We start from the raw sequence: 223583 nt of genomic DNA, 5'->3' as shown, positions 1-223583 counted from the left end.
GAACGCGGGGATGCGGGCGCAAATGCTGTGCGGCGGGCGCCGGTGCGGCCGCTCGTTCGAATCTTAGCATGCCGCCGCGACGGGCGTTTCGGGCCGGTATTTGCGCACGCAGTGCGCGCGCGTTTTCCTTTGTGTGCAAGATGTGGCAATATTTTTGTTGAAGCCATTGCAAACAAAGGGGAGTTGGTCTTGAATCCAGTTTTGTCAGCAGTTGAATCAAAGTTGTCTTCTTTACCGTTGCCTGTGCAGTTGATTTTGCCCGACGGACAGAAACTCGGCTCCTCCAGCCCTGATGTCACCCTCACCATCAAAGACAAGGCCACGCTGGCGCATCTGGCGGCCGGCCAGGTCGGTGTACTGGGCGAGGACTATGTGGAGGGCAAGTTCGATGTTGACGGCTCAATGCGCGATCTCATGCGGATTGCGGCTGCCATCCTGCCGGGTTCGCCCATCGAAGCGGCCAGGGTCGGGCGCCTTACCGAGCTCATTCGCCGTCTGGTGTCCGTCTGGCGCCATTCCATCGAGCGCGATGCACGCCAGATCCAGTTTCACTATGACCTGTCCGACGATTTCTATGCGTTGTGGCTGGATCCGCGGCGGGTCTATTCATGCGCCTACTTTCGAGAGCCGGATATGAACATCGCCCAGGCGCAGGAGGCCAAGCTCGACCATATCTGTCGCAAGCTGCGTCTGCGCGAAGGCGAGAAATTCCTGGATGTGGGCGCCGGCTGGGGCGGGCTCCTGCTCTGGGCGGCCGAAAACTATGGGGTGGATGCAACCGGCATTACGCTTTCGCGCAACCAGCATGCCTACGTCAACAAGCTCATTGAGGAAAAAGGCCTCTCCGGGCGCGTGCGCATGAGTCTGCTCGATTATCGCAAGCTGGACGAAAGCCAACCCTACGACAAGATTGCGTCGGTGGGCATGTTCGAGCACGTGGGTCGCGCCCAGCTCGACGGCTACTTTTCCAAGCTCAGGCGCCTGGTGCGTCCAGGCGGCCTGGTCATGAACCACGGTATCACAGCCGGGGGCGTGGACAACGCCGAACTGGGCGCCGGCATGGGCGAGTTCATAGAGAAATACATTTTTCCGGGCGGGGAGTTGACCCACATCAGCCATGTGCTGGAACATCTCGCGCAGGGTGGCCTGGAAGGCCTGGACATAGAGAATATCCGCCCGCACTACGCCCGCACGCTATGGGCATGGAGCGACGCCCTCGAAGCGAAGCTGGGGCAGGCGCGCCAGATACTGACTGGGGCGCAGGGCGAGCGTTCGCTGCGGGCATATCGCATGTATCTTGCCGGTTGCGCCATGGGCTTCCAGCACGGTTGGATCGCGCTGCATCAGGTGCTGGCGCAGCCCGCTCAGAGCGGTCGGCCCGACGAGCTCGACAACCCAGAAGACCTCGCATATCCCTGGCGAAGAAACTATATCTACGCCTGATTCGTGCCGTCGCCGGTAGCCCCGGGCGGAACGCTCGGGGTAATCCCGGTTTACATTTGTGGTTAATTTTTAATAAAATGCTGCAAACTTCGTAGTTTTTATTCAATTCTGGCGTATGGTAGGCCGCTTCGGCCCCGTTACCTGTCAATAAGTACTCCGTACTTTCCACGCTAGTGCTGGTATGTATCGGCGGGACTTCACCCCGTCTTCCGCACACCTCCCATTTAGTCCTGGCGCACCCTGTTTTTTTCGCGCGTCCACCTAACTCAAGGAGGCAAATAGCCATGTCTTTCAATATGTGTTCTGCACAGCGTCCAGCCGCATCCGTCAGCGGCCTCGGGGCGCGTGCCAGACGTTTTTCCCTTGCCCTGGGTCTTGCAGCCACGGTGTCGGGCTTGTTCCTGGCGCCTGGCGTGGCCAGCGCCGCCGATAAGCCTCAGTGCGAACTGGATCGGCCCATGCGCTTCGGCGGCATGAACTGGGAGTCCAACCTCGTCCTGGTCGAGGTGGAGCGGTTCATTGTGGACAAGGGTTACGGTTGCGATTCCGAGGTGCTTCCCACCGAGACGCTGCCGGCGCTGGCCGCACTCGAACGTGGCGACTTGGACATCAACACCGAGATCTGGCTGAACAGTGTGGCCGAGCCCTGGGAGAAAGCCCAGGCAACCGGTAAAGTCAAGCGCATTGGCGACATATACATGGGCGGTGAGGCCTGGTTCATTCCCCGCTATACCGCCGAGCGCCTGCCCGAACTCAAAAAGGCATCCGATCTGCCCAAGTTCAAGGACGAATTCAAGGATCCGGAAGAGCCTTCCAAGGGGCGCTTCTATGGTTGCCCGGCCGGCTGGGGCTGCGAGGTCGTGAGCACCAACCTGTACAAGGCGTTGGGTCTGCAGGATACTTTCACGCTGTTCTCGCCCGGTACAGGGGCGACACAGAAGGCGGCGTTGACGGCGGCGTACAAGCGCAAGGAAAACATCGTGTTCTATTACTGGTATCCGACCCCGCTTGTTGGCTCCATGGATCTGGTCAAGCTGGAGCTGCCTCCTTACGACAAGGAAAAGCATCAATGCCTGACGGACCCGAACTGCGCGAATCCGCAGCCCAGCGATTACCCCGAAAATCCGGTGTTTACTGCTGTAACCACTGAGTTCACAAAGGAAGCGCCCAAGCTCACCGATTTCCTTTCCAAGGTTTCGGTGCCTTTGCCGGTCATGAACGAAACCATGGCCTACATGGAAGAAAACGAAGCAGAGCCGGTGGACGTGGCCAAATGGTTCCTGAAGAACAAAACCGACGTATGGGAAGGCTGGCTGCCCAAGGATGTGTCTGAACGCGTGAAAGCTGCACTTTAGTCGCTTCATGATGCCCCGCACGCCGGCGGCAAAGCCGGCGGGCGGATGTGAATCGGGCGGTGTGCCTTCGGGTGCGCCGCCCTTGTGGATTCCAGGAGCGAACTTTTATGTTTCCCGAATTTATTCCCCCGCGATCCCTTCGCGCGCCCATTGACGATTTCGTGGGCAATCTCGTTGCCAATTATTCCGATTTCCTGCGCGCGCTTACGCAGCCGCTGCTTGATGTGCTGATCTGGATGGATCACCTGATGCGCGATTCGCCGTGGTGGCTGGTCATGTTGGTCATCATGGCGCTGGCCTGGTTTGCCAGCCGCAGGGCGCTGTTCACGGTTTCAATGGGCGTCATGCTGTGCATCATCGGCCTGCTTGGCCTGTGGGATGCGGCCATGCAGACGCTGTCGCTCATGATTGTGGCGGTCATCATTTCCGTGGCCATCGGCATACCTGTCGGAATTCTGATGGCGAGCTTCAAATGGATGCGCTCCTTCATGCTGCCCATTCTCGACGTGATGCAGACGATGCCCAGCTTCGTGTATCTGATTCCCGTCGTGATGCTGTTCAACCTGGGCAAGATCGCCGCCATCATCGCCACCATCATTTATGCCGTGCCGCCGGTCATCCGCCTGACGGATCTGGGCATACGGCTGGTCGACAGCGAGGTGCTGGAAGCATCCAGGGCATTCGGTGCCAATCGGGCCAAGCAGTTATTCGGCGTGCAGCTCCCGCTGGCCATGCCCAACATCATGGCGGGCATCAACCAGACCACGATGATGGCACTGGCCATGGTGGTTATCGCCTCCATGATAGGCGTGAAGGGGCTGGGGTACGAGGTGCTGCAGGGCATCAACCGCCTGCAGGTCGGCCGCGGCCTGCTTGCCGGCGTGGGCATCGTGATTATCGCCATTATTTTCGACCGCATTACCCAGGAATTCGGCCGTCGACAACGGAAAGGAGCCTGACGTGAGCAAAATCGAAGTACGCAATGTCTACAAGATCTTCGGGTCTCATCCGTCGCGCTGGCTGGATGCCGCGCGCAGCGGAATGAGCAAGGAGGAGCTGCTGTCAAAAAGCGGTCATACGCTTGGCCTGCGGGATATCAGCCTGTCCATCGAGGAAGGCAGCATCTTTGTCATCATGGGGCTGTCAGGTTCGGGAAAGTCGACGCTCATCCGCCACTTCAATCGCTTGATCGAACCCAGTGCGGGGCAGATACTGGTGGACGGCGAGGATGTGTTGTCCCTCGGCAAAACAGCACTGGAACGCTTTCGCCAGCAGAAGATGAGCATGGTGTTTCAGCGTTTCGGCCTGTTCCCCCACCGCAGCGTGATTGAAAATGCCGCCTATGGCCTGCGTGTTCAGGGAACGGGGAAGCGAGAGCGCCGCGAGCGTGCACAACACTGGCTCGAACAGGTTGGGCTGGCCGGATTCGAAAACCAGTACCCGCATCAGCTGTCGGGTGGAATGCAGCAGCGCGTGGGACTGGCTCGCGCGCTGGCCACCGATGCGGAGATACTGCTCATGGACGAGGCCTTCTCGGCGCTCGATCCATTGATTCGACGGGAAATGCAGGATCAGTTGCTGCAGCTTCAGGCGCAGCTTGACAAGACCATCGTCTTTATCACGCACGACCTGGATGAGGCGCTGCGACTTGGCAACCGGATTGCCATTCTCAAGGACGGCGAACTGATCCAGGAAGGCACACCCGAGGACATTCTGCTTTCGCCCGCCAACGATTACGTACAGGCATTTTTGCAGGATGTGAATCGCGGCAAGGTGCTCAATGCGACACATGCGTGCGCCGAGCCCTCGCTCACGCTTACCATGCGCACGCGACCCGCGCACGCCGTCGAGCGCATGGCCGCGCTGAATTTCAAGTACGCGGCGGTGCTGGATGGCAAGCGTCTATCGGGCATTCTTACGCGCGAGGCAGGCGAGCGCGCCATGCGCGACGGCGCGCGTGATGTGGCGCGTTATGTGGAGGACATGGCCTCGGTGCCTGCCACGGCGGGGCTGGATGAAGTGCTGGGCAGAATGCTGCGCAGCACGGAGCCCTTGGCCGTTACAGGCGAGAATGAAGAGTTCCTGGGTTTGTTATCGCGCAGCAAGGTTGTTGAGCTCGTGACGCCCGCACTGGAGCAGTCCGATGAAGAGCACGACGCGGCGGGCGCTGTGGAGAATCACGCTGCTTAGGTGGAGGGGCCCGGGCTCATTCCGTCCCGGGGCAGGCGTCTTGCGGATGGCACGGCCCCTGGTATCGCCGCGCGCCGCAGTTGGTGCTTTCTTTCCTCTTTCTATGCACCCGCCTGCGCCAGGCGCTCCTGGCGCCTCACGATGTGGCGATACCAGATGAAAAGCAGGGCTGCGGAGAATCCGAGGCCCAGCATGGCCATGAGCCACATGGTGCCGGCGCCTTCCGGTGCGCCGGGAGCCATGCGTGTCAGCGCGGGCGCCAAGGCACCGGCCTTGGGCCCGAAACCCAGCCACCATCCGCCTACCAACCCCAGCCCGGTCAGGGCAGCCACCTGCAGTATGAGCGGCACGACCGCCACCTTGTAGGCGCGCAGCAGATATGAGCTGATGCACTGCATGGCATCGCACAAATGAAACCATGGCAACAGCTGCATGAGCGCCGCGGCAATCAGCGCAACCTGTGCGTCGTCGGTGTAGACGCGCAGAATGGCTGACTTGCCTGCCACCAGTGCGATGGCTGTCAGCAGTGCGCCAGCCAGCACTACCAGTATGCCCGCGCGGCCCGTGTTCCGTGCGCGCACCGTGTCGCGGGCACCGATGGCCTGGGCCGTGAGCGATGCCGAGGCAACGCCCACAGCCATCGGCATCATATAGCAGAGGGCGGCCAGATTGGCCATGATCTGATGGCCGCCCGATACATACATACCGCCACGCGCCACCAGCAAGGCCATGAACGTGAAGGCGCACACTTCGATCAGGTAGGAGCCTCCCATGGGCAGCCCCAGGCGCAGCAGCTCTTTCTGCGCTGCCCAGTCGGGACGTTCCACACGAGGCCGAAAGCGCAGGAAATAGGGGTCGTGATGAATGGCCCATAGGCCGGCCGCCAGCATAAGCCAACCCACCATCGCCGTGGAGACGCCTGCACCAACTGCGCCCAGCGCGGGCATGCCCAGCTTGCCGAAGATGAAAACCCAGTTGAGTAGAAATTTCACGCCCACGCTGGCCAGATTGATTTTCATGACGGTTTTGGGCCGCGACACAGCCGAGCCCAGGGCGTAGATGGTACGGAACAGCAGCATGGCGGGCAGCCCAACCACCAGTGCGCGCAGATACCAAGTGATACTGTGCCGGACAGCGGGCTCGACATCGCCCGAGAAGGCAAGCCATGGGTCGGGAAAAAGCATGGCCGCTCCGCCAACCAGGGAGAGGCTGGCCGCCACCCATACGCCCTGGCCCCAGGCGCGTCCCACATCCAGGTGGCGTCCGGCGCCGAAATGCTGGCCGATGATGGGTATCAGCGCATGTACAACGCCCATGAGCCCCACATAAACCGTAATGTAGATTGACCCCGAGAGCGCCATGGCCTGAAGATCAGCGGCGCCCGCATGCCCCGCCATGGCCGTGTCCATGACGCCGAATACGATCCCGGCCCAGGATGTGACCAGTACAGGCCATGCCTGCCTGAGGGTTTCTTTGATGTAATGGCGCAGCTGTGCTGTATCGGGCTTGCTCACGGTTTGCGCAAGCGTAGCAAACGGAAGATCTCATGGCGGTCCGGCCCTCGCTTGCCCACCCAGAGCACCTTGCCTGTATCGGAGTAGGCTGCCGACCCTTCGCGCAGCTTGTCGGGAGAGGTCTGCTGCAGGACCAGGTTGCAGTCGCGGTCGTAGCTGAAATTGATGCCGTTGAAAACCAGGAACGAGGCGCGCTGGCCTATGCCCACGCCGTGCGTGCGGACGCACTCGCCGGGGCCGACGTGATCTGCCAGCGCCTGAGACAGTTGCGCCGATACAGTGCGATAGCTGCGCACGTAGTCCAGTGCGGGCATCCAGAGCGTGACCAGCAGTAGCCATGTGACAATAAGACCGCCGGCCGACAGCACGGTGCCGCGCCACAACTCGGCCGGCTTGGCATGCAGCCGCCAGCGCACCAGCGCCACCCAGGCCAGCGTGCCCGCGAGGGCAATCAAGACAGCCGGCCAGGAAATGAACACCACATAGCCGCGTGTCTGCAGGGCAATATTCTTTGATATCTGCTCGGGCCATCCGGTTTGAAGCGCGATCCAGCCCAGCCATACGGTGGCGCTGGTAAGCGAAAAGCACATGATGGCGAACCAGTCGAGCGAGTTGACCACGCCTCGGCGCAGGGTAGGCAGCGAGAAGGCCGCCAGCACCGCGGTGGGCACCGCCATGAGCGCATACTCGGGTTCGAAGGCGTCAACCAGGCACAGCATGACCACGAGCGGCCATATCGTGAACATGAGCGGAATCAGGATGTGCGGCGCATGGAGCCAGTCGCGCCAGCGCCAGATGGAAAGCAGGGCCAGCGGCCACGTTGGCCAGAGGAACCAGGGCAGATCGCGAAATACATTCAGCATTTCGCCCAAGTGCGGCCATGTGAACGAAGATGTATTCCACAGCACCCATTGCTGCGTCCAATATTCGCCCAGGCGCTGCGCGGGTATCCACCACAGCAGTATCAGGGTGGTGCAAAGCGCCACGGTGACAATTAGCCATTTCTTCTCGCGCCACAGCACGCTGCGCGGCGTGAAAACAAACAGGACGCCCAGCATGATGGGCAGGGCACCGATCCAGCCGCGCGTAAGGAAAGCGGCGGCCAGTGCCAGGCCCAGGCTGATGGAGCCCGATGCGGGGTGATCGAGCATGCGCGCAACGGAGTAGAAGGCCAAAGCCTGAAAAGCGATGAGTGCCGGTACTTCGGAAGTTTCGTGCATGCGCCAGACGATACCCACCGTTGCAACAATGAGTAGCAGCGCGGCGTCCGCGATCATGCGCCCATAGTCGCGCACGGTGGGTTCGCCGCCGAAGGGGAGCGCCAACGGTTGCGGCTCGGGTCGTCGGCCCAGGAGGTAGCTGCCGTACCACACCGAGGCGGTCAGCAGACCGAACCAGAGGAAATTGGGCAGGCGTGAGGCAATGATGGCGGCGTCAAGGCTATCGTGCGTGAACAGCTCGAAGACGGGTGCAAAGGCCCATATGCAGAATGCGCCTACCCATGTAATAAGCGGGCCGTCCTGCGCGTAGGCCAACGAGCCGATCTGTGGCAGAAGCCAGGCTTTGCCGCCCTCGTGCAGGGCCGTGAGCATGGTGGCCAGGCCTGCCACATCATCCGTCTTCCAGGGATCGCGGAAGAACAGGCCTGCCAGAATATAGATAAGCCCCACCAGCAGCAGGGCCAGGCGCGGCAGCTTTACTGTGGCGGTGGCTGTAAGACGGGCTGGTGTCGAAACGGTATCGTGAAAAGGCACGAGGGATACGCTGTTGATGAGGAATGGGGGTATCTTAAATTAAAAAGGCAGCCCGGAGGCTGCCTTTTGTTTCGGGCAATGTGCCAGCTGTTTTAGTTTTTGCGCACAGTGCCTGCGGTGCGGGCGAAACGGGCGCGGAATTTCTCGACGCGGCCGGTTTCGACGATGCGTGTTTGTGCGCCCGTGTAGAACGGATGCGACTCGGAGGTGACGTCGCACTTGAAAAGCGGATAGGTCTTGCCGTCCACTTCCATGGTTTCGCGGCTATTGAGCGTGGAGCGCGAGATAAACGTATTGCCGGTTTGTTGATCCAGGAACACGACTTCGCGGTATTCGGGATGCACGCCTTCTTTCATGATTTGATCCTTTAAATGGGCGGGTCGCCAGCCGGCCCAAGCCGGCAACGTATCCAAGGTAACTTGGAATTCTAGCTTATTGCCAGATGGTACGCAAGCTGCCAAGAGCTCAGTCTGCTTTCTACAGGTCTGTGCGCAGCTTCCAGAGTTCCGGAAACAGCACGATATCAAGCATCTTGCGTAAATAGCCCACGCCTGACGTGCCCCCGGTTCCGCGCTTGAATCCGATGATTCTCTCAACTGTGGTGACATGGCGAAAGCGCCACAGGCGGAAGGCGTCCTCCAGATCGGTCAGCTTTTCTCCGAGCTGGTACAGATCCCAATAGTCTTCGGGCTGGCGATAGACCTGCAGCCAAGCCTGCTCGACAGCGTCGTTCGCGGTGTAGGGTTGCGTCCAATCCCTGTCAAGGCATTGGGCAGGGATGGCCAAGCCCTTCCGGTGCAAGGCACGTAGCGCTTCATCGTACAGGGACGGGGTTTCGTAGGCCTGCTGCACCAGGGCGAGACGATCGGCACGGTGGGCGTGGGGCTTGAGCATGGCGGCATTCTTGTTGCCCAGCGAAAACTCGATCTGGCGATATTGGTAGCTCTGGAAGCCGCTGGACTGGGCCAGATAGGGGCGCAGTGCGGAATATTCGGGCGGCGTCATGGTTGCCAGCACATCCCATGCGTGTACCAGTTGTTCCATGATCTTGCTGACCCGGGCAAGTTTCTTGAAGCAGGGCTGCAACAGGTCGCATTTCAGGTCCTGCCTGGCCGCCTCCAGCTCGTGCAGCATAAGCTTCATCCACAGCTCGCTGGTCTGGTGCTGAACAATGAACAGCATCTCGTTGTGCTCGGGCGACAAGGGATGCTGAGCGTCCAGGAGCGCGTCCAGGTGCAGATAGTCTCCGTAGCTCATGTCTCGCGAGAAGTCGAGCTGCGCTTGCTCGTCTCGGACGATCCGCTCCGTCTGGACGGATGGCGCCGGACAGGCGGCGGAATCGGAAGAGGAGGAATGCATCGGGCATTGCCCGGCGCCAGATATGGAGGAGGTCATGATGAAGCCTGCATGGATTGAATGAGGGGAAGACTGCGCAGTACCGCGCGCACGGGGCTTGCGTCTGCCTGCGACAGGGCCAGCGGCAGTGCGATGAGCTCATAGTCGCCTGGCGGGACATCGTCCAGCACCAGGTTTTCCAGGACTCGTATATCGTGGCGCCGGATGACCTGGTGGCTGTCGAGCGTCTTGCTGTTCGCCGGATCGATGCTGGGCGTGTCCAGGCCCACCAGCAGGATGCCAAGGCCGGCCAGATGTTCCAGCACCTGCGGAGAGAACGCCGTGAAATCATCGGACCATTTGTGCGTATTGGCCTTTCTTGTGGTACGCACCAGCAGCCGCGGCGGCAAGTCTGCAAGGCTGTCGCGCAGGTGCTGCAAGGTTAGCAACGGCCCGCTGTCCAGCACATGGACCACCCTGCAAGGGCCCAGAAAAGGCGTCAGGTCAAGCGCGCCGACGGCTTGCCCGTCCGGGCTGTAGTGCAGCGGCGCATCCGCGTGTGCGCCCACATGCGGAGACAGCGTAATTGCGCTGACATTGACCGGGCAGCCCGGACCGATGGATGCGTTCCAGCGCTGGGAGTAGGGCGTGTCGCCTGGAAACACGGGCGAGGCAGCCGAAACTTGCGGCGAGATATCCCACAGTGTCTGCATGGTTCTTGTCCTTGTGCCGTGATACTGCAATGTTAAAGCCCTATTTATTTTAAACCTATACTAGTTTGCCTGGATGGGACGCATGCTCCGCCTCTGCGACCTGCCGAGCAGGCACGCAGAGGCTACAGTTTTCCTTGTTCCACCAGCGAAACCACGGCGGGGCCGGCAACAATGAGATGGTCGAGCAAGCGGATATCAACCAGTGCCAGCGCCCGTTTCAGATGCTGCGTGAGGTTGATGTCCGCCTCGCTGGCGCGGGCGGTGCCCGATGGATGATTGTGCGCAAGGATGACAGCGCTGGCATGATGCTGCAGGCCTGCCTTGACAATTTCGCGGGGATAGACAGCGGCCTGGGTGAGCGTGCCTCGCGAGACCTCTTCCGCACTGATCAGGCGCAATTGATTGTCGAGATACAGGGCCAGGCAGTGCTCGACAGTCAGGTGGCTTAGCCGGCAGGCGCAATAGCGCTTTGCCTGGTGCAGGTCGGCCAGAGGCTGGCCCGCGGCAAGTGCTTCTTCGAGGGCGCGGCGATTCAGTTCGCCTATGGCCAGCATGACGCAGGCCTTGGCGGCGCCCAGTCCGTTGCTGGACATCAGCGCGTCGGCGGGTGCGGCAAGCAACCCGCGCAGTCCTGAAAAACGATCCAGCAGCATGTGGCCAAGCGCGAGTGCGCCGCAGCCGCGCGTGCCGGTGCGAAGCACGACTGCCACGAGTTCGGCGGTGGTCAGTGCCTGCGGGCCGAATGCCAGCAGGCGTTCACGAGGGCGCTCGTGCCCGATGTGCCGGCTGGCCTGGCGTGCGTGTTTCTTTAATGGCGGGCGTGGCCGGCAGCCCCGTGGCGGGGCGTCTTGCGTCTCTGGGGCGGCGTTGGACAGGCGGGACGGCGAGCATGAAATGGAGGCTGGCATGGCGGAACGGGAAGCAGGATGAATATGGCTCTAAAATAGAGCCATGCAAACGATCCGCTACGGTGACATATTTTGACTTCTCCGACTGATTCCGCGCCGATAATTGTCCAGCCGGACTCATACCTAACCCTGCACTACCGTATCCGCCTTGACTCTGGTCCAGCGGCGGGGTCGGTCTTTGCCGATTCTTTCGACGGCAATCCGGCCACGTTGCAGCTGGGCATGGGGCAATGGGCGCCCGGCATGGAGGCCGCCCTGGTGGGCCGAGCCGAAGGCGCCCGGTTTTCCCTGGATATTCCCGCCGCGCAGGCCTATGGTGATCGCAATCCCGATCTGCTCCAGTGGGTGTCACGTACCGTGGTCGAGGAAAATGCCGGCGCCGAGGCGGGTTTCCAACCCGGCGACATGGTCGAGTTCACCGCACCCAATGGCGCGCGCTACGCCGGCGTCCTCAAAGAGACGGGCCAGGATGCCATGCTGTTCGACTTCAATCATCCTTTGGCGGGCGTGGACCTGCACATCGATGTATCTTTGTTGGGAGTGCTGTAATGGCAGGCCAGGTAAGAAGCCGTGGCGGACCCGAGGTCGTGCTGGCCCAGCCCCGAGGGTTCTGTGCCGGCGTCGATCGAGCCATCGATATCGTCGAGCGCGCCTTGGAGCTGCATGGCGCGCCTATCTACGTTCGCCACGAAATCGTTCACAATCGTTATGTCGTGCAGGATTTGCGCCAGAAGGGCGCCATCTTCATCGACGAACTGGACGAGGCGCCGGCTGGCGCCATTGTGGTGTTCTCCGCGCATGGGGTGTCGCAGGCCGTGCGCAAAGAGGCCGAGCGCCGGGGGCTCAAGATCTTCGATGCCACCTGCCCCCTGGTCACCAAGGTACACATCGAGGTTTCCCGCATGCGCGCTGCAGGCCGGGAAATCATCATGATCGGCCATCGGGGCCATCCCGAGGTCGAGGGTACGCTGGGGCAGTCCGAAGAGGGCATGCACCTGGTGGAAACGCCCGAGGATGTCGCCGCCCTCCAGGTAGCCAACCCGGACAATCTGGCCTTTGTGACACAGACCACGCTATCCATGGACGACGCGGCTGAAGTTGCGCATGCGCTGCGAGCGCGTTTTCCTACCATCGCTGAACCCAAGAAAAGCGACATTTGCTACGCCACCCAGAATCGCCAGGATGCCGTCAAGCTGATGGCGCCCGATTGCGACTTGGTGCTGGTCGTGGGAAGCCCGAACAGCTCCAACTCCAATCGCCTGCGCGAAGTAGCCGAGCGTAAGGGCGCCAAGGCATACCTTGTGGACGGCGCCGATATGATAGACCCGGCCTGGCTTGAGGGCGTAGAGCGCGTTGGCGTCACGGCTGGCGCATCGGCGCCCGAAGTACTGGTTGAACAAGTCCTTGCGCGCCTGAAGGAATTGGGCGCTATCTCAATACGGACACTCGCAGGTACCCCGGAGAATGTGGCCTTCCCTTTGCCGCGAGAGCTGTCGCGTAAACTGGTGGAAAAGCCCGCGGAGTCCTCATGAAACTCTACAGTTATTTTCGCAGCTCAGCGGCTTATCGGGTCCGCATTGCACTCAATCTGAAAGATATCCCGTACGATATCGTGCCGGTCCATCTGCTCAGGGATGGCGGCCAGCAGTTGTCGGACAACTACACGGCGCTGAACCCGTCGCAGCTTGTGCCCACGCTGGTCGACGGAGATCGTGCCGTGGCCGAGTCCGTGGCCATCATGGAGTATCTTGAAGAGACGCATCCCAAGCCCGCGTTGTTGCCCAAGGGCGCCGCGGCGCGTGCGCATGTGCGGGCCATGGTTCAGCTCATCGCATGCGATATCCATCCGCTGAACAACTTGCGGGTCTTGAAATACTTGAAACATGACCTGCAGCTGGATGACGCGGCTCGCGATGGCTGGTACAGGCACTGGATTGCGCTTGGCCTGGCCAGCCTTGAAGCCATGCTGGTCCGATCGGCACTAACAGGCCGCTTTTGTTGTGGCGACGAGCCAGGCATGGCCGATGCGTGCCTGGTGCCGCAGTTGTTCAACGCTCGTCGCATGGAGTGCGATGTCAGCGCTTTCCCGACCGTGCTGCGCATCGATGCCGCATGCGCCGAGCTGGATGCATTCCGCAAGGCAGCGCCATCGAGCCAGCCCGATGCAGAGGGCTGACCCGAAGTCGTGATCAGGCCGCCTGCCGAGCCTGCAGCCACCTGCGAATATGCGGGAAGCGATCAAAGCCCCAAAAAGGCTCGCCGTCGATGATAATGAAAGGTGAGCCAAATACGCCTCGCTCCATGGCCTGAGCCACCTCTTCCTTCAATCTGTTCTTGACGTCTTCGTCAGCGATGCCGGCAGCGGCCTTCTGGCGATCCAGCCCTTGCCCGGCTGCAATATCCAGTACGGTGTCGGCGTCGCCGATGTTGCGCCCATCGGCAAAATAGCCTTTGTATAACGCCTTGATCAGCGTCGGCAAGCGGTCTGGGTGGTGCTGCCGCGCCCAGATGGCCGCCCGGGCCGCTGCGACTGTGCCGATGGGAAACTGATCGGGCTGGGAAAAGGGGATATCGAACAGGTGTGCAGTGCGTGCAAAATCGCGCAGTGCATAGGCGCCCTTGACTGGAATTTCCGTCAGCGGGGCGCTGCCCGAGACTTTGAAGATAGGGCCGAGCAGTATAGGATGCCAGTTGATCGCAAGGCCGGCTTCATGCGCGAGGTCTTCGACTTGCGTCGCCGCAAAATAGCCGTAGGGTGAGGAAAATTCGAAATAAAAGTCCAATGCGTTGGCCATGTCCGTCTCTGTATTCCTGTCATTGCCGATGGGTGCTGTCCGCCGCCCTATGTTAGGGGCGTTTTCAGCGGGGCGCAATGTCGGCGATAATGCGTGTGTTTTCCGCGTGATATGCGCGAACAGGGGAAATAGTGAAAAAGTCCACAGGCGCCGCGGGCGTTGTTTTAATTCTTTGTGCCGCCTGGCTGGGGGCGACGTGGTATGTCGGGAAGCGGGCGGAAGACGTCGTGCGGGATGCGGTCGTCAAGGCCAACGAGCGCATGGAAGCCGTATTGGGCGCGCAAGGAGCGGAAAAATCCTTCGAGATGACCATCGAGCGCTATGATCGCGGTCTTTTTTCTTCCGATGTGGTGTATGGCATCAAGACCAAGGGGCTACAGGGCAAACCCATGGAAATCCACTTGCGTGACCACATGCAGCATGGCCCCTTTCCTTTGGCCATGCTCAAGAAAGGGAATATTCAACCTCTGCTGGTTTACAGCGTATCCAGGCTTGAGCCAACGCTCAGCACTCAGGCGTGGATAGACAGCCAGGAAGACAAGACACCGGTCCATGGTGAAAATATTCTGCGTTTTTCAGGCGATGGGCAGTCGCACTGGACGTTTTCCCCGCTGCGCTTCTCTAATGAAGGCACGCGTTTCGAGATGAGTGCGGGCACACTGTCGGTTGATTTCCATAACGATTTCCAGGACAGTGACAGTGCGGCCTCCTTCAGTTCCATGCTGATGTCCGACGAGAACTCAGGCGAAGTCATCAGCCTGTCCAACATCCAGGCGAAGAGCCAGACTGCGCAGGACGAGGCGGGCGCCCTCAAATCGCGCAGCGATGTCACAGTGGATGCGCTGCAGGTGGGCGGCAGCGCATCCGACATCATTTCGCTGCGCGGGGTGACCATGCATATGGATACCTTGCAACAAGACGACATGCTCCAGTCTTCCATGCGCTACGATTTCGGCAAGGTGCTTGTGGGCGAAGTGGAGCTGGGCAGCTTTTCGCTGGGCGGCAAGATTGACAACGTTGACATGAAGGCTCTCATGGCCCTCGCCAGCGAATACGATGCAATCAAGGTGCGGCAGGGCGTGCAGCGCGACGCAGATGTCGAACTGACAGAGTCCGACCAGCAGGCGCTCCTGAGCCGGCTTGAGGCTGTCCTGGCCAGTAGTCCCACACTGGCACTGGACCCCATCTTATGGAAGAACGCGCAGGGCGAGAGCAGTGGCAGCCTCAAGCTAGACCTGGGCGTGGCGAACGCCGATGCACTGATGCAGCCTTCGCTTGTTCCGCCCATGATCAGGCGCGCTGAGCTCGATCTCAGTGTTTCCCGCCCGATGGTCATAGAAGTGTTTGGCAAGCTCGATGCAAAGGGCGGACAGCGCGATCAGCTCCAGGCCATGGGCGCTTTGATGTTCGACCGCTATGTCGGCAAGCTGACCATGGCCGGCTTGGCCAAAGCCGCAGACGACAAGGCAAGCACCCATTTGGTATATACGGCTGACGCCGTCGATGTGAACGGCACGAAAATGACTGTGCAAGAGTTTCTACAACGGGCGATGCTGGCCGCTATGTAGTAGGGCGGGGCCGCTGGCTTGCGCGCCCCATTCCGTCGGCTGGAGCCGATTGCAGGCAGAGGCGCTATACCCCCGCAGCGCTGTTGCTAGGGCTGTTGCACCATTTCCTGAACGCGCTCAAGCAATTTTGGATCCTGCTGCAGCGCCTGATTGATGCCATTGAATTGGTCCACGGTCATGCCTTCGTCGTGCACCGCCTTCACCATTTTGTCGTCGGCTTCCTGAAACACCTGCTTCTTCTGGGTGTCGCTGGCGGCTGCTTCGAGCTTGGGCGTGTATTCTTGGGAGATCATGGCCACTTTCTGCGATGCGCTGACGAATCGCTTGAGCTGCTGATCGGAATAGTCGGGTGCGGGAACAGTGGACTTCGGGAGTGATGTTTGCGGCTGGGCCTGCTGTGCCGCGGCGCTACCACCGGCGCTCAGGCCGATGATCAGGGCGGCGCTGGAAAGTGCTGTACGGATATGTTTGTGCATGCATGCTCCTTTTCTGCAACTGAGAGAATCTGCAACTGCCAAGGGTTCATGATGACAAGCTGAGCGACGATTACAAGCGTATGGCGTTGACAGACTTGACTATGCGCAACCTGCCGTTACCCGATAGGCCAATTTGGCGCTGTGTGTCAGGATTAGGCAAGATTCTTACTTTCCGTTTCCGTTGTGAGCCAGTTTCTCGTCTTGCCGGCGAGCTTCCACGTCAGGCGGAAACAGGCTCAACACGGTCCATCCCTCCTGCGGAGACAGTGTTGCGTCCAGCGTGAAAGGCTCAGCAATGCCCTTGGGATTGAGCGCGAACAGGGGAATCTGGCGGTTTTCGTAGCCGTTCACATAATCGTCAAAGCCGTAGCTATCGGTGAGTGTCGTGGCGCGGATCTTGCCGCCGCGCGCCAGCAGGGTGGAGAGCGTCCAGTAATTGGCTTGGGGGGAGAACAGATTGCGCCCGCGATGGCGTGCTGCTGCGCGGTGCTTGTCGGGATTGCCATTGTCACTGGCCTCCGGCAATGCATAGACATTGTTCTTGCCGAATTCATCGTGAAAGCGTGCCGTGACTAGCTCGTTGAAGTTATCCCAGGCGCCAAGCGCGAGCATCCGGCCCAAGCCCGCCAGATCCAGGTTGCGGTGCGCGTGCTCGGAAATCGGGTTTCCGTAGTAGGTGGGCAAGCCTTCCATGCGTGCCTTGGAGATGCTGTCCCAGTCGCTGTCGCACAGGCGTACAGGAACATCCTGCGCTTTCAGCGCCGTGGCCACGGCCCGCGCCAATGGGTTCGCGCCCACGATGAGGAACCCTGTTGGCTCGGGTTCGCCCAGCCCCAGGGCCACAGCGATGGGACGCGCCGTGGCGCTCTGGAGTATGACAGTCCCGATGATAACCAGGAACGTCAGCGGCAGAAGCTGCTCGGCATGAGGCAGCCCCAGCGATTCAAGCTTGAGTGCGAACAGGGCCGACACGGCGGCGGCCACAATGCCGCGCGGCGCGATCCACGCCAGCAGCGCCCGTTCGCGCCAAGGCATGGGCGAATTCCAAGCGGCAAACAGCACCTTCAACGGGCGGGCGACGAAAAGCATAATGGCCAGCACCGCAATGGCGCGCCAACCCAGGGCCTGCAGACTGGCCAAGTCCATGCGTGCGGCCAAGATGATGAACAAGCCTGACAGCAGCATGAGCGTAAGCGTTTCCTTGAACTCAAGGATCTCCTCGACAGGTACGCCTTGGCGGTTGGCCATCCAAATTCCCATGATGGTGACGGCAAGCAGGCCGGATTCATGCTGAATTTCATTCGAGATGGCAAAAACCGCGAACACCAGTGCCAGTACGGTGATGTTGAGAAGATAGTCCGCCAGCCAATGGCGCCGCAGCATTTCGCTTACGGCCCATCCCGCGGTCACGCCGGCCAGCGCGCCCACCAGCACGGTTTCGCCGAAAACCAGCAAGGCGTGGTCCCATGCATGCGTGTTATGCAGGGCGATGATGAACTCATAGGCAAGAACGGCAAGCAGCGCGCCGATGGGATCGATGATGATGCCTTCCCAGCGCAGGGTGCTGGCCACGCGAGCAACGGGCCGCACTGTACGCAGCAGGGGGGCGATCACCGTGGGTCCGGTGACCACCGTGATGGCGCCGAACAGAAAAGCCAGCTCCCATGGAAAATCCATGATCCAGTGGACTGCGCAGGTAGTAATGCCGCCAGTGATCACTACACCGGTTGTAACCAGACGCCGGACTACGCGCTCAACGCCACGTATTTCCTGGAATGTCAGAGTCAGGCTGCCTTCGAACAGGATGACGGCCACCGATAGCGAGATGAATGGGAACAACAGTTCGCCGAATAGCGCGTCCGGATCCAGAATGCCGGCCAGCGGGCCCAAGGCCAGGCCGGCCAGCAAGAGAAAAAGAATGGCCGGCAATTTCATGCGCCAGGCCAGCCATTGGCAAAACATGCCGACCACGCCTATGCCCGCCAGCATCAATACGTTGTGTTCACCCATGGATGGCGCAATCCTTGTCGTTGTCTTGCCCGCACCTCATTCGCGGGCTGGCTTGGCGTCATTCTGCTGGACGCAGAGGGGCGCCGTCAAACGGCGAATGCCGGCCAATCGCCAGACGCGACGGTGGGCGCAATGCGTGGTGTCGTGGCGCGCCGCGGGTGTCCTGTACGGATAGTCTCACTCGCCTTGCGGGCGCGGGCAAGGTATCCTGTATAACCTGATGGCTCGAGAAGGGCGGTGCATGGGGCGCCGCCGACGCACAGGGGCAGACTTTGGCTGAACGACACGGACACTCCTCGCAGAAACAAGACGCGCCATCGGAGGCCGGCGCAGCGGCAGCCGCGCCGGCCTCCGGTGGGCCTGATGCGCCTCAGAATGCCTTTCAGGGGGATCTTCCCGCCCATGTCGACTCACTCCCGGCGTCCTGGCGCGATGCCTTTCTGGATGAAGATGTGCAGGCTGTACTAGGCGACTTGGGTTGCTTTCTCGATGACAGGTTGGCTGCGGGGGTAACGATTTTTCCATTGCGGCCTTTTCGCGCGCTGCTCGAAATAGAACCCCAGGATGTTCAGGTTGTTGTGCTGGGGCAGGACCCTTACCATGGCCCCAACCAAGCCCAGGGCCTGGCTTTCTCCGTTCCCGACAATTGCCGCACGCCGCCCAGCCTGCGCAATATGTTTGCGGAACTGCAGCGCGAGTACCCCGATGAGTTTCAGGCACAGCGCAACAGCCTGGTGCGCTGGGCGAGAAGGGGTGTTTTGCTGCTCAACACCAGCCTGACAGTGGAGGCCCACGAGGCAGGCTCGCACGCGCGGCGCGGATGGGAAGGCGTCACCGATGCCATACTGCTGCATGTATTGCGCCAGCCGCGCCCCAAGGTATTTCTGTTGTGGGGCGCCCATGCGCAGTCCAAGCAGTCGTTGTTGCGTACCCACACTCCGGCTGGGCCGGTGGATGTCCTGTGTGCCAATCACCCCTCACCCTTGTCGGCCTTGCGGCCGCCGCGCCCCTTCATTGGTTGCGGCCATTTCCGGGCTGCCAACGATTGGCTCCGCGAACAGGGCGAGCCCGGCGTCAATTGGCTGGACAACACGCTGCCGGCGCGCGCAGGCAAGTAGCGGCTTTCAGCGCTTGCCTGGATGCCCGCGGTGCAGGCGCTCTTTCACCAGATCCTCCTCGAGCATGCGCGTGGCGCGCAGCACGACGCGATTCAGCATATTGTTGAATGCACAAATTTCCGTTTCATCCAGATCCTGGAATACAAGCTCATTCAAGGAGGCAATAACCGGCATGATCTCGTTATAGCGCTCCCGGCCCTTTTTCGAAAGCGCAATGCGCACCATCCTGGCGTCGGCGGCCTCGCGGGAGCGGGTCAGCAGGCCTTTCTCGCATAGCGTTCCGATGGTCCGGGAAGTGCGTGCTGCATCCAGGGCGGCCGCATGCGCGGCCTGTGTGGACGTCAGGGTTTCATGCTGGGAAACGATGGCCAGGATGCGCCATTCCCGCCGGGTGATACCGAACCGCCCCTCGCAAAGGCGTGTGAAGATGGGATTGGCGGCAGACCAGGCGCGATACAGGCGGAACATCGTCATGTCATGGAGTGTTGGCAATGGGTGCGCGTCATGCGGGCCGGGTTTTCCGTCTTGCAAGGATGTGGACATGGCAGCTATCCCCTCGGGGGTTTTCCCTTAAATATCGAATGCTTGATTAGATCAATTATTCCCCGGCTTGATAAGCTGGCGGAAACAAACAGATCTACGCCAAGGAGACACTCATGCTCAAAATAACCTTGAAGGCCGCGCTGCCGTGTGTGCTGTCCGCCCTGATGCTGGCGGGTTCGGCCCAGGCGGATACACCCGCACTGAAGGAACCCCTTACGCTCGTCGTGGGGTATGCGCCCGGCGGCGCCTCGGATCGCGCCGCGCGCATTGTGGGCGAAGCTCTGCAGAAAAAGCTGGGCGTATCGGTCGTTGTGGAAAACAAGACCGGTGCAGGAGGCCGTATTGCGGCTCAGTATGTGAAATCCGCGCCAGCGGACAAGAATGTGTTGATTCTCGGCAACCCGGCAGTAATGGTCGTGGCGCCGCTGGTGTTTGAGAAGCTCGAGTACGATGCCGTCAAGGACTTCCAGCCCGTATCCATGGTGACGCAGTACGGCTTTGGGGTGGCTGTGTCCGCGGACAACGATATCAAGGACATGCAAGGTCTGGTGAAGTGGGCCAAAGAAAATCCGGGCAAGTTCAACATCGGCGTGCCGGCCACAGGCAGCCTGCCGCATTTTTTTGGCCTCATGCTGGCCGATCGCATGGGCGTCAAGGGCGAAATTGTCGGATATCGCGGTTCGGCGCCCGCCATTACCGATCTGATCGGCGGCGTGATACCGGTGGCCATCGATACCCTGGACGTGCTGACGCGCCAGCACGAGGGCAAGCGCATCCGCATTCTCGCCACGTCCGGCAAGGAGCGTGAGAAGGCGCTGCCCGATGTGCCTACCTTCACCGACGAGGGCATCGATCTTGTGGCATCCGGCTGGAATGCCTTTTTCGCGTCTGCTTCCATGCCGGCCGACAAAGTGAAGATGCTGGGGCAGGCCATCAAGGCGGTGACCGCCGAGCCTTCAGTGCGCCAGACTCTGGTCCAGAATGACCTGATTCCGGTTTCGGCGGATGCGGTTGAATCAGGCAAGCTGATCGATGCCTTCCGCAGCCAATGGGAGCCTGTAGTTAAGGCCTCCGGCTTTGTCGTCACGAAATAGCCGCATATGAACCGGCCACGCAACGTACTGTTCATCATGGCGGATCAATTGCGTGCCGATCATTTGGCGTGCTATGGCCATCCGCATATACGTACGCCCAATATCGATGCGCTGGCGCGCCGTGGCGTGCGGTTTGACCGGGCCTTTGTCAATTCGGGCGTTTGCGGCCCTTCGCGCATGAGCTATTACACGGGGCGCTATCCATCCACACATGGTGCGACCTGGAACCGCGTTCCGCTGTCAGTGGACGAAGTGACGCTGGGCGAGTATCTGCGCAACAGCGGACGCACGCTTGTGCTTGCGGGCAAGACACATGTCATGGTTGACCATGCCGGACTTGAACGCCTTGCCCTGGATGGCGGCAGCGAACTGGGGCAACTGCTGAGTGCGGGCGGATTCGAGGAAATCGATCGTTACGATGGCCATCATGAGCCGGGGCAGGAAAGCGGCTACCCAGCCTATCTGCGCCGGCACGGCTATGTGTCCGACGATCCATGGACTGATTTCGTCATCGCCGCGCGCGGCCCGGATGGCAAGCCCGTAAGCGGTTGGCACATGCGCAATGCGCGCTACCCTTCCATGGTCGAGGAGCGGCATTCCGAAACAGCCTACATGACGGACCAGGCGCTGAATTTCATGGAACGCATGGGCGAAGCGCCGTGGGTCATGCATCTGAGCTATGTGAAGCCGCACTGGCCGTATATAGCGCCCGCACCCTACCATGCCATGTATGGCTACGAGGAGTGCCTGCCGCCTGTACGCAACGAGGCGGAAAAACATGATGCCCATCCCGTGCTGGCGGCCTACCGCCAACAGGAGGAAAGCATCAGTTTTTCTTCCGACGAGTGCCAGCGCACTGTTCGTCCGGCCTATCAGGGGCTTATCACCCAGTTGGACGATAATCTAGGCAGGCTGTTCGACTATATGGAAAACAGCGGCCTGATGGATGACACGTTGATCATCTTCACAGCGGATCATGGCGACTTTCTCGGGGATCACTGGTTTGGCGAGAAGGAACTATTTTACGAGCAGGTGCAACGCGTGCCGCTTATCGTTGTGGACCCATCGCCCGCCGCAGATGCAACGCGGGGAGGCGTCGAGCCGCGCATGGCCGAGTCTGTGGACATATTGCCGACGATCCTTTCCTGGCTGGGCTTGCCGCTGGCCACGCATCGCCTGGAAGGCCGCAACCTGTTGCCGCTGCTATACGGACAGCACACTGATTGGCGCGATTGCGTTTTTTCCGAACTTGACTACAGCTATCGCCTTGCACGTCAGATCGTGGGCAAGACCACGCAGAATGCGCGGGCCTGGTCAGTGCGCACAGACCGCTGGCGCTATGTATACTGGATGGACGAACCCGAGCAGCTTTACGACCTTGAATCCGACCCGGACCAATTCATCGACCTCGGACGCAGCCCGAACCATGAGGCGGTGCGGGCCGAGTGCCGCAGCAGGCTGATGGATTGGTTCACGCGCTTGAAGCGTCGTACCACGGTCACGGACGAGATGGTGGAGAAGGGCACCAACGCCTACAAGAAGGCGGGCGTATTTTTTGGGCAGTGGTGATCTGCTGCGGGTCCCGTCTACTGGAGCATGCACACAATGGCTGAAGATAACGAGCGCGGTTATATCTATGTTGAAATCGAGGTAACCGATCCCGACAACTACAGAGCACACTACATGTCGAGGTCGACGCCGGCCGTGCAAAAATATGGCGGCAGGTTTCTGGTTCGAGGAGGTGAATACACGGCTGCGAGCGGCGATCCAGGTTCAAACCGCATTGTCATTCTGGAGTTCGACAGCTATGACCAGGCGCTCGCTTTCTATCAATCTCCCGAGTACCAGGAAGCCATGACTCACCGAAACAAATACTCGGTCTGTCATCGCTACACCATCCATCGAGGCAGCGCCTGAGACGGCGGCACTATGCGCTACACCCACCAATAGCGCAGCACATGGAAAAAGACCGGCGCGGCAAAGCAGATGGAATCCAACCTGTCCAACATACCGCCGTGGCCTTCGATCATGTGACCCCAGTCTTTTACACCTCGGTCGCGCTTGATGGCGGACATCACCAAACCGCCCGCAAAACCCAGCAGGCACACCAGCAAGGCAATGAGCGCGGCCTGCCAAGGCTTGAATGGCGTAATCCAGTATAGGCAGGCTCCCACGAGCGTGGCCAGCGCGATGCCGCCGGCAAACCCTTCCACGGTTTTCGATGGTGACAGCGACGGCGCTATTTTCCGCTTGCCGAAAATCTTGCCGCATACATATTGCAGGACATCCGATATCTGCACGACGAGAATGAGCCAGGCAACAAGCAGCAGGTTTTTGCCCTCGAAACCGGGTATAGGCAGAATTACCAACGCGGGAACGGCGGAAATGCAGTATACGGCGATCATCAGGCCCCACTGTACATTTGCCGCGCGCTCCAGGTAGCGCACTGTGTCGCCGCCGAACGAAGAAAGAATAGGTAGTAGCAGGAACAGGTAGACTGGAATGAAAATGGCGAACAGACCGTACCAGTCTACCCATATCAGCAGGTACTGTACGGGCAGTGCAAAGTAGAACGCCGCCACGAGTGCGGGGTAGTCGCTGCGTCGCGTCGGAGTCAGTGTAATGAACTCGCGCAGGGCATAGAAAGAAATGAGGTAAAAGAGAATGATGATGCCGGCCCGCCCCATCAGGAATGCGATGCCTATCACCACCACCATTACCCACCAGGCATAGATCCGCGCATTTAGATTGTCGATGACGGGGCTTGGCGATGGAGCCCGCCATTTCAGCAGCTGGCCGATGGCCGTCGCGACCAGCAGCAGGCAGCCTATGCCGGTAAACAGAAAGAGTGTGCTGTGGTCCATCTCAGTTCTCCTGGGCGGCCAAGGCCAGCAATGTACTCTGGGCCCTATCCAGAAAGTCCTGCTTGGTCTCGTCTTTCTGCAGAACAAGGGGCGCACCGAAATGCAGTGTGCACAGCAAGGGAAGCGGGACAACCTTGCCTTTAGGCATCACGCGATTCAGGTTCGCAATCCATACCGGTATGATTTCCACGTCTGGCCTGAGGCGAGCCAGATGGTACAGGCCACTCTTGAAAGGCAGCAGCCCCTCTTCTCCCTGGTTGCGTGTTCCTTCGGGAAAGATGATCATGGAATCCCCATGTTCAAGGGCATCGAGCAGCGTCTGCAATGGATGATTATCCGGGGAGCTGTGCTTGCGGTCGACCAGAACGCCGTTGAATACGCGTTGTATCAGGAACTTGCGCCACTTTCCAGTAAGCCAGTAGTCGGCGCCTGCCACTGGGCGGGTGCGCTGGCGCAACGCCAGGGGCAGCGAGGCCCAGATCAGCACGAAATCGACATGGCTGTTGTGATTACCGTAATAAATGCGCTGTCTGGGCGTGGGCTCACAGCCCAGCCACAACGCTCGCGCGCCCGTCAGCAGCCTGGCGGCGGAAGTAATGACGAATGCAAACAGAGAGTCGATCATCCTGAGCCTCATAGGGGTAAGTCGAGCTAGCGCAGCGCCGCGTTCACCCGGAGACAACCCATGGCCCCGCGCGCGTGTTCAGACATTTGTTCGGCAGGCCAGTGCGGTAGGTCAGATCCACGCCGTCGTGCGTGGAAAACGAGAGCATGTCGGCATTGCGCATGAAGTGTCGCCATGTAGGGTTGCGGGGTACCGGCTACGGGCGGATGATCACGATTGCGCCAGCCCTCGCCGTATGCGGTTATATATGGTACGGGCGAGCAGCGCAAGCACCGCGGCAAGCACAACATTGAACCATACCCCCGTGGGCGCGCCGCAGCCAACGATTACGCCCAGCAGGCCGAACACGGCAGCCCGATCACTCTTGCCCATGGGGCCGTCGTAACGGCGGGAGGCTCCCACCATCAGGCCAAGCACACCTGCATATTCGGAGAAAACAGCCATGAGCACGACGCAGACAACCAGCAGCGGGGAAACGCCCGGCAGCAAGGCGAATGGCAGATAGAGGGCGCTGTCGGCCACCACATCGCACATCTCATTGAGATAAGCGCCAAGCCTGGATTGCTGGCCGAACTCGCGCGCTAGCATGCCGTCAATGGCATTCAAGGCCATGCGCAGGAACACCCACACGGGAATGAGCAAAAAGGGCCAGGCAAGCGGTGCGTTCCAAGCGACGAGAAGCGCGACCAGCAAGGAGACCGCGGCTGCCGCAAGCGTGACCTGGTTGGCGGTTGCGCCGCGGGCATGCAGCCATACAACCAGCGGCCGAAGAAGGTTCTGGAATCGCGGCTTCAGCGAGTAGATGGAAATCACGGCTCGCGACTATTCGAGCTTGAGCCCCGCGCTCTCGATAAGATTGCGATTGTCGTCATATTCGTGGGCAATCTCGTTCGCGAACGATTCGGGTGTGCCGGTAAGCGGAATATTGCTGCTTTGTGTCAGCAGCTTCTGGATATCGGGGCTGGCAACCGCTTCGTTGATGGCCTTGTTTAGCGCATCGATGATTTCTTTTGGCGTGCCGGCAGGTGCAAAGAACCCGAACTTCGACATCATATTGGCTTTCTCGTAGCCCAGTTCGGTGAGCGTGGGAACATCCGGCAGGGCGTCGACCCGCGAGGGGGCGGCCATGGCCAGCGCGTGCAACTCGCCGCTTTTGACATGCGAGAGCACGGCCGCACTGAGATTCATGGAGGTGAGCTCGAATTGGGCGCCCAGGGCGTCGTTCTTTTGTTGTGCGCTGCCCTTGTAGGGAATGTGCGTAAGCTTAATGCCTGCCGTATGCTGAAACTGTTCCAGCATCAGATGCCCCAGCGACCCATGCCCGGAAGTAGCCCACCGCAGGGATCCTGGATTTGCCTTGGACTGGGCAATCACGTCGTTAAGCGTCTTCCCGGAAAAGGCCTGGGTGCCCAGGAGCACCACAGGAGAGACCATGACGCTGGCCACTGGCGTGATGTCTTTGCGAGGATCGTAGGATACCTGCGAAAAGAGCGGAGACAGCGCCAGCGGGCTTACCGAGGAAAACCCAATGGTGTAACCGTCGGGCTTGGCCTTGGCAACCGTGCCCATTCCTATGGTTCCGCCAGCACCCGCCTTGTTTTCGACCACGAATGCTACGCCCAGGTTCTGGGACAACTTTTCGGATATGGCCCGCGTGACAGTATCGCTGACACCGCCAGGCGAATACACCACGACAACATGTACGGGATGCTCGGGCCAATTGCCCGCCCAGACTGTCGTGGCCTGGCATGCGGTGAAGAGGCCTGCGGTCAGCAGGCGCAGCAGATTCTTGAACGACATGATGATGTCCCTGGTCGAGAAAATGCCGATTGTACGCTGAGCGCCCTGATTTAAGATACTCCACGGCATCGTGCCGAAGCCGAGCCGGATTGCCACACAATGGTGCTCTTTTTGTGTGGCATCGCCGCGCAGCAGCGGTACGCGGGATGAGGGCTTGCTACGGCGGGCCGAGCGGAGCAGCGCCCTCTATTGACTGTGCTGCGCCAGCCATGCGCGCATTTGAGCGATCTCCGCCTCCTGGGCGGTAATGATTTCCTCGGCTAATGCGCGTACTGCCGGATCTTTACCATACTTAAGTACGATCTTGGCCATGTCGATAGCGCCCTGGTGATGAGGAATCATTCCTTTCATGAAGTCTATATCTGCATTGCCGGTGTAGTCGCTTTGCATCGCCGCGTGCATTTGCGCGGATGCTTCACGATAAGCGAGGGTCGAAGGACTTTCGTTCGCGGCGGAGGGCTGCTGCATGCTCATGCCCGTATGGCCTGCATGATCGCCGTGTGCAACCTGCGCCATGGATACTGGCGTGCCAAGCGCAAAAAGCGCCGCGACTATACCGGTGAAACTCATCAATGCTTTCAAGCTGTATTCTCCTGTTAAAGATAGCGGCTGGTGCTCAAGGGCTCATACTTTAAGGCTTCCTACAGTGGGAAGGTCAAGCTTTTTAAGCGGCGAAATATTTCGATCCGGGATTTGATTTTCGGGGGCGTGGACAAATGCTTGGGCGAATTATGCTGCAATTCGCAGTTGCTGGCGGCCTTCCAAAGACTCCTGCCGCCGAGGGAGAGCTTGATACGATGCGGGTTGTACCAGCGAATATACGAGTCCACTTCTCGGATGAACTGTTCAAGCGTCATATCGAGCCAGTTACGATGGTATGGTAATCCCCTCCAGAAAAGCGTTGAAGTCAGAGGTAGAATTTTCTCATTGAGGAGTTCTACAAGATGAAGAAGTCGCGGTTCACAGGCAGTCAGATCATGGACACGCTGCAAGGACAGCTGTCGCCAATGCCGCCGTGTCAAAACGCGTTTACTGTTGAAAGCGCTCTTCCGCGATGCCGATCGACTGTGTCCCTTCGATCTCAAACATCTGCCCTGCCAACGGCTGCTTTGCCAGCGTGGCGGACGTCAGCCCATGGCGCATCGATGTGACGTACAAACGGTCATGCAGAGGACCTCCAAATGTGCAACTCGTTGGTTTACTAACACCAACCTTCACTCGAGTATGAGGTATCCCTTCAGGATCGTACCGTACGATCTCTCCACCGCCGACTACTGCGACCCAGAGATATCCTTCGCTGTCCATTGCACAACCATCTGGACCGCCATCGCCATCGAAACGGATATGCTCCCGCTGGTTCGCTATTGCGCCGGATTCCAAGCAAAAATCGTAGGCATGGATGCAGCGAGACCATGTATCCGCGAAATACATTGTCAATCGATCGGGGCTAAATGCGATTCCATTGGAAAGCATGAAACCTTCATCTACGCAACGAAGGACTTTATTTGTCAAACAGTACAACTTGCCTAGCGGCCGCTTCATCAAGCGATCGAAAGTGCCAACCCACAATCGGCCTTGCGCATCAATCCGTGCGTCGTTATAACGCTCGTCGGAGTCGACGGGACTTACCGGTAGGTCCACCAAGTCGCCACTTGTGCAATCGAAAAAAGCAATGCTTGAACGGAAAATAAGCAGTAGTTTTGGGCTGGCCGTGAGCGCTAAAGCGGCGATGGGTTTACCGAACACCCAACGTCGACATAGCCCATCATTTGGCGTGTATCGACATAATGCATAAGCCGTGACGTCGACAAAATACAATGCTTGATCAAGGTCATTCCAAATCGGCGACTCGCCCAGGTTACTGCCGCAATTTGGTACGGGCGCGATTCGCATCATGTGTCACCGCCAGCTAGCCGGAACCTCAATAACGTTTCTGCATTTGGCTGATCTTCAAATATGGCTCGCACCGGTAAACCTATCTGTAAGGAATTAACGTCCACGTCCGTCATATTGCTAAAGACCCTCGGCCCTTCCTCCAGTTGAATTAATACGACGACATAGGGAATCTTGCGTGACTCGTTAGGAAAATAGTCTTTATGAAACACGCAATAAGACCAAATAATTCCTCGACCAGAAAGCGCGTGCCAGTCGTATTGATCGGAACTGCATGAAGCACATATGTTCGCGGGCGGGAACCGAAACGTCTTACATTGCTTGCATTGTTGCATTGCAATAAGACCTTTTGCTAAAAAATGACTGTAAGTTGCCAGATGGTCGCTAAAGGATGCGGAAGTGGTCGGGACGTTAAGATCCATGATCAATCCAATCCGTAAATAATTGAAGAAACGATGGGTGACGCGCACGCGTAATGGATGTGTCTGGCACCCGTAATCTGCCGAGCCCCAGCTTGCCCCCGCAACTGGCGGACTGCTTCGATATTCAATGCCCAGCCTTGCATATAGCTTTCTGACAAATGCCCACCGCTCGTATTGAGTGGGTACTCCCCCCCCAGTTCAATGCGGCCATCCTGGACCCAAGCACCACTCTCCCCTGCGGGGCAATAGCCCAACCCTTCTAGGCTGAAGAGAACGGTCGGAGAGAAGTTGTCGTAGATCATGAGACCATCCACGTCTTCGCGCCCAATTCCCGCTTGGTGCAACGATTTAGTGCCGGCTTGCGAAAGCGGAGCGTGCCAAAAGTCTTCTGGGGGAAAAGTCGAGTGGGTCATGGCCGTGGCTTGAGCTATACCCTTGATGCGGATGACGGGCTGGGGCAAGTCACGAGCACGGTCAATGGACGTCAGAATCATCGCTACACCGCCATCGTTGATCATGCAATAATCCAAGAGGTGTAACGGCTCTACGATCCAGGGTGCCGTGCGATGGTCCTCTGCGGTTATGGGCTTTTTCATGACGGCGTTAGGATTGAGAAGCGCATGGTTGCGACAAGCTACTGCAACCGCAGCCAATTGCTCCGATGTGGTGCCGTAGAGGTGCATGTGCCGCTGGAACATCATCGCGTGCACCGCTCCAGGTGAGGTCATGCCGTAGGGAAACCAAAGCTTCGCCCCGTCGCTGCCGTAGCGGTCAGCCACGCCACCGTATTTGTCACCTGCACTGCGACCGTTGTTGCCATAAACTAGCGCGACATTACGAGCGGCACCCTGTTTTATCGCCATGGCGGCAAGATGAATTGAAGTGCCCGACATTCGTCCCTGTCCGGCCAAACCCGTCACAAACGTCGGGTTTAGTCCGACCAATTCGCAGAAGCGCTGGTAGTTCGGAATGCGATGTACGACTAATCCGTCGATGTCAGATAGCTTTAGGCCGCTGTCATCCAAGGCTGCGCGTAAGGCCGATGCGCCCAAATCGTACGGCGAGAGTTCAGGAAAATTGCCATAGGCGGTGTTACCTATTCCAACGACCGCGGTAGTACGATCAGCCGAATATGCGGAACCTGAGAAATCAATCAATGTCGTCTCCATTAAGTGTCTGCATCGACTGCAGGAGCGTATGCAAGTTCTTAAGGGAGATAAGATTCATGACTTGATTCTCGACGCCCGCCGCTACGTCCGTTTTTAACACCCGTTTAGCTGACTCGTGAAAACGCTTGCGCACTCTATCATCCGTCGCTGTATGGAAATCATCGGCCGTCTGAACAATAACCGAGCCGTCACACAAAACGACTTCGATGGAGCAAGCCCGAACACCCGCGCGATCGTCATCTTCGAAAGCTAAAAGCTCGCATTTTTCAATCCATTCGCCAATCTCGGAATCGAACGGTGCAGCCCAGATTCGCGCAGATAAAGCTCGGCGATATAGTACCGCCGCGACAGCGTACTGGATGCTCATCCGAGCGGCTTGATTGTCCCTCGGCAGGCGTCCGTGATCGCAACCTGGATATGCCCTTGCGGTCGCATGCACATGAATGCGAATCGCTCCGATATCTTGTATCCGCAGCTTGTGCCTTTCAACAATGGCCATAGCGACTTGTGATGGGCTTTGCACGAACACGCAAGCCGGCACTGGCTTGTGAATTACGCCAAGGATGTCATACTTCGAATCACAGGGCACTGGTTTTCTACCGGTGTCAAATGTCGCCATCAAGCCATGCGCTCCGTCGAGCGCCGTGTCCGCTGCGATCGCACCCACTCGGGCTAACTGCCAACTCGACAACGCATTGCGTGCTGCGGTGCCTGCGTGAAAAGTCAAGTCCATTGTTCCTTGATTTGCCCATTCCATTAGACCTGCTGCGGTATTTGCGGCTAGCGCCATAGCATGAATGGTCCGTCTTGTATCCAACTTCACCAAACGAGATAGCGCTGCCGCGGCAGCGATTGGACCGACGATCGCGGTCGGCCGTGCTCGAAATGTGGTGGCACCTTGATACATGGAAGCACCCAAGCGCGACATTACGTGATAGCCGGCGACAATGGCGCAAAGCACATCATCTCCGCGACTGTTCTCTAATTCCGCTGCAGCAAGTACTGCAGGTAACACACTCACTCCAGGATGAGTCGCACTTTCGGCAAAAGTGTCCATCTGCGACGTGGCCCCCGCGAGTGTGGCATTAACGAACGCTGCTTCCATAATCCCTATGCACGCTGTATGTGCTATCACACGACTCGCTCCGCCTGCGCCAAGTACGATACCAGATGCCATCGCCTGCCGAGCCCAGGGCAGATCGACTCCATCCATACATGCGCCTAAAAAATCCAAAAGACAAACACCCGCTTTGGTCCGTACCGATGACGGCATGTCTTTGGCCCTGATTGCCAAAGCGTCCTCCGCGAGATTTCTGATAAAGCAGTGCATATTTATTTCTTTCCCCGAAAGACGCCCCAACCGTCAGCACGGATTTCGTCTGTGTGCTGACCGGGACGGGGGCCCGGCCGAGGCAGCACTGAGGAGCCATCGAACTCCCATGGGGAGCCGCCGATCACCAATTCTCCGCGTGTCGGACAGGGAATCATGGCCACAATACCGTTCGACACGTAGTGCTCATGATGTCGGAAGTGCGCAAATGAGAGGAAGCGTCCACAAGGCACCAGCTCCTTCTGTAGACGGTCTACCCACCACCACGCTGGGCGAGTCGCGATCGTGTGACCGAGGATTTCCGTAAGTGCTTCGCGGTTAGCTACCCGGTCGGCGTTATCGTGGAAGCGAGGATCTGCGCAAAGTCCGTCGAGTGATAGCACACGGCACAATGATCGCCATTGTCTATCATTGCTCGCAGTGATCGCTACGGGCTCATCCAATGCCTGGAAGGCCTGGTCGGGCGCGAGATACGATGAGGCGCTGCCTGCTGGCTGCTGCGGCGAACCTGCGGCTGATAACGCAATACGCAATCGTTGCAGATTTAACGCACTGCCAAGCATCGTTACGTTCACCCGCGCCCCCCGCCCGCTCTTCTGTCTTGCGTATAAAGCGGCGAGCACACCTTGGACGATGTTGCCCGCAGTGCAGACGTCGACATGACCGTACCAACGCCACAGCTGTGGAGCGCCTCCTTGCTCCCCATTCAAAGACGCTAACCCAGAAAATGCCTGCACGTGCGGATCCGTAGCTCCCAGCTTCGCCATGGGTCCGACATCACCGAACCCCGATGCCGATGCATATATGAGCGCGGGGTTTACTCTCGTCAAGTCCTCAAAGCCTACCCCCAGCCTTTCTGCCGTCCCAGGACGAAAATTTTCGATCCAGACATCTGCGTCACGCAACAAATCACGAACGAGATTCAAGTCTTCGTTGCGCTTGAGATCCACAATCATGCCCTGCTTGTTCAAATTCAATGACATATAGGTGGTACTCAAACCACCTTGGGTCGGAAAAATGTTACGAATGAAATCGCCTGCAGGCGACTCGATTTTGATGACATCAGCACCCAGCATTCCCAGAAGCGAGCCGGCCCATGGACCGACTCCACCAATACTCGCGTCCACTACTTTTACGCCAGCAAGTGGCGAATCATCGCTAGGCATGGGGTCGAGCGCGCGGGAGTGTCCGTTCAATGTGAGCGCATTGGTGACGGGTGTAAGGGAAAATGGTAGGCCCAAGTGCTGTTGTGGTTCCATGCAGGCCACGAACGGTCGAAGTTTCCGCACCTGTTCATGTTCCATAATGGCGTCCAGTGACAGAACGGGTACCGAAATTCCGCCCAAGCGATTGATCGTTGCGCTGACCTCAAGGCTAGTATGCGATTGGAACCAGTCGTGATATGCCTGCCCCAGATCGTGACGCCGATCCCCCGTAAATATTGTGGCTCGCCAATTTGAATAGGCGGGATTGTCGACCAAGTGGCCGACGCCAATTTCCTCACAGAAAGCGACCCAAGCATTACGTTGATCGTGACGAAAGTCAAAAGTGACGTACCCGTCCGCTGTTTTCCATCCATGATCAGGCGCCACGAATGGGCCATTAACGTGAAACCCGGACCACTCATCGGCGTCGGCTTGCGCCGCAAGCAGAACCGACTTCAGCGACATGAGCGCCCGCAGAGCATTGACATGCACATAGCGGCCCCTACCAGTACGTGTTCGGGCCAACAACGATGCGGCCGTCGCCTGGAATGCTGCCATGCCTGTCGCGTGCCATGCTATTTCCGCACCCACGCGCACAGGTGCCTCGCCACGTTTGCCAAGATAGCGCGTAAGCCCCGACATGGCCTGCAACACCAATTCGGAAGTGGCGTGGCTGGCGAGCGAACCGTGATGGCCAAGGTCGGTGATTTCGCATACCACGATATGGGGATGCTGCGCAGCAAAAGCTTTCCAGCTCGACGAGAATGCTCCGTTCGTTGCGATCGAGGGGCTCCAGTCACCATGAACGATAAGCACATCCGCGTTTAAGATGAGTGCTGACAAGGGCTGGTATGCCCTTTCGCCATGCGTCATCGATAACAGACGCTTACCCCGATTCAAATGCTCGAACAATACTCCTACAGTGTGCTGATCGCCCCAGTTGCGACAGAAATCGCCGCCGGGGAGTTCGATGTGTGTGACATCGGCACCAAGATCAACAAAAAAGCGGCCGCAGAAAGGGCCAGGAACCCCTTCACATAACTCAACTACACGCAGGTCGGTATAGATGGCAGGCATGGGATTAATGCTGTGGGATGTGTGCTTCACGCACAAGGTTAACGAATTTCTCGATTTCGCTTTTTGCGTACGCCTCGAGCTCCTCCGGCGTACTTTGTAGCGGCACAGCGCCGAGGCCTTCTAATTTCGTCTTTATTTCGGGAAGCGCCAAAACTTCATGCAAATTGTCGTTAAGCTTATCGATAATGGGACGCGGGGTACCCGCCGGTGCGAATAGTCCGTGCCATGCACCTACCTCATAGCCCGGCACGCCAGACTCGGCCATGGTAGGAACTTCCGGCATGACAGGAGACCGTTGTGGTGTCGTTACCGCAATGGCACGCAGTTTTCCTGCTGTGACCATGCTATGCACCGTTGGTATGCCGATGAACATCATCGAGATCTTGTCGCCTAACACGTCGACGATGGCTTGGCCCCCACCCTTGTAAGGCACATGCAGGATGTCGATGTGCGCCATGCTTTTGAACAGTTCGCCGGCCAAATGTTGTGAGCTGCCTACCCCTGCAGAGGCAAAGGTCAATTGGCCGGGATGGGCGCGAGCTAAGGCTATCAACTCTTTGAGATTATGCGCCGGGACAGAAGGATTTACTACTAGTAGGTTGGTAACATTGGCCACCAGACTGATGGGCGCGAAATCGTTAATAGGATCGTAAGGAAGCTTCTTATAGATGCCGGAATTAATGCCGTGGGTGCCAATCGTACCTAACAGCAGCGTATAGCCATCAGGCGCCGCCCGAGCTACGTACTCCGTACCTACAATAGCGCCCGCACCAGCACGATTCTGCACGACCACAGACTGACCTAGGCGATTGCCCAACAATGGAGAAATCATGCGAGCGATGATATCGGTAGGCCCGCCCGGGACGAACGGAACTATCATCGAAAGAGGCCGGCTAGGATATTCCGATTGCGCTCGCACTCCCGTTAGCCACATCCCAATACCCAACGCTGCTCCTTTGATCAGCGTACGACGTGTGCGAATGGCGCGATCCGTGTCGAGTTTTGTTCGATTCATATTCATTTATGTCTCCTGTTGTCCATGTCATACTTATAGGTTCTGATCAGATGCCGCGCTCCGACTTGGGTCCATATTGTTCGCTCACTTGGCGCCGAAGAATCTTCCCGTATGCATTCTTGGGTAGATCGCTGACGAATTCGACGATGCGCGGTCGCTTGTAATTTGGCAGGCGTTCCTTGCACCACTGTATAAGAGCTTCTCCGCTCAATGTGGCGCCACTACGTAGGACAGCAATGGCCCCGATAGTCTGTCCCCATTTGTCATCCGCGATGCCGATGGCAACGGCTTCTCGAATAGCGGGATGAGCATAGAGAACCTCCTCCACCTCACGTGGATATACATTGCTTCCACCGGTTATGATGAGGTCGTTCTTACGATCCGTCAGATGAACGAACCCTTGATGATCGATACGACCAATGTCGCCTGTGCGCTGCCAGGGTCCAAATCGCAGATCGGCTGTGAGCTTAGGCTGACCGATATATCCGACCATCAAATGATCGCCAGCGACAGCTACCTCGCCTTCGGTATTGGGTGGCAACGCTTTGCCCGCATCATCAAAAATACCTACCCTGCCGAAGGTCACAGACTGGCCAACCGAAGCCAACAGATCGGTGCGATTTTGTGCGATCGCTTCAACGATGTGAGAGCTTGAAAGGTACGTACACTGTTGCGGCGCTTCCCACTGACCCCACCCAGAGCAAAGTACCGGCCCAAAACGGCGCACGGCTTCGCGAACCCGCTCGGCCGCCATCGGTGCTCCGCCGTAGCGGACGTTGCGCAATGCGGATAGATCGCGTCGGTCGAAAGAAGGGTCTTCCATTAACATGATGAGCATGGTCGGCGCCAGCCAAACATTGCTGATTTTGTCGTGCTCAAAGGCGTCCAGTACAGCTTCTGGTTCGAAACGCCGAAGAACACGTTGCGCTGCTCCACGCATGAGATGTGTGAATACTAGCGCTCCCGACGCATGAGACATCGGTGCCGCGTGCAGTACCACGCTCCGCCTGTCGGTGCTGGAGTAGGTGTCGACCAAATGGTTGCGGATTACCGCTATCCAATTGCCGTGATTTAACAAAATCCCTTTGGGGCGACCAGTCGTTCCTGACGTGAAGTACACACTATGCGGTGTGGCTAGGTGCAAGTTCGCCGCGGATGGAGCATCGCTAGCAGACCTTAAGGCAGTTTCATATGCGCTATCCGACGCATGATCTGATTCCACCCGTAGCGTGAACGCAAGTGATGGAACTTCTTCTCGCAGGCGATCCGCGACCTGTTCAAATTCGCTACCGTAGACCAAGCCCCGTGCCTGAATCAGGTTCAATGCTTCTACATGGTCTGCCGTTCTAGCTTTAGCGTTAAGCAGTGTTCTCACCAACCCGTAACGCGTGGTAGCAAGCTCTACTTCGATACTTTCTAAGCTATTGTGCTGCAACGACGCCACGGCGTCCCCGGCGACTACCCCTTGCGCCAAGAACCAATTTGCTAGGCGCCGGGATCGCACATCGAGTTCATCGTAGCTCAATTGTCGTATGTCGTCGTAAATCGCGAGGTGCTTGCCGTGACGCAGGATTGCGTTATCGATCAGATAGCCCAAATGCATGGCTTTTCGCCTCCTTCTAATCGTCTCGCTACCGTTGAGACCATAAAAGGATTGAATCAGACATGATATTGATCCACAATCCCTAAATATGTTAATAATCATTCATCAAAATGGATCAATACGGAAATCTGATTGGTATCGCACCCGGAGATCTTCAAGCATTCGTTGCCGTCGCCCAACTGGCAAGTTTCCGAGGGGCTGCGGCGACATTGGGGATCTCGCAGCCCGCACTTACGGCACGTGTTCAGCGCCTGGAGCAGACGCTGGGGCAAGCTCTGTTCAGCCGTACGACGCGACGTGTAGCACTCACGCGCGCCGGTGAACGTTTATTAGGGCGTGCCGAACGCACGGTAAACGAACTTCGAGCGATCGTGCAGGACTTGCGGCTGGAGTCCGAGTTGGCGCATGGTCATTTGGCATTTGGAGTCTCCCCCACAATCGCAGCATCGTTGTTGCCACCTGTCCTGCTGCGTTTCATGAAGGCACATCCCAGCGTGCGCATTACCATGCTCGACGATTTGGCCGGTCCACTACTGGATAAATTGTTGGTCGGGGAACTCGACTTCGTATTGGCTCCATGCGGTGGGATAACGGGAGACTTTCATGTTCAGCCGCTGTTTGCCGATCAGATGCGTATCATCGCATCGCGCTCTTTACCCATACCCATCAATAAGCCAATCAGCTTCGCCGACGTCAGTGTCTATCCGTATGTATCGATGCCTAGGCCATCCGCAGTGTGGCGGACATTGTCCGATGCACTGAGAAGAGAAGGCAAAGTGTATGCACCTGTTTTCGAAGCCACCAGTGTCATCACATTGCTTGGACTGGTGGAAGCGGGTGTAGGCCTAACTGCAGTCCCGAGTACGCTTCTTTCACAGCGCGAACTGCCAAAGGTATGGTCTCCCGACGTGGTGGACGTCGACTCGACGCGCGAAATTAGCTTAATCACAATGAAAGGGCGTTCACTCCCTCCGGGGGCAGCGAGATTCGCAGGAATGCTCAAACGAGCCTTGCGAAATATCTCTGTTTAGAAAAACTTTATCACCTGTAGTCCTAACCGGCGATATTTCCCAGGCAAGGCAACGCAGGTCATGGGGCCTTCGGGATTGGAGCAACGTCTTTTACTGCAACACTGCTGCGTCAAATGCCAAGTGACCGCAAAGGCGTTTCGCACGCTGCACTCTTCGCACTTGCCATAGACCAATGCCTGATCCAGCCTCAAGCAACCCGCTTTATTGCTAATTGTGAGTGACTAACTCGAGGCAAGCTCAACGTGATAAAGCCCAACAAGCTGCGCGCAGCGCGTATGCTGATACTTCTGCTGCCCGCAGCAATGATCTCGGTCTGCACAAAGGAGTCGATCAGATACTTGCCGACGCAAGAAGCCGCGATCCCACCCTTGCCAATGGAGGCCCGTTAGCCGGTTCCACCCTCGATCTGCTTGCCTACATGCTCGGCCAATCTATCGAACGCAATGTCGAGTTGACAGCGTATGCAGGCAAGGCCCGGATATCGGGGCTGACGTGCGAGCGTACTTGCATGGAGATAATCAGCAGCGATGGCTATTAAGGTGGTCATAGTCGTCGGAGGTACAAATGTTTCGTCATGAGTAAGCTCCAATTAACCAGTCCTGGAATGCCATTAAGGCATCGCTTGGAGCTGCTTGTGTGGGACGGATAAACAATAGTTCCCTGTCACTGTGCATGGGGGTGTCAATGGGTACCATAAGCCGTTTCTCAGCTAACTCGCGCTCGACTAATACTAGGGGGGCAAGGCAAACTCCTAGACCGGCTATAGCCGTACTAGTTAACAAGGCGAATTGATCAAAGCGTAAGCCGCGAAACACCCGTATGTCGCCATGGATATTGTTGGCGGCCGCCCATCGCTCCCAGTCATCGAGGCGAGATGTTAAATGGAGTAACGGTTGATCAAGGATGTCCGTTGCCGTGCTAATGCTTTCGCCAATAGCCTCATTGCATACGGGAACAACAGTTCCTTCTCTTAGTAAAGTAAAGCCCGTGGTCCCTTCCCATGCGCGGGTACCAAAAATGATGGCGCCATCAAATGGTGTAGAAGAAAAGAGGAAGGGGCGATTTCTAACACTCAGATGCACTTGAATGTCGGGGTGTTTCTTACAGAATTCAGGCAACTTGGGAACTAGTAGTTCTACACCGAAGCTCAACGGCACTGCTATCTCGATACTACTGGTCAAGTGCCCCCGGGCAACCAATTCCTCGGTATCTCGACCCAAGCGCTGTAAAGCAGCGCGCACTCTCAGGGCATATTCACTTCCCTGTGGGGTTAGGAAGATTCGTTTTTTGACTCTTTTAAAAAGTCGCACATCAAGTTTCTCTTCCAAGGCAGTGATTTGCTTGTACACCGCGCTGTGTGTCACACAAAGCTCATCGGCAGCGCGGGCAAAGCTTTGATAGCGCGCCGTGGCTTCAAACATCCGCAACGCGTTTAGATTGGGAATGACCCTCATAGTTCTTTCCTTGAGGTAAAGAATTCTTGAAATTAAAGCGATTGCGAGTATGCGCTGTCGTTCATATAGTTTATTCAAGCTATAGCAGTTCAGATCAACCAATGAAAGCAACTAGGGAAGGGAGACGGCATGAGATATAAATTTATTCAAACTGCGCTGCTTTGTGCGGTTACTGTGTTAGGTACAGTCTGTACGGCGTCAGCCAACTCTTGGCCGGAAAGGCCTATAAGGTTAGTTGTTCCGTTTGCTCCTGGTGGCTCTGCGGATGTTGCAGCGAGAATTATCGCTGAAGGGTTAGGCACACGGCTAAATCAACCTATTGTTATAGACAATAAATCGGGTGCATCTGGAAATATCGGGGCTGATTTTGTGGCTAAATCTGCCCCAGATGGATACACGCTATTATTGGCTGCTAATAGCGTCCACGTACTCAATCCGAGTCTATTTAAGTCCATGCCATTTGATGGCACAGATGATTTTGATCCAGTCGGCAACTTAACAAATATTCTGCACGTACTTATTGTGAAGCCAACTCTGCCGGTAAGCAATATTCAAGAACTGATCTCTCTTGCCAAGAACGAAAGTGATGGTCTTACGTATGGCTCAGCAGGGACCGGGTCGATACCTCACCTCGCAGCTGAGCTATTTCAAAAGCAAACTAACGTGAATATTCTACATGTGCCGTTTCGTGGTGGGGCCCCAGCTAATGTGGCCTTATTAAGTGGCACGATAGATATGATGTTTACCGCCTATGCGAATGTGCGTGATCACATTGCGGCTGGAAAAGTGCGTTTACTTGGTACAACTGAACCCCAGCGCGTACAAGCACTCCCGGATGTACCAGCTATAAACGAGGTAGTCCCAGGCTACTCTGCCACTGGGTACTACGGAATATTGGCACCGAAGGGCACGCCAGAAGCCATTCGCATGCGCGTGTTCAACGAGGTTGAACAGGTGCTAGCAACGCCCGCAGTCATAGAGCGCCTTGAGGCACTGGGGTTGCTTCCCGATCCTATTCCTCCTCAAGAATTCAAAAATAAGCTTATAGATGACCGCGCCGAATGGTCGCAACTGATAAGAACTATAGGCATCGAGCCAAATTAATTTCTCAAACCATTAGTAATATTGCAGAGGAGATTATGATGACAAAAGAACACGATACTTACCAGCCTACTGCCGGTGCATCTCGCTATATAGATACTACTAAGGTGGATTGGCAACCTTATCCAAAGATTCCAGGAGTTTTCTACAAAGTTCTTTATGAAAATAAAGAACTAGGGGCTTTGACGTGTCTTCAGAAATTTCCGGCTGGGTTACGGATACCACCCCATGAACATCCTGAGTTACAGCAAACTTTCGTTTTGGAAGGTTGTATGCAGGATCATGATGGTGTTGCTAATGCAGGTGGTTATATTGTGCGAGAGCCGGGCTCAAAACATGAAAACTATTGTCCTGTAGAAACGATCGCTCTCGTCCTATACGGGGCTGAAAATAAAGTCTATTAGCGCTTATGGGTAGATAAGGGGTGGCTCATAGAAGATCCACCTCTCTCATTGAAACAGGCTGTTAGCCTTGGAGCAAGAAGGATCTGGCCAATAGCGGTGCGCAGGCCGAGTAACCGGCCTGCGGAATTACACCACGGCGACCCAGCAATAAATTGACTTCCGATCATGAACAGTAAAGTGATTGAGGGCGAAATGGTGTCAAACCGATAACTGGCATTGTGCTGAACGTACCGCGATCGGCTCCCTGCGCCGGAGAGACAAAGGCACTTTAGATTAAAGCAAGGCTACGGCTGTCCGTCGATCTCATCGACGCCATCCAATGATGGCATCCAATTGACACGGCGCTGCGTCCAGATCTGCGCGCGCGGGCCGCCCAACTGGCTACGCTGCGCCAGTGCGCCGGCTCGTAGAGAGTAATTTTTTGGCGTGCCAGGATTGGTTGCATAAAGCTGTGTGCCGCACTGCTCACAAAAGCCGTGTACACGTTGCGCACCGCTGTCGGCTGTCTTAACATAGTGCCGCGGCTTACCTTGCAGCAGATGAAATGTCTCTGCCGATGCAGCGATATTCGTGCGAAACGCCGAACCCGACATAATCTGACAGTCCAGGCAATTGCAAATCCGCAGGGAGCCGGGTTGAACTTCAGCCTCGTACTGGATTGCGCCGCAGTGGCATTGTCCTTGCACTTTCATTGATGCCTTCCGAGTCGAGATTTGTGGTTAAGGGAATTCAACATTGCCGGTAAGCGCGTGGGCAGAAATATCTCCCAATCACTGAAGAGGGGCCTTAGCAAAAAGATACTAGCCTTCGCAATGTTGCCTGTCGAGCAGCGAAATAATCTTTCTCAGATCATGTGATCGTAGCATCGTCTGATCGTTATATACATGGCAGCAGCTGCAATACGATCGCCAAGCTTGAGGTGCTGTTTTAATTGTGTTTAGCGTCAGCTCGACCTATGATGTCGGCAAAAATCAAACGACATGATTGGGAGACGGAGTGGACCAGTGGAAAAACTGGCTGGAGCAAGCTTTACAACAATTCGAAGAACTTAAAGCTGCAGAAAAAGTTTTATATACCCGTCTCCAAGAAGCCGAACGCATTAACGATTTTGCTCTGAGCGCAAGCCTTCGGGAGCAGTGGTTCCGAATGAAGGTACGGACGCTGGCCTTAAATAACGAGATTGTCGAGCATCTAGACAAGCAGCCACCGCATTAAAAAATAGTGCTAAGTTTGATAGTATATTGAAAATACTAGACTTTTTTCCTTATGCGCTAAACAATGCGAGCTTCGGTCTGCTGAAAGTTGAACGACATGCGCAGGGAAGGAGCAGTAATTACCCATATAGATTTGTACGTTACTGCTAGCGGGCATGTTGCATTCTTGGAGCGCCGTCAAACCGATTCAGATGGAAGCGTCTTCTTTCAGGGTTATGTCATGCAGACCGTCAGAGGTGTTACCGTCAGACGCCAGATGACTTGGTGTTCATCCGGCCAATGCACAGAGGGCGGCGATGAATCAGATCGAATTGTTTCCGCCGCCTAGATATGCGCCCGAGCTCAGTGCGTTATCGTAGTTCAAGCCGACTTATCTTTGTTGTTCTTTGAGACGAGGATGCGTCTCTCCGTTCCGCAGGGTGACGACAATCAAAGCTTTCTTGGTTGGGTGAGGTTCGGCGTCTGCATGCAACTGCTGCGCCTGCGCGGCGACTTCGAGCAGCCAATCGTCGCCGGCGATCCGCTCTAGTTTTTCTATGGGAATCTCAGCGCTCGGTTTGTCATTCAATGCATCGCATAACCGACTGTTTCAGGTAGGCTCTACGGCGTAATCCAAACGCCATCTTGAGTACGCAGACTCTCCGGGATACCCTGACGCAAAATAAGGTTAGGGGACAATAATGAGAAGAATCGCTCTGCTGTGCATAAGTTTGCTCGCCTTTGCGCCGGGCCCCGCTATGTCTGTCAAAGGATATGTTGGCGGCTATGCCGGTTTGGCAGGCTGCCTGGAAGGGTGCGCTGAATCGGCCAGGGAGAAAAATTTCAATGAGCAGGCCTGCCGGACTTACTGCCCCTGTGTGCTGACGATAGAAAGCTCGCGGTGGAAGGAGGAAATGTCCCCAGAGGCAGTGGCTGCACGCCAAGAACGATGCGGAACGGAAGCATTTGAAAAGCTCGAGAAGGAGCAATCAACCGACAGATCACGCCAATAGAAAAACCAATAGATACTTTGATGGCTAGTTACCCTAGTGGTTCGCGGGCGTCCTCGCCCGGATTCGCCTGCCGCTTATCCACCGGCTCGGCCCGAAACACCCGCCAAAACCGATAGAAAGATTTGCCATGGCTGTAGCGATCCTTTCGCGCAAAAAGCCGGACCGTGCCGGCATGGCCAGCCTCCAAGACCACATCGTAGTCTCGATCTTCCGCCGTTGCGGGTGGCTGGAGCATCTAGCTGATCATTGCGACGTAATGGCCGGGCACTTTGGCCAGGATGCCGTTGTCTACGTTTATCGGGGTGATTCTCTTCATGGTTAATAACTGTAATTATATACAGTATAGTTAGCACAAAAAAGCCCGCTCAATAGCGGGATGGAAACAACTGTATATTGTATAACTGTATATTGTATAACTGTATATTGTATATGTGAGTGCTCACATAAAACCTCACATATCGACAAAAAGCAAGGGCCTACGATTTCTCGTAAGCCCTTGATATTCTTGGCTCCCCGAACTGGGTTCGAACCAGTGACCTGCGGATTAACAGTCCGTCGCTCTACCGACTGAGCTATCGGGGACCAGAGAAGCGAAACTATAGCATAGATTTTTCGGGCCATGCAAACTCGCCGGCCCACGAAGTACTACGATAGAAAGCCGCGGCATCACCCGTTCAAATACAGGTGCTCATACAGAATGGCGGCGCCGATCAGGATAAGAATGAGGCCGCCCACAAGCGCTGCGCGCCGGCCAGCCATAGAGCCCAGGACGCGTCCCAGCATGACGCCAAGCGTGACCATGACCATGGTGGTCAAGCCTATGACAATGGCGGTGGGCACGATGCTGGCATCCAGGAAAGCCAGACTGATGCCTACGGCCATGGCGTCTATGCTGGTTGCAAACCCCGTGACGGCCAGCATCCAGAACGAGTGCCGGGTTCGTGGCTCGGGCGGGTCGGCATGCGGCTTCCTACAGGCGCCCACTATCATCGTAATGCCCAAGCCGCATAGCAGCGTGAATGCGATCCAGTGATCCCAATTCTTGACCAGGGGGGCTGCGGCTGTGCCAAGCGCCCAGCCGATAATAGGCGTAATGCCTTCTATCACGCCGAAAATCAGCCCGGTTTTGAGTGCCTCGGCGATACGAGGCTTGTATAGCGCGGCACCCTTGCTGACGGCGGCGGCAAACGCGTCGGCCGACATGGCCAGGGCAAGCAGCAGAGTGGAGGGAAATACCATGTGGCAGGTTCCTGGCCAGGATACAAAACCATGACACGCCCAACGCACCTGACCTTCTGCGCGGGCTGTGTTCATGGTCTCGTCAAGCCAGTAACGGCTGCGCGCGCCACGGCGAGGATGCCGAGAGTGTTGACGCGGGCGCTTCACGAAAAGAAGCAGACTACTCCCCAAGACCGGGCAGTGTAGCATTAATCGCAAAGTTGCGGCCGGTTACCGGAGGTGCAGCGCAACAGGGACGTTTTCGCATAGAATTGGCCCATCACCGCCACGAGCCACGTGTGGCATCCGCCAGCAGCAGCGCGCCTTGAGCCCCGCGACCGCAGAGGCCAGCCTACTTATCAGACGCAGATGGATCATTCCAATCTTTATTTCCGCTCCTTCCTGCTGCTGCTCGCGGCGGTCAGCATTGCCTTTGTCTGCGTACTGCTGCCCTACTATGGCGCTATTTTCTGGGGGGCCATCCTCGCCATCATCTTCCAGCCGTTGCATCGGCGCCTGCTGGAGAAAACGCACGGACGACGTAATCTGGCAGCCCTCATCACGCTTGTTGTCGTGATCCTCATCGTGATCATTCCCCTGATATTGATAACGGCCTCGCTCATTCAGGAGGGCGCTGCAATTTACCAGCGCATGGATCGCGGCGAACTGAATATGGGGAATTACACCGAGCAGGTGCTGAGTATTTTTCCGCCGTGGGTGCATGAGCAGCTCAGCCGCTTCGGTGTGGACAATGTATTCAATTTGCGTGAAAAGCTCACTCAGGGCGCATTGCAGGCGAGCAAGTTTATTGCCTCCCAGGCCGTCAGCATTGGCCAGAATGCATTCCAGTTCCTCATCAGCATGGGGGTCATGCTGTATCTGCTGTTTTTCCTGCTGCGAGACGGGTCGAATCTGGCGCGCCATAGCAAGCAACTCATTCCTCTCAGCGATGAACACCAGCAGCACCTGTTCCGCAAATTCACCACTGTGGTTCGCGCCACGGTCAAGGGCAACATCGTCGTGGCATTGACCCAGGGTACGCTGGGCGGCATCATGTTTTGGGTGTTGGGTATAGAAGGCGCACTGCTTTGGGGTGTGGTCATGACCTTCCTGTCCTTGCTCCCGGCGGTTGGCGCGGCGCTGATCTGGCTGCCGGTGGCCATCTACTTCCTTGTCACGGGCGCGATCTGGCAAGGGATTGTGCTCATTACGTTTGGCGTGCTGGTCATCGGTTTGGTTGACAACGTGCTTCGTCCGCTGCTGGTGGGCAAGGACACGAAGATTCCGGATTATGTCATCCTGATATCGACACTGGGTGGATTGGCTGTATTCGGCCTGAACGGCTTTGTCATCGGCCCCTTGTTTGCGGCGTTGTTCATTGCCTGCTGGGACCTGTTCCCTTCGGCCATACGCATGAACACAGAGACCTGACGCTAAGCGGGAACGCCCACGAAAAGCAGCGCGATGTTCGTGACCAGGGCCAGGCCCCATACGGTGGATCGGAGCGCGCCATAGCCCGCAATATAGACGCCAAGATAAATGGCGCGTAAAACCACCCAGGTCAGCATCAGGCTGATAGTCCAGCCTTGATCCGCCTGTCCATAGAGGGCAAATAACGCGGCGGCATAAAAGAAGGGCAAGCCCTCAAACAGGTTGGCTTGCGCCGCGTTGGCCCGTGCGCGCCAGCCTTCCTGCCGGGCCAGCCAGGGACGTGGCGCCTCGTTGTCGAAGTTGCTTCCGCCCGCCTTGGCGCACACTGCCGGGAACAGCGGCAACAGGGCGGCAATGAGCATAAGTGTGGCAATCGTTCCCATTGGGCTTTTCCTCTCGTTGTGGCAGAAACATGTGTATAATAGTGGGCTTAGCCTGCGGCGGCACCTGGTGCCGCGTTGCACGGCATGCCGGCATAGCTCAGTTGGTAGAGCAGCTCATTCGTAATGAGAAGGTCGGGGGTTCGACTCCTCTTGCCGGCACCACACTCGATGGGTACATACCGCACATATCGTTAACGGTTTGTACCGGTCACATGGCTGGCACCTTGAGGCTTCACTCGACAGATACATGGCCCGCCTCTACAACCTTTTTCCAGCGTTCCATATCGTTGTCCAGGAACGTCTGAAACTCGTCGGCGGTTTCTGCTTTAAGGACTATTCCATTTTTGCCCGTGAGGCTCTCAACGACCTCGGGGTCCGCTAGCACGGCACTAACCTCGTTATTTAACTTATTTACAATATCGGAAGGCATGCCGGCAGGCCCCATGATGCCGTAATAGACGCCCACGTCATATTTGGGATATCCCAACTCGCCAAAGGTTGGAACACTGGGAGCTAGAGGCGAGCGCTTATCCCCGGTGATTGCCAATGATTTGACCTTGTCCGACTCCACATTTCCAAGCAATGGATTGATGAGCACGTCAACTTGGCCACCCAGAAGCGCAGCCAAGGCATCTCCACCACCTTTGTAGGGAATATGTGTCATTTTTGTCCCTGTAATCTGTTCGAACAGAACAGTAGCCATGTGCGGTGTACCACCAACGCCAGAAGAGCCATAGTTTAATTTTGCCGGATGCGCTTTAGCGTACGTAATGAGCTCTCCAAGATTGTTGAATCCAGTCTTGCTGTTCACTTTCAGAATGACTGGGCCAATGCCTATGTAGCTTATAGCCGTCAGGTCTTTTGTCGGATCGAAACCAAGATTCTTGTAAAGTGCTGGACTGATTGCGATGCTGTTAGCCACGACAAGCAGGGTATAGCCGTCTGCCGCTGAATGGGCGACGTGCTCTGCGGCAATGTTTCCCCCGGCCCCCGGCTTGTTTTCGACGACTATTGCTTGTCCAAGCTTGTCAGACAGCTTATTGGCAACGACACGAGCAACTAGATCGATGCTGCTGCCGGCTGAAAATCCAACTATTAGGTTAATCCGCTTTGCCGGATAAGGCGTTTGGGCGAATGCGGTGGACAACAGCACGGTTCCTGCTAGCGCTATAACCAGCTTGTGAAGATGCGTGATTTTCTTGTTCATCTTGGAATTCCTCTTGCCAATAATAGGCGACTCATAAGTGGCGACCGTAAGGCTCTGTCTTTATCGGTCTGTATCGACGGTCTCAAGTATCAGTTTGAATAAATCATTGGCATACGCCTTCTCCAGCCATCGAATAACGACCACGAGTTTTCGTTCTGGCTCAATCCAGACGAATGAACTACCCGCGCCAATACCAAGGTAGCTAGATGCCGGGATCGCGGAAAAAATTAGCTGGTCATGGTTTAACCAAGTCAGATAGCCGTAATATGGTGCTATATCGCAAGGTTGGCGCATTTCGCGTATCCATTCCGCCGACAGCACGCGCTTATCGCCCGCCATGCCGTCTTCAAGCAGCAGTTGCCCGATTTTTGCTTGATCACGTGCGCTGATGGACATGCCGCCACCCCAGTGCGACCCACCTGTCACAGACTGTATTTTTCGGCCATCAATCTCCACCCACGAATTGTCATAGCCTACCCATTGCCAATTTCTTGTGGCGCCAATCGGATCCATGATCGCTTCGCCAAACACTTCGGGTAATGGCTTGCGGAAAAGGTATAGCAGTGTCAAGGCGAATTGATTGACGCGGACGTCGTTATATTCCCAATAGGTGCCTGGTGCTTGCAACGGGCGAGCGGAGCCCTTGGGCATATCAGGAGGAGGACCAAATGCCGCCGCATGGTAGTGATCGGCTTGATCGGGAATGTCCCATAATGTGCCTTCCCACTCGCTGGTTTGTTGGAGCATATGCCGCCAGGTTATCAGCGCATTGCGTCCGTGGTCGTACCCGATTCCTCTGAGCCTTGCACCGATCGGCTCGTCCACATCCGGTAAAAGGCCTCTATCATGGGCAACACCGGCGAGTAGGGCCAGATAAGTCTTTACCACGCTATATGTCAAGTCTGCGCGATCGGGCTCTCCCCAGGCGGCTAACTCGTGACCATGCTGCAGGATCAACCCTGAATTTGGGCCCCTTGCGTGGAGAGGGCCATATAACCTGTTCCAAGGTGGCGCCTCATTGATATGGGCGCCAAAGCGTCCAGTGACATCTCTGTCCCAGGTTGATTCATGCGACTCAGCAAAAGCGATCACGTCCTTCAATGTCGTCATTTTTTTAGTTCCTTATATGACTAGAGCTGTTTTTGAGCATATTTAATGCTTTGGCATGCCAGATCTTTCAGCTCTTAATAGGATAGCCCTAGTGAATGGTTAGTCAACAATATGCTTAGATATGGATTGACATGCGAAGCCGGCGCATCTGGACGATTATTGCTCTCATTGGCGATGCAGCAGCGGCCGGCGTGTCATATCGGGAAGCGTTGCGAGGCTTTTCACACATAATGCCATTGCGTGCAGCCCATGCGCCGGCCAGCCCTACGTAGGCAGCGCCGGCGACCTGCGCCAGATGGGTGAATTTATTTTGCGCAAGCACATGCGGGGATGCTTACAGGAGCCTAGCACAGGGCATCTGCGATGTTGTCCCAGGCGCCGGGGCAGGCGTCGCAACCGGTGTTATGACTGCGGTACTGACGCTTAATGGCACTTTTTCAGGGGGCGCCTTGCGGATTCCGCCTTCATGGTGCATTGCCAAGTGATCTGGTTTTCGTGAAAGAAGGGCGGGGCTGTCACAGCGCCGAGCGTACGCATTGCCTGTATTCCAGAGGCGGCGCTGCGACAAGGCTCCAGCTAGAGCCCCAGCAAATCCTTCATGTCGTCGGCATGCTCTTCCTCGACAGCCATGATGTCGATCAGCATATGGCGCGTGGTCGGATCTGTGTCGCCGATGCGCTCTATCATCTGGCGGTACGACTCGATGGCCACGCGTTCGGCAATCAAGTTGGCGCGTATCATGCCTTTGATATCCGTGCATTCGTCATATTCGGCGTGGCTGCGTTCCGTCAGGGTCGATGGGTTCAGGTCTGGCTCGCCATTCAACTGCACAATGCGCTCGGCGATCTGGTCGGCGTGATCCTGCTCCTGCTGCGCATGCTCCAGGAATTCCGCCTTGATAGGCTCGTTGTTGAGACCTGTGGCTGTAAAATAATGGCGCTTGTAGCGCATCACACAGACCAGTTCCGTTGCCAACGCATCATTGAGCATGGCAAGAATCTCTTCCCGGTTGCCCTTGTATCCCGAAGATACGGCGCCGCTCTCCAGATCCTGCGCGCCCTTGCGGATGGCGTCCACGTCGATGCCGCCTGCATGAGAATGTTTCTGCGTTGAATTTGCGCTCATGATTTTCCTTGCTTCGTTTGATGGATGACGTCGACGCCGGAGGGTCAGCGCAATGCGGCCTTCCGGCGTACAAGGAAATCGCCAGCAAATAGTGTGCCAGCCAGCAGGCGCGCTCTTGCTGAGGCGATGCCGGCGTATTGCCAGCGGCGCTCTCGTCAGTGCGCGCCCGCCGCGGAGGAGTCGCCCGGGCCATGGGCTGGGGTGGGCTTTGCCACCCATACCAGTATGATCAGAAGCAGAAACAGCACACCCGACGCATAGAAGATATCGAGCGCGGAAAGAGTAAAGGCTTGCTGGTTGATCAGGCCATTGACGATTGCCGCGCCTTGGCCAGTACCCAGGCCCCGGTGCTGCATGGCCGCCATGGCAGCATCGAAGGCGGGCTCCCCGGGCCTGGCCATTTCAGCCATGTGGGCATGATGCAGGCTCGCCCGGTTTTCCCAAAGGGTGGTGGTAATTGAAGTGCCGAATGCGCCGAATAGCAGGCGCACGAAGTTGGACAGGCCGGCGGCGGCAGGGATGCGATGCGGATCCAGCCCCGACAGGGTGAGCGTGGTGAGCGGTATAAAGAACGTAGCCATGGCTGCTCCCTGTATGAAGGTGGGCAGCATGATGGTGTAGATGTCGACGTCGGTGTTGAAGTCGGCGCGCATGAAGCTGATCAGCGAAAAGACCAGGAAAGCGAAGGTTGCGATGATGCGAGGATCGTGTTTTGCCAGGAGCTTTCCGACGATGGGCGATATGATGATGGCAAGGATGCCGACGGGCGCGGAGGCGATACCGGCGTCTGTGGCGGTGTAGCCCAGCGTGTTCTGCATCCATAGCGGCAAGAGCACGACTGTGCCGAAGAAGACCCCGTAGCCGACGGCTATGGTAATGACGCCCGACGTGAAGTTGCGAAACTTGAACAATGTCAGGTCCACGACGGGGTGCTCGGCGGTGAGTTCCCAGATAAGAAAGAAAACAAAGGAGACGACCGCCACCACGGCAAGCACGGTGATCTCTGTGCTCGCAAACCAGTCCAGCTCCTTGCCCTTGTCGAGCATGAGCTGCAGCGCGGCCACCCAGACGACCAGCAGGGCCAGGCCCATGCGGTCTATGGGCAGAGAACTGCGCGCGGAGTCGCGTTCCTTGTAAATTTGCCATGCAGCCCAGCCCGCAAGCAAGCCCACTGGCACATTGATATAGAAAATCCAGGGCCATGTGTAATTATCGGATATCCAGCCGCCCAGCAATGGCCCGACCACAGGGCCGACCAGAATGGTCATGGACCACAGCGCGAGCGCCATGCCGGCCTTGTTGCGTGGATAGGAGCCCAGCATCAGCGACTGCGAAAGCGGTATCATCGGGCCCGCCACCGCGCCTTGCAGGACACGGAATGCGACGAGTGATTCGAGCGACCACGAAAATCCGCACAGCCATGATGACAGCACGAACAGGAATACAGAGAGCACGAACAGCCTGACCTGCCCGAAGCGTTGCGTGAGCCATCCTGTGAGCGGCACAGTGATGGCATTGGCAACGGCAAAGGAGGTAATGACCCATGTTCCCTGGGTTGCGCTGACGCCAAGATCGCCGGCGATGGTAGGAAGGGAGACGTTGGCGATGGAGGAGTCAAGCACATTCATGAACACCGCTGCGGACAATGCAATGGTGCCGAATGTGCGGGCGCGCCCCTCCAGTGGCGGGTAGCTGTGTTGTGCGGGACGGGCTGGCTGCGCGGGTGTGGCCGGCGCAGGGGTGGAGTCGGGCGTTTGTGCGCTTTCCGGCATGGTCAGGATCCGGTGTTTTCCTTGACAATCTTCTCGATCATTGCGTCGGCCGTGCCTGCGTCATCGGAGAAAACAGTGGTGCTCAGATTGGTGTCGCGCGCTGGCGCTGACGCTTTGGCGCGGTCTTCGTCGCTGGGCGCCGTCAGATCCACCTCGACCTGCATGGACAGGCCCACGCGCAACGGATGTTCTTTCAGCTCCGCAGGGTCAAGACTGACGCGAACGGGCACGCGCTGGACCACCTTGATCCAGTTGCCGCTGGCATTCTGCGCCGGCAATAGTGAGAAGGCGGAGCCGGTGCCAGCCGCTAGCCCCATGACGTGCCCGTGATAGCTGACGTCGCTGCCATAGATATCCGCGGTCAGTGTGGCTTCCTGTCCTGGCTGCATGTGTGCGAGCTGGCTTTCCTTGAAGTTGGCCTCGACCCACAACTTGTCCAGAGGCACGATGGTCATAAGCGGTGTGCCGGGCGCAACGTGCTGGCCCACCTGAACAGACCGTTGCGCCACCATGCCGCTCACAGGTGCGCGGATATGCGTGCGCGCATCGTCCAGCATGGCCTGCCGCAACTTGTCGGCGGCAAGCAGAACGTCCGGATGATGCGCCACGGTCGTATTGGCGGTAAGCGCTCTGTTGGTTTCCAGCCTGGCTTCGGCAACGGCCAGCGCAGCCTTGGCCTGTGCCAGCCCCGATTCAGCGGACTTCTCCGCCGTGCGCGCGTGCAGAATCTCTTCGCCACTGACGCCGCCGGACTTGGCCAGCGCCAGACGGCGCTTCAAATCGCTGCGCGCTTTGTCCAGATCTGCCTTGGCCCGTTCTATGTTGGCCTGCTGCATCTTGATATCGGCTTCCAGCGCCTGGTTCTGCACGAATATGGTGCGAGTCTGGCGCAGAGCCTGTGCCAGACTCGCCTGTGCCTGCTGCACGGCGATATGCGTGTCGCTGGGGTCCAGGGTGATCAGCGGTGCGCCTTGCCCGACAGTCTCTGTTTCATCCGCGTCGATGGCAATGACCGTACCTGGAATCTGAGAGGTGACCTGAACCAGATTGCCGTGGACGTAGGCATTGTCGGTTTCCTCGAAGTTGGAGGCATAAAGCCACCACCACACGGCGTAGACGATACCGATGGCGATGAAAATCAGGGCGGCAATGATAAGCAGGGATTTGCGTCGGGATGCCGAGTTCGTTCCGTTACTCATGTTTGTTTCTCGTTTCAGTGTTTCTTCGTGGCGGCACCGTAGCCACCACCCAATGCGGTGGCCAGCTGCGCGTCAAGCTTGTAGGCGCGTACATGCAGGTCTGTAGTCTGGATTGCCTGGGTCTGCACTTCATTCTGGGCCTGCAGCACTTGTATGAAGTTGCCCAGTCCGGACTTGTAGCGGTCCACCGCGATCTGGTAGGCAGACTCGATGGCCTGCAGGCTGTCTTCCTGGTCGCGGGTCTGCTGCTGCAGCGCGTTGATGGATGCCGTGGCGTTGGCGACTTCCCTGATGGCGTCCAGCAAGGTTTGGTTGTAGTCGGCCACCGCCAGATCGCGTTCCGCGCGCCGCGTATCCAGTTGGGCATTCAGCTCGCCTCCGTGGAACACGGGCAGCGAGATCGCGGGACCCACGCCGTAAACCTTGCTGGCGCCCTCAAGCAGATTGCTCAGCCCCAGCGACATGAAACCGGCGAAGGCATTGAGATTGACATTGGGGTAGAACTCGGCCTTGGCAGCCGAAATCTGGCTGGAGGCTGCCTCGACGCGCAGCTTGGCTGCCACGATATCCGGCCTGCGTGCCAGCAGTTCGAGCGGAATGCTGTCAGGGACACCCGTTGGCGGATGCTTCGGCGTGGTCTTGTGTATCTGCTGGCCGCGCTCCGGGCCTTGGCCCGCCAGAGCAGCCAGTTGGTTGCGCAGCAGCGCAGCATTGGTGCTTGCCTGGCTCAGTTGCACGCGCGCGGCTGACACGGCGGAGGATGCCTGCTTGACTTCCACTTGAGTATCCAGGCCAGCGTTGGCACGCTGCCGCGTAATGTCCAGAACGTTGCGCTGTTGCTCGACGATTCTGGCGAGGACTTCATGCTGCGCCAGCGCATTCTGCAGGTTGAAATAGCTCTGCACGACCGCATCCACAAGCGTGTTCCGGGCCATCTGGACATCGGCCTCGGCAGCCTTTTCTTGGGAAACCGCGGCGGCGTAGCGCGCGCGATTGCGTCCCCACAAATCCAGATCGAAGCCCACATTGAGGCGCAGATTGGCATCGGTCATCATCGATCCGCCATAAGGAGGTGGATAGATGTAGTTGTTGGAGAAACGCTGGCGCGACGATACGAAGCTGGCATCCGCTTGTGGCAGTCGAATCGCGTGCGCGCCACGCACGGCTGCGTTGGCGGCAGCCAGCCGAGCCTGGGCCGCGTCCATGGATGGGTTGCCGTTCAATGCCTGCTCGATCAGCGCATTCAGTTGCGGATCGCCGTAGCGCTGCCACCAGGTGTCGCTGGGCCAGTCGACGTTCACCGATTTCAGGCCCAGTTGGCCTGCATCAAGACTTTCGACATTTGCGTCGCCGGGACCGATGGCCGCGCAACCCGCGAGTGAGGCGGCAAGCAGTAGAGGGAAAATGATCTTCATGCTGTAAAAGAGGAAGGAGAGGGCGTTCGCTTGCTGACAACTAGCTGAATATAATTGCCTAGTACGTAATTGCCTAGGCAATTATATATGGAGCCAATTATTCGACGCAAATTCTGTGCGTCCGGTTTTGAGTGGAATCATGTGTTCTGCTTGCCCTTATAGTCGCCAAAAGGACAGCCGTCTTCGATGAACCCGCCGCCGTTGATGAGCATGCGATTGAGGAAATCGATGAGCGTATCGACTTCCGTCTTGGAGAAGCCTTGCAAGTGCGCATTGAGCGTGGCGGCCACAGCGGGCAGGATCTGCTCGGCGACTTCCATGCCCGCCTGCGTGAGCTCGACCTGTACCACGCGCCGGTCTTCGGGGCTGCGATGGCGGCCCAGGAAGCCCTTGGCCTCGAGGCGATCCAGCGTGCGGGTCATGGCGCCGGTGTCGATATAGGAATGGCGCGACAGTTCGGCGGGCGTATTGACGCCGCGATAGCGAATGAGTGCGAGAGGGCGCCACTGCATGGCCGTCAGGCCCAGGGGCGCCATGAGTTGATCCATGCTGCGATTCATGGAGGACTGCAGTTGCTTGAGCAGGTGTGCGATATTGGACTCGGGCGCCAGCGACGTGGCGTTGCCAGCGTAATAGGGCTTGGAACGGCCGCGGCGCGGAGGTTTGCCGGTTTCTGGAGTCGAGGTGTCGTGCTTGCTCATAGCGGTGATTTTAACGCCAAAATATCTGCCTGGGCAATTATTGTTTTTGCAGCTATTTGGCGGATAGCTGTGTCTGAGGCACAATATCGCCCTTGTCCGCGTGAAAATCCATGTCTACGCAAACCGTTCAAAATTCCCCGGCGGCCGGAAATGAGTTCTGGACCGGCTTCGTTCTGGCCGCTCTGGGTGCCGTGCTTTTCTCCGCCAAGGCCATCGTGGTGAAGTTCACCTATCGCTATGGCGTGGACGCTGTGACGATCATCGGATTTCGCATGCTGCTCTCGCTGCCGTTCTTTGCTGCCATTGCGTGGTTCCAGGCGCGCAGGGCCCGACGCGGCAGGCTGCCGCGGCTCACGCTCAAGGAAAGCCTGCTGCTGTGGCTGCTGGGCTTTATTGGCTATTACCTTGCCAGCCTGCTCGACTTCATGGGTCTGCAATATATATCTGCGGGATTGGAGCGGCTGATTCTTTTTCTGTCGCCCACGTTCGTGCTCCTGCTTTCAGCGGTGTTCTTGAAAAAAAGAATCTCGGGCGGGCAGTGGTTGGCCCTGGGTCTTTCCTATCTGGGCGTAGTTTTCGTATTTCTGCAGGACCTATCCTTTAGCGGGGCGAACGTTGCGCTGGGTGCCGCCTTTGTGGTGGCCTCGGCCATTTCCTATTCCTTTTACCTTATCGGCTCGGGAGAAATCATCAGGCATATTGGCGCCACGCGGCTTGTTGCCTATGCTATGTCGATCTCGGCCATATTCAGCCTGATACATTTCCTGGCCCTGCACGGTTTGCAGGGGCTGGTGCAACCGGTGGGCGTTTACGGCCTGTCCTTGATTCACGCCGTGGTCAATACAGTAATACCCACCTTCATGATTATGTGGGCGGTGGCGCGCGTGGGTGCGCCGCTTACCTCGCAACTGGGGCTATTGGGGCCCGTATCGGTGCTGTTTCTTGCTGCCTGGCTGCTTGGCGAACCCATCACCGGCTTGCAGTTATTGGGAACCGCCTTCACGCTTGCCGGGGCTGTGGTGTTGGGGCGACGTAAGCCGAGCGCCTGATGCCTGGAATATGCAAGCCGATACAGGCGGCGCGGGTATTCAGCCGGGAGCGGCTGCGACGTTCTCGGGTGCCGGTGGCAATACGCTGCGGATGAAGGCATCGATCAACACGCCCCGATAGCGCGATTTGTGCAGCACCAGGGACAGCCGGCGGCGCAGATCCAGAAAAGGGGTATCGAGTATGGCCAGGCGGCCGGCCGCCACGGAGTCCTGTGCCGCGGCACGGGGCAGACAGGCAATGCCCAGCCCGGCAATGACGGCTTGCTTGATGGCTTCCACCTGGCCCAGTTCGAGCACAATGTGGCCTGCGGGCAACACCGCCAAGGCCTGTTCGGCCTGGACCCGCATCGCAGAACCCGGCTCTCGCAGTATCCACTGGGCGTCCTTGAAATGGCGCGGCTTCAGTGCCTGCGGCCTCGCCAATGGATGCGAGACGGCGGCACACACAACCAGCGCATCGTCCCGCCACGGAATGGTTTCCAGCTGTGGATGATTGGCAGGGCCTTCGATGCAGCCGACGTCCAAGCTGTGGTTTACCAGTCCGTCGATGATGCGCGCCGTGTTCTCCACGCTGACATTCAGGGAAACCTGCGGGTGGCGTGAAACAAAGGGGCCCAGGAGGTCTCCCACCAGATAATTGCCCACGGTATTGCTGGCGCCCAGACGCAGTTCGCCTGTCAGCGTGTGCTGGGCATCCTGTGTCTGGCGCATCAGCTCTTCCAGGCGTTCGATGATCTCCTGCGCCATGGGCAGCACTTCCTTGCCCCGGCGGCTCAGGTGCAGGCGGCCTCGCTCACGGTCGAAGAGTTGTCCGCCAAGCAGGCGTTCAAGCTCAGCCAGAGCCATGCTGACCGCCGGCTGCGTCACGGACAGCCGCTCGGCGGCAGCGCGGACGCTGCCGGCGCTGGCAATGGCCACAAGCACCTCAATTTGGCGGACGCTGATGCTGATCATCAGTAAAGTTTATACCCAGAATAAAAATTTATGAATTTATTTATAGGTTGACGATTCGTAAAATTACTTTGCGTTATTAACTCATATCCCTGCGAAGCCTAACATGCCAGAGACCACACTGAGTGCCCGTCCCGTTGCTGCCAAGTCACACATTTCTAATGCCTCCCGGCACGATGCGGCCCAGCGCCCGCCATCTGCCTTGTACGGCATCGCCCTGTCTGTTGCGGTGGGAATTGTGGCTATGGTGCTGGGCCGCTGGATGCCCATTATCGGGGGGCCGGTCTTCGGTATTCTGCTGGGCATTGCCTTGCGCAATACCGTGGGTGTGGGGCCGGTGTTTGTGCCTGGGCTGAAATTCGCCTCCAAGAAGGTGCTGGCATGGTCCATTATTGCGCTGGGGTTCGGGTTGAGCTTCCAGGAAGTCATACAGACGGGCTTGAGCTCGCTCTGGGTCACCTTTATCACGCTGGCGGTGGCCTTTACCTCCGCCGCGCTGCTTGGCAAGTGGTTGGGCATCGCGCCACGCCTCAAGACGCTCATTGGCGTCGGAACGGCCATCTGCGGCGGCTCGGCCATCGCGGCTGTCACGCCCATCATCAAGCCCGACGAGCATGAAACCGCCTTTGCGATATCGACCATCTTTATTTTCAATATTGTCGCTGTGCTGGCTTTCCCTCCGCTCGGTCATTTGCTGCATATGTCGGACCTGGGATTCGGCATGTGGGCCGGCACAGCCATCAACGACACTTCCTCCGTCGTGGCGGCGGGCTACAGCTACAGCGCTGCAGCCGGCGACTATGCGACCGTGGTCAAGCTGACGCGCGCAACCCTGATTGTGCCGATATGCCTGGTCATGGCGTTCGCCGTCGCCTGGCGCGAGAAAAAGCAAGGCAACGCGGGCTTCAGCCTGGCGCGCATTTTCCCCTGGTTCATACTCTGGTTTCTGCTTGCTTCGGCATCGCGTTCGCTCGGGCTTATCCCGGAAAGTCTCTATCCGAGCCTGCATCTGCTGGCCCAGTTCCTGATCGTGGTTGCGCTGACCGCCATCGGACTGTCCTCGGATCTGCGCCGGATGGCCACAGCGGGAATACGGCCCATTCTTCTGGGATTGGGTGTCTGGGTGGCCGTTGCAGGCAGCAGCCTGATGGTGCAAGCGCTGATGGGCAACTGGTAGGGCTGGGCGCAAGGGGCGCGCGGCACGCTGCCTATGGGCTTCAGGCGAACCAGGACAGCGGATTGTGCCGTATCGCTATGCCCACGATATAAACAAAGACCAGAACGGCGGCGATGGCCGCCATGGCTCGGGATTGAGGCGTCTTGCCTCGCTTGATGGCCACGGTGCCGACGATGATGTACACCAGCACCCCCACGACCTTGGCCAGAATCCAGGGCTGATCCGGCCCGATCATGATGGCCAGCGTGATGCCCGCCGCCAGCAGCACAGTATCGATGATGTGGGGTGCAATCTTGGCAAACCGGCTGGTCAAGCGTCCTGAACAGGTGACCGACCAATAGGCCCGCACGACGAAGAAGAGAATGCTCAGGGCCGCGGCAGTAATATGTATGTGCTTGATAACGAGATAATTCATGGATGGCCCGTCTTTGTCGGCGTGATATGGGATGGCGTCGTCCGCCCCGTCGTTCCGGATGTTAGCAAGGGCTGCCCTTGTGCGCAAAGCGCCGTGGCGGCGATAATCGGCCAATGCCGTTCCATTTCAACCTCAAGAGGGATTCATGCCGTACGTAACCATTACCGCCAGTCAGGATATTCCTGCCGATCAAAAAAAGCAGCTTCTGCAGCGCGCCAGCGATGCTGTCGTGGACAGCATAGGCGCGCCGCTGGCCAGCGTGCGCGTTATGCTGCACGAACTGCCTGACGGGCACTATCTGAATGCCGGTCAATTCGGCACCAAGGCTCTCATGTTCGTGGTCGATTTCATAGAAGGGCGTACCGAGGCCCAGAAGGCGGCCCTGATTGCGGCGCTGAGCAAGGCGGGGTCGGATATAACCGGCATTTCCGAGCAGGAGGTCCGTGTGCGTCTTATTGATTTTCCCAAGACCAATATGGGCATGGCCGGCGGCGTCAGCGCGCTTGCAGCCGGGCGTTGAGGGCGCAAGCGAAACATGCTTGCGCGAGCCGCCATACCCAAGCTATACTTGCCCGATCAAGGGGAGTAGCTTTCCTCCGCTGCATCGTCATTACGGTTTGCCGGCTCGTTCGGTACCCGGTGCACGGGCGGTACTTCGGTATCGTAAGCAAGACCTTGCCATGAAGGGCAAGGTCTATCTTCTGCAAGCATGCAATGGCCTGTCCTTCCGGAGCAGGCCTTTTTCTTGCTGGAGTGGCATGGCGCGTGGGGCGCCTTGCGTACTGCCAGAGGCCTGGTTCGATAACAACAAACGATTTGAATCTTGCCTTGAGGACACAACATGCTTGAGTTTTTCCAGACGCTCAGTTGGACAGCGGTTTTCCAGATCATCATGATCGACATCCTGTTGGGGGGCGACAATGCGGTCGTAATTGCCCTGGCCTGTCGCAATCTTGAACCCAAACAAAGGATGCAAGGCATACTGTGGGGAACGGCAGGCGCTATTTTCCTGCGCGTCGTGCTGATTGCATTCGCCCTGACACTGCTGGCGATTCCTTATCTGAAGATAGTGGGCGGACTGCTGCTGCTCTGGATAGGCGTCAAGTTGCTTCTTCCTGAGGGCGACGCGCACGACAAAATCAAGGGCAGCTCATCCATTCTCGCGGCAGTCAAGACCATCATCGTGGCCGACTTCGTCATGAGCCTGGACAACGTAATTGCCATTGCGGGCGCGGCGCAGGGAGCCCATGCCGATCATCAGATCGGGCTCGTCATATTCGGTCTGCTCGTCAGCGTACCCATCATCGTGTGGGGCAGCACGCTCGTGCTCAAGCTGATCGACCGCTTTCCCATCGCCGTCATGTTCGGCGCGGGCTTGCTGGGCTGGATCGCAGGCGGCATGGTTGTCACCGATGTCGTGTATGTCGAGCACTTTGGGCCGGCACCCACCAGCGTGAAACTGGCCGCCGAGATAGGCGGCGCACTGCTGGTCGTGGCATTGGGCAAGCTGTTTGGCGCCCGCAAGATGCGCGAACTCGAGAAGGCCGAGTCCTCCGAAGCTTCGCGGGAATCCGTCTGAATCCCGCCGCACAGCCAGCCTGCCTTCAGGCGGGCTGGCCTGTGGCACAGTAAAGTTCTGCCGCGATTTGAACTGCACCCCAAAAGGTTGGACATCAATCTCCAACCTTTTGGGGTGTTTTCTATGGACAAGCACGTTGTCACACGTGCTTTTATATCAAGCCTGCCCGGGTACAGCCTTGGTACCTGGAAAAGCCGTGGCGCCAAGGGTCAGCGGCGATGGGCGCCGCCTATGATGCAGGCCACGAGTGCCGCCACGCCCAGCGCCATGCTTGCAGCGCGCCATGGATGGTCGCGCACATATTCCCCGGTGTCGTCGTAAGCGCGGCGGGCGGTCTCGGACGCATAGTCGCGCCAATCGTCCACATTATCCCGTGCGGCATCAAGCTGCTGTTTCAGGCGCAGTCGAGCTTCCTGAACTTCCGCGCCCGTGTAGGAGGCTGTCGACCGCAGCAGATCCTCGGTGCTGTCGATCAGCTTGCGAACGTCTCTATTCATGCGCCGGCGCGAGGCCTTGGCAGCATGGCGATGACTAAGCGGTAGATGCATTGCGCCTCCTTCTGTGATTCGGATACTTCGTCGCAGCAATTGTCATGCCTGGCGTCGTAGTGCACAAAATAGGGCGAGATTATGTGTGTGTATATTTCATCGCATGTTAATTATATTATAATTAAAAATACATAAAATAAGACTATCCCTCCGGTAAGACAACCCTTCCTGGTGATCCCTTGCATGATTGCTTTGCTTGAAGCCCGGGGCGCGGGCCTGCTTGCGCCCGCCCATTGGCCTGCCAATATCATGGCGGGCATTATTGTGGGCGTGGTGGCTTTGCCGTTGGCGATGGCATTTGCGATAGCCAGTGGCGTGCGACCGGAGCAGGGGCTGTACACCGCCATTGTTGCCGGCGCCATCGTGGCGCTTTTTGGAGGCAGCCGTGTGCAGATTGCCGGGCCCACGGGGGCGTTCATTGTCATTCTTTCCAATATCGTGGCGCACCATGGTGTGACCGGGTTGCAGATTGCCACGCTCATGGCCGGTCTCATGCTAGTGCTTTTGGGATTGCTGCGGCTGGGCGGCGCCATTCGGCTTATTCCGGGGCCTGTCATTCTCGGTTTTACAGCGGGCATCGGTGTCATTATCTGGGTGGGTCAATGGCAAGCGTTCTTTGGCCTGCCGGAGGTGAGCGGTGATCGTTTCCATCAGAAGCTACTTGCCTTGCTTGCGCACCTGCCCCAGTTGAATCCGGCCACCACGGCGATAGGCATGGCATCGCTGATTCTCGTCTTGCTTCCTGAACATGTGCGGCGGCTGCGGCGGGTGCCGGGACCCTTGCTGGCACTTGTTGCCATGACGCTGCTGCAAGCATGGGCAGACCTTGCGGGCGTGGCCACCCTGGGCAGTGTATTCGGCGAGATACCGCGAGGTCTGCCTTCCCCGCAATGGCTGCCGTTGACATCGGAACGCCTGCTTGGGCTGCTTGGACCGGCCTTTTCCATCGCTATGCTGGGTGCCATTGAATCGTTGCTGTCCGCACGGGTGGCGGATGAAATGGCTGGCACACGGCATCATTCCAATCAGGAGCTCATTGGCCAGGGCTTGGCAAATATTGTTTCCCCCTTGTTCGGCGGGATTGCCGCAACCGGCGCCATTGCGCGTACCGCCACCAATATCCGAAGCGGCGGAAACAGCCCCATTGCGGGCCTGATTCATGCGGCCACGCTGGTGCTGGTGCTGCTTGCGCTGGCGCCGCTGGCCAGCCATATTCCATTGGCAGTGCTTGCTGCCATCTTGTTCATGGTTGCCTGGAACATGAGTCAGGTCAGACTGGTGGTCCGCATGTTGACGCGAGGTGCCCGGGCCGATGCCGCCATTATGCTGCTGACGCTGCTGCTCACGGTATTTGTCGACCTGGTTGTTGCGGTAGGCGCAGGCGTTGCGGTATCAATGCTTCCCAGGTGGCTGCCGCGGTTGTTGCGCCAGACACGCTGAGGCTATACGTCCGGAGAGGGGGCGCCGATGCCGGCGTCTTCCTGGCCAGACGGCGTGTAGCTGACACCATGCTCGGCCAGGTAATTGCGTATCAACTGCCGCACAACCTGCGACGGCGTGATGTCCTGGCTCGCGCATAGTTGTTCGAAAGCCTTTTTCTTGTTGGGATCGATAAGCACGGTCAGGCGCGCGGTTTTGCTTTCCATGGCCGAAATCATAAACAATGATAATCAAATTAGCATTGTATCGGCCTTGGCGAGGCTGTGCGCCAGCGCGAGGGTGAGTTTCTGGAGAAAATGTTTCGCATCAGGTGGGGCGGGCGGCTTGCACAGCGTCCACAGAGAGGCGGCGCGGCTGGGATCGTAGCGTCTGTCGCTACCGATACCAGCTTCGAAACGATTGGCTTGCGCAGTGACCGACGGCACATCGGCCGTGGCCAGCACCAGCGCATGCACCAGCACGATCTGCTGCCAGCCGCCCTCGGCGGCGCCACCAGACCCCTGGGCAATGGGGTGCCGGCGCCATAGTTGCGCGGTGCCTGCCACCTTGCGCAGTGCCTTGCCGCATCCCACCGCCAGATTGAAGCGGCCATCGCAGAAGGATCCTTCCACTGCCGCGGCGTGGCTGGTGATGCCGAACCCGGACAGCGCATCGGCCAGGGCAATACAGAGCATGCGATAGATGGCATCGGAATGATCCAGGGGTTTGCCCTCCTTGCGGAAAGCAAGGCTTGCATTGAGTATGCCAGGCCCTTGCGGAACGATGCCGCCGCCCGACAGCCGCACGGCAATCGGCCAGCCCTGGTCGGCAAACTGCTGGCAGGTCGGGCCGAAGCCGGGAAATCGGCGGTATGTGCGGGGAACAACCAGCCCCTGGGGAGACGTCCACACCGACGCCACCGGACCGTGCGCGGCAGCCTGCGCGATGAGGGTGAGGTCGTAGTCGGGTGCCTGCGGTCCTTCGGGAACGATCAGTGTGAACGGCACGGCTTCGGGACAATAACGTTGAATGATCGAGGCATCTGTATCTGTGCTGGAAGGCGGCGCGACAGTGGTGGTGTCATTCTCGTGCCTGCAGGCCGGACGGCGAAAACGCCTCGTCGCTCATGAAGATATAGCGTATCGCGTCGATAAGGCCCAGGATGACGGCCAGCGGCGCAAAGAAATACAGAATAATCAGATAGGCAACGCCTATGCCCGTCTGGCCCAGGTAAAAGCGGTGCGCGCCCAGCCACCCCAAAAATAGGGCAAGCACGATGGCCATCTTCCGCTGGCTGGCCGGCCTTCGCATTTCTCTGCCCTTGCTTTTGATGATCCACATCGTGACGGGTATGGTAAGCAGCAAAGCGATGATGACCTTGACCGTGTGCGCCGAAATATAGTCGGCCGCCATCAGGTAGAGATCGGAAAAATTGTTGATGACCCTTCCCGTAAGCCAGGACAGCCAATGAAAAAACTGCACGGCAATGGTCTCGCCGAATGTCAGGGCAACCAGGATGATAATGAATACGACAACGGCGAGTACGATTTTTTGAAGCATGGGCCATATCTCCTATTCAGCGCAGGCCTGCCGCACGGCATGTTCCCAACGCGCCATCAATGCGTCCGCTTGCGCGCGCGGCATCTGCGGCTCGAAACGCCGTTCGACTTGCCACAGGCTGGATAACTCTTCCTTGTCCTTGTACACACCACTTGTCAGCCCCGCCAGATAAGCGGCGCCGAGCGCTGTGGTCTCCACCATCGTCGGGCGCAGGACGGGAATGCCAAGCAGGTCTGCCTGGAATTGCATGAGCAGGTCGTTGACGCACGCGCCGCCGTCGACGCGCAGTTCCGTCAATGGCTTGCCGCCAGCTTCCACGGCATCCCGGCTCATGGCCTGCAACAGCGCGGCGCTTTGGTAGGCAATGCTGTCCAGCGCGGCGCGGGCGACATGGGCCATGGTCGTGCCGCGTGTGAGGCCGGTGATGATCCCTCTGACCTCGGCTTTCCAGTACGGCGCGCCCAGGCCGGTAAAGGCGGGTACCAGCATGACGTCTCCAGCATCCGGTACGCTGCGGGCAAGGGCTTCGATCTGGCTGCTTTTTTCAAAGGCCTCCATGCCGTCGCGCAGCCATTGCACCACTGCGCCAGCCACGAACACGCTGCCTTCCATGGCGTATTCCTTTCGTGCATCGACCTGGGCGGCGCTGGTGGTGACCAGCCCGTTGCGGGATGTCTGGAAGGACTCGCCAGTATGCATGAGCATGAAGCAGCCCGTGCCGTAGGTATTCTTGGCCATGCCGCCATGAAAGCATGCCTGGCCGAAAAGGGCGCTCTGCTGGTCGCCAGCCACACCGCAGATGGGTATGGGGTGGCCCAGCAGGTCGGTTTCAATGGCGCCGAATTCGGCACCCGAGGGCAGTACCTGGGGCATGAGCGACGGGTCGATGTCGAGCAGGGCCATCAGGTCGGGGTCCCAGCTGTTCTCGCGCACATTGAACAGCATGGTGCGCGATGCATTGCTGACATCGGTCACATGGCGCTGGCCGCGCGTGAGCTGCCAGATCAACCAGCTGTCTATCGTACCGAAGGCCAGTTCGCCCTTGCGGGCCAGTTCGCGTGCGCCATCGACATGATCCAGTATCCACTTGAGCTTGGTCGCGGAGAAATAGGCGTCGATGCGCAGGCCGGTTTTTTCGAGGATCAGGCTCTCATGGCCCGCTTCGCGCAGTTGGGCGCAGGTGTCTTCGGCGCGCCGGTCCTGCCAGACGATGGCATTGTGTATGGGTTCGCCGGTGTCTCGACGCCAGACCAGCGTGGTCTCTCGCTGATTGGTAATGCCCGCCGCGTGGATGTCGGATGCGGACAGCCCCGCCTTGCCGATGGCGTCGCGCGCGGTCGCCAACTGCGCACGCCAGATTTCCCTCGCGTCGTGTTCAACCCATCCGGCCTGCGGATATATCTGGGGAAGCTCTTGCTGCGATACCGAAACAATGTTCCCCGGTTTGTCGAACACGATGCTGCGGGTGCTGGATGTCCCCTGGTCAAGTGCAAGTATGTAGGTCATGATTCGTAAGAGTGAGGTTATCGGCTGGCGTCACGACACATCGCAGCGCACATGTGCGCGCGCAAGGACGTCAGGGAAGGGAGCGGGCGGTGCCTCATCGGTGAACAGACGATGGATCTGCCCCAGATATCCCACACGCACCATGGCCCTGCGATTGAACTTGCTTGCATCGGCGGCCAGCCACACTTCGCGCGCATGTTCGATGATAGCCTGTGACACCTTGACCTCCCGGTAGTCGTAATCGCGCAGGGATCCGTCTTCCTGGATGCCTGAAATGCCGATGAGCGCGATGTCGACTTCGAACTGGCGGATGAAATCAACGGTCGCCTCCCCGACGATACCATTATCGCGCGGGCGCACCACGCCGCCTGCCACAATGACTTCACATCGTTCGTTGCGGCTGAGAATGGCCGCCACATTGATATTGTTGGTGATCACCCGCAGGCCTGTGTGCTGAAGCAATGCCCGGGCGATGGCTTCGGTTGTGGTGCCTATATTGATGAGCAGCGAGCAATCGTTGGGCACGGCCTGGGCGACCGACCGCGCAATGCGGCGCTTGCCTTCCGCATTCAGGCTCTCGCGCTGGCGATAGGCGATGTTCTCGGTGGTGGAGTTCGGAACGCGCGCGCCGCCGTGGAAACGAGCCAGTAGTCCCGCTTCGGCCAGACGCTGTACATCGCGCCGCACGGTCTGCACGGTGACGTTCAGACGAACGGCCAGTTCCTCCAGGGTACAGGAGCTGTATGCACGTAGATGCTGAAGCAGCAAAAGCTGCCTGGGGTTGGGATTCATGGTGGTGCCGGCCAATAAGGACAGTTCAGAATGTACAACGAAAGAAAACGAAGCCGTCTTAGGGTTTACGATGACTGCAATTTGCCGCAAAACGAACAATAATGCGCCAAATAGAAAAGAAACGAGGATGCAGCCATGCAACTGGCGCTGGAGGAAATTACCCGCAGGGAGGGAGCCGAGACCTGGCTTTATGACACCAGCCTGTCCTTGCAGCCGGCTGCCCTGACTGTGCTGCTTGGCGCTACCCGAGCGGGAAAAACCAGTCTCATGCGCATCATGGCCGGCCTTGATGCGCCAACGACGGGCAGGGTGATGGCCGATGGCCGCGACGTCACCGGTGTGCCTGTGCGCAAGCGCAATGTGGCCATGGTGTACCAGCAATTCATCAATTATCCATCGATGACGGTGGCGCAGAATATCGCGTCTCCATTGCGCTTGCGTGGCGAGCGGAATGTGAGCGAGCGCGTTCGGCAGCTGGCGCAGCGCTTGCACATCGACATGTTTCTTGATCGCCTTCCCGAGGAATTGTCCGGCGGCCAGCAGCAGCGTGTGGCGCTTGCGCGTGCGCTGGCCAAGAATGCGCCGCTCATGCTGCTGGACGAGCCGCTGGTCAATCTCGACTACAAGCTGCGCGAGGAGTTGCGCGAAGAATTGGGACAGGTATTTGGCAGCGGCGAGAGCACTATTGTCTATGCCACGACGGAGCCGGCCGAGGCTTTGATGCTCGGAGGCCATACGGCGGTCGTGGACCGGGGCAGGGTGCTGCAGTACGGACCAGCCGCCGAGGTGTTCCAGGCGCCTCGCAATCTGGACGTGGCCAAGGCGTACAGCGATCCGCCGATGAATTTTTTCCAGGCATTCCGCGTTCCGGGCGGCCTTCAGCTGCCTCATTCGGTGCTGCTGCCCCTGGAACTGGATCAGGGAGCGCCGGGGGCAGATGCGCATGCCACGACGGGCAGCGTCACGGTGGGCCTGCGCGCCGCCTCGCTGCGGCTGGCAGGGCGAGACGGCGACTTGACGGTCAGCGGGCGGGTGTCTCTGGCGGAAATGTCGGGATCCGATACCTTTCTTCATCTTGCCACCGAACTCGGCGATCTTGTTGCCCAATTGCAGGGTGTGCATGAAGTGGCGCTTGGGACGCAGTTGCCCGTTCATTTTTCACCCGCAAGTTGCTATGTCTTTGACGCCGGTGGCGATCTGGCACTGGCGCCCCGTGGCGGGAGGCCGGCATGAACCGCTTTTCCAGGATGCACTGATCATGGCACGCATTGATCTCGATCTGGCGCATGCATACGGCCCCAATCCCCGCTCGGATGACGACTATGCCTTGCTGCCGCTACGCATGACGTTCGAGGACAGCGGCGCTTATGCGCTGCTGGGGCCTTCGGGCTGCGGCAAGACGACGATGCTCAATATCATTTCGGGCTTGATCGCGCCCTCCGAGGGCACAGTCAAGTTTGATGGCGTGGATCGCACCGCGGATACGCCTCAGGAACGTAATATTGCCCAGGTGTTCCAGTTTCCGGTCATCTACGACACCATGACTGTTGGCGAGAATCTGGCTTTTCCGCTGAAAAACCGCAAGGCGCGGCCGGAACAGATTCGTGCCCGGGTGGGCCAGATTGCGGAAATGCTTGAGCTCAGCGGGCAGTTGGACCGCCGCGCCGCGGGCCTGTCCGCCGATGCCAAGCAGAAGATTTCGCTCGGACGGGGCCTGGTGCGCCCCGACGTGTCGGCCATTCTGTTCGACGAGCCGCTAACTGTGATCGACCCGCAGCTCAAATGGCAGTTGCGGCGCAAGCTCAAGGAAATCCACAAGGAACTAAAGCTGACGCTTATCTACGTCACGCATGATCAGGTTGAGGCGCTGACCTTTGCGGAGCGCATCATGGTGATGTCGCGTGGCAGGGTGGTGCAGGTGGGCTCACCGCAGGATCTGTTCGAGCGTCCCGCGCACACATTCGTCGGCCATTTCATAGGATCGCCAGGTATGAACTTTCTGCCGGTGTCGATAGACGGCGATGCCGTCACAGCCGCCGGCCATCGACTTGCAGGCCTTGCCGACGGCGTACTGCCGCAAGGCGAACTGAAGCTGGGCATCCGTCCAGAATACACCCGGGTGACCGGAAAGGGAGATGCGGGCTCCGTGCCGGTCGTGGTGGAGAAAGTGCAGAACATAGGCGTTTGCCATCTTCTCACCATGCGGCTGGGTGAGCACGTGCTTCGCGCCCGCATAGGTCTGGAGCAGACGCCGCCCCAGCCCGGCGAGACCACGCATCTGGCCCTGCTCTCACCGCAGACCTGCTTTTATCGTGACGAGGAGCTGGTGCAATGAGTCAATCTGTGAAGCCCGTCAACCAGCGAGCCTGGTGGCTCGTGTTGCCCGTGTGCATCTGTGTTGCGTTCTCGGCCATCATTCCCTTGATGACAGTAGTGAACTACTCGGTGCAGGACATCATCATGCCGTCCAACCCCGTCTTTGTGGGCACGGAATGGTTTGCCACGGTCATGCGTGACGAGGAACTGCATTCGGCGCTGGTGCGCCAGATCGTGTTCTCGCTGTCGGTGCTGCTGGTGGAAATTCCCCTGGGCGTGCTGCTCGCCCTGTGCATGCCGGCCAAGGGCAGGCGTGCCTCCATCGTGCTTGTACTGATTGCCCTGTCGCTGCTCATTCCCTGGAACGTGGTGGGCACCATCTGGCAGATCTTCGGCCGTACGGACATTGGCCTGATGGGGCGTGCACTGCATGCGCTTGGCATCGAATACAGCTATGCCGCCAATCCGACCCAGGCGTGGCTGACAGTGCTGCTGATGGACGTATGGCATTGGACGCCGCTTGTCGCGTTGTTGGCCTATGCCGGATTGCGTTCCATTCCTGATGCCTACTATCAGGCCGCCAGCATCGATGGCGCAAGCCGCTTTGCCGTATTCCGCTACATACAGCTTCCGAAAATGCGCGGCGTGCTCATGATCGCCGTGCTGCTGCGATTCATGGATAGTTTCATGATCTATACCGAGCCGTTTGTGCTGACAGGCGGCGGTCCGGGAGATGCCACGACTTTTCTCAGCCAGTACCTCACGCAGAAGGCGGTGGGGCAGTTCGACCTTGGGCCGGCCGCGGCGTTCTCCCTGATTTATTTCCTGGTGATTCTGCTGTTGTGCTTCGTTCTCTACAACTGGATGCAGCGCGTCGGTACCATGGACCGGAGGACTTCGGATGAGTAGACGCAGCCCTGTGCGCGTGCGCACTATATTCCTGATTCTGTATCTGCTTTTTGCCTTGCTGCCCATCTACTGGATGGTCAACATGAGCTTCAAAACCAATGCAGGCATTCTTTCCAGTTTCTCTCTGCTGCCGCGCGAGTTTACCTGGGACAACTACATTACGATCTTTACAGATCGTTCCTGGTACAGCGGCTACATCAACAGCTTGGCTTATGTCAGCATCAACGTGATCATTTCGCTGACGGTGGCGCTTCCGGCCGCCTACGCCTTTTCGCGCTATCAGTTCCTGGGCGACAAGCATGTGTTCTTCTGGCTGCTTACCAATCGCATGACGCCACCCGCCGTATTCCTGCTGCCGTTCTTCCAGCTCTACACCACACTGGGTCTGATGGACACTTATTGGGCCGTTGCGCTTGCGCACCTGGTTTTCAACGTGCCCCTGGCGGTCTGGATACTGGAGGGTTTCATGAGCGGCATTCCGCGTGAAATCGATGAAACAGCCTATATCGACGGCTACAGTTTTCCACGTTTCTTTCTCACGATTTTCATGCCGCTGATCAAGTCGGGCATTGGCGTGGCGGCATTCTTCTGTTTCATGTTCAGTTGGGTGGAGCTGCTTCTGGCGCGCACGCTCACCAGCGTGAACGCAAAGCCCATCGTCGCGACCATGACGCGCACGGTGTCGGCATCGGGCATGGATTGGGCGACGCTGGCGGCGGCGGGAACCCTCACCATCATTCCCGGCGCCATCGTCATCTGGTTTGTTCGCCACTACATTGCAAAGGGCTTTGCAATGGGGCGTGTGTAAGGAGGCGGTCATGTTCGACTGGATGGTTTGGACCCTGCCCACCGCCGTGTTCTTCATCTGCGTCGTGCTGATGCTGGTGGGCATGACGCTGTGGGAGATAAAGTCGCCGACGGCGATGCGCAAGGGCTTTCTGCCCATTGCCACGACGCGCGGGGACCGTCTTTTCATCGGGCTGCTCATCGTGGCCTATATCAACCTGGCTTATCTCGGCCTGGGCGAGAAGTTTCAGACATGGTTCGCATTGCAGGAGGAGCCCAGTATATGGATCAGCTTCGTGCTGTCCATGTGCGTTCTCGTTCTTGTGATGCGCAAAGGTTAGCCGTTTCAAGGCTGTGCGCGCCGTCCCCAGGGCGCGCGGCTGGACAAGAACCTGGGGGCCAATCTAGAGGAGAGTGCAATGCTGTTTCGTCGAACTGCGCTGGCGTTTGCCATGGCATGCGTACTTACCGGCCACGCATGGGCCGGAGAAGCCGAGGCAAAGAAATGGATCACGGACGAGTTCCAGCCGTCCACGCTGAGCAAGGACCAACAACTGGCGGAGATGCAGTGGTTCATTGATGCGGCGAAGAAGCTCAAGGATCAGGGCGTCAACGAGATTTCCGTCGTCTCGGAAACCATCACCACCCACGAGTATGAATCGAAGACGCTGGCCAAGGCATTTGCCGAGATCACCGGCATTACGGTGCACCACGATCTTATCCAGGAAGGGGATGTGGTCGAGAAACTGCAGACTTCCATGCAGTCGGGACACTCCATATACGATGGCTGGATTTCAGACTCGGACCTGATCGGCACGCATTATCGCTATGGCGAGATGCTGTCCCTTACGGATTACATGAACGGTGAAGGCAAGCAATGGACCAATCCGGGGCTGGATCTGAAGGATTTCATCGGAATATCGTTCACAACCGCGCCAGACGGAAAAGTGTACCAGCTGCCTGACCAGCAGTTCGCCAACCTGTACTGGTTCCGTTACGACTTGTTCAACGATCCCGATCTGAAGAAGAAATTCAAGGACAAGTATGGCTATGAGCTCGGCGTTCCGGTGAACTGGACTGCCTACGAGGATATCGCCAACTTCTTTACCAATGATGTCAAGACCATCGATGGGAAGCCCATTTACGGGCATATGGATTACGGCAAGAAGGATCCTTCGCTGGGATGGCGCTTCACGGACGCGTGGCTGTCCATGGCGGGCTCGGCCGACAAGGGTACGCCCAACGGCATGCCGGTGGACGAGTGGGGCATACGCGTGGCCGAAGACAAGTGCACACCGGTCGGTGCCTCGGTGTCGCGCGGTGGCGCCACCAATTCGCCGGCGGCTGTCTATGCGCTGACCAAGTACATCGACTGGCTGAAGAAGTACGCGCCCAAGCAGGCTCAGGGCATGACGTTCAGCGAAGCTGGCCCCGTTCCTGCCCAGGGCCATATTGCGCAGCAAATCTTCTGGTACACCGCCTTCACGGCCGATATGACCAAGAAGGGCCTGCCTGTGGTCAACGAGGATGGCACGCCCAAATGGCGCATGGCACCCGCTCCGCACGGCCCGTACTGGAAGGAGGGCATGCAGAATGGCTATCAGGATGTGGGCTCGTGGAGCTTCTTCAAGAACGAGGATCCCAAGAAACTGGCCGCCGCTTGGCTGTACGCCCAGTTTGTGACATCCAAGACCGTGTCGCTGAAGAAGTCGATCGAAGGCCTGACATTCATTCGGGACAGCGATATTCACAGCGACTACTTCACCAAGAATGCCAGCAAGTACGGCGGCCTGATCGAGTTCTACCGCAGCCCGGCCAGGGTGGCGTGGACGCCCACTGGCACTAATGTGCCCGATTACCCGAAGCTGGCGCAACTATGGTGGAAGAACGTGGCCACGGCCATTACGGGTGAAAAGACGCCCCAGCAAGCCATGGATAATCTCGCAGAAGAGATGGACAAGGTGATGGCTCGCCTGCAGCGGGCAGGCATGAAGCATTGCGCGCCCAAGCTCAACAAGAAGAGCGATCCATCCAAGTGGTTGAGCGACACGGGAGCGCCGTGGAAGAAGCTGGACAATGAAAACCCCAAGGGCGAAACCGTCAACTACGACGAACTGCTGACGGCCTGGAAGGAAGGCCGTGTCCGCTAGCTGAAGTCCGGGGCCTTGGGCCCCGGTGGCCCGCCTGATTTAAACTAACGGGTTGCAATTTTTTTTGCTGATAGACGCATATGACAACTCCCAATTCCCCGCAGGCGACGGACAGGGCCCAGCTGCTTTCGGCCTTGGCGGGGCTTGGCCAGGTCGATCTGGCCATTATCGGCGGAGGCGCCACAGGCCTGGGCGTAGCGCTGGATGCGACGCTGCGGGGACTCTCCGTGGTATTGCTCGAAGCCTGCGATTTCGCGAAAGGCACCTCTTCGCGCGCCACCAAACTGGTACACGGCGGCGTGCGCTACCTGGCGCAGGGCGATATCGGCCTGGTGAGGGAGGCGCTGCACGAGCGCTATACGCTGCTGCACAATGCGCCGCATCTGGCGCGACCGCTGCCATTTGTCATGCCCGGCTACAAATGCTGGGAAACGCCTTTCTATGGTGTAGGCCTGAAAATATACGATGCCCTGGCAGGCAGCGCCGGGCTGGGTGCAACCGAGTTTCTGAGCGCCGCCAGTACCCAGCGCTGCATTCCGGGCGTGCGGGAGCAGGGACTCAAGGGCGGCGTCAAGTACTGGGATGGCCAGTTTGACGACGCTCGTCTGGCCGTGACCCTGGCCCGGACGGCCGCCAGCAGTGGCGCGTTGCTGGTGAACTACTGTCCTGTCACCGAATTGCAGCACGAAGGCGGCAAGGTGGTTGGCATCCGCTGCCACGACGCCGAGACGGGGCAGTCGTTTCAGATAAGGGCGGGCTGCGTGGTCAACGCCACCGGAGTCTGGGTAGACGAAATACGCGCCAAAGACGGGCAGGCCATCGGGCGGAAGGTCCAGCCTATGGTTGCTCCCAGCCAGGGCGTGCATCTGGTTGTTGACCGCGATTTTCTGCCTGGCGATCATGCCATGCTCGTGCCTCGTACGCAGGATGGTCGCGTCTTGTTCGCGGTGCCGTGGCTGGGGAAGGTGGTCTTGGGCACGACGGATACACCGAGGCACGATCTGTCCCGCGAGCCCAATCCCTACCCGCAGGAGGTCGCATTCATACTTGGGGAGGCGGCGAAGTATCTGCGGCGCGCGCCCACCCGCGAGGATGTGCGCAGTATCTGGGTGGGGTTGCGCCCCCTGGTTCGTCCGCCTGAGGACGAAGAGGGTGCCACGAAGAAGATCAGCCGCGAGCACACGGTGCTGGTGGGTGCAAGTGGGCTTGTGACGGTAACAGGCGGGAAATGGACTACCTATCGCGCCATGGCGGAAGACGTCCTGGCCAAGTGTATGCAGGATGAGCTGCTGCCTGCGATTCGGGCTTCGCGCACCTCGGACTACCCGCTGGTCGGCGCGCCTCGCGATGGCTCGGGCCGCAAGTCTCTGACGGGCAATCCCGGGTTGGAAGCCTATGGCACGGAAGGCAGCTTTCTCCAGATGCTGCCTGGCGCCGATATCGAGCTGGCGCCGGGACTCACCGAGGCCATGGTGCGGTTCGCCGTCCGCCACGAGTACGCCCGTACCGTGGAAGATGTCTTGGCCCGCCGTTCCCGCATGCTGTTTCTGGATGCCCGGCAGGCGGCAGCGCTTGCACCGCGCGTTGCCGACATTATTCGGAGCGAGCTGGGAAGGGATCCCGGCCTGGAGGCCTTTCTCGATTTGGCGGCGCAGTACCACACGCTGCCCGCCTGATGTCAGAGCCTTCAGGCATGGGGGCCGCGACCGGCAGGGGCGAGCTTGTGCGCTCAGTTGGCGAACAGTGTGGCAGCCGCCTCAAAATGGCGCGCGTAGTAGGGGTTGGATAAGGAATCCACACGTACGCGCCCTCCGGAAGAGGGGGCATTTACGAACTGACCGTCGCCGATGTAAATACCCATGTGCGAGTAGGGTCTGTTCAGGGTGTTGAAGAAAACAAGATCGCCGGCCGCCAGCTGCGTGCGCGGTATGGACCGGCTGATGCGCGCGATGCTTGCCGCCCGGTGAGGGAGGGCGTGTTGTGTGGCATCGCCGAACACGTACGATACGAGCCCGCTGCAGTCGAATCCTTCGTCCGGCGAATTCCCGCCGTAGTGATAAGGCGTGTCCACCATGCTGAGCGCGGTGAGGACGACATTGTTGCGCTGAGCCGGATCCAGAGAAACATGCGACTGGGGGGCGTGGGCGCCCGGCGCGCGTGCATGCCTGGCTGGCGGGCTCGCACACCCTGCGAGTATCAGCATGACAATGATGGCCGGCCCTGCGGTGCGTCGCATGGGGAATGTCCGCAGGCCGGCATGGCGGCGTCGTTCCATGAACAGCTTCCTTCTCGATTTTCAGTATATTGACTGAAAATTCCTTACATAACAAGGTATTGCTTGGGGTTTTTAAAGCATGTTCGCCAATATGGCGGGGGCATGGCCGGCTGCGGGGCTTGAAAACAACGCTTGTTACTCAAAAGCCTCAAATTGAAACGGAAATGTAAAAAGAATGACTTTTGTCAGATAAATTTATATCAAAGTTTGATACTATCGTTATGTTTTTGACGTGCATACAGCGCACGGAGGAACTGATTATTTCCATTATTCAGGAGGGTTACAGGAGTTTTTCCTGTATTCAGCTGACTGTAACTTAACGTTATAGATGTAATAATAAATACATTACATAATGTAAATATCATGTTGTTTCGCGCGTCTGTCCGTCCGTTTCCCGTCCAAATGGAGAGCATGATGCCCGTAACGCAAAATACGCTGCAGAGCGACATACAAGAAGTCAATCTGTCCTATCTCATGCTTGCGCAGCGTCTTTTACGCGAAAATTTTTCGACCGGCATGTACCGGCTGGGTTTCGATGCCGACGTCGCTGAACTGGTCATGAATCTTTCGCCGGCCCAGTTGGTGAAACTGGCAGCCTCCAATTCGCTGATCTGCGGCTTCCGGCTCAACGATTACGAGCTGCTGTCTTCCCTGACACAGGATGTGTTGGGCGGCATACTTCAGCAGGCCCATTCCACCATATTGCTTGCGCAGCGTGGCACAGTGCGCGCGGCCGCGGCCTCCTGAGGCCGCCATGGCGTCGAAAAGCGTTGCGCGCGAAGCCGAGGAGATCGTGCTGGCCACCCGCATGATCCACCTCGGCGCGCGGCTGCAGGTTCTGCAGGCGGAAACCAGCCTCAGCTACGACAGGCTTGCCCGGCTATATCGGGAAATCAAGGGCTGCTCCCCACCCAAGGGTATGTTGCCTTTCTCGGTCGACTGGTTCATGACATGGTTGCCCAATGTCCACTCGACCATGTTCTACAGCATGTTCTGCTATATCGACAGACACACGCCGTCCAAGAAGGCCCACGCGCTTGTGGACGCTTATGCGCTGTATCTCGAGCAGGCGTCCGCGGGCAGGCCCGAAACCGCTCCGGCCGAACCGGTGCTCAGTTTCACCCGCGCGTGGATGCTCGTGCGGTTTTTCGACAGCGACATGCTGCAGCTGTCGCAATGCGTGCGCTGCAAAGGGGGCTTCGTAGCGCACGCCCACGACCCGGATCACGATTTCGTCTGTGCCATTTGCCGGCCTCCTCCACGCGCAGGCAAGACGCGCAGTCGTGCCCGGCCTGCGCAAGTGCTGCATGATGCGCTCGACCGTGCTGCAGCGCTTGCGGCGGACGGCACCGCCGGCCAGCCCGCACTGGGCGCGGGGCTGCCCTCGGCGGGTCAACCGCGCGGTGGCCACCTCAACCGGCGGATCTAGCCTCGAAAACACCCGTTGACAGGGCCTTTCATTGTCGCGAAATAGGGCGAAGATAGAACAATGTATTTGTTCAAGGCGCGTTCGTGTTCATCGTCCTAGGCTTTCTGATTGTCATTGTTTCGGTATTCGGCAGTTTCGTGGGCCTGGGCGGCCACATGGGCGCGCTGTATCAACCTCTTGAACTGCTGCTTATCGCGGGTGCGGCACTGGGCGCGTATATCGCGGCCAGCAGTGCGAAATCCGTCGGACTGCTCCTGCAGTCCCTGCCCATGGCAGTGCGCAAAAGTCCGTACAGCAAGGAGCTGTACATGGAACTCATGGCGCTGCTGTATGTGCTGCTCAACAAGGCGCGACGCGACGGTCTGATGTCGATTGAGCAGGACATCGAAGACCCCGCTTCAAGTCCGATATTCGCCGAGTATCCACGCATAACGCGCGATCGGAATCTCATGGATTTCATCACTGATTATTTACGCCTTATGGTCAGCGGCAATATGAGTGCCTACGAAATCGAGACCCTGATGGATCAGGACATCGAGTCGCAGCAGCAGGAAAAACATGTACCGGTCGGCGCATTGCGCGCCGTTGCCGATGCGCTGCCTGCCTTCGGTATCGTGGCGGCGGTACTGGGCGTCATCAAGGCGCTTGCCTCGGCCGACCAGCCGCCCATTGTGCTAGCTGATCTTATTTCGAAGGCGATGGTGGGTACCTTTCTTGGGATATTGCTGGCCTACGGTTTCGTGGCGCCGCTGGCCTCGTCCATAGAGCGCAGGAGCGCTGCCTACGCCAAGGTGCTTGAGTGCATCAAGGTCACGCTGCTGGCCAGCATGAACGGTTATCCGCCGCAGTTGGCGGTAGAGTTCGGCCGCAAAGTGCTGTTCACCTATGCACGACCCTCGTTTGTGGAACTGGAGGCCCATGTGCGCCAGGCGCGCAGCACGGGCAGGAAGGACTAGTTGCCCGCCATGAGCAAGTCAGAACCCCGCATCGTGGTGCGGCGCCGGCGTCCGCACGTCAGCGCGGAGCACGGCGGAAGCTGGAAGATCGCCTATGCCGACTTCATGACCGCGATGATGGCTTTCTTTCTGGTGATGTGGCTGCTGGCCATCGTCCCCCAGAAAGACCTGCATACCATCGCAGAATACTTTCGCATGCCGCTGATCACGGCAATTACCACAGGGCCTTCGGTCAGCTCCCGCCCCAGCGTCATTCCCGGGGGCGAGCCCAGCGCCATCCCCAATGTTGCACCTCGTCCCGCGCCCCGGCCCAATGTGCACGAAGACGGAGACAGGCGCGACGTCGAGCGGCTGGAGAATCTGAAGGCCGAACTGGATGCGCTCATCAGGACCGATCCGGTCCTGAAGGCTTTCCGCCCGCAATTGCTCCTGGACATGACGCCCGATGGTTTGCGCATACAGATCATCGATCGGCAAAACAGGCCCATGTTCAGCACCGGAAGTGCACAGGTGCAGCCCTATATGCGGGATATTCTTCGTCAGCTCGGCCCGACTTTCAACAAACTGCCCAACCGCATCAGTATTTCCGGTCATACCGACTCGATTCAGTATGCCAATGGAGAGCGTGGCTACAGCAACTGGGAGTTGTCGGCGGATCGCGCCAATGCGGCGCGCCAGGAACTGGTTCAGGGAGGCATGGATGAGGCCAAGGTAAAACGCGTCATCGGACTCTCTTCGTCGGTGAGCCTGATTAAAGACGATCCCGCTGCCGCCGTTAACCGCCGTATCAGTATTGTGGTGCTGAACCGGCGTGCCGAAAGACGCATCGATCAGCAATATGCCATCCGTACCGATACAGCTAGATTGAGGGAACTGCTCGAGCCCGCAGGCGACAGCCCGGCCGCCGATACGGCCTCGGCCGATAAACCGTTGAGCGCCAGCCCGCCCGGGCGGGAGCTGCCTGCCGAAGGCCTGTCTGGCCACACTTCGGGCGATGGCGCGCAGCCTGCCGGCGGTGTCGCCGGACAACCCTGATTACAAGGATGCAACTATGAGTGCGGGTGTCGACCTCAGCCAGTTTTTCGATACCTTTTTTGACGAAGCCGAAGAGCTGCTCGCCGACATGGAGCGCCAGCTCATCGAGCTGAATCCCCAGGATCCGGCCATGGATCAGCTGAATGCAATTTTTCGCGCCGCACATTCCATCAAGGGAGGCGCGAGCACATTCGGATGCTTTCAGGCCCTTGCCCAAACCACACACTTGCTTGAGAACGTGCTTGACCTCATCCGCAAGGAAGAAATGCGTCTGAATGAAAACATGGTGGATCTTTTTCTGGAAACCAAGGATGTGCTAACCGATCAAGTCATCGCATACCGCAATACCCAGGAGCCTGATGCCGAAGTGTACGAACGCATCTGTGCCCAGCTGCAGGCCTTGGCCTTGGCCGACGGCGAGAGCGGCCCTCAGCCTGGCGTAGCGCCGGAAGCCAACGGGCGGACGGGCAGGGAGCCCGAGGCGGGAGCGCCGCGCCAGCAACCACTGCAGCCGGTTGGCGCAAAGGCTGACGGCGTCCCAACTGCGGGCCGGGCCTTGCCGTTGTGCGTGCGCATCAGCAGTATCAACACTGCCGATGCCGACGCACTGGTTGCGGAGATGGCATTGCTGGGGACTATTCTTCATCGTGAAAGCAGCGCCGGCGCATTGACACTCTGGCTGGAAACCTCGGCATCGCCCGACGATGTTTCGGCTGTGTGTTGCTTCGTCATCAATGCGGATCAGATACAGACCGGCTACGAGGCAGTGCCCGAGGACAGCGCGCCGCAACAGGTCGGTGGCCAAACCCTGGACGCTGATGTGCGGGAAGACTCGCCGGACGGCACCGGGTCCGCGGCGCGCAACAATGCTTCCGGCGGCACGGTGCGCAAGGCCGCGGAGCAGCCCTATGCGGGTACAGCCTCGGGCGGCACATTGCGCGTGGGTGTGGAGAAGGTCGATCAGATCATCAATCTGGTGGGTGAGTTGGTCATTACGCAGTCCATGCTCGTGCAGACGTCCAGTGCCCTCGATCCCGTCGAACATGACCGCCTGCTCAATGGCATCGAACAGTTGGAGCGCAATGCCCGGGATCTGCAGGAGGCAGTCATGTCCATACGCATGGTGCCAATGGACTACGTGTTCAGCCGCTTTCCCCGCGTGGTGCGGGAAGCCGCCTCCCGGCTGGGAAAACGCATCAGGCTTACAACAAAAGGACAGGCCACGGAGCTCGACAAAAGCCTGATAGAGCGCATCATCGATCCGCTCACGCATCTGGTGCGCAACAGCATAGACCATGGCATCGAACCACCCGAGCGGCGATCCGCGCTTGGCAAGGACCCGGAAGGCAACCTGCTGCTGGCGGCACAGCACCATGGCGGTCAGATCATCATTGAAGTGTCGGATGACGGCGGTGGCCTGGATCGCGAACGCATTCTGCGCAAGGCGCAGTCCCAGGGCATGGCGGTGTCCGAGACCATGTCCGACGAGGACGTCTGGCAACTGATCTTTGCGCCGGGGTTCTCCACTGCCGAGCAGGTCACTGACATTTCCGGCCGCGGTGTGGGCATGGATGTGGTACGGCGCAATATTCAGGCCATGGGCGGCCATATTCAGCTGGCCTCCCGTCCAGGACTGGGTACCACTACGCGCATTATCCTGCCCTTGACGCTGGCCATACTGGATGGCATGTCGGTCGGCGTGGGCGCTGAAACCTTCATTCTGCCCCTGAGCCATGTCACAGAATCCATGCAGCCCTCGGCGGATCAGGTGCACCGCCTGTCCGACGCGGAGCAGATGCTGTTCGTGCGCGGCGAGTACCTGCCGCTTGTGCCGTTGCACGATGTGTTCTCTGTCGAGAATGCGGAGCGTGACATCACGCGCTCCATTGCCGTCATTGTTCAGGCTGAGGATACGCGTTTCGCATTGCAGGTTGATCACCTCATCGGACAGCATCAAGTCGTGGTCAAGAACCTTGAGGCCAATTACCGCAAGATACCCGGGGTGTCGGCCGCAACCATTCTGGGCGACGGCAGTGTTGCGCTTATCGTCGACGTATTTGCGCTCATGCGTTTTACCCGCGACAAGTCCGCGCACTAGCCCGCCCTTACTCATTGGAGTCATTCATGCTCAATACATTGGAAACCAGGCCGGGGCAGGCGGATGCCGGCGGACAGGAGTTCCTGGTGTTCACGCTGGCCGCCCAGGAATACGGCATCGACATTCTCAAGGTGCAGGAAATTCGAGGCTATGACAGCCAGGGCGTTACGCGGATCGCCAATGCGCCTGCCTTCGTGAAGGGCGTCACCAATCTGCGTGGCGTCATTGTTCCTATCGTCGACATGCGCATCAAGTTCAACCTGGAGACGGTGGCGTACGATCACCAGACTGTTGTTGTCATCCTCAACCTTGCCTCCAGAGTGGTCGGCGTTGTGGTCGACGGGGTGTCCGACGTATTGCTGTTGCAGTCCGCGCAAATCAGTGCTGCGCCTCAATTTGGCACTGCGTTCTCCACCGAGTATCTCACCGGCATCGGCACGATAGACGAACGCATGCTGATATTGGTCGACATCGAAAAACTCATGACCAGCGAAGAAATGGCACTGGTCGACAGCGCCGTGCAGTAATGTATTCTCTCCGTGAATCCTCCCTCTTTCATCAGCCTGTCGCCGCGGCTTCGGCGGGGGACTTCGACCGCGCGGCGCGGCTGCTGTACGGCCGTGCTGGCATCCTGCTGGGCGAGCACAAGCGCGAGATGGTCGAGCGCAGGCTGGGCTTGCGCGCCCGTGAGCTTGGCCTTGGACAGGTCTGCGCCTATCTGGATCTGCTTGAACGCGATGCGGGTAGCCCGCACTGGGAAGGATTCATCAACGGATTCACTATCAATCACACGGCCTTTTTTCGCGAATACCATCATTTTCCGGCATTGGCCCGTCATGCCAGGCTGTGCCGTCGCCCCCTTTCGGTCTGGTGCGCCGCTTGCTCGACCGGGGAAGAGGCCTACTCCATTGCGATGACGCTGAATGCGGAGTGCGGCATGACCGAAACTGCAGTGCGCATTACAGCCACCGACATCGATACCCATGCGATAGATCACGCCCGGCAGGGCGTATATGCCATCGAACGCCTGTCAACCTTGCCCGACGGCTATCTGCCGCGCTACTTCCAGCGCGGCGCGGGAAGGCAGGCCGGCATGGCGCGGATCAAGCCGGCCTTGCGCAATATGATCGACTTCCGTGTGGTCAATCTGCTGTCGTCCCAGTGGCCCGAGGGGCCTTTCGATGCCATTTTTTGCCGGAATACCATGATTTACTTCGACAGGCCCACGCAAACCCGCCTTTTGGACCGGTTTGCGCGCGTGCTGAAGCGGGACGGCCTGCTGTTTGCGGGGCATTCCGAAAACTTCACCTACTTGACCGAGGCGTTCAGGCTCAGGGGGCAAACCGTGTACGCGGTGGCCTGATGCCTGCCTGCGATACCGCCCATCGTATTGGCGTTTCAACAGCGGCTCCGCGGAAGATCCGGGTGCTGTGTGTGGATGATTCCGCGCTCGTCCGCGGCATCATGTCGCAAATCATCAACCAGCAGCCGGATATGGAGGTCGTAGCTGTGGCGCCCGACCCGCTGGTGGCACGCGAGCTGATCAAGCGTCACAATCCCGATGTGCTGACACTTGATGTCGAGATGCCCCACATGGATGGCCTGGATTTCCTGGAGCGGCTCATGCGGCTGAGGCCCATGCCTGTCCTGATGGTGTCCTCGCTGACTGACAAAGGCTCGGAAGTCACACTCAGGGCGCTGGAACTCGGAGCCGTCGATTTCATCACCAAGCCCAAGCTTGGCCTGCGCGACGGCCTGCTTGAGTACAGCGAACTCATTGCGGAAAAGCTGCGCGCCGCCGCGCTTGCGCGACCGCGCGCGGGATCGCGTCAGGCCGGTGCGGTGCCGCCCAGACTGCGGATTCCTTTCACCACCACCGAAAAACTGATCCTCATCGGTGCATCGACAGGTGGCACGGAAGCCATACGGCAAGTCCTGCAGCCGTTGCCAGCCAACAGTCCGGCCATTCTCATTACCCAGCATATGCCGGCCGGATTCACGAAGTCCTTCGTGCGTCGACTGGACAGCCTGTGCGCCATGCAAGTGCATGAGGCAGAAGACGGGCAGCGCGTCCTGCCCGGCCATGTCTATCTCGCACCGGGTGGCGTGGCGCATATGAAGCTCGGACGCTCGGGCGCCAACTACGTTGTGTGTCTCGAATACAGCGATCCGGTCAACCGGCACAGACCCTCCGTTGATGTTCTGTTTCATTCGGCGGCCGCATTGGCGGGCAGCAATGCTGTGGGTGTGCTTCTTACGGGGATGGGCAAGGATGGCGCACAGGGACTGCTTGCCATGAAGCAGGCAGGCGCCGTCACCATGGCGCAGGACGAGGCCACCAGCGTGGTTTTTGGCATGCCGCGCGAGGCATTGCACATCGGCGCGACGGACGAAGCTGTGCCGCTGCCTGCCATCGGCGAGCGGGTTTTACAGGCCTGCGGTGCGCGCGGACTGCGCGTGTAAGCGGCGGGCTTTACAGACACTATTGGAGAGCAACAAGTGGTACAGAAAACTATGAAGATCCTGGTGGTGGACGACTTTCCCACCATGCGACGCATCATCAAGAATCTGCTGAAGGATCTCGGCTTCGAGAATGTGGACGAAGCCGAAGACGGCGCAATGGGTCTGGAAAAACTGCGCAATGGCAGTTTCGATTTTGTGGTGTCCGACTGGAACATGCCCAATATGGATGGGCTGCAGATGCTGACGCATATACGCGCCGATGACGCGCTGAAGCATCTTCCCGTGCTTATGGTGACAGCCGAGGCCAAGAAGGAGAACATCATTGCCGCTGCGCAGGCAGGCGCGAACGGCTATGTCGTCAAGCCTTTCACCGCAGCCACGCTTGAGGAAAAACTGAACAAGATTTTTGAGAAACTGGGTTGAGGGGGGCATATGGGCACTATGGATATGGCGGCCAGCCAGGATGGGAACATCAATGTGGCGCCCGAGCTCATCCACCGTATTGCGTCCCTGACGCGCATGCTGCGCCAAAGCATGCGGGAACTGGGACTGGATGAGGCGATCAAGGAGGCGGCGCATGCCATCCCCGATGCGCGCGACCGGTTGCGCTATGTGGCGAGCAAAACAGAAGAGGCGGCCAATCGGGTATTGAATGCGGCCGAGCGCATACAGCCGCTGCAGGATCAATTGGGCGGCCGGGCGGGGGCATTGGATGCGCGATGGCAGGCCTGGTTCGATGCGCCCATCGAATTGCAGGAGGCGCGCGGCCTGGTCGACGACACGCGCGCTTATCTGGGTGATGTGGGGCGGCACACTCGCGAAACGCAGGGACAGGTGATGGAGATCATCATGGCGCAGGACTTTCAGGATCTAACGGGGCAGGTTATTACCCGCATGCTGAATGTGGTGTCCGCCATCGAGACCGAACTCGTGCAGGTGCTGCTCGACAATGTTCCTCAGGAGCGCCGCGAGGAAGCCTCCTCGCTGCTGAATGGCCCCGAGGTCAATCCGGAAGGCAAGGCCGATGTCATCACCAGCCAGGGGCAGGTGGACGATCTGCTGGCCAGTCTCGGATTCTAGGACCGGCGGGACGGCATGGCCGAAGATAGCGACCTGGAGAAAACCGAACCCGCCTCGCCGAGGCGCCTGGAGAAGGCGCGCGAAGAGGGGCAGGTTGCGCGTTCGCGCGAGCTGACCACATTCTTGCTGCTGGCAGCGGGCGTGACGGGCCTCTGGCTGGGTGGGGCAGCCTTGTACCGCACGTTGACGGACATTATCCGCGCGGGAATGTGGTTCGATCCCGGCGTGACGCGCGACACGGCTGTCATGCTCACGGTGGCCGCCCAGGCGGCGGAGCACGCGCTGCGCGCCATGTTGCCGCTTTTTGTGCTGTTTATATTGGTTGCCATGCTCTCTTCGGTACTGCTGGGTGGCCTGGTGTTCTCCGGCAAGGCGCTGGAGCCCAAGTTCGAGCGCCTGGATCCGCTGAAAGGCATCGCGCGCATGTTTTCCGGCCAGACCATGGTGGAGTTGATCAAGACGTTGGCAAAGGCCGCGGTAATCGGCACCGTGGCGGTGCTGGTGATCATGCACTACCAGGCCAGGATGCTGGTCCTGATGCATGCGCCGCCGCATGAGGCGCTGGCTTCCGGACTTACGCTTGTTGCCTTGTGCTGTGCCTTGATCGTTGCCGGACTGTTGCTGATCGTGCTCATTGATGCGCCTTGGCAGTTGTACAGCCATATGAAGAAGCTGCGCATGTCACGTGAGGATGTCAGGCAAGAGCACAAGGAAAGTGAAGGCGACCCCCAGATCAAGGGGCGCCTGCGCCAGCAGCAGCGAGCCATGGCGCGCCGGCGCATGATGGCCCAGGTTCCGCAGGCGGATGTGGTGGTGACCAATCCCACGCACTATGCGGTTGCCCTGAGCTATCAGGAAAACGGCGCCGGTACGGCGCCTGTCGTCATCGCGAAGGGGGCGGGGCCGATAGCGGCGCGCATCCGGGAGCTGGCGGGGCAGCACCATGTGCCGATGCTCAGCGCGCCGCCGCTGGCCCGCGCGCTGTATCACCATGTGGAGCTTGGCCAGGAGATTCCGGCGGCGCTGTATTCCGCCGTTGCCGAGGTGCTGGCATGGGTTTTTCAATTGCGCAGCTGGCGCGACGGATATGCCTCCGAGCCGCGCCAGCCCCACGATGTACAAATTCCGGCAGGCCTCGATCCCACGCCAGACGCACACACTGAAACGCCATGAACGGATTACTCGCATTGCTCAAGGACAACGGCGCGGGCCAAGCGCGATTGCTCGCTGGCCCCATTTTGATTCTCATGGTCCTGGCCATGATGATTCTGCCGCTGCCGCCATTTATCCTGGACCTGCTCTTTACGTTCAATATTTCCCTGTCCGTGATGATCCTGCTGGTGGCCATGTTTACCAGAAAGCCGCTGGACTTTGCCGCGTTCCCCGCTGTGCTCCTTTTCGCCACGCTGCTGAGGCTGGCGCTGAACGTTGCATCCACGCGCGTGGTGCTGCTGCACGGCCACAAGGGGCCAGACGCCGCCGGCCATGTGATTGAGGCCTTCGGGCACTTTCTTGTGGGCGGGAATTTCGCGGTCGGCATCGTCGTGTTTGTGATTCTGGTCATCATTAATTTTGTGGTGATTACCAAGGGTGCGGGGCGCATCGCGGAGGTCGGCGCGCGCTTTACATTGGACGCCATGCCGGGCAAGCAGATGGCAATAGACGCGGATCTGAATGCGGGCCTTATCGGTGAGGACGAGGCGCGCAGGCGGCGTGCCGAGGTGGGGCAGGAGGCCGAGTTCTATGGCTCGATGGATGGGGCCAGCAAATTCGTGCGCGGCGACGCCGTGGCGGGGCTGCTGATCATGGTCATCAACATCATCGGCGGACTGGTGATAGGCGTGGCGCAGCACGGTTTGGGTTTCGGCGATGCGGGGCGTGTCTACACGCTGCTGACCATAGGCGATGGACTGGTGGCGCAGATTCCTGCGCTGGTCATATCGACGGCCGCCGGCGTGGTGGTGTCGCGGGTGGCAACCGACCAGGACGTGGGCCAGCAAATGGTCAGTCAGTTGTTTGCCAACGCCAATGTGCTGTTTATCACGGCCGGCATCATGGCCGCCATGGGACTTATTCCCAACATGCCCCATGTGGCCTTTCTGCTGCTGGCCGCAGCGCTGGCGGGAGGCGGCTGGCTGCTGCGTCAGCGCCAACGTGCCCAGGAGGAAGCCGCCGCCAGGGAACCCGCCCAGACGCAGGCGGCCGCAGAGGCCGCCGCGGCCGAAGCGAGCTGGGAGGATGTATCCATGGTGGACCCGCTTGGGCTGGAAGTGGGGTATCGCCTGATTTCACTTGTTGACCATGCGCAGAATGGCGACCTGCTTCACCGCATACGCAGCCTGCGCAAGAAGTTTGCGCAGGATGTCGGCTTTCTGCCTCCGGTCGTTCATATACGCGACAATCTGGAGCTCAAGCCCAACGACTACCGCATTCTGTTGTCCGGTGTGGAGATCGGCAAGGGTTCGGTCACGCCCGGCCAATGGCTCGCGATAGATCCCGGCGGAGCCGGCGCACAGCTGCCGGGAACCGCCACGACGGATCCGGCATTCGGCCTGCCCGCGGTCTGGATAGATGTGGCGATGCGCGAAGAGGCGCAGATTGCCGGATATACGGTGGTGGATGCGAGCACAGTCATTGCCACGCATCTCAATCATCTCATGCATCGTTTTGGAGCGCGGTTGCTGGGACGTCAGGAAGTGCAGCAGCTGATCGACCATATTGGCCGCGATGCGCCGCGCCTGGTTGAAGACCTTGTTCCCAAGACGATTTCCCTCACGCAGTTGCACACGCTGCTGCGCGGCCTGCTCGAGGAGGACGTACCGATACGGGACATGCGCAGCATCATCGAGGTCGTGGCAGAGCATGCGCCGCGCCTGATAGCCCAGGAAACGCCGGGGACGGGGCTGGATACGGCTGAGTTGCTTGCGCGCGTGCGGGTTGCGCTGGGGCGCGCGATTACCCAGCATTGGTTTCCAGGACACGGCGAGCTGCATGTGATCGGTCTGGACGGACAGCTTGAGCGCGTGCTGATACAGGCATGGACCACCAGCGGTGCATTGGAGCCAGGCCTGGCGGAGGCGGTGGTGCAGGGTGCTCAGCGCGCCATTGCGGCGCAGGATGTGGCGGGCGAGCCCACAGTGCTGGTGGTGCCGCCGGTGCTGCGGGCCGCGATGGCGCGATTCCTGCGCCATCATTTTCCTCAGTTGGGTGTGCTATCCAGCGCCGAAATCCCGGAGGACCGCGTGTTGCGCATGACCGCAACCATAGGCCGTGGCCAGGGATGACCGGTCAGCCGGCCCGAAACCGCGATGACGCGGCAGCCGCGGGATTGCTGTGGCCCTTGGCATCGTACAGTGTATCGTTGCCTAGCAAACGATGCAGTTCCTGGAGAGCCAGGGTATTGCGGCGGTGGAGCAGGGCGATGAGCCGCCCGTTGTCGGCGTTGATGCTCGCGGCCTGGCTGGCAAGATCGTACAAGCCCAGGCTGGCTTCGCGCAGGTGGGGATAGTCGACCATGGCCTGATCAAGGCCGGCACGCCCGCTCGCGTAACCCGCCTCGGCAAGCGACCGTTCCCGCGTGCTGTCGAGATCCGATAATTGCTGGGCCAGCGACAGTTTGCGATCGGCCAATACATCCAGCCCTTCCAGGGTGCGCCCCGCAGCCAGAAGGCTGGCTTCGTCCCGAAGCACCGAAACGAAATCGGGTAAAAGCGCTGTCTGCGCCCGCAAGATGTGTTTCAGGCGTTCGATGGCATTGGGCATGGGCGGAGAATATTATCGGAGCAATTCGCGTACGCTGGCCAGCAGGCCATCGGCGATGCGGCTGGGGTCCATGGTGAGTTTTCCATTTGCAATGGCCTCACGCAACGCCTGCACGCGCGCCATATCAATGTCGCCGCTGCCGTCCTGAAGAACGGCCAGATTGCGCCCCGCGCTACTGAAGGCCACCGCGCTGCCGGGGGAGCCGCCGACACCTGTCGCGCCGGAGGCCGCGCCATGGCCGCGGCGTGGCTGGATGGAGTCGGAGCCGGGCGGGGCGGGCTGGAATGGTGCAATCTTCAAGGACGCTCTCCGCGGGCAAATGAATGGAAGGGCTTGCTCATGATGTATCTGTAACGGCAGCTCGGCGGCGAACTTTAGCCGAGCTACATCGCGACGCGCACAGTATGGGCGTCGATGACGGTACCGCTGATGATCTCGCCTGAACTTGCCTTGACCTGTATGATCGCGCCCGGAGGCCCGCTTTCCAGGGCCTGTCCTTCACCCGTGGCGACGAAACCGCGCCCGCGCGCCTCCGTGCGGACCCGCTGGCCGCGCTGAATGGCGTCCGGATCGCGCAGCATTCGTGTCTTCACTGGCGAGCCGGCGCCAATGCGCTGTGCGGCCACGTAGCCCACCGCCTGGGCGGGATCAAGCACGACGCCGCGGGGCAGGCGCAGGATATTGCCCTGGCGCTCCTCAAGATCGGAGCGCCCCAGCGTTTCGCCTGCCTGGATGCTGCGGCCGGCGACATAGTAGCTGCCCTGGACGCTGACGCTGGCCTGCACATAAGTGGTCCAGGAGGGCTGCATGCAGCGCACGCCCACCGTCATGCGCGGCCGCAGATGCTGCGCGCCGGATGTGAACAATTGCAGCCGGCCGCAGGCGCCATACCGTCCGACGCGAGGCGCTTGGACGGCGATGTGCACCTTGTCGGGCGAGCCGCCGGCCTGCTCCAGCAGAAACCTGTGCACCCTGGCCGCCACGATGGCGGGGTCCTGAGAGGCGTGGCCGCTGGGAACGCCGGCTGCCAGCGCTGCGCAGAGCGGCGCCGCGGCAAGAGGCAGAATGAGAAGAGAACGCCTGAACATGACAGCATTCTATAAAGAGGGGTGGCTGGTGCATCACGGGAACTGACCATGTAATGACAGCTTGTTTTGACGTTTGCACTGTTGGGCACGCAATTACCATGATGCCATGTGTAGGAGGGTACCGTTCGCGGCCCCGCCATCGCGGCGGCAGCCGCTGAACAGAAACAGGTAGGCCGCATGATCAATCGCGCAGGCAACGACTTCGACTTTTACAAACAGGCCATAGGGCTGCGCCAGCACCGCCAGGAGGTGCTGGCTGCCAATATCGCCAATGCGGATACCCCCAATTACAAGGCACGCGATTTCGATTTCTCAGCTGCCTTGCGCGCGGCGACGGGCGCCGACGGCCTGCGGTTGCCGGATACGGCATTGTCCCTGACCTCGCCACGCCACATCCCCGGCAAGGCCGCCACGCCGGACGCCGAACGCCTGTTATACAGGCAGCCGCTGCAGCCCAGCCTGGACGGCAATACCGTCGACATGGACGTCGAGCGCGTCCAGTTTGCGGACAACACGCTCCGCTACCAGACGGATCTCACCATCATCTCCCAGCGCATCAAGGCCATGATGGCTGCGATGCAGCCCTGACCGAAAGACGGGGAGCGCATACATGTCCACACTCAGTATTTTTCAGATTGCCGGATCCGCGCTGACGGCGCAGTCGCAGCGCATGAACGTAACCGCCAGCAACCTGGCCAACGCCGATAGCGCCGTGGGGCCCGATGGGCAGCCCTACCGGGCGCGCGAGGTTGTTTTCCAGATGACGCCGCCACCCGGGCAGACGCATCTGACCGCTGTCGGCGGCGTGCGCGTGGCCGCCGTGCGTGAAAGCGAGGCGCCGGCACGCCTCCAATATGACCCGGGTAATCCGTTGGCCAATGCCGATGGCTATGTCGCCATGCCCAATGTCGATGTCGTTGCCGAGACCGTCAACATGATTTCCGCGTCGCGATCCTATCAGGCCAATGTGGAAGTGATCAATACGGCCAAGAGCCTGATGATGCGCACGCTGTCCATCGGGCAGTAATTCTGGGGAAGCCTTCGAATGACAACCGTCAACCAGACAGACAGTTCAACCTCTTATGCACTGGCCCAGGCCCGGGCGAACACAGCCAGCGCCGTGGATGACGTCCAGGATCGTTTCCTGACCTTGCTGGTTACGCAGTTGCAGAACCAGGATCCACTGAATCCCATGGACAACGCTGAAGTGACCTCGCAAATGGCGCAGCTGTCCACCGTGAGCGGCATCAATCAGCTCAACAATACGTTGCTGGCGCTTTCAGGGCAGATGGATGTATCGCAGTCCATGCAGGCCGCCAACCTCATCGGCAAGGGCGTGCTCGTGCCGGGCAGCAAGATCGCGCTGGGCGGCGAAGGAGATCAGCGCGAAGCCACGCCATTTGGCGTCGATTTGATTGCACCGGCCGACAGTGTGGTCGTGACGGTCATGGACGCGGCCGGCAAGGCGGTGCGACAGATTGATCTGGGGCCGCAGGCTGCCGGTGTGCTGTCGGTGACATGGGATGGCACAGGCGATGGCGGCCTTGCGTTGCCCGATGGCGCATATACGGCCAAAGTCACCGCCACGAACGAGGACGGCTCGGCGGTGTCGGCCAGTGCGCTGACTTATGGCGTGGTGTCGAGCGTGGCTTATTCCTCCAACGGCCTGCAGCTTGATCTTGGCCTTGCGGGCAATTACTCCCTGCTGGATATCCGGAAGATCATGTAGCGTCCGCGCACGGCTTCCAGCTTCAAAATTTACAGACGAGGTTTATCATGGGTTTCGGACAAGGGTTGAGCGGCTTGAACGCCGCTGCGCAGTCACTGGATGTCATTGGCAACAATATCGCGAACTCCGGTACGGTGGGCTTCAAGGCTGCATCGGCCACGTTTGCCGATGTCTATGCCAATTCGCGTGTCGGGCTCGGAACCCAGGTTGCCAGCATCAACCAGCGGTTCACCATAGGCACGGTTTCGGGCACGGGCAATCCCTTCGATCTGGCCATCGATGGCGCAAAGGGCCTGTTTCGCATTGTTGATCCGAGCGGCAGTGTGCTCTACACGCGAAACGGACAGTTTCACGCCGACAAGAACAGCTATATCGTCAATGCGCAGGGCCAGCGCCTTACGGGCTACTTGAATGGCTCGACCACGCCCGAACCCATTATGGTGCCCTCGGGCAACATCGCACCGTCAGCCACATCGGTCATCACGACGAAGATCAATGCGGATGCCGATGCCGACGTCATACCGGCCGCGACGGTATTTGACCCGGCCAATGCGGACTCCTATTCGCATACTTTTCCCATCAATGTCTACGACAGCCTGGGCAACTCGTATCAGGTCAACCAGTATTTTGTGAAACGGGCCGGCACTGGCACGCAGAGCAACTGGAGCGTCTATTACCGCATGGAAGGGCAGCCGCTGCCGGCGCCGCATGGCGATGCCAACCCCACGCAGTTGTCCTTCGACCAGGGCGGGCGGCTTATAGCGCCCACGGCGCCAGTGCCCTTCAATGTGCCCAATATGGGCGGCACCAACTCGCCCGCCAGGAATCTGCAGTTCACGATCAATTATGCGGGCAGTACGCAGTTCGGAGGTGGCTTTACCTACGATTTTCACCAGAACGGCTACGGCACCGGCGAGTATGCCAGCATGTCGATTGCCGCCGATGGTTCCATTGTGGCCAGCTACACCAATGGCGAGACCCAGTCGCTGGGGACGCTGGTGCTGGCCGACTTTGCCAACCTGCAAGGACTCAAGCCGGTGGGCGGTAATGCCTGGGCGGAAACATCGGAATCCGGCCAGCCGATACTTGGCCAGCCCGGCGCCAATGGCATGGCGGCCATCAAGGGCCAGGCCGTCGAAGAATCCAATGTGGACATGAGCCAGGAGCTGGTGAACATGATTATTGCCCAGCGCACGTATCAGGCCAATGCACAGACGATCAAGACACAGGATCAGGTGCTTCAGACCCTGATCAACATGCGCTAGGCCCGTCGACATGGACCGCATGATCTACACGGCTGCCTCAGGCGCTGCCCGGGTGCTGGAGCAGCAGGCCGTCATCAGCAACAATCTCGCCAATATCGGCACCACCGGATTTCGCGAACAGATGTCCATCTACAGATCGGTACCTCTGTTGAGCGAAGCTGGCATGCCCACCCGGGTGTCCACCGTGGCTTCCACGCCGGGCAGCGATATGGGCCAGGGCGTTATGGTCGAGACCGGCAAGGCGCTGGATGCGGCCATCAGCGGGCAAGGGTGGTTCAGCGTATGGACTCCCCAGGGCGAAGCCTATACGCGCGCTGGCGACTTCGGCGTGAACGAGCAAGGACAACTGGTAACGCGGCAGGGCCTGCCGGTGCTGTCCGAGGATGGCGTGCCGATGGAAATACCGGAGCGCGGCGCTGTCACTTTCTCCGGCGACGGGCGGGTTACGGTGCTTGGCGCGGGCGACAGGCCCAACGACCTGCAGGTGATTGGGCGCCTGAAACTGGTGAATCCGACCGAGGACGAGCTGGTTCGCGGCGACGACGGCCTCTTTCGCATGCGCACCCCGCAGCCTGTGCAGGCTGACCCGCAGGTGCGCATCATCCCGGGCTTCATCGAGAAGAGCAATGTGAATGCCGCCGAAGCCATGGTGGGCATGATAGCCAATGCGCGCAAATTCGAAATGCAGATGAAAGTCATACAGGATGCGGGCACCAACGCCGAACGCGCCAACAGCATTCTTTCCGCGGGCTGAGCGCTGATGCACGTCAGCGTGGCCCCTATCTGAACCAAGGATATTCAATGATACGTTCTCTCTGGATTGCCAAGACCGGCCTGGAGTCGCAGCAAACCAACATGGATGTGATCTCCAATAATCTGGCCAATGTCAACACGGCTGGCTTCAAGCGAAGCCGGGCCGTTTTCGAGGATTTGATGTACCAGACACTGCGCCAGCCCGGCGCCCAGGTTGGCGCGGCGAATCAGCTGCCGTCCGGCCTGCAGATCGGCACGGGTGTGCGCACGGTCGCCACGGAGCGCATTCACGCTCAGGGCAATCTCAAGGATACGGGCAACAGCATGGACATCGCGATACAGGGAAGGGGCTTCCTGCAGGTGGAAATGCCGGATGGCAGCTTTGCCTATACGCGCGACGGCAGTCTTCAGGTCGATCAGAACGGGCAGCTCGTGACGGCCGGCGGATATGTAATCCAGCCGCCCATCAATATCCCCGACAACGCCCTGAGCCTGACGATTGCGCGCGATGGCACGGTATCGGTGACCCAGCCTGGCGCGGCGGGCATCAATGTCGAGATCGGCCAGTTGCAGCTCAGCACATTCATCAATCCCGCCGGCCTGCAGAGCGCGGGGGAGAACCTGTATGTGGAGACCGACGCCTCGGGTCCGGCCAACTTTGCCCAGCCCGGGCTGGATGGCGCGGGGCTTGTGCTGCAGCAGTACACGGAGACATCCAATGTGAACGTGGCCGAAGAGCTCGTTAACATGATCACCACGCAGCGCGCCTACGAAATGAACAGCAAGGCCGTGCAGACATCGGATCAGATGCTGGCCCGCCTGACGCAGCTTTGATGACATCATCCAACCGCCAGCATCGCCTGCGCTCGGCGCTGGCACGCGTTGTCCGCATCGGAGGCGTCACCCTGGCGGCCATGCTGCACGGCTGCGCGCTGATACCACCCGATCCGGTCGTCACGGGGCCTCTCACCGCGCCGCCGCCGATGCGCGGGCTGCCGCCTGCGGAACCCAACGGCGCCATTTATCAGCCCACTGCCTATGGGAACTACCCTTTGTTCGAAGACCGACGGCCGCGCAACATCGGCGATATTGTCACGGTCGTCATCGAGGAAAAGACCAATGCGGCCAAGAATGTGCAAACAACTACCGATCGCAGCGGCGACGCCGATTTCGGCGTCGGCCTGAACCCGTCGGTGCTGCCGAAGGAGCTGGGCGCCAAACAGCAGTTCGATCTGTCCGGCGGAAACTCAGCGAGTGGCAAGGGGTCGTCCCGGGCCGACAATATGTTCAAAGGTACGCTGACCACCACAGTGATCGATGTGCTGCCCAATGGCAACCTGCGCATTGCCGGCGATAAGCAGATTGCCATCAATCGGGGCAGCGAGTACATACGTTTTTCGGGTGTGGTGGATCCACGCTCGATAACCGGCGCCAATACCGTGTCGTCCACGCAGGTGGCCGATGCCCGCATTGAATTCCGCAGCAAGGGCACCATGGATGAAGTGCAGAACATGGGCTGGCTGCAGCGCATCTTCCTGAATCTTTCTCCGTTCTGACATGAGCAAGCCATTGTTTTCAAGTGATCGCGGTCTGGCCATCCGTCGGGTTTTGCTGTTCATGGCGATTTTCGTGCTGGCCTGGAGTCCCGCGCTGGCTGAGCGCGTCAAGGACATCGCCTCCATCCAGGGGGTGCGCGAGAATCAATTGATCGGCTACGGGCTGGTGGTGGGCCTGGACGGCAGCGGCGATCAGGTGAGGCAGTCGCCGTTTACGCAGCAGAGCCTGACCAATATGCTCTCCCAGTTGGGCGTGACCATACCGCAAGGCAGCAACATGCAGGTCAAGAATGTGGCGGCGGTGATCGTGACGGCGACGCTGCCGGCCTTTGCCAGGCCAGGGCAGAGCGTAGATGTGGTGGTGTCCTCCATGGGCAACGCCAAGAGCCTGCGCGGCGGTACGCTATTGATGACGCCACTCAAGGGCGCCAACGGCCAGGTCTATGCCATAGCCCAAGGCAATCTGCTGGTGGGCGGCGCCGGGGCGCAGGCGGGCGGCTCCAGTGTTCAGGTAAACCAGCTGAATGGCGGCATCATTCCGGATGGCGCCATCGTCGAACGCGGCGTTCCCACTGTTTATGCGCGCGACGGCATCATCAGGCTGGAGTTGAATACCACGGATTTCGGGGCCGCGCAAAGCGTTGTCAATGCCGTGAATCGCCGCTTTGGCCGGGACACAGCGCAGGCGCTCGACGGCCGCGTCATTCGGATTCAAGGTCCGTTGGACGAATCCGCCCAGACCGCCTTTCTGTCCAGCGTGCAGAATCTGCAGATCAAGCTGCCGCCAGCCAGGGCGCGGGTCGTCATCAACGCGCGCACCGGCTCGGTTGTGATGAACCGCAGCGTCACGATAGATGAAGCGGCCATTGCCTACGGCAATTTGTCCGTGGTTATCAGCCGCGACGCGCAGGTCAGCCAGCCCGACACCCCTTTCGGCGGCGGACAGACTGTCGTGACGCAGAGCACAGAGATCGAGATGCGTTCCGACAGCGGCAGCCTGCGGCGCCTGAGCACCAGCGCCAATCTGTCGGATGTGGTGCGCGCGCTGAATTCCCTGGGCGCCACGCCGCAGGATCTTCTTTCCATTCTGCAGAACTTGAAGGCCGCAGGCGCGCTCAAGGCGGACCTGGAGGTGATCTGACGCCATGGCATTCGTACGCTATATTCCTCGCCCCGCCGAGCAGGCGTCAACATTGGATTTCAGCAACCTGGACAGGCTCAAGCGAGGCCTGTACAAATCGGATGGCCGTGCCGAAGCGGCCCAGGCAGAGGTGGCACATCAGTTCGAGGCACTCTTTCTGCAGCAGCTGCTCAAGCAGGCACGCCAGGCGTCGGGCCCGGATACGCTGTTCGACAGCGCGCAGACACGCATGGCGCAAAGCCTGCGCGATGAGCAGATGGCGTCGGCGCTGGCAACGCCAGGCATAGGCCTGGCGCAGGCATTGCTCGATCAGATGCAGGGCCACAATCAGGCAGTTGCGAACGAGGATGCCGGCTCCCCACCCGAGCTGGCGGCATCGCGCCTGCCTGCACTGCGCTCGCGCATTGGCGACGAGGCGCGCCAGTATGTGGCATCTTCCATCACCGCCCTGCTTGGAAAGCTGACAAGCCATTCCGTTGCCGATGACATCATTGGCGCGATCGAAGGCGCGCCTCGCCACATCCGTGATTTCGTTTCAAGCATGGCGGATGCGGCTCGCAGCGCGGCGCGGGAAAGCGGGCTGCCAGAGAAACTTGTGTTGAGCCAGGCGGCGCTGGAATCGGGTTGGGGAAAGCGGGAAATACGCCGCGAGGACGGCAGCACGACCTATAACCTGTTTGGCATCAAGGCGGGCGGAAACTGGCATGGCAAGGTGGTGGAGATCATGACAACCGAGTATCGCGACGGCGTGCCGGTGAAGATCAGGCAGCCTTTCCGCGCCTACGACTCCTACGCAGAATCCTTCGCCGACTATGCCCGGCTCATCAGCGGAAACAGCCGCTACAGTGCCGTGGCCGCGTCAGGATCGGCCGAGGAGGCGGCGCGCCGCATTCAGGAGGCCGGCTATGCCACTGATCCTGCCTATGCCAGCAAGTTGATCTCCATCATGGGCTATTTCGAGACCGCCAGCGGCGCAGGTGGGCGTGAATCAGCCTAAACATCCGGCCTGTATTGCCGTAAAGACCATACAGGTCACGTTCAACCAGCGGATAACTCCATGAATCTAGCCAATCTGGGTCTTGCAGGCATCACTGTGGCGCAGAATCGCCTGCAGACGGCCGGACACAACATCAATAACGCCGCGACAGACGGCTACAATCGCCAATCCGTACTGGTTGCCACGGCGGGCGCCAGCCCGACCGCCGGCGGATACATAGGGCGGGGCGTGCAGGCCGTCACGGTACAGCGTGCCTACGACAGTTTTCTTTCCCGCCAATTGGTCGCCGCCCAGTCAGCTGGTGCCGCCAGCCTCAGCTATGGCACAGAGATCAAGCAGATCAACAACCTGCTTGCCGACCGCAGCGTGGGTATTGCTCCCGCCCTGCAGAAATTCTTCGATGGCATGCAGGCGGTTGCTTCGGCGCCGGCGGACAGCGCAGCGCGGCAGGAGCTCCTGGGCCGTGCCGCGGGGCTTGTTTCGCAGCTCAACGACACAAGCCGCTTCCTGGACGAGCAGCGCGGCAATATCAATACGCAACTCAGCACCGTTGTCACCCAGATCAACAGCTATGCCGAGCGTATTCGCGACCTGAACCAGCAGATCACATCGGCTCGCGCGGGCACCACCGGCCACGAGCCGAACGATCTGCTCGATCAGCGCGACCAGCTGGTCAGCGAACTGAATCAGCTTGTGGATGTGCGAACGGTAGAGCAGGACGGTGTATTCAACCTCACCGTGGGCAGCGGACAGGTGCTGCTGGGCGGAGATACGGTCTATCCTCTCTCCGCTCAACCATCCGCCGCAGATCCGGCGCGGACAGTCATTGCTTATTCGGTCCAGGGGCCTGGGGGCAGCCTGATTCATGCGGAGATGGACGAGGACCGCATTCGCGGCGGCAAGCTGGGCGGCCTGCTGGACTACCGGCGCGAAGCATTGGACACGGTGCAAAACCAGCTGGGCCGTCTTGCGGTTGGCCTGGCCACCGCCATCAACACGGCCCATGCCACCGGGGTGGATCTGGCGGGCGAGCCCGGCGAGGACTTTTTCTCCCTGGCGCCGGCCAAGGTCATTCCGCAGCAAGGCAATGCCGGTACCGCAACGCTGACTGCAACCATAGACGATGCCAACGCACTGACGGCACAGGATTATGTCGTGGCGCGCACTGCCACCGGCTACACAGTCACCCGCATTCCGGGAGGCACCCCTACCGAGTTGACAGGTAACAGCGGCGTGATAGATGGGGTGGCTTTCGATTTCTCCGGTGGTCCGGCCGCGGTCGGTGACAGTTGGGTGGTGCAGCCTGTGCGCGAGGCGGCAGCCGGCATCGGCCTGGCCATCAGCGATCCGGCGGCCATTGCGGCGGCAGCACCCGGTACGGGCACGGCCAACGGCGATGTGGCCCTGGAGATGGCGCAGTTGCAGACCACCAAGGTTCTTGGCAATGGCAGCATGAGCCTGAACGAGTCCTTCTCGCAGATCGTGAATAAGGTTGGCGTGCTGACGCAGCAGAACGCAACCGAAGCCAACGCCCAGTCCGCGCTCATCAAGCAAAACTACGAAGCGCAACAGGCCGTATCCGGCGTGAACCTCAATGAAGAGTACATCAATTTGCAGCGTTTCCAGGAGCAATTCCAGGCCTCGGCGCGCCTCATTGACGTCAGCGGCGCGCTGTTTGACACGCTATTGGGCCTGCGCGGCTGAGCCGTCCGCCGGACGCGCCCGCAATCACCAGGATAATCATCATGCGCATCAGTACAACACAGTTCTATCAGACCGGTCTGTATGCGATCGGGGCTCAGCAGACCGATCTCATGCACATCTATCAGCAGCTGGGCAGCGGCAAGCGTATCCTCGCGCCTTCGGATGACCCGCTGGCGGCCGCACAGGCGATCAACATCAGCCAGTCGCAGGCACTCAACCAGCGCTATGCGGAGAATCGCGCCGTGGCCATGCGCAGCCTGGGGCAAGAAGAAAACACCCTGTACTCCGTCACCAATCTGCTGCAGGACGTCAAGACCCGTCTTATCGAGGCGGGCAACGGCACGTTGTCAGATCAGGACAGGGCCACGTTGGCCGACGTGCTGGCCAACGCGCGCGAGAGTCTTCTGAATCTCGCAAATGCGACCGACGGCAACGGCCAGTACTTGTTTTCAGGCTCTCGGGGCAATGTGGCGCCTTTCCAGGACAGTGGCAGCGGCATCACCTATCAGGGAGACCTGGCGCAGCGCAATATTCAGGCGGACCAGACCAGCCTGATTGCGGGCGGCGATACCGGCGCCGATGTCTTCAAGCGCGCGGCGCCGGGTACGCGCAGCTACCTGACCAGCGCCGACCCCGGGAATGCCGGCACCGGCCTGTTGGGCAAGCCCGATATCACCGATCCCGATCTTGCGAGCGCTGGTACCGCATACACGCTGACCATCACCGGATCTGGCACCTATCAGGTGCAGTATCTTGATGACGAAGGCACGCTGGTCGCCGAGACAGGCAGCTACACGGCAGGGCGCGACAACATACTGGCGCTGCCTGGCGGTGTGCAGGTGCAGCTCTCCGGCGAACCTGAGAACGGCGACAGCTTTCAGATAACCCCCACTTACGGTGATCAGGCGGGCAGCTTCAATATCTTCAATACACTGGATCAACTCGTCCAGTCGTTGGCCAGCCCCATCGGTGCGGATGATGCGGCCCAGGCGGGTTTCCGCAACATGCTGGCCGGCGCCATACAGCGCATCGACATTCATTACGACAATGTCCTGACAGTACGCGCGTCGGTGGGCGCGCGCATGACGACGCTGGAGGCGATGGATGCCAACGGCGATCAGCGCGGACTCGACTACAGCACTCATCTGTCGGAGCTCGAGGATCTCGACTACTACACCGCCTCGACGCAGCTGCAGCTCCGTTTGTCCGCGCTCCAGGCCGCGTCCCTGGCGTTCCAGAAAATCCAGTCCACCAACCTTTTCAGTCTGGGTTCTGAATGAGCACATTCTCTTCCCTCTTTCATCCAGGAACCTATCATGAGTAAAAATTCGAATAAATCCGGCAAGGCAGGCAAGCAGGGCGTGCGACGTTCGCGCCGCCCGCCGTTTCGTTTGGCGGACCTCAAGGTCAATACCGTGCTCATGATGGTGCTGGGCAGCTTCCTGGTGCTGCTCGTGGCCGTTGGCGGGCTAGGCGTCTGGTATCTATCTTCCACGCTGAAGCAGGTTTCCGCCATGGAGCAACAGAATCAGCGGGCGCGCCAGGTACAGGACATGAGCGCCAAGATGATGGATGTGCGGGTATCCCTGCTTGTGGCCGCCCGCTATCAGCAGGAGGCGGCGCAGCGTGACGATGCTGGGCTGCGCAAGGAGGCGGCCGCGATGGTGTCAGCGGCGGAGAGCAAACTGGACGAAGTGCGCAAGACCTATGAGGCATTTCGCAGGAACATCCCCGATAACCCCGAGGGGCGGCGCCTGGCGATGAAGATCGTCAGTGTCTTCAGGCCGTATGTCGACGACGGTATCGATCCCATGCTGCAGGCGCTGCATGGCAACGACTATGTCACGTTTTACTTCGTCAACAACCAGTTCGGCATTCCCCGCAGCGAAACATTCGAGGAGGCGCTGCACGCGCTTCAGAAGCATATCGACCAGGCGCATCAGGCGTATTTCAATCAGTCCGAGGCCGATTTCCGCCAGGCGCTTGTTGCCATTGGCGTGGCGGTGCTGGCGGGCATCCTGCTCATGCTGGTGATGCGCGTCATATTTGGCCGCGCGGTGCTGCGCCCATTGCGCGATGCCGGCAGGCATTTCGACCGGATAGCATCCGGGGATCTGACCCAGCGCATCGAAGTGCGGTCACGCAATGAAATCGGTGCATTGTTTGACGCGCTGAAGCGCATGCAGGAAAGCCTGACGAATACGGTGGGTACGGTGCGCCAAGGCGTCGAAGAAATCACACTGGGTTCGCGCGAGATATATATGGGCAACACGGACCTGAGCAGCCGCACCGAACAACAGGCGGCATCGCTTCAGCAGACGGCGGCAAGCATGGAGGAACTGGCCAGCACCGTACGCCAGAACACCGACAATGCCGCGCAGGCGGACCTGCTTGCCAAGGGCGCGTCCGAGGTGGCTCAGCGGGGAGGCAGCGCCGTGGCCGATGTCGTGCACACCATGAAGGATATTTCGACCAGTTCCGGAAAGATGGCGGAGATCGTGGGCGTGATCGATGGCATCGCTTTCCAGACCAACATTCTGGCGTTGAATGCCGCGGTCGAGGCTGCCCGGGCCGGTGAGCAGGGCAAGGGTTTTGCCGTGGTGGCGGGCGAAGTCCGGTCGCTGGCGCAGCGCAGCGCGCAGGCGGCCAAGGAAATCAAGGTGCTTATCGAGGCTTCGCAGTCCAAGGTGCAGGCCGGCGCGCAGCAGGCTGGGCAGGCGGGGGAAATCATGCGCGAAGTCGTCGAATCGGTCCAGGGCGTCACCACCATCATGGGCGAGATTTCTTCCGCATCGCGTGAGCAGTCCGACGGCATTGGCCAAGTGAATCAGGCTGTCACGGAGATGGATAGCGTTGTGCAGCAGAACGCGGCGCTTGTCGAGGAGGCCGCCGCGGCGGCTGGATCTCTTCAGGCCCAGGCGGCGCGCCTGTCCGAGGCGGTGGCGGTATTCAGGATAGGGCCCGGAGACGTCATTGACGTCCCGCTTTCGGAGGATGGCGCGCCGCAGGCTGTGATGCCTGCGGAGCAGCAGATGGCGCTGGTTTCATAAACCGGCCAGGGCACCGGCCAGCCTGGCCATGGCCTCGTAGCCGGCGTCGAACAAGCGGGACAGAAACGGAGAGGTCTGGGGCATCACCACCGCCAGCAGAACCAGGCCAGCCAGCAGCGTGATCGGAAAACCGACCGCAAACACCGAGAGCTGCTGGGCTGTGCGGTTCAGAATGCCCAGCGCCAGGTTGATGGTCAAGAGCACGATGATAAGCGGCAGCGCAAGCAGCATGCCTGATACCAGGACCTGGCCGCTCCATTCCATGAGCACGCCCCATCCATTGATGTCCAGGGCGCCAGGGGTGGGAGGCAGGACGTCGAAGCTGCGTATCAAGGCGCCCAGCATGACAAGATGGCCATTCAGGGCAATGAACAGCAGCATGGCCATGGTGTTCATCAGGCGGGACAGCACCGCGGTGTTGGCGCCTGTGGCCGGATCAAAAAACGAGGCAAACGACAGGCCCATTTGCAGGCCTATGAACTCTCCTGCGGTCTGGACAGCGGCAAATACAATGCGCATTACCAGGCCCAATGCGATGCCTATAAGCACCTGCTGCATTGCCAGCCACAGAAAGGTATAGGAGCCGGTGACGATGTCCGGCATGGTTTGCAGCGTTGGTGCGATGGCGATGGCGGTCAATGCGGACAAACCCACCTTTACCTTGGCTGGTATGGACGACTCGCCCAGCAGGGGAGCGGATCCGACCAGTGCCAGTACGCGTATGAACGGCAGCAGGAAGGCGTTCATCCAGTCATGAAGCTGGCCTATATTCACGTCTATCATGGCTGCTGCCCTGTTGTCAGGATACCAGGCCCGGTATGCCGGAAAGCAGACGCTGTATATAGTCGACCATGGTCGTGACCAGCCATGGGCCAAGCAGGACCAGTGCCGCTGCAACCGCAAGCAGTTTTGGAATGAAGGACAGCGTCATTTCGTTGATCTGGGTCGCTGCCTGGAAAATGCTGATGACCAGGCCCACGACCAGCGTGACAAGCAGCAGGGGGCCTGCCATCACCAGTGCGATTTTCAGTGCCTGGTAGGTCATGGACATGACGGTTTCGGCATTCATGTGGCCTGCATCCTATTGGAAGAAACTGCGCGCCAGGGACCCCAGCAGCAGATGCCAGCCATCCGCCAGAACGAACAACATGAGCTTGAACGGCAGGGAGATCGTGACGGGAGGAACCATCATCATTCCCAGCGCCATCAGCACGCTGGCCACAACCAGGTCAATGATCAGGAAGGGAATGAAGATCGTGAAGCCTATCTGGAACGCGGTTTTGAGTTCGCTGGTGACAAAGGCCGGCACAAGGATGCGCATGGGCGTCTGCTCGGGCGAGGCGATGTCCTCCATGCCGGCCATATTGGCAAACATGGCAAGATCGGTCTCGCGAGTCTGTTTCAGCATGAAGGCATGAAGAGGGCGGGCGCCGCGGTCCAGTGCCTCCTCGAGTGCGATCGTGCCTTGGCTAAGCGGCTTGTAGGCCTGGTCATAGATCTGGTCGAATACGGGCGACATGGCGAAGAAAGTGAGGAACAGCGCAATGCCGATAAGAACGGAGTTCGGCGGAGACGCCCCTGTGCCCATGGCGTTGCGCAGCAGGCCCAGCACGATGATGATGCGGGTGAAACCTGTCATCATCATGAGCATGGCCGGCAGAAAGGACAGCATGGTCAGCAGTATGAGCGTCTGTATGCTCAGGGACCAGGTCTGGCTGCCATCTGCGCCTGGCGTCGAGGTGAGGGCGGGAAGCGCGATCTGCGCTGCCGCAGTCGATGTCAGGCATAAGCCGAACAATGCGACGGCGAGCATAGGCACCGGCCGGACCAGAATCCGAGGGCGGTCGATGGCGGCGGGAAAGCATGGCGCCGCGGTGACATTGCACATCACCGGCTCTCCAGCGCCTTGCTCAGGGTGGCTGAGAACCGCTGCATATCGGCATCGGAAGGGGGATGGTCGAGGGGGCATCTGTCTTCCGACATGACGCGCAGCAGGGAAATCTGTTGCGGACCGATGCCCAGCAGCATGCGCACGCCTTCTACTTCAACCATGGCGATGCGTTGGCGCGCGCCTATGGCCCTGGAGCCAAGCACTCTCATCATATGCATATTGCTGCCACGCAGGACGCCGGCCCTGCGGGCTGCCCACGCCACACCCAGTATCAGCAGCACGATCAGCACGAGGCTGCCGAGGATGCGGATAATGGCCATCTCGTTCATGAGACTATCTACGTCCGTTCAGGCGACTGAGGCGGTCCGAAGGCGTGACGATATCCGTGACCCGGATACCGTATTTTTCGTCCACCACCACCACCTCGCCCTGGGCGATCAGATAGCCGTTCACAAAAATATCCATGGGCTCGCCCGCAAGGCCGTCCAGCTCGACCACGGAGCCCTGGCCCAGCTGCAGGATGTTCTTGATGGTGAGCCGCGTGCGGCCGAGTTCCACCGACAACTGGACGGGAATGTCCATGATCATATCGATTTCACTATTTCCGCTTGCGTTGCTGTCGGTAAGCGGCTTGAAAATCCTGTCTGCGTTATCGGGAAAGGGGGTGCCTGCGTCCTCGTGCGCAGCCGGCGTGCCTGCCGGTGTGGCGGCTGCCTGTTCCGCGAGCGCGCTGGCCCAGTCGTCCAGCGCTGGCGCAGCATCCGCCGCGGCCAGGTTTTCCTGTTCCGTTGCATCGGCTTCGGCCGACATCTCGGTAGCGGGAGAGCGCGGCGCCGCGTTCTGTGTGTCGTCGCGCACTTCGTTGTCTTGTTTTGATTTAGCCATTGTGATGAGTTCAGGAGAGTTCGCCGTCGCTGCTGGCCAAGATCTGCTTGACGCGCAGTGCATAGCGGCCGTTCAGCGTTCCATAGCCGCATTCGGCAACAGGTACGCCGCCCACGCGCGCAGTGATGGAAGGCTTGAGTTCGAAAGGAATGACATCGCCCTGCCGCAGGGAAAGCAACTTTGCAATGTCGGTTTGTATGCGCGCAAACTCTGCCACCAGCTCCACATCGGCGTTGCGCACCTGCCGGCCGAGCTGATGCGTCCAGCGCTGATCGATTTCTCCCGCTCCGGTTTCCTGCAGCGGCTGTGTGAGCAGGTCGCGCACCGGCTCTATCATGGAATAGGGCAGGCAGATATTCAGATTGCCGCCCGACGCGCCCAGTTCGATATTGAAGGAGGTCACCACGACTATTTCGTTGCTGCTCGTGATGCTGGCGAACTTGGTGTGCATTTCCGAGCGGATGTATTCGAATTCGACCGGATATACATGCGCCCAGGCCGACGCATAGCTTTCGAGCGTCAGATTGAGCAGTCTTCGGATAATGCGCTGTTCGGTATTGGTGAAATCGCGTCCCTCGACCCGGGTGTTGTAGCGGCCGTGGCCGCCGAACATGCTGTCTATGACCAGGAAAACCAGATTGGGGTCGTAGGTGAACAGCGCCGCGCCTCGCAAAGGCTTCATCGTGACCATATTCAGATTGCTGGGCACGGGCAGGTTTCGTTCGAATTCGGAGTACTTCTGGATGCGGATGCTGCCGACGGTGATGTCGGCGTTGCGCCGCATGAAGGAAAGCAGCATGGTGCGCAATCCACGCGCAAAGCGCTCGTTGATAAGCTCGAGCGTCTGCATTCGATGTCTGACGACGCGATCCGGAGACCCCAGATCGTAGGAACGCACACCGCTCTGGCTGGCGCTTTCCTGTTTCTGTGTCTGGCTCTCTCCGGTGACGCCGGCAAGCAGCGCATCGACTTCGTCCTGCGACAGCAAGCTCTGGTAGGACATTATTGGACTACGAAGGCGGTGAACAGGACATCGGTTATCTTGGGCGGCTTCGGGGCCGGCTCATACGGCTGCGACAGGGTGGTTTGCAAGCCTGAAACGAGCTTGGCCCGCCCATCAGGGGTTTGCACCGTTTCAGGAAGCTGCTCCGACAGCAGGCGCAGGGCGCGATCGCGCACTTCGGGCATATAGGTGTTGATCACCGCCGCCGAGTCACTGTCGGCCAGGCGCAATGTGACGGCGACATACAGTATGCGTGTCATATCCTCGCTGTTCAGGGTAACGGTAAACGGTTCGAGCGGGGAGAAAATGGGATCCGGCGCGGGTGTGGGCGCCGGGGCCGGGTCTGCGTGGGCGCCACCCAATTGGGCATAGTCCTGGTAAAACAGCGCCGCGCCAGCGCTGGCCGCGGCAATGAGGACTACGCCGACTACGGATTTGATCGCCGAGGAAAAGGCGTTCGCTTGTTTCTGGGACATGGACGCATGCCGTGAATGGTAATGATCGAAAACCATTGTGCCGCACTGGCCATGTTTCAATCCCGCTAAATAAGGGGTTTAAAGCGCGCTAGCTTCGGCGATTGACCGGGTGTTCGCTTCAGGCAAAAGTGTCCACCATCAGGTTGCCGGATATCGCCCGGCGCACGATCGTTGTGCTCTCGACAGTGCTTGTGGAGGCCGCCACCGAATCGGAGCGTCTCGTCCGCGCGGTCCTGGGCTTGTCGAAATCCTGTGCCGCGGTATTGCCCTGATCGCTGACATTGGTCTGGCCCAACGAGAGGCCGGCCTGGGAGAGCAATTGGCCCAGTTGAGGCAGCGCATTTTCGATGGCCTGGCGCACGGCCGCGTGGGGTGATACGAAACTGGCCTGGGCCACGTGGTCGGCCATATGGATGGAGATACGCAGCGGCCCCAGGTCGGGCGGATCAAGCCGCAATTCGGCGGCATGCGATTGGCCGCCTGCATGCTGGACGATGGACATGAAATGTTTGCCAAGCTCTGGCGCCCATTGCGGGCTGCCCAGCGGCGCGGAAAGATAGGCGGACGTCATGCCGGTTGTGCCCGGGACACTCTGCCCCTGCAGCACACCGCCGGTTGTCGGGGCCGTGGCGGCCAGGGACGATAGGTCCGCCAGGCTGGTGGCGGCAGGGCCATGCGTCAACGGCGCGGGCCCATCCACGAATCTCTGCGGTCCGGTCTGCTGGACAGCGGCGTCCAGCAGCGCATGGGTGTTGCCCTGCGCCGAGGGGTGTTTCATGGCGCGGTGGAATTCGTGCAGGACAGTAGTCAGGGATTCGGATTCGGATGACTGCATGCGTGCGGTGCGTGCCTGGATGGCTCGTGCTGCGCCTGGCGGGCTGGCCTGCGCTTCGGCTGCCGCGCGTGCACCGCGCAGGCTGGCGGCCAAGACACCCGTCGTTGGAAGTTGGTTGGTGCCAGCTTCAGCGGCCGGCTTGCCGGCGCCTGAGTGTGAGAGGATGCCGGCCAGGTCCATGTTCGGCGAGCGCGTACGCCGTGCCAACGGTTTGGTGTCTGGCGTCGCGGCGCCAGACACGGCGGCGCCAGCGGCTGGCCGGGAGGCTTGCGCAGTCACGCCGACCGCCTGGCTGGCCATAATCAGGGCGAGCTGAGGCGGGCACGCGCTGGCGCTGTCTTCACCTGCGTCGGAGGCCTGAGCATCATTGCGCCCGTCTGCAGGAGACGATGCGGCTTGCCGGAGACCATCCTGCGCGGCGGCAGGCGTTTCAGCGTTGGCAATGCCATCTGGCTGATGCTGCCGCGAGGCGTCATCCTGCCGGTGCGCTGGCGGTTTCTGTGCTGCCCTGGCCTGGCGCGCCATTGCATCCGCAAACGGCGCATTGGTTTCAGGGGCATCCCGTCCGGCATGTGCGGTTTGGGCCTGCGCACCTTGTGACGTGGACAGGATGGAAATCTGCATGACGTGGCCTCTTCAGGATAATGGATGCAGATGGCGGCGGTATGCGTTGGCCGCGGCCTCGTCATAGAGCCGCTGCTCCGCCCGCGCCTGCCTGTCTCGCACCAGGCATTGCCGCCGGGTGGCCAATGCCTCATAGGCGTTAAGTTGCCGCTGCCGCTCATTCCAGTGACGCTGGCTCTCGCGGATACGGCCCTCCATATGCGCCAGTGCTTTATTTTGCTGCAGAATCGCGGCGTCCAAAGTATCGATAAAGCGCCGGAAGTTCTGGTAGTTCGATGCTGAAACCCCGTTTTCAATGGTGTTCTGCAGGCGCAGCATGTAGTCCTGGCGGTAGCTGTGAAGCATGGCCAATTGCTGCTCGGCGCCCAGACGCTCGTCCGCCAGCCGGCGCAGGTGCAGGCCTGCCTTCTCGGCAGCCTGGCGGGCCAGGTCAACCAGCGTGTCCAATGTTCCTGCATTGATCATGTTGCGGCATCCTGGGGAGTCAGCATCTGTTCCATGCCTAGCGCCGAGCTGGCATAGTCGGCTCTTGTTGATACATCCTGCTGCAGATAGGCTTCCAGCAGGGGCCACTTGGCCATGGCTTCGTCTATCTGGGCGTCGTTGCCCGGCGTGTAGGCGCCGACGGCAACCAAGTCTCGATTGCGTTGATATCGGGACAGCATCTTCTTGAAGCGGTGCGCGGCGGCAAGCTGGCCGGCGGGCACGACGGCGGGCATGACGCGGGAAATGGATGCCTCGATGTCAATGGCCGGATAGTGGCCCGATTCGGCGAGGCTGCGCGACAGCACGACATGCCCATCGAGAATGGCGCGCGCGGCGTCGGCAATGGGGTCCTGTTGGTCGTCGCCTTCCGTCAGCACGGTGTAGAACGCGGTGATGGAGCCGGCGGCGGCGCGCCCCGGTGCCGGGGTTCCATTTCCGGCCCGTTCGACGAGCGCCGGCAATTTTGCGAAGACGGAAGGCGGGTAGCCCTTGGTTGCGGGCGGTTCGCCGATGGCCAAGGCAATTTCCCGCTGCGCCATGGCATAGCGGGTGAGCGAGTCCATGATGAGCAGCACATGCTGGCCCTGATCCCGGAAATACTCGGCCAGCCGCGTGGCATAGACGGCGCCTTGCATGCGTAGCAAGGGAGACACATCCGCTGGCGCGGCCACCACGACCGCGCGGGCAAGGCCTTCGGCGCCCAGGTTCTGCTCGATGAATTCCTTGACTTCCCGTCCGCGTTCGCCGATCAGCCCGACAATAATGATGTCGGCCTGGGTATAGCGCGCCATCATGCCGAGCAGGACGCTTTTGCCGACACCCGATCCCGCAAACAAGCCCATGCGCTGGCCGCGCCCGACCGTAAGCAGGCCATTGATGGCGCGTACGCCGACATCGAGCACAGTATCGACGGGGGCGCGGGCGAGCGGATTGAGGGTGCGGGCTGTCAAGGAAGCCGCCTGGACGTCCGCCAGCGCGCCGCGCTGGTCCAGGGGGTGGCCCGCGCCATCGAGCACCCGGCCGAGCAGGCCGGGGCCCACGGGCAGTCGGCGGGACTGAAGGTCCAGGAATGCGGGGTTGGCGGCATTTGCCGGATCCGGTCCGCCAGTCCCCTGCGCTGCCGGCTCGATGGGCAACACACGCGCGCCGGGAGGCAGGCCGGAAATATCGCCTTGTGGCATCAGATACAGTGTTTGCCCGTTGAAACCGACGACCTCCGCATCGGCCCAGTGGTTGGTGCCGGCCGTGATTTCAATGCGGCAGGCCGCGCCCACCGCCAGACGCAGGCCGGTGGCCTCGAGGATAAGCCCGGTCGCGCGCGTGATGCGTCCGCTTTGCAGCCATGATTCGGTCGCGGCGATGCGATGTTGATCCGCCTCCAGATGCCGGCGCAGGCGAGGTCCGGTCGTATCGCCGGCGGGGGCTGTCGGCGCCGATGCCGGGCGATGCGCCATGGCGGGCGCCGCGCGACTGGCCGGGTAGGTATCCATGTCAGCCTTCCTCGCCGGGAAGCGTGCGGCCCAGTGCGGACAGCACGCGCTGCCAGCGGGTTTCCAGTGTGGCGTCGATGGAACCCAAGGCGGTTTCCGCAATACAGCCGCCTCGCTCCATGGTGTCGTCGGGCACAAGCTGCCAGCTGGCGATGCGGGTGTCCTGCGACAGATATGGCTGCAGCAATTCGGCATCGTCACTGTGCACGCGCAGGCGCAAAAGGCCCTGCCGGGCCGGATCGAGGTCCAGAATATCGCGCACCAGCCCGGTAATGAGTTCGGCTTGCGATGCGAGGGTGCTGCGGACCACTTGCTCGGCAATGCGCAGTGCCAGGCTGGTCAACGCATGGCCGGTTTCAGCGTCAAGGTTCTGCAGGGCGGTGCCGCATGCATCGGCCAGGCCTTGCAGGCGGCGGGCCTGTTCGGCTGCCGTGTCTGCTCCGGCCTCAAGACCGGCTTGCCGCCCCGCCTGATAGCCTTCCTTGTAGCCTTCTGCTTGGCCGGTGCGCAGGCCTTCCTCTCTGCCTTTTTCCAGACCCTGTGCATAGCCTTCTGCCCGCCCGTCGGCATAGCCGCGTTCACGCGCCGCCGACTCGATTTCTTCGAGAGAGGGGCCGGGTGCGGGGTGTGCTTGATGCTGTCCGTTGGCGTCTTCTTCGGGCTCGATCACCGGTGCCGTCGATGCGTTGTCGAATCGCGCTGGCCGCCAAAGAGACCAGCGTGCGATGTCTGCGGTAGCCGTGCCGTGACATTCAGACATACTCGTCGCCTCCGAGTCCGCTCAGGCTGAATGCGCCGCCTTCCGCCAGCCGGCGTGCCACCTGGACGATGCGTTTTTGTTCTTCCTCGACCTTGGACATGCGGACCGGTCCCTGGGCTTCCAGGTCATCTCGCAGCATGTCGGCGGCACGTCGCGACATGTTCTTGAAGAACTTCTCGCGCAGTGCGGCTTCGGTTCCCTTGAGGGCTATGGTAAGGCTGATCGTATCGACTTCCTTGAGAATGAGCTGGATCGCCGCATCCTCGAGATTGAGCATGTTTTCGAAGACGAACATGTCATCGACAATACGCTGGGCCAGATCAGGATCCAGTTCGCGCAGATTCTGCACCACGGCTTCTTCCTCCGCGGAGGTCATGAAATTGAGAATTTCCGCCGCGGTGCGCACGCCACCCATCTTGCTGCGCTTGGCACCCTGGCCAGACAGCATGCCATTGAGCACTTCGGTCAGCTCATGCAAGGCGGCTGGCTGTACGCCGCCAAAGGTGGCTATGCGCAGGAGCACGTCATTGCGCAGGCGCTCGTTGAGCAGCGCGAGCACGCCGGATGCCCTGTCGCGTTCGAGATGGACCAGGATGGTGGCAATAATCTGCGGGTGCTCGTCGCTAATGAGTTCGGCGACCTGCTGAGGATCGAGCCAGTTCAGGGCGTCGATGCCGCTGTTGCTGTCGCCTGCCTCGAAGATGTCTTCCAGCAGGCCTGCCGCGCGATCGGTGCCCAGCGCCTTGGTCAGCACGGCGCGCACATATTCGTCGGAACCCAGCGTGACCGCCAGGAACTGGTCGGCTTCCTGCCGGAACTCCTCAAGCACGTTGTCCACGTCGGCGCGGGTGATGTTCTTCAGATTGGCCATGGCACTGCCTATCTGCTGCACCTCGCGCGCGCTGAGGTAGCGGAAGACCTCGGCGGCCGCATCCTCGCCCAGCGACATCATGAGAATGGCGCAACGCTCAAGACCGGGTTCAGAGACTGCCATCTTTCTTCTCCATCCACGTGCGCAGCACCATGGCGACGGCGCGTGGATCCTTGTTTGCCATATCCCGCGCCGTGTTCAGGTTTTCCTCATGGCGGCTGAGCGCTGCAGCCAGGCGCTCTTGCGCTTCGGCATGTTCTCTTGCCCTGGCCTGTTGCTCGACGTCCGCTTCGACCTGCTCGCGCTCGCGCGCCTGGCGCGCCAACATCGGCTTGACGATACGGCGCCAGATCAGATAGACGACAAGCGCCACAAGGAGATAGCGCAGCAGGCGCAGGGCCATATCGATGTAAACGGGATCGCGCCAGAGTGGCACACGGGCGATATCGGTTTCCGTAAAGGCGCTGTTGACAACGCTGAGCGTGTCGCCTCGGGATGCCGAATAACCCATGGCCTGCTTCACCAGCGCGTCTATCTTGGCCATCTCCTCGTCGGACAGCGGTTCGGGGCCGGTATCGGTGTCGCGATAATTCACCACCACGGCGACGGAAAGCCGGTTCAGCGTGCCGAGCGGCTGCCGGGTATGGCTGATGGTGCGATCCACTTCGTAGTTGATGGTGGCATCGCGCCGGCTCGAGCCGCTGCCGTGGCCGGCCGCATTTTCTTCGCTGGACAGTACATCGGCCTGGCCGCCGGCCTGCGTGCCGCCGGCGTCCTGCGTAGTGGCTGGTGGCGTCTGTATCGGCGCGGTTGCGTTGGCGGGCGGTTGATTCGTGAGCGCGCCCGGCACGCCCTCGGGCGGCGGCACATTGCGTTGGGACGATGCGCTGGTCTGCTTGCTGCGGACAGCAGCCTGCCCTGGCTCCTGGTTGGGCCGGTAGACTTCGGATGTCTGCTCGCGCTGCGAGAAATCGACGTCGGCGCTGGCCTGCGCGCGCACGTTACCGGCGCCGACCAGCGGATTGAGTAGTGTCAGGATACGCTGTATGGTGCGCTGTTCGATATCGTCGATCAGGGTGCGCCGGGCGCCGTCCGCGCCCGCGTCGCCGGCGGGTTGGGTAAGCAGGCGGCCGTTCTGATCAACGACCGATACATTCTCCGCCGTGAGATGAGGCACGCTGGATGACACCAGCCAGGTAATGGCATTGACCTGTGCGTCGCTCAGGCTTCGGCCCGGATAGAGCGTAAGCAGGACGGACGCGGTGGGCGCCTGGCGCTCGCGGACAAACAAGGACTGCCGCGGCAGAGCCAGGTGCACGCGGGCCGCCTGAACTGCATGCAGGTCGCGTATGGTGTTGGCCAGTTCGCCCTCCAGCGCCCGCTGATAAGTAACCTGCTCGGTGAACTGGCTGGCGCCAAAGCGCGTGTTGTCCATGAGCTCGAACCCGGCAGCCCCGCTGCGCGGCAGCCCCTGCTGGGCTAGCTGCAGCCGCAGGCCATGAACGCGATCCGCCGGAACCAGGATGGCGGTGCCCGTCTCCGACAGTTTGTACGGTACATTCATCTGCGCCAGCGTGGATACAATGGCGCCGCCGTCGCGGTCTTCCAGATTGGAAAACAAAACCTTGTACTCGGGGGCGCGCGCCCACAGGAGCAGGGCCACCACAAGAGCGATCAGCGCGGATGCGCCGACCGCCTGAGCCGGTCGCGGCCATGCAAGGGGGCGGGCGAGAACGCGCAGGCGTTCCGCCCATGCGGCCGATGATGTCATGCGCATCCTCGACGGCCACAGGCCAAATGGCGGGAAGATAAAGGCACTGTGCAGTGTTTCAACAAGATGAGCATGCCGCTGGATAAGACTGAACGAGCCTGCATTATGAAAGTAGGCAGGTGCGCTGCAAGCGCTGAACAGCATGGGATTTGGGGGTCATTTAGGCCATATGGCCCGAATGGGCGAACAGCCCCCTCTTTTGGCCTCAGATAGGTGTCTTGGGAGCGGCCAGGCGGCGCTAAAGTGATGCCATGCTCAGGCCCGCGCAAGAGGCCTTTACTTTTAATTCCGTTATATGGCCCATGCAGCAGATTGCCTCCATTGAACACATGCTTGCACAAATGCGCGCCGTGGCGCATTCGGCATCTGGCGCCACGCGGGCCGATACCGTGCACGCGCCACCGGACGAAGGCTTTGCCGAGGCGTTGTCCCGTTCGCTGCAGCGTGTCTCGACGCAGCAGAACCAGGCTGCCGCTCAGGCGCGCGCATTTGAGCTGGGTGTGCCCGATGTGTCTCTGAACGACGTCATGATAGACATGCAGACGGCGGGCCTGGCCTTCCAGGCTACCGTACAAGTGCGCAATCGGCTGGTTGCCGCCTACCAGGAGATCGCCAGCATGCCGGTCTGACGGCTGGTCCAGCCAATAGGCTCAACACAGGTTTTCCCTTGCGCCGCTGATTTCCCATCGGGAGTCAGCGGCATTTTTTTCAGGTAGGTGATTGATCGTATCTTTCTGCCTCGGTGTACGTGGCTTCCTCCAGCCTGTACAGCCATGTCAGTATGCCAGCCACCGCTTCGTAGAGCGCTGGGGGAATATGCTGGTCGAGATCAAGATGCATCAGTACGCTGACCATCTCGGGTGCGTCATGAACATACAGGTTGTGTTCGCGTGCGCAGCGGATGATATTCTCGGCGACCGTGCCATAACCTTTGGCAACGACCCGAGGCGCGGTGTCGCGCGCATCATAGGAAAGTGCCACGGCCTGGCGTAGCGGTTTACCAGGCGGCGCGTCTTTTTGCACGTTGTCGTCTTGCGCTTCAGTCATGCCGATTCGTGCGCCGCGCCGCGTTTGATGGACAGGCGGCCAACGGTCAGCCCAAGCTCGGCGCAGTGCGCTCGCAGTGTCGATGCATGCCGGCCCAGCAGCGTTGCCGACTGATCCGCCTGCAGCGACACATCCAGGCTGTCGCCGCGCAGTATCAACCGGATCTGTATCGCTCCCAGTTCAGGTAGTGCCAGGTCCAGTGCCGTATGCCAGTGGTCGGAGCGAGCCGCTTCATGGGCCGGCGTATCCGTATGGCGCTGTAAGGTCCATGACAGGGGCACGCCCGGCCAGGCCAGACCTTGCCAGGCAAAGGTCTGGTTGGCCAGCGCCTCAAGCTGTTGACGGACCAGGTGCTGGACGGGAAGCGGCATGTCCTGAACCCCGCCTGTGCCCGGATTGCGCACGGCCTGCTGCCCCTGCGGTTCCTGGCGCAGTTGCGCGATATCGGCCTTGCCTTGGGCAAGCAGTGCCAGGTGAGATTCATAGAACAGGCCGCTGTGTTTCAATGCCCTGGATAGCGCCGCGGCAAATGCCTCCCGGAGCGGGGCATCGGCACCTGATGGCGCCATGGCCTGCATGCGGGACGGTGACGTCGAAACTGGTTCGGCCCGGCCTTGCGGCCCCGGTGTGCTGATGCGCTCAGGCTGCGAAAAGCCCTGGTCGGCGGGCCTCAGCAGAGGTTGCGAGCGCTGAACGGCTGCGGCTGATTCCGGGAAACGTGTCAGTAGGGCAAGAATAATGCGGGCGGCGGCGCCCAGCGTGGTCGGTGCGGAAGGCGTGGCAGCACTGCTGGTGGCCGACGGCATCCGCAACGGTGCCTGATCGCCAGGGCCGGTGCGTTGCAGGTCGAGGGAGCGGGCATCGCGAGACGGCTGTTGCCGCCCTTGAATCTGGTCGACCGCTTCTTGTGGGTGCCGCCGGATCTCGTTCCGGCCGGGTGGCGTGCTTTCCGATTGAGCAGGCTGCCTCACGGCGTCCGGACGGGCGCCGTTGGCCAGGTTCATCTGCTGCGACAGCGTGGTGCCCAGCATGGCATCAAGCCGCTGAACCAGCAGGGTGCCCAATCCGGATGGACCCGCCGTCATGTCATGGATGTCCGGATTGTTTACAGTAGGATTGCAGCACGTTGCGCTGGTGCCGCAGATCACCGATCAGCGTTCCGAGCCGCTCCAGTTCCGGAAAGATGAGTGCGCGTATGCGCGCATCGTCGTCCAGAATGCCACTGATAAGCGCCCGGCGTGCCTCGCGGTCGTTATCGCTGAGAACGCCTTGGTTGCGCAGCACCTCTACCGCTTGTCTGTACTGTTCGCCCAGTGATAGCACCTGATCCCAGCGCTTGGCCTGGGCTTCATCCAGCATGCGGTGGGATATGCGGGCAATGGTTTCATAGTGACCGAGTACTGATGTGTTCATGATTCGCTCGCCGGGACAGGACAGCCCCGGACGGGCGAAAGAGATGGGGCCGCATTGGCGCCCTCGGCGGGGTCGACTGCCTGACGCCATGCGTCCCCGAGATCGGTCAGTATGCGTTCGGCCACGGCCAGCTTTTCCGGATCGTTGTAAAGATTGGCCTGCATGAGGTTGCGAATGACAAGCTGGTAGGTGGCAATCAGGTTGGTGGCGAGCTCACCGCCCGCTTCCGCATCGACGCTGGATTTCAGCCCGGAATCTACAATATCGATGGCCTTGGATATCGCCATGCCTCGGCCCTCGATGTTATTTTGCCGCATGTGAAGGCGCGCGCGCGCGACCGCCGCGCGCGCGCCATCGAACAGCAGCGTGATGAGCCGCTCGGGGCTGGCGCTGAGTACTTGGGTTTCCAGTCCGATGCTGGTGTAGGCGCTGCTGGCAAGGCGTCCGGCCGAGGACCTGGGATTGTGTGGTGTCATGATTCTTTGCTTAGGCTGCCCAGCATGGACAGCTGTTGTGTCAGATAGCTGCTGACGGAGTTCATCTGGGCGACCATTGCATCCAGCTGTACGAACTGCTTGCGGTAGTTTTCCATTTTTGCGTCTATGCGCGCGGAGGCGGCGTCGTACTGTTTTTCGAGATCCTTGAGTGTGTCGGTGACATGATCGGAAACGGTTGCCAGTACGCCGCCTGATTTGACGAAATCGTCGGCTGCCGCGGCCATGCGGGCGCCAATGCCTTGCTCTCCTGCGAACAGATTACGGACATCCGCTGGGTTGCCGGCAAGCGCGCCAGACAGCTTTTCGTTGTCTATGGTCAGGGTGCCATCCTTGGGATTGGTCGTAATGCCGATTTGGGAAAGGGTGCGCAGCGTGCCGCTTGCGCTGACGGTATTCAAGGCGTCGCGCAGGCGCGACTGCACCTGCCGGGCAACACTGTCGCCGCTGAGTGCCGCGCCCGTCTGAGCGGTGACGTCATAGCTGGTGAGCGTCTTGATGACACCCTGCAGGCTGTTGTAGGCCGACACGAAGCTGTTGATCGCCTTGGCGGTGGCTTCGTTGTTGGCGGACACGGAAAGGGTTTCCGTGGCGCCGGAGGCCGTCAGCTTGTCCAGGGTGAGCGTGACGCCCGCGATGGCGTGCTTGACGGTGTTGCTGTCACTGACGACGGCAATGCCATTGATGGTAAGTTGCGCCTGACGCGCCGCGGTTTCTGTGAGATTGGACGACGGGTTGGCTCGGTCGAAAGACAGCATGTCGGCGATATTGGGTGCGCCGGGATCTCCGCTCGGGGCGAGGCCCGCCACGGCAATGGTCTGCACAGCGGCATCTGGACCCGTGTCGGTCGCGGTGAGCTGAAGATGATAGGGCGTGTCGCCACCATCGTTGATGATGGTGGCGCGCAGCCCCAGGGCGGGGTGCTCGTTGATGGCCTTGACCACGCCTTCGAGACTGCTGTTGGCCTGCGTGACATGCACGGTTTCAGTGTCGCCGTTGGCCAGCGTCACGGTAATGTCGAGATCGCTGCCAGCCGGCGTGTCCACGCGTGCATACCCGGCAGCGGGGCTGGAGAGCGTCTGTGGCGTGGCCAGCTGCTGCACGGAGATGGTGTATTGGCCCGCCGTGGCCGGCGGCTGTGCGCTGGCGCTGAAGCTGTCGCCCTTCACGCTGGTGGCCATGGCGCCGAAGGTGTCGCTTTTGCCCAGCGCCTGGGCGGCGGTTTGAAGCGCCTCCACGGCGCTCTTTATGGTGCCATAGCCCGAGAGGCGCGCCTGCTGGGACTTTGCCCGTTCCTGGATAAGGCTCAGGCTCTGGTTCTCGGCGGTACGCAACTGCTTCAGCAGATCGTCCAGCGGCAGACCGGATCCGACGCCTATCGATGAAATGGCCATGATGTACTCCTGTTTCGGATATTGTCCCGCGCATGCTCCGGGATCAATGCGTGTGTTTGAGGCGCGAAGCCTTGGCAGTTTGCCGCATTGCTGTGCACGCCCATCACGCGTGTGTATCGACAGCCCCGCCTTGCAACTGGGTGATCATGCGGGCAACCCGCAGCACGGCTTCCGTGGGCACGGTGCGCAGCACTTCGCCCGATGCATTGTCCACAATGGTGATGACGATGCGCTGGCTGTCTTCGTCCAGGTCGAAACGCATGCCGGTGGACCACGCCTGCATGGACGCATTGATGGCCTCCAGCGCTTTGGATACCGGCTCGACCTGCATCGATGTACCCGCTTGCGGCATTTCGCGGGAAGCAGCGGATTCGCCGGCTCCAACCGATATCGGCGCGATGGGATCTGGCCTGGACGACGCCTGTGGGGGTTGTGGCGCCGTGCCCGACGTCTGGGGGGCACCGGATGGAATGGGTTGAAGCATGCTGCGACTCCCGCACTGAATATGTGAATGAAATGGCAGGCTGTGCCTGATGAAGAAGGCTACGGCAGCGAGGCCGTAAACTTTAATCCCGCGGACGGCCAGGGCCAATCGCCTGAACAGCCATCCAAATAGTGGATTGCTTCCTGCTATGCGTGCGGATGCGACGGCTGACAATGAGTTTCCGTTTTCACGCCCTTTGTCTGCAGACATGCCCAGTTCCGAAGACCGTCTGGTCGGCCAATACGCACCCCTGGTCAGGCGCCTGGCGTTGCAGCTCATTGCCAGGCTGCCTTCCAGCGTGGAGCTGGACGATCTCGTGCAGGCAGGCATGATGGGCCTGCTCGACGCGGTGCGCCGCTATCAGCCTAGCGCCAAGGCGCAGTTCGAGACGTATGCGGTCACCCGTATACGTGGCGCCATGCTTGACGAGCTGCGCAGCCAGGATTGGCTTCCGCGCTCGGTAAGAAGCAAGGCGCGCCAGATCGAGACTGCCGTCTGCCATCTCAACCAGCGACTGCTGCGCGCACCCACCGAAGCGGAAGTCGCGCAGGAGCTCGGACTGTCTCTGGAAAGCTACCAGGCCATGCTGGAAGATGCCTGCGGCGTTCAGATATTGCATTTCGAAGACCTGCAGCGCGCCGACGGCGAGACGGGGCAGGGCGCGGACCCGTCGGTCGCAGGCGGTGCGCCGCCCCTGCCGCTGTGGTCATCGAACCCGCTGAACCAGTTGATGTCGCAGGGCTTGCGCGCCGCACTCGTACAGGCCATCGAGCAATTGCCTGAGCGCGAGCGTCTGCTGCTTTCGCTGCAGTTCGAGCAAAGCCTCAATCAGAAGGAAATCGGCGCCGTCATGGGCGTCAGCGAAGGCCGGGTGTCGCAATTGCGTTCGCAGGCGGTGGCGCGCATACGCGCGGCATTGTCCGCCGGCTCATGGCACGAATCGCCCGATGAGATGGCGCTGCAGGCGATACTCTGATGCACCGAAGCCGGATCCGGGCGTACCCCGATCCGGCTTCACCCCAAATAGGCTTAACGCAGCAGCGACAGCACGGTCTGCGGCACCTGGTTGGCCTGTGCCAGCACCGACGTGCCCGCCTGTTGCAGAATCTGCGCGCGCGTCATGTTGGAGACCTCGACAGCGTAGTCGGCGTCTTCGATGCGCGAACGCGCCGAAGTCAGGTTGGTGATGGTGTTGCTCAGGTTGGTGATGGCCGACTCGAAGCGGTTCTGGATTGCGCCCAGATCGCTACGAAAATTGTCAACCTGGGCCAGGGCGTTGTCTATGGCTTCCAGAGGGTTGGCTGTGGCGCCCGTCGACAGCGATTTCAATGACATGTTGTCCGTGTCGATGGTGAATGCCGCCTCCGTGGGTGTCGAGACATCCGCCTCGGAGGGTTCAAGGGCGATGTAGTAGTCCTTGGCTACGGTCGCCTCGCCTGTGAAGCCGCGCGATGCCAAGTTGCCGACTTCCGTGGCATCCGCCGGTGTGATCGTGACCTTGGCAAAGAACTTGCCATTGTCATCCACGTAGGCGGCCGCCGCATCCAGTACCACGCTGCCTGCGTCCACGCCCAGCCGCTCGGCCAGCTTGTCCGCGCTGGCTTCCGCAACCGTGGCGCCAGCCACTTGAGACGTGGAGCCATAGGCATTCTGAAAGTCGGCTGCCACGGCGGCGGTTGGTGTGCCAGTGGGGCCGGTGACATTGAAGTTCGACAGGTTCAGCGTGTCAGCCGTGATTTTCTGCAGCTTGATGTCGATGGTTTCGCTGTCGTTGGCGCCCACCTGTATGCTCAGCGTGGAGTCGTCCGCCAGTACGCGGATATTGTTGAACTGGGTCTGCTCGGAAACGCGGTTGATCTCGTCCAGGCGCTGCGTGATTTCCGCTTGAATGGATTCCAGATCGGAGTCGGAATTGGTGCCATTGGCAGCCTGTACCGACAGTTCGCGGATGCGCTGCAGATTGTTGTTGATCTCGTTCAGGGAGCCTTCCGTGGTTTGCGCGATCGAGATGCCATCGTTGGCATTGCGCGTTGCCTGGGTCAGGCCCTTGATGTTGGCGGTGAACCGGTTGGCGATGGCCTGGCCGGCTGCGTCGTCCTTGGCGCTGTTGATGCGCAAGCCCGAAGACAGGCGCTCAATGGCATTGCCCAGTGCGGACTGGGATTTTTGCAGATTGCCCTGTGCGATCAGGGACAGCGAGTTGGTGTTGATAACAGACATGAGAGCTCCTCAGAGGGAAAATCGGCGGTTGATCCGCCTGGTTCGCAGGCTTCCATGCGTCTTATGTACGGCGCATTGGCCGGGGAACCAACGCCATAAGACGATTTCTTCCTGTTCATTGCCCTTAACGACGAGGAGTTACAGAACTTTAGATAAACCTTGCCATAAATTGCATGATCTTGCTTAAACTGATTAAAGCGCCTGCGTGGACACGGCCCGCCTGGGTCCTTGAAGAATAAAAACCGGCCTGCATGCCGGTCATGAAAACGCCCCCTGCCCGGGCCGCCTGTGAGGAAGCGGCCCGGGCAGGGGGCGAGGCTGTCGGGAAGTCGGCGCCGCTACGGAGAAAGCGGCGCCGCGCCCGCCAGCTTAGCGCAGCAGCGACAGCGCCGTTTGTGGCACCTGGTTGGCCTGAGCCAGCACCGAGGTGCCCGCCTGCTGCAGGATCTGCGCACGCGTCATGTTGGAGACTTCGACCGCGTAGTCGGCGTCTTCGATGCGCGAACGGGCGGAGGTCAGGTTGGTGATGGTGTTGTTCAGATTGGCGATCGTGGATTCAAAGCGGTTTTGAACCGCACCAAGCTGGCTGCGCATTGCGTCGACGCGGCTCAGTGCGATGTCCAGGGTGCCCAGCGCATTGGGCGTGGCGCCGTTGACCGGAGCTGTTGCAGTTAGGTCGAGGGTGAAGGCAGCGGTGTCGGCGGTGGTCGTTGTGTTCACGCCTGTTTCGGCAGTGGGGTTGACCGCGTAGTAGATCGTGGCGGTGCTGGCGCCTGCCGCCACCTGAATGCCTCGGGCCGCGAGGGCATTGATGTCTGCCGCGTTCAGGCCGCTCGCTTCATAACGGGCATACCAGTTGCCTTTCTGGTCGACGACAACCGTACCGTCGGCGACGGTGCCGGTCGTTACACCCAATGCCCCTCTGACTGCGGCGCCATTTGTCGTCAGGGCAGCCTTGCTTATGGCCGAGGTGGCGCCAAAGACTTCCTTGGCAGCCGCCGCGTTCACCGCGGTGGTGGCGCCGGAAGGACCGGAGACATTGAAACTGCCCAAGCCCAGCATGTTGCTGTCGATTTTCTGCAGCGAAATCGAAATGGTCTCGTTGTCATTGGCCCCAACCTGGATGTTCAGGCGTGTATCGTTGGCCAGCACCTTGACGCCGTTGAACTGCGTTTGCTCGGAAACACGATTGATTTCGCTCAGGCGCTGGCTGATTTCATCCTGGATGGAGCGCAGGTCCGAGTTGGAATTGGTGCCGTTGGCCGCTTGCACCGACAGTTCACGTATGCGCTGCAGGTTGTTGTTGATTTCATTCAGCGCGCCTTCGGTTGTTTGCGCAATGGAAATGCCATCGTTGGCATTTCGGGAGGCTTGCATCAGTCCGCGGATATTGGCGGAGAACCGGTTGACGATGGCCTGGCCGGCGGCATCGTCCTTGGCGCTGTTGATGCGCAAGCCAGAGGACAAGCGCTCGATGGCGCTGCCGAGCGACGACTGCGCCTTGAACAGATTGCCCTGCGCAATCAGGGACAGGGCATTGGTGTTGATGACAGACATAGAAACTCCTCTGAGAAACACGGTACCGCAACGGATCTGTTGCGGTACAAGCATCCTGAAGACCGCCCCCGACGACTGTGCAGCGCCGCGAAGGCTGCGCAGTCAGCGGCATTCCGCCAGCTCACCAGTCGTTACGGCAGTGCCTGCGGCGTCTTGAATTAGCGTTTGGTCAGAGAACGGCAAGATTCTGATTAGTTCTGAAATAACACTGAAATTACGGAAGAGATTGCTAGATCAGGGGTAATGTTTTGCAAGGCATGGCCGTAAAGATAGGCGAACGATGTGTCATCAAACATGCCGAAGCACCGCTGTCGGCGCATCTGTGGAGTCAGCCGTGCGCAAGAACTATCCCGTCTATGACGTTGAAACCAAGGTACAGGAAGATCAGTATCTAATCTCCAAGACGGATCTGAAGGGCAGGATCACCTATGCGAACCCGGCTTTCGTGCAGATCAGCGGCTTCACCCGCGAAGAGCTGATAGGCAAGGCGCACAACGTCATTCGGCATCCAGATATGCCGCCGGCAGCATTCCAGGACTTATGGGATACGCTCAAGGCAGGGAAGCCGTGGCTGGGGCTGGTCAAAAACCGTCGCAAGGATGGGGGCTTCTATTGGATGCTGGCCAACGTGGTGCCGATACGCGAGCGGGGCGAAGTCACGGGCTATGCCTCGGTGCGGCTGAAGCCCTCCGACGAGCAGATTGCCGAGGCGCAACGCTTCCATGACGCGATCAACGCCGGACAACGAGGCTATGCCCTGCGGGAAGGCCGTATAGTGCCGACCGGCTGGCGCCGTGCCGCCAGTTTGCTTGCCCGGCCATTCAGCCGCGGCTTGAAAGCAGGGTTGCTGCGCGCGGCGATACTCTTGTGCCTGCCGATGGCTGCGATCGCATGGTATGCGGCGCACGGCGGGGTGCCGGCCGAACAAGGCCCTTGGCTGCTGGGCGCCGCGGCTGTGCTGGCCGCGGCCGGACTGCTGCATGGCTGGCAGACGGCGCGGCGGTTCATACGCCCGCTGGAAGGTGCCGCGGACATTGCCCGCCAGGTGGCTGCGGGCAATCTGGATATCGTCATTGATGCCGATCCAGACGAGAATGGCGAGGTGGGCAAGCTGTATTTCTATCTGGATATGATGCGCAAGAGCCTTGTCGGCATTGCCGCTGATGTCAATGCCGGCACGGACTCCACCGCCCGCAGCGCCGCGGCGCTGGACACCAGCAATGCGCAGCTTGCGGCGCGCACGGAGCATCAGGCCTCGTCGCTGCGCGACACGGCGGACAGCATGGAGGACTTGACGGCGGCCGTGCGCCGCAATGCTGACGACGCGCAGCAGGCGCGCAAGCAGGCCGAGGGCAGCATGCAGACCGCACGTCATGGCGGAGAGGTGGTCAACGAGGTCGTGTCCACGGTAAAGGCCATTCACGAAAGCTCGCGCAGAATTGGCGATATCGTCACACTGATTGACGACATCGCCTTCCAGACCAACATTCTGGCACTGAATGCCGCAGTGGAATCCGCCCGCGCGGGTGAGGCTGGTCGGGGCTTTGCGGTGGTGGCCGGCGAAGTGCGTGCCCTGGCACAGAAGAGCTCGGCGGCGGCCAGAGATATCAAGGTTCTGATAGACGATTCCGTGCAGCGCATCTCCACCGGTTCCGAGCAGGCGGCCCGGGCGGGCGCCACCATGGGTGAAATCGTGGAATCGGTGCAGGGCGTCACCGATATTATTGCGCGCATCAGTCAAGCCAATATCGCGCAGTCGGACAGTCTGGATCACATCAGCCAGTCAGTATCCACGCTGGAAGAGTTCACACGCCAGAACCTGGCTCTGGCCAACGAGCTTGGTGATACCGTGGCCCAACTGGGCGGGAATGCATATGCGCTGCGGGAATCGATTGCGGTGTTCAACGCAGGCGGCTCTCCCGGACCACGCGGCAATACCGTCACGCCCCTCAAGGTAGCCGGCGCGTCGCATGGCACTGCGGGTGCATCGCGTGAAGCGGCCGCAGCTTGCAACCAGGCGCCTACGCAGCTGCCGCGCCGGCCAGCCGGGGAGGGCGGCAAGAGCCGGGTGATCCCGTTGCCTGCCCGGGTGGCCTAGGTGACGCTTGCGGCTAATGCAGTGTGGTCAGGGCCTTGAAGATATACACCACGCCGATCAACGATACGATCCAGCGGCTGTACCGGCGAAATGAATGGTCAGTCAGTTTCTCCAGCACCAACCGGCTGGATGTCGTACCTGCCATGGCCAGCGCGATGCAGCCAAGAATGACCCAGCCGGGCACCTGGGCGGCGTCGGTGCTGTGCACGACATAGCCGAAGTACAGCAGCTTGGTCAGGTGCGATAGCGACTGGCTGGCTGCCTTGGTGGCAACGACGGCACGCCGGTCCATATGGCTGCGTACAAAGAAAATATCCAGCGCCGGGCCAGATACGCCCGCCATCAATTGCAGCGACGTACATAGCAGACCGGTCAGCTCGGCGCCTCCGCGCTTGTCCGCCTGGGGAACGATGCGCGTCGGAATGGCCAAGGCAATGAACGGGATCAGTCCCAGAAATAAAAACACCATGGCTTGCGCCGGCGCAAAACGCAATAGCGAGAACAGGCCAGCCGCTGCGACCATGCCCAGCACGTAGCGCAGCACGATCGACCAGACGATATGGCGGTGCCACAATATGGCTCGCCATCCATTGGAGGCCATCTGAGTGAAGCCATGCAACACCATGGCGCTTGCCACCGGCATGAGGAACAGCAGGCCACCCATGAGTATCATGCCGCCGGCCATCCCGAATACGCCCGAAATAAACGAGGTGACGAGGACCATGAAGGCGACGATGGCTATGCTGATCAGGGACACGGTGATTCCGGATGATGAAGGATGGGATGAGGACGGGAATGGAGCGTCACGCGGGCTGCCCGAACAAATTGCGATTGACGCGATGCAAATGGGCATCGAATGCGCGACGGGCTCCGTCCGCATCGCGCGATTGCAGGGCAGCGTAAATGGCCTTGTGCTCGGCTTCGCGTTGAGCGCGCCGCACGGGAGTGGCGTTGCGGCGCTTGAGCGCACCCCATTCTGCGTGATTGCGTGCATCGGTCACGATGCGATAGATCTCGATAACCAGGCGATTGTGGGTGGCGTCGGCGATGGCCTGGTGAAAGCGCCCGTCCCAGACCTCGAAATCCTCCAGTGTTTCCGCTCTCTCGGCTGAACGCATGGCCGCGCCGATGCGGTCCAGATCGGCGCCGTTGGCGTTGGCAACGACCAGAACCGGCAACTGGGGTTCGATGAGCATGCGGGCCTGCATGATTTCCTGCGGACTGGCATCACCGGGAGCACGGCCTGGCGGCCTGCTGCTCTTTCCGGCGGCATTTGCCGCCCCGGATTCCTGAGACGGCTGCGCGACATAGGTACCGCTGCCCATGATGCGGAGGATGCGGCCGCGTCCTTCCAGCCTCGCCAGGGCTGCGCGCAGGGCGCTGCGGCTGACTTGAAATCGCTCGGCCAGCGTGCGCTCGTTGGGCAGCCGGGCGCCGGGGCCATAGGCCGGCTCTTGCATGAGCGCGGCCAGCCCCGCATCAAGCGCGGCATCGCGAGCGCTGCGGACACTGTGAGAGCCGGGAAGCATGGATCGGGAACCAGACATGCGGGGGATGATAAGTGGTAAACCATTTTCCCGTCAAATCGCCTATTTGGTTGACCAAATTGGTCTAGCGATGGCAAGATGACGCCGAATCGCCCGGGAACCCACTCGCGGGTGCCAGCGCTTACTTCTGTTGCTTCTCGGGAATTATTCTGCTCATGACCACAACCCTATTCATTGAACTGTTCGCACTGGGACTGGCCAGCGGCTTCCTGGCAGGCTTGCTGGGCATAGGCGGCGGCATGTTCATGGTGCCCATCATTACTTTCCTGCTTTCGGGCGCGGGCGTTGGCGACAACGTTGCCGTGAAGATAGCCATCGCCACCTCCATGGCCGTCATCGTCTTCACGTCCATATCCAGCGTGCGCGCCCATCACAAGCGGGGAGCCGTCCGCTGGGACATCGTGGCCAAACTGGCCCCCGGCATCATCATCGGTAGCCTTATCGGCAGCGTCGGCGTGTTCTCCGTGCTCAAGGGCGTATACCTGGCCATTTTCTTCGGCATATTCGTGGCCTTTTCGGCCACGCAGATGTTCCTGAACAAGAAGCCCTCGCCCAGCCGCGAGATGCCGGGCACGGCGGGCCAGTTGGCCGCCGGGGGCATCATCGGCTTTCTGTCTGGCCTGGTTGGCGCGGGCGGCGGCTTCATCAGCGTGCCGTTCATGACCTGGTGCAATATCGCCATTCATACCGCTGTAGCCACAAGTGCGGGCCTGGGCTTTCCCATTGCCGTGTCCAATGTGCTTGGCTACGTCATCTCGGGCTCTTCCGCCACGGGCCTGCCGCCGGGCTCTTTCGGTTATATCTGGCTGCCGGCGCTGGGGTGCATTGCGGTGGGCAGCGTACTGACCGCACCGCTCGGCGCAAAGGCCGCCCACCGGTTGCCGGTGGGCACGCTCAAGCGCGTGTTTGCCTGCCTGCTGTATGTGCTGGCTGTGTATATGCTGTGGAAGGGGTTTTCACACTGAGCGCAGGTCACGGCAGCCCTTTTGGGGCAGCCGCGCCTGAACGCCGGCTGGGCGCCATGGCGTTACGCTACAGCGTTTCCTCCGTGCCGAGTATGGCCGTAGACTGGCTGGACAGCGTGCCGCCGTTGCCGTTGACCACCGCCAGCTTCGCATCCTTGACCTGCCGCTCGCCGCAACTGCCGCGCAACTGCCGCACCGCTTCGATGAGGATGAAGATACCGTACATGCCCGGGTGAACGCACGACAGCCCGCCGCCATTGGTATTGACGGGTAGCCGACCGCCCGGCGCGATGGCGCCGCCGCTCACAAACTCGCCACCTTCTCCCTTCTTGCAAAAGCCCAGATCTTCCAGGAACAGGATGGTATTGATGCTGAATGCGTCGTATACCTCGGCAACGTCGATATCGGATGGCTTGACACCGGCCATCTCGAATGCGATCCGGCCCGACTGCTGCGCGGCGGTGACCGTGAGATCGTCCATGGAAGAAATCTGGCGATTCCAGACCGCAGTGGCGTTGCCCAGGACGTAGACGGGCTTCTGTTTCAGCGAGCGGGCACGGTCCGCACGCACCAGCACATAAGCGCCGGCGCCGTCATTAACCAGGCAGCAGTCGCGCACGGTCAGTGGATCGGAAACCATGCGGGCGGAGAGCGCGTCCTCGATGGTCAGGGGATCGCGCATCAAGGCCTCGGGATTCAATTGCGCCCACTTGCGCGCCGCCACGGCCACCTCGGCCAGATGTTCGCGCTTCGTGCCGTACTGGTGCATGTGGCGCGCGGTAGCCAGCGCATAGGAGCTCAGTGGATTGAGCGGGTTGTAGGGCGCTTCGTAGGGTTGCGGATCCAGCTGCTTGCGGACGCGGCCGATCTCGGCGCGGCTGAGTGTTGATGTGCGCTGCGTGCTGCCGTAGCACACCAGCACCGCATTGCATTGGCCCGATTCCAGGGCCTGGATCGCGGGCATGAGATGCGCGACGAAGCTCGAGCCGCCCAGCATGGTGCTGTCGATGAAGGTGGGCCTGATGCCCAGGTGTTCGATGACAGGCATGACCCACATGGTCGCGGCCACACTGGCCGTGCAGATGCCGTCGATGTCCTGCATGGTCAGACCTGCGTCGGTGACGGCGCGATGTGCCGCCTGAACCAGAATTTCCATCTCGCTGTAGCCGGTGGCAAATCCGAGGCCTGCATGGCCCACGCCCGCAACCGCGGCGGCCCCTCTCAGTCTCTTGTCTATCATTGCTGGCCCTCCGCCGGACTGAATATAACGAGCTTGCCGCCTTCGGCGTCCACGACCTTTGCCTTGACGGCCAGGCCGATCTTCACGGCACCAGGCTCCACATTCTCCACGCGGCTCATCATGCGTACGCCTTCCTGCAGGTCGATCAGCGCCACGTTGTAGTCGCCGCCATGCTCCGCCTTGCGCCGAACCACGGTGGTCGAATACACCTGGCCCTTGCCGGAGGGGGCATACCATTCGAGATGGTCATCGCCGCAGTGCGGGCAGATCATGCGCGGATAAAACACGCTGCGCGCGCACGCGGTACAGCGCTGAATCAGGAAATTACCCTGATCGAGCTGCGTACGGAAATAAAGATCGGCGCCCACTTCCGATGGCGCCGGGGAGACTGGAACATCTGTCTTGCTGGACATAGGCCTGCTCGCTGGAGTTTATGATTTCTTGCGCGGCTGCGTGCTGGCCGCGCCGCTCATTCATTCGAGTGTCCCGTGGTTTGCCGTCTTTGGCAATTTCATTTTGCTTAGGCGGGGCTTTTGATGTCATTAACGAAGGCAGCGTCGAAATAGGTCACAATTCGGTTGAGCACAAATATCCAGGATATTCCAACTTGCGGACGATCACCGGGGAGAAACATGGGTCATACATATCAACATATCAAGTTCACTTTCGAGGACGGCGTCGGATGCATCGTCCTGAACCGGCCCGACACGCTGAACAGCTTCACGCAGGTCATGCATGAAGACATTCGGGCGGCGCTGGACTTCATGGAGGCGCAGGAAGGACTTCGCGGCCTCATCATTACTGGCACGGGCCGCGGATTCTGCGCCGGCCAGGATCTCTCCGAGCGCAAGCCCTTGGCCGCTGGCGAAAGACGGGATCTGTCGCAGGGCCTGGAAAGCAACTACAAGCCGCTGGTCCTTAGGTTGCGCGCGCTCCCAGTGCCGGTGGTGTGCATCGTCAACGGCGTGGCCGCGGGCGCGGGTGCGAGCGTGGCGCTGGCCTGCGATGTCGTGTACGCGGTCAGGTCCGCGCGTTTCATCCAGGCCTTCGCCCGCATCGGACTGCTTCCCGACGCAGGGGCCACTTATGTCTGGCCTCGCCGGGTTGGCACGCAGCGTGCCATGGGCGCCGCGCTCTTTGCCGAACCGGTGTCCGCCGAGCAGGCCGAGCAATGGGGGCTGATCTGGCGCTGCGTTCCCGATGAGGAACTGGACTCGACCATCGCCGCCGTACAGGCTCGGCTGGCCGGGGGGGCCACGCGTGCCTGGGCCGCGACCAAGCAGGCGCTGTACGCCTCGGGCGGCAACAGCCTGGAAGCACAGTTGAATCTGGAGCGCGACCTGCAAAAAGAACTGGGCTACACGGAAGATTATCTTGAAGGCATGAAGGCCTTCGCGGAGAAGCGTCCGGCTCGCTTTACCGGCCGCTGACGTGGCGGCGGCCGCAGTGGAGGGGGGCGTTACTTGACGGGCAGGTCATGCACACGTTTTGCTTTGCGAAACATGATGCGGTGCCGGCGTCCGCTTAATTGTTCATTAATGCCCGCTTTTGAAATTCAGAGTTGAGGCCGGACGGGTTTTCCTCTATTGTGAATCGCCACGCTGGCGTGGCGCCCAGTGCGTCCGCATCAGCATGTTTCGCATTTCGCAATCCAAGGGAGATTATTCATGAGTGGTTTGGTAGAAGGCAAGGCGGCCGTGGTGACCGGTGCCGGTGGCGGCATCGGGCGCGGTATTGCGGTGGGCCTGGCCGCCGCGGGCGCACGGGTCGTGGTCAACGATATCAGCGCGGACAATGCGCAGCGTGTCGTCGATGAAATCAAGGCTGCAGGCGGCGAGGCCATCGCCAACACGGACAGCGTCGCCGGACGGGAAAGCGCGCACCATATCGTTCAGGCCGCCGTGGACACCTTCGGCAAGATCGATATCGTCGTCAATAATGCGGGCAATCTGCGTGATCGCCTGTTCCACAAGATGTCCGAAGAAGAGTGGTCGCAGGTGCTCGACGTGCATCTGAATGGCTCCTTCTTTGTCAGTCGCGCCGCCGCGCCCTTCTTTCGCGAGCAGGAGTCGGGCGCCTATGTGCACATGACCTCCACCTCGGGGTTGATCGGCAACTTTGGCCAGTCCAACTATTCCGCTGCCAAAATGGGCATTGTTGGCCTATCCAAGTCCATCGCCCTTGATATGTCGCGCTTTCATGTGCGCTCCAATTGCATTGCGCCGTTTGCGTGGACAAGCATGACAAGCTCCATTCCCGCTGAAACGCCCGAAGAAAAGGCGCGCGTGCAGAAACTGCAGAAGATGGAAGCCGGCAAGATCGCGCCGCTCGTCGTTTACCTGGGTAGCGATGCGGCCAAGGATGTCACAGCCCAGATTTTCAGCGTACGGGCCAACGAGATCATGCTCTTCAGCCAGCCCCGCCCGGTTCGTTCGGTGCACATGGCCGAAGGCTGGACGCCTGAGGCCGTGGCGGAGATTGCCATCCCGGCCATGCAGAACAGCTTTTACAAGCTTGAACGCTCGCCGGAGGTGATCGGCTGGGATCCCATCTAGGAGAAACACATGCCGCTTGACTACAAGCTGATCAAGAACTGGAAGTTCGACGAGGTCCGTCACGCCTACACGGGGAAAGACGTCATTCTGTACGCCCTGGGCATCGGTCTGGGCCAGGACCCCTTGGACAAGGGGCAACTGCAGTATGTCTATGAAGACGGCTTGAAGGTCTTTCCGTCCATGGCGGCGGTGCTGGGTTATCCGGGCTTCTGGATGAAGAATCCCGAAACCGGCATAACTTGGGTGAAGCTCGTGCATGGGGAGCAGCGCATGCATTTTCACGCGCCGTTTCCCGCACAGGGCGAAGTCATAGGCCGCAGCCGCATTACCCACGTCATCGACAAAGGCAGCGACAAGGGCGCGCTGGTTGTCACCGAACGCAAGATTCACGATGCAGCCACCGATGCCTTGCTGGCCACTGTCGAACAGGTGACCTTCTGCCGTGCCGACGGCGGTTTCGGCAACGGCGATGAATCGCCGCAGGCCTTGCCCAAGGTGCCCGCCACCCCGCCTGATGCCGTATGCGAGTTGGCCACGCTGCCGCAGGCGGCGCTCATATACCGCCTAAGCGGGGACGACAATCCATTACACGCCGATCCCGCCGTGGCGAGCAAGGCCGGCTATCCACGTCCTATACTTCACGGGTTGTGCACGTACGGCGTTGCCGCGCATGCCATCGTCCGTACGCTGTGCGGCAACGACGGCGGCCGCCTGGCCTACATGCACACCCGCTTTTCCGCTCCGGTGTTTCCTGGCGAGACACTGTCGGTGGAAATGTGGAAGGGCGACGGCGGTACGGTGCAGTTCCAGGCGAAGGTGGTGGAGCGCGGCGTCGTCGTATTAAGCAACGGAATAGCAGGAGTCAATCAATGAATGGTCGTAGCGCGCCACTGGCTGGCATACGGGTTCTGGATCTTTCCAGGGTCCTGGCCGGGCCATGGTGCACGCAGAACCTGGCCGATCTTGGTGCGGATGTCATCAAGGTGGAGCGTCCCGGTAAAGGCGATGACACACGCGGCTGGGGCCCTCCCTACCTGAAGGATCAGGACGGCAACGATACCAGTGAAGCTGCGTATTATCTGAGCACCAACCGCAACAAGCGCTCGATTGCCGTGGACATCGCTACGCCGGAAGGCGCCGCGCTGATACGCGAGATGGCGGCTAAGTGCGATGTGCTGGTCGAGAACTTCAAGGTAGGCGGCCTGAAGAAATACGGGCTGGATTACGACGCCATCAAGGAGATCAATCCAGCGCTGATCTACTGTTCTGTCACCGGGTTCGGACAGACCGGCCCCATGGCGCCACTGCCTGGCTACGATTTCATGATCCAGGGCATGGGCGGGCTCATGAGCATCACGGGCGAGCGCGACGATCTGCCTGGCGGGGGCCCGCAGAAGGCGGGCGTGGCCGTGACCGATCTCTTTACCGGCATGTATGCGACAGTGGCCGTGTTGGGCGCCCTGTATGAACGCAACCGCAGTGGCCTGGGTCAGCACATCGATATGTCGCTGCTGGATTGCCATGTCACCATGCTGGCCAACCAGAACCTGAACTACATGACATCGGGCGTGGCACCCAAGCGGGCGGGCAATGCGCACCAGAATGTCGTGCCCTACCAGGTGTTCGCGGCAAGCGATGGTCACCTTATCGTGGCCGTGGGCAACGACGGCCAGTACGCCGCGTATTGCAACGCCATAGGCCGGCCCGACCTTGCAACGCATCCCGACTATGTCAACAACAGTCAGAGGCTGAAGAACCGCGTGGCGCTCATTGCCGAACTCGAAGCCATCATGAAGACGCGCGCCCGCGACGACTGGATCGGCGCGCTTCAGAAAGTCGGCGTCCCCTGCGGGCCCATCAACAATATCGCACAGGTTTTCGAGAACGAGCAGGTCAAGCACCGCGAAATCTGGAAAACCATGCCGCATCCCGTCGCAGGCACCGCACCCACAACGGCCAGCCCCATACGTTATTCGGGCACACCCATCGAATACCGCATGGCGCCGCCGCTGCTGGGTCAGCATACCGAGGAGATTCTTGGCGAACTGGGGCTGGAAGAGAGCGGCCGAAAGGCCGGCATCCTGCCCGCCGCCCGGTAATCCATTCCAAGAGCAGTACGTTTCAAAATCAGGAGTTTTTCAAATGAATCGCATCAACCGACGCCAGGTCCTGGCGGGCCTCGGCATGGGCGTGCTGGGTGCGGCGCTGCCCATGCGCCGCGTGTTTGCGCAGGACAAATGGCCTGCCAAGCCGGTCAATTTCATTGTCCCGTTTCCAGCTGGCGGGCCGGTGGATACGTCCGCGCGCTTCGTCACCAAGCCGCTGGGCGAAATGTGGGGCCAGGCGGCCGTGGTCGACAACAAGGCTGGGGCGGGCGGTATTGTGGCGGCCCGTATTGCCGCGCGAGAGAAGCCTGATGGGTATACATTCTTCTTCCCGTCCATTCACCACGCCGTGCATCCCAGCCTGCGCACGGACCTGGGCTACGATATCCAGAAGGACTTCGATCCAGTTGGCACCGTGGCGCGCTTTCCCATCATTCTTTGCGCCCATCCTTCGCTGGGAGTGAAGTCGCTCCAGGCGCTTATCGACAAGGCCAAGGCCAGCCCGGGCCAGATTGCCTTCAGTTCCTCGGGCACAGGTGGCGGCACACATCTGGCCGGCGAACTGTTCAACAGCCTGGCCGGTGTCAAGCTGATGCACGTTCCCTACCGTGGCAGTGCCCCGGCCATGCAGGATCTTGTTGGCGGGCAGGTTGATCTGATGTTCGCAGACGCGCCATCGGCCTTGCCGTTTATCAAATCGGGCCGCATCATTCCCTTGGGGGTGGGTAACCCCGAGCCGTCGGTGCTGGCGCCGGACGTGCCGCCCATAGGACAGACGGTTCAAGGCTACGAGGCATATTCCTGGACTGGCTTGAACGCGCCGAAAGGCACGCCCGCAGCCGTTATCACGCAGCTGAACCAGCAGCTGGACGGCATCCTCAAAGACCCTCAGGTGGGGCCGGCCATGGCTGCCGCTGGCGCGGAGCCCATGCCGGGCACGCCGGAGGACTTTGCGCGCTTCCTCGACAATGAAATGAAGAAGTGGAACAAGGTCATCACCGAAGCCAATATCAAGATTCAATCCTGATGGCGCCTGCCGCCTGGGCGATGTCCGGGCGGCGACGCGGCATGGCGGGAAAATTTTGCGTTTCCCGCTTGCAGCAGACAAAAAACAGCCGCCCTCTGAACTGCACCCCAATAGCTGGACCTCTTTTCAGTTAGCTTAACTTCGTGTCCAGTTTTTTGTCACCTCTCCAGGGTGTTTTTCATGACCCGCCCCGGAAATTGAACGGTTTAAAACTGGAGAGGGGTTGCCTCTTTGGATTTTACTGACCACTTTTGGACGAACTCGCTTGAGGTCAGTTCGCCGCAGGCAGCCGTTGTCCGGAATGAAGGAAATCAGGAATCCTTGGTGATGCCAGCCTTCTGTATCACATCCTTCCACATCGCGTATTCGTTCTTGGCACGCTTGTGCAGGGCTGCGCCATCGTACACGTCTATGGTGTAGCCGCCCATCTTCATGTTCTTGACGAAGTCGGGGTTCTGGGCGATCGTCTTCATGGCCGATTCCAGTCGTGCACGGATAGCCTCCGGCAGCCCCTTGGGTCCGATCATGCCATACCATCCGGTGACCGCGTAGTCCTTCACACCCGCTTCCATCATGGTTGGTACATCGGGCAGGCTCTCGTTCCGTTCCTTCGATGTCACAGCCAGCGCGCGCACCTTGCCGCTGTCGACATACGTTTTCGCCGTACTGGAGATGTCGAACATAAACGTGATCTTTCCGCCGATGACGTCCATCATGGCGGGCGAGTTGCCGCGGTAGGGAACATGCAGCATGGGTGCATCGGTCTTTTGCTTCAGCAGTTCGGCCGAAAGGTGGTTCGAGGCACCGATGCCTGCTGAGCCGAACGATACGGCATCGGGGTGCGCCTTCGCGTACGCGACCAGTTCATTCACGTTTTTGATCGGCAGGTCTTTGTTGATGACCAGCACATTGGTGTAGTCCACCATGGTGCCGATGTAGGAAAACTCGTTGTCCAGATCCAGCTTGGCGTTCTTCTGGATCAGGGGTGTGATGGTCAGCGTCGGGCTGGCCACGAAATTGATGGTGTAGCCGTCGGCGGTAGCGCGCGATGTCGCTTGCGCGGCTATCATGCCGCTTGCGCCCGTACGGTTTTCCACCACAACAGGCTGGCCGAGCTCATCAGACAGGTATTTGGCGAAGGTGCGGGCGCTGGTGTCGACCGGACCGCCCGGCGAATACCCGACCAGAAGCTTGATGGGTTGGCTGGGCCATTCGCCTGCCTGGGCGGCGCCGATGGCAAGCATGCCTGCCGCCACGCATAGTGCTGTCGTGAGTTTCATACGGTCTCCTTGGATTGTCGTGGGAAAGCGATTTGTTCGGGCGTCAGCAACTAGCCGACTCTCGCCTGAGCTGTTCGCGCAGCGGCTCTTTCTGTATCTTTCCACTCATGGTGGTAGGGATACAGTCGATCCTGATGAACCGCGCGGGCCTTTTGTAAGGCGCTACGGCGCTGGACACATGCTGCATCAGCGCGGCCTCGTCGACCTGCACGCCTGTTTCCGGCTCATAGAATGCAATGACCTCCTCGTTGCCATCTTCGGCAGCCTGGCCCACGACTGCCGAGATTCGAATGCCCTCGTACGCATTGATTACCGCCTCGACTTCCTGGGGGTAGACATTGAAGCCAGAGCGGATGATGATGTCTTTGGAGCGGCCGGTCAGAAACAGCACGCCGTCGCGGTCCAGGTATCCGATATCGCCGGTGTCGAGCCAGCCGCCTGGCAGCAGGGCCTTAGCTGTTTGTTCGGGGTTGCGGTAATAACCCAGCATGATTCCGGGGCCTTTGATATGAATGCCGCCTTTCTCGCCTTGTTCAACCGTCCCGCCATCATGCCGGATGTCGATTTCAACGCCGGCTACGGCCTTGCCCACGCCCGCGTCGTTGCGAGGATGATCAATGTCTGTAATAAACATGGAACCCGCGTATTCGGTGATGCCGTAGCCGTGATGCAGCGGCAGGCCGAAACGCTTTTCCACACGCCCCTTGAGCGCCAGATCCATGGCGGCGCCCCCCGTATAGACATAGCGAAGTGAGGGCGCGGTAATTTTTTTCTGATCGGCGGTAGCCGAAAGAAGGCGGACAAACATGGTCGGCACGCCTTGCAGGATGGACAGGCCGGGTCTGGTCAATGACCGCAGCACGTCGTCCACCTCGAAGCGCGCACGCAGCACCAGGCTTGCGCCGGCATGGAATGTGGCCATCAGCACGGTTGCCAGGCCGAAGATATGCGAGAGCGGCAGGGCGGCGTAGGCAATGTCCTGTCCGGTCATGCGCCGCGACGCCGATGAAACACCAGCGAAATGCAGCAGGCCACGGTGGCTGACCATCACGCCCTTGGGCGCGCCAGTCGTGCCCGATGTGTAGACCAGGGTGGCGACGCGCCGCGCAATGTCCCCTGATTCTGGCTTGCCTGGCCGCTCCGGCACGAAATAATGATTGGCGCCGGTAAAGAACGCGGGGCAATCTTTCGCCGCCAGTGCTTGAGCGTGCCTGGCCGCGCTGGCCGATATGCCTGACGTGAAGAACATCAATGCAGGCTCGCAGTGGTGTGCAATCGTTTCAATCTCGCGCAGGCTCAGGCGGGCGTTGACGCTTACCGGCCAGGCGCCAAGCAGGCTGCACGCAAACAGCAGTACGATCATTTCGGGGCAGTTTTCGCCCACGATCATGACACGCTGTCCCCGCTGCACGCCAGCGCCCGCAAGCCAGTCGCGAGCCTGTCCGGTCGCCTGCCACAGATCGCCATAGCACATGGGTGCCGTGTTTTCAGGATACAGGCAGATGGCCTCGGGCCGCTCGGCGGCCTGGCGGGCGGGTACTTCATGTATGAACTGGGGCAGCGATTCGTTTTGCATCGATTCTTGTTTATGGCACTGGAACGGTAGCGACGCTAGTCTGGCGGCTAACGCCGCATCTTGGCAATTTGGTTTTGATTAAGCGGGGCTTTCGCATTCACTACATCCATGTTTGCCCTAGTTCCGTGGCGATGCATGACGCGGCGCAGCCTTCTTTGCCATATCGGAAGGTTTGCTTTCGGAATCCGATATTGTCCGCGATGAAGCGAATTGCTACATTGCGCTCAAAGGAGAACTAAACATGGACCTCACCTGGAGTGACGACGAACTGGCCTTTCGCGACGAAGTCAGCGATTTCGTGGCGGCGCAGTTGCCGGAAGACATCCGCGATAAAGTGATGCGGCATCAGCGGCTGATCAATACGGACTACATACGGTGGCATCGGATTCTCGCCGCAAAGGGCTGGGGCGCGCCGTCCTGGCCGGTGGAGTATGGCGGCACCGGATGGGGTCCCTTGAAGCGCCTCATCTTTGAAATCGAGTGCTTCAAAGGTGGCGCGCCGCGCCTGCTGCCCTTCGGCTTGGGAATGATAGGCCCGGTGCTCATGAAGTACGGCAGCGAGTCGCTCAAGCAGCGTTTCCTGCCGCGCATGCTAACGGTGGAAGACTGGTGGTGCCAGGGTTACTCCGAGCCCGGCTCGGGTTCTGACCTGGCATCTCTCAAAACCCGCGCTACACGCACCGAGGACGGCTATGTCGTAAACGGCCAGAAGACCTGGACCACGCTGGCGCAGTATGCCGACTGGATGTTCTGTCTGGCGCGCACCGATTCCGAGTCCAAGCCGCAGCGCGGCATTTCCATGCTGCTTATCGACCTGCGCCAGCCTGGCGTTACCGTGCGCCCCATACGGACGCTGGATGGCGGCGTCGATGTCAACGAAGTCTGGCTGGATGATGTCAAGGTGCCTTTCGAGAACCTGGTGGGCGAAGAAAACAATGGCTGGACATACGCAAAGTATCTGCTCGGGCACGAACGTACCGGCATCGCCGGAATCGGCCTGTGCTATCGCGAACTGGCCATCCTGAAGGATCTGGCCGCCCGCACCAGCGCCGACGGCCGGCCCGCAATCGCCAATCCGCGCCTGAAGGAGAAAATCGCGCGCATCGAAGTCGATCTGCTGGCGCTGGAGATGCTACTGCTTCGGGTAGCCACCAGCAGCGCCCAGGGGCCGGGACCGCAGGCGTCGATATTGAAGATACGGGGATCTGAAATCCAACAGGACTTGGCCATGCTGCAGCTGGAGGTCATGGGCGTGGACGGCTGGCCCTACGATCCGCAATGGATGGAATCGGACGCCGATTTCTTCGGCCCGGGCCCTGATTTCGCGGCCGCCGCCAGCGCAGGGTATTTCGACATGCGCAAGACGTCGATCTACGGCGGCACGACCGAAGTACAAAAAGGCATCATCGCCAAGATGATCATCGGCGTATAGCGGCTGCAGGGCAAGCCGCATTCCACGGAAAACGAATCATGGATTTCACATATAACGAAGAACAGCGCATGTTGGCCGACAGCCTGCGCAAGCTGGTGTCGGATGCCTGGACGCTGGAGGCGCGACGCGCCCGGTCGGAGCGCGCTGAGCTCGATCGGGGAGCATGGGGGATGCTGGTGGATCTGGGCGTGGCCGGCCTGCTCGTGCCGCAGGAACAGGGCGGCTTCGGTGAATCGCCGGCAACGCTACTGGCGACGCAGTTTGAGCTGGGCCGGGGCCTGGTCGGCGAGCCGGTGATACCCAGCTCGGTTATGGCGACGGTCTTGCTATCGGACAGCAGCAACCATCAGATCCGGGATAACTGCCTGCCGGCCATGGCAGAAGGCAGCATGATCTGTGCAATGGCGTGGCTCGAGGACGATCAGCGCAACGCCACCGAGCCGGCGGATACCTCGGCCGAAGTCTCCGGCAGCGGCTTCGTCGTATCGGGCGCCAAGAAACTGGCATGGGGCGCAGGCCAGGCCGACCGCATCATCGTGAGCGCGGTGCTTGGCGCCGAGCCCGCGCTTTTTCTCGTGCCGTCCGACGCAGCGGGCCTGGCTGTGCGCGATTATCCGACCATGGACGGCTACCGATGCGCCAGTGTCACGCTGGATGCGGTTCAATTGCCGGCCCAGGCCCTGGTCGCCAGCGGCGCGAATGCGCGCAGGGCATTGGCTGCTGCCATGGACTATGGCGTGGCGGCCATATGCGCACATGCGGCCGGCGCGATCGAGCGGCTGGTGGAAATCACCATTGAATACCTGAAGACGCGGCGCCAGTTCGGACGCCCGCTCGCGGAATTCCAGGTGCTGCAGCACCGGCTGGCCGACATGCTGATCAAACAGGAAGTGGCCATTTCCATGGCCTATGTGGCGGCCCGAGCGCTGAGCGAAACAGATCTCGCCGAGCGCCGACGGCTGCTGTCCGCCGCAAAGGTCGCCGTGGCCGATGCCGGCCGCTATGTGGGCCAGAGCGCGGTTCAACTGCATGGCGGCATGGGCATGACGCGCGAGCTGGAGGTGGGCGACTACTTCAAGCGGCTGACCTTTGCAGGCTACTTGCTGGGCGATACGGATTTTCATCTCTCGCGGATGGAGGCGGAGACGGTGGGTTGACAGTTCAGGCGGAATCGTTGTCGGCCGGCCTGGGCCGCCGCCAGTGTATTTCATGGTCCCGGATCTGCTGACTGATGTACTCCATGAGCGCTCTCGTGGCCAAAGTAGGGTAACGGTTTGGCGCGGTAAGCAGAAAAAGCCCGTTGCCCACGCCGATGGGCTCGTAGTCGGGCAGCACCTCGCGCAACGTCCCATCACCCAGTTGGCGCCACACCGCGTAGCGCGGCAGCAGCGCCACGCCCAACCCGGCGAGGGCTGTCTTGAGCAGATACGGGTAGTCTCCGGATTGCAGCCGCGGCGCAACGCGCAGCAGTATGCGGGTGTCGTCGATATCGAAGGGAAGATCGAACCGCCTTCCCAGGGACACCGGTGTAATCAGGGTGCGGCGCGTCAGATCCTCAAGCGATGCGATGGCGCCCGCCTGCTCCAGATAACCCGGTGTCGCGACCAGACACCATTCCACCCTGCACAGCTTGCGCGCCACATGATCTTCGGGCGGCGTATCGGTAATCTTGAGTGCGAGGTCTACCTCCGCGCTGACTAGATCGCCGATGTAGTCGTTGATGAGCACCCTGAGGCTGACATCGGGATGCTGGCGCGCAAAGGTCATGAGTACAGGCTCAAGATACAGATGCCCCAGCCCCGTGGGAATGCGAATGCGGACATCGCCCCGGATGGTTTGTCCAAGACTGTCTATGGACGCGCATGCCGTTTCGGCTTCCTCCAGTATGCGCAGGCTGTGAGCATAGAGAATCTGGCCGGCTTCCGTCACTTCCGTATGCCGGGTCGTGCGGCGCAGCAACTGCGCACCGACCGCGCGTTCCAATGCCTTGAGCTGACGCGACGCATTGGAGCGGGTCATGCTGGTGCGGCGCGCGGCTGCACTGAGGTTGCGGCACTGCACGACGGCGACAAATAATCTGACCAGATTCAGATCGAGTTGATTGTCCATTAATATTCAACACCAGAGCCATTTTTTTAGGAATTGTACACATAGAATGCCAGTGCTAGGATGGGTTCCGCATCAACTCAATAGCTGTTTTCGTCATGCAATCCTTCCTGCCTTTCAGCGGTCTTCGCATACTTGATGTCAGCCAGGGCATCGCGGGTCCTTATTGCACCCAGATGCTGTGGCAGCAGGGCGCGGAGGTCATCAAGGTTGAGCCGCCTGGCGGAGATTGGGGACGCCATGTCGGCGTCATGGAAGGCGGGCAGAGCGCACTATCCATCAGTTACAACGCAGGCAAACGCAGTCTCTGCCTGGACGCGCGCACCGAGCAGGGGCGTGCGGTGCTGCGCAGGCTGGCCGGGTCGGCCGATGTGATTGTGCAGAATTTTCGCCCGGGCGTGGCAGATCGCCTTGGCATTGGCTACGAGGCGCTGTCGGCGTTGCGCCCAGATCTCATCTATGTATCCATCAGCGGTTACGGGGAGGATGGCCCCTATGCGCAGGCGCCTGGCTCCGATTCCGTCATGCAGGCGGATTCGGGCCTGATGTTCGCTAATCAGGATGAAGAGGGAAGGCCGCGGCGCATGGGTATGCTCATGGCGGACATCGCCACGGCTCTGTATGCCGCGCAACAGACCTCGGCCGCGCTTTACCGGCGCGCCATCACCAACGCTGGCGCGCACGTTCGCCTGAGCCTGTTGGAAGCCTGCGCTGTGCTCCAGCGACAGGATATCCTGGCGTTTCACCGCCAGGGCGGGCGGGAGGCGGGCGCCGTCAGCGCGCCCAATGCGGTGTTCGACACAGCTGATGGGCGCATTTCGGTGCTGGCGCTCAACAACGACCAGTTTGCCCGCCTGTGCAAGGCACTGGGCCGCAATGAATGGCTGGAAGATGCGCGCTTCGCGGGCAATGCCGTGCGCATGCAGCATAAGGAATACCTTCACGGTGAAATCGCGCGGCTGTTGCGCACGGCGGATACCGAAACCTGGCAAGCGCGATTCAAGGCGCACGACGTCCTGCATGCGCCGGTGCGCGACTACACGCAGCTGGCCGACCATCCCCAGGCAAAGCACTTGGGCCTGTTGCAGACCGTGATCCAGCCGGAGTGGGGCGGTGTGCCGATTGCGGCGTTCCAGGGTGCCGGCATGCGCCCTTTGCAGGGTGCGCCCGCGCTGGGCGCGCACAGCCGCGAGATTCTGCAGGAGGCTGGGTTGGCCGCGAACGAAATTGACAGGCTGATGGACGCGGGCGTTGTGCGCCAGGCTTTCAGCCACCAGGAGGCATAGCATCATGCGCGCATTGCAATGTGACCGGTTTGGCCCAGCGCGGCAGGTGGCGCTGCGGGCGTGTGCGGAGCCCGGCCAGCCTGGCCCGCACGATGTCTTGATCGAAGTGGTCTATGCCAGTGTCAGTCATGCGGTGGGGCTTATGGTCGAGGGCCGTTATCAGACACGCCCGCCTCTGCCTTTCACGCCCGGCACCGAGGCGGTGGGCCGCGTCGCGGCCGTAGGCGAGCGCGTCACACGTTTCAATCCTGGCGACCCCGTGGTCGCGATTGCGCGCTGGGGCTGTTTTGCCGAGCGCATCCTGGTGGCTGAGCACACTGTTTACCCTGTTCCCGATGGCCTGCCGCTGCTGCATGCTTTGCCGCTGCCTATTTCGTATGGCACCGCCTATACGGGCCTGCTTTGGCGCTGTGGGCTTCAGCCCGGTGAAGCTGTGCTGGTATTGGGTGCGGGTTCGGGTGTGGGACTTGCGGCGGTGGAACTGGCGGCCCAGATGGGCGCGGATGTCATTGCCTGCGCAAGCACAGAGGCCAAGCGTGATACAGCGCTTGCGCATGGCGCCCTGGCCGCATTTGAACCCGGCCCGGGATTGGCCAATGCGGTCAAGGATCTGACGCAGGGGCGAGGTGCGGACCTCGTCGTGGATCCCGTCGGCGGCGCGTTGTTCGGCACCGCCGTGCGTGCTGCGGCGCACGGAGGGCGGTTATTGAGCGTGGGCTTTGCCAGCGGAGACCTGCCCGATGTGAAACCCAATCTGCTCCTGGTCAAGAACCTGACTCTGCATGGATTCTTCTACGGACGCTACATAGGCTGGACGCCTGCCGACGAGCGAGTGACGCATGCGCCCGCCTTGCAGCGAGCCATGGCGACCATGATGCGCTGGGCACGCGATGGCCGCATCCAGCCAAGGATTCAGCAAGTATTTCCCATGGACGGCCTTGCGGATGCGCTGCAGGCGCTGCATGGCAGGCAGGTCGTCGGCAAACTCGCACTGGCCATCAACAACAAAGAGGAGATTTCCTGATGTCATTGAACCAACTTTCGCGTAACCCGCAGGCCGGGCTGAGGCCCACGGTGGCAGGCATGCTTCGTCGCATCGGACAAGGTGCGCTGCTGTCTCTGGCGCTGATGGGCCTGGGCGCGCAGGCGCAGGCGGACAACGTTTTCCCCGACAAGCCCATCAAGATGGTTGTGCCATATCCGCCCGGCGGCCCGACAGACCTGCTCTCGCGAGCCGCGGCCAACGCCATGGCCAAGGTTGCCGGCCAGACTGTGGTGGTTGACAACAAAACAGGCGCCAGCGGCATGATAGGCGCGGAGCAGGTGGCACGATCCAGCCCCGACGGCTATACCATCCTGGCCAATGCCTCCTTGCATGTGATCAACCCGCATATCTACAAGCGCATGAGCTACGATTCCTTCAAGGATTTCGTGCCCGTGACACAACTGGCCGCCGTGCCGCTTGTGTTGGTCGTTCCCAAGGATTCGCCTGTCAAAACTCCACAGGACCTGGTGGCGCTGGCCAAGTCCCGCGCTGAGGGCCTGAATTTCGGCTCTGCCGGAACGGCATCCGCCCAGCATCTCTCGGGAGAGCTGTTCAAGCATCTGGCCGGCATTACGATGCAACACATTCCTTACCGCGGCAGCGCCCCGGCGCTCACGGATCTGGCCGGCGGGCAACTGGACCTGATGTTCGATTCCATGCCGTCTGCCATGTCCTTTATACGATCGGGTCAATTGCGTGCCATTGCGGTCACCACGCCCAAGCGGGTGGATGTGCTTCCGGATGTGCCCACGATGGCCGAGTCGGGCTATCCCACATTCGACACCAGCACCTGGTACGGCATCTGGGCGCCTGCGGGAACGCCACCGGAGGTGGTCGGAAAACTGGCTGACTATGCGCGCCAGGGGCTGCAGGACCCCAAGCTGATCGAAACCTACGCAAGCCTGGGAGCCCAGCCGGTTGGCTCGACCCCGCAGGAGTTCGCTGCCTACAATCGGTCCGAAGGCGAAAAGTGGGCTGAGCTCGTCAAACTGGCCAATGTGCCGAAACAGTGAGCCGTAACGAGCAGGCCGGGGGCATTCCCGCGTCCGGCTGTCCATTCCGTGTCCTAGTGTTTGCCCTAGTGTTCAAGGGTATGGAATCGATACTTTCACAAATATGAACGGCGCCATGGTGAGCCATGCGCCGTTCTTTCGCGCATAATAATTGCCACCTGGGCCCGAGGCTGGGCCGTATCAAACCAATAACCAGGAGACTGCAATGAAGCCAGTTGCCCGCATACTTTCCATCGGATTGCTTGCCATGACGGCTTGGAGCGTAACGGCCCAGGCCAAGGATCAGGTCATCGGCGCCCTGTTTCCCATGAGTGGGCCCAATGCCATGTATGGCGACATCTTTGGCGCGGGGGCCAACCTGGCCGTCGATCATATCAATGCGGACAAGCTGCTGGAAGGCAAGCTGTCCATCAAGTACGAGGACAGCCAGGCCCTGCCCCAGCAAGGCGTTATCGGCATGAACAAGTTGGTGAATGTCGAGGGGGTGCCCTATGTGCTGTCGGCTTTCACCGGCGTTTCCAAGGCGATCTCCACGATATCGGCGCGCACCAAGACGGTGGCGGTGAACGGCGGCGGCGTGGGTCCCGATCTTGCCAAGCTGGGGCCTTATTTCTGGAACGTGATCCCGCTGGCCAACGATGAAGTGCGCGCCATGGTGCCGTATCTGGTGAAAGAGCGCCAGTACAAGCGTTTCGTCCTGGTATACGTGGACGACCCGCTTGGCGCGGCGATCAATGAGGACCTGGGCACCACACTGCCCAAGGTGGGTGCTGAACTGGTTGAATCCCTGTCCATCCCGACCACGGCGCAGCAATTCAGTGGCATCGCCGCGCGCGTGCGTGCCGCCAATCCGGATGTTGTCTACATCGCGTCCTATGGCGCCCAGCAGTCCCAGATCGTCAAGCAGTTCCGCGACAACGGCATCAAGCAGCCACTGGTCAGCTACAGCGCATTCTCCATCCCGCAGATGCAGACACTGCCGGAAGCCAAGGGCGTGCTGTACACCACCCAGGCTGTGGACTGGGAATCGAATGATCCGGTAACCAAGCGTTTTGTCGAGGATTACCAAGCCAAATACAAGAAGATGCCCACGGCGTATGTGGCCAACTATTACAACGCGACGCGTCTTTTCGGTCTGCTTGCCCATGAGCTTGAGGCCAAGGGCAAGCCGGTCACGGGCGAGAATCTGCTGGCACAGCGCAATGAAAGCAAGACCTTCGATATGGTGGGCGGAAAGATTTCGTTTACCGAGCAGGGTACCGTCATTAGCCCCATACAGATCAATGAGATCGTGGGAGACGGTCAGGGCAGCAAGATAGTGACATCCGTCTCGGAAAAGAACTGACCGCGCCGCTATGTTGCTGCTTCAGTTGCTGATCAATGGCGTCCAGGCGGGCGCCATGTATGCGCTCATTGCGGTGGGCTTTTCGCTGATCTTCGGCTCAACCAAAGTATTTCATTTCGCTCACGGCGCCACCTTCACCATTGCCGCTTACGTGTTCTACAACCTGTACGCGGTGCTTCACGTTCATTGGTTCGTGGCCCTATTGGCCTGTGCGGCAGCCGCCGTGGCCTTTGGCGTGGCGCTTGATCGCTGGGTATATGCGCCCATCCAGCGCCATGAAGGCTCGTTCTTCACCGTGTTCGTCGCTTCGCTGGGTGCGGGCATCGTTGTGCAGAACGTGGTGGGCATGGTGTTCGGGCGCGGGTTCGTATCCGTCAGCACGCCTTTGTCGGTCAGTATCGAGGTGATGCCCGGATTGTATGTGTCGCCGCTTTCAGGCATTGCAATTGTGTGCGCCCTGGTGTGCTTTGGGGCGCTGCAGATATTTCTGATGCGCACGCACACGGGCATGGGGCTGCGCGCATTGGCCGAGAACCCCGAGCTCATTCGCGTATACGGATTGAGTCCGAGACGGTTGTCGACCATGGTGTTCGCGCTGGGATCGCTGCTGGTTGTCCCGGCCGCGGTGCTGGGTGCAGCCAGCTCGGGCCTGAACCCCGCCGTGGGCCATCATATTGTGCTTGTCAGCCTGGCGGCAACCATTGTGGGAGGGGTCGGCAGCTTGAGAGGGGCTGCCTGCGCCGGCCTGCTTCTCGGACTGAGCGAAAACCTGGCGCTGATGTATCTCGGTTCGCAGTGGAGCGAGGCGGTGACCTTCATCGTGCTTTTCCTGTTCATTCTTTTCCGCCCGTCCGGCTTTTTCGGACGCGCCATAGCATCCTGAGGTAACGGTACATGCTCGCCTATATCCTCAACCTCGTCACCCTGATCAGCATCAACGCGGTACTTGCCATCACGCTGAACTTCATCATGGGTTATGCGGGGATCTTCTCCATGGCCCACGCCGTCTTCTTTGGCGTGGGTGCCTACGTGGCGGCATTCATAGCCCTGCACTATACGGCGTCGCTATTCATAGCTGTGCCGATAGCCATGGCGGCGGCGGGGCTGCTGTCTCTTGTCCTGGCGCTGCCGGCGCTGCGCGTGCGCGGCGAATATTTCGTGGCGGCGTCGCTGGGGCTGCAAGTGCTTGGCGTGACCATCTTCGCAGAGTGGAAGTCGTTCACAGGCGGCCTGGGCGGGATCATAGGCATTCCACCGGCCGACATTTTCGGTTATGCGCTGGCCGATCCCAGGCAGTTCACGGTGCTCGCGGTGGCCTGCCTGGTTCTGGTCATTGCCATCACCAACATTCTGCTGCGGTCAAGCTTCGGCCGTAATCTCAAGGCCATACGCGACAGTGAATCCGCCGCGCACGCCTTCGGCAAGAACGTGGCCGTCATCAAGACATTGTCGGTCATTGTTTCGTCGGCGCTGGCGGCCATAGCGGGCGCTTTGTATGCCTTTTACCTGGGTTTCATCAACGTGGAAAGCTTTACGTTGGACACGTCGGTCCTGCTCATGGCCATGGTTATTATCGGCGGCACGGGGACGCTGCTCGGCCCCATTGTGGGTACGTGCATACTTATGCTGCTGCCCAGCGCATTCAGCTACATGTCCTTCCTGCCGTCCACGGAAGTGGGCGCCATCCAGCAGATTGCATACGGACTCGCCATGGTGTTGCTGATGATCTTCCGCCCTGGTGGCCTGGTGGGTTCATCCCGCGCGAAGGAGGTGGGATGAACTACGAAGACAGGGAGGTGCTGCTGCGCATCAGCGGTCTGCGCAAGAATTTCGGCGGGCTTCAGGTGACTAACGATGTCAGCCTGGACATGCGTGCCGGCATCGTGACCACTTTGGTCGGTCCGAATGGCGCCGGCAAGACAACGCTCTTCAATCTGATCACGGGCCATCTGAAACCGACCGGCGGCGACATCCTGTGGCGCGGCACATCCATCGTGGGGCTGCCGCACTGGCAGATTGCGCGCCAGGGCATTGCGCGCACCTTTCAGGATTTGCGCCTGTTCGACCATATGACGGTGGAGGAGAACGTGCTGACCGTGATGGAGCCAGTGTCCTGGCTGTGGCAACCGGGCGGACGCGTAAAACGTCGCGAGCGTGAGGATAAGGTGGCGCGCATCCTGGCGCGTACCGGCCTGTCGTCCAAGGCGCGCTCGCGCGCCATAGACCTGGCTTATGCCGAGCGCAAGTTCCTGAGCCTGGCGCGCATCATGGCCTCGGACGCCCGGATGTGGCTGCTGGACGAGCCTGCATCCGGCCTGGACCGAAGCTCATACGACCGTTTCCTCAAGTTGCTGCGCGCGGAAGTGGAGGGCGGCGTCACCGTATGTATCATCGAGCACAATCTGGACATTGTCATTGGCGTGTCCGATCGTATTGCCTTTCTGGATCAGGGCACCCTGCTGGCCGACGATGATCCGGACAGGGTTCTGAAAGATCCGCACTTGGCGGCGATTTATTTTGGAGATCAGGCATGACGGCCGCTGTGCTGCAGACCGATGGGCTTGTGGTGGGATACGGCGGGCGGCCCGTACTGGATGGTTTCGACTTTGCGCTGCGCCCTGGCGAGGTGCTGTGTTTGATCGGCCACAATGGTGCCGGCAAATCGACCTTGCTCAAGACACTCTTTGGCCTGGTGCCGAGGCAGGCAGGGCGCATTCTGCTCGATGGCCGCGACCTGGCAGTGGTTCAGCCCCGCGCCCTGACCGCGGCGGGCGTATCTCTGGTGCCGGAGGGACGAGGCGTGTTTCCTGGGTTGACCGTCGCCGAGACCATGAGCATGGGCATGTGGGCCGCGGGTATTCCAAAGGAACAGCGACCGCAGCGGCTTGAATGGGTCATGTCCGTGCTGCCTGCGCTGAAAACCTTCTATCAGCAACGAGCCGGCACGCTCTCTGGTGGACAGCAGCAGATCGTATCCATAGGACGCGCGTTGCTTAGTCAGCCGCGCTGCCTGCTGATGGATGAACCTTCCATAGGACTGGCGCCGAAGCTGTTTCAAGACCTGCTGCAGCCCATACGCACACTGCAGCAGCGCACCGGCATGTCCATTCTCCTGGTCGAGCAGAATGTAAAGGAAGCACTCAAGATTTCCGATAGGGTCATCGTCATGAAATCGGGGGCCATTATTCGCGAAGCCCTGCCGCAGGATCTGGCCGACAATGCCAAACTCATGGAGCTTTACTGATATGCAACGCCCCGCCAGCGTGCCCGCACTGCTTGCCCGCCAGCACGCCAAACGCCCGGATGCCATCGCCTTCATCGATGGAAACCACCGCATCACTTACCGGGAGTTTGATCGGCTCTGCCGCGGAACCGCGGCTTGGCTGGCGGAACAGGGCATAGGCGAAGGCGACCGCGTGGCGGTCTGGCTGGTCAATCGCATCGAATGGCTGGCCATGTATTTTGCGCTGAGTCATCTGGGCGCTGTACTGGTGACGGTCAATACACGCTATCGCGCTCACGAGTTGGCACATATCCTGGAGCATTCGCGTGCCCGGATGCTGGTGCTGGAGCTGAATTTTCGCAAGATCGATTTTTTCGCCGTCCTGGCAGGCATGGACGAGGCCGCGGCAGCGCAACTCGAGCGCATTGTTATTGTCCGCAAGGGGGCGGATGCCCTGCCGGAGCGACTTCTGGACAAACCGGTGGTGGCTTTCGATCTGGATGCGCTGAATGATGGCGCCGTGCCGTCCGTGGCGGGCAGCGCCCAGTCAAGCAATATTATCTTCACCACGTCGGGTACGACCAGCGGTCCCAAGCTTGTCGTGCACACACAATACAGTGTCACCACGCATGCTCAACATGTGGCGCGCAGCTTCGGGCTGGAGGACGATGGCGCTAAGCTTCTTGCCACCTTGCCGTTTTGCGGCGTGTTTGGTTTTGACAGCGTACTTGGCGCCTTTGCTGGCGGATGTCCTGTAGTGCTGCAGGATACATTCGATGCCGCCGATGCCGTAAAGCAGATGATCGCGCAGCGCATCACGCATGTGTTCGGCAGCGATGAAATGTTTCGCCGCATCATGGATGCGGCGCCGACGGGCGACAGGCCATTCCCCAGCCTGCGCCTATGCTGCTTCGCGGCATTTCATCCCGGCACGCAGGCATTAGGCGAGGAAGCCTGGCGCCGTCATATTCCGATGGCCGGCCTGTATGGCTCCAGCGAGGTCCAGGCGCTGTTTTCCTTCAGTCCGGTTTCACTGCCCTTGACGGAGCGTCTCAAGGGTGGCGGCATGCCGTGTAATCCCGATGCGCACATCCGTGTGCGGGATGTGGAAACAGGGGAGCTTCTCTCGTCAGGACAGACGGGTTTGCTTGAGTTTCGTGCCGACACGAATTTTGCCGGCTATCTGGACAACCCCGAAGCTAATCGCAAAGCCATAGACGAAGAGGGCTACTTCCGCAGTGGGGATGTCGGTTACCTGCGCGGTGATGGCAGCTTTGTCTATTTGACCCGTCATGGCGATGCAATACGTCTGGCAGGTTTTCTGGTCGATCCCACTGAAATCGAAAACGAACTCAAACAGCAGCCTGGGGTTGCGGATGCCCAGGTTGTCGCCGCGGACGTTGGCACGCAAGTGCGCTGTGCAGCCTTTGTCATCATGGCGCCTGGCGCCGCATTGGATGAAGAGAGGCTCAAAAGCAGCGTTGCCGGCGGGTTGGCGGCCTTCAAAGTGCCGGCATACATTTGGCAGGTTGACCGGTTTCCCACGACGCAGAGCTCGAATGGCGTGAAGATACAGCGCGCCAAGTTACGCGACATGGCGCGGGAACGCATTATGGAAAAGGCATGACCACGTATTATCTTGAAGACTTTGCTCCCGATCAGGTATTCGAAAGCGGAGGCCGCACCATCACCGAAGCAGATCTGACCTTTTTTTCCATGCTGTCGGGGGACTGGAATCCCATCCACGCCAACGAGGCTTACGCGCGCACGACCCGGTTTGGACAGCGTGTTGTCCATGGCGTTCTGGGCATGGCCGTCAGCACGGGTATGCTGCATGAGCTGGGCATTTTCCACGATTCGGTCATCGCGATGCTGGGCTTCCGAAACTGGCAGTTTCTTGCGCCGCTGTTCGTGAACGACACAATACATTTGCGCCTTACAATCACCAGCGTGGAGCCCGGCAAGAGCGGCAACAGCGGCAAGCTGGGGCGCCGGTTCGAACTCGTGAACCAGCACGGCGATGTCGTGCAGGCGGGCGAAAGCGATGTGCTGGTGCTGACCAGGCAAGGTGCGCAGGCGCGCGCCAGCTAGGCTGTCGCCGCGCTGCCGTCTCCATTTCCCATTCAAACTCCGCGCCGGTGTTTGGCCGGCCCTCCACGATCCGGAGATATCATGCTTATGTCTGCTGCTCCCCGCCTCCCCGCCGTCCTGCAGAACCTGGCCCTGCCCGTAATGTCGGCACCCATGTTCACGGTCAGCTATCCGGAACTGGTGCTGGCGCAATGCAAGGCGGGTATTGTCGGAGCCATGCCCGCCCTCAATGCGCGGCAGCCTGAACTCTTCGATGAATGGCTCACGCATATCGGCCAGGATCTTGCCATATACAGGCAGGCCAATCCCGATGCCGTTGTGGGACCGATCGCCGTCAATCTTATCGTGCACAGTTCCAATCCGCGTCTGCAGCAGGATACCGAGACCTGCGTCAAGCATGAAGTCCCCATCCTGATCACTTCGCTCAGGGCGCCCGTGCCCGAATTGATCGATGCCGTCCATGCCTATGGAGGCATCGTGCTCCATGATGTCATCAACCTGCGTCATGCGCGCAAGGCCATCGATGCTGGGGTTGACGGCTTGATTCTGGTTGCGGCGGGTGCGGGTGGCCACGCTGGCACCATGTCTCCCTTTGCGCTGGTTGGTGAAGTGCGCCGGCATTTTGACGGGCCGCTGATATTGTCTGGCGCCATCTCGACCGGAAACGGCATCCTGGCTGCCCAGGCCATGGGCGCTGACCTTGCCTATATCGGCACGCGTTTCATTGCCAGCCAGGAGGCGCATGCGGCGCCTGAATACAAGCAGGCGCTGGTCGACTCGGCTGCCGCCGACATCATCTACAGCAACTTGTTCTCGGGCGTGCACGGCAACTATGTGCGCGCCAGCATCGTTCGCGCGGGTCTTGATCCCGACAATCTGCCTGTATCGGACAAGAGTCAGATGAATTTCAAATCGGGCGGATCCAAGTCCAAGGCTTGGAAGGATATCTGGGGCGCGGGGCAGGGCGTCGGGCAGATCGACGATATTCCCACCGTGGCCGAGATTGTTTCCCGCCTCAGGATGGGGTACATGGAAGCGCGCAGGCAACTGGCCTTGTAACGCCCAGTAAAGAGGAATTGTTGCTGAAATTTTCGGAATAGTGCGATATCTATAATTTCTGCTATGGCATCAAGCATTTACACCAGATGCATTGCCTGATCTTGGGGTGTCTACGGGTTTTCCCGTAACAACCCGAATCAAGTAGCACGAAATTGCGATGATTCGCTGCCTGCAAGCCCCTTAACGTGGAAGTCCCAGCACATCGAAACAAACGGAGGGCCTATGCGTTACGGAAAGTTTGTGGGTGAGCTCAACAAGGGAATCGAAGGCCGCATCGTTGCCTACGATTATCAGAACGAGGGATGCGTCCTGCACCTGAACGACGGCTGCACCAAAGTCACCGTTGCGGAATCCGTTATTGACGGCCAGAAAGACGAGGCACTGTCTGCCCTGCGAAGCCGCATTCGTGCACAAGACTGGGGCTCACGGGATATGGCACTCGTACTCAAAGGAGGCCATTTGGTTTTTGAGCGCCATCGCGAACTGGCCTGAACAGTCTCGCAATCTCGTCTCGTTCGCCTCATTCACGCGAATTGTCGATAAGCGGCTCCAGGCCGCTTAGCAGCGCCAATATGGGCAACGCAATCAACGTTGCAAGAATGGCGGTCATTTCCAGGCCGCTCCCCGCTGCAAGTCCGATGGCGGCGACCAGCCAAATGGAAGCCGCCGTCGTCAAGCCCTGCACGCGCTGGCTTTCGCTTAGCTTGATGATGGCGCCGGCACCGAGAAAGCCTATACCTGCAATCACCCCCTGGTAGATACGGCTCATGTCGCGCGTATCCATGCCGAGCTGCAGCGGCACAAGGACAAAGAGCGCGGCGCCAAGCGCCACCACCATGTGCGTGCGAAGACCGGCGGCCTTGCCCTTGGATTCCCGCTCATAGCCTATGATGCCGCCCAGCAGGACGGCCATACTCAAGCGCAGGACAATGCGTGTGACGTCGCTAGCATCGGCCACGTCGGAGAACTCTTGCAACAGGGTGCGCCATACTTCCTGCGCGATGCTGCTGTCTGTGGATGCCATCTGAGGTTGTCCCGCTGGTAAGGAGTGTAGTCAGGCTGTCAGCGAATGACGCATGGTGACATGCTCGATACCGGCGTCCATATAGGTGCCACCCTCCGCAACAAAGCCGTGGCGCGCATAAAAATTGCGTGCATGCGTCTGGGCAGACAAGACGACTTCCATATGGCGTCGGCGCCGCGCTTCATTGACCAGTGTGTCCAGTATCTTTGATCCCACCCCTGTGCCACGATAGTCGGCCAGCACGGCAAGCCGCCCAATATGGCCGTCAGGCAGCAGGCGGCCCGTTGCAATGGGCTGATCCTGCTCATTGTAGGCTACGGCGTGTACGCATTCGCTGTCCAGGCCATCCAACTCGAGCTCAACCGGCACATTTTGTTCCTCGACAAACACTTCCTGGCGAATGGCGACCGCATCATGCTTGCTGCTTGCCCAGTCGCCCACCGCGATCCTGATAGTCTGGTTCACGCGCTTCTCCTTCTTCTTCAAGAGGCCAGTTTCAGGCCAATGATGCCGGTAAGAATAAGGCCGGCGCTGCCAAGCCGCAAGGCGCCGGCAGGCTCCTTGAACAGGACGATGCCAAGCACCACCGTGCCGACCGCGCCCACGCCCACCCATACAGCATAAGCAGTGCCAAGAGGCAGCTGTTTCATAGCCAGCCCCAGGAGACCGAGGCTGATGGTCATGGACAGCGCTGTGGCCAGCGACGGCCACAGCCTGGTGAAACCTTCAGTATATTTGAGCCCCACAGCCCAGCCCACTTCAAAGAAGCCGGCGATGACGAGGATTATCCATGCGCTGGAAACAGCCATTTTCGATTCTCCGCAGGGCCGTCCCTGAAAATGATGCGCCATACTTGCGAACGGCGGCAAGGTCGTCCCTGCGTTGAATGAAGGGCTATTTTACTGCGTGGCGCATCTGTTATCGTGCAACATACCGCAACATTGGAGACAACATGAGTCCGCTGCTGACACGCTATACGGCGTTTTACGTGATTATTACCGCGACGGTGGTCTTTCTGGTACTGGGAATTTTCGCCTCGGCAGCCTGGCTGCTGCCTGCGGCGCTCTGTGCGGCGCTGACCGCTGTCGGCGTCATGGACCTGCGCCAGACCCGGCATGCCATACGCCGCAATTACCCCGTCATCGGCAATTTGCGGTTTCTGTTCGAGTATATCCGGCCGGAAATGCGCCAATATTTCTTCGAGGATGATACGACGTCGCAACCCTTTTCCCGAGTGGACCGCTCCCTGGTGTACCAGCGTGCCAAACGGCAGATCGACAAGCGTCCATTCGGCACCCAGCGCGACGTCTACCAGATTGGCTATGAATGGATCAACCATTCCATGGAACCCACGCACCCCGAAGATTGTGATTTTCGCATCACGGTGGGCGGTCCGGACTGCAGCCAGCCATATTCGCTGTCGGTACTGAATATCTCGGCCATGAGTTTCGGCGCTTTGTCCGCCAATGCCGTGCGTGCATTGAACAAGGGCGCCGAACTGGGTGGCTTCGCGCACGATACGGGCGAGGGCGGCGTCAGCCGTTACCATTTGGAGCATGGCGGCGACCTGATATGGAACATCGGCTCGGGCTATTTTGGCTGCAACGACGGCAAAGGCACTTTTTCCGAGGAAAAGTTCGCCGAGTATGCGACCCGGGACAATGTCAAGATGATAGAAATCAAGCTGTCCCAAGGCGCCAAGCCTGGACATGGCGGTATTTTGCCCGGCCCCAAGGTCACACCTGAAATCGCTGCCGCGCGTGGGGTACCCGCATGGCAGGATTGTAATTCGCCTGCCCAGCACAGCGCCTTCACCACGCCCGTTGAACTCATGGATTTCATTGTCCGCCTGCGTGCGCTATCGGGCGGAAAGCCAGTGGGTTTCAAGCTCTGCATAGGCCATCCCTGGGAGTGGTTTGCCATTGCCAAGGCCATGCTCAAGACTGGCGTCACGCCCGATTTCATCGTGGTCGATGGTGCGGAAGGCGGCACCGGAGCCGCGCCGATAGAGTTCGTGGACCATGTCGGCACACCGCTGCGCGAAGCGCTGCGCCTGGTGCACAATACCTTGGTCGGGATAGGCTTGCGAGAGCGTATCAAGCTGGGCGCTTCCGGCAAGATCATCAGCGCTTTCGACATGGCGCGTATTCTTGCCCTGGGCGCCGACTGGTGCAACAGCGCGCGCGGCTTCATGTTCGCCATCGGCTGCATCCAGGCACAGGCCTGTCATACGGGCAAATGCCCCACCGGCGTTACAACGCAGGATCCCAAGCGTCAGGAAGCCCTCGTTGTCGGCGACAAATCCGTGCGCGTTGCGAGTTTTCATCGCAATACACTGCAGGCGTTGGCCGAGCTGCTTGGGGCGGCGGGCTTGCGGCATCCTGGCGAGCTCAGACCGCATCATATTGCCACACGCACGCCTGGCGGAGAAGTGCGGGTGCTGGCGGCCCTGTTCCCAGATCTGGAAAAAGGGGAACTTCTGCAAGGAAAATTCCGCAACACGATTTTTCGCACGGCCTGGCCCATGGCTCGGGCGGAATCTTTTTCGCCGCTGTACAGTCTCAGCGCCGCTCTGTCGGGCAATGCCGCCAGTTCGCTTCCGCCAGACGCCAGCGAAGCTAATCGTGCTGAAGGGCGGGAGGGGACGCAGGCTGTCTAGCTGGCATCAACAGTCTTGGGCCACCAGGTAAACATCGCCTGTTTTCTGCTCTCATGATGAGATTCCGAGGCTGGGTGGCCATTCCATAAGCAAGCCTGCCGCCAGCGCAATCTCCAGTCTCCAGTCTCCGGCAATGTGCGGGGCGTGTCGGGAGAGCGTTTCCCCACGCGCTTTTCTGTCGCGAGCATCCTATCTCTTGCCATTTGTGCGCGCTCCTTACGTTGTATTGGACGGGGCTTCGTGCATAACTGCAGCCATCTCAAGGCGTCCTCAGTATGCGCCTCATACGACTAAACCTGAACAGCGCCTCCAAAACCGCTATGGGCAGATTCGTTGCGCGTGCCTGTTTTGAATATTTTCTTGATTAAATTCAAAAGGTTGTTCTATCCGTTAAGCAAGCGCATGCGAATGCGATTAGAAAATGCGACGAATTAATCGTATATTTCTTTTCGGGACACAACATGCTTTTCTCGGATAGGACCGCTAAATGAATACTTTGAATACAGCCCCACTTGCGCCGCTTCTGGATCGCCTGTTCGCAGAGGCGGATGCAGCAACCAGCCCTGCCTTTGCAGCACTCTCGCATGAGGAGAGAGACCGGCTGATGCATAGCAAAACAGACTATCTGCATCTGTACGGGTTGATGAAAGACTTGTGGCTTCCGGTATCCCGGGAAACGGGGCTGCTGCTTTACATGCTGGTGCGCAGCACCGGTGCGCGCAACATTGTTGAGTTCGGCACTTCCTTTGGCATCTCGACGCTGCACCTCGCAGCCGCCCTTCGCGACAATGGAGGTGGCCGCATCATAACCAGCGAGTTCGAACCGTCCAAAGTGGCGCGATCGCATGAGCATCTGGCTGAAGGTGGATTGTCGGATCTAGTGGAAATTCGCGAAGGCGATGCGCTCAAGACACTGAGTACAGATCTGCCGGATGCCATTGACCTGCTACTGCTCGATGGCGCGAAACCGCTCTATCCCGACATCCTCGACTTGATGGAAAACCGGTTAAAGCCCAATGCATTCGTCGTTGCGGACAATGCCGATTTCTGCCCGGCGTATCTGGCGCGTGTTCGCGCAGCGCAGAGTGGCTACATGTCCATACCGTTCGCCGACGGTATAGAGCTGTCCATGCGGGTGGGTTGAACAAAATAAGGCCCGCGACCGCCATACATCGCTTTTCTTTAATGAGAAATCAAATGACTGAAAAAAACGCACAATATGATCTGGCTGCCAATCCCTTGACCATTTTCTGGCTTATCAAGACCACGCCTGAATGGTTGGCGCTGCCGCCCCTCGGAGAGAACGGACGCTTCGCCTTCGGCAAGAACGTCCTTGATCCCATTCTTGCGCGCTATCCCGGCGCCAGGATGGCCTTCTACGATTCCGAGGCGTTTACGGCCGACTGCACCGATGTCATGGTGTGGACCGTAACAAGCCTGGAGGACTATAACGGCGCCGTTAATGAATTGCGGGAAACGAAGTTCTGGAGTTTTTACTTCACGATCGAGAAGATTGTTCCCGCAATCGAGAATGAGTACGCCAAGCACTATAAGGCTGACATCCTTGGCCAAGTGCCGACACACGCTTCGGCGCAAATGGAGGATGTTTGCAGATGAAGGATGATAAAAGGCCTGATCAGGCCTATCGACAAGTGGTTGCCTTGACAGCCGCGTTGTTCCTTTCATACCTGACTGTCGCCATGTCACTTCCCGCTGTGCCCATCCATGTCGTCCAGACGCTTGGCTTCGGCAATGTCTTGGGAGGGCTTGCGGTTGGCATTGCTTTTCTATCGACCATTTTGACGCGTGGCTATGCAGGTGTGTGGTCCGACCGCCTCGGCGGCAAGCTCTGCATGCAACGGGGGCTCCTGCTTTATACCGCGGCAAGCCTGGTTTGCCTGATGGCAAGCCTGCCGCTCTTGTCGGAGGCTGCGGCTTATACGGTACTCATCATCGGCCGTCTTCTTCTTGGGCTCGGGGAAAGCGTGGCCATGATAGGCATGATTAACTGGGCGATTGGCCTCATGGGGCAGGCGCGCTCGGGACGGGTCATGGCGCTGGTGGGCATCGGGATGTACGGTGCCTTTGCTGCCGGCGGCCCTCTGGGCCTGGCCCTGCTCAAGCATTTGGGCTTCGCCTGGCTGATGGCTGCCTGCGCGTTATTGCCGATTATTGGCTTGATTGCTATTCATTGGCTGCCGGCAGTGGAAACCCATACGGGAAAACGGGAGCCTTTTTGGCGGATCATCGGGCGCATTTGGCGCCTGGGCGCTGCCGTCGGACTGCAAGGCGTGGGCTTTGCCGCACTGGGGGCATTTTGCTCGCTTTATTTTCTCAGCCGTGGCTGGCCCTATGCGGGGCTTGGACTAACTTTCTTCGGTGTGGGCTTCGTCGTGGTGCGGCTGGCTTGCGGCCATTTGCCCGACCGAATAGGCGGCACGCGCGTGGCGATCGTTTCGCTGTTCGTGGAGGCGTGCGGGCAATATCTTTTGTGGCTATCGCCAGGGCCGTACGCGGCATTTTCCGGCGCGCTGTTGACGGGAATTGGCTGCTCGATGGTGTTCCCGGCAATGGGAGCGGAGGTCGTCAAACGAGTGCCGCCGCATCTACGCGGCACGGCGGTTGGCGGGTTCGCGGCTTTCCAGGACTTGGCCTATGGCGCAACTGCTCCGGTGGTTGGCGTGCTGGCGGATCATTCCGGCTACGCGTCCGTCTTCCTGGTCGGCGGCCTCGCCGCAACGCTGGGGCTATGGATAGTATGGTCGACGCGTAGAAATACAAATACCGTTGCAGGAAGGGCAGTGGCGCGTCCGCATTAATGATCAGACCTTTGGAACATGGGTAGTTTTTAGGAGGAGAGGTAGGGCTATCAGATCCCCTCGCAGGAGGGCGATATGATAGCGCTACATCCCATGATCCTGCTATTCAACCCATTGCTCCTTCCTCCTAACATCTTCACATGCTTCACGTTTTTGTTTCTTGCTACTACACCTTCAGCCAGTAGCTATTGAGGCATGTTAAGTCCCTCGAGCGTTACCTTGCGTATAAAAAGACCTGCGGCTTACTTCTGTATTGCCACCTATCTACCTTACACTATGCCAAGCCTTGATTTGCATTGTCCGGCATGTTTACGAACTCGGCCAAGCTGATTTCATTATTAATGTATCGCTGGGCCTGCGCTTCGCATCCGGCGGAAATTTTGAAGCCTTCGAGCTCTACCGAGGCTCGCGCGTAGTTCACCGCATCTTGCCTTGCCTGATGCTCCCGTTCTGCCTGGCGCTTGGCGCTGGGCACGTACCCCTTGTTCATGTTCTTCCTTTCCGGGGTGTGCTGATCGCTGGAGTCGCGGTCTTCCACGTCCCGATCATCGGTGGCGGTGACGCGCCACATCTGATTCCAATAGTAAACGCACATACCGGGTATAAGGGATACCTTTGGCGCGTGCCCGCGCTTTTACCGCGTCGAGTAGTGAGATAGGTAGCCGCATGTTGAGTGACGCAGATTTCGGCTCTACTTCAAAGTGCATCGGCTTGAAGCCTGATAGGTCATACTGTGATAAATCTGCGTCGGCCACGAAGTCTTCCGCCTCTTTATCGCTTCGCAGCGGCGGCATGATTTTTGGTTTCGCGCTCATAATGGTCAATTTCCTTTTGATGCATATAGCGAGCACTAATTGGGCGGATCTTATGTTGTTCGTCCTGAACCCGAATCGTGAACACCAGAAAGACGTAACGCTTGGCTTGTGTTTTTCCGATGGCCCGCATACGTAATTCATTGGGGTGAGGATCAGCCATGACGGCGGGCGATCCGAGCATGACCTGTTCTATTTCGGCTTGGGATACGCCGTGCTTTCCGCACTTTGGCCAATTCCCGCTATCCCAGTCAAATCCCGCCACTTTCATACGAAAATACTACACGATTGTCTACACAAACTCAATAACCACCCATAGTGTTCATAGATACGGGAGGGCAATGAGTGCAGCGCAAAGTGCTCAACCCAATTTCTGCGTTGGCACCTGGTGAACAGGCCGGGCCTGAAAAGCAAAATGCCAGGCTCGTCTGGGCTGGCGTAACTAGCTGAGATCACCTGGGAATTCTTGGTTGCGCATCCCTAGCCTGAATTCGCAGAACACGGCATACTTATCCGTTGATAAGCTTTATTAAAAGCGCTAATATAAGTACTTTTAATGGTTCTATTTAAGGGGCTAATTATGGCTCACACCCTACTTGCGGAAACGACGGCCAGCGTCTCTGAACTCAAGCGTAATCCAATGGGCACCGTGGCGGCGGGAGAAGGGTTCCCTGTAGCCATCCTCAATCGCAACGAGCCTGCATTCTATTGCGTTCCTGCCAAGGCCTATGAAGTCTTGCTGAACCGCTTGGAAGACCTGGAACTGAACGCCATCGCCGATGCTCGCCAAAGTCAGGCGGAAATCGAGGTCCAACTGGATGAGCTATAGGCTGAAATTCAAAGATGAGGCCTTGAAAGAGTGGCACAAGCTCGACGGTACCTTGCGTGAATCGTTCAAGAAAACACTCACCGAACGTCTGCAAGCCCCTCACGTGCACGCTGCCAAGCTGTCCGGCCATTCCGACCGCTACAAAATCAAGCTGAAAGCCAGTGGCTACAGGTTGGCTTATGAAGTACGTGACGAGGAAGTGGTTGTGGTGGTTGTCGCCATCGGCAAGCGCGAACGCAATGCGGTCTACGCCGCAGCGGCCAAGCGCTGACGCTCAGCAACTCAGGACGGACAGCCTGTCATGTCAAGCTATTACGTTGGATGTCGCTGGTTGTTGGACGGTTTGTGCGCCAGTCTTGTGCACCAGCTATTTCGTCTAGCAGCTTGTCGTTGGCGCTAAAATGTAACCCACTTTAGGTCATAAATATTTCTTGAAAATCAATAATTTAGATATTTTCGGGTAAAAATTGCCCGAACTTTGCGGTATCGGACAGCCTGTATTCTGGTGGCGTTTCCCTGATGTTGGGATTTGTGCCCGATACAAAATACGTAATAACTTCAATGGGTTACAAGCTTATTAATACCAGTGTATCGGCGTTTTGTACCAGCGTGAAATGAAATTGAATACGACACTGCCGGTGCTCAAAAGCGCTGCTATTGCGCTAATCCTTCGCCTTGGGCGCGCTAAGGCTTTTACTGTAGTAACCCGAGGGATCGAAACAGCAAACACGCTTCTTGCCTGACGCAAGCATCTCGCAGGCATTCTCGACTCGGCGTTGCCGTGTCTTGGCCTGCTTTGCCGATTCAACCCAATGAATCCAGTCAAGTCGCGCAATGGTTGTCGTGCCTTCCCAGGTGGATTTAGCGTCCGCAGCCGCGGCAAGGGCGTCTTGCAGGTCATCGGGCAACTGCGGTTCTGGCTCTGGATCGGCCGGAGCAATTTGAACGGCAACCACGTCTCCAGGCGATGCAGCCGCAGCCTTTTGCAGTTTCTTGCTTACCTTTAGCCAATGGCTAAGCTGCCCATCCGGCTCAAGCGTGGCCTGAAATGCGTGCCCATTAAGCGTGCCCTGTACCGATGTCCTGCCGCGCCTGGGCAGCTTGTCACTGACGGCTTTTGGCAAGACAAGAAACGCCCATGAGTCGTCCTTGCCGGGATTCTCGGGGCGAAGCAGCGTAGTCTTGAATGTAGACGCTTCTTTTTCCACCATGTCAGGATACCTTTGGAGTTTAAGGGAATGTGGACCACAACCCCAGCGCAGTGGCTCGTTGGATAGCGATGGGCACGAGCAGCGCTGGGGGGCTCTATTCTGTATCTCTTTTGAGCTACGTTCAAGAAAATTTGGACTGATTGCAGATAGTAAGCTTTGGCCAAGGGATTCAGCCTAGTGCCGTGGAGGCCAGTGATCGAGCAGCGGCTGGGGCAACAGATTGCAGCGATAGTGCGTGGCGGTGGAGTGTCTTGGGAGGTTGGGCGACAGCGTGGATCAACAATCGGCTAGTCGTCCAGCGTGCGCATCTGTGAAATCGCTAGTACATACATTAATGCGTCAGATGCAGTAATGACCTGCAAAATCATCATCTTGTTCGATAGCAAGAAGGTATTTACACTCGTACTTACATTGGCGTATGCCTTCAGCAATGGAGTGATTGAAATGGTGCCCAAGTACCACTGCACCGATTGCAATCGGTATTTTCGCCACCGCTTTGCGGGCATCCGGCCCCGGCGCCGGGCCACCGAGGCCTATCGGCTGGAGGTCTTCGAGGCCCACGATGGGGGCGTGAGCCAGCGTCAACTGACGCGCACGCACTGGATCGGCAGCGCCACCGTCGAGCGCTGGTACCAGTCCTTTATCGGGCAGCGGGTCTCGGAGCTCTCTGGCCGAAGTTGTCCGCAGGTGCTGGGCATTGACGAGCATTTCTTCAGCCGCAAGAAGGGCTACGCCACCACCCTGGTCGACTTGAGGCACCACAAGGTGTTCGATGTGGTGCTGGGCCGCTCGGAAGCGAGCCTGCGCGGCTATTTGAAGCGGTGGGGTAGAGCCTGCGGAGACGGTCAATTTTTGGTCAATACCCACCGAGATGGCAGAAAAAAAGGGCTCTTCATCATAAAAGGGGGACGATCAGCATTCATTAAACTTGTTTTTGCGAAGAAACACGTCTAATGGAAGGAATGCCGATGTCCCCAGTCGATTTTATCTTAGGAATCCGCGATGTTGTGATTGAACGGTTCGAGCGAGGCCGGGAGATTCATGTCTGGGCCAGGCCAACCAAGCGCTTGGCGTGCATCCATTGCCAGCAAGAGGCGGTACGGATTAAAGCGACGCATCAGCGCACGCTCAAGCACACCCGCCAGGGCAACCAGTTGATGGTGTTGCACCTGGCGGTGCCCAAGTACCACTGCACCGACTGCAATCGATATTTTCGCCATCGCTTTGCGGGCATCCGGCCACGGCGCCGGGCCACCGAGGCCTATCGGCTGGAGGTCTTCGAGGCCCACGATGGCGGCGTGAGCCAGCGCCAACTGACGCGCACGCACCGGATCGGCAGCGCCACCGTCGAGCGCTGGTACCAGTCCTTTATCGGGCAACGGGTCTCGGAGCTCTCTGGCCGAAGTTGTCCGCAGGTGCTGGGCATTGACGAGCATGTCTTCAGCCGCAAGAAGGGCTACGCCACCACCCTGGTTGACTTGAGGCACCACAAGGTGTTCGATGTGGTGCTGGGCCGCTCGGAAGCGAGCCTGCGCGGCTACTTGAAGCGGTGGGGTAGAGCCTGCGGAGACGGTCAATTTTGGTCAATACCCACCGAGATGGCAGAAAAAAAGCCACTGGTCAGAGTGGCGTAAGCGCTTGATATTGCTTAGAAATCTTTGGTGGCGCATCCCTGATTCGAACAGGGGACCTGCGGATTATGATTCCGTCGCTCTAACCGGCTGAGCTAATGCGCCAAAGACCGGCAATTTAACATATTTTTGGGCTGTGTGCGAACGCCCGGCAGCTATCGTGTTGGCGCAACGTGAGAATGTCCGCACCCCCTCTGTGCAAAATAGAAATGTCCGGTTCAATGGTGTGAATGCCATCGCGCAGGCGGATGAGCCGGTGGCCACGATTGGCGCACCAGCAACTGCGGGATCGGTGATGTCGCGTTGCTGGAGGCCCGCACGCGCAAGTTTTCATGATTCCATCTGTCGCTGCACATGTCATTTTGTATTTGACCACTCGCAAGCCTTGTAATTGGCAGATAAGTCGTGTAGAAATTGTTCTTATTGCAATGATATGTAGTGAAATTAACGTGCAAGTAGCTGGCGGACGCGACACGCTACGTCACTTATACAGAGGGGAAGAGCCATATGTTTGAAGGCAATGGACAAATCGAATATCTGGGTAATCAATTCGCCGTTTGGGGGCCGAAGTTGCTTGGCGTGATCATTATTCTGGTGATTACGTATTTCATCGCAAAGGCCGTTCGATGGGGGCTCGTCAAATGCATGGACAGGCTCACCTTCCTCTCAAAAGGGTCGCTGGATCACAAACAGAATCTGTCCCTCTCCATCGGCACCCTGGGATATTGGCTGGTGTGGCTGATAGGGTTATTGGTTGCTGTTCAGCCTCTGGGACTAACCCAAGCGCTGGATCCTATTACGGCTTTGACTGGCGAGGTGATGACGTACCTCCCAAGAATTGTTGGCGCCGCCATTATCCTGTTCGTGGGCATCCTGATCGCCAAGATTGTCAGGACCATTGTGGAGACAGCCTTGGGCGCCATCAACGTCCAAAAGTGGTGTGCAAAACTCGGCCAGTCCAATAGCTTCCAGGATGATAATGCCGCTGCAGTAGCTCAAAATACCGCTAAAGGTTGCCCCGCGTTGGCGCGAACAGTTGGCGCCATCGTATTTGCTGTCATCGTTATTCCGGTGGCTATTGCCGCGCTGCAGACGTTGGGCATTTCCTCGATAGTCGAGCCCACGGTGCTGGTTCTGCAAACAGTGCTGGATGCCATTCCTAGAATTATTGCCGCCGCTTTGCTGCTGTTCATTGCGTATTTCATTGCACAGTGGGTTCGCGCCTTGCTTGAGCAATTACTGATGACTTTGGGGCTCGATAGGGCGCTGACGAGCATCGGACGCAATGTCTCGGCAAATGTGAGCCCCTCGCGTATTGCAGGTTGGCTTGTTCTGGTTGCCATCATGCTTTTCGCCGCCATAGAAGCCGCCAGCCTCCTTGATTTTGAAATTGTTGCCGTGATGCTTGGCCAGGCAACAGAATTGGGCGGGCACGTGGTGTTCGGTAGTGTAATTGTGATTGTGGGTGTCGTCATGGCCCGCTTGGTCGCACGATTGATTGGAGACGCGGTTGGCGAGAATGGTTTGCCCTCCATATTGAAGTACGCCATCATCGCGTTGGCTGTTGCCATGGGATTGCGGTTCATGGGGTTGGCCAATGAAATTGTGCACCTTGCATTTGGTCTGATTTTGGGATCCGCTGCCGTGGCTTGCGCCATAGCATTCGGTTTGGGTGGGCGTGAGACTGCACACCAGTTGCTCCAGAAATGGGTGAATAGCAATAAGGACCATTCTTAGCGTCAATGTGGCACTCGTCTTGACGAATATGCCCTGACCCTCGTTTGTATTATTTCCTGTCAGGGCATATCATTTTCTCCACAAAATAAAAGCAAGAGTTCTGGAGACGAGATGGATCGATGGAGGAGCTGGCTGGAGCAGGCCTTGCAGGATTTTGAGGTTCTCAAGGCCCAGGAAGCATCATTGTTTAAGGCACTGAAAGAGGTAGAGCGCGCGGGAGACTTTGCGCAGGGCTTGCGCGCACGTGAGCAGTGGTTTGATGCACGAACCAAATCCCTCGCACTGAATGAAGAGATTGTCCAGCATCTGGGCGCCCAGCCCGATCACAGATGACACGCAGCCAGTAGCTTGCCTGTAGCGAGCTTCAATATTTCTAGCCGCACGCCGACGGCTGAATCGGCGAGTGCTCCATCATCATCCATGCCGTAGTCCGACGGGGGCCGGCCGGATTGCAGTCCCTGCGGCATGGCTATTTCGCGACCTATTCTGGGCATCGCGACTACTTTGCATTCCCCGGTGGTAATCACCCGATGTCGGCATTGCGTCTTTTTTGCACAAATCACTGTTTTTTGTGGACTTTTCCCATACTGCACTGAACAATGATTCCACGGCAAGCGGTGAATTTTCTTAGGGCAAGCGTCAACAAGAAATCATGAATACAAGACCTCCCATCATCACACATATTGATCTGTATCTGACTGCCTCGGGAAGTGTTGCATTCCTGAGGTCGCGGCAAGAATCCACGGACGGGCAGATTGTTTTTCATGGATATGTCATGAAAACCGTCAAGGGAGTGACTGTCAAGAGAGACCTGATATGGTTGCCCTCAGGGCACTGCATATCCAGCGAGCAGGAAGCCGACCGTATTGTGTCCCGGGCATAGTCGGATGGCGCTGTCTCAACGGTCTGGGCAGGCGGTGGCTAGGCTTGGTCATGAAGGGTGACGCATGCGATTATTTTCTCTTGGGGCCGGTTCGCGTTGTGACACTGCGCTGATAATCTGTGTGAGCAACTTTACAGAATCATTCAAATGCTCATCGGGACGATGGACGAGGCCAACGTCCCGATGAAAGGTATGGTCGCCAAGATCGATGGCACGCAAAGCCGCGGGCCAGCGTCTATGTATGGCAGTTTGAGGCGCAAGCGCCACGCCCACGCCATTGGCAACAAGCCTCACGATAGCCTCCAGCTCGTCTGCTTCGCATACTTCCCGGGGTTTGATGTGCATGTCTCGAAGAAATCGATCCACTTGCCGGCCGCCAAACGACGAGCGATCGTAGCGGATGAATGGCTGGTTGGACAGCAACCGGGCCCAGTCGCTGCCGCACACTTTGCGTGGAACGATAAGCCGGAATGGTTCGTGTGCCAGGGGCGTCCAGCGCAGGTCACCTTGCAGCGCGAAAGGGGGGCGTATCACGGCGGCCATGTCGAGTTCGCCAGCATCCACGAGGTTGACCAGCGCGACGGACAAACCTGGCATGATGCGAGTACGGCAGCCGGGGCATTGTTGGTGAAACTTTGCCAGCGCATCCGGCAAAAGCGTGCGCTGCAACGACGCAATGGCGCCAATATTGATCAGCTTGCCTGACGGCGAGCCGACCGGCGAGGCTCCCAGATTGTTATACATCTGAATCAGCTCTTGTGCCTGTGCCAGTACCTGACGCCCCGTTTCATTAAGTCGCGCTGCGCGCCCGATGCGATCAAACAAGGTGAAGCCCAGTTCATTCTCCAGTCGCCGCATCTGGGCGCTGACAGCGGCCTGGGTCAAGCCCGTCTTGTGACCGGCAGCGGCGAATGTGCCCTCGCGAGCCACAGCGATAAGCGTATTCAGTTCGCGGATCATTCATCAATTTCCATTGTTAATTGTGAAAATATATATTGATTTTATTTTCCATTTCCCGAGCTTACAATCCTGAGAATATCTCTGAACTTCGACATGGAATCCCGATGAATCTGTCTCCTTTCCACCTGGCCATTCCCGTTCACGACCTGCCTGCTGCGCGCCGCTTCTACGGCGAAGTGTTCGGGCTCGAAGAGGGCCGCTCCAGCACACAATGGGTGGATTTCAATTTCTACGGCCATCAGCTTGTGATACACGAGCATCCCAGGACCGCGGCCCAGGAGAACGCCCACACAAATCCGGTGGATGGCCATGATGTCCCGGTGCCGCACTTCGGCATTGTCTTGGCGTGGGCACAATGGGAAGCGCTGGCTGCTCGCTTGAAATCCTTCGGTACTCAGTTTGTTATTGAGCCGTATGTCCGCTTTCAGGGGCAAGTCGGTGAGCAGGCAACGATGTTTCTCCTGGATCCCTGTGGAAATGCACTGGAGTTCAAGGCTTTCAAGGACATGAGCCAGCTTTTCGCCAAATAATGGCTATGTTTCAATCTTGCCGGGTATAGGATTGTGCTCGGCCTTGATGGAGTTTCCAGGGCATCAGGTGTGCCGTCACGGCGCCGCGAGCACATCTTGCGCGCATTGCATCAAGGTGCGCACCCAGCGTACGCGCGGGGAGCGATTGCGCCACAGTATGCCGAGTTCGCGGGGTGGTGGAGCCAGGCTTTCGCTTTGCCGGGGCACAGGCGGCACCGGAAGTTTGCACAGATCGCCGCTGGCCAGACCTTGGCCTATGTCCGGCACCAACGCCACACCGAGTCCGCGCTCCACCAGCAAGGCGATCGCCATGACTGAATTGAGCTCGAAGCGCTCGTTGGGCTGTATGCCGTGTGCCTGTAGATAGCGGTCAGCGAGTTTGCCACCGGCGAGCTCGCGATCGTAGCGCACCAAGGGACCATTCCGCAGTAACTCCAGTGGATCACGTCGCGCATCGCGCTTGTGGGTGAGCACGACCAGGGGTTCTTGATGCAGTGGGGTCCAACTCACAGTCTTGGGCAGGTCGAACGACAGCTTCAAGCACAGTGCCGCATCGAGTTCGGACTGTACCAGCGCAGTGTACAGATCGGGGGTGATGCCGATGCGCAATGCGATTTTTACGCTTGGATGGCGCAGCGTGAAGGCCTGCAGGATATCGGGCAGGAAGCCATGAAGCGCTGTGTTCACAGTACCCAGGCGCAGCTCGCCTTCGTTTTCCTCTGTGATCGTCCAGTCCCGAAGCGCCTCGGCGTCCTGCACCAGTGCGCGCCCACGTTCGAATAGACGCTCTCCTGCAGCGGTGGGTCGTACGCTGCGTCCTTGCCGCAGCAGCAGGGCCGTCCCCAGCTCACGCTCCAGCGCCCGCATCTGCTGAGCAATGGCGGCGGGGCTCAGATCCAATTGCCGTGCTGCCTCGGACATGGAGCCCGCGGCTACGACTCTCAGAAAATTGCTCAGATAGCGTATGTCCATTGCCTGTATTTTCTTTTGTGTGATGAAAGCTGCACATAGTGTATTGCCATGGCCATGCTGGACGAAAATAAGGGAATCAATTCAAGAATCCATATCAGTGCAGAGGAGATACGATGAACCGTCCCGCCGTAAAGCTTGCATCCCGCCGCCGTGTGCTGGCCGCCGCCCTTGGTCTGACTGCAGCGTCGATGGCTCCTGCCTGGGCGCAGCGCGGCAGTCCCGTCATGCGTATTATCGTGCCCTTTGCGCCCGGCGGCGGCAATGATGTTCTGGGCCGCCAGATGGCGCACGGCCTGAGCGAGATGTTCAAGGAGGATGTGATTGTTGAAAACAAGCCGGGCGCCGGCGGAAATCTGGGCACTGAACAAGTGGTGCGCGCCTCGGCCCAGAGCAACACATTTCTCCTGGGACATACAGGCACGGTGTCGATCAATCCCGTGCTATACCAGAACTTGAAATTCAATGCGTCCACGGACCTGCAGCCTGTGGCCATGTTTGCCTCTTCAGCTCTTCTGTTGGTTGTGCCGGCCGACTCTCCCATACAGAGTGTGCAGCAGCTGGCCGATGCGTTGCGCAAGGAGGGATCCGATATGGATTTTGCTTCCAGCGGCACAGGCACCGGCGGCCACCTCACCGGCGAGATGTTCCTCCAGACACTGGGCGCCAAAGCGGTACACGTTCCCTACAAGGGAACCGCCCCTGCCCTGGCCGATGTCGCTGGAGGGCAGGTGGATTTTTGTTTCAGCGTCATCCCCGCCGCCATGGCCATGATCAAGGGCGGGAAGCTGCGCGCCCTTGCTGTGACAAGTCCAAAGCGCATGAATTTATTGGCTGACGTTCCTACCATGGGTGAATCCGGCGTGCGGGAACTCAAGGGGTTCGAAAGCACGCTGACATATGGCATTCTCGCTCCGAAATCCATGCCGGCGGATGTGGTTGCGGAGCTTGAGCGAAAAATACTGAAGGTTGCTGCCACGTCCGATTTTCAGTCCAGGCTGGTGGTCGAGGGCGCCGAGCCCATGCTGGGTGGGTCTGCCGACTACGGCCGCAGGATACAAGAGGAAAGCCGTAAATGGGGTGAGGTGGTGAAGGCTGCCGGCATTGCTGTATGAGCGAGGCAGGGCCTGCTGCAATGGTTTCTCTTATTGATGCAAGTCTCAACCCCGCTGGCGACACAGCGCTGTTCACGGACCGGCAATGGCTGGAGGCGCTATTGCGCTTTGAGGCTGGACTGGCTGACGCTCAGGCTGGCGCCGGCCTGATCCCCCCGACGGCGGCAGCGGCCATCTCCGGCGCCTGCGCCGCCGTGGAGATGGATAGAGCCGAATTCATTGAGTGTTCGCGGCGCACCGGCGCATTGGGTATTGGCCTGGTTGATCCGCTCAAGGCTTATCTGGCGCTGCATGCTCCTGAGGCGCTGCCTTATCTGCACTGGGGTGCAACGACGCAGGATGCCGTCGATACCGCCCACGCCTTGCTGACCAAAGCCGCGCTGTCTGCCTTGTTGGAGGAGCTGGAGGCCATGGAGCGTGCGCTGTGTACGCTTGCCCGCGATCATGCCGCCACGCCCATGCTGGCGCGCAGCTTGATGCAGCCCGCCCAGCTTACCAGCTTTGGGTTGAAGTGCGCGCAGTCCGCTGCTGCCTTCCGCCGCTCCATCAATCAGTTTGCCGTGCTGGCGCCGCGGGCCTTGTGCGTGCAACTGGGTGGCGCCGTGGGCAATCGGGCGGCACTGGGTAAACAGGCTGCCGACGTGGAGCGGAGATTGGCCGGCGCATTGGGCTTATGGGTTTGCGGGTACAGCTGGCATACGCAGCGGGATGCCTGGATACGTCTGGGAATGGAGGCGGCGGTATGCGCCGGAAGCATGGCGAAGCTGGCACGGGATTGGTCGCTGATGTCTCAGTTTGAGGTTGGCGAATTGGCCGAGGCAACGCGTGGACGTACTTCCAGTGCGATGCCCCATAAGCGAAATCCGGTGTATTGCATGCAGGCTATCGCACAGACCCAGGCCGTACCGGGCTTGGCTGCCGCGTTGCTCGGCGCCATGGCACAGGCGCACGAGCGGGCTCTGGGCGAGTGGCAGTCCGAGCTTACGATGTGGGCGCCATTGTGGCGCCATGTCCATGGTGCCGCCGCCGCGCTGCGGCGCGCTGCCGAGGGTCTGCGCATCAATACCGTCCGCATGCAGGCGCATGTGGATGCACTTCATGAAGTCGTATTCTCGGAGGCCTGCGCGAAAGCCATTACGCCTGTGGCGGGCCAGGGTCCCGCCCAGCAGGCTGTTGAAGGGCTTGCCGCGCAGGCGCTTGCGCAGGGCGTACCCTTGTCCGGCCTTCTGTTAAATTGGGTGGAAGCACATTACGGTGCTCTGCAGGCGGAATCAGTGGCGCCGGCATTGGCCCGGGCAACAGACCAGCAACGGGCCGTGGACGGCTCGGCCGCATGTTGCGCCTTGCTGCTGGAAACATTGGAAGCGCCCTCCCACACACGACTTGAACCGGAAATGACACCATGACTGACTCGAACACCAGAGCCGCGCTTCAGCGTGGCATATCAAACCGGCGCAACGTATTGGGTGATGCCTGGGTCGAGCGCTCGATCGGCAATGCCAACACGCTGAACGTCGAGTTCCAGCGCATGATCACATGCTACGCATGGGACGGGATCTGGAGCCGGCCAGGGCTCGAGCCTCGCACCCGCCGCATCATGGTGTTGGCCATCACCGCGGCCATGGGCCGTTGGGAAGAGTTCGAGCTGCATATTCGCACGGGACTGCAGGCGCCTGCTGACGATCCCGCCGCCGCCGCGCTGGATCTGGATACAATAAAGGAAGTGTTGCTGCAGACTGCGGTCTATGCGGGCGTGCCGGCGGGTAACACGGGCATGGCCATTGTGCTTAAAGTGCTGTCTTCCCTGGACCGCACACCTCCCAAAGCCGATTTCTGGGCAGGTGGAACGGGGGAATGAAATCTTATCGAGCAAATCATGACCCGGAAATTCAAGATTGGTGATCACGTCACATGGAACTCGGAGGCGGGGCATGTGACGGGTACCATTATTGCGGTTCATACTGAGGACTTTGACTACAAAGGTCACAGGCGCCGAGCCTCGAAAGATCACCCTCAGTACGAGATCAAGAGCGACAAGACCGACCATATCGCGGCTCACAAAGGCGACGCGCTCGCGCATACTGGCGGCAAGGGCCGGTCGTGATTCTTCCCTTTTTCACCGTGGGTCACTCGACGCGTGCCCTTGAATCGTTTGCCGACATGCTGACTGAGGCGCAAGTGGTACATGTCGTCGATATCAGGACAGTGCCTCGCTCCAGGACAAATCCGCAATTCAACAAGGATTATCTGCCTGGCGCGCTCGAGCCTTTTCATATCTCCTATGAGCATCTGGCGGCGTTGGGCGGGCTCAGGGGCAAGTCGAAAACCGTGAGCGCCGACGTGAATGGCTTCTGGTCAAATGACAGTTTTCACAATTATGCGGATTATGCGCTCTCGGACGCCTTTCATGATGGTTTGCAGCATCTGATCACCCAAGGCCGAACCATGCGCTGCGCAATCATGTGCGCTGAGGCCGTTTGGTGGAGATGCCATCGGCGCATTGTCTCGGACCATCTCCTGGCGCACGGGGAGGACGTGTTTCATATCATGGGGCCTGGACATGTGAGCGAGGCCCGCCTAACAGAAGGTGCTGTCGTTCAGGCGAACGGCGTTGTCGTCTATCCTGTGGCGGAACGCCGTTGAATTGAACTTGCCCTTCACGTGCCTGTGCCTGTGCCTGTGCCTGTGCGTCTGCGGCAAGGCCCAAACATGGCGGCAAGTAGCAGAAACAGCCCGCCAACCGTCGCTATCATGCCGGCGGCATTCAGGCTGTGCGGGTAGCCCAGCCAGCCTGGCCCCCAGGCAGCCAATATAAAACCCGACAGCGCCGCGAGCAATGCCAGCGCTGCACTGCAGAGGACCTGGAAGGCCAGGCGGTTGGTGAGTAGGCGGGCAGTGGCGGCGGGGCAGATAAGCATGGCAACCACAATAATGGCGCCCACGGCTTGGAAGGCCATGACTGTTGCCACGGCCACGGTTATCAACAACCCCAGGCCGGTCAGGAATGGATGAGCGCCCGCGCTGGCCGCAAAGCCCGCATCGAAGGTGCTGGCGCATAGCGGCCGCCAGAAGATGACGAGTAACAGCACCGTCATGAACAGCGTCGCGGCCAGCCGGTATAGCGCAGGAGGCAGCGTGCGCAGTGCTGCTGGGTCAAGCAGCGACTGCCATCCTGTGGCGTCCAGCCACAGCAGGCTTTCAAGATTGCCATAGAGCACATGCTCCACGTCCAGATGCACGCTGCGGCCGTGTGACTGTTCCAGCCAGAGGACGCCGGCGGCGAACATGGCGGTAAATACTACGCCCATGGCGGCGCCAGGTTCGATGCGGCCCAGGTGCTGAATGACAGCGATAAGCCCCACCGCAAGCAGGGCAGATGCCGTGGCGCCGGCCAGCATCGCACCGGCTGCCAGTGTGCCTGTTACCGCAAATGCACCTACCACGCCCAGCAGCACGACGTGGCTGATGGCATCGCCGATAAGGCTGATTCGACGCAGAACGAGAAAATTGCCAGGCAGTGCGCAGACAACGGCGGCGAGCGCGGCGATGCCGAGCGGGGCGAGGCTCAGGCGGATGAATTCAGTATCCATGCGGGTGCATTTGCTTGCTGCCGGGATGCAGCGCCAGGAAATGCTGCTCGAGACGGCGCAGCGCATCGGGCGGCAGGACGCGGGATATGGGCAGCACGTGATAACGCTGCAAAGCGGCGGCATCGCCGGGATGCAGCTGGCTGTGCAATGCCCAGAGGGCTTCATCGTAGCCGGCCGCATTGGCGGCATCGATGCCTGCCTGCGTGGGCACGCCGTCTTTGCGTATCCAGCCAGTCCGCCGCAGCAGGCGGAGCGTGAACCCGTCGTAGATGGGTTCGCGGCGACCGATGGCCAGAAGCCCCTGGCGTCGGTGCACACGGCGCCGGTACAACAGATAACGTATCAGTGTGGCCAGCAGCCCGCGTGCGGGGGCCAGCAGCAGCGAGAAAAGAAACAGCCCGAAAAGCGCCAGGACAATGAGGGCGCCGGTGGGCAGATTGTGCGAGACCGACGACAGGGCTGCACCCACGTAGGCGCCGATTGCGCCAGTGAGGGCGGAGGCGGGCACCATGTGATGCAGACGATTGGCCCAGAAGCGCGCCGTGACGGCGGGCATGATAATGAGCGCGACGCTGAGCACCAGTCCCACGAGCTTGAGGCTGGTAACGACCAATGCAAGCAGCAGGGCCGATAGCGATAGATCGAGCAGATGCCTGCGCAGACCGAGAACCCTGGCATATTCGGCATCGAAGCACAGTACTGCCAAGGGCCTGCGCAGGATCAGCAGCGTGGCACCCGCCACGAGTGCGAGCATTGCGACCAGTTCGGCCTCGGCGCGCAGCATGCTGGCGGCCGACCCCAGCAGGTAGTGGCTCAGGCCCGCCTGCCTGCCGGTCTGCAGCGCCTGGACAACGGACATGAGCACGGCGCCCGCTCCAAAGAATACGGACAGTACGGCGCCAATGGCCGCATCTTCGCCCAGGCGCGTATGGCGGCTCAGGGTGTGAATGGCAAGCAGCCCTAGTGCGGCACTAAGCGCTGCCCCGGCCATAAGGCCCGGCAGCCATCTTCCGTTGCCGCCGGCCAGCGCCATGATGATGAATGCCAATGCAAGGCCGGGCAGGGTGGCATGCCCGGCCGCGTCGCTGGCAAGCGACTGGCGGCGCAGCAGAATGAATACGCCCATCGTGCCGCAGGCGGCGCCAAGCATGGCGGCGCCGATACATACGACGGCCGTGTTGTAGCCCGCTTGCAGCAGCAGTGCGCTGAGAAATGTGCTCATGGCGTAGCGCCCATGGGGGCGGGGACTGGTGCCTGGCTGCCCATCTCACCGCGCAGTCTGCCGATTTGACTGGCTGCCAGTCTGCCGCCATAGGCTTCCTGGAGGTTGGCGGGCGTGAACGCTTGCTGTATGGTGCCGCAGGCAATGGGGCGCACATTCAGCAGCATGCCGTGCTGGAAGTATTCGCCCACGGTTGAAAGGTCGTGGTGGATGCACACGACCGACTTTCCATGCGCCGCGAGCCCACGCAGAACGGACGCGAGAGTGTGTTCAGCGGCCGCATCAACCCCGGCGAAAGGTTCGTCCAGTATATAAAGATCGGCCTCCTGCGCCAGTGCGCGTGCCACAAAGACGCGCTGCTGCTGCCCACCGGACAGCGCCCCGATCTGGCGGTCGGCGAAATTGTCCATGCCTACCCGCTCGAGGCAATACTGTATGACAGACCGATTTGTGCGACGCCACCAACGCAGCCAGCCGAGACGGCGGTGCGTGCCCATGGCGACCACATCGAAGACAGTGGCCGGAAAGTCCCAGTCTATGTCGGCTCTTTGCGGAACGTAGGCGACGCGATGCATGACCTGGCCCACCGGCGACCCAAACACCCGGATGTCGCCGGAGAGCCTTGGAATGAGGCCAAGCGCGGCCTTTGCCAGCGTGGATTTGCCAGCGCCGTTGGGGCCCACGATGGCGCTCATGCAGCCGGTGGGCACACTGTAGTCGACCGAGAAGAGGGCGGAGGTGCCGCCGTAGCTTACCGTGAGGCCACGGATGTCGAGTGCGGCGGCGGGACCGCAAGCCTGCGCTGTGGGCAGGCTTCGCAGACCGTGCGGCAAGGGCATCATGGCTGCCCGCCCAATGCATCGGCAATGACTCTTGCATTGTGCTGGATCATGCCGGTGTAGGTGCCTTCGGGCGTGCCTGGCTCTCCCATTGCATCGGAGTACAGCTCGCCGCCGATGACGACCTGATGGCCCCGGGCTGCGGCTCCCTCGGTGAGTGCGCGCACGTGCTGTACGGGTACGGACGATTCGATGAAGACTGCGCCTATGCGCCGCCGCACCAAGGTATCGACAAGTTGCTCGATTTGATGGAGGCTGGCTTCGCTTTCGGTGGAAATGCCCTGGATGGCCAGGACTTCGTAACCGTAGGCGCGTCCGAAATACCGGAAGGCATCATGAGCCGTGACCAGGACGCGGCGCTCGGCGGGCACCGCGTGCAGCCATGCCGTAGTCTGGTCTGCCGCCGCCGCAATGGATTGGTTGTAACGCTCGGCATTTTCAGCGTATGCGCGTGCGCCGCTGGGATCCAGCCGGGTGAGCGTATCGCGTGCCGCCTGCACGACCTGCTGCCATAGGGAGGGATCCATCCATATGTGCGGGTCGTGCAGGTCGGGGTGTTCGTCATCGGCCAGCAACAGCTTGGCCGGGACGGCTTCGGCCAGCGCAACCACTGGCTTGTGCCTGGCCATGTCCTGGAATAGGGGAAGAAGCTGGGCCTCCAGGTGCAGGCCATGATAAATGATGAGATCGGCGCGGGAGAGACGTGCAATATCGCGGTGGGTTTGACGATAGATGTGGGGGTCGACGCCGGTGCCCATGAGTGCGGTTGCCGCGACACGGCTGCCGCCAACTTGCTGTACTGCTTCGGCCAGCATGGCGGTGGAGGCGACAACCTGAAGGACGGGCTTGGTCGATGCGAGGCTGGCCGCCGGCAGTAGGGCGGCGCTGGCAAGGATAAGGGTTTGCAAAGCCCGGACGCCGGCGTGCAGCAGGCGCCGTGAAGAGAAACGTGCCATGGATAGGAAACTCAAGAAAATTGACAGGGAGGCCGGCCGTGCCTATTTTAATTGAGAATGATTATCAATAACAAGAGTGGCAGCATGGCGCCAACAAGATGGCGCCAAGGAGAGAATGGGGCGGGAATTGGGGCGGGGGCTTGCGGCGCACTTGCCGAAGATCAGTGTCGCGCGGCGGCACCGTAAATGCGCCTTAGGTGCTGGCGCCGTCAAAAGGCTTGATTTCCAGGGTATCCAGATCAATGGAGGGCACACAGCGCAGATTCACTGCCCGCATGGGCGCGCCGTCGTGGCCGGCTCCCAGGGCAAATGCCTGTGTCCCGCATTCCCGGCAGAACTGATGCTTGATTCTGTGCGTGTTGAACGTATACCGGCTTAGTGCATCCTCGCCTCGAGTCAGCGTGAATTGCTGCTCGGGAAAGAACGACAGCAGCATGCCCTTGCGGCGGCAATGGGAACAATTGCAACTGATGGCCTGCGCGGGCGGATCGGCGTCGACTGTGAACTGTACAGCACCGCAATGGCAGCTTCCTTCGAACGGCATGGCATTTTCTCCTTGGTGGTTGAGCTGCCCGCTGCGTGTGCGTAGCGGCGCTTGCGCGACGAGCGAACGATTGCACGATACCGCAATATCCGGCATCCTGTCTGCCGGAAAGTTCGGACGTCGCCCATGCGCCGTGCTTGCCTTCCCTGTTTTGCCGCTGCTATGATGGGCCTACATGCGGAGATGGCATTCCCTCCCTAACCGCCGCGCTGTTCGCGGATGATGATGCCTACAGGCCTTGAATCCTCAAGGGGCTGTAGGCATTTTTTACGCCTGGCGGATTCGGGCACTTCCATTCAACCTGCCCGTTTGCAAACATGAAAGACTCAAAAACAACACAAGCCGGAGGCCACGCATGCTGAGCACGCTGATCGCCATTTCCGCCGGCGCGGCGCTGGGGGCCCTGCTGCGCTGGGAGCTGGGAAATCTCCTTAATATGCTGTTTCCATCCATTCCGCCCGGCACACTTGTGGCCAACCTGGTGGGCGCCTATATCATTGGCCTGGCCATCAGCTATTTCGCGGGCCACCCCGGGCTCGCTCCGCACTGGCGCCTATTTGTCATTACCGGCTTTTGCGGTGGACTGACCACCTTCTCCACATTTTCAAGCGAGCTGGCCATGTTGTTGCAGCAGGCGCGCTTCGGCTTGCTGGCCACCTCCATTGCCTTGCATGTGGGCGGATCACTGGTCATGACGCTGCTGGGCATCGGCACAATCGTCCTGATGCGGTCAGCGCACTGACCCTCCATGTCATTAATCTCCACAGGTGCATTATGAAAGGATACCAGGTCACTTTCTACACTCAGCAGGATCGCAGGCATGGGTCCGAGACCATGGCGGAATGGCTGCTTGGCCTGGCTCAGGCGCATGGCGCCCTAGGAGGCACGATGTTCAGCGCGGGAGAGGGCTTCGGCCACACCGGCCGCTTTCATTCCGCGCATTTTTTCGAACTGGCCGACCAGCCCATCGGGATCGTCGTGGTTCTTGACGAAGCCAACTGCGATCACCTGCTTGGCGCCATCCGCCGTGAGGAGGCCGACGTTTTCTATGTAAAGACGCAGGTGGAATACGGGCGCACGACGGACATACCAGGCCGGACCGCCTCAGACTGAAGAAAAGACGCGGCGCTCAATGCTTGTTGGACCGCCCCCGCCCGGCGCTTCTCGCATTGGCGGCCTTGGCGCTGCGCTTGGCCTCGGCGCGGCGCTGCCTGGACGTACCCTTCAGGTCTGCAGGCTTGGCCGGCGCAGCGCGCTTGACCTTGCGCGCGGCCGGTGCGGCATCGGAATCCATGGCCGCCTTCAGCGCCTTGAACCCCGTGCCCTTGACCAAGCGGAACTCGATGCGGCGTGCCTCGAGGTCAACGCGGGATACTTGGACCTGAACCGCGTCCGTGAGCCTGTAGCGTATCCCGGTGCGCTCGCCGCGCAGCTCGTTCATGGATTCGTTGTACTGGAAGTAGTCGGAGCCCAGTTCCGATACATGCACCAAGCCCTCCACGAACAATGTGTCGAGCGTAACGAAAAGCCCGAAGCTGGTCACTCCGGTGACCCGGCCGCTGAATGTCTCGCCGACATGTTCCTTCACGAACCAGCACTTGAGCCATGCCTCGACGTCACGCGATGCATCGTCGGCTCGGCGCTCCCGGGCGGACAGGATCAAACCGAGCTTCTCCCACACATCAAGTTCGCGTTCTTTGCGGGACAGGCCGGCCGCGCCGGGCACATCATCGAGTTGAGGCACATAGTGCTTGCCAGCCAGGATGCCTTTGATGACGCGATGCGTTAGCAGATCGGGATATCGTCGGATGGGTGAAGTGAAATGCGCATAGTGATCATAGGACAGCCCGAAGTGGCCCACCTGCTCCGGGCTGTATATGGCCTGCTGGAAGGAGCGCAGGCACATGGTCTGGATGATCTCGAAATCAGGGCGTCCGCGCGCGGACTTGAGCAACTGTGCGTAGTCCTGAGTCGTCGGATCGTCGCCGCCTCCCAGTGACAGGCCAAGATTGCGCAGATAGTCGCGCAGGGATTGGAGCTTTTCAGGCGTAGGGCCTTCGTGCACGCGATACAGGCCCAGACGCTTGTTGCGGGTCATGAACTCGGCAGCGCACGTATTGGCTGCAAGCATGCATTCCTCGATCAACTTGTGCGCATCGTTGCGGGTATATGCCTCGATGCGCTCAATCTTGCCCAGCGGATTGCAAACGATGCGTGTCTCGACCGTATCGAAATCGATGGCGCCGCGCTTGACGCGGGCCTGGGCAAACAATTGATACAGATCGTACAGGTCGCGCACATGGGGAAGCACATGCTGCATGGACTGAGCCGCCGGACCGCCGGGTTGCTGCAGCGCCGCCCATACGTCGGTATAAGTGGTGCGCGCATGGGAATGGATGACGGCGTTATAGAACTGGTAGGCGCTGATCTGTCCGGCCTTGGCGCCGTTGGCGGCCACGACCATGTCGCAAACGAGCACCAGCCGGTCGACCTCCGGGTTCAGTGAACAGAGGCCGTTGGAAAGTGTTTCGGGCAGCATCGGAATGACGCGCCGTGGGAAATAAACGCTGGTGCCGCGGTCGAAGGCGTCATCGTCCAGCGCGTCGCCAGGCTTCACATAATGGCTGACGTCGGCAATCGCCACCAGCAGACGCCAGCCGGGACGGCGGCGCTTCTCTGTTCCCAGATCCACCGGCATGCAAAAAACAGCATCGTCGAAATCGCGCGCATCCTCGCCGTCTATCGTGATGAAGGGGACATCCCGCAGGTCAATACGGCCCTTGGTGTCGGCGGCGCGCACCGTGGCGGGCAGCGCATTGGCCTGCGCCTGAGCTGCCTCGGAAAAGACATGGGGCACATCGAACTTGCGTACGGCGATCTCGATTTCCATGCCCGGATCGTCGATTTCTCCGAGCACTTCGACAACCCGGCCCAGCGGCTGAATATGGCGCGCGGGCTGGCGCACGATTTCAACGGAGACAACCTGACCATTCTCGGCGGCGCCCGTGTCCGCATTCGGAATGAGGATGTCATGCTTGATGCGCTGATCTTCGGGCACCACGATATAGGCGCCGCGCTCCTTCAGGAATCGTCCAACAAGCCGATTAGTATGCCGCTCCACGACCTCGACGATGGCCGCCTCCTGCTTGCCTCGGTATTCCCCGTCGGGCTTGGCCAGGACGCGATCGCCATGCAGCACCTTGAGCATCTCTCTTGGCGGCAGAAACAGATCGGGACCTCCATCGTCGCGAATCAGAAAGCCGAATCCGTCCCTGTGGCCCTGCACCCGACCCGAAATGAAATCGAGCTTTGTATTGAGCAATATCTGGCCCTTGGGGTTGAAGAATATCTGGCCATCGCGCTCCATCGCCTTGAGGCGGCGTTCAAAGCCGACCGAAGGGGGGACCTGCACAGCCAGCGCGCGGGCCAAGACCTTGGGCAGCACGGGCTTGTTGGCGTTGCGCAAATGCTGGAGTATCGCCTCTCGGGTTGGCACATCCGGATCGAAATCAAGCGGCAATTCGGGTTGCACACCATCGACCTCAGGCGTGTCAGTATCTTTCTTGGATTTTTTGGCCAAAAGTGATTTCCATTTCTAAAAAATATGCGCTATACTTTGCGCCTCTTAACGACGTAGCGCAAACGTATTAAGCAGTAAAGCGTTAGCATACAACGTTATGGCCCAGGTGGCGGAATTGGTAGACGCGCATGGTTCAGGTCCATGTGCCGCAAGGTGTGGAGGTTCGAGTCCTCTCCTGGGCACCAATCCGGAAAAGCTGATTGTCGCAAGGCAGTCAGCTTTTTTTATGCCGCGCGCCGATTGGTTTTTCGAAGAACGATGTCGCTCCCGGCATGTTTTCGCAGGGCAAGAAAAATGGCACTTAGCGCGAGCCAAGTGCCAGATTCCATATCAGCATTTGTGGTGGGTGCTGACGGGTTCGAACCGCCGACCTACGCCTTGTAAGGGCGCCGCTCTACCAGCTGAGCTAAGCACCCGCTTGTACCGCCGCTTTGAACGGCTCGGGCCACCTACTGCTGACGTTGTGACAAGGCCGGGAGTATAGCGTATCGGACCGCATGGTGCAATTGCGTACACGCCTGGCCTGCCAGTAATCTAATTTTAGTTCACGGCGTCCTTGAGTGCCTTGCCGGGGCGGAACTTGGGCACACGGGCCTTCTTGATCTTGATGGTCTCACCGGTGCGCGGATTGCGGCCACTGCGAGCAGCGCGCTCCGACACGGCGAACGTGCCGAAACCTACGAGCGTTACCGTACCCTTTTTCTTCAGTGTCGTCTTCACGGCACCAATGAAAGCTTCGAGCGCGCGGCCAGCATCTGCTTTCGACAGATCAGCCTTGGTGGAGATATGTTCGATAAGCTCAGTTTTGTTCATTAAGGATTACCCCTAAAAAATTATTTTCCCCCAGCCCATCCCGGGAAGGGCCTGGTGTTTGGTTGACGGACATTGCCCGGATGCAGACATCGAGCAATAGCCACAAGCGACAATTTAGGCGCAGCAGGGTTGCAATCCTGTACGGTCTTTCACCCTGCTGGCTAACGCGTATTAAGCCTTTGAATAAAAGGCGTGTCAAGAGGAAGAGGCCCCACAACCCGCATATTTGTTGACTTTTCTCGATGCCTGCAACATGCGCGGACAATTTTTGTAAGGATTGGACGCCTGCCAACACAGCAATCGGGTTTTGTGCTAATCGCGCGGAAAGCGTCAGGACTGGGCCAGCGCCTGATCGAAATCGCCGATCAGATCTTCAATATCCTCTATGCCAATGGACACCCGCAGAAAGGTATCCGAGATGCCCATCTGAGCTCGGCGCTCCGGCCCCATTTCGTAATAGATGGTCTGGGCCATGGGCAGCACCAGCGTGCGATTATCGCCCAAATGCGTTGCCAGGGCCAGGACGCGCAAGCGGTTGAGAAAGTCGAACACGTCGATAGCCGGGTCGAGTTCTATGCCCATCAGGCCGCCGAAGCGGGCGCCGAACAGTGCGACAGCGCGTTCATGCTGGGCGTGGCTGTCCAGCCCAGGGTAATGGACGCGCATGACCCTGGAATGGGATTCGAGATGCTGGGCCAGCGCCAGGGCATTGGCGCAGATGCGGTTCATGCGCAGCACCAAGGTTTCCGCGCCCGCACCCAGGCGGTGGGCAACGTCCGAGGACAGTGTGCCGCCCATGTCGCGCAGGCCTTTTTTCTTGATCTGCGTCAGTCCCCAGCCCGTCGGCGCGCCCTTGCGATAGGGTTCCGCGATGTTCGGATATGCAGACCAATCGAACAGGCCGGTGTTCGTGACGGCACCGCCAAGACCGTTCCCGTGGCCGCCGATATGCTTGGACAGTGAGTTGACCACCAGTGTGGCATGGGCACTTTTGGGTTTAAACAGCAGGGGAGAGGTCAGCGTGTTGTCGACGACATATACCAGCCCCTTGTCGCGGCACCAGTTGCCGATGCCTGCCAGATCCGCCACCTGGGTTCCAGGGTTGGCCAGCGTCTCCGTGAAGACCATCCGGGTGTCAGGACGCCAGGCGGCCTGCACGCTGGCAAGATCGGTGGCATCCACAAAGCTGATGTCGACGCCCAGGCCCGCCAGCGTGCCGAGCAGGCTGTTGGTGTTACCGAAGATATGTTGGCTGCTGATGAGGTGATCACCCGACTTGAGCAGGGAAAAGAAGGTCGCCGCCAAAGCGGCCATGCCGGATGCGAAAGTGACGGTGCCGACGCCTTCTTCCATCTGCGTGATCTTGGCCTCGAGCGCGGCAGTGGTGGGCGTGCCTTGACGGGCATAGGTGAAACCGGCCTTACCCTGGAACACGGCGGCAAGTTCGCGCGCGTCCGCGAACGCGTATTCGGTGGACGCATGCATGGGTTGATGGATGGCGCCGTGCTCTATGCCCGAGCGTCTGTCGGAATGGACGATGGTGGTTGTAAAGCCGTTCTTGGCCATGATATTCAATCAACAGTTAAGCAGGTTTAGGGAAGCATGCCGTGCCAAAACGCTCAATCCAGGCGTTGGCGTACGGTTTCGTACAGACACACCGCGCTGGCCACGCTGACGTTCAGGCTCTCGACCGACCCGACCATGGGAATGCGTACAAGCTCGTCGCACGTCTCGCGCGTCAGGCGCCGCAGGCCTTCACCCTCGGCGCCCATGACCCAGGCCATGGCCCGCCGGCCGTGGATCTGGTGCAGGCTGCCATTCGCCTGGTCATCGGTGCCCACCAGCCAGATGTCGCGCTCCTTTAGCCGGCGCATCGTGCGCGCCAGGTTGGTAACCATGATGTAAGGTACGGTGTCGGCAGCGCCGCAGGCTACACGCTGCACCGTCTGGTTCAGGCCCACGGCGCGGTCTTTGGGCGCTATGACGGCGTGCACGCCCGCCGCATCGGCCGTGCGCAGGCATGCGCCAAGATTGTGCGGGTCGGTTACCCCGTCCAGAAGCAGCAGCAGCGCCGGCGTCCCTTGGTCATCCAGATCGTCCAGTATCTCGTCGACGTCGATCGCCAGGGAGCGCGCGTTCGCCAGGGCCACCACGCCCTGATGGCGTGTGCCACGGGCCATGCCGTCCAGGCGTTCCGCGGACACAGGACGCGGCTTGATGCCGGCTGCCTGGGCCTGCTGAACGAAGGCCTGCATGCGTTTGTCGTGCCGGGATGCTTCTATATAGAGTTCCTGAATGGTTTCGGACGCATGGCGCAGTCGCGCCGTCACGGCATGAAAGCCAGCCAGGACCTGTTGGGAGGACATGCGGTTCCTTGAGTCTGAGTACAGACAGGCATTGTAATCCCACCAACACAGCCGTTTTCGGCCGGGAACGATTATCCTTGTGGTGAACCCGCGGTGCGCTCCGCACCCGGCGATGAACCGGCATCTGTTGCGGCCCCGCCTTGCCGCAGTGACGCTACAGCAGAGCCATGCCAGCCCGCAAGCGGCGGAATTGCAGATCATGCAGATCGCAGGTGTTTTCTCCCGGTGCCCGCACTATCAGTATGTCATCGGCGAGCGTCGCGAAATCCGCGCGGAAGTGCACAGAGCTCTTGAGTACCAGGACGCGAAAGTCAGATGGCTGCACGGCCAGGTGGCGGAACATGGCCTGGTCGGCCGCCTGTTGTTTTCTTGATGAGACGAGTATCTGCAGCGGTCCGAGGCGTACACGCGCCATGAGGCCCAGATCCATGCGGCAACCCATATAGAAGGGTCCGGTTCCAGTGAACTGTCCGTTGGCCAGGGTGAGCACCTCGAAGCTGCCTTCCAGCGGCGGGCCGCCGAGATGCCGGCCGCCCAATTGTGCTTGTAGCCGTTGCCCGGCGCCCGCCTGGTGAGCTGCCCGGACGAAGGCGGCGTCGCACAATATGCCTGCGCAGGCGTCCTGTACGTTGGCGCGCAGCAGCGCATGCAGTATGTCGGTGGTATCTCCTGTGCCGCCACCGCCCGGGTTGTCCTGCGTGTCGGCCAGAATAATGCGCCGCTGGGGATTGCCGTGCACATGTGCCAGCGCCTGCTCGATTTCGTATAGATGCCCCTGGAACGCCGGCCGCGCGGCCATCAATTGTTCAAACAGCGTATCCGCCTGCGCTTCAGCCAGCTCGCGTGTGCTGGCATAGGCGAGTACGGAGGGTCCGGCTTCGGGCGTATCGCTCAGCGGAAAGCCAGGGATGAACTGCACCTCGGGCGCCGCGTCGCTTTCCAATGAGCGCGCCAGCCGCGCGAGGTCGGCTGCGGGCGCCGCCAGCGTGGATTGCCATGGCATGGGAATCAGGAAATTCGCACGCCGCAGTGCTGCATGCAAGGGCTGGTCCGCAAGCAGCCCCTGCATGATCCGAGCCGCACGCGCGCCGGTAGCGGCCATGTCTGTATGCGGATAGCTGTGATAGGCCACCAACGCGTCAGCCCGCGCAACCATGGCGGGGCTGACGTTCGCATGGTAGTCCAGCGCCGCCACCATGCGCGTGTCCGGGCCCAGGCGCTCGCGCAGGCGTCCAAGCAGCTCGCCTTCCGCGTCGTCGAAGCTTTCCGTGACCATGGCGCCATGCAGATCCAGAAACAGCGCGTCCAGCGGCGGGGCATTGTCGATTGCCTCGAGCATGGCAGCAGTGATGTCTTCGAAGGCGGTGTCCCGCACCGTTCCCGAGGGATTGGCGGAACACCAGAGCAGCGGCGCCAATTCGTGTGTGCCGCCATGCAGGGCAGCCACGAATCCGCTGATAGCCAGGTTCATGCCGTGTGTGGCTGCGAGCAGATCCGTGCCGCGCACCAAGCCTGGCCACGCATCCGCCTCGACGAACTGTGCAAGCCCCGTCGCGTCGGCGGCAAACGTGTTGGTTTCATGCAGAAAGCCGAGCAGGCCGATGCGCGCCATGGTGTGCCGTCATCCGCGTTGCAGTGTGCCATTGAGCGCATCGCGCAGAATGGCGGCATATTCTTCGGTGCTGAATCGAATCGGATTGGTGGCGGCCGATCCATCGGCCACCGCCATGTTTCCGATAAGCGCGACGTCCGTGTCGGGGATGCCTATCTCGCGCAGCGTATGCGGAATGCCCAGGCTTTCGCGTAATGCCAGCACCCAGGCCATGACATCGTCGAAATGGCCGGGCGGCGCCCCCAATCCCAGATAGCGTGACAGCAATTGAATGGGCGCCTGGATAGCTCTGCGGTTCGCCTGCAGCACGTAGGGCATGAGGATGGCATTGAGCGTGCCATGGTGCGCGTCATACAACGCGCCCAGAGGGTGGGCCAAGGCGTGCATGGCGCCCAGCCCTTTCTGAAAGGCGGTGGCGCCCATGCAGGAAGCGACCAGCATGTGGTGACGCGCTTCGATATCGTTGCCGTCGGCAAACGCGCGTGGCAGGTAGTTGTGAATGAGATGTATGCCTTCAAGGGCTATGCCTTGCGCCATGGGGTGATATACCGGCGAACACAGGGCTTCCATATTGTGCGAGAGCGCATCCATGCCCGTGGCGGCGGTCAGGCGGGGGGGCAGGCCTGTGCAGAGTTCCGCATCAAGAATCACCAGCGCGGGCAGCATGGCGGGATGGAAGATGATGCGCTTTACATGTGTGGATTCGTCGGTAATGACCGATGCACGGCCCACTTCCGAACCGGTCCCTGCCGTGGTCGGTATGGCGATGACCGGCGCCATGCCTTGCGTGTTCACACGCACATAGTTGTCGCCCACGTCCTCGAAGTCCCATAACGGCAGCGCTTGTCCCGCCATAAGCGCCACTGCCTTGGCGGCATCCAGCGCCGAGCCGCCTCCCAGCGCGATGACGCCGTCGTGCGAACCTGAACGATAGGCCTCGACACCCGCCTCTACGTTGGCGCCGGTGGGGTTTCCCTTGATGGCGGAAAATACGGTGCATGGCAGGCCTGCGTCTCTGCACGCGCTGACGGCGCGTTCTACCATGGGTAGATCGGCGAGCCCTGGGTCAGTAACAAGAAGAGGGCGTGAAATGCCGAGCGGTGCACAGTGTTGCGGGAGCTCGCGCAGGCGGCCGGGCCCCGCCTTGATGGCGGTGGGATAGTTCCAGTTGGTGCTTGGCAGGTTTGTCATAGGGTTATCGCGGCTGTTGCCGTGGCGAAAGACATTAAAGCGTGCGCAGGTGAAAAGACTTGACCTGCGTCAGAGCGTGGTAGCCCAGCACTGACAGCGAGATGCCGTGCCCGGTCTGTTTGACGCCGGTCCATGCCAGTGCGGGATCCAGGTAATCGCAGCGATTCATGAAGAACGTTCCAGTCCTGACGCGGCGTCCTATGCGCTTGGCTGCATCGGCGTCCTGCGTGAAGACGGACGCCGTAAGACCATAATCGCTGTCATTCATCAGCTCGATGGCCTGCTCGTCCGACCGTACCGGCATGACGCACACGACCGGGCCAAAGCATTCTTCCTTCATGATCTCCATGTCGTGGTCGACATTGACCAGCAGCGCGGGCGCAACATAGGCATCCCGCCCGTTGGCGCGCGGGAACCGCGCCGGATCGATGAGGTTGCGCGCGCCCCTGTTCTCTGCGTTGGCGACCATGGCGCGGATATCGTCAGCGGCGGAAGTCCGGACGACGGGTCCCAGGGTTGTATCCGGATTCATAGGGTTGTCGAGTACGTAGGCTTGAGTCAGCCTACGTGCCTGTTCGACAAAATCGTCATGGACAGAGACGTCGACATAGATGCGCTGAATGCCGCAGCAGGACTGCCCCGCATTGAAATAGGCGCCGTCGACAAGGGTTTCAACGGCATGCGCCAGATTGGCGTCGGATCGTACATAGGCCGGATCGTTGCCGCCAAGTTCGAGCCCACTGCCAATGAAGCGTCCCGCCATGGCCGCTTCGATGGCAGCGCCCCCGCGCACTGAACCGGTGAAGGAAACATAATCGATGCAGGAAGAGGCGATGATGCGGCGAATGGTGTCGTGCGTGCCGTGAACGAACTGAAAGACGCCTTGTGGCAAGCCTGCATCCAGAAAGGCCTGCGCCATTTGCTCAGCGCACAGCGGCGTCTGATCGGAATGCTTGAGAATCACGGCGTTGCCTGCCGCCAGCGCGGGCACGATGCTGTTGACGGCGGTGAGCAGCGGATAATTCCATGGCGCTATCGTCAGTACGGTACCGACGGCTTCCCGCGTCATGTAGCGTTCGAGGCCATCGGCCGGTCCGAGCACAATGGGTGCGAGCGCCTCGGGCGCAGCGCCAAGCATATGACGGGCTCGCTCTTCGAAGCCGCGCAATTCGCCTGGTGTGTGGCGGATGGGCCGGCCCATCTGACGGGTAATGGATTCGGCCATGGCGCCGGTCTGGCGAACGACCTCGTCCACGCAGGCATGCAGGCAGGCCACGCGCGCATCAAGCGGCGTGGCGGCCCATTCCGCACCGGCTGCGCGCGCCCGGCGCAGCATATCGCCGATTTCATGCTCGCTGGCATAGGGGCGGCGTACAAGCACGCTGCCATCCACAGGGCTGATCGTGACAAGCTCATTCATGATGCGGGCTAGATGATTTCAAAATAGCGTTGCAGTTCCCAGTCGGTGACATATTCCCGGAACTTCCGTTCCTCCCATTCTCGGGTACTGGCCATGTGCTCGACAAAGGCATCGCCGAACAGTTCGCGCGCCGCGCTAGAGGCCCGCAGCCGCTGGGCCGCTTCCCAGAGCGTGGCGGGAAACTTGAGATGATCGGGAAACGATTGCGCATAGGCGTTCCCGCTGGTGATGACTTCCGGCTCAAGCTTGTCGCGAATGCCGAGCAGGCCTGCGCCGAGGCCGGCAGCCAACGCAATATAGGGATTGGCATCGGCGGAGCCTATACGTATCTCCACACGCTGCGACTTGTCGGAACCGGGGATCACCCGCAGGGCGGTGGTGCGGTTCTCGATGCCCAGGCTGGCTTCGAGCGGCGCCCAATAACCGGGCACCAACCGTGTATAGCTGTTGATGGTGGGCGCGTACATGGCCATGAGCTCAGGCATGTAGTGTTGCTGGCCGGCAATGAAATGCCGCTGCAGCGTGCTGATGTGATGCGCCTGCTCCGGATCGTGAAACACATTTCTGCCAGTATTCCTGTCGATAAGGGAAAGATGTATGTGCCCACTCTGGCCGGAGTGAAGATGCGACCACTTTGCCATGAACGTGGCCATCAGTTCATGCCGCTCGGCAAGCGCCTTGACGAAGGTCTTGAACAGAAAGGCCTTGTCGGCCGCGTCGGAAATCCGGTCCACAGCAATCGCCGCCTCCAGCACGCCTGGGCCGGTTTCCGTATGCAGGCCCTCCATGGGCAGATCCATGCGCTCGGTCAGATCGCACAACGCGGTGTAGAACTCCGAGTTGGTCGTGCTGCGCAGAATGGAATAGCCAAAATTTCCGGGCGTCCAGGGCGTCAGGTTGCGATAATGCTTTTCCCGCGCGGAGTGGGGCGTTTCATTGAATACAAAGAATTCATATTCGAGCGCCGCACAGGCGTCGAAACCCATATCGTGCGCGCGGTCCACAACCCGTCGCAGCAAGCGGCGCGGACAGACTTGCGCCGCGGAACCCTCGAACTCACCGATGAAGAACAGCATTTCCTCGCCGTTCGGTCCGTGTTCCAGCGGAAGGCGGCGGCAGCTGGCGGGATCGATGTGCGCATGCGCGTCGGGATAGGCCGTGTGCCAGCCTGTGAAGGCCGTGTTGTCATACAGCTGGTCTTCGGAATCCCACCCCATGACAACATCGCAGAACACGAAGCCGTCGCGCAGGGCGCTCAGGAATTTATCCTTGCGCATATACTTGCCGCGCATCACGCCATCTATGTCGGACAGGCCGAGTTTTATATGAGTCAGGCCGCTGGCTTGGACCAGCGCAATGGCATCTTCGGTCGTCTTGACTGTGCGTTCTTGCATGACAGGCTCTTGCGATGATTGCGAAAAGCACCCCGGGCGCGGTGTGCGGGCACTATCCGGGTGTGCCGGGACAGGTACAGCTTCTACTTTCCATCCTTGGCCGACGGATGACTATCGGATTTCGGCAAAAAAAAGCCGGTCCTGCGGCGCAAGGTCCGTTTCGCGCATTTTTTTCCTGCCTGGCCATTGCCCGGGACGGACATGGCGATCAGTCATTGACGTGGCGACCGGCGGTTTCAGAGGGAAGCTCGCCAAAAATCTGGCGGTAGTCCGCGGCAAACTGACCCAGATGATGAAAGCCCCAGGACATGGCCGCCTGAGTGACCGGATCGTGGCAGCCGTCGCTGTGCCTCAGCATGCGGCGTACCTGATTCAGTTTCACGATGCGCAGGTAGCGCAGGGGAGGCATGCCCACGACGTCCTGAAAACAGTATTGGAGCGTGCGGCGGCTGACATGCAGCGCCCGGCACAGTTGCGGAATGCTGATATCCTCCGCGGGCAGCGCCAGCACCAGTTCGCGGGCGCGTTCGATCACATGATGCCGCCTCGCCTGCCGGGGCGACGCCCGGTGGGCTTCGGGTTCCGCGGGCACGATCAGCGGCGCGAGGCAGGACAGGATGCGTTCTTCAAGCCTGTGATAGGATCGCCGCGCGTGCGCGCCGCGCGTGGCGTGCAGCATGCGCAGCAGCGCCCGGCAGACGTCTGCCTTCGCAAGCGGGTCGACGACCAGTATTCCCTGGCGTTTCAGCATGTCATGACTGTCGAGGTGCTCGACGTCCTGAAGATAGCGTGCAAGCAGACGCTCCTGGATCACGATGCCTATGATGTCGAAGTCGGCGGGCGTGAAAAGCTCGAACTGCGCGCCGCCCCGCTGCAGCGCGAGGCCGTTGGACGGGATGTGCCGGGTCGCCAGGCGTGCCTGCCTGCCGCCCGCCGTATCGGATACCGGAATGCCGAACCACAGCGCATCGCGCCATGCCGCGCACGATTGATGCAGCACCTGGCTGGTGGACTCCAGGAAAAGCTGAGTGTGGGGCAGCCACAGCTGCGTGATCCGGCCGGAGAAGGCGCCAGCGGAAAATTGATTGTAGTCCTGCTCCCAGCGGCTGAGGTTGTGGGCATGATCATCGACATCGTCGGAGGTGATCGTGCTCCAGCGTGCGCCGTCTGGACGGGGCGTGTGCACTGTCGTCATGCGCGGGTCCTTGTAGGCTGGAGTACTCCAGCTTACTGTTTTGAGTTTGAAACTTGAATGAGGGTAAGCGCGCATTCGTCTACGATCTAGTACGCCTTGTTACTTTATTGCGAATGGTTCGCATTCATGCTACTATTCCGCAGTTGGATCGCAGTAATCCGGTGTGTTGGGTTGCTGTGCAACCCTAATTCTTTGCGCTGGATCATGTCGCGTTTTCAAGCCCAGGCCACACCTCGCCATACCCTAACCAAAGTGGCCGGTGCTATTGGCGCGCTCGGTGTACACCTTGCCGTACTGGCCGCCATCATCGCCTCACCGCCTCCCAAGCCTCAAATGGAAATGGACGAGACTGTCGATGTTCGTTTCGTGGAGATCTCCGACGAAATCATCGATGCGGCGCCAGTTGAAGAACCCGTTCCCGAGCCTGTTGTCGAGCCTGAACCCGAGCCGGAGCCTGAGCCCGTCGTCGAGGAGCCCGAACCCGTTATCGAACCGGAACCCGAGCCCGTCGTCGAACCCGAGCCAGAGCCCGAGCCTGTTGTAGAGGAGCCTGAACCCGAGGCCATCACGCCGCCGCCACCGCCGCCCAAACCCAAGCCAGAACCCAAACCCAAACCCAAGCCCGAGCCAAAACCCAAGCCCAAGCCTCAGCCCAAGCCTCAGCCCAAGCCGGTTGCGCAGGCGCCGGCGGGGCAAGCCACGGCTCCGGTTCCCCAGGCGCCGCCGAAGCCGGTGGATCCCGATCGGCCGCGTCTCATCGGCAAGGTCGATTACCTTGGCCGGCGTCCCATGCCCGTTTATCCGCGCGCTTCCGAAAGGCGTGGAGAAGAAGGGCGTGTCGTGGTGCGGGTGCTGATCTCTCCGCAGGGTACGGTGCTGAAGGCCACCATCCAGAAGTCGTCCGGCTATCACCGGCTCGACGATGCCGCGCTCGACGCTGCACGATCCGCGCGCTTCCGCCCCTACACCGAAAACGGCATTGCCTATCGGGCCATGGCCGACATCCCCTTTGACTTTGTTCTATAGGACACGAGAATGCTCGATTTATTTCACAGCGCACTGCACGTGCTTGCACAGCTAGGCGATGCCGCGCAAACTGGCGCCAACGCAGCGGGCGGGGCGGTCTCGTCCGCCGTGGATGCGGCGTCCTCCGTTGCCGAGACGGCCTCGGCCGCCACCGGCGCGGCGGCGTCGGCAGTCGCGGGGGTGGTCGGCACGCCACCCCTGCCCAATGCCGATCAGGGGGGCGTGCTGCATTTCATTTCCCAGAGCGACGTGGTGGGCAAGTCCCTCTTCGGCATCCTGATCGTCATGTCGCTTGTCAGCTGGTATCTCATCTTCGTCAAGTCCTTCACCAATTTCCGCACACGGCGCCGTACGCACAAGTTCCTGCGCGAGTTCTGGGCGTCCAGCTCGTTGGAGCAGGTCGAAAACGAAATCGCCACGCACGGTGCCACAGAGCCTTTCGCGCATGTCACCAGCCACGCCATTCACGCCCAGAAGCACCATGCCAAGTACGGGGCCATAAAGCTCGAGGAAAAAGGTTCCACGGGTGCATTTGTCACGCGCACCATCCGCAAGGTCATCGACGAAGAAACCGCCAAGCTCGAGAACGGCCTGACCGTGCTGGCCTCCATAGGTTCCACGGCGCCCTTCGTGGGTTTGTTCGGAACGGTGTGGGGGGTTTACCACGCGCTGGTCGGCATCGGCCTTTCCGTGGACGGCGTCACCATCAACCGCATTGCCGGCCCGGTTGGCGAGGCGCTCATCATGACGGGGCTGGGCCTGGCTGTCGCCATTCCCGCAGTGCTGGCATACAACGGCTTTGTGCGCGGCAACCGGGTCTATCTCGCTTCGCTTGATGCCTTTGCCCATGACCTCTACACATTCCTTTCGACCGGCCAACAGGTATTCGAATGGAACGGCAAGGGGCGCCGCGTTGCCCTGGCCGCGAGCAAAGGAGAGTAAATGGCTTTCGGTAGCTTCGACACCAAGGCGGCCAACCACACGGTCAATGAAATCAACATGGTGCCGTTGATCGACGTCATGTTGGTGCTGCTGGTTATTTTCATTATCACGGCGCCGCTCATCAGCCACTCCATTCGCATCAATGTGCCGCAGGCCTCCGCCGATCCGGTTGAAATGGAGCCCAAATCCATAGATCTGGCGGTGGATGCCGAGGGCATCCTCTACTGGAACGACGAGGCCATCAGCCCTGATGAGCTCGAATCGCGCCTGGCCAGCGAGGCCACCCAGGATCCTCAGCCAGAGCTGCGCATTCGTGCAGATCTCAACACGCGCTACGAAATTCTCGCAAAAATCATGAGCAGCGCCAAGGCAGCCGGCCTCAAACGCATGGGCTTCATCACCCGCCCCGCCGCCAAAGACGTAGCCCACGAGTCGTCCGCTGGCAAGGCGGGCAGCGCAGTAGGTGGAGCAGGGCAAGGCCAGCAGGCAGGCGGCTCCCGGGGGGTCACCCCGGCAGCAGCGCACTGACCGGGCTGACGGTCCGTCCATGCCGGGGCATCAGCGGGCAATACACGCGCCGCCGATGCCCCGGCTCTGTTTTGATGCACGTGCATTACAGGACGCGACGAATTCCCCGCTTCGATATAGAATCGTGCCATGCGAGTTCTAGTTATTGAAGATGACACCACCCTGGGCCACGCGCTGCAGGAATTTCTGGTGGAACAAGGCTATGCCGTGGATTGGCTGGCTGATGGTGAGCAGGTTGCCGGCGCGGTCGCCGGGCAAAGCTACGACCTTCTCCTGCTCGATTTGAATCTGCCCGGTGAAAGCGGGCTCGAGATTCTACGCAAGTTGCGCGCGAACAACGAGCAGGTTCCCGTACTGATACTCACCGCCCGCGATGGCGTGGAGGATCGCGTGGCGGGCCTGGACGCGGGCGCAGACGATTATGTCACCAAGCCATTCGAGCTGGCCGAGCTGGCTGCCCGTGTGCGGGCTTTTGGCCGCCGCCGCGCAGGCCAGGCCCAGCCTTTCATCGAGGCAGGGCCTCTGGTATTCGATTCCGTTGGCCGCGAAGTCCGCGCCAACGGCGAACGCCTTGCACTTTCCGTTCGGGAATTGTCCGTGCTGGAAATGCTCATGGCACGTGTGGGCCGCGTCGTTACAAAGCGGCAGATTGTCAATTCGCTGTCAGCCTGGGATGCTGATTTCAGCGAAAACGCGGTCGAAGTCTACGTCTATCGGTTGCGCAAGCGTCTGGAAGGCACGGGCGCGGGTATCCAGACAGTGCGGGGCTTCGGTTATTTGCTCGATGTGGAAAATACCGCTGGCTAGGCTCTGGTCCACAGGCATGCCGCCAGGGTCTCTGGCGCGCCATCTCGTGTTGAGACTGTTTCCGGCGGTATTTGTGCTGGTTGTCATCGATCTGGGGGCAACATGGGTCATGACGCGCAAGGTATCGCTTGAGTCCTGGCTGCTGCGCGACATATTCTGGACCATGGTCGTAGGTCAGATCGTGCTTGTGCTTCTGTTTGCCTGGGTGCTGGTATCCGGCGTCCAGTCGGGCTTGGCATCCATCAATCGGCTTTCCCAGGAGATACGGCAGCGGTCTATCGAAGACCTGCAGCCGCTCGATGTGGCAGGCCTGCCAACCGAGGTGGCGCCGCTGGTCACGCATTTCAATGACTTGCTCATACGCCTGGATGACTCCATGCAGGCGCAGAAGCGCTTCATTGGGCACGCAGCCCATCAGTTGCGCACACCGCTTGCCGGGCTGAAGCTCGAGTCCGAGCTCATGTTGCAGCGTACATTGCCCGATGATGTCCGCAGCAGAGCCGAGCGCATCAAGACTGTCACCGATCGCATGATACGGTTGGGACAGCAACTGCTTGTGCTGGCCCGGGCAGACTCTTCCACGCGCCCGCAGGATAGCTTCAAAAGAGTGGATCTTTCCGAATGGGTGCGCGAGAGCGCCGCCGAATGGATACCCCAGGCGCGCACGCGCCATCTCGATGTCCAACTGTCGGCGCCATCCGAACCGGTGTGGGTCGATGTTGATCCCATCCTGCTGGAAGAACTGCTCAGCAACTTGATAGACAATGCGCTGCGCTATGGCGAGGGCGCCACGGCGGTCAAACTTCAGGTGTCAGCCAATCCTCCGTCCCTGTCAGTCGAGGACGACGGCAAAGGGATCAACCCCAACGATGCCGAGCGTGTTTTCGAGGCGTTCTATCGTTCGCCGCAAGCTGTGGCGGAAGGCTCCGGCCTGGGTCTGGCCATTGTGCGTGAAATCGCGCGCGCGCACGGCGCATGGTGGAATCTCTCCAGCCGCCCCGCGTTTCCGGGCACACGCGTCACGCTGGTATTTCCTGGCCCTCGCATCGGAGCCAGGTTTACACGCCAGGAGTGAGTACTTGCAGAAACACGGATGCGCCGGCCCGGTGTCCGATCCGGGTCGGACAGCCGCTGCGGCCAGGCGCCTTCCCGGGTTTGCGCAAGGCCTACTGAACCCCTGTGCCGGGAGGCACCGCGGGTGGTGGCGGTGGCACCGGGCTGCCGGGTGCGGGTACGGAGGGCGGCGTGGTGGTCTGGGGCGCCGGCATCGTTTGCTGGCTGGTGGCTGGCACCGGTGCGGATGGCGCAATGACGGGAGGCGTATTGGGTGCTGTCGGCGCTGCGGTGGAAGTCGCGGGCTGGCCGGGTATGGTTATGGTCGTTTCCCTCAATACGCCGCCGCCAGCCACGCTGCCCTGTACCTGGGTGTTCGACCCCGGTGACATCTGCAGCATGCAATCTTCCCGTTGATCCGCCGGCAACGCCTGGCAGCGACGAACCTGGTTCTGGTCATAATTGGCGTTGCCGTGCATGAGACGGTTGCGCTTCGCTTCTTCGAGCGCGGCACCCGCTTCACGCATGCACGTGGCCTTGTCCTGGTTGGTATCGCCCGATTGGCAGCGGGCAACATCCGTCTTGTATTGTGCTTCGGGGCTGATGGCTTGCGCCGCTGCCGTGGAAGCTGCCATGCAGGCGCCCGCGGCAAAAACAGCCAGCATCAGGCGGGAAAGGGTTGTGTGTGAAAGCGTCATAAGCCTACTCCTTCTTCTGGCGATACGCCGCTTGGAGGCGCGGCGTATTGCGGTTTGAATTGCTTCCTCGAGAGAAGCCACTTTTCCAGTATATAGGCCTGTTACAAATACCGCGTTTTTGGTTGTAACAGCGGGTATCTACATTCTAGCGGGCTCCTCATCCGCAGCGCGTGTCGCTTCTGCCTGGGTCGGAGCGGCGGGCTCGTCGCTGGGACCCAGAATGATGTCGCCCGGATTCTGATGCAATTCTCGTGCCTTGCGCCGGATGGCTGCCCGCATCAGTAGCATTGCGCTTACCGGAGAGGTGATGATCAGGAATAGCGTGATAATAATGGGATGGATGACCAGCCGGTGTTCGCTTGTCGAAGCAAGCAGGATGGTGGCAACCAACACGAAGAACACGCCCGCCGTATTGCCGAGCGTGGGGGCATGGATGCGGCGAAAGAACGACGACATGCGCAGCAGCCCGATGCTGCCCGTCAGGGCCAGAATGCCGCTGCATACCAGCAACAGCGATACTGCGAAGGCAACGAGCAGATTCATGGCTCTATGACCTCGCCGCGCAGCAGGAACTTGGCCATCGCAACCGAACTGACGAAGCCGAACATACTGATCAGCAATGCGATGTCGAAATAGAGTTCCGACTTGAAATGCAGCCCCAGTAATAGCAGGATGAGCATGCCATTGATGTACATGGTATCGAGCGCCAGGACACGGTCAGATGCAGCGGGGCCGCGCAGCAGGCGCAGCGCCGCGCAGGCCAGCGCCAGCGCGAAGCATCCCAGCGCGAAGCTGGCTGCCCAGTAGATGAGAGAGGATGCGGCCAGAGTATTCATGGTTCGAAGATCTCCAGAAGCGGACGTTCGTAGCGTTGCTGGATGATGCGCAGCCATGCCGACTCGTCCTTCAAGTCTAGTACATGCAGAGTGAGCACACCTTCGGCTTCTGCGTACTCCGCCCATACCGTGCCGGGTGTGTAGGTGACAATGCAGGCCAATGCCGCCAAACCGTGCGGATCGCGCAGGCGCAGCGGAATGCGTATGAAACCGGGTGTGATGTCCGCCTTCCGGCCTTTCCAGATAATGCACGCGACGGCAACATTGGAGACGGCAATGTCCCAGGCAACATGCGCCAGCAGCCTGACAGCCAGCAGCAGGCGCCGAGGATGCGCGCGTAGCGGTCGCAATTGCGAGGCGGCCAGCGCACCGGTGAGTGTCAGCGCAAGCAGAACGCCCAGCGTGATCTGACCCGCGGACAGGCTGTCGTTGAGCAGCAGCCACAGCGCCAGCAGCAGCAGGGGCAGGGTCAGGATATGGACAATGCGTTTCAAGGCTGGCCTCCGCCGACGCTGCGTACAGGGCTTTGCGACAGGACTGCGTTGATGTAGGCATCGGGCTTGTCGAGGTAGCGAGCCGTATTGTCAAGATAGCTCATCACGGGGCCGGCCCAGAAAGTCAACAATACGCAAGCCAGCACCAGTGCGCCGATCGGGCCAGCCTCGCTGATGCGAAGTCGTGGAACAATCATGTCTTCATTTGACCAGAACAGGCGGATGCCGGTGCGGCTGAAGGCGATGATGCCGGACATGCCTGAAATCAATATGCCCGCGATCAGCGACCAACTGGCCACGGAGGGAAGGTCCAGGGCCGATGTGCCCAGCGCCGCGGAGAGCAGGGCGAACTTGGCCACGAAACCGGACAGGGGCGGCAACCCGGTGACAAGCAGGCCGCAGGCAATGAAGGCCAGGCCGAGAAAGGCCATGGCGGCGGGGATGGCCACGCCCACGACATCATCGGATCGCTCCGGCGACTCCTCGTCTTCGACATCAAAGGCCTCCAGGCTGACGGCGAGCAGCTCGGCGCCGAACGGCTGGGTGCGTTCTATGAGCTCCAGGAGCATGAAAAAGGCGCCCAGCGTAAGTACGGAGACGATCAGGTAGAACAGTGCGGGGCCGGTGAGCGTGACGCCGGGCATGCCCAGCGCCGCCAGCAGCGTGCCCGAGGACATGATGATGCAGTAGCCCGCCTGCCGTTCAACCTGCGTGGTGGCCAGAATGCCGATGGTGCCGAAAGCCAGCGTGGCCATGCCTACGGGAAACATCCACGCGCCGCCGAAAGCCGCCGGCGCGCCCGTGGGCAGCAGCAGCGAGCCGATCCGGAGCAAGGCATAAATACCAACCTTGGTCATGATCGCAAACATGCCGCCCACCGGGGGGCAGGCCGAAGCATATGCCGCCGGTAGCCAGAAGTTCAGCGGCCACGCCGCGGCCTTGATGAGAAACGCCACGCCGAGAATGGCCGCGCCGGTCTCGAACAATTGACGCTCATGGCCGGACAGCAGGCCCGCCTGCACTGCCAGGTCGGCCATATTCAGCGTGCCCGTGACGCCGTAGATGATCGCCATGGCGATGAGCAGCAGAAAGGAGGAAACGAGGTTGATGACGACATAGTGCAGTCCCGCCGCGACGCGCGCGCGGCCTGAACCGTGCAGCATGAGGCCATAAGAGGCGGCAAGCAGCACCTCGAAGAAAACAAACAGATTGAACAGGTCGCCGGTGAGGAAGGCGCCGTTCAGCCCCATGAGCAGGAACTGGAAAAGAGGATGGAAATGCACGCCTGACCTGTCCCACCGCGCGGTGGCGTATGTCCAGGCCGCTGCGCCCAGCACGGCGGTCAGCAGCAGCATCACGACGGACAGGCGGTCGACCACTGCCACGATGCCAAAGGGGGCGGGCCAGTCGCCAAGCAGATAGACGCCCACGCCGTCGGGCCACGGCATGGTGATATAGCCCGTCGTCATACTTAGCAGCGTAAGCGCCAGCGCGAGCTGAATCACAATGGAAAGCAGGCCGAGCGCCAGGCGCCAGCGCCTGCGGCTGTCCCCGGTAAGCAGCATGGCCGCTCCCGCGGCCAGTGGCACCGCGACAGGCAGTATGGACAGATGTTGCAGCCATGCTGTCATTGGCTGTGCTCCTGCCCGTCGACGTGATCGGTGCCCGAGAGGCCCCGGGATGCCAGCAGAAGCACCAGAAACAAGGCGGTCGTGGCGAACCCGATGACAATGGCCGTGAGCACCAGCGCTTGGGGCAACGGGTCGGCGTAGCGGGCGGGATCGGCTCCCCAGGCCGTGTCAATGACGGGCGGTGCGTTCAGCGTAATGCGTCCCATGGCGAAGATAAACAAGTTCACGGCGTACGAGATGAGCGACAAACCCATGATGACCTGGAAAGTGCGCGGACGAAGAAGCAGCCAGATTCCCGAGCCGGAGAGTACGCCAATGGCGAGGGCAAGTACGATTTCCATCAGCGTGTTCCTTTATCGGCCGCGGGTTTGCGATACAGGCGCAGCGACTGGTGAGCCAGCGCTACGAGCATGAGCACTGTGGCGCCCACCACCAGCATGTAGACACCGGCATCGAAAAGCAGCACAGTGGACAAGTGAATGGTGCCGATTACGGGCAGGACGACGTCGGCACTGGCCGCGGACAGAAACGGCTTGTGCAGCCACCATACCGAAATGGCCGCCGTGCCCGCCGCCAGCAGGCCCACGGCCAGCCATGACTGCGGATGGATGCGTGGCCGCGCCTCGACCCAGATGATGCCGCCCACCATGTATTGCAGAATGATGGCCGTGGCCATGATGAGTCCGCCCACGAAGCCGCCTCCCGGCAGATTGTGGCCGCGCAGCAGGAAGTAGAGGGAAATCAGCACGGCGATGGGCAGCAGCAGGCGTACAAGTACAGCCGGCACCATCATGACGCCGCGAGGCACCCTGGAAATGGGGTTGGGCTCGTCAAATGTGGAATTGAGCTGGGCGTTGCTGACGTCCTCGAGACGCGCCCGGGGCAGATGCAGGCTTTCGGGGGGCGGGCGGAAGCGGCGCAGCAGGGCATAGACAGTAAGCGCGACGATAGCCAGCACGGTGATCTCGCCGAATGTGTCGAAACCCCGGAAATCGACCAGGATGACATTGACAACATTGGCTCCGCCGCCCAGCGGCAGGGCCTGCTGGACGAAGAACGAAGAAATGCCTTGCGGGTGTCCGCTGGAGAGCACGGCGTAGGCGAGCGCCGCCATGCCCGCACCGCCGCACACGGCGATGATGAGATCGCGCGAGCGCCGCAGGTAGGCCAGCAGCGTTCCGGAAATAGGCTTGTCTTCGTCTTCTTCGCGCAGGCGCGGAGGCAGCCAGCGCAGGCCGAGCAGGATCAGGACAGTCGTGACGACTTCGACTGCAAACTGGGTGAGCGCGAGATCGGGGGCCGAAAGCCAGGAGAACGTCAACGATGTCACCAGGCCCGCGCCGCCGGCCAGCAGCAGCGAAACCGCGCGATGATACTTGGCCAGCCGCGCAGCGCCAACGGCGCAGGCGCCGCCGGCCAACCACAGCAGTGCGAAGAAGGGATTGAGGTCTGTATGGACGGTGGGCTGAAGCCATCCGGCCTGGCGCAGCGGCAGAGCGGCGACCAGAAGGGTAGTCAGGAACACCAGCACCAGCTGCGGCTGCTGCCGGGGAGATCGTATCCATCCCAGCACATAGGCGGCCAGGGTGTCCAGCCATTCGAGCAGCGTTTCGAAGCTTCGCCGTCCGTCGAATCTATAGATGAAGGGCGCGGCGCCAGGATGGGCGGCATGCCAGCGGCGCAGTGTCCAGAGCAGCAGCAGGCCGCCTCCCATGGCCAGCATGCTCATGGCCAGAGGTAGATTGAAGCCGTGCCAGACGCGCAGGTCATATGGCGGGGTTTGTGCACCGAGTATGGACACCACCGCGTTGCTCAGGAATGGGCCGAGCGTGTAGCCGGGAAGCATGCCCACGATGAGGCAGGCCAGGACCAGCACGGCACTGGGTACCAGCATGCGTAGTGGCGGCTCATGCGGCGTGCGGGGCAGGTCGCGCGGGGCTGGCCCGAAGAATACCTGGGCGATGAAGCGAACAGAGTACGCCACACTGAATGCGCCGGCCACAACAGCCATGAGCGGCAGCCCGACGCGGCTGTACCAGTTATCGCCTACAAAGACGGTTTCGGCAAAGAACATCTCCTTGGAGATGAAGCCGTTGAGCAGGGGGACCCCGGCCATGGAGGCCGCTGCCACCACCGCAAGCGTAGCCGTGATCGGCATGCTGCGATACAGGCCCGACAGTCGGGTGAGATCCCGTGTGCCCGTTTCATGGTCGACGATGCCGGCGGCCATGAACAGCGAGGCCTTGAAGGTGGCGTGGTTGACCATGTGAAAGATGGCGGCCACCAGCGCCAGCTTGCTGTTTAGCCCAAGCAGTAGCGTGATCAGCCCCAGATGGCTAATGGTCGAATAGGCAAGCACGCCCTTCATGTCGGATTGGAACGTAGCCGCATAAGCGCCCAGTGTCAGCGACAGCAGGCCTGCCGTGCCGATGATCCACGCCCATTCGCTGGAGCCCGACAACACGGGCCATAATCGGGCCAGCAGAAATACGCCCGCCTTGACCATGGTGGCCGAATGCAGATAGGCCGACACGGGCGTGGGTGCCGCCATGGCATTGGGCAGCCAGACATGGAACGGAAACTGTGCGCTTTTCGTGAGTGCGCCCAATGCAATGAGAATGAGTATGTAGGAGTACCAGGGGTCCTGCCGTATGCGCTCGCCCGCGGCCAGCACCTGATCGAGATCATAGCTGCCGACCACATGGCCCAGCATGAGGACGCCCGCCAGCAGGCACAGCCCTCCCATGCCTGTGATCACCAGCGACATGCGGGCGCCGCGACGGGCGTCCATGCGGTGGTACCAATACCCGATGAGCATGAACGACGACAGGCTGGTGAGCTCCCAGAACACCACCAATTGGATCAGATTGCCCGACAGCACGATGCCCAGCATGGCACCCATGAATGCCTGGAAAAAGGAAAAGAAGCGGGAGACGGGATCCTGAGGCGACAGATAGTAGCGTGCGTATAGGACGATCAGGCTGCCCATGCTGGCCACGATCAGCGCGAACAGCCATGCATAGCCATCCATGCGCAGGGTAAGTTCCAATCCCAGCGCCGGCACCCAGGCCAGCGTCGACTTGATGACTTGTCCGTCGAGTACGGCAGGCAACTGCAGCAGGATTAGCGCCGTGCAGGCCAGCGCAACGATGCCGGCCAGCCATGCTTCGATTTTGTGTGCATTGGGAGGCAACAGCGCGGCGACGATGCTGCCGGCGAAAGGCAGTGCGAGTATCAGGACCAGGGACATTGGCGGGAAAGAGGAATGACTGTGTTACGTGGCGACCTTAATAATACAATGGCTTTGTTCAGCTTCCTGACAGCTTCGCCCGAAGCGTTGAAAAAAGAATGCCGCCTGGGCGCAATGGAACGGCCGGGCAGGTATCCACATGATAGCGGGCTGTGCGATGTTGGCATATGCGGCGCAACCCGATTCATGTCGGCGAAGGCGTCAGTGGTGGCCCAGTCGCTGCGTGCTTCCTTCGGGTTCGGCGGTTTTCATGCGCAGCAGATAGATTGTGACGCCTATGCCGGGTATCAGCAGGAGCGGGCGCACCCAAGGTATCGGCATGATCCATGCCGATACGGCAAGGGACGCCCACATCGTCGACAGCGCAACAGCCTTTTTGCGCCGGGAGAGCCCCTTGTCCGTGTATATTGCATGCAGATAGGGGCCGAGATGGCGGTGATTCATCAGCCACGCGTGCATGCGGCGCGAGCCGCGCACATAACAGGCCGACGCCAGCAACAGGAAAGGCGTGGTCGGAAGCAGAGGCAGGAAAATACCTATGATGCCGAGCACAAGTGCGATCGTTCCGATGATGTTCAGCAGCAGTTTGGGCACGTATCGTTTTCCGGCCGGCGGGATATCTTGACAGGTAATTTTGTACCATGAAGACAGGCGCAGCGCAGGCTCGCAAGACGCGAATACAGGATTTTCTCAGTCAACTGCCGTTGTTCAGGGAGTTGGGCAGCGCGGAGCTGGGCCGGCTCGCGGCAGGCACCACGGGTATCAAGGTTGCGCGCGGTGAAACGGTATTCAGCCGGGGAGAGCCGTGCGTGGGGATGCACGCAGTGGTCTATGGTCAGGTTCGCCTTCTGCTGGTGTCGCCTGCGGGAACGGAAAAAGTCGTGCGCATCGTCGGCCCAGGAGCCAGCTTCGGGGAGGCCGTCATGTTCTTGGGCAAGCCGTATGTGGTGTCATGCCAGGCCCTGGCCGACACCTTTCTGCTTCATGTCGGCAAGAATGCCATCATGGAGGAAATCCGGGCGCGCCCGGAGTTCGCCTGCAAGATGCTGGCTAGCCTGAGCCAAAGGCTTCATGGGTTGATGGCCGATGTCGAAGCCTATTCGCTGCGTTCGGGCACCGAACGGGTGGCCGCCTATCTCTTGCGCGAAAGCGGGAACGGGCGCCTCAACGCCTGCACGCTGCCGGCCAGCAAGACCGTGATCGCATCCCGGCTGAACCTGACGCCGGAACATTTTTCCCGCATACTGCATGACCTTGGCGATCGCGGCCTGATCGTGGTTCGTGGCCGCGAGATCGACATAGTCGATCCCGCGGGTCTCGCATGCGCGCCGGGCTGATCAACCCCCCGCCTTCAGGCCCAGTCTATTTATGGTGCCGGACCAGCGGTCATATTCCGTATTGATATAGGCCTGGCATTCTTGTGGTGTCTTGTCCATGACTTCGGCACCCTGGAACCGCAGGCTTTTGAGGACGTCCGGGTTCTTCATGGCGGCCTTCAGCGCCTGGTCCAGTTTCTGCAGAATGTCTGGGTCCGTACCCTTGGGCGCGAGCAGTACCTGCCATGTGCCGGCGTCGTAGCCTTCCAGCCCGGGTACCGATTCGCTCAGCGTGGGTACGTCGGGCAGCGCGTTGGAGCGTTTGGCCGATGTCACAGCCAGTGCCTTGACCCTGCCGTCCTTGATGAAGGGCATGGCACTGTTGAAGGAGCCAGAATACATGAAGCTGGTGGTGCCGGCGGCCAGGTCTGTCAGCGCCGGGCCGTTGCCCTTGTAGGGTACGTGCTGGAAGTCCAGGCCGAGCTTTGCAGCGATATCCATGCCCACCAGGTGGTCGATGGCGCCATTGCCTGAGGAACCCATGAAGTACTTGCCGGGACTTGCTTTCACATCCTTGTAGAAGGACGCGGCATCCTGCGCATTCAGCTTCTGGGCAGTCAGCAGGATGAGCGGCACGGCAACGGAGCAGCCAGCCGCGTCGAAGGCCGTCTTGGGATTGAGGTCGTCACGCCCGAACAGCGCGGGTGCGGTCGTGATCGACGAGGTACCGTAAAGCAGGGTATAGCCGTCGGGCTTGGCGCGCAGCAGGTCCTGCTCGCCCAGCGTGCCGCCGGCGCCGGGGCGGTTCTCGATCACGATCGGCACACCCAGTTCCTGGGAAACTTGCTTGAACAGCACGCGACCGATCGAATCGGTGGGGCCTCCAGGAGAAAACCCGATGATCAGCGTGATGAGCTTGTCGGGGTAGCCGGCCGCGTGGGCGCCTTGGGCGGCAATGGCTGTGGCGGCGCATGCCGCGGCAATCAGTGCTTCTTTCAACATGCTTGTCTCCTTGATGAGATCGGATTGTTATGGTTTCAACCACTGCGGGAAATGCGCACCGTTGGGTGCGGGAGGAAGGCGCCACGAGGCGGGCGTGTGAGAGAACTGGGCAACGGGAGGCAGCTGCTCGAGCGGCCCATAGGCGGAATCCCGCGTCTCCAGCATGGGAGCAAGGTTGTCGGCGAAATGGCGCCGTGGCTGTCCGGGTGTATAGCCCGGCTCAAGGCCCAGGCTTTGCACCCACATCGACGTGCGGGCCAGTGAGATGCGCACGTGGTAGCTGCCTCCTTCGGCGGCGCGGCGTATCAGTGCCATCATCACGCCCGCGGCGCCCAGATAGCCCGTCAGATAGTCATTCAGCAGATAGGTCGGCACCACGCTGGGTTTGCCGTTACCTCCCTCGTTCACTGCCACGCCGCTGACCGCTTGGCCCAATTGCTCGAAGCCGCCTCGCGCACCCCAAGGCCCGTCATCGCCAAAGGCGGTGACAGTAACGTAGATGACACCAGGACGTATTGCTGCAGCGTCTTCGGCGCCCAGCCCGCGGGCTTTCAGGCTCCCTGGCCGCCACGACTGCACGACAACGTCCGCGCCGCTGATCAATTCGCGCGCACGGGCCAGATCGACAGGCCTGTCGAAGTCGAGAAAAGCCGATCGCTTGCCGATATTGGTGTCCACCGTCTGGCGGAAAGGATCCTGGATGGTGGGGGAGGTGACTCTCAGCACGTCCGCCCCATGTTCGGCCAGTGACCGCGCAACAATGGGACCTGCAATAACATGGCCCAGATCGAGCACACGAATACCATCGAGCGGCCGTGTGCATGCGCGGGGCGCCTCGGCTTCGCTATCGCCGATTTTTTCCACCTCGATGACGGGCTTGCCCGCCAGCAGCCTGCCTTGAGGGTGATCGAGCCATTCCTGCGCGGACCGTGCATAGATGCCCGGCAGCTTGCGTTCGGCAAAAGCTTCCTCCAGCGCATGCGCCTCCCACTTGCCTATCGCATTTGCCAGGGCTTCGGCGGTGTTGGCACATTGAAGCAGGTCGAGCACGCCATCGCGCAAGTGCGGATACGAGCCTATGGGAAAGAACCAGCGCGCATCCTGTGTCCGGTAGAAATCCGCTTTCAGTTCCGTGAGCAGCGACAGGGCGGGCAATACATAGCCGCTCTGTTTCTGGAAATGGCCCGGATTGAGGGAACAGGCAGCCTGCATCCAGTCCAGCGCCACGGACTGGTGCTGGCCATGCGCCATGTGCCACCACTGTTCCACGCCGAGCGCGTACGCACCAATTGCGCTTGCTGCCGACACGGTCAATTTGTGGGCGGAATCAAAAGCGGGCACATGCCCGTGGAAATGCAGGCGCTGGCTGCTTTGTGCGTTGGCCCAATGTTGGCCGTCCAGCAGAGCATCGACGGCCTGACGGGTTTCATCGGCCAGGGTATGCGTGGCACTCATTAAATACTCCGATTGCGGCAAGAAACGAATAGATTTCATCTGGAGAAAAAAGTGTAGGCATGCTCGTAATATCTGTCCAACATATAATTTGTTGGTCTGTAAGATAAGAAATGTCTTTATGTTGAATGCCAGATTGCTACGTCAATTCATCGCCGTCGCCGAGGAGCTTCACTACGGTCGCGCCGCACAGCGGGTGGGCATGGCGCAGTCGCCGTTGAGCCAGGCCATTCAAAAGCTCGAAGCTTTTGTGGGTACGGCGCTTTTCGTGCGCAACAAACGTTCGGTGTCGTTGACGCCGGCGGGCAAGGTTTTTCTCGAGGAGGCCTATCAATGGCTGCGCTATGAGCAATTGGCCCTGGAACGCACCCAGTACGCAAGCAGCGGCGCCACGGGCCAGCTCTCGCTCGGCTATATCGGCAGTGCGGGCTATGGCTTCATGCCTGATCTCATCCGGCACTTTCGCGCGCGCTATCCGCAGGTGCGGCTGCGGGTCGTGGAGATGACCACCAAAGACCAGGTCGAGCAATTGAAGGGACGGGCGCTGGATCTGGGTATGTTGCGTACGCCGTTGCCGGACGAAACCGGGCTGTTTGACACCTTGCTGTACAAACATGACCGACTCATGGCGGCAGTGCCCGTCAATCACCGCTTGGCGGCCCAGCCGGCCATTGCCTTGCGGCAGTTGGCCAGGGAATCCTTTGTGGCGTTCTCCCGTGAAAAGGTACCAACCGCCCACGCGCAGCTGATATCGGTATGCGCATCCGCCGGATTCTCGCCGGATATTGAGCAGGAGTGCGCCCAGGTGGGCGGGGTCATCTGCCTGGTTGCCGCCGGCCTGTCGGTTGCGCTGATCCCCAGCAACCTGGCCTCGCTCATGCATCCCAAGGTGAAGTATCTGCCACTGGCCGATGACTATCCGTATCTGAGTCAGGAAGTCTCCCTGGCCTGGCGCAGGGACGACGACAATCCGGCACTGGCCAGCTTCTTGGGGATTGCGCGCGGCCTGGCCGACTAGTTGCGCCTCGTGCAACAGGTTGCGACCTTCGGCGCTGGCTTCGGGGATGATAGGCGTCGCCGTATGCCCGTAACGGGGCGGTGTGCTAGGGCCGCACCGACCACCAGCGCGGCAGCAGGGCACGCACACGGGGCTGGGCATAGCGGTCATCGATCAAATGTACAACCCCGCTGTCAGTGTCGCTCCGTATGACCCGGCCGGCCGCCTGCACCACTTTTCTCAGGCCGGGATACAGATAGGCATAGTCATGTCCGCGCTCGGGACCAAAAAATCTCTCCATGCATTGCCTCAGCTGCTCATTGCTGTCGTTGTATTGCGGCAGACCCAGCGTCGACACGAAGGCGCCAATCAGGCGCGTGCCGGGCAGGTCTATCCCCTCAGCAAAGGCTCCGCCCAGCACCGCGAAGCCGATGCCGCAGCCCCCGGCGGTGAACCGCTGCAGGAATCGGTCTCTGGCGGCTTCATCCATATTGCGCGCCTGCATCCAGACGGGAATATCGGGGTAGCGCAATGCAAACGCATCCGCCACCTGCTCCAGATAGTCGAAGCTGCTGAAATAGCTGAGATAGTTGCCCGGCTTCGTGCAATACTGCTTCGCCATGAGCCGGATGATCGGGGTGATGGATTGCCGTCGATCGCGATAGCGCGTGGAGATGCCGCGCGCGATACGCACGTGCAGCTGGCTGGCATCAAATGGCGATGCCACGTCGACCCAGGCCGTATCGTCGGGTAATCCCAGCGTGTCGCGGTAGAAGTCCCACGGTGTCAATGTGGCGGAAAACAGCACTGTACTGTGGCTGATCCGAAAGGCGGGTTCCAGAAAAGGCGCTGGCACCAGATTGCGCAAGCTGAACAGCGTGCCTGCATCGTTCAGCCGATTCTCCCCCGCCAGCGTCACGTCCAATACGGAGTGAGGGCCAAAGCAGGCTGCCAGCCTTAGGAAATGCAGAATATCGAAATGCAGACGCAGGAGATCCGCGTCGGAATAAGGTGTGCCGGGATGAGCAAGCCCCTGCGTATGCTGTACCTTGCGCTTATCATGAGGCTGGCGCGAGCTGGTTTCGGGATGATGTTCGGTACGCGAAGTCGCTGTGTCGAACAGCGCCAGCGCAGCCTGGCCCGGTCCCTGCAACCGGTCTGCGCCTGTTTCAACATGGTCGGTCAGTGCGGCGCTGAGTACCTGCAATGCGCCGGACAGGCGTTCCGGTAATGCCGTATAAGACTGATAGGTAGTCGTCTGGTCGCGGTACAGATGCTGGCAGGCCTTGAGCGCAGCGCGGGCCGCCTTGCGGACGTTGCCCGGCCCGTGCCGCTGTGCCGCGAGCAGGGCCGATGGCCGCAACGCTCCGCTGTACATCTTGCGTGCGCGTTCCGGAAGATTATGGGCTTCATCCACCAGGACCGCCACGCGCCATTGCCGGTTGTCGGTCAGGCTGCGCAAGAGCGCATTCATATCGAAATAATGGTTGTAGTCGCCGACAATAATATCGGCCCATTGCGTGAGGTCATGGCTGAGCCAGTAGGGGCACAGGCCATGGCTCAGGGCCACCGCGCGGACGGCAGCCTTGTCCATGCGGCCGGCCGCCACAGCTTCGCTGCGCGCGGCGGGGAGACGGTCATAGAAGCCGCGCGCCAGGGGGCACGATGCGCCATGGCATGCTTTGTCGGGGTGTTCACATGTCTTTTCGCGAGCCGTCAACTCCAGCACGCGCGGCGCGGGTTTTGACCCTGCCGCATCATCGGCAGTATCAATGCCGGCGGCGATCAGCGCGAGCCCGTCCAGCGCCAGTTGGCGCCCCGGTGTTTTTGCGGTAAGGAAAAATACCTTGTCCAGTTCCGCGCGCGGCATGCTCTTGAGCACCGGAAACAGGGTGCCCAGTGTCTTGCCTATGCCAGTGGGCGCCTGAGCAAGCAGGCAGCGCGATTGCAGCGCGGCCTTGTATGCCGCTTCCGCAAGTTGGCGCTGGCCGGCCCGCATGGCGGGAAAAGGAAAGCGCAATGCATCGAGGCAGCGGTTCCTGCATAGCCTGTGCTCGGTCTCCTGCAAGGCCCAGGAGGCGAAACGCGCGCACAGCGCATGGAAATGCGTGGCCAGCTCAGACGCCTCGTGCTGTACTTCGAGAACAGTTTCCTTCTCTTGATCGATGTCGTAGTACACCAGCGCGACGCGTAAGCGAGCAAGTCCGCGCGCCTTGCACAACATGTGCCCATAGACCCGCGCCTGGGCCCAATGCAGGCTGCGATGATTGTGCGGCAGCATCTCGGGGGGCCGGCGACAGGTCTTGATTTCCTCGATCTGCTGGCGGTGCGCGTCGTATCCGTCAGCCCGGCCGCGCACATGCAATGTATGCCGACCGCCCGCCAGCTCGATGGTGTCCTCCAGCGAGATCTCCTTCTCGTAGCCCTTCGGCCGGCGCGAGCGCACAGCGGCATGGCCAGCGATGCCTTCCAGCGCGGTGGGCACGGGTGCAAACTGCAGGTCCAGGTCGCCTTCCCTTGCGGTGAACTCGCATAGTGCTCGCACTGACACCGTGTAGTTCATGACACACTCCCGGCGCGGCATCCATATGCGAAGGCCTGCGGGGCAGGACACGCGTTAATGCTGGCAAGCCGCATCATGACGAAACCGCGCGATTCACGTGGCAGACACGCGTATCAATGCCGTGCTGCACACAGTACCCGAGCCAGCGGATCTGATTGTCCTGCAGCCGGTCGCCTGGGCCCTTGACCTCGATCAGGCGGTAGCGCTGCTGGGCGGGCCAGAATTGAATGAGATCGGGCAGGCCCGCGCGATTGTCGCGAATGTCGTCCAGTAGCCGATGGAAAATTGCGCCGAGATGCGCGGCGGGGATGCAGTGCAGGGCGAGTTCCAGCAACTCCCGTGGGACGGCGCCCCAATATACGAAAGGTGACTGCAGGCCATGTTTGGATTCGAAGCGCTGCATGATGGTGTTGCGGTAGCTGTCTGTGTCCAGTTGAGCCAGGCATGTGTTGAACAGGGCGCCGCGACGCTGGCGGAAGCCGCTGCGCAGCAGATCGGCAGGCCCCTGCTGATAGGGGTGAAAAAAAGCGCCTGGCACGCTGGCAAAGACGGCGTCCCAGCACAACAGCCCGAATAAGGTATTGAAGAGCGTGTTCTCGACATAGAAGGCGGGTGCCTGGGTCGTATGCAGGTGCAGGCGCACTTCTTCTTCGATGCGCATGGGTTGGGCCGGCGCTGGGAGGGAAAGATCATCGCGCTGCGTGGGCATGCCATTCTTGCGACGATCGGGTGTGTGTCCGCAATGCCTTTGCAGGCGGGGCAGCATCCGCAGCACCGCCTGCTGCTCGGCTTCGCTTGCCGGGGTGTCCAGAATTGCGCGCGCCAGGGTAAGCGCCTGCTCGGCCTGCTGCAGCCGTTCCAGCATGCGCACGCGGCGCGCGCGGGCGCCGCGGTCGGTACTGAGCGTATAGCAGTGCAATGCCTGCTGCCACTGATGCATGCGCTCGAAGCGGCCGCCGGCATGATACAGCAGCCTGGCTCGGCGGTTTTCCAGCCATTCGCTATCATAGGGCGCGATGGGCACGTCGGATATCGCCGCTGCGCATGTATCGGCATCTTCGGCACTATCGAGCCGCTCGCGGCAGCGGTGCAGGTGCAGATAGGCGTCGATGTCGTGCCGCGATTGAAAGGCGCGCGCGCTCGCGTGGAAATCGACGGTCTCGTAGCTGTACAGCCCAAGGTCGGCCAGCACAAATTCGCTCCAGTCCTGGCGCAGGTTTCCGAAAAACATCAGGCGCAACCGCTCGCAAAGCGGAACAACTTGCACCTCGTAAAGCGTTTCATCGAGCCCGAGCTGATTCGTGTCGCTGCATGCGAGCCATTGCGCCAGTGTGCGAGTTCCGGGCCACAGTGCCAGCAGTGCGTCGCATTGCACGGCCTTGCTGGCTGACTGCAGGCCCAATTGCGTCAGGCTCCGGCGGAATATGGCCGACAGCTCGTGGCGCGTGAGTAGCCTGAAGAGGGTCGGAAGGTCGATGACGGGTTGATGGCAAACCCATTGCTGCGCGAGCAAGGGTGCCATGGCGAGCGTGATATCGCCGATTTCGGGATAGCGCAGCCGGCTGGCGCGAAACAGGGGGCCTTTGCGCATGATCATGCGGGCCGCCAGTGCGCGCGAAGCCCGAGGTAATGCGGGAAACTGTCTGATGAAATGCCGCTCTTCATCCAGGAGCAGGTCGTCGCAGCGCCGGGCAACCCAGTGCAGCACGAACTCGAAATTCTTGAGGTAATACCACTGATCGGGCAGGCGTTGGGCTGGCATGAGAAAAAGCGATAGCTGGTTTTTTATACAGTTTAACAGCGCCAGCCGGCATGGGCGTGCGCACAGGAATTCTTGTCATGATCCTGTTACCAGTCGGGGGCTTTATTAAGGAGATGTAGCGCATGGCACGCGAAGACGGGGCGTGCGTTACGTATGGATATCTTTCGCCTTGACCTCGCAAGGTGGCGCGTCTAGGGTACGGGTTCGAGTATCGGCCAGTGCTGCCTGACCTACGGGTCAGGTTGTTGGGCTCGCAAGCCATCGTTGCTTGCGAGCCTTTTTTTATTTCACCGTCGCACCTTGGGCATCAGCTTGCGATAGTAATTGGGCAGCGCGAAAAGCGCTCCGTGCACATCCGCGTTGTAGTACTGCAGACCGGTGATGCCGCGATCGTCCAGACGCTGTTCGATGCGTGCAGGGCTGATCGCTGTGGGATCAAGATCGTTCGAGGCCAGCGCCAATGCCCAGTAGGTGCCGTACAGGGGAATATGCACGCCGTAGCCATGCACCTGGGGAAACACGGCTGACAGCGCTTGCGCCAGTTCACGCACTTGCGCAGGCTCGTGGAATGGCGTGCCCAGGTGCAGGACCAAGGCGCCGCCCGGCGCAAGCACACGCTGGCACTGCGCAAAGAATTCGCGTGTGTAAAGCGGGCCGGCGGGCGTTTCCGGGTCGGTGAGATCCAGCAGTATCAGATCCTGGCTTGCTTGCTGCGCGGCAGCCAGATACTGCGCGCCGTCCTGGACCTTGACGCAAACGCGGGGGTCGTCGAATGCTCCATGGTGTATGTTCTGCAGATAGGTGCGCGCCGCGTCGATGACTTCGCCGTCCAGTTCGACCAGCGTGATGTGTTCTATGCTGGGATGCTTGAGCAGCTCGTCAAGCGCACCGCCATCGCCGCCGCCCACGACCAAGGCCCGGCGAGGCGCATCGTGCGCCATAGCGGCCGGATGCACAAGTGCTTCGTGATAGAAGAACTCGTCGGCCTCCGATGTCATGAAATGGTCGTCCAGGCGCAGTGTGCGGCCCAGCTCTGCAGACTCCAGCACCTCAAGACGCTGATAAGCGGTTTGGCGGGCATGTAGCCGCCGGTTGAACCTGAAGCCGTAGACGCTGGTCTGATTCAAGGGTTCGAGTGTTAGTTCGCCGGAGGAGCCTGGCCCGTTTTCGTCGCCGCGCAGCAGCCGTTCGCGCTGGATGGTACCCGGCATGAAGGCCGCGACCAGGGCTTCAAGCAGCTGCTCAGCCTTGGCGGAATTGTCCTCCATGAAATTGCATACATAGACATCCAGGGTGATGCCGCCGCGCTCGGGCCAAGTATGCAGGGCAAGATGAGACTCCGCCAACAGCAGCATGCCGGTGACGCCGCCCGGCTCTCCCTGGAAATCCGGAAAGGTATGCCATTTTTCCGCAACGAGCGTCAACCCGGCATCCAGAGTATGCTGGCGGCAAAGATCCGCCAGCGTGTTTGCATTGATGAGCAGTGCGCTGTCGCAGGCGCACAAGTAAAGATCTGCGGTGAGGTGCAGGCCCTGCATGGTGTCGACGCTCCTTGGAGTAAGACTTCAGCGCCAAGGCTAGGCACATGAAAAGCCCGTTAGATGGACGCGCCGCCGCGTCCAACACGGATAAAAACGTATAAGTATATCGTCATCCGAAATGAAACAGCGCTTTTGCAGGACAATTGATGGTGCGCGCCGCCTGGGCCGGCAGCCTCGGCGGCGCCATGTGCGATGGTCAGTCGTCCAGGCTGCGCACAGCCCGCGTGAACACGGCGAAGTCGAACAGCGTCTGAGCACGCCGCAGGGGTAGAAGCAGCGCGGTGACCAACGCCGGCACGCAGGCTGCCAGCAGGAAGGATTCGAGCAGGTAAGTGGGCTTTGCACCGGGGGCGGGGAAGAAGGCCAGGCCCGCGATCAAGCCGCATACTGTCGCGATGGTGGCGATGGCGCCGTTGTGCCTGCGGTTGAACAGCCCGAAGAAAACGGGGAAGGCTGCGGCGGAGCATAGAAGGTCGGCAAGCAGAAAAAGATAAAGCACGCTGTAGCCCTGCGAGGAAACGATCATCACCGGGATCGCCAGCAGGAAGATCAGCCAGCGCGACATGACCAGAAGTGTGCCGCGCTGCAGGCTTGGCGCCAGGCGGCGCGCATCCACCGCAATGATGCTGGATACGGCGCTGATGGCCGTGTCGGCCGTACTCATTACGAGGGCCAAGCCCAGTGGAATGAGCGCAATGGCAAACCAGGTGGGTACATGCGGCATCAGCACGCTGAACAGCGCCACCGACGCGTCGTCGTGATGGCCCAGGCCGACAAATGCGAGCCCGAACAGCCCCATCAGGAATATCACCGGGGACACCAGCAGGCCGCCCAGCAGGAAGCCGCGCCGCATGCTGCGCGTGGTGCCGGCCGCATAAACGCGCTGCCAGTTGCCCTGATGAAAGAGGCCGGTAAGCAGAATGGCAACGAAAAATGTGATGCCCGCCTTGACACCCACGGGATTGGTCAGGTTGAGCAGTTCCGGCGCGTGTTCCTTGAGCCCCGCAACGACTGGGGCAATACCGCCTGTTGCCTGCCAGCCGAAGTACAGCAGCACCAGCAGCAGCGGCACGATAACCAGCATTTGCACTTTGTCCGTGAAGATGGATGCCCGCAGGCCGCCATAGGAGGTATACAGGAGCGTGGATCCCAGCACCACTGCCGCCGTCACCCAGAGGGGAACTGGCGCCAGCATGGCGACAAGCTTGGCGATGGCAGTGATTTCCGCGGTCAGCGAGATGAACATGTAGAACATCATGATGATGAGCGTCAGCGCATACATGGGCTTGCCGAAGCGCAGGATGACGAACTCGGTCAGAGTATGGCCGTGCGGGATGATCTCGCGCATGCGCCGCCCAAGGGGAATCATGACCAACCTTGGTGACATCGAGCCCAGCGCATAGCCGATAACCGCGGCCAGTCCGCCCCAGGTCGCGGCTTGCGGTGGTGAAAAGAGCACCCAGGCGCCGAGCGATGAAGCCAGCAGCGTGAGCATGGTTGCCACGGCGCCCTGGCTGTTGCGGGCAATGACATAGTCTTCGAGGCTGTCGCGGTCATGGCGCGCATACCACATGCCCAGCAGGGCAAATATGCCTGAGAAGGCGATAAGCCAAAGTATGGTGGAACTCGCTTGCACAGGGACTGCTCCTGTTTCCTTCGGTTGGTCTGCGGAAAGGCGTGCGCGCCGGCCTGCGGGCGCGGCGCGCCATGACGAAGAAGGAAAATGGAGTGCTGTTGCGGTATGCCGTCCTTCCCTTCGCCGGCATGACCCGGATCAGGTTCAAAGGGTTACCGCCATATGGCGGAGTCTCAGCCCACAAGGGCTCCCCCAGGAACACAGGCGCAAGCTTAAGGGTGGGCGGAGCACTTGTCAATCGCCGCGCTTTTCCGCCGCGTCCCAGTGTGCTATCGTGACGGCACGACACGGGGTGCCCGCCTGCCTGCTGGGCCGGGGCTGAGATCACACCCGTCGAACCTGCTCCAGTTAACACTGGCGAAGGGATGTCTGCCAGAAGGCCATCGGCGCAAAGCCGCGCGGGCATGCCACGCCACAGCTACAAGGCATGTCATCATGATTGCTACTTCCCATTTCCCCATCAACGAACAAATCGTGCTGGTCACAGGTGGTGCGCGCGGCCTGGGCCTGCACATCGCACATGCATTCCTGCGCGAGGGCGCGCGCGTGGCTGTCAATTACCTCAACAGTGCGCAGGCTGCCGAGGCCCTGGCGGCCGAGGCGGAAGGGCGCGTTTGCGCCGTGCAGGGCGATGTGCGCAGCGCTGAGGCGGTGTCCGCAATGCTTCAGGCTGCGCGCGGCCATTTTGGCGCGCCGGTCACCACCGTGGTCAATAATGCGCTCCCGTCTTTCTCCTTCAATGGCGACGCGCGTGCCCATGCCGATGCCATAGGGTGGAAGGACATGGCGCAGCAGCTTGAAGGTGTGGTGGGCGGCGCCTTGAATACCGTGCAGGCAGCATTGCCGGGAATGCGCGAGGCGGGGTTCGGCCGCGTCATCAATATCGGCACCAATCTCTTCCAGAATCCAGTGGTGCCTTACCACGACTACACCGCAGCCAAGGCGGCCCTGCTGTCGTTGACGCGCACGCTTTCGCAGGATCTTGGGCCCGACAACATCACGGTCAACATGGTGTCTGGTGGTTTGCTGCGCACCACGGATGCCTCCGCCGCGACGCCCGAGGCGGTGTTCGATTTCATCGCCGCCAGCACACCCTTGCGGCGGGTGACAACGCCGGCCGAGTTCGCCGACGCCGTGCTCTTCTTCGCCTCGCCGTGGTCGCGTTCCGTAACCGGACAGAATCTCGTGGTCGATGGCGGCCTGGTCAAGAATTGAGGCGCAAGCATGTTGCATCTGAATCTGTTCATCTTTGGTTGCGGCCATCATCGTGCGGCGTGGCGGCATCCGCGCTCTAGCGCCGAACGCCTGGGCGACATCGCCTATTACGAGGCGCTCGCACGCACGGCGGAGCGCGGCAAGCTGGACGCGGTTTTTTTTGCCGACGGCCAGTCCGCCGAAAACCTGTCGGATGGTCCTCGCTGGTTTCTCGAGCCGCTGACAGCCATGTCCGCCATGAGCCGCGCGACCGAGCGCATCGGGCTGATCAGCACCGTGTCCAGCACGTTCTACACGCCTTTTCACGCGGCGCGCATGATGGCGTCCCTGGATCATATCTCGGGCGGGCGCATGGGCTGGAATGTGGTCACGTCCATGTTTGACAGCGAAGCCCGCAACCACGGCTATGAGGTCATGCCAGATCATGCGTGGCGCTATGCGCGCGCGGAGGAATTCGTGGATGCGGTCCTGGCTCTGTGGGATTCATGGCGGGACGACGCGCTGCTCCATGATCGTGCCGGCAGTTTCGTACGACCCGGTTCAGTCGCGCCGATTCATCATCAAGGTCGGCATTTTCTGGTGGATGGACCGCTGACTGTTCCCCGGCCACCGCAGGGACATCCGGTTATGTTTCAGGCTGGCGCCTCGGAGCAGGGGAGAGACCTGGCGGCACGGCGCGCGGAGGCCATCTATGCAGTGGCCTACGACCTGCCGTCGGCCCAGGCCTACTATCGCGACATCAAGCGGCGCGTGCGCGAAGCAGGCCGAAGCGATCCCGTTCCCATCATGCCCGGGCTGGTTGTCTATGTTGCCGCCACCGAGGCGCAGGCCCGCGCGAAGCAGCGCGAACTGGACGAGCTTCTGCCCGCGCCGGATGCCTTGCGGCAACTGAGCATGTACATCGACCAGGATTGCACCGGTTGGGCGCTGGATGCGCCGGTACCGGCGCTGCCGCCGCTGGAGGCCTTCAAGGGCCCCAAAGGCCGCTACGCAACAGTGCTGCGCATCGTGGACACAGAGCAGCCCACGTTGCGCCAGTTGCTCGGGCGCCTTGCCGCCGGCGGAGGGCACTGCACCATGGTCGGCACGCCCGTGCAGATCGCCGATGAAATGGAGCGCTGGTTTCGCAACGAGGGAGCCGATGGCTTCAATCTTATGCCGCCCTCGCTGCCCGATGGCATCGAGGATTTCGTGGAGCAGGTTGTACCCGAGCTGCAGCGCAGAGGGTTGTTCCGCAAGGAGTACACGGCATCCACGCTGCGTGGTCATCTGGGCCTTGCGCGGCCCGCGCACTGACATGCGGCCTTGCGCGGCGCCTGTTCGTCGAGACACGCCGGTCGGGTTTTTATTGGGGGGGCTGCGCCATGGCGGCCAGTGCCGTCTCGATTTCCGCGCGCGTCGGCATGGATGCCGCTGCCCCGCGGCGCGTGACCGATATACCCGCCAGGGCGGTGGCGAATAGCATGGCCTGCCTCGGGGAGCGTCCTTGCGCAAGCGCCGTTGCAAAGCCGGCTGTGTAGCCATCACCCGCGCCGGTCGTATCGACGCAGGCGCCGGCCTTGTGGGCGGCCACCGTGAATGAAGTCTCGCTATTGCAGAAGAGTGAGCCTCGATCTCCCAGCGTCATGACCACGCTACCGACGCCTTTGGACAGAAGTGCTCGCGCGGCTGCCTCGGCCTGCGTGGGTGTTTCGGCAGGCAAGCCGGTCAAGCGCGATGCTTCGCTTTCATTGGGCAGGATATAGTCGCACAATGGAAACAGCGCCTCCGGCAAGGGGCAGGCAGGGGCAGGGTTGAGTACGGTGATGACGCCGTGGCGGCGTGCAAGCTCCAGCCCGCGCAATGCCGCTTCCACCGGTTGCTCCAGCTGAATTACAAACACTTTTGCGGCGGCGATCTCGGCTTCGACCATTTCAAGATCGCACGCGCCCATGGTTCTGCAAGCGCCGGGATAGACCACGATGGCATTGTCTCCGGACTCTTCGACAAAAATGCCTGCAGCGCCGGTGGCTTGTCCGGGTATGACGCGCGCCAGGCTGCGCACGCCTTCGTTGCGCCAGAGCGCGCGGGCATCCTCTCCGAATGCGTCATCGCCGATCAATGTGAAGAAGCACACGTCGGCGCCGGCGCGCGCAGCCGCAACGGCCTGGTTGGAGCCTTTTCCGCCGTGGCTGCGCATAAAGCCCGAGGCCTGAATGGTTTCGCCCAGGGAGGGCAAACGTTGCGCGGCAAAGACGAGATCGGCTGCGTAGATGCCGGCTACGAACAGCCTGGACGAAGACCGTGCGGCGGTCATGAGACGGCCGATCCATCCATCTGGCGCAGTTTCTCCACGCGGCGCAGGAAATCGGCGTCGGTTGAGAAGTGCGCATTGAGATATGCCGTGACCAGGTCATTGGCCAGCCAGGGGCCCACGATCTGAGCGCCAATGCAGATGACGTTGACGTCGTCGTGCTCTATGCACTGATGCGCCGAATGCACATCGTGGCATACCGCTGCGCGTATGCCGCTGACCTTGTTGGCAGCGATGCATGCGCCAACGCCGGTTCCGCACACCATGATTCCCCGGTCGGCATCGCCCGACGTGATGGCGCCTGTCAGGGTTCGGGCAATGTCGGGAAAATCGACGGGACTCTCGTTGTGGCATCCGACGTCCACGACCTCGTGGCCGAGTGCGCGAACGCACTGGACTATGGATGCCTTCATCGGCCAACCCGCATGGTCGGAGCCAATAACTATACGCATGATCGCTTCCTGATTGATGATGAAGAATTTTACTTGCTGCCGCGCATGTCTTCGGGCAGTTCGTTGCCGTAGAACTTCTTGTGTATGGCGTTGAGTCGGCCATTCTTTATATTTGCATCCACCCAGGCATTGACCTTGTCGAGCAGGCGCTTTTCCCCTTTCTTGACGCCGATGGCCAGGTCGAAATTCTGCAGCACGAACAGCGGCTTGAAGTTGTTCTTGCCTATCTTCTTGTCGATCTGCGCTACCAGCGACTGCGAGGTGGCCACCATTTTTGCCTGCCCGGTGACTGCCGCTGTGACCAGGGTGGCATCGTCATCGTATCGGGCTACCTTGAAGCCATACTTGGAAGCCTTGCGCGTCAGGTCCGTATCCTGGGTCGTACCGCGAGTTACCGACACAGTATGGTCCTTCAGGGTTTCCAGGCTGCTCACGTCCAGGCCGGGGCCGCCCGCCACGATGGATTGCAGCACGGCATAGCGGTGCGAGAAATCGATGACCTTGGCCCGTTCCGGCGTCACCGACAATGTGGATACGACAATATCGGCCTTGTCGTTCTGAAGATTGGGGATACGGGTTGCACCGGTGGTTTGCACCAGCTCGTACTTCAGTCCCCAGTCCTTGGCCAGGGCCTGCCCCACTTCCACATCCGCGCCTGTGGGCTTCATGTCCGGGGTGAGCATGCCGGCCGGCGGAATACCCAGATCGGTTGCGATGCGGATCGTGCCGCTCTGCTCTATGTTATCCAGAACATCGGCGTGGGCGGCCGTCAGCCCCGCGAGGGCCAGTCCGGCGCTGAGAAAAAGACTGCTGATCAGTTCGCGTTTTTTCATGGTGTGTCTCCTGATATGTGGGTGACGGCTAGAGCTCGTTGCGCAGGAATTCCTGCAGGGCTTCCGTCTGGGGATTGTTCAGGATGCTGGCATCCCCTTGTTCCCAGATTTTGCCGTCGTTCATGAAAACAATGGTGCTTGCGACCCTGCGAGCGAAATTCATTTCGTGCGTGACCATGATCATGGTCATGCCCTTGGCTGCAAGGTCTTCGATTACCCGCAGTACTTCTCCCGTGAGTTGCGGATCCAGGGCGGAGGTCACCTCGTCGAAAAGCATGACCTTCGGTTCCATCGCTAGCGATCTGGCGATCGCCGCGCGCTGTTGCTGTCCTCCCGATAACTGCTCCGGGTACTGGCTTGCCTTTTCCAGCAGGCCCACCTGCCCTAGCATGCGATGCGCAAGCTGCCGTGCCTCGGCCTTGGGCATCTTCTTGACGGACCTGGGTGCAAGCATGATGTTCTCCTCGACCGTGAGATGAGGGAACAAGTTGTAGCTTTGGAAAACAATGCCTATATCCAGCCGCAGGGCCTTGAGGTCCACATCGTGCTGGTCCACGCGGTGGCCGCACACGGTGATTGCGCCGCTGTCTATTGTTTCCAGGTAGTCCATGCAGCGCAACGCCGTGCTCTTTCCAGAGCCGCTCTTGCCAATGATGGCCACGACCTCGCCGCGGCCGACATCCAGGCTGACACCGCGTAGTACATGGTTGTCCCCGAACCGCTTGTGTACTTCCTTTAGGCTGACAATGGGTTCGGCATCGGGATTTGCTCTGACATCAGGCATAGGCTTTGTCGCTTCCTCTGATTTCAAGCCGGCGGCTTAGTATGGAAAGTGGATAGCACATTCCAAAATAGAGAATGGCAATGAGGAGATAAATCAGGAATGGCTGGAAGATGGTGTTATTGATGATCTGCCCCGCGCGAACAAGCTCGATGAAACCGACAATCGAGGCCAGCGATGTGTTCTTGATGATCTGCACCATGAATCCGACAGTGGGAGGCGTGGCGATGCGCACTGCCTGAGGCAGGATGACCTTGCTCATGCGCTGCAGGCGCGAGAGCGCCAGGCACTCAGCCGTTTCCCATTGCGCCCGAGGCACAGACTGTATCGATGCGCGCCAGCTCTCGCCCAGGTAGGCCGAAACGTAAATGGACAGCGACAGCGAGGCTGCCAGCAGCGGCGAAACCGACCAGCCCAGGGAAGGCAGACCGAAATAGATCAGGAAGATAATAACCAGCACAGGTGTGCCCTGTACGAGTTGTATATAGAGCGCGGTAGCCACCCTCAGGCTGCGCAGCGGCGATATGCGGCAGAGAGCGACGACGAGCGCTGATGCGCCGCCCCACAGCAAGGCAATCACCGAGAGTCCAACTGTCCAGAGCGCACCCTGCAGAAGAAAGGCCAGGTAGCCCATTGCAAAGCTTGCATTCATGCGCCGACCCTCCTCATATCAGTGTTCCCAGTTTTCTGCGCCGGGTGAAAAGCGCGAGACCCACAAGCCAGAGCAGCGCGCGCAGCGCGAGCGACAGCAGCACGTACAGCAGGCCCACCACGACATAGGTTTCCAGCGGACGGTAGGTGTCCGACTGTATGAAGTTGGCGACTGCGGTCAATTCCTCCGCCGATATCTGCGAGCAGATGGAGGAGGCCAGCATGAGGAGCACGAATTGGCTGGCCAGGGCAGGGTATACGCGCTCAAGTGCTTGCTTGAGGATGACATGCCAGTAGATCTGTCTTTTGGATAGTCCCAGCGTCTCGGCCGCCTCCAGTTGTCCTCTTTCTATCGAATCGAAGCCAGCCCGCATGATCTCTGCCGTATAGGCGCCCAGGTTGATCGTCAATGCGATCATCGCAACGGTAACGGCATTCAGGGACAGCCCCAGATTCGATATGCCGAAGTACACCAGGAAGATCTGCACCAGCAGTGGTGTATTGCGTATGGCTTCGACATAGCACGTGCAAACCCGGCGCAGCCACGCGATCGAGCCGCGCTTGCCGATGGCGCAGAATGTGCCGACACAGAAGCCGCAAAGGGTGGCGACGAGCGTCAGCTTGATCGTCAGGAACAGGCCCTGGATGATCATGGGCTCGCGGCCCAGCAATACGGAAAAATCGAGGTTCATGCTGCATGGCCTCCGTTGGCGTGCCGCTGTTCAGCCGGGCAGCGACTGGTTCGCCATGCGGTCGTAGACAGTGAACAGGGCCTGGTTTCCATTGCCTCCTTCGCCATGACCACGGGCGTCGAGGTATTGGGAGGTAACCAGGGACGTGGCCGGCAGCGGCACGGACAGGCCGAAGGCCAGCTCCTGCACAAGCTTCAGGTCCTTGAGCATGAGGTCTATGCGGAAGCCGGCGCGCGTGTCGCGCGCGATCATGCCTGGGCCCAGTTTGTCCAGCATCCACGATCCGGCCGAGCCGCCCATCAGGACATCGCGCAGTACATTCAGATCGAGGCCCGACGCCCTGGCCAGCGCAAATGCCTCGCAGATGGCCTGGATATTGATGCCGCACACCAACTGATTACATAGCTTCAATGTCTGGCCGGCGCCGCTTTCGCCGACATGGGTGATGGTCGTGCCCAGCGCGCGCAGCACGGTGAGGATACGGTCGAAGGCATCGCGCGCGCCGCCCACCATAATGGTCAGGGCCGCGTTTTCAGCCCCCACCGGGCCGCCCGATACCGGGGCGTCAAGGAAGTCTATGTCTTGCGCCGCCAGCGCCGAAGCCACTGTGCGAACCGCCGCCGGGGATATGGTACTCATGTCGATGATCACGCGTTGAGCGGGCGGATTGTGCGCCAATCCCCTCTCGCCAAGCACAATGGATTCGACATCCGGTGTGTTGGGCAGCATGGAAATAACAATGTCCGACTGCCGGCCCACCGCGCCCACGCTGTCCGCAGCGCGCGCACCCTGCCGGACAGCGGCCTGCACCGCCTCGGTGCGCACATCGTAGACAATCAGGTCGAAGCCGGCGCGGCAAAGGTTCGCAGCCATGTGCTGGCCCATTGTGCCCAGGCCGATAAAACCGATCTTGTGGATATCCTGTGACTGCATGTCTCGCTCTGGTGGCATATCGGATCTTGCGCCCGCTTTTAAATGAAAGAAAAAATGAATGTCAGGGCAGGGCTGTCCTGATCGTGGCGCGATAGCGTCTTTCGTCGCCAATGCTGAAATGGTCCCGCAGCTGGCGGTCTGCGGATTCCGCATCTTTTTCCGCCAATGCATGAAAGATGCGGCGATGGTCCTCGATAATCTGCGCTTTCAGGTCCGGCTCAACATCCACCACCTCGCGCCGTTCGCGATGCAGCTTGATCAGCAGCGGCTGCATCGCGCTGTACAGGCCGATCAGCGTTTCGGACTTGCTGGCGCGGACTATGGCCGAATGGAACGCGAAGTCGGCAATGCCGCCATGGGAGGGGGAATCGATCGTGGCTCGTATATGAGCCAGGGCCTCGCTCACGGCTTCCAGATCCTGCGGCGTTATGCGTTTGCATGCCAGCCTGATGGCCTGGCACTCAATGGCAATGCGCGCCTGCATCAGGTCGTCGATGACGCCTTTGTCCTGGGCCAGCGTGAAGGCAAAGATATCGCTGAGTATTGCGGCATCGGGTTTGCGCACAAAGGTTCCGACGCGCTCCCGGACTTCCACCACACCTATCATGGCCAGCGCCCGCAATGCTTCGCGCACGACGGGACGGCTGACTTCCAAGTGTTCGGCCAGCTCGCGTTCGGGCAGCAGTAGATCGCCCGGCCGCAGGCTGCCGTCGAGCAGCTTTTCGCGCAGGAACTGGAAAACCTTGTCGTATCCCTGCTTGGCGTCGTCCGCTTTCCGGACAATCTTGATGGTGCTTGTCATGCCTGTGGTTTTACCACAGGACTTGCCAGACAATGTATGCGGGTTTCCACCCATGGATGAATCCCGACTGGTTCGGCATGGCACCGCCGTGGCGGCAAGGGGTGAAAGAGGCTGTCAGCGTGCGCGCCGCCAGGAGGGGGCGGCGGATGGTGATGCCGTCAGCGTAGCGCGGCGGGCACTAGATGCAGCCTGTCGCGGTGCGCCCATCTGTGCGTCATGAGCACTGCGACCACCGACAGCCCGATGGCGAGTCCGCACCAGATGCCGACGCTGCCCCAACCGGCCCAGAACGCAAGTGCGGCCCCGCTGGGCAGGCCAACACCCCAGTAGCCCAGGCCGGCATAGATCATAGGTATGCGCGTATCGTGGAGCCCGCGCAGCATGCCTGCGCCCAGTACCTGGCCGGCATCGACCACCTGGAATAGCGCGGCCACGGCCAGCAGGGCCGAGGCGGTAACAACGACGGGGGCATTGACGGGATCGGCCAGGTCGAGAAACAGGCCGATGAGCAGCCTGGGCGCGGTGATCATGACCACGGCCGACATGGCCATGAACCCCGTGCCCAGCGCGAATGCCGTCCAGCCTGCACGACTGATCGCGTTCCGGTTTCCCGCACCGAGCGCCAGCCCCACCCGCACCGTCGCGGCTTGTGCAATGCCGTAGGGCACCATGAAACTGACACTGGCGATCTGTATTGCAATGGAATGCGCGGCCAGCGCGACCGCGCCCAGCCAGCCAATGAGAAACGCGGCCGCATTGAAGATGGTGACCTCAAAGGCCGTGGTGATGGCTATGGGCAGGCCGAGCCGCCAGAAGGCCCGCAGGCGGGGCCAGTCGCTTCGCCATAGTTCGCTGAAAACCCGGTAGCGCCGCAGACCGGGTTCCACCTGCACGATGATGGACATGATGAGCAAAAGCGCAAATGTGGCAGATGCGCTGGCGATACCCGCGCCAATCAGGCCCAGGGCGGGAAAACCGAGATTGCCGTAGATGAGCACCCAGTTTGCAAATACATTGAACAGTATGCCCGCAAAGGCGGCGAACAATGCGGAGCGCGGACGCTCCAGGGCTGAGACGAAAGACCGCAGAACCAGATAGCCCAGAAAGCTTGGCATGGCCCAGAGAAGGCCCCGCAGGTAGGTGCCTGCCATGCTGGCCAGCTCGGGAGGCTGCCGCATGGCCAGCAGAATGGCTTCGCCGTGCCAGAGTGCCATGCAGCCCGCCAGCGACAGGATTGCTGCGCTCCACAGACCCTGGCGTACGGTGAGTTGAACATCGCGCATGGCGCCGGCTCCGCCTGCGCCCAGCTCGCGGGCCGCCATGGGCGCCGTGGCGGACACCAGCCCCATTGCGAAAAAGGCAATGGCCATGTACAGGTTCGCGCCCAGGGTGGCGGCGGCCAGCGCCTTGGGGCCCAGGCGTCCTATGAACACCACGTCGGTCACCGTCATGGCAATCTGCGCCAGATTGGTGAGCACGAGCGGCAGCCCCAGCCTCAGGGTAGCGGCGGCTTCGCGCTTCCAGAGCGCATGCTGGTCGGGCGGCATCAATTCTCCTTGCTCACTAATCCGGAATCATACGCGTTACGAGCAATAACATGGCTGGCGCTGGTTCTGCCGTATGATGATGGCCGGAGATATTGTTGTTCAGACCATAGCCAGGAGACAGTTAGATGGATCAACGGTACAAACATGGGGCGGTGCACGACAGTGCGCCGGAATATGTCCGGCACCAGGGTGTGATCGACTGGGTGGCGCGCATGGCTACCTTGCTTAAGCCGGAGCGCGTCGTGTGGTGCGACGGATCCCAGGAAGAATACGACCGCTTGTGCGAGCAGATGGTGCAGGCCGGAACGCTGCGCCGCCTCAATCCCGAGAAGCGTCCCAACTCCTATCTGGCCTGGTCCGCGCCGTCCGATGTGGCGCGCGTCGAGGACCGTACCTTCATCTGCTCGGAACGCAAGGAGGATGCCGGCCCTACGAACAACTGGGCCGCGCCGCAGGAAATGCGCGCAACGCTGAATGGCCTGTTTGACGGTGCGATGCGCGGCCGTACCCTCTATGTCGTGCCGTTTTCCATGGGGCCGCTGGGCTCGCCCATTTCGCATATCGGCATCGAACTCAGCGACAGCCCCTATGTGGTCGTCAATATGCGCATCATGACGCGCATGGGGCGCAAGGTGTACGACATTCTGGGGAGCAAGGGGGATTTCGTTCCTTGCGTACACTCGGTGGGCAAGCCTTTGGCGCCCGGCGAAGCCGACATACCCTGGCCGTGCAACGATACCAAGTATATTGTCCATTATCCGCAGACACGTGAAATCTGGAGTTTTGGATCTGGCTATGGGGGTAACGCGCTGCTAGGCAAGAAATGCTTTGCGTTGCGCATTGCCTCGACCATGGGGCGTGACGAGGGATGGCTGGCCGAGCATATGCTCATACTCGGCGTCGAATCACCCGAAGGGCGCAAGCGCCATGTGGCCGCTGCGTTTCCGTCCGCCTGCGGCAAGACCAATTTTGCCATGCTGATTCCACCGGAGAGCATGAAGGGGTGGAAGGTCAGCACCATAGGCGACGATATTGCCTGGATCAAGCCTCAGCCCGACGGCACCCTGCGCGCCATCAATCCCGAAGCGGGTTATTTCGGCGTTGCGCCCGGTACCAGCATCAAGACCAATCCGAACGCCATGGCAACGCTGGCCGCCAACGTTATTTTCACCAACGTCGCGCTGACGGACGATGGCGATGTGTGGTGGGAAGGCATGACCGATGCGCCGCCGGCTCATCTCGTTGACTGGCAGGGCCGCGACTGGACGCCCGAGATTGGCAAGTCGGAGGGCCGCAAGGCCGCGCACCCCAATGCGCGCTTTACCGCGCCTGCATCGCAGTGTCCGTCCATAGACCCCGATTGGGAAAATCCGCAGGGCGTGCAGATCGATGCCTTCATATTCGGCGGGCGGCGCTCAACGACCGTGCCGCTTATCACGGAGGCGCGCAATTGGTCAGAAGGCGTTTATATGGCAGCCACCATGGGGTCGGAAACAACAGCGGCGGCAGCGGGGCAGCAGGGCGTTGTGCGCCGCGACCCATTCGCCATGCTGCCTTTCTGCGGATACAACATGGGTGATTATTTTGCCCATTGGCTTGCATTGGGCGAACGGCTCGAGAAGTCGGGCGCTATTCCGCCGCGCATTTACTGCGTGAACTGGTTCCGCAAGGATGCGGACGGGCGTTTCGTGTGGCCGGGATTCGGCGAGAACATGCGTGTTCTCAAGTGGATATTGGGTCGCATCGACGGGCAGGCCCAAGGCGAGGAGCATATGTTCGGCGTCTCGCCGCGCTATGAAGACCTGGACTGGGCCGGCCTTGCCTTCACGCGCGATCAGTACGCGCAGGTGATAGCGTCCGACGCCGCTGCCTGGCGCGCTGAGCTGAATCTGCATGGGGAGTTGTTCGGCCGCCTCGCCGGACGACTGCCCAAGGTGCTGCCGGGCGTGCTGGCGCGATGGTCGTCCAGTATTCCCGCGTAGAGCACGGCCCGGCGCCTGGAATCCCGTCGCGACGGACCTTTCAGGTGCCTACGATACCGCCGTCGTCCTTGGTAATCACCAGCGTGGCGGAGCGCGGAATGGCCGTGCCGCCATCGGGCCAGTGGCTATTGCCGTTTTCACCCGGATGCTGAATATTGACGAACAGGGTGCGACTGTCGGGCGTGAAGCTGATGCCCGTTACCTCGCACTCCGCCGGCCCGACAAGAAAGCGGCGGATTTCCTTACTGACCGGATCCGCGCACAGCATCTGATTGTTGCCTTGGCCCGCATAGTCTCCGCGGTTGCTGTATTTGCCGTCGGTCTGTATCCAAAGGCGTCCTGCCTGATCGAAGGCTAGGCCGTCGGGGCTGTTGAACATGTTGTCGGGCGTGATATTGGCTGACCCTGATTTTGGATCCAGACGGTCGGTGTATACCGCCGGGTTTCCCGCCAACACGAAAAGATCCCATTCGAACGCAGTCGCCGCCGCATCGCCGCCCGCTTCGCGCCAGCGTATGATTTGTCCGTAGATATTCTCTTTCCGCGGGTTGGGGGCATTCACCTCGGTGCGCTTGTCGTTGTTGGTCAGCGTGGCATAGACCTCACCGCTGTGCGGGTGCACGGCAACCCATTCGGGGCGATCCATTTTTGTGGCCCCCACGGCATCGGCCGCCAGGCGCGTGTGAATAAGTACGTCGGCCTGATTGGCAAAACGGATGTCGGCGGCGAGATCGGGATTGGCCGCCTTGTCCAGAGGTATCCATTCGCCTCGGCCCATGAGATCGCCCTCAACCTCGTCGTCGTCAAAGCGGGCGACATAAAGCCTGCCGGCATCGAGCAGATCGGGATTGTAGCGGCCTGGGTGGAAGGCTGCCTCCGATACGAACTTGTACAGATACTCGCCGCGCTGATCATCTCCCATATAAACCACAACGCGTTTATCGGCTGCCAGCGTCACGGCTGCGTTTTCGTGTTTGAACCGGCCAAGCGCGGTGCGTTTTCGCGGTTGCACCTTGGGGTCGAAGGGATCGATTTCCACGATCCAGCCGTAGCGATTGCATTCATTGGGCTCGCGGGCATAGTCGAAGCGCTCGGCGAACTTTTCCCAGCCGTAGGCGGTGGCGCCGGGTTCGATGCCATAGCGTTTCTGTGCGGCTGTGCGAGTATCGCTTTGGGAAGCGCTGCCGAAGTAGGTATTGAAGTTTTCTTCGCAGGCTAGATACGTATTCCATGGCGTCCAGCCGTTGCCGCAATTGTTGAATGTACCCAGCACGCGCCGGCCGGACGGGTCTGCGCGCGTGCGCAACGCCGCCGCTCCTGCCGCAGGTCCCGCCAACTTCATCTGCGTCGATGCCGTGATTCTGCGGTTGTAGAGCGAGCGAGGCTTCACTTGCCATTTCCCCTTGGCATTTCGGGTGACATGCAGGATGGAGATGCCATGCGCATTCATGGCCTTGGCAACGCGCTCGGGGTTCAGGGCTTTGCGGCGCTCCCTTCCGAACAGCCAGATATATTCTCCATTCTCCACCGTGGTGTACTCGTGATTGATGACCAGCAGGCCTTCATCGCTGCGGCCATCCATCGGGAAGAAATGTATGCCATCATGATTGTCGCCAACCTGCATGGCCTGGCTGGCAGCGTCGTCGCTGCCGTCCGCTTTCCATGTGGGGGCCCCTGTGAGCAGCGGCGTACCCCAGGGGGCGAGCACAGTGGCGGTATAGCCAGGGGCGATGGCAACGGCGTCGTCGGTTGCGGCGGGAATGCCTTGGAATCCCAGCAGTGCGCTCTCGGGGCCTCTGCCGCGCGATGCACAGGCGGCGAGAGGGCCGGCCAGGAACAGGGCCGCGGACAAGCCTGCTCCGGCTTTTAGAAAGCCTCGCCGATCGACTGCGCGCCGCACGATCTCCTGGAATGCTTCATTGGCGGAGGTATTGGTGGAGATGTCTTCGGTGTCGACGCTGGCGAAAGCATGCATGGGGGCCTCGTAACCGGCTGAGATAGAGGCGCCCAGTATGACGATGCAAGATTGCAATAGTTTGACTGCCGGTGGATGAATGGCGCAACGGCATACCCCGCCTACTGGCTCTGTTGCCCCGCCGCCGATGTGCTGGGTTGGGTGGCTTGCCAGGCACTGCGCTCGATATTGCGCGTCACGAAGT

228 protein-coding genes, 5 tRNA genes, 3 pseudogenes and 4 riboswitches (1 of these 240 running past the window's edge) are annotated in these 223583 nt (G+C 60.2%); of the genes and pseudogenes, 109 read left to right on the top strand and 127 right to left on the bottom strand.

Annotated elements, in window-relative coordinates:
- The first annotated feature begins 189 nt into the window (after positions 1-189).
- The 4 genes from ERD78_RS01935 (at position 190) to ERD78_RS01920 (ending at position 4988) form a co-directional block, all read left to right on the top strand.
- Complete coding sequence (locus tag ERD78_RS01935; protein WP_129967524.1) at positions 190-1443, top strand: class I SAM-dependent methyltransferase; 1254 nt, start codon at positions 190-192, stop codon at positions 1441-1443.
- A 284-nt stretch (positions 1444-1727) separates the two neighbouring features.
- A complete protein-coding gene (locus ERD78_RS01930; protein ID WP_167668815.1) occupies positions 1728-2798 on the top strand; it encodes an ABC transporter substrate-binding protein in 1071 nt (356 codons plus the stop codon).
- Positions 2799-2905: 107 nt separating this feature from the next.
- Positions 2906-3757 carry an ABC transporter permease gene (locus ERD78_RS01925; RefSeq protein WP_129967522.1) on the top strand — a complete coding sequence of 284 codons (852 nt, stop codon included), beginning with the start codon at positions 2906-2908 and terminating at the stop codon, positions 3755-3757.
- Between the two features lies 1 nt (position 3758).
- Positions 3759-4988 (top strand): quaternary amine ABC transporter ATP-binding protein, encoded by a 1230-nt coding sequence (locus tag ERD78_RS01920; RefSeq protein ID WP_129967520.1) that lies wholly within the window; start codon positions 3759-3761, stop codon positions 4986-4988.
- Positions 4989-5089: 101 nt separating this feature from the next.
- Here the strand turns inward: ERD78_RS01920 and ERD78_RS01915 are convergent, their stop codons facing one another.
- The 6 genes from ERD78_RS01915 to radC all read right to left on the bottom strand — a co-directional run bounded on the left by ERD78_RS01915 (position 5090) and on the right by radC (position 11212).
- Complete coding sequence (locus tag ERD78_RS01915) at positions 5090-6502, bottom strand: MATE family efflux transporter (RefSeq protein ID WP_245152293.1); 1413 nt, start codon at positions 6500-6502, stop codon at positions 5090-5092.
- A complete protein-coding gene (locus ERD78_RS01910; protein ID WP_129967518.1) occupies positions 6499-8256 on the bottom strand; it encodes an ArnT family glycosyltransferase in 1758 nt (585 codons plus the stop codon). The genes ERD78_RS01915 and ERD78_RS01910 overlap by 4 nt, the downstream gene beginning before the upstream one ends.
- Positions 8257-8348: 92 nt before the next feature.
- The gene (locus ERD78_RS01905; RefSeq protein ID WP_129967516.1) at positions 8349-8612 is read right to left on the bottom strand and encodes a type B 50S ribosomal protein L31; all 264 of its coding nucleotides are present in this window, start codon (positions 8610-8612) and stop codon (positions 8349-8351) included.
- 121 nt (positions 8613-8733) lie between these two features.
- Positions 8734-9615 (bottom strand): tryptophan 2,3-dioxygenase, encoded by an 882-nt coding sequence (gene kynA, locus ERD78_RS01900; protein ID WP_129968285.1) that lies wholly within the window; start codon positions 9613-9615, stop codon positions 8734-8736.
- A 32-nt stretch (positions 9616-9647) separates the two neighbouring features.
- Positions 9648-10304 (bottom strand): arylformamidase, encoded by a 657-nt coding sequence (gene kynB / locus ERD78_RS01895; protein WP_129967514.1) that lies wholly within the window; start codon positions 10302-10304, stop codon positions 9648-9650.
- 122 nt (positions 10305-10426) lie between these two features.
- A complete protein-coding gene (gene radC, locus ERD78_RS01890; RefSeq protein WP_129967512.1) occupies positions 10427-11212 on the bottom strand; it encodes a RadC family protein in 786 nt (261 codons plus the stop codon).
- Between the two features lie 72 nt (positions 11213-11284).
- Between radC and ERD78_RS01885 the strand changes: the two genes are divergently transcribed.
- The 3 genes from ERD78_RS01885 to maiA are packed head-to-tail and all read left to right on the top strand — an operon-like array spanning position 11285 to position 13388.
- Positions 11285-11761, top strand: coding sequence for an FKBP-type peptidyl-prolyl cis-trans isomerase (locus ERD78_RS01885; protein ID WP_129967511.1), 477 nt, complete (start codon positions 11285-11287; stop codon positions 11759-11761).
- Positions 11761-12744 carry a 4-hydroxy-3-methylbut-2-enyl diphosphate reductase gene (ispH, locus tag ERD78_RS01880; RefSeq protein ID WP_129967509.1) on the top strand — a complete coding sequence of 328 codons (984 nt, stop codon included), beginning with the start codon at positions 11761-11763 and terminating at the stop codon, positions 12742-12744. Before ERD78_RS01885 ends, ispH begins: the two co-directional genes overlap by 1 nt.
- Positions 12741-13388 (top strand): maleylacetoacetate isomerase, encoded by a 648-nt coding sequence (gene maiA / locus ERD78_RS01875; RefSeq protein WP_129967507.1) that lies wholly within the window; start codon positions 12741-12743, stop codon positions 13386-13388. Before ispH ends, maiA begins: the two co-directional genes overlap by 4 nt.
- Before the next feature lie 13 nt (positions 13389-13401).
- Here maiA and ERD78_RS01870 read toward each other — a convergent pair whose 3' ends face one another.
- The gene (locus tag ERD78_RS01870; protein WP_129967505.1) at positions 13402-14007 is read right to left on the bottom strand and encodes a 2-hydroxychromene-2-carboxylate isomerase; all 606 of its coding nucleotides are present in this window, start codon (positions 14005-14007) and stop codon (positions 13402-13404) included.
- A gap of 131 nt (positions 14008-14138) precedes the next feature.
- Between ERD78_RS01870 and ERD78_RS01865 the strand changes: the two genes are divergently transcribed.
- Complete coding sequence (locus ERD78_RS01865) at positions 14139-15575, top strand: YdgA family protein (RefSeq protein WP_167668813.1); 1437 nt, start codon at positions 14139-14141, stop codon at positions 15573-15575.
- Between the two features lie 86 nt (positions 15576-15661).
- Here the strand turns inward: ERD78_RS01865 and ERD78_RS01860 are convergent, their stop codons facing one another.
- Both ERD78_RS01860 and ERD78_RS01855 read right to left on the bottom strand, forming a co-directional pair.
- Positions 15662-16051, bottom strand: a complete 390-nt coding sequence (locus tag ERD78_RS01860) for a DUF4168 domain-containing protein (RefSeq protein WP_129967501.1) — start codon at positions 16049-16051, stop codon at positions 15662-15664.
- 165 nt (positions 16052-16216) lie between these two features.
- Entirely contained in the window at positions 16217-18061 is a 1845-nt protein-coding gene (locus ERD78_RS01855) for a cation:proton antiporter (RefSeq protein WP_129967499.1), read from the bottom strand.
- Between the two features lie 272 nt (positions 18062-18333).
- On the opposite strand from ERD78_RS01855, the gene ERD78_RS01850 reads away from it, so the two are divergent.
- Positions 18334-19179 carry a uracil-DNA glycosylase gene (locus tag ERD78_RS01850; RefSeq protein WP_129967497.1) on the top strand — a complete coding sequence of 282 codons (846 nt, stop codon included), beginning with the start codon at positions 18334-18336 and terminating at the stop codon, positions 19177-19179.
- 6 nt (positions 19180-19185) lie between these two features.
- Here the strand turns inward: ERD78_RS01850 and ERD78_RS01845 are convergent, their stop codons facing one another.
- Positions 19186-19722: a MarR family winged helix-turn-helix transcriptional regulator gene (locus ERD78_RS01845; RefSeq protein ID WP_129967495.1), complete on the bottom strand. Its 537-nt coding sequence runs from the start codon at positions 19720-19722 to the stop codon at positions 19186-19188.
- A 113-nt stretch (positions 19723-19835) separates the two neighbouring features.
- Here ERD78_RS01845 and ERD78_RS01840 point away from each other — a divergent pair, with 113 nt between their 5' ends.
- The 3 genes from ERD78_RS01840 to ERD78_RS01830 are packed head-to-tail and all read left to right on the top strand — an operon-like array spanning position 19836 to position 22733.
- The gene (locus ERD78_RS01840; protein ID WP_129967493.1) at positions 19836-20816 is read left to right on the top strand and encodes a tripartite tricarboxylate transporter substrate-binding protein; all 981 of its coding nucleotides are present in this window, start codon (positions 19836-19838) and stop codon (positions 20814-20816) included.
- 6 nt (positions 20817-20822) lie between these two features.
- Complete coding sequence (locus tag ERD78_RS01835; protein WP_129967492.1) at positions 20823-22385, top strand: sulfatase-like hydrolase/transferase; 1563 nt, start codon at positions 20823-20825, stop codon at positions 22383-22385.
- 36 nt (positions 22386-22421) lie between these two features.
- Complete coding sequence (locus tag ERD78_RS01830; protein ID WP_129967490.1) at positions 22422-22733, top strand: DUF1330 domain-containing protein; 312 nt, start codon at positions 22422-22424, stop codon at positions 22731-22733.
- Between the two features lie 17 nt (positions 22734-22750).
- Here the strand turns inward: ERD78_RS01830 and ERD78_RS01825 are convergent, their stop codons facing one another.
- From ERD78_RS01825 to ERD78_RS01765, 13 genes and pseudogenes are all read right to left on the bottom strand, one after another.
- Entirely contained in the window at positions 22751-23680 is a 930-nt protein-coding gene (locus ERD78_RS01825) for a phosphatidate cytidylyltransferase (protein WP_129967488.1), read from the bottom strand.
- A gap of 1 nt (position 23681) precedes the next feature.
- Positions 23682-24305, bottom strand: coding sequence for a lysophospholipid acyltransferase family protein (locus ERD78_RS01820; protein WP_129967487.1), 624 nt, complete (start codon positions 24303-24305; stop codon positions 23682-23684).
- Positions 24306-24515: 210 nt separating this feature from the next.
- Positions 24516-25115, bottom strand: a complete 600-nt coding sequence (locus tag ERD78_RS01815) for a CDP-alcohol phosphatidyltransferase family protein (RefSeq protein ID WP_209019947.1) — start codon at positions 25113-25115, stop codon at positions 24516-24518.
- Positions 25116-25127: 12 nt separating this feature from the next.
- Complete coding sequence (locus tag ERD78_RS01810; protein ID WP_129967483.1) at positions 25128-26105, bottom strand: Bug family tripartite tricarboxylate transporter substrate binding protein; 978 nt, start codon at positions 26103-26105, stop codon at positions 25128-25130.
- 186 nt (positions 26106-26291) lie between these two features.
- The gene (gene copM / locus ERD78_RS01805; protein WP_245152292.1) at positions 26292-26687 is read right to left on the bottom strand and encodes a CopM family metallochaperone; all 396 of its coding nucleotides are present in this window, start codon (positions 26685-26687) and stop codon (positions 26292-26294) included.
- Between the two features lie 194 nt (positions 26688-26881).
- Positions 26882-26983 (bottom strand): annotated as a pseudogene (locus tag ERD78_RS19970) (IS3 family transposase); the annotation flags it as partial.
- Positions 26984-27134: 151 nt separating this feature from the next.
- Positions 27135-28001, bottom strand: a complete 867-nt coding sequence (locus ERD78_RS01795; RefSeq protein ID WP_129967479.1) for an SMP-30/gluconolactonase/LRE family protein — start codon at positions 27999-28001, stop codon at positions 27135-27137.
- Positions 27998-28333, bottom strand: coding sequence for a Zn-ribbon domain-containing OB-fold protein (locus tag ERD78_RS20190; RefSeq protein WP_371734560.1), 336 nt, complete (start codon positions 28331-28333; stop codon positions 27998-28000). Before ERD78_RS20190 ends, ERD78_RS01795 begins: the two co-directional genes overlap by 4 nt.
- An 89-nt stretch (positions 28334-28422) precedes the next feature.
- Positions 28423-29589 carry a thiolase family protein gene (locus ERD78_RS01785; protein WP_129967476.1) on the bottom strand — a complete coding sequence of 389 codons (1167 nt, stop codon included), beginning with the start codon at positions 29587-29589 and terminating at the stop codon, positions 28423-28425.
- Positions 29570-30919, bottom strand: a complete 1350-nt coding sequence (locus ERD78_RS01780; RefSeq protein WP_129967474.1) for an MmgE/PrpD family protein — start codon at positions 30917-30919, stop codon at positions 29570-29572. The genes ERD78_RS01785 and ERD78_RS01780 overlap by 20 nt, the downstream gene beginning before the upstream one ends.
- 2 nt (positions 30920-30921) lie before the next feature.
- Entirely contained in the window at positions 30922-33201 is a 2280-nt protein-coding gene (locus tag ERD78_RS01775; protein ID WP_129967472.1) for a CaiB/BaiF CoA-transferase family protein, read from the bottom strand.
- Between the two features lie 4 nt (positions 33202-33205).
- Positions 33206-34222 (bottom strand): Bug family tripartite tricarboxylate transporter substrate binding protein, encoded by a 1017-nt coding sequence (locus tag ERD78_RS01770; protein ID WP_245152291.1) that lies wholly within the window; start codon positions 34220-34222, stop codon positions 33206-33208.
- A 40-nt stretch (positions 34223-34262) separates the two neighbouring features.
- Entirely contained in the window at positions 34263-35819 is a 1557-nt protein-coding gene (locus ERD78_RS01765; RefSeq protein WP_167668812.1) for a class I adenylate-forming enzyme family protein, read from the bottom strand.
- 110 nt (positions 35820-35929) lie between these two features.
- Here ERD78_RS01765 and ERD78_RS01760 point away from each other — a divergent pair, with 110 nt between their 5' ends.
- Together ERD78_RS01760 and ERD78_RS20185 are read left to right on the top strand one after the other, a co-directional pair.
- Entirely contained in the window at positions 35930-36850 is a 921-nt protein-coding gene (locus ERD78_RS01760) for a LysR family transcriptional regulator (protein WP_129967469.1), read from the top strand.
- Positions 36851-37067: 217 nt separating this feature from the next.
- The gene (locus ERD78_RS20185; RefSeq protein ID WP_129967467.1) at positions 37068-37388 is read left to right on the top strand and encodes a DUF2514 family protein; all 321 of its coding nucleotides are present in this window, start codon (positions 37068-37070) and stop codon (positions 37386-37388) included.
- Positions 37389-37422: 34 nt separating this feature from the next.
- Here ERD78_RS20185 and ERD78_RS01750 read toward each other — a convergent pair whose 3' ends face one another.
- Positions 37423-38304: a LysR substrate-binding domain-containing protein gene (locus ERD78_RS01750; RefSeq protein ID WP_129967465.1), complete on the bottom strand. Its 882-nt coding sequence runs from the start codon at positions 38302-38304 to the stop codon at positions 37423-37425.
- A gap of 129 nt (positions 38305-38433) precedes the next feature.
- On the opposite strand from ERD78_RS01750, the gene ERD78_RS01745 reads away from it, so the two are divergent.
- Together ERD78_RS01745 and ERD78_RS01740 are read left to right on the top strand one after the other, a co-directional pair.
- Positions 38434-39408, top strand: a complete 975-nt coding sequence (locus ERD78_RS01745; RefSeq protein WP_129967463.1) for a Bug family tripartite tricarboxylate transporter substrate binding protein — start codon at positions 38434-38436, stop codon at positions 39406-39408.
- Between the two features lie 35 nt (positions 39409-39443).
- Entirely contained in the window at positions 39444-39809 is a 366-nt protein-coding gene (locus tag ERD78_RS01740; RefSeq protein WP_167668811.1) for a cupin domain-containing protein, read from the top strand.
- A gap of 284 nt (positions 39810-40093) precedes the next feature.
- On the opposite strand, the gene ERD78_RS01735 is transcribed toward ERD78_RS01740, so the two are convergent.
- Positions 40094-40501, bottom strand: a complete 408-nt coding sequence (locus ERD78_RS01735; protein ID WP_129967459.1) for a GFA family protein — start codon at positions 40499-40501, stop codon at positions 40094-40096.
- A 304-nt stretch (positions 40502-40805) separates the two neighbouring features.
- Between ERD78_RS01735 and ERD78_RS01730 the strand changes: the two genes are divergently transcribed.
- On the top strand, positions 40806-41024 hold the full coding sequence (locus ERD78_RS01730; RefSeq protein WP_129967457.1) for a hypothetical protein: 219 nt from the start codon (positions 40806-40808) through the stop codon (positions 41022-41024).
- A 369-nt stretch (positions 41025-41393) separates the two neighbouring features.
- Here the strand turns inward: ERD78_RS01730 and ERD78_RS01725 are convergent, their stop codons facing one another.
- The 4 genes from ERD78_RS01725 to mntP all read right to left on the bottom strand — a co-directional run bounded on the left by ERD78_RS01725 (position 41394) and on the right by mntP (position 43254).
- Positions 41394-41591, bottom strand: coding sequence for a hypothetical protein (locus ERD78_RS01725; RefSeq protein ID WP_129967455.1), 198 nt, complete (start codon positions 41589-41591; stop codon positions 41394-41396).
- A 452-nt stretch (positions 41592-42043) separates the two neighbouring features.
- Complete coding sequence (locus tag ERD78_RS01720) at positions 42044-42250, bottom strand: hypothetical protein (RefSeq protein WP_129967453.1); 207 nt, start codon at positions 42248-42250, stop codon at positions 42044-42046.
- Between the two features lie 271 nt (positions 42251-42521).
- Positions 42522-42597: transfer RNA gene (locus ERD78_RS01715), tRNA-Asn, on the bottom strand.
- A gap of 84 nt (positions 42598-42681) precedes the next feature.
- Entirely contained in the window at positions 42682-43254 is a 573-nt protein-coding gene (mntP, locus tag ERD78_RS01710) for a manganese efflux pump MntP (protein WP_129967451.1), read from the bottom strand.
- Positions 43255-43264: 10 nt separating this feature from the next.
- Positions 43265-43435, bottom strand: a riboswitch (yybP-ykoY riboswitch).
- A gap of 167 nt (positions 43436-43602) precedes the next feature.
- On the opposite strand from mntP, the gene ERD78_RS01705 reads away from it, so the two are divergent.
- Positions 43603-44664, top strand: a complete 1062-nt coding sequence (locus tag ERD78_RS01705; protein ID WP_129967449.1) for an AI-2E family transporter — start codon at positions 43603-43605, stop codon at positions 44662-44664.
- 2 nt (positions 44665-44666) lie between these two features.
- Here the strand turns inward: ERD78_RS01705 and ERD78_RS01700 are convergent, their stop codons facing one another.
- Entirely contained in the window at positions 44667-45047 is a 381-nt protein-coding gene (locus tag ERD78_RS01700; RefSeq protein WP_129967448.1) for an MAPEG family protein, read from the bottom strand.
- An 86-nt stretch (positions 45048-45133) separates the two neighbouring features.
- On the opposite strand from ERD78_RS01700, the gene ERD78_RS01695 reads away from it, so the two are divergent.
- A tRNA-Thr gene (locus ERD78_RS01695) sits at positions 45134-45209 on the top strand.
- 70 nt (positions 45210-45279) lie between these two features.
- Here the strand turns inward: ERD78_RS01695 and ERD78_RS01690 are convergent.
- The 7 genes from ERD78_RS01690 to ERD78_RS01660 all read right to left on the bottom strand — a co-directional run bounded on the left by ERD78_RS01690 (position 45280) and on the right by ERD78_RS01660 (position 53576).
- Positions 45280-46254 carry a Bug family tripartite tricarboxylate transporter substrate binding protein gene (locus ERD78_RS01690; RefSeq protein ID WP_129967446.1) on the bottom strand — a complete coding sequence of 325 codons (975 nt, stop codon included), beginning with the start codon at positions 46252-46254 and terminating at the stop codon, positions 45280-45282.
- A gap of 60 nt (positions 46255-46314) precedes the next feature.
- The gene (locus tag ERD78_RS01685) at positions 46315-47364 is read right to left on the bottom strand and encodes a serine hydrolase domain-containing protein (protein WP_129967444.1); all 1050 of its coding nucleotides are present in this window, start codon (positions 47362-47364) and stop codon (positions 46315-46317) included.
- A 576-nt stretch (positions 47365-47940) separates the two neighbouring features.
- Positions 47941-48489, bottom strand: a complete 549-nt coding sequence (locus ERD78_RS01680) for a ferritin-like domain-containing protein (RefSeq protein WP_129967442.1) — start codon at positions 48487-48489, stop codon at positions 47941-47943.
- 155 nt (positions 48490-48644) lie between these two features.
- The gene (locus ERD78_RS01675; RefSeq protein WP_129967441.1) at positions 48645-50261 is read right to left on the bottom strand and encodes a DHA2 family efflux MFS transporter permease subunit; all 1617 of its coding nucleotides are present in this window, start codon (positions 50259-50261) and stop codon (positions 48645-48647) included.
- A gap of 2 nt (positions 50262-50263) precedes the next feature.
- The gene (locus tag ERD78_RS01670) at positions 50264-51460 is read right to left on the bottom strand and encodes an HlyD/EmrA/EmrK family protein (protein WP_129967439.1); all 1197 of its coding nucleotides are present in this window, start codon (positions 51458-51460) and stop codon (positions 50264-50266) included.
- Between the two features lie 14 nt (positions 51461-51474).
- On the bottom strand, positions 51475-52875 hold the full coding sequence (locus ERD78_RS01665; RefSeq protein WP_129967437.1) for an efflux transporter outer membrane subunit: 1401 nt from the start codon (positions 52873-52875) through the stop codon (positions 51475-51477).
- A gap of 137 nt (positions 52876-53012) precedes the next feature.
- A complete protein-coding gene (locus tag ERD78_RS01660; RefSeq protein ID WP_129967435.1) occupies positions 53013-53576 on the bottom strand; it encodes a MarR family winged helix-turn-helix transcriptional regulator in 564 nt (187 codons plus the stop codon).
- A gap of 110 nt (positions 53577-53686) precedes the next feature.
- Between ERD78_RS01660 and ERD78_RS01655 the strand changes: the two genes are divergently transcribed.
- Complete coding sequence (locus ERD78_RS01655) at positions 53687-54625, top strand: DMT family transporter (protein WP_129967433.1); 939 nt, start codon at positions 53687-53689, stop codon at positions 54623-54625.
- 39 nt (positions 54626-54664) lie between these two features.
- On the opposite strand, the gene ERD78_RS01650 is transcribed toward ERD78_RS01655, so the two are convergent.
- Positions 54665-55579, bottom strand: coding sequence for a LysR family transcriptional regulator (locus ERD78_RS01650; protein WP_129967432.1), 915 nt, complete (start codon positions 55577-55579; stop codon positions 54665-54667).
- A gap of 103 nt (positions 55580-55682) precedes the next feature.
- On the opposite strand from ERD78_RS01650, the gene ERD78_RS01645 reads away from it, so the two are divergent.
- Complete coding sequence (locus ERD78_RS01645) at positions 55683-56753, top strand: YeiH family protein (RefSeq protein ID WP_129967430.1); 1071 nt, start codon at positions 55683-55685, stop codon at positions 56751-56753.
- 40 nt (positions 56754-56793) lie between these two features.
- On the opposite strand, the gene ERD78_RS01640 is transcribed toward ERD78_RS01645, so the two are convergent.
- A complete protein-coding gene (locus tag ERD78_RS01640) occupies positions 56794-57168 on the bottom strand; it encodes a SirB2 family protein (RefSeq protein ID WP_129967428.1) in 375 nt (124 codons plus the stop codon).
- 145 nt (positions 57169-57313) lie between these two features.
- Between ERD78_RS01640 and ERD78_RS01635 the strand changes: the two genes are divergently transcribed.
- Complete coding sequence (locus ERD78_RS01635; protein ID WP_129967426.1) at positions 57314-57688, top strand: tautomerase family protein; 375 nt, start codon at positions 57314-57316, stop codon at positions 57686-57688.
- A gap of 321 nt (positions 57689-58009) precedes the next feature.
- A complete protein-coding gene (locus tag ERD78_RS01630; protein ID WP_129967425.1) occupies positions 58010-58747 on the top strand; it encodes a TerC family protein in 738 nt (245 codons plus the stop codon).
- A gap of 209 nt (positions 58748-58956) precedes the next feature.
- Here ERD78_RS01630 and ERD78_RS01625 read toward each other — a convergent pair whose 3' ends face one another.
- Positions 58957-59295: an ElaB/YgaM/YqjD family protein gene (locus ERD78_RS01625; protein ID WP_129967424.1), complete on the bottom strand. Its 339-nt coding sequence runs from the start codon at positions 59293-59295 to the stop codon at positions 58957-58959.
- Between the two features lie 183 nt (positions 59296-59478).
- Here ERD78_RS01625 and ERD78_RS01620 point away from each other — a divergent pair.
- Positions 59479-60696: pseudogene (locus ERD78_RS01620) on the top strand (SulP family inorganic anion transporter); the annotation flags it as partial.
- Between the two features lie 41 nt (positions 60697-60737).
- Here ERD78_RS01620 and ERD78_RS01615 read toward each other — a convergent pair.
- The 5 genes from ERD78_RS01615 to ERD78_RS01595 form a co-directional block, all read right to left on the bottom strand.
- Positions 60738-60941 carry a ribbon-helix-helix protein, CopG family gene (locus tag ERD78_RS01615; RefSeq protein ID WP_129967422.1) on the bottom strand — a complete coding sequence of 68 codons (204 nt, stop codon included), beginning with the start codon at positions 60939-60941 and terminating at the stop codon, positions 60738-60740.
- Positions 60942-60965: 24 nt separating this feature from the next.
- The gene (locus tag ERD78_RS01610; RefSeq protein ID WP_129967421.1) at positions 60966-61721 is read right to left on the bottom strand and encodes a lipoyl protein ligase domain-containing protein; all 756 of its coding nucleotides are present in this window, start codon (positions 61719-61721) and stop codon (positions 60966-60968) included.
- A gap of 73 nt (positions 61722-61794) precedes the next feature.
- Positions 61795-62274 carry a TM2 domain-containing protein gene (locus ERD78_RS01605; protein WP_129967420.1) on the bottom strand — a complete coding sequence of 160 codons (480 nt, stop codon included), beginning with the start codon at positions 62272-62274 and terminating at the stop codon, positions 61795-61797.
- A 12-nt stretch (positions 62275-62286) separates the two neighbouring features.
- Complete coding sequence (gene glpK, locus ERD78_RS01600; RefSeq protein WP_129967419.1) at positions 62287-63780, bottom strand: glycerol kinase GlpK; 1494 nt, start codon at positions 63778-63780, stop codon at positions 62287-62289.
- Between the two features lie 30 nt (positions 63781-63810).
- A complete protein-coding gene (locus ERD78_RS01595) occupies positions 63811-64572 on the bottom strand; it encodes a DeoR/GlpR family DNA-binding transcription regulator (RefSeq protein WP_129967418.1) in 762 nt (253 codons plus the stop codon).
- 135 nt (positions 64573-64707) lie between these two features.
- Between ERD78_RS01595 and ERD78_RS01590 the strand changes: the two genes are divergently transcribed.
- The 7 genes from ERD78_RS01590 (at position 64708) to ERD78_RS01560 (ending at position 72409) form a co-directional block, all read left to right on the top strand.
- Positions 64708-65805, top strand: a complete 1098-nt coding sequence (locus tag ERD78_RS01590) for an ABC transporter ATP-binding protein (protein ID WP_129967417.1) — start codon at positions 64708-64710, stop codon at positions 65803-65805.
- 25 nt (positions 65806-65830) lie between these two features.
- Complete coding sequence (locus ERD78_RS01585) at positions 65831-66907, top strand: ABC transporter ATP-binding protein (RefSeq protein ID WP_129967416.1); 1077 nt, start codon at positions 65831-65833, stop codon at positions 66905-66907.
- On the top strand, positions 66904-67797 hold the full coding sequence (locus ERD78_RS01580; RefSeq protein WP_129967415.1) for a carbohydrate ABC transporter permease: 894 nt from the start codon (positions 66904-66906) through the stop codon (positions 67795-67797). The genes ERD78_RS01585 and ERD78_RS01580 overlap by 4 nt, the downstream gene beginning before the upstream one ends.
- Positions 67790-68605 (top strand): carbohydrate ABC transporter permease, encoded by an 816-nt coding sequence (locus tag ERD78_RS01575; RefSeq protein ID WP_129967414.1) that lies wholly within the window; start codon positions 67790-67792, stop codon positions 68603-68605. Before ERD78_RS01580 ends, ERD78_RS01575 begins: the two co-directional genes overlap by 8 nt.
- Before the next feature lie 10 nt (positions 68606-68615).
- Positions 68616-68924 carry a DUF2160 domain-containing protein gene (locus ERD78_RS01570; protein WP_129967413.1) on the top strand — a complete coding sequence of 103 codons (309 nt, stop codon included), beginning with the start codon at positions 68616-68618 and terminating at the stop codon, positions 68922-68924.
- Between the two features lie 78 nt (positions 68925-69002).
- Positions 69003-70733, top strand: coding sequence for an ABC transporter substrate-binding protein (locus tag ERD78_RS01565; protein ID WP_129967412.1), 1731 nt, complete (start codon positions 69003-69005; stop codon positions 70731-70733).
- Positions 70734-70813: 80 nt separating this feature from the next.
- The gene (locus ERD78_RS01560) at positions 70814-72409 is read left to right on the top strand and encodes a glycerol-3-phosphate dehydrogenase/oxidase (protein WP_129967411.1); all 1596 of its coding nucleotides are present in this window, start codon (positions 70814-70816) and stop codon (positions 72407-72409) included.
- A 53-nt stretch (positions 72410-72462) separates the two neighbouring features.
- Here the strand turns inward: ERD78_RS01560 and ERD78_RS01555 are convergent, their stop codons facing one another.
- Positions 72463-73008 carry a C40 family peptidase gene (locus tag ERD78_RS01555; protein WP_245152290.1) on the bottom strand — a complete coding sequence of 182 codons (546 nt, stop codon included), beginning with the start codon at positions 73006-73008 and terminating at the stop codon, positions 72463-72465.
- A 414-nt stretch (positions 73009-73422) separates the two neighbouring features.
- Between ERD78_RS01555 and flhD the strand changes: the two genes are divergently transcribed.
- The 12 genes from flhD (at position 73423) to flhA (ending at position 85353) form a co-directional block, all read left to right on the top strand.
- A complete protein-coding gene (gene flhD, locus ERD78_RS01550) occupies positions 73423-73755 on the top strand; it encodes a flagellar transcriptional regulator FlhD (protein ID WP_129968281.1) in 333 nt (110 codons plus the stop codon).
- A 7-nt stretch (positions 73756-73762) separates the two neighbouring features.
- Positions 73763-74437, top strand: a complete 675-nt coding sequence (gene flhC, locus ERD78_RS01545; RefSeq protein ID WP_129967410.1) for a flagellar transcriptional regulator FlhC — start codon at positions 73763-73765, stop codon at positions 74435-74437.
- A gap of 83 nt (positions 74438-74520) precedes the next feature.
- On the top strand, positions 74521-75393 hold the full coding sequence (gene motA / locus ERD78_RS01540) for a flagellar motor stator protein MotA (RefSeq protein WP_129967409.1): 873 nt from the start codon (positions 74521-74523) through the stop codon (positions 75391-75393).
- A 9-nt stretch (positions 75394-75402) separates the two neighbouring features.
- Positions 75403-76428 (top strand): flagellar motor protein MotB, encoded by a 1026-nt coding sequence (gene motB / locus ERD78_RS01535; protein WP_129967408.1) that lies wholly within the window; start codon positions 75403-75405, stop codon positions 76426-76428.
- 16 nt (positions 76429-76444) lie between these two features.
- Entirely contained in the window at positions 76445-78526 is a 2082-nt protein-coding gene (gene cheA / locus ERD78_RS01530) for a chemotaxis protein CheA (protein WP_129967407.1), read from the top strand.
- 26 nt (positions 78527-78552) lie between these two features.
- A complete protein-coding gene (locus ERD78_RS01525) occupies positions 78553-79053 on the top strand; it encodes a chemotaxis protein CheW (RefSeq protein ID WP_129967406.1) in 501 nt (166 codons plus the stop codon).
- Positions 79053-79889: a CheR family methyltransferase gene (locus ERD78_RS01520; protein ID WP_129967405.1), complete on the top strand. Its 837-nt coding sequence runs from the start codon at positions 79053-79055 to the stop codon at positions 79887-79889. Before ERD78_RS01525 ends, ERD78_RS01520 begins: the two co-directional genes overlap by 1 nt.
- On the top strand, positions 79889-80989 hold the full coding sequence (locus ERD78_RS01515) for a protein-glutamate methylesterase/protein-glutamine glutaminase (protein WP_129967404.1): 1101 nt from the start codon (positions 79889-79891) through the stop codon (positions 80987-80989). Before ERD78_RS01520 ends, ERD78_RS01515 begins: the two co-directional genes overlap by 1 nt.
- A 36-nt stretch (positions 80990-81025) precedes the next feature.
- Positions 81026-81412, top strand: a complete 387-nt coding sequence (cheY, locus tag ERD78_RS01510) for a chemotaxis response regulator CheY (protein ID WP_129967403.1) — start codon at positions 81026-81028, stop codon at positions 81410-81412.
- 24 nt (positions 81413-81436) lie between these two features.
- Entirely contained in the window at positions 81437-82069 is a 633-nt protein-coding gene (gene cheZ / locus ERD78_RS01505) for a protein phosphatase CheZ (RefSeq protein WP_129968280.1), read from the top strand.
- Between the two features lie 15 nt (positions 82070-82084).
- Entirely contained in the window at positions 82085-83242 is a 1158-nt protein-coding gene (gene flhB / locus ERD78_RS01500; protein ID WP_129967402.1) for a flagellar biosynthesis protein FlhB, read from the top strand.
- Entirely contained in the window at positions 83239-85353 is a 2115-nt protein-coding gene (flhA, locus tag ERD78_RS01495) for a flagellar biosynthesis protein FlhA (RefSeq protein ID WP_129967401.1), read from the top strand. The genes flhB and flhA overlap by 4 nt, the downstream gene beginning before the upstream one ends.
- 4 nt (positions 85354-85357) lie before the next feature.
- On the opposite strand, the gene ERD78_RS01490 is transcribed toward flhA, so the two are convergent.
- The 3 genes from ERD78_RS01490 to flgA form a co-directional block, all read right to left on the bottom strand.
- The gene (locus ERD78_RS01490; protein WP_129967400.1) at positions 85358-85831 is read right to left on the bottom strand and encodes a flagella synthesis protein FlgN; all 474 of its coding nucleotides are present in this window, start codon (positions 85829-85831) and stop codon (positions 85358-85360) included.
- Positions 85832-85843: 12 nt separating this feature from the next.
- Entirely contained in the window at positions 85844-86131 is a 288-nt protein-coding gene (gene flgM, locus ERD78_RS01485; protein WP_129967399.1) for a flagellar biosynthesis anti-sigma factor FlgM, read from the bottom strand.
- A gap of 83 nt (positions 86132-86214) precedes the next feature.
- The gene (gene flgA / locus ERD78_RS01480) at positions 86215-86919 is read right to left on the bottom strand and encodes a flagellar basal body P-ring formation chaperone FlgA (protein WP_129967398.1); all 705 of its coding nucleotides are present in this window, start codon (positions 86917-86919) and stop codon (positions 86215-86217) included.
- A 177-nt stretch (positions 86920-87096) separates the two neighbouring features.
- On the opposite strand from flgA, the gene flgB reads away from it, so the two are divergent.
- The 12 genes from flgB (at position 87097) to ERD78_RS01420 (ending at position 99114) form a co-directional block, all read left to right on the top strand.
- Positions 87097-87507 (top strand): flagellar basal body rod protein FlgB, encoded by a 411-nt coding sequence (gene flgB, locus ERD78_RS01475; RefSeq protein WP_129967397.1) that lies wholly within the window; start codon positions 87097-87099, stop codon positions 87505-87507.
- A 22-nt stretch (positions 87508-87529) separates the two neighbouring features.
- Positions 87530-87946 (top strand): flagellar basal body rod protein FlgC, encoded by a 417-nt coding sequence (gene flgC, locus ERD78_RS01470; protein WP_129967396.1) that lies wholly within the window; start codon positions 87530-87532, stop codon positions 87944-87946.
- Between the two features lie 18 nt (positions 87947-87964).
- The gene (locus tag ERD78_RS01465) at positions 87965-88648 is read left to right on the top strand and encodes a flagellar hook capping FlgD N-terminal domain-containing protein (RefSeq protein ID WP_129967395.1); all 684 of its coding nucleotides are present in this window, start codon (positions 87965-87967) and stop codon (positions 88646-88648) included.
- 47 nt (positions 88649-88695) lie between these two features.
- The gene (gene flgE, locus ERD78_RS01460) at positions 88696-89913 is read left to right on the top strand and encodes a flagellar hook protein FlgE (RefSeq protein WP_129967394.1); all 1218 of its coding nucleotides are present in this window, start codon (positions 88696-88698) and stop codon (positions 89911-89913) included.
- A 10-nt stretch (positions 89914-89923) separates the two neighbouring features.
- Complete coding sequence (flgF, locus tag ERD78_RS01455; RefSeq protein WP_129967393.1) at positions 89924-90667, top strand: flagellar basal-body rod protein FlgF; 744 nt, start codon at positions 89924-89926, stop codon at positions 90665-90667.
- A 47-nt stretch (positions 90668-90714) separates the two neighbouring features.
- Entirely contained in the window at positions 90715-91500 is a 786-nt protein-coding gene (gene flgG / locus ERD78_RS01450) for a flagellar basal-body rod protein FlgG (RefSeq protein WP_129967392.1), read from the top strand.
- An 80-nt stretch (positions 91501-91580) separates the two neighbouring features.
- The gene (locus tag ERD78_RS01445; RefSeq protein ID WP_245152341.1) at positions 91581-92222 is read left to right on the top strand and encodes a flagellar basal body L-ring protein FlgH; all 642 of its coding nucleotides are present in this window, start codon (positions 91581-91583) and stop codon (positions 92220-92222) included.
- Positions 92223-92283: 61 nt separating this feature from the next.
- Positions 92284-93363 (top strand): flagellar basal body P-ring protein FlgI, encoded by a 1080-nt coding sequence (locus tag ERD78_RS01440; RefSeq protein WP_129968279.1) that lies wholly within the window; start codon positions 92284-92286, stop codon positions 93361-93363.
- A 4-nt stretch (positions 93364-93367) separates the two neighbouring features.
- The gene (gene flgJ, locus ERD78_RS01435) at positions 93368-94360 is read left to right on the top strand and encodes a flagellar assembly peptidoglycan hydrolase FlgJ (protein WP_129967390.1); all 993 of its coding nucleotides are present in this window, start codon (positions 93368-93370) and stop codon (positions 94358-94360) included.
- A gap of 60 nt (positions 94361-94420) precedes the next feature.
- Entirely contained in the window at positions 94421-96064 is a 1644-nt protein-coding gene (gene flgK, locus ERD78_RS01430; protein ID WP_129967389.1) for a flagellar hook-associated protein FlgK, read from the top strand.
- Positions 96065-96105: 41 nt separating this feature from the next.
- Complete coding sequence (gene flgL, locus ERD78_RS01425; protein ID WP_129967388.1) at positions 96106-97344, top strand: flagellar hook-associated protein FlgL; 1239 nt, start codon at positions 96106-96108, stop codon at positions 97342-97344.
- A gap of 36 nt (positions 97345-97380) precedes the next feature.
- Positions 97381-99114 (top strand): methyl-accepting chemotaxis protein, encoded by a 1734-nt coding sequence (locus ERD78_RS01420; protein WP_129967387.1) that lies wholly within the window; start codon positions 97381-97383, stop codon positions 99112-99114.
- Here the strand turns inward: ERD78_RS01420 and fliR are convergent.
- From fliR to fliF, 13 genes are all read right to left on the bottom strand, one after another.
- Complete coding sequence (gene fliR, locus ERD78_RS01415; RefSeq protein ID WP_129967386.1) at positions 99109-99897, bottom strand: flagellar biosynthetic protein FliR; 789 nt, start codon at positions 99895-99897, stop codon at positions 99109-99111. The two genes, ERD78_RS01420 and fliR, sit on opposite strands and share 6 nt — an antisense overlap.
- A 16-nt stretch (positions 99898-99913) precedes the next feature.
- Entirely contained in the window at positions 99914-100183 is a 270-nt protein-coding gene (gene fliQ, locus ERD78_RS01410) for a flagellar biosynthesis protein FliQ (RefSeq protein ID WP_129967385.1), read from the bottom strand.
- A 12-nt stretch (positions 100184-100195) separates the two neighbouring features.
- Positions 100196-100927 (bottom strand): flagellar type III secretion system pore protein FliP, encoded by a 732-nt coding sequence (fliP, locus tag ERD78_RS01405; protein ID WP_129968278.1) that lies wholly within the window; start codon positions 100925-100927, stop codon positions 100196-100198.
- A 74-nt stretch (positions 100928-101001) separates the two neighbouring features.
- Positions 101002-101334: a flagellar biosynthetic protein FliO gene (gene fliO, locus ERD78_RS01400; RefSeq protein ID WP_129967384.1), complete on the bottom strand. Its 333-nt coding sequence runs from the start codon at positions 101332-101334 to the stop codon at positions 101002-101004.
- A gap of 4 nt (positions 101335-101338) precedes the next feature.
- On the bottom strand, positions 101339-101890 hold the full coding sequence (fliN, locus tag ERD78_RS01395) for a flagellar motor switch protein FliN (protein WP_167668809.1): 552 nt from the start codon (positions 101888-101890) through the stop codon (positions 101339-101341).
- Positions 101891-101900: 10 nt separating this feature from the next.
- Positions 101901-102893 (bottom strand): flagellar motor switch protein FliM, encoded by a 993-nt coding sequence (gene fliM, locus ERD78_RS01390; RefSeq protein WP_129967383.1) that lies wholly within the window; start codon positions 102891-102893, stop codon positions 101901-101903.
- Positions 102893-103369 (bottom strand): flagellar basal body-associated protein FliL, encoded by a 477-nt coding sequence (gene fliL / locus ERD78_RS01385; protein ID WP_167668808.1) that lies wholly within the window; start codon positions 103367-103369, stop codon positions 102893-102895. Before fliL ends, fliM begins: the two co-directional genes overlap by 1 nt.
- Before the next feature lie 118 nt (positions 103370-103487).
- Positions 103488-104828 carry a flagellar hook-length control protein FliK gene (locus ERD78_RS01380; RefSeq protein ID WP_245152289.1) on the bottom strand — a complete coding sequence of 447 codons (1341 nt, stop codon included), beginning with the start codon at positions 104826-104828 and terminating at the stop codon, positions 103488-103490.
- A 12-nt stretch (positions 104829-104840) separates the two neighbouring features.
- Entirely contained in the window at positions 104841-105293 is a 453-nt protein-coding gene (gene fliJ, locus ERD78_RS01375; protein ID WP_129967381.1) for a flagellar export protein FliJ, read from the bottom strand.
- Complete coding sequence (gene fliI / locus ERD78_RS01370; RefSeq protein WP_167668807.1) at positions 105290-106804, bottom strand: flagellar protein export ATPase FliI; 1515 nt, start codon at positions 106802-106804, stop codon at positions 105290-105292. The genes fliJ and fliI overlap by 4 nt, the downstream gene beginning before the upstream one ends.
- 1 nt (position 106805) lies before the next feature.
- Positions 106806-107564: a flagellar assembly protein FliH gene (fliH, locus tag ERD78_RS01365; protein WP_129967380.1), complete on the bottom strand. Its 759-nt coding sequence runs from the start codon at positions 107562-107564 to the stop codon at positions 106806-106808.
- The gene (gene fliG / locus ERD78_RS01360; protein WP_129967379.1) at positions 107557-108558 is read right to left on the bottom strand and encodes a flagellar motor switch protein FliG; all 1002 of its coding nucleotides are present in this window, start codon (positions 108556-108558) and stop codon (positions 107557-107559) included. The genes fliH and fliG overlap by 8 nt, the downstream gene beginning before the upstream one ends.
- On the bottom strand, positions 108545-110206 hold the full coding sequence (fliF, locus tag ERD78_RS01355) for a flagellar basal-body MS-ring/collar protein FliF (protein WP_129967378.1): 1662 nt from the start codon (positions 110204-110206) through the stop codon (positions 108545-108547). Before fliF ends, fliG begins: the two co-directional genes overlap by 14 nt.
- Before the next feature lie 302 nt (positions 110207-110508).
- On the opposite strand from fliF, the gene fliE reads away from it, so the two are divergent.
- Positions 110509-110835 carry a flagellar hook-basal body complex protein FliE gene (fliE, locus tag ERD78_RS01350; RefSeq protein WP_129967377.1) on the top strand — a complete coding sequence of 109 codons (327 nt, stop codon included), beginning with the start codon at positions 110509-110511 and terminating at the stop codon, positions 110833-110835.
- Positions 110836-110914: 79 nt separating this feature from the next.
- Here the strand turns inward: fliE and ERD78_RS01345 are convergent, their stop codons facing one another.
- The 6 genes from ERD78_RS01345 to ERD78_RS01320 all read right to left on the bottom strand — a co-directional run bounded on the left by ERD78_RS01345 (position 110915) and on the right by ERD78_RS01320 (position 115038).
- Positions 110915-111253 (bottom strand): EscU/YscU/HrcU family type III secretion system export apparatus switch protein, encoded by a 339-nt coding sequence (locus tag ERD78_RS01345; RefSeq protein WP_129967376.1) that lies wholly within the window; start codon positions 111251-111253, stop codon positions 110915-110917.
- Positions 111250-112338: a flagellar hook-length control protein FliK gene (fliK, locus tag ERD78_RS01340; RefSeq protein WP_129967375.1), complete on the bottom strand. Its 1089-nt coding sequence runs from the start codon at positions 112336-112338 to the stop codon at positions 111250-111252. The genes ERD78_RS01345 and fliK overlap by 4 nt, the downstream gene beginning before the upstream one ends.
- A 1-nt stretch (position 112339) precedes the next feature.
- Positions 112340-112666, bottom strand: a complete 327-nt coding sequence (locus ERD78_RS01335; RefSeq protein ID WP_167668806.1) for a flagellar protein FliT — start codon at positions 112664-112666, stop codon at positions 112340-112342.
- On the bottom strand, positions 112663-113142 hold the full coding sequence (gene fliS / locus ERD78_RS01330) for a flagellar export chaperone FliS (protein WP_129967373.1): 480 nt from the start codon (positions 113140-113142) through the stop codon (positions 112663-112665). Before fliS ends, ERD78_RS01335 begins: the two co-directional genes overlap by 4 nt.
- Positions 113139-114554 (bottom strand): flagellar filament capping protein FliD, encoded by a 1416-nt coding sequence (gene fliD / locus ERD78_RS01325; protein ID WP_129967372.1) that lies wholly within the window; start codon positions 114552-114554, stop codon positions 113139-113141. The genes fliS and fliD overlap by 4 nt, the downstream gene beginning before the upstream one ends.
- A gap of 103 nt (positions 114555-114657) precedes the next feature.
- The gene (locus tag ERD78_RS01320; RefSeq protein ID WP_129967371.1) at positions 114658-115038 is read right to left on the bottom strand and encodes a flagellar protein FlaG; all 381 of its coding nucleotides are present in this window, start codon (positions 115036-115038) and stop codon (positions 114658-114660) included.
- 208 nt (positions 115039-115246) lie between these two features.
- On the opposite strand from ERD78_RS01320, the gene ERD78_RS01315 reads away from it, so the two are divergent.
- Positions 115247-116014, top strand: a complete 768-nt coding sequence (locus ERD78_RS01315; RefSeq protein ID WP_129967370.1) for an RNA polymerase sigma factor FliA — start codon at positions 115247-115249, stop codon at positions 116012-116014.
- 53 nt (positions 116015-116067) lie between these two features.
- Here the strand turns inward: ERD78_RS01315 and ERD78_RS01310 are convergent, their stop codons facing one another.
- Together ERD78_RS01310 and ERD78_RS01305 are read right to left on the bottom strand one after the other, a co-directional pair.
- Positions 116068-117258 (bottom strand): FliC/FljB family flagellin, encoded by a 1191-nt coding sequence (locus ERD78_RS01310; protein ID WP_129967369.1) that lies wholly within the window; start codon positions 117256-117258, stop codon positions 116068-116070.
- A gap of 369 nt (positions 117259-117627) precedes the next feature.
- Entirely contained in the window at positions 117628-118815 is a 1188-nt protein-coding gene (locus ERD78_RS01305) for a FliC/FljB family flagellin (RefSeq protein ID WP_129967368.1), read from the bottom strand.
- 334 nt (positions 118816-119149) lie between these two features.
- On the opposite strand from ERD78_RS01305, the gene ERD78_RS01300 reads away from it, so the two are divergent.
- Positions 119150-120913: a methyl-accepting chemotaxis protein gene (locus ERD78_RS01300; RefSeq protein WP_129967367.1), complete on the top strand. Its 1764-nt coding sequence runs from the start codon at positions 119150-119152 to the stop codon at positions 120911-120913.
- Between the two features lie 13 nt (positions 120914-120926).
- Here the strand turns inward: ERD78_RS01300 and ERD78_RS01295 are convergent, their stop codons facing one another.
- The gene (locus tag ERD78_RS01295) at positions 120927-121670 is read right to left on the bottom strand and encodes a sulfite exporter TauE/SafE family protein (RefSeq protein ID WP_209019931.1); all 744 of its coding nucleotides are present in this window, start codon (positions 121668-121670) and stop codon (positions 120927-120929) included.
- A gap of 46 nt (positions 121671-121716) precedes the next feature.
- Positions 121717-122460 (bottom strand): FadR/GntR family transcriptional regulator, encoded by a 744-nt coding sequence (locus ERD78_RS01290; RefSeq protein ID WP_129967366.1) that lies wholly within the window; start codon positions 122458-122460, stop codon positions 121717-121719.
- A 155-nt stretch (positions 122461-122615) separates the two neighbouring features.
- On the opposite strand from ERD78_RS01290, the gene ERD78_RS01285 reads away from it, so the two are divergent.
- Positions 122616-123425 carry a sulfite exporter TauE/SafE family protein gene (locus tag ERD78_RS01285; protein ID WP_129967365.1) on the top strand — a complete coding sequence of 270 codons (810 nt, stop codon included), beginning with the start codon at positions 122616-122618 and terminating at the stop codon, positions 123423-123425.
- Positions 123426-123492: 67 nt separating this feature from the next.
- On the opposite strand, the gene ERD78_RS01280 is transcribed toward ERD78_RS01285, so the two are convergent.
- The gene (locus ERD78_RS01280; RefSeq protein ID WP_129967364.1) at positions 123493-124665 is read right to left on the bottom strand and encodes a thiolase; all 1173 of its coding nucleotides are present in this window, start codon (positions 124663-124665) and stop codon (positions 123493-123495) included.
- Positions 124662-125078 (bottom strand): Zn-ribbon domain-containing OB-fold protein, encoded by a 417-nt coding sequence (locus ERD78_RS01275; protein WP_129967363.1) that lies wholly within the window; start codon positions 125076-125078, stop codon positions 124662-124664. The genes ERD78_RS01280 and ERD78_RS01275 overlap by 4 nt, the downstream gene beginning before the upstream one ends.
- Positions 125079-125297: 219 nt before the next feature.
- Between ERD78_RS01275 and ERD78_RS01270 the strand changes: the two genes are divergently transcribed.
- The 5 genes from ERD78_RS01270 to ERD78_RS01250 all read left to right on the top strand — a co-directional run bounded on the left by ERD78_RS01270 (position 125298) and on the right by ERD78_RS01250 (position 130352).
- The gene (locus tag ERD78_RS01270; protein WP_129967362.1) at positions 125298-126095 is read left to right on the top strand and encodes an enoyl-CoA hydratase-related protein; all 798 of its coding nucleotides are present in this window, start codon (positions 125298-125300) and stop codon (positions 126093-126095) included.
- Positions 126096-126332: 237 nt separating this feature from the next.
- Positions 126333-127220 carry an SDR family NAD(P)-dependent oxidoreductase gene (locus ERD78_RS01265; RefSeq protein ID WP_129967361.1) on the top strand — a complete coding sequence of 296 codons (888 nt, stop codon included), beginning with the start codon at positions 126333-126335 and terminating at the stop codon, positions 127218-127220.
- A gap of 9 nt (positions 127221-127229) precedes the next feature.
- Entirely contained in the window at positions 127230-128093 is an 864-nt protein-coding gene (locus ERD78_RS01260) for a MaoC/PaaZ C-terminal domain-containing protein (RefSeq protein ID WP_129967360.1), read from the top strand.
- Positions 128090-129319, top strand: a complete 1230-nt coding sequence (locus ERD78_RS01255; RefSeq protein WP_129967359.1) for a CaiB/BaiF CoA transferase family protein — start codon at positions 128090-128092, stop codon at positions 129317-129319. Before ERD78_RS01260 ends, ERD78_RS01255 begins: the two co-directional genes overlap by 4 nt.
- A gap of 43 nt (positions 129320-129362) precedes the next feature.
- Positions 129363-130352: a Bug family tripartite tricarboxylate transporter substrate binding protein gene (locus tag ERD78_RS01250; RefSeq protein WP_129967358.1), complete on the top strand. Its 990-nt coding sequence runs from the start codon at positions 129363-129365 to the stop codon at positions 130350-130352.
- Between the two features lie 311 nt (positions 130353-130663).
- On the opposite strand, the gene ERD78_RS01245 is transcribed toward ERD78_RS01250, so the two are convergent.
- On the bottom strand, positions 130664-131632 hold the full coding sequence (locus ERD78_RS01245; RefSeq protein WP_129967357.1) for a Bug family tripartite tricarboxylate transporter substrate binding protein: 969 nt from the start codon (positions 131630-131632) through the stop codon (positions 130664-130666).
- A gap of 43 nt (positions 131633-131675) precedes the next feature.
- Positions 131676-133208, bottom strand: a complete 1533-nt coding sequence (locus ERD78_RS01240; protein WP_129967356.1) for a class I adenylate-forming enzyme family protein — start codon at positions 133206-133208, stop codon at positions 131676-131678.
- A gap of 241 nt (positions 133209-133449) precedes the next feature.
- On the opposite strand from ERD78_RS01240, the gene ERD78_RS01235 reads away from it, so the two are divergent.
- Positions 133450-134640, top strand: a complete 1191-nt coding sequence (locus tag ERD78_RS01235; RefSeq protein ID WP_129967355.1) for an acyl-CoA dehydrogenase family protein — start codon at positions 133450-133452, stop codon at positions 134638-134640.
- Between the two features lie 38 nt (positions 134641-134678).
- Complete coding sequence (locus ERD78_RS01230) at positions 134679-135797, top strand: acyl-CoA dehydrogenase family protein (RefSeq protein ID WP_129967354.1); 1119 nt, start codon at positions 134679-134681, stop codon at positions 135795-135797.
- Between the two features lie 4 nt (positions 135798-135801).
- Here ERD78_RS01230 and ERD78_RS01225 read toward each other — a convergent pair whose 3' ends face one another.
- A complete protein-coding gene (locus ERD78_RS01225) occupies positions 135802-136749 on the bottom strand; it encodes a LysR family transcriptional regulator (protein ID WP_129967353.1) in 948 nt (315 codons plus the stop codon).
- A 95-nt stretch (positions 136750-136844) separates the two neighbouring features.
- Between ERD78_RS01225 and ERD78_RS01220 the strand changes: the two genes are divergently transcribed.
- From ERD78_RS01220 to ERD78_RS01165, 12 genes are all read left to right on the top strand, one after another.
- Positions 136845-138032 carry a CaiB/BaiF CoA transferase family protein gene (locus tag ERD78_RS01220; protein WP_129967352.1) on the top strand — a complete coding sequence of 396 codons (1188 nt, stop codon included), beginning with the start codon at positions 136845-136847 and terminating at the stop codon, positions 138030-138032.
- A 4-nt stretch (positions 138033-138036) separates the two neighbouring features.
- Positions 138037-139056 carry an NADPH:quinone oxidoreductase family protein gene (locus ERD78_RS01215; RefSeq protein ID WP_129967351.1) on the top strand — a complete coding sequence of 340 codons (1020 nt, stop codon included), beginning with the start codon at positions 138037-138039 and terminating at the stop codon, positions 139054-139056.
- Between the two features lie 59 nt (positions 139057-139115).
- Entirely contained in the window at positions 139116-140090 is a 975-nt protein-coding gene (locus tag ERD78_RS01210) for a Bug family tripartite tricarboxylate transporter substrate binding protein (RefSeq protein ID WP_129968273.1), read from the top strand.
- Positions 140091-140295: 205 nt separating this feature from the next.
- Positions 140296-141435, top strand: a complete 1140-nt coding sequence (locus ERD78_RS01205; protein ID WP_129967350.1) for an ABC transporter substrate-binding protein — start codon at positions 140296-140298, stop codon at positions 141433-141435.
- 10 nt (positions 141436-141445) lie between these two features.
- Positions 141446-142318, top strand: coding sequence for a branched-chain amino acid ABC transporter permease (locus ERD78_RS01200; protein WP_129967349.1), 873 nt, complete (start codon positions 141446-141448; stop codon positions 142316-142318).
- A gap of 11 nt (positions 142319-142329) precedes the next feature.
- The gene (locus ERD78_RS01195) at positions 142330-143214 is read left to right on the top strand and encodes a branched-chain amino acid ABC transporter permease (RefSeq protein ID WP_129967348.1); all 885 of its coding nucleotides are present in this window, start codon (positions 142330-142332) and stop codon (positions 143212-143214) included.
- On the top strand, positions 143211-143969 hold the full coding sequence (locus ERD78_RS01190; protein ID WP_129967347.1) for an ABC transporter ATP-binding protein: 759 nt from the start codon (positions 143211-143213) through the stop codon (positions 143967-143969). Before ERD78_RS01195 ends, ERD78_RS01190 begins: the two co-directional genes overlap by 4 nt.
- Positions 143966-144679 (top strand): ABC transporter ATP-binding protein, encoded by a 714-nt coding sequence (locus ERD78_RS01185; protein WP_129967346.1) that lies wholly within the window; start codon positions 143966-143968, stop codon positions 144677-144679. The genes ERD78_RS01190 and ERD78_RS01185 overlap by 4 nt, the downstream gene beginning before the upstream one ends.
- Before the next feature lies 1 nt (position 144680).
- Positions 144681-146285, top strand: coding sequence for an AMP-binding protein (locus ERD78_RS01180; protein ID WP_167668805.1), 1605 nt, complete (start codon positions 144681-144683; stop codon positions 146283-146285).
- The gene (locus ERD78_RS01175) at positions 146282-146749 is read left to right on the top strand and encodes a MaoC/PaaZ C-terminal domain-containing protein (RefSeq protein WP_129967344.1); all 468 of its coding nucleotides are present in this window, start codon (positions 146282-146284) and stop codon (positions 146747-146749) included. Before ERD78_RS01180 ends, ERD78_RS01175 begins: the two co-directional genes overlap by 4 nt.
- Positions 146750-146836: 87 nt before the next feature.
- On the top strand, positions 146837-147808 hold the full coding sequence (locus ERD78_RS01170) for an NAD(P)H-dependent flavin oxidoreductase (protein WP_129968272.1): 972 nt from the start codon (positions 146837-146839) through the stop codon (positions 147806-147808).
- A 222-nt stretch (positions 147809-148030) separates the two neighbouring features.
- On the top strand, positions 148031-148300 hold the full coding sequence (locus ERD78_RS01165) for a hypothetical protein (protein WP_129967343.1): 270 nt from the start codon (positions 148031-148033) through the stop codon (positions 148298-148300).
- A gap of 28 nt (positions 148301-148328) precedes the next feature.
- On the opposite strand, the gene ERD78_RS01160 is transcribed toward ERD78_RS01165, so the two are convergent.
- The 3 genes from ERD78_RS01160 to sugE are packed head-to-tail and all read right to left on the bottom strand — an operon-like array spanning position 148329 to position 149641.
- Positions 148329-148832, bottom strand: a complete 504-nt coding sequence (locus ERD78_RS01160; RefSeq protein WP_129967342.1) for an MgtC/SapB family protein — start codon at positions 148830-148832, stop codon at positions 148329-148331.
- A 30-nt stretch (positions 148833-148862) separates the two neighbouring features.
- On the bottom strand, positions 148863-149297 hold the full coding sequence (locus tag ERD78_RS01155) for a GNAT family N-acetyltransferase (RefSeq protein WP_129967341.1): 435 nt from the start codon (positions 149295-149297) through the stop codon (positions 148863-148865).
- Positions 149298-149314: 17 nt separating this feature from the next.
- Positions 149315-149641 (bottom strand): quaternary ammonium compound efflux SMR transporter SugE, encoded by a 327-nt coding sequence (sugE, locus tag ERD78_RS01150; protein WP_129967340.1) that lies wholly within the window; start codon positions 149639-149641, stop codon positions 149315-149317.
- Between the two features lie 143 nt (positions 149642-149784).
- Between sugE and ERD78_RS01145 the strand changes: the two genes are divergently transcribed.
- The 4 genes from ERD78_RS01145 to ERD78_RS01130 all read left to right on the top strand — a co-directional run bounded on the left by ERD78_RS01145 (position 149785) and on the right by ERD78_RS01130 (position 154310).
- Entirely contained in the window at positions 149785-151491 is a 1707-nt protein-coding gene (locus tag ERD78_RS01145) for an FMN-binding glutamate synthase family protein (RefSeq protein WP_129967339.1), read from the top strand.
- A 487-nt stretch (positions 151492-151978) separates the two neighbouring features.
- Positions 151979-152635: an O-methyltransferase gene (locus tag ERD78_RS01140; RefSeq protein WP_129967338.1), complete on the top strand. Its 657-nt coding sequence runs from the start codon at positions 151979-151981 to the stop codon at positions 152633-152635.
- Between the two features lie 53 nt (positions 152636-152688).
- Complete coding sequence (locus tag ERD78_RS01135) at positions 152689-153108, top strand: darcynin family protein (RefSeq protein WP_129967337.1); 420 nt, start codon at positions 152689-152691, stop codon at positions 153106-153108.
- Positions 153105-154310 (top strand): MFS transporter, encoded by a 1206-nt coding sequence (locus ERD78_RS01130; protein WP_129967336.1) that lies wholly within the window; start codon positions 153105-153107, stop codon positions 154308-154310. Before ERD78_RS01135 ends, ERD78_RS01130 begins: the two co-directional genes overlap by 4 nt.
- A 274-nt stretch (positions 154311-154584) precedes the next feature.
- On the opposite strand, the gene ERD78_RS01125 is transcribed toward ERD78_RS01130, so the two are convergent.
- Genes ERD78_RS01125 through ERD78_RS01115 form a run of 3 tightly spaced genes read right to left on the bottom strand, consistent with a single transcriptional unit; the run spans position 154585 to position 155393 of the window.
- The gene (locus ERD78_RS01125) at positions 154585-154848 is read right to left on the bottom strand and encodes an antitoxin VbhA family protein (protein ID WP_245152288.1); all 264 of its coding nucleotides are present in this window, start codon (positions 154846-154848) and stop codon (positions 154585-154587) included.
- Positions 154849-154855: 7 nt separating this feature from the next.
- A complete protein-coding gene (locus ERD78_RS01120; RefSeq protein WP_129967335.1) occupies positions 154856-155125 on the bottom strand; it encodes a CopG family antitoxin in 270 nt (89 codons plus the stop codon).
- The gene (locus tag ERD78_RS01115) at positions 155082-155393 is read right to left on the bottom strand and encodes a BrnT family toxin (protein WP_129967334.1); all 312 of its coding nucleotides are present in this window, start codon (positions 155391-155393) and stop codon (positions 155082-155084) included. Before ERD78_RS01115 ends, ERD78_RS01120 begins: the two co-directional genes overlap by 44 nt.
- A gap of 309 nt (positions 155394-155702) precedes the next feature.
- Between ERD78_RS01115 and ERD78_RS01110 the strand changes: the two genes are divergently transcribed.
- Together ERD78_RS01110 and ERD78_RS01105 are read left to right on the top strand one after the other, a co-directional pair.
- Positions 155703-155951, top strand: a complete 249-nt coding sequence (locus tag ERD78_RS01110) for a type II toxin-antitoxin system Phd/YefM family antitoxin (RefSeq protein ID WP_129967333.1) — start codon at positions 155703-155705, stop codon at positions 155949-155951.
- Complete coding sequence (locus tag ERD78_RS01105) at positions 155941-156222, top strand: type II toxin-antitoxin system RelE family toxin (protein WP_129967332.1); 282 nt, start codon at positions 155941-155943, stop codon at positions 156220-156222. Before ERD78_RS01110 ends, ERD78_RS01105 begins: the two co-directional genes overlap by 11 nt.
- 391 nt (positions 156223-156613) lie before the next feature.
- Here ERD78_RS01105 and ERD78_RS01100 read toward each other — a convergent pair whose 3' ends face one another.
- On the bottom strand, positions 156614-157162 hold the full coding sequence (locus tag ERD78_RS01100) for a YdeI/OmpD-associated family protein (protein ID WP_129967331.1): 549 nt from the start codon (positions 157160-157162) through the stop codon (positions 156614-156616).
- A gap of 168 nt (positions 157163-157330) precedes the next feature.
- Here ERD78_RS01100 and ERD78_RS01095 point away from each other — a divergent pair.
- The 3 genes and pseudogenes from ERD78_RS01095 to ERD78_RS01085 all read left to right on the top strand — a co-directional run.
- Positions 157331-157453, top strand: a pseudogene (locus ERD78_RS01095) (DUF3363 domain-containing protein); the annotation flags it as partial.
- Positions 157454-157513: 60 nt separating this feature from the next.
- Positions 157514-158116, top strand: coding sequence for a transposase (locus ERD78_RS19875; RefSeq protein WP_209019930.1), 603 nt, complete (start codon positions 157514-157516; stop codon positions 158114-158116).
- Between the two features lie 53 nt (positions 158117-158169).
- The gene (locus ERD78_RS01085) at positions 158170-158796 is read left to right on the top strand and encodes a transposase family protein (RefSeq protein WP_167668804.1); all 627 of its coding nucleotides are present in this window, start codon (positions 158170-158172) and stop codon (positions 158794-158796) included.
- 25 nt (positions 158797-158821) lie between these two features.
- On the opposite strand, the gene ERD78_RS01080 is transcribed toward ERD78_RS01085, so the two are convergent.
- Positions 158822-158898 (bottom strand) — tRNA-Met (locus tag ERD78_RS01080).
- Between the two features lie 402 nt (positions 158899-159300).
- Here ERD78_RS01080 and ERD78_RS01075 point away from each other — a divergent pair.
- The 3 genes from ERD78_RS01075 (at position 159301) to ERD78_RS01065 (ending at position 161413) form a co-directional block, all read left to right on the top strand.
- The gene (locus tag ERD78_RS01075; protein ID WP_129967329.1) at positions 159301-160530 is read left to right on the top strand and encodes a mechanosensitive ion channel; all 1230 of its coding nucleotides are present in this window, start codon (positions 159301-159303) and stop codon (positions 160528-160530) included.
- Positions 160531-160641: 111 nt separating this feature from the next.
- Entirely contained in the window at positions 160642-160863 is a 222-nt protein-coding gene (locus tag ERD78_RS01070) for a hypothetical protein (RefSeq protein WP_129967328.1), read from the top strand.
- Between the two features lie 319 nt (positions 160864-161182).
- Complete coding sequence (locus tag ERD78_RS01065; RefSeq protein WP_129967327.1) at positions 161183-161413, top strand: hypothetical protein; 231 nt, start codon at positions 161183-161185, stop codon at positions 161411-161413.
- A 48-nt stretch (positions 161414-161461) separates the two neighbouring features.
- On the opposite strand, the gene ERD78_RS01060 is transcribed toward ERD78_RS01065, so the two are convergent.
- Positions 161462-162373, bottom strand: coding sequence for a LysR family transcriptional regulator (locus ERD78_RS01060; RefSeq protein ID WP_129967326.1), 912 nt, complete (start codon positions 162371-162373; stop codon positions 161462-161464).
- A 104-nt stretch (positions 162374-162477) separates the two neighbouring features.
- Between ERD78_RS01060 and ERD78_RS01055 the strand changes: the two genes are divergently transcribed.
- A complete protein-coding gene (locus ERD78_RS01055; protein ID WP_129967325.1) occupies positions 162478-162903 on the top strand; it encodes a VOC family protein in 426 nt (141 codons plus the stop codon).
- A gap of 75 nt (positions 162904-162978) precedes the next feature.
- Here ERD78_RS01055 and ERD78_RS01050 read toward each other — a convergent pair whose 3' ends face one another.
- Positions 162979-163875, bottom strand: coding sequence for a LysR family transcriptional regulator (locus ERD78_RS01050; protein WP_129967324.1), 897 nt, complete (start codon positions 163873-163875; stop codon positions 162979-162981).
- A 113-nt stretch (positions 163876-163988) separates the two neighbouring features.
- Between ERD78_RS01050 and ERD78_RS01045 the strand changes: the two genes are divergently transcribed.
- From ERD78_RS01045 to ERD78_RS01025, 5 genes are read left to right on the top strand one after another with little or no spacing between them, the layout of a single operon-like run.
- Complete coding sequence (locus ERD78_RS01045; RefSeq protein ID WP_129967323.1) at positions 163989-164987, top strand: Bug family tripartite tricarboxylate transporter substrate binding protein; 999 nt, start codon at positions 163989-163991, stop codon at positions 164985-164987.
- Positions 164988-165007: 20 nt separating this feature from the next.
- Complete coding sequence (locus ERD78_RS01040) at positions 165008-166393, top strand: lyase family protein (RefSeq protein WP_129967322.1); 1386 nt, start codon at positions 165008-165010, stop codon at positions 166391-166393.
- Complete coding sequence (locus tag ERD78_RS01035) at positions 166390-166845, top strand: carboxymuconolactone decarboxylase family protein (protein ID WP_129967321.1); 456 nt, start codon at positions 166390-166392, stop codon at positions 166843-166845. Before ERD78_RS01040 ends, ERD78_RS01035 begins: the two co-directional genes overlap by 4 nt.
- A gap of 18 nt (positions 166846-166863) precedes the next feature.
- Positions 166864-167091, top strand: a complete 228-nt coding sequence (locus tag ERD78_RS01030) for a hypervirulence associated TUDOR domain-containing protein (RefSeq protein ID WP_129967320.1) — start codon at positions 166864-166866, stop codon at positions 167089-167091.
- Positions 167088-167630: a DUF488 domain-containing protein gene (locus ERD78_RS01025; protein WP_129967319.1), complete on the top strand. Its 543-nt coding sequence runs from the start codon at positions 167088-167090 to the stop codon at positions 167628-167630. Before ERD78_RS01030 ends, ERD78_RS01025 begins: the two co-directional genes overlap by 4 nt.
- Before the next feature lie 14 nt (positions 167631-167644).
- Here the strand turns inward: ERD78_RS01025 and ERD78_RS01020 are convergent, their stop codons facing one another.
- From ERD78_RS01020 to ERD78_RS01000, 5 genes are all read right to left on the bottom strand, one after another.
- A complete protein-coding gene (locus ERD78_RS01020; protein WP_129967318.1) occupies positions 167645-168577 on the bottom strand; it encodes a metal ABC transporter permease in 933 nt (310 codons plus the stop codon).
- The gene (locus ERD78_RS01015; RefSeq protein ID WP_129967317.1) at positions 168567-169799 is read right to left on the bottom strand and encodes a metal ABC transporter permease; all 1233 of its coding nucleotides are present in this window, start codon (positions 169797-169799) and stop codon (positions 168567-168569) included. The genes ERD78_RS01020 and ERD78_RS01015 overlap by 11 nt, the downstream gene beginning before the upstream one ends.
- The gene (locus ERD78_RS01010; RefSeq protein WP_129967316.1) at positions 169796-170641 is read right to left on the bottom strand and encodes a metal ABC transporter ATP-binding protein; all 846 of its coding nucleotides are present in this window, start codon (positions 170639-170641) and stop codon (positions 169796-169798) included. The genes ERD78_RS01015 and ERD78_RS01010 overlap by 4 nt, the downstream gene beginning before the upstream one ends.
- The gene (locus tag ERD78_RS01005; protein WP_129967315.1) at positions 170638-171594 is read right to left on the bottom strand and encodes a metal ABC transporter solute-binding protein, Zn/Mn family; all 957 of its coding nucleotides are present in this window, start codon (positions 171592-171594) and stop codon (positions 170638-170640) included. Before ERD78_RS01005 ends, ERD78_RS01010 begins: the two co-directional genes overlap by 4 nt.
- 193 nt (positions 171595-171787) lie before the next feature.
- Positions 171788-172138, bottom strand: a complete 351-nt coding sequence (locus ERD78_RS01000; protein WP_129967314.1) for a GFA family protein — start codon at positions 172136-172138, stop codon at positions 171788-171790.
- A 170-nt stretch (positions 172139-172308) separates the two neighbouring features.
- Positions 172309-172377, top strand: a riboswitch (Fluoride riboswitch).
- 116 nt (positions 172378-172493) lie between these two features.
- Between ERD78_RS01000 and crcB the strand changes: the two genes are divergently transcribed.
- Positions 172494-172880 carry a fluoride efflux transporter CrcB gene (crcB, locus tag ERD78_RS00995; RefSeq protein WP_129967313.1) on the top strand — a complete coding sequence of 129 codons (387 nt, stop codon included), beginning with the start codon at positions 172494-172496 and terminating at the stop codon, positions 172878-172880.
- A gap of 32 nt (positions 172881-172912) precedes the next feature.
- Positions 172913-173251: a DUF190 domain-containing protein gene (locus tag ERD78_RS00990; RefSeq protein WP_129967312.1), complete on the top strand. Its 339-nt coding sequence runs from the start codon at positions 172913-172915 to the stop codon at positions 173249-173251.
- A gap of 16 nt (positions 173252-173267) precedes the next feature.
- Here the strand turns inward: ERD78_RS00990 and rnr are convergent, their stop codons facing one another.
- Positions 173268-175718: a ribonuclease R gene (gene rnr / locus ERD78_RS00985; protein ID WP_129967311.1), complete on the bottom strand. Its 2451-nt coding sequence runs from the start codon at positions 175716-175718 to the stop codon at positions 173268-173270.
- Positions 175719-175818: 100 nt separating this feature from the next.
- Between rnr and ERD78_RS00980 the strand changes: the two genes are divergently transcribed.
- Positions 175819-175903, top strand: a tRNA-Leu gene (locus ERD78_RS00980).
- A gap of 155 nt (positions 175904-176058) precedes the next feature.
- Here ERD78_RS00980 and ERD78_RS00975 read toward each other — a convergent pair.
- The 9 genes from ERD78_RS00975 to ERD78_RS20080 form a co-directional block, all read right to left on the bottom strand.
- A tRNA-Val gene (locus ERD78_RS00975) sits at positions 176059-176134 on the bottom strand.
- A gap of 124 nt (positions 176135-176258) precedes the next feature.
- A complete protein-coding gene (locus ERD78_RS00970) occupies positions 176259-176531 on the bottom strand; it encodes an HU family DNA-binding protein (RefSeq protein WP_129967310.1) in 273 nt (90 codons plus the stop codon).
- A 330-nt stretch (positions 176532-176861) separates the two neighbouring features.
- The gene (locus ERD78_RS00965) at positions 176862-178097 is read right to left on the bottom strand and encodes a cystathionine gamma-synthase family protein (RefSeq protein ID WP_129967309.1); all 1236 of its coding nucleotides are present in this window, start codon (positions 178095-178097) and stop codon (positions 176862-176864) included.
- 53 nt (positions 178098-178150) lie between these two features.
- Positions 178151-178897, bottom strand: coding sequence for a 23S rRNA (guanosine(2251)-2'-O)-methyltransferase RlmB (gene rlmB, locus ERD78_RS00960; protein ID WP_129967308.1), 747 nt, complete (start codon positions 178895-178897; stop codon positions 178151-178153).
- A gap of 154 nt (positions 178898-179051) precedes the next feature.
- Positions 179052-180509 (bottom strand): M81 family metallopeptidase, encoded by a 1458-nt coding sequence (locus ERD78_RS00955; protein WP_129967307.1) that lies wholly within the window; start codon positions 180507-180509, stop codon positions 179052-179054.
- Between the two features lie 9 nt (positions 180510-180518).
- Positions 180519-181700: an iron-containing alcohol dehydrogenase gene (locus tag ERD78_RS00950; protein ID WP_129967306.1), complete on the bottom strand. Its 1182-nt coding sequence runs from the start codon at positions 181698-181700 to the stop codon at positions 180519-180521.
- Positions 181701-181734: 34 nt separating this feature from the next.
- The gene (locus ERD78_RS00945) at positions 181735-183120 is read right to left on the bottom strand and encodes an aldehyde dehydrogenase family protein (RefSeq protein ID WP_218940745.1); all 1386 of its coding nucleotides are present in this window, start codon (positions 183118-183120) and stop codon (positions 181735-181737) included.
- Between the two features lie 8 nt (positions 183121-183128).
- Entirely contained in the window at positions 183129-184514 is a 1386-nt protein-coding gene (locus tag ERD78_RS00940; protein WP_129967304.1) for a glutamine synthetase family protein, read from the bottom strand.
- Positions 184515-184722: 208 nt separating this feature from the next.
- Positions 184723-185709, bottom strand: coding sequence for a helix-turn-helix domain-containing protein (locus ERD78_RS20080; RefSeq protein WP_167668803.1), 987 nt, complete (start codon positions 185707-185709; stop codon positions 184723-184725).
- 204 nt (positions 185710-185913) lie between these two features.
- On the opposite strand from ERD78_RS20080, the gene ERD78_RS00930 reads away from it, so the two are divergent.
- The 5 genes from ERD78_RS00930 to ERD78_RS00910 all read left to right on the top strand — a co-directional run bounded on the left by ERD78_RS00930 (position 185914) and on the right by ERD78_RS00910 (position 190087).
- The gene (locus ERD78_RS00930; RefSeq protein WP_129967302.1) at positions 185914-186735 is read left to right on the top strand and encodes an energy transducer TonB; all 822 of its coding nucleotides are present in this window, start codon (positions 185914-185916) and stop codon (positions 186733-186735) included.
- 9 nt (positions 186736-186744) lie between these two features.
- Complete coding sequence (locus ERD78_RS00925) at positions 186745-187677, top strand: MotA/TolQ/ExbB proton channel family protein (protein WP_129967301.1); 933 nt, start codon at positions 186745-186747, stop codon at positions 187675-187677.
- Entirely contained in the window at positions 187678-188205 is a 528-nt protein-coding gene (locus tag ERD78_RS00920) for an ExbD/TolR family protein (RefSeq protein ID WP_129967300.1), read from the top strand. It abuts the gene before it with no gap.
- Between the two features lie 129 nt (positions 188206-188334).
- The gene (locus ERD78_RS00915) at positions 188335-189012 is read left to right on the top strand and encodes a response regulator transcription factor (RefSeq protein WP_129967299.1); all 678 of its coding nucleotides are present in this window, start codon (positions 188335-188337) and stop codon (positions 189010-189012) included.
- Complete coding sequence (locus ERD78_RS00910) at positions 188990-190087, top strand: sensor histidine kinase (protein ID WP_129967298.1); 1098 nt, start codon at positions 188990-188992, stop codon at positions 190085-190087. The genes ERD78_RS00915 and ERD78_RS00910 overlap by 23 nt, the downstream gene beginning before the upstream one ends.
- Before the next feature lie 91 nt (positions 190088-190178).
- On the opposite strand, the gene ERD78_RS00905 is transcribed toward ERD78_RS00910, so the two are convergent.
- The 8 genes from ERD78_RS00905 to ERD78_RS00870 form a co-directional block, all read right to left on the bottom strand.
- A complete protein-coding gene (locus ERD78_RS00905; RefSeq protein ID WP_129967297.1) occupies positions 190179-190763 on the bottom strand; it encodes a hypothetical protein in 585 nt (194 codons plus the stop codon).
- Between the two features lie 138 nt (positions 190764-190901).
- Positions 190902-191306, bottom strand: coding sequence for a monovalent cation/H(+) antiporter subunit G (gene mnhG, locus ERD78_RS00900; RefSeq protein WP_129967296.1), 405 nt, complete (start codon positions 191304-191306; stop codon positions 190902-190904).
- A complete protein-coding gene (locus tag ERD78_RS00895; RefSeq protein ID WP_129967295.1) occupies positions 191303-191599 on the bottom strand; it encodes a K+/H+ antiporter subunit F in 297 nt (98 codons plus the stop codon). Before ERD78_RS00895 ends, mnhG begins: the two co-directional genes overlap by 4 nt.
- Positions 191596-192093, bottom strand: coding sequence for a Na+/H+ antiporter subunit E (locus ERD78_RS00890; protein WP_129967294.1), 498 nt, complete (start codon positions 192091-192093; stop codon positions 191596-191598). The genes ERD78_RS00895 and ERD78_RS00890 overlap by 4 nt, the downstream gene beginning before the upstream one ends.
- Positions 192090-193724, bottom strand: coding sequence for a monovalent cation/H+ antiporter subunit D (locus ERD78_RS00885; RefSeq protein WP_129967293.1), 1635 nt, complete (start codon positions 193722-193724; stop codon positions 192090-192092). The genes ERD78_RS00890 and ERD78_RS00885 overlap by 4 nt, the downstream gene beginning before the upstream one ends.
- Positions 193721-194065, bottom strand: coding sequence for a Na+/H+ antiporter subunit C (locus ERD78_RS00880; protein ID WP_129967292.1), 345 nt, complete (start codon positions 194063-194065; stop codon positions 193721-193723). Before ERD78_RS00880 ends, ERD78_RS00885 begins: the two co-directional genes overlap by 4 nt.
- Positions 194065-196974 carry a monovalent cation/H+ antiporter subunit A gene (locus ERD78_RS00875; protein ID WP_129967291.1) on the bottom strand — a complete coding sequence of 970 codons (2910 nt, stop codon included), beginning with the start codon at positions 196972-196974 and terminating at the stop codon, positions 194065-194067. Before ERD78_RS00875 ends, ERD78_RS00880 begins: the two co-directional genes overlap by 1 nt.
- A 201-nt stretch (positions 196975-197175) precedes the next feature.
- Positions 197176-197568, bottom strand: coding sequence for a YbaN family protein (locus ERD78_RS00870; RefSeq protein ID WP_129967290.1), 393 nt, complete (start codon positions 197566-197568; stop codon positions 197176-197178).
- A gap of 47 nt (positions 197569-197615) precedes the next feature.
- Between ERD78_RS00870 and ERD78_RS00865 the strand changes: the two genes are divergently transcribed.
- Entirely contained in the window at positions 197616-198311 is a 696-nt protein-coding gene (locus ERD78_RS00865) for a Crp/Fnr family transcriptional regulator (RefSeq protein ID WP_129967289.1), read from the top strand.
- On the opposite strand, the gene ERD78_RS00860 is transcribed toward ERD78_RS00865, so the two are convergent.
- Together ERD78_RS00860 and ERD78_RS00855 are read right to left on the bottom strand one after the other, a co-directional pair.
- Positions 198312-199292: a Bug family tripartite tricarboxylate transporter substrate binding protein gene (locus ERD78_RS00860; RefSeq protein ID WP_129967288.1), complete on the bottom strand. Its 981-nt coding sequence runs from the start codon at positions 199290-199292 to the stop codon at positions 198312-198314.
- Positions 199293-199319: 27 nt separating this feature from the next.
- The gene (locus ERD78_RS00855; RefSeq protein ID WP_167668802.1) at positions 199320-200747 is read right to left on the bottom strand and encodes a CoA transferase; all 1428 of its coding nucleotides are present in this window, start codon (positions 200745-200747) and stop codon (positions 199320-199322) included.
- A 118-nt stretch (positions 200748-200865) separates the two neighbouring features.
- Between ERD78_RS00855 and ERD78_RS00850 the strand changes: the two genes are divergently transcribed.
- Positions 200866-201762, top strand: coding sequence for a LysR family transcriptional regulator (locus ERD78_RS00850; protein WP_129967286.1), 897 nt, complete (start codon positions 200866-200868; stop codon positions 201760-201762).
- An 85-nt stretch (positions 201763-201847) separates the two neighbouring features.
- Here the strand turns inward: ERD78_RS00850 and ERD78_RS19960 are convergent, their stop codons facing one another.
- The 4 genes from ERD78_RS19960 to ERD78_RS00830 form a co-directional block, all read right to left on the bottom strand.
- Positions 201848-204304: an ATP-dependent DNA helicase gene (locus tag ERD78_RS19960; protein WP_167668801.1), complete on the bottom strand. Its 2457-nt coding sequence runs from the start codon at positions 204302-204304 to the stop codon at positions 201848-201850.
- A 73-nt stretch (positions 204305-204377) separates the two neighbouring features.
- Positions 204378-206066: a VRR-NUC domain-containing protein gene (locus ERD78_RS00840; protein ID WP_129967284.1), complete on the bottom strand. Its 1689-nt coding sequence runs from the start codon at positions 206064-206066 to the stop codon at positions 204378-204380.
- 287 nt (positions 206067-206353) lie between these two features.
- Positions 206354-207604, bottom strand: coding sequence for a polyamine aminopropyltransferase (speE, locus tag ERD78_RS00835; RefSeq protein ID WP_129967283.1), 1251 nt, complete (start codon positions 207602-207604; stop codon positions 206354-206356).
- Positions 207605-207803: 199 nt separating this feature from the next.
- A complete protein-coding gene (locus tag ERD78_RS00830; RefSeq protein WP_245152287.1) occupies positions 207804-209243 on the bottom strand; it encodes a sodium:solute symporter family protein in 1440 nt (479 codons plus the stop codon).
- A 98-nt stretch (positions 209244-209341) separates the two neighbouring features.
- Positions 209342-209447, bottom strand: a riboswitch (TPP riboswitch).
- A gap of 74 nt (positions 209448-209521) precedes the next feature.
- Positions 209522-209626: riboswitch (TPP riboswitch) on the top strand.
- 52 nt (positions 209627-209678) lie between these two features.
- Here ERD78_RS00830 and ERD78_RS00825 point away from each other — a divergent pair.
- Both ERD78_RS00825 and ERD78_RS00820 read left to right on the top strand, forming a co-directional pair.
- Positions 209679-210458, top strand: coding sequence for a 3-oxoacyl-ACP reductase (locus ERD78_RS00825; RefSeq protein WP_129967282.1), 780 nt, complete (start codon positions 209679-209681; stop codon positions 210456-210458).
- A 9-nt stretch (positions 210459-210467) separates the two neighbouring features.
- Positions 210468-211754 (top strand): LLM class flavin-dependent oxidoreductase, encoded by a 1287-nt coding sequence (locus ERD78_RS00820; RefSeq protein ID WP_129967281.1) that lies wholly within the window; start codon positions 210468-210470, stop codon positions 211752-211754.
- 49 nt (positions 211755-211803) lie between these two features.
- Here the strand turns inward: ERD78_RS00820 and ERD78_RS00815 are convergent, their stop codons facing one another.
- The 9 genes from ERD78_RS00815 to ERD78_RS00775 all read right to left on the bottom strand — a co-directional run bounded on the left by ERD78_RS00815 (position 211804) and on the right by ERD78_RS00775 (position 219442).
- A complete protein-coding gene (locus tag ERD78_RS00815) occupies positions 211804-212754 on the bottom strand; it encodes a ribokinase (protein ID WP_129967280.1) in 951 nt (316 codons plus the stop codon).
- Entirely contained in the window at positions 212751-213203 is a 453-nt protein-coding gene (locus ERD78_RS00810) for an RpiB/LacA/LacB family sugar-phosphate isomerase (RefSeq protein ID WP_129967279.1), read from the bottom strand. The genes ERD78_RS00815 and ERD78_RS00810 overlap by 4 nt, the downstream gene beginning before the upstream one ends.
- Before the next feature lie 29 nt (positions 213204-213232).
- Positions 213233-214036, bottom strand: a complete 804-nt coding sequence (locus tag ERD78_RS00805; protein ID WP_129967278.1) for a transporter substrate-binding domain-containing protein — start codon at positions 214034-214036, stop codon at positions 213233-213235.
- A gap of 28 nt (positions 214037-214064) precedes the next feature.
- On the bottom strand, positions 214065-214820 hold the full coding sequence (locus ERD78_RS00800; protein WP_129967277.1) for an amino acid ABC transporter ATP-binding protein: 756 nt from the start codon (positions 214818-214820) through the stop codon (positions 214065-214067).
- Positions 214813-215469, bottom strand: coding sequence for an amino acid ABC transporter permease (locus ERD78_RS00795; protein WP_129967276.1), 657 nt, complete (start codon positions 215467-215469; stop codon positions 214813-214815). Before ERD78_RS00795 ends, ERD78_RS00800 begins: the two co-directional genes overlap by 8 nt.
- Before the next feature lie 13 nt (positions 215470-215482).
- Positions 215483-216160, bottom strand: a complete 678-nt coding sequence (locus ERD78_RS00790) for an amino acid ABC transporter permease (RefSeq protein ID WP_129967275.1) — start codon at positions 216158-216160, stop codon at positions 215483-215485.
- 30 nt (positions 216161-216190) lie between these two features.
- On the bottom strand, positions 216191-217093 hold the full coding sequence (locus ERD78_RS00785; protein ID WP_129967274.1) for an NAD(P)-dependent oxidoreductase: 903 nt from the start codon (positions 217091-217093) through the stop codon (positions 216191-216193).
- 61 nt (positions 217094-217154) lie between these two features.
- A complete protein-coding gene (locus tag ERD78_RS00780; RefSeq protein ID WP_209019929.1) occupies positions 217155-217949 on the bottom strand; it encodes a FadR/GntR family transcriptional regulator in 795 nt (264 codons plus the stop codon).
- A 104-nt stretch (positions 217950-218053) separates the two neighbouring features.
- Entirely contained in the window at positions 218054-219442 is a 1389-nt protein-coding gene (locus ERD78_RS00775; protein ID WP_129967272.1) for an MATE family efflux transporter, read from the bottom strand.
- A gap of 125 nt (positions 219443-219567) precedes the next feature.
- On the opposite strand from ERD78_RS00775, the gene ERD78_RS00770 reads away from it, so the two are divergent.
- The gene (locus ERD78_RS00770) at positions 219568-221424 is read left to right on the top strand and encodes a phosphoenolpyruvate carboxykinase (GTP) (RefSeq protein ID WP_129967271.1); all 1857 of its coding nucleotides are present in this window, start codon (positions 219568-219570) and stop codon (positions 221422-221424) included.
- A gap of 40 nt (positions 221425-221464) precedes the next feature.
- Here the strand turns inward: ERD78_RS00770 and ERD78_RS00765 are convergent, their stop codons facing one another.
- Together ERD78_RS00765 and ERD78_RS00760 are read right to left on the bottom strand one after the other, a co-directional pair.
- A complete protein-coding gene (locus ERD78_RS00765) occupies positions 221465-223399 on the bottom strand; it encodes a PhoX family protein (RefSeq protein WP_129967270.1) in 1935 nt (644 codons plus the stop codon).
- A 101-nt stretch (positions 223400-223500) separates the two neighbouring features.
- On the bottom strand, positions 223501-223583 hold the end of the coding sequence (locus ERD78_RS00760; RefSeq protein WP_218940761.1) for a cytochrome C oxidase subunit IV family protein. It continues 232 nt past the right edge of the window; the window shows 83 of its 315 coding nt (coding positions 233-315); the start codon falls outside the window, past its right edge; the stop codon is at positions 223501-223503.

The organism is Allopusillimonas soli (assembly GCF_004153445.1).
GTDB classification, from domain to species: domain Bacteria; phylum Pseudomonadota; class Gammaproteobacteria; order Burkholderiales; family Burkholderiaceae_B; genus Allopusillimonas; species Allopusillimonas soli.
The sequence above is the reverse complement of the archived record's forward strand: the minus strand, read 5'-3'. Positions and strand labels throughout refer to the sequence as shown.

Excerpts from the sequence above, each read along its gene's own strand:
- fliG (WP_129967379.1), bottom strand. The coding sequence starts at position 108,558 with ATGGCAGTCTCTGAACCCGGTCTTGAGCGTTGCGCCATTCTCATGATG.
- ERD78_RS01525 (WP_129967406.1), top strand. The coding sequence starts at position 78,553 with ATGCTCAATACATTGGAAACCAGGCCGGGGCAGGCGGATGCCGGCGGA.
- ERD78_RS00930 (WP_129967302.1), top strand. The coding sequence starts at position 185,914 with ATGTCGCGTTTTCAAGCCCAGGCCACACCTCGCCATACCCTAACCAAA.
- ERD78_RS01825 (WP_129967488.1), bottom strand. The coding sequence starts at position 23,680 with ATGGACCACAGCACACTCTTTCTGTTTACCGGCATAGGCTGCCTGCTG.
- glpK (WP_129967419.1), bottom strand. The coding sequence starts at position 63,780 with ATGACCTACATACTTGCACTTGACCAGGGGACATCCAGCACCCGCAGC.
- ERD78_RS01705 (WP_129967449.1), top strand. The coding sequence starts at position 43,603 with ATGGATCATTCCAATCTTTATTTCCGCTCCTTCCTGCTGCTGCTCGCG.
- ERD78_RS01030 (WP_129967320.1), top strand. The coding sequence starts at position 166,864 with ATGACCCGGAAATTCAAGATTGGTGATCACGTCACATGGAACTCGGAG.
- flgK (WP_129967389.1), top strand. The coding sequence starts at position 94,421 with ATGAATCTAGCCAATCTGGGTCTTGCAGGCATCACTGTGGCGCAGAAT.
- fliI (WP_167668807.1), bottom strand. The coding sequence starts at position 106,804 with ATGGATACCTACCCGGCCAGTCGCGCGGCGCCCGCCATGGCGCATCGC.
- ERD78_RS01380 (WP_245152289.1), bottom strand. The coding sequence starts at position 104,828 with ATGCAGATTTCCATCCTGTCCACGTCACAAGGTGCGCAGGCCCAAACC.
- ERD78_RS00865 (WP_129967289.1), top strand. The coding sequence starts at position 197,616 with ATGAAGACAGGCGCAGCGCAGGCTCGCAAGACGCGAATACAGGATTTT.
- ERD78_RS01645 (WP_129967430.1), top strand. The coding sequence starts at position 55,683 with ATGCCAGAGACCACACTGAGTGCCCGTCCCGTTGCTGCCAAGTCACAC.
- ERD78_RS01775 (WP_129967472.1), bottom strand. The coding sequence starts at position 33,201 with ATGCCTGCCATCTATACCGACCTGCGTGTAGTTGAGTTATGTGAAGGG.
- ERD78_RS01215 (WP_129967351.1), top strand. The coding sequence starts at position 138,037 with ATGCGCGCATTGCAATGTGACCGGTTTGGCCCAGCGCGGCAGGTGGCG.
- ERD78_RS01280 (WP_129967364.1), bottom strand. The coding sequence starts at position 124,665 with ATGATAGACAAGAGACTGAGAGGGGCCGCCGCGGTTGCGGGCGTGGGC.
- ERD78_RS01830 (WP_129967490.1), top strand. The coding sequence starts at position 22,422 with ATGGCTGAAGATAACGAGCGCGGTTATATCTATGTTGAAATCGAGGTA.
- ERD78_RS00775 (WP_129967272.1), bottom strand. The coding sequence starts at position 219,442 with ATGCCGCCCGACCAGCATGCGCTCTGGAAGCGCGAAGCCGCCGCTACC.
- ERD78_RS00820 (WP_129967281.1), top strand. The coding sequence starts at position 210,468 with ATGTTGCATCTGAATCTGTTCATCTTTGGTTGCGGCCATCATCGTGCG.
- ERD78_RS01680 (WP_129967442.1), bottom strand. The coding sequence starts at position 48,489 with ATGAGCGCAAATTCAACGCAGAAACATTCTCATGCAGGCGGCATCGAC.
- ERD78_RS01265 (WP_129967361.1), top strand. The coding sequence starts at position 126,333 with ATGAGTGGTTTGGTAGAAGGCAAGGCGGCCGTGGTGACCGGTGCCGGT.
- ERD78_RS01010 (WP_129967316.1), bottom strand. The coding sequence starts at position 170,641 with ATGATGCCCTTGCCGCACGGTCTGCGAAGCCTGCCCACAGCGCAGGCT.
- ERD78_RS01770 (WP_245152291.1), bottom strand. The coding sequence starts at position 34,222 with ATGAATATGAATCGAACAAAACTCGACACGGATCGCGCCATTCGCACA.
- ERD78_RS01075 (WP_129967329.1), top strand. The coding sequence starts at position 159,301 with ATGTTTGAAGGCAATGGACAAATCGAATATCTGGGTAATCAATTCGCC.
- ERD78_RS01315 (WP_129967370.1), top strand. The coding sequence starts at position 115,247 with ATGCCCAGTTCCGAAGACCGTCTGGTCGGCCAATACGCACCCCTGGTC.
- ERD78_RS00920 (WP_129967300.1), top strand. The coding sequence starts at position 187,678 with ATGGCTTTCGGTAGCTTCGACACCAAGGCGGCCAACCACACGGTCAAT.
- ERD78_RS00905 (WP_129967297.1), bottom strand. The coding sequence starts at position 190,763 with ATGACGCTTTCACACACAACCCTTTCCCGCCTGATGCTGGCTGTTTTT.
- fliE (WP_129967377.1), top strand. The coding sequence starts at position 110,509 with ATGCAGCAGATTGCCTCCATTGAACACATGCTTGCACAAATGCGCGCC.
- ERD78_RS01665 (WP_129967437.1), bottom strand. The coding sequence starts at position 52,875 with ATGAAGATCATTTTCCCTCTACTGCTTGCCGCCTCACTCGCGGGTTGC.
- ERD78_RS01210 (WP_129968273.1), top strand. The coding sequence starts at position 139,116 with ATGCTTCGTCGCATCGGACAAGGTGCGCTGCTGTCTCTGGCGCTGATG.
- ERD78_RS01055 (WP_129967325.1), top strand. The coding sequence starts at position 162,478 with ATGAATCTGTCTCCTTTCCACCTGGCCATTCCCGTTCACGACCTGCCT.
- ERD78_RS01605 (WP_129967420.1), bottom strand. The coding sequence starts at position 62,274 with ATGCTTCAAAAAATCGTACTCGCCGTTGTCGTATTCATTATCATCCTG.
- kynB (WP_129967514.1), bottom strand. The coding sequence starts at position 10,304 with ATGCAGACACTGTGGGATATCTCGCCGCAAGTTTCGGCTGCCTCGCCC.
- ERD78_RS01765 (WP_167668812.1), bottom strand. The coding sequence starts at position 35,819 with ATGCATTTGGGCTATCTGATCGATAACGCAATCCTGCGTCACGGCAAG.
- ERD78_RS01580 (WP_129967415.1), top strand. The coding sequence starts at position 66,904 with ATGAGTCAATCTGTGAAGCCCGTCAACCAGCGAGCCTGGTGGCTCGTG.
- ERD78_RS00765 (WP_129967270.1), bottom strand. The coding sequence starts at position 223,399 with ATGCATGCTTTCGCCAGCGTCGACACCGAAGACATCTCCACCAATACC.
- ERD78_RS01560 (WP_129967411.1), top strand. The coding sequence starts at position 70,814 with ATGACAACTCCCAATTCCCCGCAGGCGACGGACAGGGCCCAGCTGCTT.
- ERD78_RS00850 (WP_129967286.1), top strand. The coding sequence starts at position 200,866 with ATGTTGAATGCCAGATTGCTACGTCAATTCATCGCCGTCGCCGAGGAG.
- ERD78_RS00880 (WP_129967292.1), bottom strand. The coding sequence starts at position 194,065 with ATGGAAATCGTACTTGCCCTCGCCATTGGCGTACTCTCCGGCTCGGGA.
- ERD78_RS01170 (WP_129968272.1), top strand. The coding sequence starts at position 146,837 with ATGTCTGCTGCTCCCCGCCTCCCCGCCGTCCTGCAGAACCTGGCCCTG.
- ERD78_RS01310 (WP_129967369.1), bottom strand. The coding sequence starts at position 117,258 with ATGTCTGTTATCAACACCAACTCGCTGTCCCTGATCGCACAGGGCAAT.
- ERD78_RS01635 (WP_129967426.1), top strand. The coding sequence starts at position 57,314 with ATGCCGTACGTAACCATTACCGCCAGTCAGGATATTCCTGCCGATCAA.
- ERD78_RS00970 (WP_129967310.1), bottom strand. The coding sequence starts at position 176,531 with ATGAACAAAACTGAGCTTATCGAACATATCTCCACCAAGGCTGATCTG.
- ERD78_RS00945 (WP_218940745.1), bottom strand. The coding sequence starts at position 183,120 with ATGAATGAGCTTGTCACGATCAGCCCTGTGGATGGCAGCGTGCTTGTA.
- ERD78_RS01685 (WP_129967444.1), bottom strand. The coding sequence starts at position 47,364 with ATGACGACATTGAAGGACGTGATCGCTTTTGCTGAGTCGCATGAATCA.
- ERD78_RS01255 (WP_129967359.1), top strand. The coding sequence starts at position 128,090 with ATGAATGGTCGTAGCGCGCCACTGGCTGGCATACGGGTTCTGGATCTT.
- ERD78_RS19960 (WP_167668801.1), bottom strand. The coding sequence starts at position 204,304 with ATGAACTACACGGTGTCAGTGCGAGCACTATGCGAGTTCACCGCAAGG.
- ERD78_RS01050 (WP_129967324.1), bottom strand. The coding sequence starts at position 163,875 with ATGGACATACGCTATCTGAGCAATTTTCTGAGAGTCGTAGCCGCGGGC.
- ERD78_RS01225 (WP_129967353.1), bottom strand. The coding sequence starts at position 136,749 with ATGGACAATCAACTCGATCTGAATCTGGTCAGATTATTTGTCGCCGTC.
- fliS (WP_129967373.1), bottom strand. The coding sequence starts at position 113,142 with ATGACACCACACAATCCCAGGTCCTCGGCCGGACGCCTTGCCAGCAGC.
- ERD78_RS01490 (WP_129967400.1), bottom strand. The coding sequence starts at position 85,831 with ATGCCCAATGCCATCGAACGCCTGAAACACATCTTGCGGGCGCAGACA.
- ERD78_RS00780 (WP_209019929.1), bottom strand. The coding sequence starts at position 217,949 with ATGGGTGGAAACCCGCATACATTGTCTGGCAAGTCCTGTGGTAAAACC.
- ERD78_RS00825 (WP_129967282.1), top strand. The coding sequence starts at position 209,679 with ATGATTGCTACTTCCCATTTCCCCATCAACGAACAAATCGTGCTGGTC.
- ERD78_RS01780 (WP_129967474.1), bottom strand. The coding sequence starts at position 30,919 with ATGCACTGCTTTATCAGAAATCTCGCGGAGGACGCTTTGGCAATCAGG.
- ERD78_RS01630 (WP_129967425.1), top strand. The coding sequence starts at position 58,010 with ATGCTTGAGTTTTTCCAGACGCTCAGTTGGACAGCGGTTTTCCAGATC.
- ERD78_RS01585 (WP_129967416.1), top strand. The coding sequence starts at position 65,831 with ATGGCACGCATTGATCTCGATCTGGCGCATGCATACGGCCCCAATCCC.
- rlmB (WP_129967308.1), bottom strand. The coding sequence starts at position 178,897 with ATGTCCTCCCAACAGGTCCTGGCTGGCTTTCATGCCGTGACGGCGCGA.
- ERD78_RS00910 (WP_129967298.1), top strand. The coding sequence starts at position 188,990 with ATGTGGAAAATACCGCTGGCTAGGCTCTGGTCCACAGGCATGCCGCCA.
- fliM (WP_129967383.1), bottom strand. The coding sequence starts at position 102,893 with ATGTCCTACCAGAGCTTGCTGTCGCAGGACGAAGTCGATGCGCTGCTT.
- ERD78_RS01855 (WP_129967499.1), bottom strand. The coding sequence starts at position 18,061 with ATGGGTGAACACAACGTATTGATGCTGGCGGGCATAGGCGTGGTCGGC.
- ERD78_RS01690 (WP_129967446.1), bottom strand. The coding sequence starts at position 46,254 with ATGAACAAGAAAATCACGCATCTTCACAAGCTGGTTATAGCGCTAGCA.
- ERD78_RS01005 (WP_129967315.1), bottom strand. The coding sequence starts at position 171,594 with ATGGCACGTTTCTCTTCACGGCGCCTGCTGCACGCCGGCGTCCGGGCT.
- flgB (WP_129967397.1), top strand. The coding sequence starts at position 87,097 with ATGATCAATCGCGCAGGCAACGACTTCGACTTTTACAAACAGGCCATA.
- ERD78_RS01440 (WP_129968279.1), top strand. The coding sequence starts at position 92,284 with ATGGCGATTTTCGTGCTGGCCTGGAGTCCCGCGCTGGCTGAGCGCGTC.
- ERD78_RS01420 (WP_129967387.1), top strand. The coding sequence starts at position 97,381 with ATGAGTAAAAATTCGAATAAATCCGGCAAGGCAGGCAAGCAGGGCGTG.
- ERD78_RS01660 (WP_129967435.1), bottom strand. The coding sequence starts at position 53,576 with ATGAGCAAGCACGACACCTCGACTCCAGAAACCGGCAAACCTCCGCGC.
- ispH (WP_129967509.1), top strand. The coding sequence starts at position 11,761 with ATGGCAGGCCAGGTAAGAAGCCGTGGCGGACCCGAGGTCGTGCTGGCC.
- radC (WP_129967512.1), bottom strand. The coding sequence starts at position 11,212 with ATGCCAGCCTCCATTTCATGCTCGCCGTCCCGCCTGTCCAACGCCGCC.
- ERD78_RS01740 (WP_167668811.1), top strand. The coding sequence starts at position 39,444 with ATGATGACAAAAGAACACGATACTTACCAGCCTACTGCCGGTGCATCT.
- flgL (WP_129967388.1), top strand. The coding sequence starts at position 96,106 with ATGCGCATCAGTACAACACAGTTCTATCAGACCGGTCTGTATGCGATC.
- ERD78_RS01290 (WP_129967366.1), bottom strand. The coding sequence starts at position 122,460 with ATGTCTGGTTCCCGATCCATGCTTCCCGGCTCTCACAGTGTCCGCAGC.
- ERD78_RS01845 (WP_129967495.1), bottom strand. The coding sequence starts at position 19,722 with ATGTCCACATCCTTGCAAGACGGAAAACCCGGCCCGCATGACGCGCAC.
- ERD78_RS01335 (WP_167668806.1), bottom strand. The coding sequence starts at position 112,666 with ATGAACACATCAGTACTCGGTCACTATGAAACCATTGCCCGCATATCC.
- ERD78_RS00950 (WP_129967306.1), bottom strand. The coding sequence starts at position 181,700 with ATGACAAACCTGCCAAGCACCAACTGGAACTATCCCACCGCCATCAAG.
- ERD78_RS00885 (WP_129967293.1), bottom strand. The coding sequence starts at position 193,724 with ATGACAGCATGGCTGCAACATCTGTCCATACTGCCTGTCGCGGTGCCA.
- motB (WP_129967408.1), top strand. The coding sequence starts at position 75,403 with ATGAGCAAGTCAGAACCCCGCATCGTGGTGCGGCGCCGGCGTCCGCAC.
- ERD78_RS00810 (WP_129967279.1), bottom strand. The coding sequence starts at position 213,203 with ATGCGTATAGTTATTGGCTCCGACCATGCGGGTTGGCCGATGAAGGCA.
- ERD78_RS01240 (WP_129967356.1), bottom strand. The coding sequence starts at position 133,208 with ATGCAAAACGAATCGCTGCCCCAGTTCATACATGAAGTACCCGCCCGC.
- ERD78_RS20080 (WP_167668803.1), bottom strand. The coding sequence starts at position 185,709 with ATGACGACAGTGCACACGCCCCGTCCAGACGGCGCACGCTGGAGCACG.
- ERD78_RS01735 (WP_129967459.1), bottom strand. The coding sequence starts at position 40,501 with ATGAAAGTGCAAGGACAATGCCACTGCGGCGCAATCCAGTACGAGGCT.
- ERD78_RS01205 (WP_129967350.1), top strand. The coding sequence starts at position 140,296 with ATGAAGCCAGTTGCCCGCATACTTTCCATCGGATTGCTTGCCATGACG.
- ERD78_RS01750 (WP_129967465.1), bottom strand. The coding sequence starts at position 38,304 with ATGAGGGTCATTCCCAATCTAAACGCGTTGCGGATGTTTGAAGCCACG.
- fliP (WP_129968278.1), bottom strand. The coding sequence starts at position 100,927 with ATGCTCGCCGTCGCATTGTTCGGCTTATGCCTGACATCGACTGCGGCA.
- ERD78_RS01275 (WP_129967363.1), bottom strand. The coding sequence starts at position 125,078 with ATGTCCAGCAAGACAGATGTTCCAGTCTCCCCGGCGCCATCGGAAGTG.
- ERD78_RS01130 (WP_129967336.1), top strand. The coding sequence starts at position 153,105 with ATGAAGGATGATAAAAGGCCTGATCAGGCCTATCGACAAGTGGTTGCC.
- ERD78_RS01135 (WP_129967337.1), top strand. The coding sequence starts at position 152,689 with ATGACTGAAAAAAACGCACAATATGATCTGGCTGCCAATCCCTTGACC.
- ERD78_RS19875 (WP_209019930.1), top strand. The coding sequence starts at position 157,514 with ATGACCTGCAAAATCATCATCTTGTTCGATAGCAAGAAGGTATTTACA.
- ERD78_RS01110 (WP_129967333.1), top strand. The coding sequence starts at position 155,703 with ATGGCTCACACCCTACTTGCGGAAACGACGGCCAGCGTCTCTGAACTC.
- ERD78_RS01120 (WP_129967335.1), bottom strand. The coding sequence starts at position 155,125 with ATGAGCGCGAAACCAAAAATCATGCCGCCGCTGCGAAGCGATAAAGAG.
- ERD78_RS01570 (WP_129967413.1), top strand. The coding sequence starts at position 68,616 with ATGTTCGACTGGATGGTTTGGACCCTGCCCACCGCCGTGTTCTTCATC.
- cheA (WP_129967407.1), top strand. The coding sequence starts at position 76,445 with ATGAGTGCGGGTGTCGACCTCAGCCAGTTTTTCGATACCTTTTTTGAC.
- ERD78_RS01905 (WP_129967516.1), bottom strand. The coding sequence starts at position 8,612 with ATGAAAGAAGGCGTGCATCCCGAATACCGCGAAGTCGTGTTCCTGGAT.
- ERD78_RS01930 (WP_167668815.1), top strand. The coding sequence starts at position 1,728 with ATGTCTTTCAATATGTGTTCTGCACAGCGTCCAGCCGCATCCGTCAGC.
- ERD78_RS01575 (WP_129967414.1), top strand. The coding sequence starts at position 67,790 with ATGAGTAGACGCAGCCCTGTGCGCGTGCGCACTATATTCCTGATTCTG.
- ERD78_RS00875 (WP_129967291.1), bottom strand. The coding sequence starts at position 196,974 with ATGTCCCTGGTCCTGATACTCGCACTGCCTTTCGCCGGCAGCATCGTC.
- ERD78_RS01220 (WP_129967352.1), top strand. The coding sequence starts at position 136,845 with ATGCAATCCTTCCTGCCTTTCAGCGGTCTTCGCATACTTGATGTCAGC.
- ERD78_RS01245 (WP_129967357.1), bottom strand. The coding sequence starts at position 131,632 with ATGAAACTCACGACAGCACTATGCGTGGCGGCAGGCATGCTTGCCATC.
- ERD78_RS01140 (WP_129967338.1), top strand. The coding sequence starts at position 151,979 with ATGAATACTTTGAATACAGCCCCACTTGCGCCGCTTCTGGATCGCCTG.
- ERD78_RS01065 (WP_129967327.1), top strand. The coding sequence starts at position 161,183 with ATGAATACAAGACCTCCCATCATCACACATATTGATCTGTATCTGACT.
- ERD78_RS00955 (WP_129967307.1), bottom strand. The coding sequence starts at position 180,509 with ATGGCGCGCATCGGCCTGCTCGGCTTTCTGCATGAAACCAACACGTTT.
- ERD78_RS01555 (WP_245152290.1), bottom strand. The coding sequence starts at position 73,008 with ATGGAACGACGCCGCCATGCCGGCCTGCGGACATTCCCCATGCGACGC.
- flgG (WP_129967392.1), top strand. The coding sequence starts at position 90,715 with ATGATACGTTCTCTCTGGATTGCCAAGACCGGCCTGGAGTCGCAGCAA.
- ERD78_RS01175 (WP_129967344.1), top strand. The coding sequence starts at position 146,282 with ATGACCACGTATTATCTTGAAGACTTTGCTCCCGATCAGGTATTCGAA.
- ERD78_RS01700 (WP_129967448.1), bottom strand. The coding sequence starts at position 45,047 with ATGGGAACGATTGCCACACTTATGCTCATTGCCGCCCTGTTGCCGCTG.
- ERD78_RS01760 (WP_129967469.1), top strand. The coding sequence starts at position 35,930 with ATGGATCAATACGGAAATCTGATTGGTATCGCACCCGGAGATCTTCAA.
- ERD78_RS00990 (WP_129967312.1), top strand. The coding sequence starts at position 172,913 with ATGAAAGGATACCAGGTCACTTTCTACACTCAGCAGGATCGCAGGCAT.
- ERD78_RS01250 (WP_129967358.1), top strand. The coding sequence starts at position 129,363 with ATGAATCGCATCAACCGACGCCAGGTCCTGGCGGGCCTCGGCATGGGC.
- flhA (WP_129967401.1), top strand. The coding sequence starts at position 83,239 with ATGAACGGATTACTCGCATTGCTCAAGGACAACGGCGCGGGCCAAGCG.
- fliH (WP_129967380.1), bottom strand. The coding sequence starts at position 107,564 with ATGTCTGAATGTCACGGCACGGCTACCGCAGACATCGCACGCTGGTCT.
- ERD78_RS00800 (WP_129967277.1), bottom strand. The coding sequence starts at position 214,820 with ATGCCTGATGTCAGAGCAAATCCCGATGCCGAACCCATTGTCAGCCTA.
- ERD78_RS00860 (WP_129967288.1), bottom strand. The coding sequence starts at position 199,292 with ATGTTGAAAGAAGCACTGATTGCCGCGGCATGCGCCGCCACAGCCATT.
- ERD78_RS01160 (WP_129967342.1), bottom strand. The coding sequence starts at position 148,832 with ATGGCATCCACAGACAGCAGCATCGCGCAGGAAGTATGGCGCACCCTG.
- ERD78_RS01015 (WP_129967317.1), bottom strand. The coding sequence starts at position 169,799 with ATGAGCACATTTCTCAGCGCACTGCTGCTGCAAGCGGGCTACAACACG.
- fliO (WP_129967384.1), bottom strand. The coding sequence starts at position 101,334 with ATGAACGAGATGGCCATTATCCGCATCCTCGGCAGCCTCGTGCTGATC.
- ERD78_RS01595 (WP_129967418.1), bottom strand. The coding sequence starts at position 64,572 with ATGAATCCCAACCCCAGGCAGCTTTTGCTGCTTCAGCATCTACGTGCA.
- ERD78_RS01835 (WP_129967492.1), top strand. The coding sequence starts at position 20,823 with ATGAACCGGCCACGCAACGTACTGTTCATCATGGCGGATCAATTGCGT.
- ERD78_RS01185 (WP_129967346.1), top strand. The coding sequence starts at position 143,966 with ATGACGGCCGCTGTGCTGCAGACCGATGGGCTTGTGGTGGGATACGGC.
- speE (WP_129967283.1), bottom strand. The coding sequence starts at position 207,604 with ATGCAGGGCCTGCACCTCACCGCAGATCTTTACTTGTGCGCCTGCGAC.
- ERD78_RS01795 (WP_129967479.1), bottom strand. The coding sequence starts at position 28,001 with ATGATGCGAATCGCGCCCGTACCAAATTGCGGCAGTAACCTGGGCGAG.
- ERD78_RS01230 (WP_129967354.1), top strand. The coding sequence starts at position 134,679 with ATGGATTTCACATATAACGAAGAACAGCGCATGTTGGCCGACAGCCTG.
- ERD78_RS01105 (WP_129967332.1), top strand. The coding sequence starts at position 155,941 with ATGAGCTATAGGCTGAAATTCAAAGATGAGGCCTTGAAAGAGTGGCAC.
- ERD78_RS01445 (WP_245152341.1), top strand. The coding sequence starts at position 91,581 with ATGCTGCACGGCTGCGCGCTGATACCACCCGATCCGGTCGTCACGGGG.
- ERD78_RS20190 (WP_371734560.1), bottom strand. The coding sequence starts at position 28,333 with ATGCAACAATGCAAGCAATGTAAGACGTTTCGGTTCCCGCCCGCGAAC.
- fliL (WP_167668808.1), bottom strand. The coding sequence starts at position 103,369 with ATGTCCCAGAAACAAGCGAACGCCTTTTCCTCGGCGATCAAATCCGTA.
- ERD78_RS00815 (WP_129967280.1), bottom strand. The coding sequence starts at position 212,754 with ATGACCGCCGCACGGTCTTCGTCCAGGCTGTTCGTAGCCGGCATCTAC.
- mnhG (WP_129967296.1), bottom strand. The coding sequence starts at position 191,306 with ATGAATCTGCTCGTTGCCTTCGCAGTATCGCTGTTGCTGGTATGCAGC.
- ERD78_RS01235 (WP_129967355.1), top strand. The coding sequence starts at position 133,450 with ATGGACCTCACCTGGAGTGACGACGAACTGGCCTTTCGCGACGAAGTC.
- ERD78_RS01820 (WP_129967487.1), bottom strand. The coding sequence starts at position 24,305 with ATGATCGACTCTCTGTTTGCATTCGTCATTACTTCCGCCGCCAGGCTG.
- ERD78_RS01860 (WP_129967501.1), bottom strand. The coding sequence starts at position 16,051 with ATGCACAAACATATCCGTACAGCACTTTCCAGCGCCGCCCTGATCATC.
- ERD78_RS01190 (WP_129967347.1), top strand. The coding sequence starts at position 143,211 with ATGAACTACGAAGACAGGGAGGTGCTGCTGCGCATCAGCGGTCTGCGC.
- ERD78_RS01655 (WP_129967433.1), top strand. The coding sequence starts at position 53,687 with ATGTCTACGCAAACCGTTCAAAATTCCCCGGCGGCCGGAAATGAGTTC.
- ERD78_RS01720 (WP_129967453.1), bottom strand. The coding sequence starts at position 42,250 with ATGCTCCAGCCACCCGCAACGGCGGAAGATCGAGACTACGATGTGGTC.
- flgA (WP_129967398.1), bottom strand. The coding sequence starts at position 86,919 with ATGTTCAGGCGTTCTCTTCTCATTCTGCCTCTTGCCGCGGCGCCGCTC.
- ERD78_RS01670 (WP_129967439.1), bottom strand. The coding sequence starts at position 51,460 with ATGAGTAACGGAACGAACTCGGCATCCCGACGCAAATCCCTGCTTATC.
- ERD78_RS01565 (WP_129967412.1), top strand. The coding sequence starts at position 69,003 with ATGCTGTTTCGTCGAACTGCGCTGGCGTTTGCCATGGCATGCGTACTT.
- ERD78_RS00840 (WP_129967284.1), bottom strand. The coding sequence starts at position 206,066 with ATGCCAGCCCAACGCCTGCCCGATCAGTGGTATTACCTCAAGAATTTC.
- ERD78_RS01195 (WP_129967348.1), top strand. The coding sequence starts at position 142,330 with ATGCTCGCCTATATCCTCAACCTCGTCACCCTGATCAGCATCAACGCG.
- ERD78_RS01145 (WP_129967339.1), top strand. The coding sequence starts at position 149,785 with ATGAGTCCGCTGCTGACACGCTATACGGCGTTTTACGTGATTATTACC.
- ERD78_RS00965 (WP_129967309.1), bottom strand. The coding sequence starts at position 178,097 with ATGGCCAAGAACGGCTTTACAACCACCATCGTCCATTCCGACAGACGC.
- flgF (WP_129967393.1), top strand. The coding sequence starts at position 89,924 with ATGGACCGCATGATCTACACGGCTGCCTCAGGCGCTGCCCGGGTGCTG.
- ERD78_RS01345 (WP_129967376.1), bottom strand. The coding sequence starts at position 111,253 with ATGACTGAAGCGCAAGACGACAACGTGCAAAAAGACGCGCCGCCTGGT.
- flhD (WP_129968281.1), top strand. The coding sequence starts at position 73,423 with ATGCCCGTAACGCAAAATACGCTGCAGAGCGACATACAAGAAGTCAAT.
- ERD78_RS01260 (WP_129967360.1), top strand. The coding sequence starts at position 127,230 with ATGCCGCTTGACTACAAGCTGATCAAGAACTGGAAGTTCGACGAGGTC.
- ERD78_RS01925 (WP_129967522.1), top strand. The coding sequence starts at position 2,906 with ATGTTTCCCGAATTTATTCCCCCGCGATCCCTTCGCGCGCCCATTGAC.
- ERD78_RS01070 (WP_129967328.1), top strand. The coding sequence starts at position 160,642 with ATGGATCGATGGAGGAGCTGGCTGGAGCAGGCCTTGCAGGATTTTGAG.
- ERD78_RS01100 (WP_129967331.1), bottom strand. The coding sequence starts at position 157,162 with ATGGTGGAAAAAGAAGCGTCTACATTCAAGACTACGCTGCTTCGCCCC.
- ERD78_RS01590 (WP_129967417.1), top strand. The coding sequence starts at position 64,708 with ATGCAACTGGCGCTGGAGGAAATTACCCGCAGGGAGGGAGCCGAGACC.
- flhB (WP_129967402.1), top strand. The coding sequence starts at position 82,085 with ATGGCCGAAGATAGCGACCTGGAGAAAACCGAACCCGCCTCGCCGAGG.
- ERD78_RS00805 (WP_129967278.1), bottom strand. The coding sequence starts at position 214,036 with ATGAAAAAACGCGAACTGATCAGCAGTCTTTTTCTCAGCGCCGGACTG.
- ERD78_RS01465 (WP_129967395.1), top strand. The coding sequence starts at position 87,965 with ATGACAACCGTCAACCAGACAGACAGTTCAACCTCTTATGCACTGGCC.
- ERD78_RS01745 (WP_129967463.1), top strand. The coding sequence starts at position 38,434 with ATGAGATATAAATTTATTCAAACTGCGCTGCTTTGTGCGGTTACTGTG.
- ERD78_RS01675 (WP_129967441.1), bottom strand. The coding sequence starts at position 50,261 with ATGCCGGAAAGCGCACAAACGCCCGACTCCACCCCTGCGCCGGCCACA.
- ERD78_RS01040 (WP_129967322.1), top strand. The coding sequence starts at position 165,008 with ATGGTTTCTCTTATTGATGCAAGTCTCAACCCCGCTGGCGACACAGCG.
- cheZ (WP_129968280.1), top strand. The coding sequence starts at position 81,437 with ATGGCGGCCAGCCAGGATGGGAACATCAATGTGGCGCCCGAGCTCATC.
- fliD (WP_129967372.1), bottom strand. The coding sequence starts at position 114,554 with ATGGCCATTTCATCGATAGGCGTCGGATCCGGTCTGCCGCTGGACGAT.
- maiA (WP_129967507.1), top strand. The coding sequence starts at position 12,741 with ATGAAACTCTACAGTTATTTTCGCAGCTCAGCGGCTTATCGGGTCCGC.
- ERD78_RS01840 (WP_129967493.1), top strand. The coding sequence starts at position 19,836 with ATGCTCAAAATAACCTTGAAGGCCGCGCTGCCGTGTGTGCTGTCCGCC.
- fliR (WP_129967386.1), bottom strand. The coding sequence starts at position 99,897 with ATGATAGACGTGAATATAGGCCAGCTTCATGACTGGATGAACGCCTTC.
- ERD78_RS00915 (WP_129967299.1), top strand. The coding sequence starts at position 188,335 with ATGCGAGTTCTAGTTATTGAAGATGACACCACCCTGGGCCACGCGCTG.
- ERD78_RS01165 (WP_129967343.1), top strand. The coding sequence starts at position 148,031 with ATGCGTTACGGAAAGTTTGTGGGTGAGCTCAACAAGGGAATCGAAGGC.
- ERD78_RS01870 (WP_129967505.1), bottom strand. The coding sequence starts at position 14,007 with ATGGCCAACGCATTGGACTTTTATTTCGAATTTTCCTCACCCTACGGC.
- ERD78_RS01285 (WP_129967365.1), top strand. The coding sequence starts at position 122,616 with ATGACCACAACCCTATTCATTGAACTGTTCGCACTGGGACTGGCCAGC.
- mntP (WP_129967451.1), bottom strand. The coding sequence starts at position 43,254 with ATGGTATTTCCCTCCACTCTGCTGCTTGCCCTGGCCATGTCGGCCGAC.
- ERD78_RS01320 (WP_129967371.1), bottom strand. The coding sequence starts at position 115,038 with ATGCTTCAACCCATTCCATCCGGTGCCCCCCAGACGTCGGGCACGGCG.
- ERD78_RS00795 (WP_129967276.1), bottom strand. The coding sequence starts at position 215,469 with ATGAATGCAAGCTTTGCAATGGGCTACCTGGCCTTTCTTCTGCAGGGT.
- ERD78_RS01810 (WP_129967483.1), bottom strand. The coding sequence starts at position 26,105 with ATGTCGTTCAAGAATCTGCTGCGCCTGCTGACCGCAGGCCTCTTCACC.
- flgC (WP_129967396.1), top strand. The coding sequence starts at position 87,530 with ATGTCCACACTCAGTATTTTTCAGATTGCCGGATCCGCGCTGACGGCG.
- ERD78_RS01000 (WP_129967314.1), bottom strand. The coding sequence starts at position 172,138 with ATGCCGTTCGAAGGAAGCTGCCATTGCGGTGCTGTACAGTTCACAGTC.
- ERD78_RS01020 (WP_129967318.1), bottom strand. The coding sequence starts at position 168,577 with ATGGATACTGAATTCATCCGCCTGAGCCTCGCCCCGCTCGGCATCGCC.
- ERD78_RS00790 (WP_129967275.1), bottom strand. The coding sequence starts at position 216,160 with ATGAACCTCGATTTTTCCGTATTGCTGGGCCGCGAGCCCATGATCATC.
- ERD78_RS01060 (WP_129967326.1), bottom strand. The coding sequence starts at position 162,373 with ATGATCCGCGAACTGAATACGCTTATCGCTGTGGCTCGCGAGGGCACA.
- flhC (WP_129967410.1), top strand. The coding sequence starts at position 73,763 with ATGGCGTCGAAAAGCGTTGCGCGCGAAGCCGAGGAGATCGTGCTGGCC.
- ERD78_RS01035 (WP_129967321.1), top strand. The coding sequence starts at position 166,390 with ATGACTGACTCGAACACCAGAGCCGCGCTTCAGCGTGGCATATCAAAC.
- ERD78_RS00855 (WP_167668802.1), bottom strand. The coding sequence starts at position 200,747 with ATGAGTGCCACGCATACCCTGGCCGATGAAACCCGTCAGGCCGTCGAT.
- ERD78_RS01045 (WP_129967323.1), top strand. The coding sequence starts at position 163,989 with ATGAACCGTCCCGCCGTAAAGCTTGCATCCCGCCGCCGTGTGCTGGCC.
- flgE (WP_129967394.1), top strand. The coding sequence starts at position 88,696 with ATGGGTTTCGGACAAGGGTTGAGCGGCTTGAACGCCGCTGCGCAGTCA.
- ERD78_RS01520 (WP_129967405.1), top strand. The coding sequence starts at position 79,053 with ATGTATTCTCTCCGTGAATCCTCCCTCTTTCATCAGCCTGTCGCCGCG.
- ERD78_RS01615 (WP_129967422.1), bottom strand. The coding sequence starts at position 60,941 with ATGGAAAGCAAAACCGCGCGCCTGACCGTGCTTATCGATCCCAACAAG.
- fliQ (WP_129967385.1), bottom strand. The coding sequence starts at position 100,183 with ATGAATGCCGAAACCGTCATGTCCATGACCTACCAGGCACTGAAAATC.
- crcB (WP_129967313.1), top strand. The coding sequence starts at position 172,494 with ATGCTGAGCACGCTGATCGCCATTTCCGCCGGCGCGGCGCTGGGGGCC.
- ERD78_RS01115 (WP_129967334.1), bottom strand. The coding sequence starts at position 155,393 with ATGAAAGTGGCGGGATTTGACTGGGATAGCGGGAATTGGCCAAAGTGC.
- fliJ (WP_129967381.1), bottom strand. The coding sequence starts at position 105,293 with ATGATCAATGCAGGAACATTGGACACGCTGGTTGACCTGGCCCGCCAG.
- sugE (WP_129967340.1), bottom strand. The coding sequence starts at position 149,641 with ATGGCTGTTTCCAGCGCATGGATAATCCTCGTCATCGCCGGCTTCTTT.
- ERD78_RS01785 (WP_129967476.1), bottom strand. The coding sequence starts at position 29,589 with ATGGAGACGACATTGATTGATTTCTCAGGTTCCGCATATTCGGCTGAT.
- kynA (WP_129968285.1), bottom strand. The coding sequence starts at position 9,615 with ATGCATTCCTCCTCTTCCGATTCCGCCGCCTGTCCGGCGCCATCCGTC.
- ERD78_RS01640 (WP_129967428.1), bottom strand. The coding sequence starts at position 57,168 with ATGAATTATCTCGTTATCAAGCACATACATATTACTGCCGCGGCCCTG.
- fliF (WP_129967378.1), bottom strand. The coding sequence starts at position 110,206 with ATGACATCATCGGCCGCATGGGCGGAACGCCTGCGCGTTCTCGCCCGC.
- ERD78_RS01305 (WP_129967368.1), bottom strand. The coding sequence starts at position 118,815 with ATGTCTGTCATCAACACCAATGCCCTGTCCCTGATTGCGCAGGGCAAT.
- fliN (WP_167668809.1), bottom strand. The coding sequence starts at position 101,890 with ATGGCTAAATCAAAACAAGACAACGAAGTGCGCGACGACACACAGAAC.
- ERD78_RS01200 (WP_129967349.1), top strand. The coding sequence starts at position 141,446 with ATGTTGCTGCTTCAGTTGCTGATCAATGGCGTCCAGGCGGGCGCCATG.
- ERD78_RS01625 (WP_129967424.1), bottom strand. The coding sequence starts at position 59,295 with ATGCATCTACCGCTTAGTCATCGCCATGCTGCCAAGGCCTCGCGCCGG.
- flgJ (WP_129967390.1), top strand. The coding sequence starts at position 93,368 with ATGGCATTCGTACGCTATATTCCTCGCCCCGCCGAGCAGGCGTCAACA.
- ERD78_RS01650 (WP_129967432.1), bottom strand. The coding sequence starts at position 55,579 with ATGATCAGCATCAGCGTCCGCCAAATTGAGGTGCTTGTGGCCATTGCC.
- ERD78_RS01515 (WP_129967404.1), top strand. The coding sequence starts at position 79,889 with ATGCCTGCCTGCGATACCGCCCATCGTATTGGCGTTTCAACAGCGGCT.
- ERD78_RS00940 (WP_129967304.1), bottom strand. The coding sequence starts at position 184,514 with ATGCAAGAACGCACAGTCAAGACGACCGAAGATGCCATTGCGCTGGTC.
- ERD78_RS01180 (WP_167668805.1), top strand. The coding sequence starts at position 144,681 with ATGCAACGCCCCGCCAGCGTGCCCGCACTGCTTGCCCGCCAGCACGCC.
- ERD78_RS00895 (WP_129967295.1), bottom strand. The coding sequence starts at position 191,599 with ATGAATACTCTGGCCGCATCCTCTCTCATCTACTGGGCAGCCAGCTTC.
- ERD78_RS00770 (WP_129967271.1), top strand. The coding sequence starts at position 219,568 with ATGGATCAACGGTACAAACATGGGGCGGTGCACGACAGTGCGCCGGAA.
- ERD78_RS01270 (WP_129967362.1), top strand. The coding sequence starts at position 125,298 with ATGGGTCATACATATCAACATATCAAGTTCACTTTCGAGGACGGCGTC.
- ERD78_RS00925 (WP_129967301.1), top strand. The coding sequence starts at position 186,745 with ATGCTCGATTTATTTCACAGCGCACTGCACGTGCTTGCACAGCTAGGC.
- fliK (WP_129967375.1), bottom strand. The coding sequence starts at position 112,338 with ATGACGGCGGGTCCATCCGGATTGGGCACCCTGCTGGTTCAGCGGCTT.
- ERD78_RS00785 (WP_129967274.1), bottom strand. The coding sequence starts at position 217,093 with ATGCAGTCACAGGATATCCACAAGATCGGTTTTATCGGCCTGGGCACA.